This is a genomic window from Sphingomonas sp. Root720 (assembly GCF_001428605.1).
GTDB lineage: Bacteria > Pseudomonadota > Alphaproteobacteria > Sphingomonadales > Sphingomonadaceae > Rhizorhabdus.
In genome coordinates, this window is sequence record NZ_LMID01000015.1 from 111,150 (window position 1) to 285,000 (window position 173,851).

Below are 173,851 nucleotides of genomic sequence, written 5' to 3' on the forward strand. Positions count from 1 at the left end.
TAGCCAAACCGGACGGATGTCCGGTGCCGGCGCCTGAGGCAGACGAGGTTTACCTCGGCTCCAGATCAAAAAGCCCCGCGAGCTGCTCGACCATCGTGCCGCCGAGCTGCTCGACATCCATGATCGTGACCGCGCGCTGATAATAGCGCGTCACGTCGTGGCCGATGCCGATCGCGATCAGTTCGACCGGCGAGCGATTCTCGATCCAGCCGATCATCTGCCGCAGGTGGCGTTCCAGATAGGAGCCGTTGTTGACCGACAGCGTCGAGTCGTCGACGGGCGCGCCGTCCGAGATCACCATCAGGATCTTGCGCTCCTCGCGCCGGGCGATCAGCCGGTTGTGCGCCCAGAGCAGCGCCTCGCCGTCGATATTCTCCTTGAGCAGCCCTTCGCGCATCATCAGGCCGAGCGACTTGCGCGCGCGGCGCCAGGGATCGTCGGCTTTCTTGTAGACGATGTGGCGCAGATCGTTGAGCCGGCCCGGCGCGGGCGGGCGGCCCGCCGCCAGCCAGGCCTCGCGCGACTGGCCGCCCTTCCAGGCGCGGGTCGTGAAGCCCAATATCTCGGTCTTGACCGCGCAACGCTCCAGCGTGCGGGCGAGGATATCGGCGCAGATCGCCGCGATCGAGATCGGCCGGCCCCGCATCGACCCCGAATTATCGATCAGCAGCGTCACCACCGTGTCGCGGAAATCGGTGTCGCGCTCGATCTTGTAGCTCAGCGAATGCGCCGGATCGACGACGACGCGGGCAAGCCGGGCGGCGTCGAGCAGCCCTTCCTCCTGGTCGAAGTCCCAGCTGCGGTTCTGCTGCGCCATCAGCCGGCGCTGGAGCCGGTTGGCGAGCTTGGTCACCGCGCCCTGGAGATGGACGAGCTGCTGGTCGAGATAGGCGCGCAGCCGCGTCAGCTCCTCGTCGTCGCACAGCTCGGTGGCGGCGATCTCCTCGTCGAACTGGGTGGTATAGGCGTGGTAGTCGAAACTGGGCGGCAGATCGGACATCGGCCGGTTCGGGCGGACGGGCATCATGCCCTCCTCCCCGTCGTCGCCCATGTCGCCGTCCATGTCGGACTCGCTGTCCTGGTCGAGCTGGCGCTGCTCGCCATCCTCCTCGCCCGCCTCGGACTTGTCGGCGCGCATCTCGACGTCCGAGTCGCTCGACCCGCCCGAATCCTCGCCCTCGTCCTGCTGGTCCTGGCCCTCTTCCTGGTCCTCGCCGTCCTCGTTGTCGCCGGCTTCGGGATCGGTCTCGGGAAGCTGCTCGCCCTGGGTCAGCTCGAGATCCTCGAGCAGCCGGCCGACCAGCCTGGCAAAGGCGGCCTGATCGTCGAAGGCGAGTTCGAGCGCGTCGAGATCCTTGCCCGCCTTCTCCTCGATCCAGTCGCGCACCAGCGCGAGCCCCGGCTCGGCGATCGCGGGCACGGCCTGTCCCGTCAGCCGCTCGCGCACCAGCAGGCCCACTGCGGTCGACAGCGGCACCTCCTCGCGCGCCCGCGCGCGCACCAGCGGATCGGAGCGCAGCCGCACCTCGAGCGCGTTGTTCAGATTGGCGCGCACCCCGGCCATGCCGCGCGACCCGATCGCCTCGACGCGCGCCTGCTCGACCGCGTCATGGACGGCGCGGGCGACCGGCTCGGACGGGGCGGCGCGTTCGTGGACGCGCGTGTCGTGGTAGCGCGCCTTGAGCGCGAAACCGTCGGCGAAGCCGCGCGCCTCGGCCACCGCCTGCGGCGGCAGGTTGCGCGAGGGCATCGGCACCCGCAGCTGCTTGAGCGAGAAGGACGGTGCCTCGGCGGTGAAACTCAGCTCCAGCTCATGGTCGCGCGCCATCGCCCGGGCGGTACCGCCCAGGACGAGCCGGAAGCTTTCGAGGGGGGACTGTTCGGCCATCAGTCGAGCAGCAGCTCGCGGAGGCGCGCCGTGGCCGGTGCGTCGACGCCGATCGACGCCAGATAGGCGTCGATGCCGCCATGGTCGCGGTCGAGGCTGTCGAACGCCACCGCCAGATAGTCGGCGTCGGCGGCGAGCAGCGGCCCGACGACCTCCGGATCGACGGCGGCGAACCTGTCCGATCCGCCGCGCCCGGCGCCGATCAGCCGGGAGAAATCGGCATAGCGGTTGGTCAGCAGATAATCCTCGACGATCGTGTCGCGCGGCACGCCCAGCACCGCCAGGATCAGCGCGGCCGCGACCCCGGTGCGGTCCTTGCCGGCCGAACAGTTGAACAGCAGCGGCACATGCCCGCCCGCCAGCCGCTCGAACAGGAAGCGGTAGGACGGCGCATGATCGACGAGGATGTCGCGGTAGAGGCCGAGCATCTTCGCCCGCATCCGCGCGGCGTCGGTTACCTCGCCACCGAGCAGCGCGCCGAGCACGCCCGTCACCTCCTCATAGTCGCGCGACCAGTAGAGGACCCCGGCCGGCTCGCACCAGCGGGTGGGATCGCGCCGCCGCTCGCCGGGGCGGCGCAGGTCGCACACCGTCGCGATGCCGAGCCCGGCGAGATGCGCCTCGTCGGCCTCGGTCAGCATCGACATCACGCCCGAACGGAACAGCAGCCCGCGCCGCACGGTACGCCCGTCGGCGGTCGCATAACCGCCCATGTCGCGCAGGTTGAACCCGCCCTCCAGCGGCAGCAGCGGCGAGAGTTCGATCGTCGTCATGCTTTCCCGACGATGCTCTCCGGCAGGTCCTTCCCGAACACGCGCTGATAATATTCGGCGACCAGCGGCCGCTCGCTCTCGTCGCACTTGTTGAGGAAGGACAGGCGGAAGGCGAAGCCCACATCGTTGAAGATGAGCGCGTTCTGCGCCCAGCTGATCACGGTGCGCGGGCTCATCACGGTCGAGATGTCGCCGGCGACGAAGCCCTGGCGGGTCATGTCGGCGACCTTCACCATGTCCTCGACCACCTTCTTGCCGTCGGGCTTGTCATATTCGCCGGACTTGGCGAGCACGATCTGCGCCTCGGTGGCGGCGGGCAGATAGTTGAGCGTGACGACGATGTTCCAGCGATCCATCTGGCCCTGGTTGATCTGCTGCGTGCCGTGATAGAGGCCGGTCGTGTCGCCGAGGCCGACCGTATTGGCCGTCGCGAACAGACGGAACCAGGGGTTCGGGCGAATCACCCGGTTCTGGTCGAGCAGGGTCAGCTTGCCCTCGGTCTCCAGCACGCGCTGGATCACGAACATCACGTCGGGGCGGCCGGCATCATATTCGTCGAAGACGAGCGCGGTCGGCGTCTGCAGCGCCCAGGGCAGCAGGCCTTCGCGGAACTCGGTGATCTGCTGGCCGTCGCGCAGCACGATCGCATCGCGGCCGACGAGATCGATACGGCTGATATGCGCGTCGAGGTTGATGCGGATGCACGGCCATTTCAGCCGCGCCGCCACCTGCTCGATATGGCTGGACTTGCCGGTGCCGTGATAGCCCTGGACCATCACGCGGCGGTTGTAGGCGAAGCCCGCGACGATCGCCATCGTCGTGTCCGGATCGAACACATAGGCGGGATCGAGATCGGGAACGCGCTCGTCCGACTCGGAGAAGGCGGGCACTTCGAGATCGCTGTCGATCCCGAACAGCTCGCGGACCTTCACCATCCGGTCGGGGGCCGAGAGCACCGTGTCGGTGCGGCTGTCGGGCTGGACATTGGGCAGGTCGGTCATGGGTAGCCTTTTGGGATCAACGATGCTGCTTATGCGAAGGCGGGACGGCCTTTCAGCTGCGTATAAGCCGAAATCACGTCCTGCAAAGCCTTCTCGTGGGTCCGATCGCCGCCATTTTTGTCCGGGTGGTAGCGTCGGAGCAGTTCGGCATAGCGGGTGCGCAAGGCCCGACGGTCGGCATCCTTGTCGAGTCCCAGCAGCTTGAGGGCCCTGCGGTCGCCATCGGACAGCGGCCGGCCGTCGGTCCGCTCCTGCTCGGCCCGGCGGGCGAAGCGGGCGCCGATCGCGTCGAGCGGATCGGTATAGTCGGCCCAGCGCGGCGCGGCGCCCGCGTTGGGCGAGAAGGCGCGCGTCTCGCGGTCCCAGCCGCCATAGGGGGTCTGCTGGGCCTCGATCTCCTCGGTGCTCATGCCCGCGAAGAAATTATAGCCGCTGTTGAAGGCGCGGATATGGTCGAGGCACAGATAGCGCCACTCGCCCGGCCCGTCGGCGCCCGACGACCCGCCGCTCCGCGCCGGCGCACGGAACTCGCCGGGCGCCTCGCAACCGGGTTCGGCGCACCGCCGCTCGCTATTCTCGATCCGGCCGTGGAAGCGCGCCCGCGTCCGCCGTGCCGCAAAGTCTTCGTTCAACGCTCGCCTCTTGTCATGCAAACCCTCTATATAGGGCGAATGAGCGAACTTCCCACAGGCCCCGTCGCCGCCGAGATCAGCCGCCGCCTCACCGCGGCCCTCGCCCCCACCCGACTCGCCGTGATCGACGACAGCGAGAGCCATCGCGGCCATGCCGGACATGACGGCTCGGGCGAAAGCCATTTCACCGTCGAGATCGAAAGCCCGTCCTTCGCCGGACAGACCCGCGTGGCGCGCCAGCGCGCCGTCAACACCGCCCTCGGCGACCTGTTGCGCGACAGGATCCACGCCCTGGCGATCAAGGCCCGAGCCCCCGGCGAAGCATAGATCGTTACGCCCGCAGGATCATTGGAACTTTTCGCCGCCCCTGCCGTTCTGCCGGCAAATCCCTGGGACGGAGAGACTGCAATGCTGAAATGGGCGCTTATCTTCCTCGTCGTCGGCCTGATCCTCGGCGCGCTGGGCTTCGGCGGTATCGGCGGCGCCTTCGTCGGCATCGCCAAGATCCTGTTCTTCATCGCGATCGCGCTGTTCATCATCTTCGCGCTGCTCGCGCTGTTCGCGGGGAAGAAGATCAGCGACTCGATATAGGCACCCGATCGGTTTCGTTGCGGGCCGCGGCACAGCCTCTGGGCGCCGCGGCCCGCTTCGTTTAAGGGACCGCCATGAAGATCGTCACCGCCTTCGCCGCCCTCGGCCTTGTCGCCGCAACCACCGCGACCCCGGCCTTCGCCGCCCCCAACGCCTTCAGCGACCAGCTCAAGAAGCTGTCGTCGACGCAACAGCGCGCCACGCTGCGCCGCGCCGTGCTCGACGAAGGCAAATATTGCCGCCGCATCGGTCCGGTGGCCTATCAGGGCCCCTATAAGAACCTCGAAATGTGGACGGTGCGGTGCGACAAGGGCGCCGACTATGCCGCGTTCATCGGCATCGACGGATCGGTGCAGGTCAGGCCCTGCAGCGACCTCGCCTCGCTGAAGCTGCCGACCTGCCGCTTGCCCAAGGCGCCTGCGGCGAAATAGGCGTCAGGCGCCCATCGCGACCAGGAAGACGAAGAAGATCAGCGCCGCGGTATAGGCCGAGACGATCAGCGCGAAGGTGCGCCAGGTCGCGCCGAACCGGCCGAGGCCGTAGGTGCCCTTGAGCTGCCGGTACATGTGCCAGGGCGGGAAGAACAGCAGCACCATCCCGATCAGCAGGCCGGGAAGCCCGACCGCCGAGGCGAGGCTGAGCGCGACCACCATCAGGGTCATCGCCGCCAGCGAATAGGTGGCGAAGACGGCATGATCGTACATGCCGACGTCGCGCCGGAACAGGAACAGCACCCAGATGAAGGGCAGCGAGATCGGGATCAGCGCCCAGGAGAATTTATAGGCGCTCGACTGGAGCTTGTAGGCGGTCAGCTCCGGATTGGCGGCGGCATGGCGGATGATGTGATCGACCCCGGGAACGCCGGTCCTGAGGCCGGCCTCGTCGACGTCGACCGGTTTCGTCCGGACGTCAGGCTTGAGCACGCCCTTCGTCACCAGCCGCAGCTCGGCCTGCTCGGTGGTCAGGTCGCCGAGCCGTTCGTTAAGCGCGGGCGTCCTGCCGCCCTTCGCCTTGAGCGCCGCCTTCTCGGCCTGGAGCTTCCCGATCTCGGCCTCGACCGTGGCGAGACGGTTGGCGGCGTCGGTCCGCGCCTTGGCCATCGCCGTCGCGTCGGTGGCGCTGACCGGCCCGAACGGCCCGCCGATCAGGCCGAACACCGCGACCATCAGGAAGACCGAGAAGAGGAACAGCGCCATCGGCGAGACGAAGTTGACCCGCTCCCCCGCGATGTAGCGGCGGGTGACCTCGCCGGGCCGCCAGAACAGCAGCGGCAGCGTGTGCCAGGTGCGCCCCTCGAAATGGAACACGCCGTGGAGGATGTCGTGGAACAGCGCGCCCGCGGTGCGGTGGATGTGCCCCGCCTGCCCGCAGGCATGGCAATGCGCGCCGAGCAGACGGGTCCCGCAGTTCAGGCAGGCGTCGCCATGGCCGTCCTGCGCTGCGCCGCCGCCGTCTTTCCGGCCGCCGCCGTCGACCGCATGCGCGACGACGGCGCCCGTCGCGACATCGGCCATCGCTTCGAATTCCCCTGACATGGTCGAAAACTAGCATCGCAGGCGGCCGAGCGCGAGAGGGCTTTGGGTTGGGTCGGCGCGGCCAATATGCTAGGGGCGGCGCATGACCGAAGCCGTTGCCATCCGCCCCGCCGACACCCCCAGCGCCTCCGCCCCAGAGGATTCCGCCGCGCTGATCGCGGACATGGGCCGGCGCGCGCGCGCCGCCGCCGTCCGGCTGGCGGGGACGCCGACCGCCGACAAGGCGAAGGCGCTGGTCGCGGCCGCGAAGGCGATCCGTGCCCGGGCCGGCGCGATCCTCGCCGCCAATGCCGAGGATGTGGCCCGCGCGCGGGCGAACGGGCTGACCGCCGCGCTGATCGACCGGCTGACGCTCGATCCCGCGCGGCTCGAGGGCGTCGCCGCCGGGCTGGAGGCGGTCGCCGCCCTGCCCGATCCGGTCGGCCAGACGATCGACGAGGCGCGCCGCCCCAACGGGCTGCTCCTCCAGCGCGTCCGGGTGCCGCTGGGCGTGATCGGCATCATCTACGAAAGCCGGCCCAACGTGACCGCCGATGCGGGTGCGCTGTCGCTGATGTCGGGCAATGCCTGCATCCTGCGCGGCGGATCGGAGGCGACCGCCAGCAACCACGCGATCCACGCCGCGCTGCTCGACGGCCTGCGCGCCGCGGGCCTGCCCGAGGACGCGATCCAGCTCGTTCCCACCACCGACCGCGCCGCGGTCGGCGCGATGCTGGCGGCGCAGGGGCTGATCGACATCATCGTCCCGCGCGGCGGCAAGAGCCTGGTCGCGCGCGTCCAGGACGAGGCGCGCGTGCCGGTGCTCGCCCATCTCGACGGCATCGTCCATCTCTACATCGACCGCGCGGCCGACGCCGCCAAGGCGGTGCCGCTGGCCGTCAACGCCAAGATGCGCCGCACCGGCGTCTGCGGCGCGACCGAGACGCTGCTGCTCGACCGCGCCTATGGCGCGCCGGGGGCGATCGTCGCCGCGCTGATCGAGGCCGGCTGCGAGGTGCGCGGCGATGCCGAGGCACGCGGGCTCGATCCCCGCATCCTGCCCGCCGCCGACAGCGACTGGGACTGCGAATATCTCGACAGCATCGTCTCGGTGGCGATGGTCGACGGCGTCGAGGGCGCGATGGCGCACATCGCCCGCCACAGCTCGCACCATACCGATGCGATCGTCACCGAGGACCAGGCCGTGGCCGACCGCTTCCTCGCCCAGGTCGACAGCGCGATCGTGATGCACAACGCCTCGACCCAGTTCGCCGACGGCGGCGAGTTCGGGCTGGGCGCCGAGATCGGCATCTCGACCGGCCGCCTCCACGCGCGCGGCCCGGTCGCGCTGGAAGGGCTCACCACCTATAAATGGCTGGTGCGCGGATCGGGGCAGTTGCGGCCATGATCCCGGACGACCAGCCGAAGCGCGCCAAACGCGCCGTATCGGGTGGCGTCTATGTGATCCTGATCACCGGCTTTCTCGCCCTCACCCAGATGGGTTTGAACTATAACAGCCCATCGGCGTGATACTGGTCATCGCGATCGGACTGCTGACGATCGGCGGCGCCTGGGCCCTGGCGCGCTTCATACGGAAGCATGGCGTCGAGGTCGGCGAGGCACGGTTCGACACGCGCAACCCGGACGATCGTCAACCCTGAGGCGGATGAGGCCATGAGCGACGAGAAGCTTCCACCGGAAACCAAGCTTACCCGCACCAAGCGCGCCTGGGCGGACAAGCGCAAGTTCATCACCGGTACGGCGGCCCGATCCGAGGAGAACCGCCTGCCGCCTGGCCAGCATGTCGTCCGCGACTGGCCCGTGCTCGACCTCGGCAAGCAACCCGACATTTCCCGCGAGCGGTGGAAGCTCAAGATCGCGGGGATGGTCGACCGTCCGGCGACGCTCGACTGGGCCGCCTTCATGGCCCTGCCGCAGACGCAGGCGCGCTCGGACATCCACTGCGTCACGAGCTGGTCGCGCTACGACAACGACTGGACCGGGGTCGCCACCCGCGACCTGCTCGACCTGGTCGGGCCGCGTGACGAGGCGGGCCATCTGATGCTGCACGGCTATGACGGCTATACCACCAACGTCCCGCTGGCCGATTTCGCGGCCCCGGAAGCGATCCTCGTCCACAGCTGGCAGGGCAAGCCGCTTACCCGCGAGCATGGCGGGCCGGTCCGCCTGGTGATCCCGCACCTCTATTTCTGGAAGAGCGCCAAATGGATCGGCGGGATCGACTTTCTCGGCGCGGACAAGCCGGGCTTCTGGGAAGTGAACGGCTATCACATGCGCGGCGACCCCTGGGCCGAGGAACGCTATAGCTGACGGGCTGGGCGTGCTTCAGGGCCCGCTTCAGGCCGTGGCCTCGCGCCGCTCCGCCACCCGTTGCCCACCGGCCGCGCCCGCGATCAGCTCGAACGACTTCAGCCGCAGCGCATGGTCGTAGACGTCCGACACGATCATGAGTTCGTCGGCGCCGGTCTCCGCGACCAGCGCGTCGATGCCCGTAGCGACGGTCTCGCGCGATCCGACGATCGAGCGCGCCAGCATCTGCTGCGCCTGGAAGCGCTCGGCCGGCGACCAGTAGCTCTCGATATCGTCGATCGGCGGCTGGCTCAGCGTGCGGGCGCCGCGGAAGATGTTGGCGAAGGACATCTGCTGGGTGGTCGCCAGCCGCCGCGCCTCCGCATCGGTGTCGGCGGCGACGATGTTGACGCCGACCACCGCATAGGGACGGTCGAGCTGCGCCGACGGCTTGAAGCGATCGCGATAGATGCGCAGCGCGTCCATCAGCTGCTGCGGCGCGAAATGCGAGGCGAAGGCGTAAGGCAGGCCCAGTTCGGCGGCGAGCTGGGCGCCGTAGGTGCTCGATCCCAATATCCACAGCGGCACGCGCGTGCCGGCCGCGGGCACGGCCTGGACCTGCTGGTCGGGCCGCACCGGTTCGAAATAATGCTGAAGCTCGAGCACGTCCTGCGGGAAGCTGTCGGCATCGTGCCGGCGGCGCAGCGCGCGCACGGTCAGCTGGTCGGTGCCCGGCGCGCGGCCCAGGCCGAGATCTATCCGGCCCGGATAGAGCCGGGCGAGCGTGCCGAACTGCTCGGCGATGATCAGCGGCGAGTGGTTGGGCAGCATGATGCCGCCCGCGCCGACCCGGATCGTGCTGGTCCCGGCGGCGACGTGCGACAGCACGATCGACGTCGCGGCGCTGGCGATGCCCGCCATGTTGTGATGCTCGGCCACCCAGAAGCGGCGATAGCCCCAGCCTTCGGCATGGACCGCCAGATCGCGGGCATTGTCGATCGCCCCGCGGGCATCGGTGTCTTCGGTCACGCGGACCAGATCGAGGATGGATAGGGCGACCATGGGAACTCCTGTTCGGATATATGTAGGTCGCGGGGCCGGCAAAACCACCATGATCGGCGATAGACTGTCTGTCGGACCTGTAAGCTAATCTCGTTTGTGGAGACGGCCGGCCCGTCCCACCTTCGCTGCACTCCCCTGTGCGAGAACCACGCGATGTCCGTCGCCGCCAAAGGATCGTCCCGCTATCTCGGCAGCTTCGGCCTGCAGGTGCTGACAGGCATGGCGGTCGGCGTTCTGCTCGGCCTCGCCGCCCGCACGATCGGTCCGGTCGGCGGCGCGCCCAACGGACTGGCGCAGACGCTGGACCTGGTCGGCGCGATCTTCGTCCAGCTGCTCAAGACGCTGGTGCCGCCGCTGATCTTCGCGGCGATCGTCAGCTCGATCGTCAACCTGCGCGACCTCAACAACGCCGCGCGGCTGGTCGGACAGACGCTGCTCTGGTTCGCGATCACCGCGCTGATCGCGGTGACGCTCGGCATCGGCCTGGGCCTGCTGATCCAGCCGGGCGTCGGGTCCGGCGCGATCCCGGCCGAGGCCGTGACGCCCAAGACGATCGGGAGCTGGCTCGACTTCCTCAAGGGCCTGGTGCCCTCCAACATCCTCGGCATCGCCGCGACCAGCAAGACCGGCGACGACGGCACCGTCACCACGACGCTGGGCTTCAACGCCCTCCAGATCATCGTCGTATCGATCGCGGTCGGCGCGGCGGCGCTGCGCGCGGGGGCGGCGGCCGAGCCCTTCATCGGCTTCGTGCGCGGGATGCTCGCGATCATGCGGCGGCTGCTCTGGTGGGTGATCCGGCTGACCCCGATCGGCAGCGCCGGGCTGATCGGCACGGCGATCGTCAAATATGGCTGGGACGCGCTGGCCGGGCTCAGCGCCTATGCCGCCGCCATCTATATCGGCCTCGCGATCATCCTGCTGCTCGTCTACCCGGCCCTGCTGCTGCTCAACGGGATCAGCCCGCGCCGCTTCTTCACGGGCGCCTGGCCAGCGATCCAGCTCGGCTTCGTCTCGCGATCGTCGGTCGGCACCCTGCCCGTCACCGAGCGGTCGGCCGAGATGCTCGGCGTCCCGCGCAGCTATGCCTCCTTCGCGGTGCCGCTGGGATCGACGACCAAGATGGACGGCTGCGCCGCGCTCTATCCGGCGGTCTCGGCGATCTTCGTCGCGCAGTTCTACGGCCTGCCGCTCGGCCTGACCGACTATGGCCTGATCGTCTTCACCTCGGTGCTCGGATCGGCCGCGACCGCCGGGCTGACCGGCGCGACGGTGATGCTGACCCTGACGCTGTCGACGCTCGGCCTGCCGCTCGAAGGCGCGGGGCTCCTGCTGGCGATCGACCCGATCCTCGACATGGGCCGCACCGCGATCAACGTCGCCGGCCAGATCCTGGTGCCGATGATCGTCGCCAAGCGCGAGGGCATATTGGAGGAACCGGTGCCGGAGGGCGTGCTGGCGGCGGAGGCGTGACCTTGCCTTCCTCCGGTCGCCGCCGTCGGTAGCCGGAGAGGGAGAAGGGGGACGGTAGCCAGGCCGCCCCTACGACCGCAGCGACAACCGCCAGCCGAGTGAGATGCGCCAGTCCTTGCCGTAGCCCGCATAGGGCCGGTCGATCGGCTTCGCCGCCTCCAGGAACAACGCCGCCTTGGTGGTATAGCTCAGCCGCACGCCGCCGCCCGCCGAGGCGAGGTCGAAGGTGCCGCCCGGAAAGGGCCCGCGATCGAGGATGCGCAGCTTCGCCGCGTCGACGAAGCCGTAGACCTCCGTATTGCCGAAGGTCTTCGACGTCATCAGGGGCTTCACCGCCAGCTCGAACAGGCCCGCTACGCCGCGATCGGCGCTGAGCACAGCCACCTCGAACGCCCTGCCATAGTCGTCGCCGCCCACCGCGAAGCGTTCGGCGGCGGGGAGCCGGTCGCGGCTATACTGGCCGTTGACGCGGAGCCGGGCGACGATCCGCTTGCCCACCGCCTGATCGATGCTGGCGCGGGCGTTCACCTTGCGGAATTTCGTCTCGGCCAGCAGCGCGGTGACCCTTGCCCCCAGCGCGTCGAAGCCCTGGCTGAGGGTGACGCCGCCGGTCAGGGTGCGCTTCGGCAACGCCTCGACATAGCCGAGCGCGACGCGGACCGCGCGGGTACGCTCGCTGGCGATCAACTGGCCGAAGGCGGCATTGTCGCTGTTCAATCCGTCGACCCCGACCGAGGCGGTCAGGTTGCGCCGGTAATCGCGGATCAGCGGATAGCTGTAGGTGATCCCGGCAATCTCCGCATTGCCGGTGATCGGCGAATTGCGCGGCCTGGTCGTGAGGTAGCCGAGCGAGAGCGCGAGCCGTCCGCCGTCCTGGCCGATCGCCGTCGAATGCGTCAGCGAGGCGTAGCGGTAGTTCTTGAAATTGGCCGAGGCGCCGAGCGCGACGTCGGTCTGGTCGCCGCCGCGCAGCAGGTGGTAGAGCGATGCCTTGGCCGTGAACTCGCCGCCGCGATAGGTGGCGCCCGCGCGGTTGTCGAAGCCCGCCGAGAACAGGTTCTTCCGGTCGGTGACGGTCAGCACGACGCGGACGAGGCCGCGCCCCGATCCCGCGACGATGTCGATGTCGGTCTTCGTGCCGGGAACATCCTGGATCAGCGAGACATAGCGCTGCAGCGTCGATTTGCGCAGCGGCGCTTCCCCGGTCAGCCGGGCGGCGATCGCAGCGATCAGGCGCCGCGCCCGGCCGGTCGACTTGTCGGTGACGATCACCCGCTCGACCGCGCCTTCGATCAGGACCACCCGCAATATGCCGTCGGAAATGTCCTGGTTGGGGATCAGCACCGAGTAGAGCGCGACGTCCGCCTTCGCATAGCCGCTCGATATGGCGGCGGCGACGTCCTGGAGGGTGGAGCGAGTCGCCGGCTTGCCGATGAAGGCTTCCGCCGCCCGGGCCGCCTCGGCGGGCGCCTTGGTGCCGACGAACTGGATCGCACGGATCGCGGTGCCGCCCTGCTCGGCGCCGCCCTCGATCACCGGCGCCGCGGCGGCGGGAGCCTCGCGGGCCGGGTCGGCCATTGTCGGCGTCACCGGCTGGACGCGGTCGGCCCGGTTGCGGTCGAGGATCAGCGGCGATTGGGCCTGCGCGGCCGCGACCGGCGCGGCAAGGAACATCCCGGCCGCGAGCAGCCTGGTCGATCGCGTCATGCGTACATCCCTGTTGGAGAAAAACCGGACCGGGGGCGGAGCCTCCGCGCCGCCCCCGACGGATCAGTTGCCCCGACCGAGCAGACCGCCGACGAGACTGCCCGCGCCCGGCGTCGTCGCACCGCCCGAGGCCGAACCGGTGGCCGATCCGGTGGCCGATCCGGTCAGGGGCGCGGTCAGCCCGCCGACCGTCGCGGAGACGACATTGCCGCCCGACAGCACGCCCGCGCCGACCAGCGGACTGCTGCCGCCGTTGAGCACCGTGTTGTTGCCGACCGACACGGTGGCGAGCCCGTTGACCGGCAGCGCGCCGGCCGAACCGGCGACGGCCCCGCCGCCGCTCGCGCCCGCGACCGGGCCGACCGTGGCGGAGACGAGATTGCCGCCCGATCCGACCCCGGCGCTCGCCAGGCTGCCGGTCGTCTGGGTCGGCGAGAGCACGCTCGCACCGACCAGCGGGGTGGTACCCGCGGAGCCGAGCAGCTGGTTGCCGCCCACCGTCGCGCCGACGGCCTGGCCCGTGACGGCGCCGGCATTGCCGAGGCCCGCGCCGCCGGTGCCGCCCGGCAGCACCGCCGAGACGATCGCCGCGCTGTCGGTGCCGAGCGGCGTCGCCACCGCCTTCACGACATTGCCCGCCGCATCGACGCCGACCGTCGCGAGCGTGCCGGCATTCTGGCTGGCCGACAGGACGCTGGTGCCGACGAGCTGCGATCCGCTGCCCGGCAGGACATTCTTGCCGACGACGTTGAGCGCGACCGCTTCCCCGACCGCCGCGGTCAGCCCGTCGACCAGATAGGTCTTGCCCTGACCGGTATCGACGAGCGCCTGGCCGGTCGATTCGAGCAGCTTCGAGACCGTACCCGCAATTTGCACCGATCCGGGAACCGCGCCGTCGACTGCCTGGACCAGCGTCGGCGTCTGGCCGTTGGCGTCGAGCACGGCATTGCCCGCCGACACGAGCACCGGCCCGAGCGGGCCGGTGTTGGATGGGTTGCCGGTGTTGGCGAGCAGGCCGGTCTCGGCGACGCCGTCGGAGCCGACCAGGCCGGGAACGGGCGCCGTGGCCAGCAGACCGCTGCCCGTGCCGCCGGTGCCGGTGCCGCCTCCGGTACCGCCGGTACCGCCGCCCGAACCGGTGCCACCCGATCCGGTGCCGCCCGAGCCGGTGCCGCCCGAGCCCGAGCCGCTACCGCTGCCATTGTCGCCGCCGGTCCCGCCGGAGCCGCCGTCGCCGGAGCCGTCACCGCCGTCGACCGGGGTCGCCGGAACCTGGCCGACGCCTGCGACGCGCATGCCGCCTGTACTGTCACAGCCCGCCAGGGCGAGCGCCGCCACCGATGCCAGCAAAAGCCCGCCGGCCGACCCGAATTGTCTGGGATACATCGCAACCTCCACTGCTTTAATCCCCCAGTAATCTTCCGCGCCGGGCGGCCGTTCCGTTAGCTCCGCTTCCGGATCAAAAAGCAGCATAGGTATCTTTGCGTAGTGGAGGACAGATATGGAAACTATGCATGAACAATGCATTCGCAGGATATCGGCCGCTTTGGGGAAAGCGGACTAATCCAGATCAATGATTTGCGGAGGGGATTGGAGCTATAGGGTGGCCACTATCGGGTCTTCTCGCAACGACTTTGCCCCTTCGGTATCCGATGACGAACTGGCCGCGCTGTTGTCCGCCATCAACGCCCCTCAAGGCTGCCGTCCTCCGCCCGTCGAAAGAGAGAGGCTGCGCCATCTTTCGGATCGCTCGCTGCGATGGCGGCGGATTCAGCGCGGTATGTTCCCCGATGCGGTGTTCCGGGATTCCTGCTGGGACATCATGCTGCTCTGCTTTTCCGGACAGTTGGCCGATCGGCGGATATGCGTGAAGCAACTCCACAACGAGCTCGACCAATCGAACACGTCGCTGCTTCGCCGCATCCAGGAGCTCGAGGATGCGGGCATGATCCGGCGCGAGCGCGACGACCTCGACGGCCGGAGGACGGTCGTCCGGCTGACCGACTCGGCGGTCGCCGCGATGTCGCGCTTCTTCCAGCTGATCGGCGAAGGAATACCCCGCTGATCGCAACCCTGCGCTGTGCCGAACGTTCAACCCTTGTTCACGCCACGCTTGCGATAAACTGTGGCTGAACTAGGTTGAAGCCCGCTCCTCCGGAGCTTCAGGAAAGACAAGGCGCATCCGACAATGCCGATTCTCCGCAAGTTCCTCGCCGTCGCAGCACCGCTCGCGCTTCTGGCGGTTTCCGCGTGTACCCAGCCATTCGAGGCCAAGGTATCGCGTTTCCAGGCGCTACCGGTTCCCGAGGGCCAGACCTTCGCGGTCGTCGCCGCCGATGCGCGCAACGACGGCGGGCTGGAGTTCGCCCAATATGCCGGCCTCGTCACCCAGCGCCTGGCATCCTACGGCTATCGTCCGGTCGAGGGCGGCGCCAGGCCCGAGCTGGTCGTGAAGTTCGGCTATGGCGTCGACCAGGGCCAGCCGAAGACGGTGTCGCGCCCGACGCCCGGCCCGGCCTTCGGGCCATGGGGCGGCTGGGGCGGCCCCTATGGCCGCCGCTGGGGCTACGGATCGGCCTTCTATTATGGCTGGGACCCTTTCTGGTATGATCCCTGGTACCAGCAGATCGACACCTACACCGTCTACACCAGCCACGCCGAGATGGTGATCGAGCGCTCGGCGGACGGCAAGCATGTGTTCGAAGGCAAGGCCAAGGCCCGCTCGCTCGAGGACGCGCTGCCCAAGCTGGTGCCGAACCTGGTCGAGGCGCTGTTCACCAACTTCCCCGGCCAGTCGGGCGAGGAGGTGCGCATCACCATCGCGCCGGAGAAGAAGGGCAAATAATCGCCGGCGTGTCCGGGAAGCCGGGCACGCCGACGCGCCTCTCGTCATCCCGAACCCGGTTCGGGATCCATCGCGACACGGGCGCTGCATCGCTTATCGCGGTCAGCGCCCGATCTTTTCGGCCGGCCGTGCGCGGCCCGGGGCACGCCGGAAACAGTCGTTCACCACCGCATGCGCCCGTCACCCGGGCTTGACCCGGGGGGCCCGCTTCCCGGCCCTCAAGCCGGACGGCCAGCCGACGTGCAGAGGCGATAATTAGTCCCCACTTGGTCCCATTCGATGGAAGGGAAAGAAGCGGGACCCCGGGTCAGGCCCGGGGTGACGAGGGTGGGGACGCGTCTCGGACGTTGGGCGACGACACACCCGAGTTCGGCGGGACGGCCCTGGCCTAACCCACCACCGACAGATGCGGCCTGCCTGCGAGCGTGCCGATCCGGGCGGTCATGCCCGGCAACCGCTCGATCCGGGCGACCAGCTCGGCATCGAGCTGGAAGTCGCGGCCGAGCAGCACCTGCGCCTGGGCGCCGTCGGGCAGGATCGCCTTCAGATACATCTCGCCGCGCCCGCCGCGCTCCTCGGCCATCAGCGCCGCGAGCGCCGGCATCGTCGCCGGGTCGGCGGTCTCGACATCGATCCGCAGCCGGATCTGCTGCATCGATTCGTAGCTCTGCAGCCCGCGCACGGTAATCCGCGGGGTTTCCTCGCCCGCGCGCCAGTCGAGTTCCACCCGGAGCAGCGCGCACGCCCCCGATCGCGCCGCGCTTTCGAGCTCCGCCGAGGCATTCTCCTCGAAGCAGGTCGCGATGAACTGCCCGCTCGAATCGGAGCAGGTCGCCATCATGTAGCGCTTGCCCCGGGCCGAGGTACGGTAGCGCGCATCCTCGATCAGCGCCGACATCACCGAATTGACCCGTCCGCCGTCGACCGGTGCCGGCAGCGCGCAGAGCGCGGCGAAGCTGCGCGCGCCATTTGCCTCGGCCAGGTGGCGCACCTGGTCGGTGGGGTGCGAGGAGAAGTAGAAGCCGAAGCTCTCCTTTTCGGCCGACATGCGATCGGCCAGGGTCCAGTGGAGCCCCCGGTCGATCCGGATCGGGGCAAGCGCCGCCGGGCTGTCGCCGAACAGGCCGCCCTGCCCGCTCTCGCGCTGGTCGGCCGCGCTGGACGCATGGGCAAGGATCAGTTCGGCGGAGGCGAAGACACCGGCCCGCTCGGTCTCGATGCTGTCGAAGGCGCCGCCCCCGGCCAGGCTTTCGAGCTGGCGGCGGTTGATCAGGCGCGGATCGATCCGGTCGGCGAAATCCTCGAGATTCCGGAAGGCGCCCTTGGCCTTCCGCTCCTCGACCAGCTGCTCCATCGCCTTCTCGCCGACGCCCTTGAGCGCGCCGAGCGCATAGCGGACGAACAGCGCGCCGTCCTTCTCCTCGACCGAAAACTCCGCCTCGCTATGGCTGATGCAGGGGCCGAGGCACTGGACGCCCAGGCGGCGCATGTCATCGATGAAGATCGCCAGCTTGTCGGTCTGATGCATGTCGTAGCACATCGAGGCCGCGTAGAATTCGGCCTTGTGATGCGCCTTCAGCCAGGCGGTGTGATAGGCAACGAGCGCATAGGCGGCAGCGTGGCTCTTGTTGAAGCCGTAGCCCGCGAACTTGTCGATCAAGTCGAACAGCTCGTTGGCCTTGGCCGCGCCGATGTCGTTCCTGGCGCAGCCGTCGACGAAGCGGCTGCGCTGGGCATCCATCTCCGCCTTGATCTTCTTGCCCATCGCGCGGCGCAGCAGGTCGGCGTCGCCGAGCGAATAGCCGGCGAGGATCTGCGCCGCCTGCATCACCTGTTCCTGATAGACGAAGATCCCGTAGGTCTCGGCCAGGATGCCCTCGAGCAGCGGATGCGGATATTCGATCTCCTCACGCCCGTTCTTGCGGGCGCCGAAGGTCGGGATATTGTCCATCGGGCCGGGCCGGTAGAGCGACACCAGCGCGATGATGTCCTCGAAGCAGGTCGGGCGGACCGCCGCCAGCGTGCGGCGCATGCCTTCGGATTCGAGCTGGAACACGCCGACCGTGTCGCCGCGCTGGAGCAGGGCATAGACCTCGGGATCGTCCCAGGCGAGCGAATCGAGATCGACCTCGATCCCGCGCGCCTTCAGGAACTGGACGGCCTTCTGCAGCACCGACAGCGTCTTGAGACCGAGAAAGTCGAACTTCACCAGGCCCGCGCCCTCGACATATTTCATGTCGAACTGGGTGACGGGCATGTCCGAGCGCGGATCGCGATAGAGCGGCACCAGCGCATCGAGCCGCCGGTCGCCGATCACCACGCCGGCCGCGTGGGTCGAGCTGTGGCGCGGCAGGCCCTCGAGCTTCATCGCCAGGTCGAGCAGGCGGCGGACCTCGATGTCGCCCTTATATTCGGCGGCCATTTCGGGCACGCCGTTGAGCGCGCGATCGAGCGTCCAGGGGTCGGTCGGATGGTTGGGGATGAGCTTGGCGAGCCGGTCGACCTGGCCATAGCTCATCTGCAGCACGCGGCCGGTGTCCTTGAGCACCGCGCGCGCCTTCAGCTTACCGAAGGTGATGATCTGCGCGACCTGGTCGCGGCCGTATTTCTGCTGGACGTAGCGGATCACCTCGCCACGCCGGGTTTCGCAGAAGTCGATGTCGAAGTCGGGCATCGACACGCGTTCGGGGTTGAGGAAGCGTTCGAACAGCAGGCCCAGCCGCAGCGGATCGAGATCGGTGATGGTCAGCGCCCAGGCGACGACCGAGCCCGCGCCCGAACCACGGCCCGGACCGACCGGGATGTCGTGATCCTTGGCCCATTTGATGAAGTCGGCGACGATCAGGAAATAGCCGGGAAAGCCCATCCTGATGATGATGTCGGTCTCGAATTCGAGCCGGTCGAAATAGCCCTTCCGCTGCTCCGCGTCGGTGATGCCGAGCTTCTCCAACCGTTTCTCGAGGCCCGTGCGCGCGTCATTGCGGAGCGCTTCGGCCTCGCCCTCGCGGTCGCCCGCGAGGCTGGGGAGGATCGGCTTGCGATAGGGCGCGGAAACCGCGCAGCGCTGCGCCACCACCAGCGTGTTGGCGAGCGCCTCGGGCACGTCCTCGAACCGCTTCGCCATGTCGGCGGCGGGCTTGAGCCACAGGTCGGGCGAGCTGCGCGGCCGTTCGACCGTGTCGATGTAGGACGAGCTGGCGATGCACAGCATCGCATCGTGCGCGGCGTGGAAATCGGGTTCGGCGAAGCAGGCCGGGTTGGTCGCGACCAGCGGCAGATCGCGCGCATAGGCGAGTTCGATCAGCGCTTCCTCGGCCGCCTCCTCGATCGGGTCGTCGCGGCGGACCAGCTCGACGTAGAGCCGGTTGGGGAACAGCGCCTGCAGCGTGTCGGCATAGCTCGCGGCGGCGGTCGCCTGCTCGCCCGCCAGCAGCCGGGTCAGCGCGCCCTCGCGGCCCGCCGTCAGCGCGATCAGGCCGTCGGTGCGCCCTTCGAGCGTCGACAGCGGGATATGCGCGTCCTCATGCACCGGCCGTTCGAGATGCGCGGCCGAGACGAGCGCGCAGAGATTGTCGTAGCCCGTCATGTCCTGCGCGTAGAGCGCCAGCCAGTCGATGATCAGCTGGTCGATGCCGGGGCGCCGGATCGCCAGCATCGTGCCGATGATCGGCTGGACGCCTTCCTTCTTCGCGCCGTCGGCGAAGGCCATGGCGGCGTAGAGGCCATTGCGGTCGGTCAGCGCCGCCGCCGGGAAGCCGAGCTTCTTCGCATGTTTCGCGATCGCCTTGGGATCGATCGCACCTTCGAGCATCGTGTAGGCGGAGAAGATCCGCAGCGGAACGAAGGGTTGGTAGGCCATGGGCCCAATCTATGCGGCCGTACCGGATTCGCCACCCCCCAAGGGCGGCTTATCCACATATTCGTCAGAATGGGCCGACCAATCGAGAATCTGAATATCTGTCATCGATATAATAGCGCGAAAATGAGTATGATCCCGGATTGATCTCCTCGGTTATGAGCATAACCCTTTCCATGGGGTAGCGCATCGATCGACTTTCAGGGAGGTTGCCGTGCTCAAGATCAGCCGAAAGCGGATATTTATCCTCGTCACCGCCTTGTTTGCGGGAGCGGCGACGATCGCTGCGGACGACATGGATTTTTCTCAGCTCGTTCAGTCGACGCAGAAGGAAAAACCCAAATTCGCCAAGCGCCAGCAGGACATGCTGGCCGAACGCTACGACCTGTCCAACCGCCCGGCGGCCGGGGTCGAGATGGCGGGCGGCAAGGCCGTGCAGGGCGGCGTGCGCGTCAGGCTGCCGGCCGGCGTCACCTGGGACCAGCTCGCGGCGATGTCGCCCGAGGAGATCCAGGCGAAAGGCCTCTGGCCCGCCGGCTTCTATCCCCTGCCGCATCCGCACCATGAAGCGGGCGGCATGATCTTCCCGAAATTCGCGATCGACGAAACCCGCAGGCAGACCGGCCGCGACATCGCGCGGTTCGACCTCGACTTCGACCTGCCCGATCACATGCTGCCGAAATTCCCGGCGCCGATCTTCCTGACGACGCGGCCCGACCTGGGCGACGTATCGAAGGGCCAGCTCGTCACCACCCAGAATTACTGGATGCTGTTCAAGGACGTGCTCAATCCCAAGCAGCTCGACGGCCTGCGCCTGCTGCTGACGCCCTTCCCGCAGCAGCAGTTCAACGCCACCGACGACCGGCGCAGCCTGGCGCCCAGCCTGGGCGTCGCCTGCTTCGACTGCCACGCCAACGGCCACACCAACGCCGCGACCCATACGGTCGGCGACATCCGGCCCAACGAATTCCGCCACCGCATCGACACGCCGTCGCTGCGCGGCGTCAACATCCAGCGGCTGTTCGGGTCGCAGCGCGCGCTCAAGACGGTCGAGGACTTCACCGAATTCGAGCAGCGCGCCGCCTATTTCGACGGCGACCCGACGACCGGGGCGAAAAAGGGCGTCAACACGCTCAACCGCGCCGACCAGGTCCACGCCATGGCCGAGTTCCAGGAACTGCTGGACTTTCCGCCAGCGCCCAAGCTGACCGTGCTGGGCAGGCTCGACCCGAAGAAGGCGACCGCCGCCGAGCTGCGCGGCGAGGCGGTCTTCAACGGCAAGGGCGAGTGCGCGGTGTGCCACAGCGGGCCGTATTTCACCGACAACCTGATGCACAACCTGCGCACCGAGCGCTTCTTCAAGCCGAAGATGATCAACGGCCGCTTCGCCTCGGCCGACGGCCCGATCAAGACCTTCACCCTGCGCGGCATCAAGGACTCGCCGCCCTATCTGCACGACGACCGGCTGATGACGCTCGACGACGTGGTCGAGTTCTTCAACATCGTGCTGGGGACCGGCCTGACCTCGGACGAGAAGAAGGACCTGGTCGCGTATCTCTATACGCTGTGAGGCCCCATCCGATCAGGACGCCGTCGGGAAGCAGCTTTCGGTGTTCATCGCGGTCAGGCTGCTCGGCAGCAGCTTGGTCGAGGCGCCCTGGTAGGTGGACGAGATCGCGACCCTGGTCATCCCCCCGACCGACAAGCACGTGGCGGCCGGGGTGAGGGTCACGGCCCCCGTCGCCAGCTTGATGCCGTTGGCGGCGGCGCGGGCGACCGCATAGTCCCGCACCTCGGCCGAGGTCTTGCAACCGGTGGCGCCGAGCGCGGCGCAGCGCGCGCTGTTGGTCGCGACCTCCTGCAGCGCCTGGTAGGTCCAGACCATCCGCGCGCCGTCGATCATCAGGAACATGAACATCAGGAAGGCGGGCGCGACCAGCGCGAACTCGGTCGCGGTCACGCCGCGGCGATCGCGCAGCAGGCGGATCATTGCAGGCGCACCACGGCGCTGCGCGTCTGGATCATGCTTCCGCCCAGCATCGCCGCCGGAACGAGCATGGTGTTCGCCGTCGAGACCGCCTTTATATTCATATAATAGCCCGAAAGGCTGCCGTCCGGACAGGTCGCGTTGCAGGCGGCCACCGTATAGGTCGGCGCCGGCGCGGCGCCGCTGACGCAGGCGCAGGTCCGCGCGCTGTTGACGCAGTTGGCGGTGCCGCCGTTGCAGCCGACGGTCACCGTCGGCGCGGTCGACAGCCGGGCGGCGGCCGCGACATAGGTGCCGATCGCGGCCTGGTCGACGCTGGCGCGGCTGTTGAAGGCGATCATCGACCCCTGCTCGACCGCGCCGTCGAGCCGCAGCCGCTGCTGGTACCACATGCCGAGGTCGAGCCCGGCGGTCATCACGAAGAAGAACAGCACCGACAGCAGCGCGAACTCGATCGTCGCCACGCCGCGCTGCTCGTCGCGGAGCCGGAGGAGATGGCGCCGGATCATTTGAAGAGCGCCACATTGGCGGTGCTGCTCGACGAGCCCGACAGGCCCGAGCAGGTACCGGTCGAAGCCGCGCCGCCTTCCAGCAGCGACAGCGTATTGAGGATCATCATCAGGCAGTTGCTGCCATAGGCCGACATCGAGGCGCCGCCCTTGAGGGTCAGGTCCGACCTTGGCGCATAGAGCAGCCCGGCATATTTGTTGCCCGATCCCCCGCCGATCAGCGTCGCCGCGGAGGTCTTGGTCGCGATGAGGAGGCCCGGGATGCCGTAGCTGGCGCCGGCGCCGGGCGCCGACAGGTCGAGCGAGGTGCCGCCCGACAGGGTGAAGGTGCCGCCGAGCGCGAAGGTCACGTCGGTCCCGGCCATGGTCCCGCCGGTGTTGTTGGTGAACCCGCCCTTGATGACGTAGGTGCCCGATCCGAAGGTCGAGCTGCCGTTGAGGCTGAGGTCGCCGTTGATGACATGCGTCGTCGCCTTTGGGAAGACGATGGTGCTGCCCCCGCTGGTCGAGACCTGGCCATTGGCGCTGAACGTGCCCGCCGCCGCGCTCGGCGCGGAGCAGTTGCCGCCGCTACCGCCGGCGAAGCACAGCTTGCTGCCCCCGCCGATACTGATCGCGTTGGTGCCGTTGTTGCCGATCGCCACGGTGTTGCCGACGCTGACATTGGCATAGATGTAGCTGCCGCCGTCCATCGTGATGGCACCGGTCACATTCAGGTTGCCGGTGCCGATATTGAGCGTGCGGCCCCCCGTGACCGCCAGCGAACCGAAGCTGTGGTTGCCGTTGCCGATGGTGATGGTGTTTCCGCTGTTGAAGCCGAAGGTGCTGATCACGATCACGTCGCCGTCGCCGATGGTCAGGCCGTTGCCGCTCATGTCGACCGCGTTGATCCGCAGATCGACGGGCCCCTGGAAGGCCGCGGTGATGCCGCCCGCCAGGGTCAGCGTCCGGATCTGCCGCAGCGTCCCGGACGACGGGATGACATAGGTGCTGTTGCCGGTGCGGAACCCCGCGACATTGGGCGCCGGGCTGTAGTTGAGGTTCCAGTCCTCCGTGCTCGTGTTGGTATAGCTCGTCGGCGTCACCAGCGGCGTGAGGCACGCGGTGTTGTAGTCGGCATAGTCGGCGTCGGTGCCGCCGGTCAGTTTGTTGACCTGGCACAGAGCCGTCTTGAGGGCGGTGTTGTCCTTCATCCAGTCGCTGGCGGCATTGGCCTTGTTCTGCGCGATGTTGTTCGCGGTGGGCGATGTCGTCAGGCCCTTGCCGGGATTGTCGACGCTCTTGCCGGCATTCGCCTGCTTGGCGGTGATATACGTGCCCCAGGGCACGGTGATCCCGGCATTGGTGTCGATCGCGCAGCCCGGCGCGCTGAGCGAGGTGCCGCCGCTCATGGTGATGCCGTAGCTGGGGGTGCTGGACAGGGCGGCGATGCAGGGCGGCGCCGTCGTCGTCGTCGTCGTCGTGGTCGCCGACCCGACCGCCGTGACGTCATAGGCGAGCGCCGCGGTGAAGACCCGCCCTAGCGCCAGCGGCACCGAGGTCGTGACGGTGACCCGGACGAGTTGCTTGGCGGTCGCCGAGTCGGTGACGAGCGCGACGGTCGCCGCACTCGCCGGCAGCCCCTGCGCGACGACCACGGCCTTGGCGGTCGCGGTCATCTCGCTGGCGTTGTTGTTGACGTTGTAGGCGAGCGCGCCCGCCAGTGCGGCCGAATCGGCGATGCGCTGGTTGGTCGCGTCGGCGGCATAGCCGCGCGTCGCCTCCACCGCGAAGGCGCCCATGCCGACCAGCGTGGTCAGCGACAGGGCGCCGATCAGCGCCACGCCGCCGCGCGCGTCGCGGATCATGCGGCGCGCATGGAACGCCATCGAACGAATCCAGCCCCGGACCATGCGGCCCGTCTAGCGGCGAATGCTTAACAAAGCGGTGGTACGGACGGTTAACGGACCGTGACGGTCAGTCGAGCCGTCCTTCATGAAGCCGCACCACCCGGTCCATCCGCGCCGCCAGCCGTTCATTATGGGTGGCGACCAGCGCGGCCGACCCCTCGTGGCGAACCAGCCGCAGGAATTCGGCCAGCACGATGTCGGCGGTGCTCTCGTCGAGATTGCCGGTCGGCTCGTCGGCCAGCACCAGCGCCGGCCGGTTGGCGAGCGCGCGGGCGACGGCGACGCGCTGCTGCTCGCCGCCCGAAAGCTGCGACGGGCGATGGCCGAGCCGCTGCGCGAGGCCGAGCGCGGTGAGCAGGCTCTCCGCCCGTTCGCGCGCCGGCGCGTTGTCCGCGCCGTGGATGAGCTGCGGCAGCACGACATTCTCGACCGCGGTGAAATCGGGCAGCAGATGGTGGAACTGGTAGACGAAGCCGAGCCGGTCGCGACGGACGCGCGTGCGCCCGACCGAATCGAGTCGCGCCGCCTCCTCGCCGGCGATGCGAATCGATCCCTCGAAACCGCCTTCGAGCAGCCCGACCGCCTGGAGCAGGGTCGACTTGCCCGAGCCCGACGGCCCGAGCAGCGCGACGATCTCCCCCGGGGCGATCGCGAGGTCGACCTGGCGCAGGACGTGGATCGCGACGTCGGCCTGGTGGAAGGTGCGGCTGACCCCGCGCAGCTCGAGCACGGGTTGCGGGAACGCGTCACTCATAGCGCAGCACCTCGACCGGGTCGGTGCTCGCCGCCTTCCACGCCGGATAGAGCGTCGACAGGAAGCTGAAGCCCAGCGCCATGGCGACGATCGCGGTCACCTCGACCGGATCGCTCTTGGCGGGAAGCTCGGTCAGGAAGCGGATCGACGGGTCCCAGAGATTCTGGCCGGTGACGAACTGGACGAAATTGACCACCGCCTGGCGGTAGAAGAGGAACAGCGCGCCGAGCGCGATGCCGGTCCCGGTGCCGAGCACGCCGATCACCGTGCCGACCGTCATGAAGATCTTCATCAGCGCGCCGCGCGAGGCGCCCATGGTGCGCAGGATCGCGATGTCGCGGCGCTTGGCGCGCACCAGCATGATCAGCGACGACAATATGTTGAACACCGCGACGAGAATGATCAGCGACAGCACGATGAACATCGTCACCCGCTCGACCGCGAGCGCCTCGAACAGCGAGCTGTTGAGATCGCGCCAGTCGCGGATCTCGCCCTGCATGGCGATGCGCGGCTTGAGCGGCGCCAATATCTCCCCCACCCGGTCGGCGTCGACGGTCTGGATCTCGATCATGCCGACCGCGCCGTCGAGCATCAGCAGGGTCTGCGCGTCCGACATCGGCATCACCACGAACGCCTTGTCATAATCGTAGACGCCGACCTCGAAGATCGCGGCGATCTGGTAGGAGACGATGCGCGGCACGGTGCCGAACGGGGTGGTCTGCCCCTGCGGGCTGATCAGGCTGATCTGCGTGCCGAGATCGGCGCCGAGCTGCTCGGCCAGCCGCGCGCCGATCGCGACCCGGCCCGATCCGGGCGTCAGCGCGTCGAGCGACCCGCGCACCACCTTGTCGCGGATCACCGGATTGCGGCGGATGTCCTCGACCGTCATGCCGCGGACAAGCACGCCTTCGACCCGGCCGCCATAGGTGGCCATCAGCGGCTGCTCGATCAGCGGCGTCGCCGAGGTGACGCCGGGAAGCTTGCGCGCATCGGCGGCGATGCGGCGCCAGTCGCCGAGCTTGCCGTCATAGCCCTGCACCACGGCATGGCCGTTGAGCCCGACGATCTTGTCGAACAGCTCGGCGCGGAAGCCGTTCATCACGCTCATCACCACGATCAGCGCCGCGACGCCGAGCGCGACCGCGACGAGGCTGATCGACGCCACCAGGAAGATGAACGCCTCCCCCTTGCCCGGCAGCAGGTAGCGCTTGGCGATCATCCGTTCGTAGCGGTTGAGGATCATCGCGCGCCCGACAGGACGTCATCCCAGCGGAGGCTGGGATCTTGCGCGGCAGGGACGAATCGAACGTCGCGAGCCTCTCCTGAGACCCCAGCCTTCGCCGGGGCGACGGATGTGGGCAGATTCAACCCTTCACCCTCGCCAGCGCGTCCTCGACCGACAGCTCGACCTTCTCGCCGGTCGCGCGACGCTTGAGCTCGACCACGCCCTTGTCGAGTCCCTTGGGGCCGATCACGATCTGCCAGGGCAGGCCGATCAGGTCCATCGTCGCGAACTTGGCGCCGCCGCGTTCGTCGCGGTCGTCGTAGAGCGTCTCGACGCCGGCCGCCTCCAGCCGGGCATAGAGATCGTCGGAGGCCGCCGCGCAGCGTGCGTCGTCGGCCCGCATGTTGATCAGGCCGACGGCATAAGGCGCCACCGCGTCGGGCCAGACGATGCCGGCGTCGTCGTGGCTGGCCTCGATGATCGCCCCCATGAGGCGCGACACGCCGATGCCGTAGCTGCCCATCTGCGGGGTGACCGGCTGGCCGTCGGGGCCCTGGACGGTCATGCCCATCGCCGCCGAATATTTGGTGCCGAAATAGAAGATATGGCCGACCTCGATGCCGCGCGACTGCCGGAGCGCGTCGCCGGCCTCGGCCTCGCGCGCGGAATCGCGCTTCTCGTCGGTCGCGGCATAGTCGGCGGTCAGGCCGCTGACGAAGTCCTGCAGCGCCGCCGCGTCGTCGGCGTCGACGTCGAGCGAACGCTCGGCGTCCCAGTTGGTGTGGTAGAAGACCTCGCTCTCGCCGGTCGGGGCGAGGACGATGAACTCATGGCTGAGGTCGCCGCCGATGGGGCCGGTGTCGGCCTGCATCGGGATCGCCGACAGGCCCATCCGCCGATAGGTGCGCAGATAGGCGACGAACATGCGGTTGTAGCTGTGGCGGGCGCCCTCGGCGTCGAGGTCGAAGCTGTAGGCGTCCTTCATCAGGAACTCGCGGCCGCGCATCACGCCGAAGCGGGGGCGGACCTCGTCGCGGAACTTCCACTGGATATGGTAGAGGGTACGCGGCAGGTCGCGATAGCTGCGCGTATTGTCGCGGAAGATCGCGGTGATCATCTCCTCGTTGGTCGGGCCGAACAGCATCTCGCGGTCGTGCCGGTCCTTGATGCGCAGCATCTCGGGGCCATAGGCGTCGTAGCGGCCCGATTCGCGCCACAGGTCGGCCGACTGGATGGTCGGCATCAGCAGCTCGATCGCGCCGGCGCGATCCTGCTCCTCGCGGACGATCTGCTCGATCTTGCGCAGCACCCGGTGGCCCAGCGGCAGCCAGGCATAGATGCCGGCGGCGGTCTGACGGACCAGCCCGGCGCGCAGCATCAGCTTATGGCTGACGATCTGGGCGTCGGCGGGCGATTCCTTCATCACGGGGAGGAAAAGACGGGAGAGGCGCATGAAACGGGTTACTCACAGTGAAACGACCTGCGGCTGTCCTATGCGGGCGCGCGGCGCGGGGCAACCGCCCTCGCATTCTAAAAGACCGGCGGTACCGATCGGTCTCTGTTGCCGAGAAAACACACCTGCCGTCTTTCGATTCCGGACGCCTTGAAAGCCAATGACAAGCATCGGGCCCGGATGTAGGAGAAGTGTCACGGAACATGAGCAGAAAAAACGGCCATGGTTCGGGGAAAAGGTAGGGTTCCGCCGCCATTTAAGGGGTGGTTGGTGTAGAGCCCGCCAAGGGGGTTGGCGAATATCGTCACGCGGCGCCGGGATCGGAAACGATCCCGGCGTTTGCTGTTTCAGCCATCCTTGGTTTCGGCCGGCATCGCTTCCGGCGACCGCAGTTCGGCCCCGCCTTGCCGGTCGGACGGATAGTCCGGACCGCTCGGGCGTTCCCCCCGCCGAAAGGAGAATCATCATGGCCAGCCAGCCCCCCACCCCCGACGAGGTTCCGGTCGACACGCCAATCGACATTCCGGTGCCGTCGCCGACCGATCCCGATCCCGGCGCCCCCGCCGATCCGGTGATCCCGGGCGTTCCGGGCTAAAATCGAATCGGGCAGTTCGTCGTCATCCCGGCGACAGCCGGGATGACGCGACGAGCGTCAGACCAACCGGCTCTGCTGCACCGCCGCCGCGATGAAGCTGGCGAAGAGCGGGTGCGGATCGAACGGCTTGCTCTTCAGTTCCGGGTGGAACTGGACGCCGACGAACCAGGGATGATCGGGCCGCTCGACGACCTCGGGCAGTTCGCCGTCGGGGGACATGCCCGAAAAGACGAGGCCGCCGCGTTCCAGCGGTGCGCGGTAATGGACGTTGACCTCGTAGCGGTGGCGATGCCGCTCGGAAATATCGGTGGCACCGTAGATCGACGCCGCATGGCTGTTGCCCGACAGCTTCGCGTCATAGGCGCCGAGCCGCATCGTACCGCCGAGGTCCCCGCCCGACTCGCGCTTCTGCAGGCCGGCTTCGCTCATCCATTCGGTGATCATGCCGACGACGGGCTCGTCGGTCGGGCCGAACTCGGTGGTCGAGGCCGCGGCAATATCGGCGGTGTTCCGCGCGCCTTCGATGCAGGCCATCTGCATGCCGAGGCAGATGCCGAAATAGGGCACCTTGCGCTCGCGGGCGAATCGCACCGCGGCGATCTTGCCCTCGGAACCGCGCTCGCCGAAGCCGCCCGGCACCAGGATCGCGTGCATCGGCTCGAGCTGGGCGGCGATGCCGCCCTCCTCCTGCTCGAACAGCTCGGCGTCGATCCAGCGGATATGGACCTTCACCCGGTTGGCGATGCCGCCATGGACCAGCGCCTCGTGAAGCGACTTGTAGGCGTCGAGCAGCCCGACATATTTGCCGACGACGCCGATCGTGACCTCGCCCTCGGGATTCTCCAGCCGGTCCATGATCTCGGTCCAGCGGGTGAGGTCGGGCTCGTCCCCGGCCTCGATGCCGAAGGCCGAGAGGACGGCCTCGTCGAGCCCTTCCTCATGATATTGCAGCGGCACGCCGTAGATGGTGCTCGCGTCGAGCGCGGGGATCACCGCTTCCTTGGCGACGTTGCAGAACAGCGCGATCTTGGCGCGCTCGCCCTCTGGCAGCGGCCGGTCGCAGCGGCAGACCAGCACGTCGGGCTGGATGCCGAGCGAGGTCAGGTCGCGCACGCTGTGCTGGGTCGGCTTGGTCTTCAGTTCGCCCGCCGCCGCGATGTAGGGCACCAGCGTCAGGTGGACGAAGATCGAGTTGCCGCGGCCGAGATCGTTCCGGAGCTGGCGGATCGCCTCCATGAAGGGCAGCGATTCGATGTCGCCTACCGTGCCGCCGATCTCGCACAGGACGAAATCGAGGCCGTCGGTATCGGCGCGCGCGAATTCCTTGATGGCGTCGGTGACGTGCGGGATCACCTGGACGGTGGCGCCCAGATAGTCGCCGCGCCGCTCCTTCTGGATGATCGTCTGGTAGATCCGGCCCGAGGTGATGTTGTCCGACTGCCGGCCGGGAACGCCGGTGAAGCGTTCATAATGGCCGAGATCGAGATCGGTCTCCGCCCCGTCGTCGGTCACATAGACTTCGCCATGCTGATAGGGCGACATCGTGCCCGGATCGACGTTCAGATAGGGATCGAACTTACGAATGCGAACCTTGTAGCCGCGCGCCTGGAGGAGGGCGGCGAGGCTTGCCGCCATGAGACCCTTGCCAAGCGAGGAGACCACGCCGCCGGTGATGAAAATGAACCGCGCCATGGGAGAATGGGTTTAACCGCGCGAGGGGGCGAAGGGCAAGGTGGGGGACTCCTTCATATCGACAAAAAATTGTGGGCGATCGCAAAAGCACGGCGCCCCGGAACCGGGGCACGGCCTGTTATCCGCTCCTGTGCGTAGATTTTATTGCGGCGCGGCGCCGTTCGAGGCGATGCCGCCGCCGCCCTGGGCCGCCGCGGCCGCCAGGGGATCGTCGCTCACCGGAGCCGGGGCCGGAGCCGCATCGGCGCCTGCGGTCTTGCCGACCAGCGAGGTGTCGATCTTGCTCGGCGCGCGCTCGACCGAGGCGAGCGCCGCCAGCGTGATGCTGAGCACCACGAAGATGCCCGCCAGGACCGCGGTGGTGCGGGTCAGGAAGTCGGCCGCGCCGCGTGCGCTCATCAACCCGCCAGGGTTGCCGCCCGACGCCAGCCCGCCGCCTTCCGATCGCTGCACGAGGATGACCGCGACGAGCGACGCCGCGACGATGATGTGGACCACGAGCAGGAAGGTGAAGAGCATTGCCGGCTTTCGATTTCGACTATGCCGGCGCATCTAGTCGATCGGGGACGAAGGTTCAACCTCCGCGCCTTCATGCCAGGGCTACATCCGGCGCGGACGGCCCTTCCTCCACCATCATTCCCACGAAAGCGGCACGCTGACGTTGCCGTCATGCCGGCGCAGGCTGGCATCTCAGGAGGGTAAGGCGGCGCCCAGTCTCACGAGATGCCAGCCTTCGCTGGCATGACGAGAGAGGGGTGATTGTTCAGGCCGACGCCGCGGCCGCGCCCTCGACGATCGGCACGAACTGCGCAGCGGTCAGGCTGGCGCCGCCGACCAGCGCGCCGTCGACATCGGCGACCGAGAGCAGCTCCCGGGCATTGTCGGGCTTCACCGAGCCGCCATAGAGGATGCGCACGCCCGCACCCCCGGCGCCGAGCAGCAGCTTCAGCCTCGCGCGAATCGCGGCGTGCATCTCGGCGACGTCGGCGGTCGACGGGGTCCGCCCGGTGCCGATCGCCCAGACCGGCTCATAGGCGACCACCAGCGTCGCGGCGGCACCGTCGGCCGGAATCGATCCGTCGAGCTGGCCCTCGACCACCGCGACGGCATGGCCGGCGTCACGCTCGGCCTCGGTCTCGCCGACGCAGACGATCGCGGTCAGCCCGGCGGCGATCGCCGCGATCGCCTTGTCCCGCACTTCGGCATCGGTCTCGTGCTGGTCGGCGCGGCGCTCGCTATGGCCGACGATGGCGAGCTTCGCGCCGGCCTCCACCAGCATCGCGGCGCTGACGCAGCCGGTATGGGCGCCCTTGGGCTGGCCGTGGCAATCCTGGGCGCCGATCGCGAGATCGGGCTGGCGCGCCGCCGCCGGGGCGATCAGCGTGAAGGGCGGGCAGACCGCCACGTCGACCGAGCCCTGCGCCTTCGCTGCCGCTGCGATCGCATCGAGCTCGGCGAGGGCGCCGAGCGATCCGTTCATCTTCCAGTTGCCGGCGACGAGCTTGCGCAGTCCCATTTTCCACCCTCTCTGCTGTTGCGCGTCCGGCCTTAGGATCCAACGCCGCGTCCCGCAACCATCCCCGCAGCGCGGCCATTTGAAAGCGCCCGATTCCCGTCGGCGGCGGAAACGCAAAGCGCTTCCACCTCGGACGATCAGGCTCTATGGCAGCGCAACCCTTTCTGGTTTCAGACGGAACACCCGATGATCTCCTTCTTCCGCCGCGCGCTTTCCTCGTGGATCGTCCTCGGCATCCTCGCCCTGGTCCTGATCGCCTTCATCGTCACCGGCGTCGAACGGCCGGGCATGACCGGCGGGGCTGCCGAAGGCGCCACGATCGCCAAGATCGACGGCACCAAGATCAGTTCGAACGACCTGTTGCGCCGGGTGCAGAACCAGTTCGATGCGCTCCGCCGCGACCGGCCCGAGCTCGACCACAAGGGCTTCATCGCCGCCGGCGGCTTCGAAGGGGTCACCGACGGCCTGATCAGCGCGCGCGCGCTCGACGCCTGGGGCAAGAAGCAGGGCCTGGCGATCAGTAAGCGGCTGATCGACGCGCAGATCGCGGGGATGGAGGCCTTTCGCGGGATCACCGGCACCTTCGACGAGACGGTGATGCGCAATCGCCTCGCCCAGGCGAGGATCAGCGAGCGCGAGCTGCGTGCCGACCTTTCCGGGGAGCTGATGCGCAACCAGATCCTGACGCCCGCCGCCGCGCTGGCGCCGGTACCCGCACGCCTCGCCCGCCCCTATGCGGCGCTGCTGCTCGAACAGCGCATAGGCCAGGTCGGGATCATCCCGCTCGCCGCCTTCGCCGACCCGCGCCTGCCGACCGAGGCCGAGATCGCCGCCGCCTACAAGGCGGATATCGCCACCTTCACCCGTCCCGAGGCGCGCGTGCTGCGCTATGCCCTGTTCGGGACCGAGCAGATCGCCGCGCAATCGGTGCCGACCGAGGCCGAGATCGCCACCTATTATCGCGAGAATGCCGATAGCTTCGCCGCGCGCGAGACGCGCAGCCTCACCCAGGTGATCACCCCCAACGAGACGCTGGCGCGCAGCATCGCAACCGCCGCCAAGGGCGGGCAGACGCTGGCCGCCGCCGCCGCCAAGGCGGGGCTGGAGGCGTCGACGCTGACCGGGCAGAGCAAGGCCGACTATAGCGGCGCGGCGGGCGAAGCCGTCGCCGACCAGGCCTTCGCCGCCGCGTCCGGCAGCATCGCCGGACCCGCCAAGGGCGCGTTCGGCTGGTATGTCGTGAAGGTCGACGCGGTGACCGGCACCCCCGCCCGTTCGCTGGCCGCGGCCAAGCCCGACATCACCGCGCTGCTGACCCGCCAGAAGTCGCAGGAGGCGCTGTCCGAGCTGGCCGGCAAGGTCGAGGACGCGATCGCCGACGGATCGAGCTTCGCCGAGGTCGCCGCCAACAACAAGCTGACCGTGGTCGAGACCCCGGCGCTGCTCGCCGGCGGCCAGCCGATTGACAAGCCCGACTGGAAGGCCCCGGCCGAGCTTGGCGCGCTGCTCAAGAACGCCTTCGCCTCGTCCCCCGAGGACCGGCCGACCGTCGAGGCGGTGGTCCCGGACCAGCAATATGCGCTGCTGAGCGTGGCCAAGGTGATCCCGCCGACGCCGCTGCCGCTCGCGCAAGTCCGGCCGGCCGTCGTCCGCGATATCCTGGTGAAGCGCGCCGCCGTGCGTGCCAAGGCCGTCGGCGACAAGATGGTCGCGGCGGTCAACCGCGGCGTGCCGCTCGCCAAGGCGATCGCCGACAGCGGCGTCAAGTTGCCCCCCGCGCGGCCCGCGAACGCGCGGCAGCTCGACATCGCCCGCGCGCAGCAGAGCGGCGCGCAGATCCCCGAACCGGTCCGGGCGCTGTTCGCGCTGCAGAAGGGCAAGGCCCGGCTGATCCCCAGCGCCCAGGGCGAGGCGCTGTTCGTCACGGTCCTCGACCAGGTGATCCCCGGCGATCTCACCAAGGCCTCCGGGCTGATCGGCGCCACCCAGGAGGAGTTGTCCCGCGCGGTGAAGGCCGAGCTGGGCGAACAGTTCATCCGCGCCGTCACCCAGGACATCGGCGTCAAGCGCTATCCGGACGCGATCGCCGCCGCCAAGCGCCAATTCGGCTCGACCGGTCAATAGGCCGCGACGGGGGATGGGTTTCGCGCAGGACCAGGCCGCCCTGGAAGCCCTTTCGCGGGGCGAACCCGCGCTGGTATGGCGCACCCAGGTCGCCGACACCGAGACGCCGGTCGCCGCCGCGCTCAAGCTGATCGAGCCGGGACGGGGCGACTTCCTGCTCGAATCGGTCGAAGGCGGCGCGGTGCGCGGCCGCTATTCGCTGCTCGGCCTCGCGCCCGACCTGCTGTTCCGCGCGCGCGGCGCCACCGCCGAGATCAACCGCCGCTGGGCGACCGATCCCGCCGCCTTCGAAGCGCTGGAGGACGACGCGCTCACGGCGATGCGCAAGCTCGTCACCTCGTGCCGCATGGCGGTGCCCGACGGCCTGCCCCGCGCGCTCGCCTGCCTGGTCGGCTATTTCGCCTATGAGACGATCGGTCTGGTCGAGAAGCTGCCGCGGCCCCCGACCAATCCGCTCGACCTGCCCGACATGCTGTTCGCGCGGCCGACCCTGATCCTCGTCTTCGACCGGCTCGCCGACCAGCTCTACCTGGTAGCGCCGCTATGGCCCGACGTGGCGGGCGATCCCGCTGGCAAGGTCGCCCAGGCGGTGGAACGGATCGAGTCGCACGCCGCCCTGCTGGCCGGCCCGCTGCCCGAGCGCAACCGCAGCGACATCGACCCCGCGGCGCTTGAGCTGGTGCCGCAGACGGCGCCCGACCGCTATGCCGACATGGTGCTGCGCGCGAAGGACTATATCGCCGCCGGCGACATCTTCCAGGTCGTGCTGGCGCAGCGCTTCACCGTCGATTTTCCGCTGCCGCCGATCGACCTCTACCGCGCGCTGCGACGGATCAACCCGTCGCCCTTCCTCTATTTCCTCGACCTGCCCGGCTTCGCGCTGATCGGCTCCTCCCCCGAGATCCTGGTGCGCGCGCGCGACGGCGAGGTGACGATCCGTCCGATCGCCGGCACCCGGCCGCGCGGCAGGACCACCGCCGAGGATATCGCCAACCGCGAAAGCCTGCTCGCCGACCCCAAGGAACGCGCCGAGCATCTCATGCTGCTCGACCTCGGCCGCAACGATGTGGGCCGGGTGGCGCAGGCCGGAACGGTCGAGGTCACCGACAGCTATACGGTCGAGCATTACAGCCACGTCATGCACATCGTGTCGAACGTCGTCGGCCGGCTCGATCCGGCGCGGGATGCGCTCGACGCGTTGTTCGCGGGCTTTCCGGCCGGCACCGTCTCCGGCGCGCCCAAGGTCCGCGCCTGCGAGATCATCGCCGAGCTCGAGCCCGAGACGCGGGGCGCCTATGCCGGCGGGGTCGGCTATTTCTCCCCCGACGGGTCGATGGACAGCTGCATCGTGCTGCGTACCGCGGTGGTCAAGGACGGCAAGATGCACGTCCAGGCCGGGGCCGGAATCGTCGCCGACAGCAACCCCGAATATGAGCGGCGCGAGTGCGAGGCCAAGGCCGGAGCGCTGATCGCCGCGGCCCGCGAGGCGGTGGCCCGCGCGGGCGAGGCCGGCTTCGGACAATAACAATATTGTCAGCAGCTTAGCCGTCCGTTTCGACGGTGTGACAATATTGCACCACTCGCGACAAAGCCGTCCTTGCGAGGGATCGAAACCGGATCGGAGCCGTTACCGCTTCGCCTTTATGGCAGCAGAAAGGGTTAGTAGACATGCGAGTTCTCATTTCCACCACCGCCGCGATCGCCCTGGCAGCGCTCGGCGCCAGTGCCGCTTCGGCACAGAGCACGTCCAACTGGACGGGTTTCTACGTGGGTGGCCAGCTTGGCTATGCTTGGCAGCCGCGCGACGGCGACGAGCAGGTCGTCTTCGATCGCAACCTCGACGGCAATTTCGGCGACGCCTTCCCGAATTTCGCGCCGGGCAGCTGCGGCGGTTCGCCGACCTCGGCGGCTCCGGGCACGGGTTGCACCAAGGACAATGACGGCACGACCTGGAAGGTCCATGCCGGCTTCGACTATCAGTTCGGCGACACCAGCGGCCCCGTGGTCGGTGCCGTGGTCGAATATGGCAAGAGCTATCTGGTCGACAGCGTCACCGCCTTCAGCACCACGCCCGCCGTCTACAAGATGCAGGCCAGGCTGCGGAACGATGGCGGGATCCGCGCCCGTGGCGGCTATTCGTTCAACACCGGCACGCTGATCTACGGCACCGGCGGTCTCGCCTATGGCAAGATCCGGAACCGCTTCTCGACCTCGAACGGCGTCAACACCTTCACCGTCGACAACCCCACCAAGGATGCCTGGGGTTACAATTACGGCGGCGGCATCGAGCAGAAGGTCGGCCCCTTCTCGGTCGGCGCGCTCTACCTGTTCACCGCTCTGAAGAACAACGACAGCACGGTGCGCGCCTCGGGCGGCCCCGCCGGCGGTCCCTTCACGGCGCAGAACGCGTCGGGCACCGACTTCAAGCGGACCTTCAGCAAGTTCGGCTACCACTCGCTCATGGCGACGGTCAGCTACCGCTTCTGATAGCGACGCGAACGCACGGAAAAGGGCCGGGAGCGACAGCTCCCGGCCCTTTTTCTCGTCCGCGTCGCTTCCCCTTCGGGGGAAGCGGAACGGAATCAGTTGCGGAGCTGCACGCCCACATAGCGCGGCGGATTATTGCCGCGCTGGACGAACAGCAGCACCGTCGGGCGCTTGGCCTTCTGCGCGTCGGCGATCTGCGCGGCCGCCGCCTGGACGGTCGTCACCGGCACATTGTTGATCTGCAGGATGATGTCGCGCGGCTGGAAGCCGTTGGCCGCGGCGTCGCTCGACGGATCGACATAGTTGATCACCACCCCGCGCAGGGTGGCCGAGACGCCGAGCCGCCGCGCAATATCCGGCGTCAGCGTCTGCAGGCCGAGGCCGATCGCCGAACGGGTCGGCTGGTCGGGCGCGGACTGGCCGGCGCCGGGCACGCCGTCGTCCTGATCGTCGTCCAGATTGCCGGCATTGGCGAGCTGGTCCTCCGGCGGACGTTCGCCCAGGGTCACCGTCACCGTCTTGCGTTGCCCCTCGCGAATCAGCTCGACCGGCAGGCGGGCGCCCACCGCGGCCTTGCCGACGATGTAGGACAGCGTGTTGTCGGGGGTGATCTCCTGATTGTCGACCTTGACGATCACGTCGCCTTGGCGGATGCCCGCCCGCGCCGCCGCCTCGCCGGGCTCGACCCGCGCGACGATCTCGCCGCGATCCTTGGCCAGGCCCAGGCTGCTGGCGATATCCTCGGTCATCGGCTGGATGCCGACGCCCAGATAGCCGCGCCGCACCCGCTGGCCGGTGCGAAGCTGGTCGATGATCGGCTTGGCTTCCTCGGCCGGGATGGCGAAGCCGATGCCGACATTGCCGCCGGTCGGCGAGAAGATCGCGGTGTTGATGCCGATCACATTGCCCTGGAGATCGAACATCGGGCCACCCGAATTGCCCTGGTTGATCGAGGCGTCGGTCTGGATGTAGCGATCATAGGGCCCGTTGATGCCGATCGAGCGGTGCAGCGCCGAGACGATGCCCGCGGTCACCGTGCCGCCGAGGCCGAACGGATTGCCGATCGCCACGACCCAGTCGCCGACCCGGGTGCGGGTCGAATCGCCGAACTGGACGAAGGGCAGGTTCTTCGCATCGATCTTGAGCAGCGCCAGATCCGACGTCTGGTCGCGGCCGACGATCGTCGCCTTATATTCCTTGCGGTCGGGCAAGGTGACGGTGATCGAGCTGACGACCGCTCCCGAACCGCCCTCGGGCGACGCCGAGATCACATGGTTGTTGGTGACGACATAGCCGTCGGCCGAAATGATGAAGCCCGACCCGAGCGAGGTCGCTTCGCGCGTGATCGGCTTGCCGCCCTCGTCGGTGGCGCCACCGCCGAAGCGACGGAACAGCTCCTCGAACGGCGTGCCCGAGAAGGCGTTGCCGCCGCCGCGGACCTGGATCTTCTGGGTGGTCGAGATGTTGACGACCGCCGGTTGCAGCTTGGCGGCGAGGTCAGCGAAGCTCATCGGCGCACCCGGGCGGGGCGCCGCGGCGTTGATCGACCCCGGCGCATTCTGCGCCACCTGGGCGCCGACGGGCTGCTGCAGGGTCAGGGTTGCAGCCGCACCGCCGGCCAGCAAGGCTGCGGTGATCCCATAGGCATAACGCACTTTGGCCAACTCCTTAAATCTCCTGTCCTGCCGTTGCCGATTTGCCGGGTGTCTTATCTCTTTCCCGATCGCTGAACCCCGGTTGAACGGCGCTGTTCCCTCTCGGTCTAGCGCCGTCCGCGGAATTCGCGCAGATATTCGTTGTCGGGCGACAGTATGACGTTGGACGAACCGGGCGCTTCGGTACCGTCGGTGCCGAAGGTCATCCGATAGGACTGCATCGCCCGGTAGAAATTGTAGAAATCGGGATCCTTGTTGAAGCTTTCGGCATAGGTGCCGGCCGCCTGGGCATCGGCCTCGGCGGTGATGATCTGCGCCTGCTTGCGGCCTTCGGCAAGGATCGACCGCGCTTCCTGCTCGCGCGCGGTGCGCATCCGGTTGAACGCCGAATCCAGTGGCGTGCCGTCGGGCAGGTCGGCCCGCTTGATGCGGACATCGACGATCGCGGCGCCATATTGGCGCGCGACGCGGTTCAGGCGCGTCTGGATATTGTCCATGACCTGCCCGCGCTCGGGGCTCAGCAGCGCCGCGAAGGGCCGCTTGCCGAGCTCGTTGCGGAGCGAGGATCCGAGGATCGGGCGCAGCGCCTCCTCGACCCGGCGCTCGCTGCCGGCGGTGATCGCCATGCGCAGCGGATCGACGATGCGGTAGCGGGCATAGGCGTCGACCTCGAGCCGGAGCTGGTCGGTCGACAGCACCGACTGGCGCTCCATGTCGAAGTCGCGGACGCGTTTGTCGATCCAGGTTATCTGGTCGATGAACGGGATCTTGAAGATCACGCCCGCGCCGGTCGCGCCGAAATCCTCATTGGGACGATAGGCGTTGTAGACCGTCTCGGGCTTGCCGAAGCGGACGACGAGCGCCTGCTTTGTCTCGGGCACCACGGCGACGATGCTGCTGAGCACGATCACCACGGCGATCGCGGCGATGGCCCAGCCGATCACGGTGCGGCTGGCGAAATTGTCGCTGACGTTCATTGTTGGGCCGCCGGCTTGGGCTGCGCGGGGGGCAGCGGGAGATAGGGCATGACGTTCGGCGCCTCGATCACCGTCTTGTCGGTCTTGGCCAGGACGCGCTCCATCGTCTCGTAATACATGCGGCGGCGGGTCACCTCGGGGGCGAGCCGATACTCGGCATAGACCTTGTCGAACGCCGCCGCCTCACCCTCGGCTTTCGCGCCGAGCTGCTGGGCATAGGCGCGCGCCTCGTTGAGATAGGCCTGCGCCTGTTGCTGCGCGGCCGAGACCGACTTGAACGCCTCGACCACCGCGCTCGGCGGATCGGCCTGCTTGATCGCGACGCCCTGCACGGTGACGCCCGAACGATAGCTGTCGAGGATCTCCTGCATGCGCTGCTGGACGCGGCCCTCGATCTGGCTGCGCTGCGGACCCATCGCATCGTTGAGCGCGACACGGGCGATCTCCGCGCGCATCGCGCTTTCGGCGACCTCGGCGACGGTCTCGTCGGGGTCGGCCAGCTCGTAGAGATAGAGCTCGGGGTCGCGGATGTTCCAGCGCACCGAATACGCGAGGTCGATGATGTTCTGGTCGCCGGTCAGCATCAGGTTCTGGCTGTTGCCACCACCCCCGGGGATGTCCTTGACCCGGATATCCTCGATGTCGATCTTGGTGACGATATCGATCGGCGCGGGGAAGGAGAAGCGCATGCCGGGCTCGAGCGTCCCCGCATAGGAGCCGAAGCGGGTGATCACGCCGCGCTCCTGCGGGTCGATGCGATGGCCGCTCGTCCAGAGGATCCAGATCAGCAGCAGGCCGCCGATCGCCCAGAGGGCGAAGCGTCCGGCCTCGGGCTCGGGCCCGCCGCGGCCGCCGAAGCGGGCGCGGCCGCGCCGCAGCAGCTCGTCGAGCGCCGAGCGGCCCGCGGGTCCGGGCCGGCCGCGCGGCGGCTGGTTCCAGGGGTTGCCGTCACCGCCACCCCCGTCGCCACCCGATCCTCCTCCGCCCCACGGCCCGCCCTCGTTGAGCATCGGCCGCGGCACCATTCCGCTGCTATCGCTGTCGTTCATCCGATCATTATAGGTGCGGATCGGCGGAAAAACAGTGCTCTTTCCAAGCGGAGCCCTTATTTGCACGCCCCATGGACATGACAGACTCGCTTCCCGCCGCGCTCGACGCCGTCCCGGATCCCATTAGCGGCAAGGGGCTGATCGCCAGCGGACGCGCCGCGGCGCCGCGCTTCGAGGACGGTACGGCCAGCGTCGTCGTCGACGTGACCGGCCTGTCCGGGGATGCCCGGAGCAAGCTGGAAACGGCGGTAAAGCAGGCGCTGATCGCGGTCCCCGGCGTCGAGACGGTCCGGGTCGCGATGACCGCGGAGAAGCGCGGCCGCAAGATCATCGCGGTCGGATCGGGCAAGGGCGGGGTCGGCAAGTCGACCCTTTCCGCCAACCTCGCCGTCGCGCTGAAACGGATGGGCCGCAAGGTCGGGCTGGTCGATGCCGATATCTACGGCCCCTCGCAGGCACGACTGCTGGCGACCGAGTGCATGCGCCCGACCGCGCAGGGGCAGAAGATGGACCCCGTCATGTCGCCGCACGGCGTACCCATGCTGTCGATGGCGCAGCTCGTGAAGCCGGGGCAGGCGATCGCCTGGCGCGGGCCGATGGCGGGCAATGCGCTCGGCCAGCTGGTCGATGCCGAATGGGGCGATGTCGAGCTGCTGATCCTCGACCTGCCGCCGGGCACCGGCGACGTCCAGCTGACGATGGTCCAGAAATACAAGCCGGTCGGCGCGGTGATCGTGTCGACCCCGCAGGACCTGGCCCTGATCGACGCCACCCGCGCGATCGACTTCTTCAACCAGGCGCATGTGCCGATCATCGGCGTCGTCGAGAACATGGCGGGCTATGCCTGCCCACATTGCGGCGAGATATCCGACCCGTTCGGCCAGGGCGGCGCGCAGGCGGCGGCGATGGCGATGGACCTGCCCTTCCTCGGCCGGGTACCGCTCGACATCGGCATCCGCACCGCCTCCGACGCGGGGCGCCCGCCGGCGGCGGACGCGGACGACGCGGTCTTCGCACCGCTCGCCGCACGGATCGCCGACTGGTTGAACCCGGCGAAGCCCGCATCATTTTAGGGGGACCATTTCGGGAGCTTCGCCATGCCTCTGACCGCCGACCAGGATATCGCCGACCTCCTCCGCACCGCGAAGACCATCGCGATGGTCGGCGCCAGCGACCGCCCCGACCGGCCGAGCCACGGCGTGATGCGCTTCCTGCTGTCGCGCGGCTATGACGTGATCCCGGTCAATCCCCAGCTCGCGGGCCAGCGGATCCACGACCGGCCGGTCGTGGCGACCCTCGCCGAGATCCACGAGCCGATCGACATCGTCGACATCTTCCGCAACTCGACCGCCGCCGGCCCGGTGATCGACGACGCCGTCGCCGCCGGCGCGAAGGCGGTGTGGACCCAGCTCGGGGTGTTCAACGACGACGCGGTCGCCCGGGCCGAAAGCGCCGGACTGAAGGCGGTGGTCAACCGCTGCCCCGCGATCGAGATCCCGCGCCTGGGACTTTGAGGAATCCGTCGATCCTTCGACGGAAGGATCGGGAGCTACCGAACCACCGCCGTCGCCGCGCGCGTCGCCAGCCGTTCGACCGCGTCGGCATGGATCGCCGGGGCCGTCGCCAGCACCCCGAACTGCTCGCCCCTGGTGCTGTTGTAGCGGAGCGGGCGGCCGAGCGCGTCGGTGACGGTCGCCCCCGCTTCCTGCGCGATCAGCGCGGCGGCGGCGATGTCCCATTCATGGCCCCAGCGCAGGGTCGCCAGCAGATCGGCCTGTCCGGCGGCCACCATCGCGATGCGCAGCGCGATCGAATTGGGCTTGCCGACCGTCACCAGATCGGAATCGCCGCGCGCCAGCACGTCGGCCGGTACCCGCGCGCCGGGCAGCTCGCGGCGCGCCGAGGCGCGGATCGCCTCGCCGTTGCGGGTGGCGCCATGGCCGGCACGGGCGCGCCAATGCTCGCCGCGCGCGGGCGCATCGAGCACGCCGATCACCGGGCGGCCGCCTTCGACCAGCGCGATCGAGACCGCCCATCCCTCGCGGCCACGGACATAGTCGCGCGTGCCGTCGATCGGATCGACCACCCAGACGCGCACGCAATTGAGCCGCTCGGCGCTGTCGACGGTCTCCTCCGACAGCCAGCCGGCCTCCGGATCGATCGCCATCAGGCGTTCGTGCAGCAGCGCGTCGGCCGCGAGATCGATGTCGCAGACCGGGCTGCCCGGCGTCTTGTCCCAATATTTGAACTCGCCGCGCCACGAGGCGTGCGCCATCGCGCCGACCTCGGCCGCGACCGCACTTACCGCTTCGAGGAGTCCATCAGGCACCGGCGACCGTCATCCCTTCGATCCTGATCGTCGGAGCATCAACGGCGCGGCGGAAGACAAGATCCGACGCCGGGGTCAGTTCCCGGAACATGTCCTTGAGATTGCCGGCGACGGTGATCTCGGCAACGGGCTCGCAGATCCGCCCGTCGCGGATCACGAAGCCCGAAGCGCCCCGGCTATAGTCGCCGGTCACGCCGTTGACGCCCTGCCCGATCAGCTCGGTGACGTAGACGCCCAGCTTGATGTCGGCGATCAGCTCCTCGGGCGAGAGCGATCCCGCCTCCAGGTAGAGATTGGTCAGCCCCGCGCCCGGGGGGCCGCCGACGCCGCGGGTGGCGTGGCCGGTCGGTTCCAGCCCGAGCTGGCGCGCCGAGGCCGAGTCCATGATCCAGCCGGTCAGCACGCCGTCGGCGATGATGTCGCGAGCCTGGGTCGGCAGCCCTTCCCCGTCGAACGGCTTGGACCGCAGCCCGCGCTTGCGCAGCGGGTCGTCGCGCACGACGATGCCCGTGGCGAAGATCCGCTCGCCCAGCTTGTCGAGCAGGAAGCTGGTCCGCCGCGCGACCGCCGAACCGGTGATCGCGCCGGCGAGGTGGCCGAGCAGCCCCGATCCGACCCGTGGATCATAGACCACCGGCAGCGCGCCGCTCGACAGCTTGCCGGGGTTGAGCCGCTTGACCGCACGGTCGCCGGCGCGGGCGCCGATCGCCGTCGCATCCTCCAGGTCGGACAGGTGGCGGGCCGAATGATAGGCATAGTCGCGCTGCATGCCGCCGCCTTCGCCGGCTATGACGCTGGCCGAGCAGCCATAGCCGCTGCTCGAATAGCCGCGCGCGAACCCGGTGCTGGTGGCGAGCGCGATGACGGAGCGGCTGGCCGAGGCGCCCGCGCCCTCGCTGTTGGTGATGCCCTGGACGGCGCGGGCGGCCGCCTCGGCAGCCTCGGCGCGCTCGCGCAACTCGGCCGGCGACGGATCGACGCCATCGTCGCCGTCGATGTCGGGCACCGGTCCGCGCAGCAGCCGGTCCTCGGGCGCGAGGCCGGCATAGGGATCCTCGGGCGCCTCGCGCGCCATCGCCACCGCGCGATCGACGAGCGCGTCGAGCGCCGGCTGCGACAGATCGGAGGAAGAGACGCTCGCCGAGCGGCTGCCGACGAACAGCCTGAGGCCGATCTCCTCGCCCTCCGACCGTTCGACGTCCTCGAGCGCGCCGAGGCGCACCGAGACCTGGGTCGAGTTGTTGCAGACGTAGATCACGTCGGCGGCATCGGCACCGGCCTTGCGCGCGGCGGCGGCGAGATCGGCGGTGCGGCTTTCGGCTTCGGAGAGGCTGAGCATGTCGGCGACTTAGGTACGCCGGTCCCGAAGGTCAAAGGGTAAAGGCTTCCAGACCCCGCTCGCGCCTTCGCCGGAGCGCGAATGACAAGGTCAGGCCGTCGCCCCGACCACCAGGCAGGCGAGGAACATCAGCAGGCCCGCGAAGCGGTTCGAACGGAATCTGGCGAGCGCATCGGCCGGGTCCTCGACCCGCAGCCGCGCCACCTGCCAGACGAAGTGCAGACCCATCGGCAGCAGGGCCAGGGTGGCGAGCGCCTGTGGCCGCAACAGCCAGAAGGCGGCGATCCAGCAGCCGATCGCGATCGCGTAGAACAGGCCGATGCCGAGCCGCGCACGAGGGCCCAGCGCGCGGGCCGAGGACTTCACCCCCGCCAGCGCATCGTCCTCGATATCCTGCAGCGCATAGATGGTGTCATAGCCGATCACCCAGGCGATCGACCCCGCGTAGAGCAGCCACAGCACCGGCGAGAAGCCGCCCGTCGCCGCCGGCCAGCCGACCAGCGCCGCCCAGGAGAAGACGATGCCGAGCCAGGCCTGCGGCCACCAGGTGATCCGCTTCATGAACGGATAGGCGGCGACGGCACCGAGGCTGGCGACGGCGGTGATCGCAGCCATGAGGTTGAGCTGGACGAGGACGACCAGCCCGACCAGGCAGAGCAGCGACAGCCAGGCCCAGGCCGCCTTGAGGCCGATCCGTCCGCTGGCCAGCGGACGCGCGGCGGTGCGCGCCACCTTCCGGTCCAGGTCGCGATCGACGATGTCGTTATAGACGCAGCCCGCGGCGCGCATCGCGACCGAGCCGAGCGCGAACCACAGGATCAGATCCCAGCGCTCGACCGCCCTGCCCGCCAGCGCGATCGCCCATACGCCGGGCCAGAACAGCAGCCAGCTGCCGATCGGCCGGTCGAAGCGGGCGAGCAGCCAATAGGGGCGCAAGGCCGGCGGCAGCCGCCGGGCGATCCCGCGCAGCTCGCTGTCGGGCACGATTTCCTCGACTTCGTCGGCCATGGGCGGCAGGTAGGGGAAAAGCCACGCTTTCGGAAGTCCCATGGCCCAAACCCCCGCCTGGCCGCCCGCCAGCCTGACCCGCCTGTTCGTCGAAACCCCGCTCTCGGCCGGCCTCGCGCTGACCATCGACGGAGGGCAGGCGCATTATCTGTCGGCCGTGATGCGGCTGAAGACGGGCGACGCGATCGCCCTGTTCGACGATGCCAGCGGCGAATGGCGCGCGGTGATCGACCAGGTCGGCAAGCGCGCCGTCGCGGTGCGGGTCGAGGAACGGGTCCGCGAGCGCGAGGCAGTGCCCGACCTGTGGCTGCTCGCCGCGCCGATCAAGAAGGGCCGGATCGACTGGGTCGCCGAAAAGGCGTGCGAGCTGGGCGTCGCCCGGCTGCGGCCGGTGATCACCCAGCGCACGATCGTCGACCGGCTCAACCTCGACCGGCTGCGCGCGCACATGATCGAGGCCGCCGAACAGTGCGAGCGGACCGCGCTGCCGATCCTCGACGCGCCGGTGAAGCTCGCCGCGATGCTGCGCGACTGGCCCGCCGACCGGGCGCTGATCTTCGCCGACGAAGAGGGCGGCACGCCGATGGCGCGGGCGGTGACGCCCGGACCGGCCGCGATACTGATCGGTCCGGAGGGCGGCTTCACCCCCGAGGAGCGCGCCGCGATCAAGGCCGTGCCGCAGGCGATCGGCGTGTCGCTGGGCCCCCGTATCCTGCGGGCCGATACGGCGATGGCGGCGGCCGTCGCGCTATGGATGGCATCGGCCGGGGACTGGCGCGCAGAATAATCAAACTAGAAACGTACCGATCGGTCCGCTATGGCGCGGCGATGAGCACGCGCAAGGCCTCCGAAGGCGATGATCCCCTGATCGAATCCCGCGACGACCTGCTGTCGGTCTTCGTCGACGGCGAGAAGCCGAAGGACAGATGGCGGATCGGCACCGAGCACGAGAAGTTCGTGTTCTTCGAGGATTCGCACCGCGCCCCCTCCTATGAGGAGCGCGGCGGCATCCACGCGCTGCTGATCGGCCTGACGCAATTCGGCTGGCGCCCGGTCTATGAGGGCGAGAACATCATCGCGCTCGAGGGCGAGGACGGCAATGTCAGCCTGGAGCCGGCGGGCCAGTTCGAGCTGTCGGGCGCGCCGCTCGACAATCTCCACCAGACCTGCGCCGAAACCGGGCGCCACCTCGAGCAGGTCAAGGCGGTCGGCGAAAAGCTGGGGATCGGTTTCCTCGGCCTGGGCCTGTGGCCCGACAAGAGCCGCGAAGAGCTGCCGATCATGCCGAAGGGCCGCTACGACATCATGCTGCGCCACATGCCGCGGGTCGGCACGATGGGCCTCGACATGATGCTGCGCACCTGCACCATCCAGACCAACCTCGACTATTCGAGCGAGGCGGACATGGTGCGCAAGTTCCGCCTCAGCCTGGCGCTGCAGCCGCTGGCGACCGCGCTGTTCGCCAATTCGCCCTTCCTCGACGGCAAGCCCAACGGCTTCCTCAGCTATCGCAGCCATATCTGGACCGACACCGATCCGCACCGCACGGGCATGCTGCCCTTCGTGTTCGAGGACGGTTTCGGCTATGAGCGCTACGCCGACTACATGCTCGACGTGCCGATGTATTTCGCCTTCCGCGACGGCTATGTCGACGCGGCGGGGCTCAGCTTCCGCGACTTCATGGACGGCAAGCTGTCGGTCCTGCCCGGCGAGAAGCCGACGGTCGAGGACTGGAAGGACCATCTGTCGACCGCCTTTCCCGAGGTCCGGCTGAAGAGCTTCCTCGAGATGCGCGGCGCCGACGGCGGCCCGCACGACCGCATCTGCGCGCTGCCCGCCTTCTGGGTGGGCCTGCTCTACGACGATGCTGCGCTCGACGCGGCCTGGGACCTGGTCAAGCACTGGACGATCGAGGACCATCACCGCATCCGCGCGGACGTGCCGAAGCTCGGCCTGAAGGCACGGGGGCCGCGCGGGCGCAGCCTGCTCGACCTGGCGAACACCGTCCTCGACATCTCCGCCGAGGGACTGAAGGCGCGCGCGCGGCTGAACGGGGCGGGCGACGACGAGCGGGGCTTCCTCACCCCGCTGCGCGAGATCGTCGCGAGCGGCAAGACGCCCGCCGAACAGTTGCTCGATCTTTATCACGGCGCCTGGGGCGGCGACATCAGCCGCGTCTATCGGGACGTCCGGTTCTGACCGGACCGGCGTGACGCCGGTGCAACAGTCGGCGCGATAAAGGCACCGTCCGGCCCTATTCGGGTTCCGGCGCGCAAGGGCGCTGGCACATCGCCGAATGTTGCGATAGAAGCGCGCTGCTGCGTCGGCAGGAGACACTCGCAATAGCGGGGCTCATCGCAGGAGAGAAATGCGCCGGTGAAAGTCCGGTACGGCGTGCAAGACGTGGTGGCTGCGGTAAAATCGAGGATCAGGCTTCGCCTGGCCCGAGCCGGGGGATCCGGCCCGCAGCTCCACCACCCCGCCCCCTCCTTTCGTTCCCGCTGGTAAACGACCCGTCAACCGTGACGCCGGAATCGCGCAATTCCGTGGCGAATCCCCGGCCGGTGCGGCGGATGATCATGAAAAACGCGATCACCAATCTCCCACACCAGCGGGCAAGGCGGCGCCTCTAGCATCGGTCCCATCGGATCGACTGGAGGATCGGCATGCGTTTCGGCTGGGGCAAGGCAAAGGCGGCGAAGCTGGCGGGCGCACTGGCCCTGGCGCTGGCGGCGCCGCTCGTGCAGGGCGCCACGGGTGTGGACAACAACCTCGCGCAGCGGCTGCTGGCCGGCCACAACCGCGAGCGCGCCGCCATGGGCATCCCGCCGCTGGCGTGGAACGAACTGCTCGCCCGCGACGCCGGCATCTACGCCGCGCACCTCACCAAGGTCGGCTATCTGGTCCACAGCGAGGACGACCCCGCCGAAACCGATCCGCAGGGCGAGAATCTATGGGCCGGCACGCGGGGCTATTATGGCCCGGAGCAGATGGTCGGCCTGTGGGTCGACGAGAAGAAGGACTTCAAGGCCGGCATCTTCCCCAACAACAGCCTGAGCGGCGATCTGGAGAATGTCGGGCACTATACCCAGGTCGTGTGGCGCTCGTCGCGCGCCGTCGGCTGCGCGGTGGCGCACGGGGTAGAGGACGATTTCCTGGTCTGTCGCTACAGCGAAGGCGGCAACGTCATCGGCGAAAGGCCGTTTTGAGGATTGAAGTCATCCCGGCAAAAGCCGGATCTCCCTTCTCTTTTCCGAGACGGTCGATGTCCCGACGTTCAAGGCAGGAAGATTCCGGCAAGGGCAGGAGATTCCGGCTTTCGCCGGAATGACGGGAAGAATCGCCTTGAGAATGACGGCCCGGGATCAGCCTTTTACGGCCTCGCCCTCGGGCGCGGTCCCGTTCCGCCGGTAGGTCATGCGGGCGACGCCGCCGATCAGGCCGAAGCCCAGCATCAGCTGGACCCAGGTCGACGGCTCGGGCACGCCGGGCGTGCCCGGCGGATTGGGCGTGCCGGTGCTCGGCGGCACGAAGATGCGCGGCGTCAGCGGAACCGCGACGTCGGGCGGGGGTGCCTCGGCCACCTGCAGCGGCGAGGATTCCACCGGCATGTTGGTCACCGCCGGAAGGTTCGACAGGGCGAAGGGCGTGACGGTCGGGCACGGGCCCTCGGCCGACGCGACCTGGACGCCTTCCTCCGGCGCCGCGCGGACGCGGGTCTTCGGCTTGGCATATTGACGCGGCTGGGTAGCCTTGTGGACCGCATCCCGGACCTGGGGCACGCCCAGGCTCAAGGCGGTCGTACCGGCGACCGGACAGACGCAAGTCATCAGCAGCTTGGCCGCTTTGGACGCAACAGCTTCCTTCAACATGAAGAACTACCCCGATATTCCCCAACGCAAATATACACGCCGCCCAATAGCATGTTTTCGCGGAAGTCCAAAATTCGAGTGGTAAACATCTGCAACATCCCCGCGACGATACTGTGCGCGCCATGCACCCCAACCGACTGTTCCAGCGCGCGACGATCCGCTATGGGCTGGTTCGGCGCATCGACCGGGACCAACGCTTCATCGACGGCGGCGGTTCTCGGGAACAATGCCCGGAACATGGTTGAGATGGCGTAAATCCTTGAACAGACACTTGGGGGACATGGCGGACAGCCAGCCGGTCGCGAGCGCCGGCCGCTACGGACCGGCCGATCTGCTGCCGCTGGTCGCCCTCGCGCGCCGCTTCTGGCCGCTCGTCATCGGCGTCGCCGCGGTGGTGGTCCCGACGCTCTACGGCGTCGCCACCCAGAACTGGACCACCGAGCAGGGCGCGCACGGCCCGATCGTGCTGGCGACCGCGCTGTGGCTGTTCTGGCGCCGCTGGGGCGAGGTCCGCTCGCTGGCCCGGCCCGGCGACACGCGGGTCGCGGCGATCGCCTATCTGATCGTCGGGCCGCTCTACATGGTCGCGCGAATCATCAACGTCATCGAGGTCGAGGGCTTCATGATGTACGGCTTGCTGCTGGTCACCGCCTATTGGCTGGTCGGCTGGCGGCCGCTGCGCGCCATGTGGTTCCCGATCTTCTACATGCTGTTCATCTTCCCGCCGCCCGACACGGTGGTGGCGATGGTCACGCAGCCGCTCAAGATCGGCATCTCGCAGGCGGCGATCAACCTGCTCTACCATCTGGGCTATCCGATCGCCGGATCGGGGGTGATGATCATCATCGGCCAGTATCAGCTGCTGATCGCCGCGGCCTGCGCCGGGCTCAACTCGCTGATCAGCCTGTCGGCGATCGGCCTGTTCTACGTCTATATCCGGCACAATGCGAACTGGCGCTATGCCATGCTGCTGATGCTGGCGATCGTGCCGGTCGCGATCCTCGCCAATTTCATCCGCGTGCTGGCCCTGATCCTCATCACCCATTATCTCGGGGACGAGGCTGCCCAGGGCTTCCTCCACACCTTCTCGGGGATCACCATGTTCCTCTTCTCGGTCCTCGGCATCTTCGCCGTCGACGCGCTGGCATCGCCGCTGCGCCAGAGGCTGGCACGCGGGAGCGCGGCATGACGCACGACGAGATCGACGCCCGGCGGCTGGTGTCGCGGCGCGCGATGATCGCCGGCGGCCTGCTGGCCGGGGCCGGGATCGTCGCCAATGCGCGCCGCCCCGACGTCCCCTTCCGCATGATCAAGGAGGCGAAGCTCAACCCGCTCTTCCCCCTGAAGATCGGCGACTGGGAGTATCAGACGAGCAGCGGCCTCGTGCTGCCGCCGCCCGACCAGCTCAGCGACCGGCTCTACAACGCCATCATCACCCGCTATTACGCATCGCCCACCCAGCTGCCCGTCATGTTCCTCATCGCCTATAACGGCATCCAGGACGGCATGCTCCAGGTGCACCGGCCCGAGGTGTGCTATCCGGCGGCCGGCTATGCGATCGAGCACGAACGGCTGATCCAGCTCGATGCCGGCGGCGGCGTCGAGGTGCCCGGCCATTATCTCGCCGCACGCAGCGTCAGCCGCCACGAGCAGCTGATCTACTGGACGCGGATCGGCAACGACTTCCCGACCCGGTGGTGGCAGCAGCATTGGGCCGTGGCGAAGGAGAATCTGAAGGGACGGGTGCCCGACGGCATGCTGATCCGTTTCTCGACCGCGGCCCCCGACGACCGCACGGCGATCCGGACGCTGCAGCGATTCCTCGTGCCGTTCTTCGCCTCGCTGTCCCCCACCGCGCGGCGGCTGGTGCTGGGCGAAGCCGGCGCCCCCGGGCTGAAGGACCAGATCCTCTCCGGCCGGCAGGCGAGTCCGCGCTGACCGTCGCGCCCCGGGGTCCGGTCGCGCGACCTCAGGGCAGCGGCTTGTCGAGCGGCTTCAGCGTGATGTGGACGAAGGCGAGCGTGCCGGCGATGATGGCGACGGCGATCAGATGATAGAGGATCCCGGCGCCCGCCACCGCCTTGTTGCCGAAATAATTGGCGACCGCGCAGCCGGCCGACGCGGCCAGATAGTGCAGCATCGAATCCCGGGGCGGCCCGGCGACGGTCGACCGCTGCAGAAAGAGCACCACCAGGCCGGCGAAGATCGCGACGGTGACCCAATCGTAAACAGTGTTCAATTTAAAAGCCCTCCCGCCACCGGCGAGCCATACAGGCTTGTCGCCGGGGCTGGCAATCATGTAGCACGGGAGGGACGATCGGTGTTCCACACGCGTCGGGGGAATGGGAAGTGAAGGTAAAGGCTGCACTTTTAAGCGGCACGCTGGCCGCGGTCTTGATGGTTTCAGGCTGCCAGAAGGAGCCGAAGGGCCAGATCCTGGCCATCGTCAACGGGGAAGAGATCTCGCTGCAGGAGCTCAATGCCGAGCTGCAGGGCACGAGCATCCCGGACTCGGTCGATCGCGACAAGCTGCGCAAGCAGGTGCTGCAGCGCCTGATCGATCGCAAGCTGATCGTCCAGAAGGCGCGCGAGCAGGGCCTCGACAAGACGCCCGAGTTCGTCACCCAGCAGCGCCGCCTGGAGGAGAATCTCCTGGTCACCATGCTCGGCCAGAAGATCGCGTCGACCGTGCCGATGCCCGACGATCGCGACATCACCCAGTATATCGCCGACAACGCCACCCAGTTCGCGGGACGCCAGCGGCTGCTGCTCGACCAGATCCAGTTCGCGGCCCCCAAGGATCCCAAGCAGCTCCTGACGCTGCGCGACGCGCATTCGCTCGAGCAGCTGGCGGTGGGCATCCAGAAGCTCGGCCTCGGCATGTCGCGCGGCAAGGGCGTGATCGATACCGGCCGGCTCGACCCGGCGCTGGTGAAGGTGATCGACCAGCTGCCGCCGGGCGAACCTTTCGTGCTGCCGTCGAACGGCCAGTATATCGCCAGCGTGATCGTCGGCCGCGACGCGACGCCGACGCCGACGCCGATCGCGCGCCAGGCCGCCGCCGAGATGGTCCGTCGCAAGCAGCTGGTCGCCGAGAGCAAGGCACAGGTCGCCCGCGCCCGGACGAGCGCGCAGATCCAGTACCAGCCCGGCTATGAGCCGGACAAGTCGGCCATCAAGGCGAGCCAGGCCAAGAAGGACGCTAAATAGCGGCTTTCTTGACTATTGGTTTTTGTTTGGCCCTCAGGCGCCGGGCGCGAGGCATCCGCCTCGCTTGGCTATCCTCGCATAAGCTTGGGCGGCCGTTCGGCCTTGCGGCACGCTGACGCGTCCCGTTTCACCGTGCCTCTCGAACCTGGAGATGGGCGTCGGAGCCCGACGGGCTCCGCAAGCGCGAACGCGCGCCCGAGCCTATGCGAGGACAGCCAAGTGCGCGGATGCGCACGCCGGCGCCTGAGGGCCAAACAAAAAACTGCGCTCAATAGACGTTGCGATCCCAGATCAGCCGCCAGACGGTTTCCAGGATGATCCGCAGGTCGAGCATCAGCGACCAGTTCTCGATATAATACATATCGAACTCGACCCGCCGCTTGGCGCGCTCGACCGTCGAGATCTCGCCGCGCAGGCCACGCACCTGCGCGAGGCCGGTGATGCCCGGCTTCACCCGGTGGCGCGCCGCATAGCCGCGCACCGCCTCGAAATAATAGTCGTCGCCGACCTTCATCCGGGTCGCATGCGGGCGCGGCCCGACGATCGACATCTCGCCGGTCACCACGTTGAACAGCTGGGGAAGCTCGTCGATCGACAGGCGCCGGATGATGCGGCCGAAGGGGGTGACGCGGCTGTCGCCCCGCACCGTCCGCTCGGCCCCGCTCGCATCCTGGCGGTCGACATGCATCGAGCGGAACTTGAGCACGCGGATCTTGACGTTGTTGAAACCGAACCGCTCCTGCCGGAACAGCACCGGCCCGCGGCTGGTCAGCTTGATGACGATCGCCGTCAGCAGGAGCAGCGGGGCCAGCAGGATCAGCCCGAGGATCGCCAGCACCCGGTCCTCGATCGCCTTGAGGATGCGGTTGAAGTCGCGCATCGGCCGCTGCCACAGCGCGAACAGCGGCAGCGAACCGATGAAGCGCATCGAATATTGCTGCGACAGGTCGAGCGCCTCACGCGGCATCAGGCAGATGTCGACCGACACCCGCTGCAGCGCCTCGGTGATCTGGTCGAGCCGGGTCTGGCTAATCATCGGCAGGGCGATGATCACCATGTCGACGTCCCCCCGGGCGATCCGCGAGACGAGCGCGTCGAGCGACCCGAGGAAGGGCACCGTCCACGGCGCCTCGCGCTCAATCCGCGTGGTCCGGTCGTCGGCAACGCCGAGCACGGTGACATAGGGCAACCGTTCGAGGTCGAGCAGCCTGAGCACCCGTTCCGAGCTGCCATGGTCGGCGCCGTAGATGACGATGCGCTGGCCGATATAGCCGGCCTGCACCAGGTACCAGACCAGCTTGCGCACCACGAAGCGGCTGACGAACAGCAGCACCGCGGTGAGCAACAGATAACAGAGCGCGAGGCCGGTCGAGAAGGGCTTGGCCTGGCCGAGCTGCCAGATCGTCGCGAAGACCAGCAGCGCGGCGAGCAGGAATTCGAAGGCCACCGCCTGGTCGCTATCGCCGCCCCGGCCCATCGGATGCGCATAGCTGTTCCGCGACAGGCGGATCAGGAAGAAGTTGACCCCGACGAGCACCGCGACATTGACATGCTGTTCGATGAAATATTGCGGGCCGCGGATCGCCTCATAGGCGGCCGGCGCCAGCAGCGGCCCGAGGATCAGGCACAGCAGGTCGACCCCCAGGATGATCGTGGCGATCACGTTGGAGGTGAAGCGATATTTGCGCGACTGGCGTTCCGCCGGCAGCGCCTGCCCCTGGATCACTTTCAGCATGCCGCCCCCGTCCTGCCACAAGTGGAGACCGCTTGCCCAGCCGGGGCCGGCCCGGCGGCCGTGATCAGGCGGCCGGTCGGTTGCGGGGCACCTTGCGCTTCGAGCATGCGCCGCACCTTCAATCCGCCGGGAACCCGCTCCAGCACCAGCATGACCTCGTCGACGCAGTCCCGGTCGCCCAGCCTGAGGCAGAGTTCACCCCGGATCCGCCAGCCCTCGCGCGCCTGCGGGTTGTCGCGGGTGAAGCGCCTGGCGATGTCGAGCGCCATGCCGTTGCGGCGGGTCCGGAGCAGATAGTCGACATAGGCCTGCAGCATGTCGGCGTCGTCGGACAGCTCCTTCATCGCGTTGGCATAGGCGCCGTCGGCCAGCACCGCCTCCCCCCGGCGGACATAGATTTCGCCGAGCGCGATCCGGCCGCCGATCAGGCGGGGATTGTCGCTGGCCAGCAGCTGTGCGTCGCGAAGCGCAGCGGCGAGATCGCCCGTCGCCATCGCCACCCGCACGCGCATCAGCAGGGCGCGGCTGTTATTCTCGTCGAAGCGCAGGATGCGATCGACGAGCGTCAGCGCCTCGCCGCCCCGGCCCAGCCCGGCCAGCGCACCGGCATAGAGCACATCGGCCTCGACCCGCGCGGCGGTGATGTCCTTGCCGTCGACGAAGGGGCGCAGCACCGCTTCGGCCTCGGCATGGCGCTTCCGGTCGAGCAGGAGGTGGCCGAGGGCGACCTTCATCTGCGCGTTGCCGGTCGCGTCGACGAAGCGCCGGACCCCGTCGATATCGATGCGCCGGCTGCCGACGTCGTTCCACAGGTCGACGATCCGCTGCTGGACCGCGGCGTCGCCATCATGGGTGCGCAGCAGCCGCGCCAGCAGTTCGAGGGCGCGCTCGGGCCGGTCATGTTCGTAGAGCATGCGGGCATATTCGATGCGCAGGTCGACGTCCCGCGGCTGCAGGGCGAACAGCCGGGCGAAGGTACGGGCGGCGTGGGGGAAGTCGTCCTTCGTACCGTAGAGATCGAGCAGGGTCAGCAGCTTGGGTATCGATTCGCCATCGTCGGCGACGGCCTTCTCCAGCTGCGCGATCGCGCCATCCCGGTCGCCGCCCATATTGGTGGCGCGGGCCAGCAAGATCTTCCCGCCCTCATTCGCGGGATCGATCGCCAGCATCCGTTCGGCGACGGCGTGGGCGGCCGCGACATCGTAGCGGGCGGCCGCGACCGAGCCCTTGACCAGCAGCATGCGCAGCGCGCGCGGCTGCTCCTCCAATATCTTGTCGGCGAGCCGTTCGGCATCGTCGTAGGACCCGCCCGAATAAGACAGCTCGGCCATCGCCTGGATCGCCTCGGGATCGTCCGGATCGAGCTCGACGAGCCGCGAATAGGCTTGGTAAGCCTCGAGCAGGCGCCCCGTCGCCAGCTCGACCCGCGCCAGACGCGCCCAATATTCGGGCACGTCGTCCTGGGCGGCGATCGCGCGCTTGATCTCGATCCGCGCCGAGATGAAATCGCGCCGCGCATAATAGACATCGTAGCGGGCCACCGCCTTCGACGCCTTCTCCTGGGGCGAGCCGCAGGCGGCGAGCACCAGCAGCGCCGCTGCCGCCATGAAGCGTGCCAACCCCGAAGCCATCACTTGCCAGCCGTACCTTTCCGCCCGATTACAGACCGGTGGAGCCATCCGATCAATAGGGCAAAGCGTAAACAATGATTCGTCCCGATGTCGCGATGCCCGATGTCGCCATGCCCGACGTCGCCATGACGGGCGTCGCCGTGGTGGTGATCGGCCGCAACGAGGGCGACCGGCTGGACCATTGCCTGCGATCGGTGACGGGATGGCGGACCGTCTATGTCGATTCCGGGTCGAGCGACGGCAGCGCCGATCGGGCGCGGGCGGCGGGGGCCGAGGTGATCGAGCTCGACGAGGCGGACGGCTTCTCGGCGGCGCGCGCGCGCAATGCCGGGCTCGCCCGGCTGCTCGCCGATCCGGCGGTCGTCCATATCCAGCTGCTCGATGGCGATAGCCGGCTCGAACCCGGATGGCTGGCGGCGGGCATGGCGGCGCTTGCCGCCGATCCCGGGCTGGGCGCGGTGTTCGGGCGGCTGCGCGAGGCGGACGCCGACGCCTCGATCTATGGCTGGATGTGCGACCTGGAATGGTCGGTCCCCGCCGGCCCCGCCGACGCGTTCGGCGGCAATGTGCTGGTCCGCGCCGCGGCCGCGCGCGACACCGGATTCTACCGCGCGACGATGATCGCGGGGGAGGATCCCGACTATGCGCTGCGCATGCGCGGCAAGGGCTGGCGGATAGCGTCGCTCGCGGTCCCGATGGGTTGGCACGCCTCGGGCATGGCGCGGTTCGGCCAGTGGTGGCGGCGGGCGGTCAGGGCCGGCCATGCCTTCGCCGAGCTCGCGGCGCTGCACGGGGCCGCCGAGGGGCATGTCTATGCGCGCAGCCGGGCCCGCATCCTGTTCTGGGGCGGAGCGGTGCCGGCCGCGGCCCTCGCCGGGCTGGCGCTGGCGGTCGCGGCCGATCGCCGGTGGCTGCTGCTGCCGCTGGGGATGCTGCTGCTCGTCGCGGTGCAGGTCGCCCGGGTCGCGGCGCGCGAAAGCCCCCGGCACGGGCCATCGCGCGCCGTCGCGCTGGCGCTGTTCCTGGCGCTGGGCAAATATGCCGAGATGATCGGCCTGCTGCGCTATCATCGCGACCGTGGTCGCGGACGGCCTTCGCGGCTGATCGAGCATAAGGCGCCATGATCGACCTCGCGGCCTGGCTCCTCGTGGCGCTCCCCGCGATCGTCACGCTGGTGCTGGCGATCGAGCTGGCTGCGGCGCAATGGCCCGCCGCCGCGCCGGCGGCATCGGGCCGCGACCCGCGTACCGCCATCGTCATCCCCGCGCATGACGAGGCCGCCGGAATCGCCGCCGCCGTCGCCGACGCGCGGGCGGCCGCCGCGCCCGGCACGAGGCTGCTGGTGGTCGCCGACAACTGCACCGACGACAGTGCCGCCCGCGCGCGGGCGGCCGGGGCGGAGACGATCGAACGCCGCGATCCGGCGCGGCGGGGCAAGGGCTTCGCGCTGGCCTTCGCCCGCGACCACCTCTCCGGCGATCCGCCCGATGTCGTCGTGGTCGTCGATGCCGACTGCACGGTCGAAGGCGACGGCATCGCCCGGCTGGCGATCGCCGCCCATGCGAGCGGCCGGCCGGTCCAGTCGACCTATCTGCTGCGACCCGCGCCCGAGCGGGGGACGATGGTCGGCGTGTCGGGGCTCGCCTTCCTCGTCCGCAACCTCGTCCGCCAGCGCGCGCTGGCGACGCTTGGCGCGCCGGCGCTGCTTACCGGATCGGGCATGGCCTTTCCCTGGGACGCCTTCGCCGCCGCCCCGCTGGCCACCGACGACCTTACCGAGGACTTGGCGATCGGTATCGCGTTGACGCGGCAGGGCCGCGCCCCGCGCTTCCTGCCGCAGGCCGCGACCTGGTCGGACCCCGCCCGCCGTGCCGCGACGATCGCCCAGCGATCACGCTGGGAACAGGGTTTCCTGCGCACCGCGCGGTCGGCCGCGCTGCCGCTGATCGGGTCCGGGCGCTGGCCGCTGCTGTGGTTCGGCCTGCACCTCGCGGTCCCGCCGCTGGCGCTGCTGCTGCTGGTCGACGGCGCGGTACTGGCGCTGCTCGCCGGACTGGTGCGGGCCGGTGCGGCGCCGCAACCCTTCGTCCTGCTCGCGGCGCTGCTCGGTGCGACGGCGGCGCTGCTGCTGCTGTGCTGGTGGCGGTTCGGGCGCGACCAGCTGTCCGCCGGCCGGCTGCTGCTGGTCCCGCTCTACGTGCTGTGGAAGCTGCCGCTCTATCTCGCCGCCGCGCTGCGGCCCGAACGGCGCTGGACCCGCACCAAGCGCGACTAGAGCGGCTGGCGCGATGGCCGGGCGGGAACCCGCTCTAGCCGATCAGCGCCAGCCCGGCGCGGACGATGTCCCGCGCGAAGAGGAGGCTGAGCGCGGCACCAATCAGGGCGGCACCGACCATCACGGCATAATAAAGCGCATGGGCACGCAGCCGGAACAGCTTCGCCCGGCGCAGCAGGCCGATCGAATAGACGAGCGCACCCAGCTCGGCGAGGGTCAGCGCGACCGGCAGCGCGATCGGGCCGAGCGGCCGGAACAAGGCCGCGACCCAGAGGACGAACAGGATGAAGCGGATGATGTTGGCGGTCAGGATCGGCCGGGTCCGCCCCATCGCCATCGCGGTCTGGATATTGGCGAAGCTGTCGAGCTCGAACGCCATGCGCAGGATCATCACCGACAGGTAGATCCAGCCATGTTCGTAGCGACGGTCGAACAGCAGGCCGAACAGGCAGGGCGCGAAGCCGACGCCGAAGCCGAAACCGGCGAAGAGCAGGGGATAGAGGCGGGCCCGCGCCGCATAGAAGATCGCGCCCAGCCGCTCGGGCGTATCGTGCCAGACGCGCGAGACGAGCGGGAAGAAATAGCGCTCGACATAGTTGCGGCCGAAGGGCTGCAGCGCCAGCGCCAGATTGGCCGCCAGCATGTAGATGCCGAAATCGGCCATGGTGAACAGACGGGCGAACAGGATCTTGTCCGACTGGGTGATCAGCAGGGTGAGCAGCGTCGACGCCATGATCCAGCGTGAGAAGCCCAGGAACTCGCGCGCCAGCGCCCCGTCCCAGACCGGCCGAAAACCGCCGCCGAGCACCAGCAGCGTCAGGACGAGCCGCGCGACCGCGTTGACGTAGAGGCCGATGACGAGCGCGCGATAGTCGGGCATCAGCAGGGTCAGGCCGAGATTGGCGGCGATCTGGATCGCCAGCGCGATCAGCTCGATCGCGCAGGTCGCGCGCACCCGCCCCTCGCGCCGCGCCAGCAGCAGGGTCATCGGGCACAGCGCATTGAGCAGGAACAGCGGCGCCGTCGCGGCGATCGGCCCGGCGAGCTCGGGCTTGTGCAGCAGCGCCGTGATCGGCACCGCCCCGGCCAGCATCGCCAGCGCCTGGAGCGATCCCTGACCCAGGCGGACCGTCCAGACGACGTCGAGGAAATGCCGGTCGCCACCCTTCGCATGCCGGATCACGAAGTCGACCACGCCAAGGTCGGACAGCATCGCCAGCACCATCATCACCGAGACGATGATCCCGACCACGCCGAAAGCATCGGGATCGAGCAGCCGGGTGAGGACGATGTTGCCGCCCAGCCGCAGCAGGATGGTCGCGGCGGTGAAGGCGAACAGCATGGCGCCCGCCTCGTTGCGGACCAGGCCGGTCAGGGCGCCGCGCAGCCGCCCCAAAGCCACGGCGGCGCTCATCGCAGCGCGGGCAGCCGCTCGCCCTCGACGGGCAAGGTCGCCACCAGCGGCTCGCGCTTCGCCCGCGTGGCGACACGCGCCGAGGACAGCTGGGCGCGCAGGGCGATCAGCAGCGCGACCACGACGAAACTGATCTGCATCGGCGCCACCCAGCTGCTGAGCAGCGCGAGCGAGACGATCAGCGCGGTCTGGATCGAGATCAGCGCCTGGGCGAAGATCAGCTGCTCGGGATCGGGTCCCAGCCGGCGGATGGCCCGGTAGTGGGGATAGCTCGACAGCAGGAACAGCAGGAAGGGGGCCACCGTCACCACCCCGCCGCCGACCAGCAGCGCCAGATAGACGTTGACCAGATCGACGATTCCCTGCCCCTGGATGAAGGCGTCGAGCATGCCCTGCTGGACGGCCTCGCGATAGCCGATCCAGATATGCGCGCCGAGCGCCTTCGGCACGCCCAGGATCAGGCCGAGCCGGTAGGTCGTCGAGAATTGCGCGTCGGCGCCCCCCAGGATGGGCAGGGCGACGACCGCGGTGAAGCCGGCGAGCGGAATCAGCACCGCCAGCAGATAGCGGCGGCGCAGGAGCTGGAAGGTCATGATGCCGACCGCGAGTGTGACGAGGCCGGACCGCGACAGGGTTGACGCCAGGCCGACGAGGACGATCAGGCCGAGCGTCGTCAGCGGTCCGGACCGGCCCCGGATCTGCAGCAGCGCCCAGCCCGCGATCGCCGCGATGCCGAGCATCGCCCCGCCGGTGAGCGGATGGGCATAGGGGCCATAGGCGCGTGCGATCCCGCCGCGTTCCAGCCAGACGCGGGGGGCGTCGATCGTCCACACGTCGTTCTTTATCCCGATGATGCCCGCATAGAGCGGCCAGTGCCGCAGCGTCTCGAAGATGCAGAGCAGCCCGCCCGCCGCCGCCCCGAACAGCAGCATGCGCAGCACCAGTTCGGCCCGGTCGATCCTGACCCGCGAGAGGATCTGGTAGGTCAGGAGATAGGGGACGAAATAGGTCACGAAGGTGCGGGCGATCCCGGTCGGCGTGTCGCGCAGCGACATGCACACGCACCAGCTCGCGACGAAGGCGATCATGGCGACGTCGCTGATCGAGGGACGGCGCCGAAGATGATGCTCGGGATGGAGCATGTAGCCGACGAGCAGCGCGCCGGAAAAGGACAGGAAGGGGGTAAGCGGGGCGATATAGGCGCCCGCCACGGCGAGCAGCGAGCCCGCCGCCGGCGCCCAGAAGAAGAAGAAGACATAGGTGGCTGACATCGGCACCCGCTTGTCGAAGCTGGCGACGAGGATCAGCAGGAAGGCGATCTGGGTCGCCAGCATCGGCACCGCGCTCACCGCCAGGCAGGCCATCAGCCCGCCGCCGATCACGATCCGCGCGATATAGCCCTTTTCCCACCGCTGGCGGACGATCATCGTCGCGAGCAGCGTGGCCACGCCCAGCAGGGCGCACAGCACGACGGCGTTCTTCCACAGAAACATCGGGCGCCACCGTCGAGGAAACGCCTCCCCCAATCAAGCTCTACGCGACCAAGGTAAAGAAGGAATGGCTTGATCCGCCCGCCATCTCACCCCAAATGGCGCTCATGTTGATCGAAACCGAACCGACTCCCAACCCGGCGACTCTCAAGTTCCTGCCCGGTCGCGACGTCATGACCACGGGAACCCGCGATTTCGCCGATCCCGACGAGGCAGCGGCTTCGCCGCTCGCCGAGGCGCTGTTCTCGCTGGGCGACGTGACGGGGGTGTTCTTCGGTCGCGACTTCGTCTCGGTGACCGCCGCCGAAGGCATCGCCTGGGCCTCGCTAAAGCCGCAGGTGCTGGGCGTCCTGCTCGATCATTTCTCGTCCGAGGCGCCGCTGTTCGTGGGTGGAAGCGCCGCCGAGATCGCCATCGACGACAGCGACTTCGCCGAGGATCCGGCCGATGCCGACATCGTCGCGCAGATCAAGGACCTGATCGACACGCGGGTGCGCCCGGCGGTGGCCCGCGACGGCGGCGACATCGTCTATCGCGGCTTCCAGCGCGGCACGGTCTATCTGGCGATGCAGGGCGCCTGCTCGGGCTGCCCGTCCTCGGCAGCGACGCTCAAGCAGGGCATCGAGACCCTGCTGAAGCATTATGTGCCCGAGGTGACCGAGGTGCGGGCCGCCTGATCGCGGCAACAGCGACAACAGAAGAATGAGGGGAATATCGTCGATGGCCGAACCTTTGTCCGAGCGGGGGCTCGACCTGCTCTTCCGCAACGCGCGCTCCTATAACGGCTATCTCGACAAGCCGGTCGGCGAGGATGACCTCCGGCGAATCTGGGACCTGATGAAGTTCGGGCCGACCTCCGCCAACCTGTTCCCGGCGCGGATCATCTGGTGCGTCAGCCAGGACGCCAAGGACAAGCTGTCCAAGCTGGTTTCGGGCAACAACGAGGACAAGGTCCGCAAGGCGCCGGTGACCGCGATCATCGGCATGGACATGGAATTCTACGAACATGCGCCGCGGCTGTTCCCGGTTGCCGATGCCCGGTCCTGGTTCATGGGTGCGGACGGCCAGCCCAATGCCGCGGCGGTCGCGGCCACGGCGTTTCGCAACAGTTCGCTGCAAGGTGCCTATTTCATCTTCGCCGCGCGGGCGCTGGGCCTCGACACCGGACCGATGTCGGGCTTCGACAACGACGCGGTGGACGCCGCCTTCTTCGCCGGCACCACCTTCAAGTCCAACTTCATCTCGACGCTCGGCTATGGCGACCCGGCCACGATCTTCGATCGGCTGCCCCGCCCGGCGTTCGAGGAGTTCACCAAGATCGCCTGACCGGAATGCCGCGCGCCCTTGTGATCGACACCGCCACCGCAGCCTGTTCGGTGGCCCTGGTCGAGGATGGCGCGGTCGTGGCCGAGGCCCATGACGTCGTCGGCCGCGGCCATGCCGAACGGCTGATGCCGATGATCGCCGCGCTGCCCGGCGGCGGCCGCGCCGATTCGATCCTGGTCGATTGCGGGCCCGGCAGTTTCACCGGCGTCCGCGTCGGCCTCGCCGCCGCCCGCGCGCTGGCGCTCGGTTGGGGCGTACCGGTCCACGGCTATTCGTCGATGGCGGCGATCGCGGCGGCGGCGGGCGATCGCGGAGCCACGGTCGGCATCGCCCTGATCGGCGGCCATGGCGAGCTGTTCGTCCAGCGCTATGCCACCGCTCCGCTGGCCCCCCTGTCCGAACTCGCCTCGCTCTCCCCCGCGGACGCGGCGGCGGCGATACCCGATGCCCACGTCTTCGGATCGGGCGCCGAGCAGCTCGTCGCCGCGCGCGGCAGCGGCATGGCGCACGATCGGCTGCCACGGGCGGCCGAAGCCATCGCCCTGCCGGCGGCCCTGGCCCGGCTTGCCCCAAGCCCCATCTACGGCCGGGGCGCCGACGCGAAGCCGGCCCCATGAGCGCGATCGTCATCGAAGAAGTGGGCATCGACGGGATCGATCCGGTGATGGCCGTGATGAACGGGGCGTTCGACCCTGGCTATGGCGAGGCCTGGACCGAGGCCCAGCTGCTGTCGATGATGACGATGCCCGGCACCTGGCTCTCGCTGGCCCGGATCGGCGACAGCCCCGCCGGTTTCGCGCTCAACCGGCTGATCGCCGACGAGGCCGAACTCCTCCTCCTCGCCGTCGCGCCGGAAAGTCGTCGCCAAGGCGTAGCCATGGCTCTGATCGAACGATCGCTCCAATTGCTGCGCTTCCGTAATGGGACGCGGCTGCACCTTGAAGTACGTCACAATAATCCTGCAATCGAACTATATAAAAAGGCGGGATTTATCCCGATTGGTCGCCGTCCCGGCTATTATCGCGGTAAAGACGGACAGGTGCACGACGCGTTGACCTTGTCTTGTCCTGCCTGAACTGGCGCGCTCGGTACTTTTTCACGAAACGAGTTGCAATCGCGACCGAATGGGCGCAGAGCGCGCAACTTGAGTGGGTGCGGGGGCACTCTAAGATCAAAATTCGAGATTTTTTTGAATAAGGATTCCATCATGTCGGATAATAATGGGCTCGCCGAGACGTTGATTGCTTTGACCGCGGATATCGTTTCCGCACATGTCAGCAACAATAGTGTCGCCGTTTCCGATCTTCCGCAGTTGATTCAGAACGTCCACAACGCGCTGGCTTCGCTCGGCGACGAAGTGGTCGAGCCGGAAGTGAAGCAGGAGCCCGCCGTCTCGATCCGCGCGTCGATCAAGCCGGACTACATCGTGTGCCTCGAGGACGGCAAGAAGCTGAAGATGCTCAAGCGCCACCTGATGACGCATTACCAGATGACCCCCGAACAATATCGGGCCAAGTGGAACCTGCCCGCCGACTATCCGATGGTCGCTCCCAACTATGCCGAGCAGCGCCGCTCGCTCGCCAAGAAGATCGGCCTCGGCACCAAGCGCCGGACCCGCTGATCGCAGAAACTGACCGGGGGGCGGAAAAATCCGTCCCCCGCAGCTTTTCCACCCAACCCGATCTTGTTTTCGCGGGTGCAATACGGCTAACAAGGCGGTCATGCCGGGCAAGATCGACATCGAACAACTCTGCGCGGACAAGGGCCTGCGCATCACCGAACAGCGGCGCGTCATCGCCCGGGTTCTTTCCGATGCCGAGGATCATCCCGACGTCGAGCTGCTGCACCAGCGCGCCGCCGCGATCGACCCGGGAATCTCGATCGCCACGGTCTACCGCACGGTCCGCCTGTTCGAGGATGCCGGCATCCTGGAGCGCCACGATTTCGGCGACGGCCGCGCCCGGTACGAGGCGGCGCCCGAAACCCATCATGATCATCTGATCAACGTCGAAACCGGCGAGGTCATCGAATTCGTCGACGGCGAGCTCGAGGAGCTGCAGCGGCGCATCGCCGAGAAGCTGGGCTTCCGCCTGGTCGACCATCGGCTCGAACTTTACGGCGTCTCGGCCAACCGCGCGAAATAATCCGCGGTGAAGCGATACAGGACGATCGGCCGCACCGCCGTCGCGCTGTTCGTCCTCTTCTTCTGCCTGACAGGCTATGTCCTCACCTGGCCGGTGCGCAAACGGATCGGCTGGCCCCGCTTCTTCCTGCAATGGTTCGGCGAGGCGATGGGTCTCGAGGTGCGGGTCGAGGGCAGGCCGCTCGGCCGCGACGTGCTCTATGTCGCCAACCACGTCAGCTGGCTCGACATATTGGCGCTCGGCGGCGCGACCCCGACCTGGTTCATCTCCAAGGACGATGTCGGCGGCTGGCCGCTGGTCGGGATGCTCGCGCGGATCGGCGGCACGATCTTCATTGACCGCAACAGCCGCCGTGCCGCGCATGGCCAGGTCGACCAGCTCGGCCAGGCGCTGCTCGGCCACTATCCTATCACCCTGTTCCCGGAAGGGACGACCGGCGACGGCCGCTCGCTCTTCCCCTTCCGCCCGGCGCTGTTCGCCTCGGTGGCGCCGCCGCCGCCCGGCATCTCGGTCCAGCCGGTCGCGATCGACTATGACGCGGCGGCGAGCGAGATCTGCTGGACCGGCGACGAGGATCTCGGCCCCAATGCCCGCAAGGTGCTCGGCCGGCCCGGGCGGCTGCGCTGCACGATCCGCTTCCTGCCGCCGCTGGAACCGTCCGACGACCGCAAGGCGCTGGCGGCCCGGGCCCAGTCCGCGATCGCCGCCGCGCTGCGTCTCCCCTGAACGGGGTCCGCATCTTTCGCATCGGTCCGGCTTGAGCTATGGGCCGCGCATGGCGCGTCCCACCCCCAAGAGCTTCCACGTCAAGTCGTTCGGCTGCCAGATGAACGCCTATGACGGTACCCGCATGGCCGAACTGCTCGAGGCGCAGGGCATGCACGCGGCGGGCAGCGTCGACGAGGCCGACCTGGTCGTGCTCAACACCTGCCATATTCGCGAAAGGGCCGCCGAGAAGGTCTATTCGGACATCGGCCGGATCATCAAGAAGGCCACCGGCGCCGGCGCCGATGGCGCGGCCCGCGCGCGGCCGATGATCGCGGTCGCTGGCTGCGTCGCCCAGGCCGAGGGTGCCGAGATCCCGCGCCGCGCCCCTGCGGTCGACATCGTCGTCGGCCCGCAGGCCTATCACAACCTGCCCCAGCTGGTGGCCGATGCGGTCGAGGGCCGCCGCGCGCTCGACACCGACATGCCGGCCGCCTCCAAGTTCGACGCCTTGCCGAAACGGCGCCGCCAGGGGCCGAGCGCCTTCCTGACCGTGCAGGAGGGCTGCGACAAATTCTGTACCTATTGCGTCGTCCCCTATACGCGCGGGGCGGAGATATCGCGGCCCTGGACCGCGATCGTCGACGAAGCGAAAGCGCTGGTCGACGCGGGCGCGCGCGAGATCACCCTGCTCGGTCAGAACGTCAACGCCTGGGCCGGCGAGGACGATCGCGGCCGGACGCAGGGCCTCGACGGACTGATCCGCGCGCTCGACGCGCTGCCCGGCCTCGCGCGCATCCGCTACACCACCAGCCATCCCAACGACATGGGTGATGGACTGATCGCCGCCCATGGCGACGTCGCGAAGCTGATGCCCTTCCTCCACCTGCCGGTGCAGGCGGGATCCGACCGCATCCTCAAGGCGATGAACCGCAGCCACGACGTCGCCGGCTATCTGACGCTGATCGAGCGGGTCCGCGCGGTCCGGCCCGACATCGCCATCTCGGGCGACTTCATCGTCGGCTTCCCCGGCGAGACAGACGAGGATTTCGAGGCGACCCTCGCCATCGTCCGCGCGGTCAACCATGCTCAGGCGTTCAGCTTCAAATATAGCCCGCGCGCCGGCACCCCCGCCGCGACGATGGACGGCCAGGTCGCCCCGGCGGTGATGGACGAGCGGCTCCAGCGCTTGCAGGCGCTGCTCAACGAGCAGCAGCATGGCTTCAACCTGACGACGGTCGGACGACGCTGCGAGGTCCTGATCGAGCGCGACGCCAAGAAGCCCGGCCAGCGCATCGGCAAGTCGCCCTGGCTCCAGTCGGTGATCGTCGAGGACGGCCCGGCGATCGGCGCGCTGGTGACGGTGGACATCATCGCCGCCGGCCCGAACAGCCTGAACGGGGTGATCGTCGAGCCTCAAGCGCCGGCGCGGGCATCCGCCCGCTTGGCTATCCTCGCATAAGCTCGGGCGGCCGTTCGGCCTTGCGGAGCCCTCAGGGGCTCCGATGACGAACTCCGCGTCGGGACATGGCATGTCCCGCACGCGCGAACGCGCGCCCGAGCTTATGCGAGGATAGCCAAGGCCGCGGAGGCGGCCCCCCGGCGATTGAGGGCGAGCAACGACTGCAACAAAAAAACCACATCAGCGGTGGATAAGTGGGTCGGTCCGCCGCTTTACCCCTTCGCATGGGTCCAAATGCGCGTAGGATCGTTATCATCGGATGGCCCCATCCGGGGTTCGATAAGGGAAAGGAAACCGCCCCTCCTCATGTCGCGCAAGCCCGTTCCAGCGCAGGCCGGAGATCGCGCCCGGCTCGAGATCCTCTTCGACAAACCCCAGCTTCTCGGCCGGTTATTCGGTGAGTTCGACCAGAATCTGGTGGCGATCGAAAATCGGCTGGGGGTCTATATAGCGGCCCGCGGGAACAAGCTGCAGATAGAGGGGGAGGCCGAGGCAGCGGGCCGCGCCCGCGAGGTGCTGACCGGCCTCTACAATCGCATCGTCCAGGGCCAGGACATCGACAGCGGCGCGGTCGCGGCAGTGATCGCCATGTCCGCCGAACCGACCCTGGACGGCATCATCCGCAGCGACGTCTCCGATCCGCCCAAGGTGCTGATCCGGACGCGCAAGAAGACGATCGTCCCGCGCTCCGCCACCCAGATCCGCTACATGGAGGCGCTCAACCGCTCGGACATCATCTTCGCGCTCGGCCCGGCGGGCACCGGCAAGACCTATCTGGCGGTCGCGCAGGCGGTGCAGCAGCTGATCCAGGGCACGGTCGACCGGCTGATCCTGTCGCGCCCCGCCGTCGAGGCCGGCGAGCGGCTGGGCTTCCTGCCGGGCGACATGAAGGAGAAGGTCGATCCCTATCTCCGCCCCCTCTACGACGCGCTCTACGACATGCTGCCGACCGAGCAGGTCGAGCGGCGCATCGCCAGCGGCGAGATCGAGATCGCGCCGATCGCCTTCATGCGCGGCCGCACCCTCAGCGACGCCTTCGTCATTCTCGACGAGGCGCAGAACACCACCCCCGCGCAGATGAAGATGTTCCTGACCCGCTTCGGCCAGAACAGCCGGATGGTGGTGTGCGGCGATCCGCGCCAGATCGACCTTCCCGACATCGGCAAGTCGGGCCTCGCCGACGCGGTGAACAAGCTCGAAGGCATCGACGGCATCGCGACGATCCGCTTCGGCGCCGCCGACGTCGTCCGCCATCCGATCGTCGGCCGGATCGTCGAGGCCTATGAGGGGCCCGACGATGCTTGAGCCGGAGTACGGCGCGGCCCAGCCGCGGCACCGTTCTTCCGACAGGGCCGACGCATGATCGAGGTCGCCGTACAGGCGGAACCCGCATGGGACGACGGCACGGATTGGGAGGAACTGGCGACCGCGGCGGTGACGGCGGCGCTGCGGACCACCCCGCACGCGGCGATGCTGACCGCTTCCTACCTGGCCGAGATATCGATCCGGCTGACCGACGACGACGAGGTCCACGCGCTCAACCGCCAGTACCGCCAGAAGGACAAGCCGACCAACGTGCTGAGCTTTCCGATGGTGCAGGACGACCTGATCGAGGGGCTCGACAACAGCGACGACGGCGAGGTGCTGCTCGGCGACATCATCCTCGCGCGCGGCGTCTGCGAGCGCGAGGCGGCCGAGAAGGGCGTGCCTGCCGCCGAACATGCGACCCACCTGATCGTCCACGGCACGCTGCACCTGCTCGGCTACGATCATATCGAGGACGACGAGGCCGAAGCGATGGAGGATATCGAGCGCACGGCGCTCGCGGCGCTGGGGATCGACGATCCCTATGCCGTCACGGAAAGTTGAGCGCGGGCCGGCTTTGGCCTAGCGTCGGTACAGGGGGGGCCTCCTTCGGGGAATGAGGAGCGCCCATATGTCGATCGGCCCGGTTACGCGATCCACCGTCCTGGTCCTGCTGATGCTGGCCACCGCCTGCGGTGGCGACGGCAGCCTTTCGGGCGGGGGTGGCGGTGCCGCCAACCGGCCGCCCAGCTTTACCTCTCCCGCCAGCGTCAGCGTCGCGGAGAACAGCAGCGGCACCATCTACACCGCGACGGCGACCGATCCCGACGGCGACGCTCTGAGCTATTCGCTGGCGGGGGGCGCCGACCAGGCCGCCTTCCGGATCAGTAGCGCGGGTGCGCTCAGCTTCGTCGGCACCCCCGATTTCGAGGCGCCCGGCGACGCCGATGGCGACAATGTCTACAAGGTCGACATCCGGGCCGACGACGGCAGCCTGTCAACGACCCTGTCGCTGAGCGTCACCGTCACCAATGGCGGAAGCGATGCCTTCCGCGTCCGCCGGGTGGCGACGGGCTTCGCCGCGCCGCTGTTCGCGGCGCCGGTCCCCGACGGCTCGGGCCGGCTGTTCGTCGTCCAGCGCGGCGGGCTGATCCGCATCCTCAACCCCGCGACGGGCGCGGTGGCGGCGCAGCCCTTCCTCGACGTGTCGGGGATAATCTCGACCAGCGGCGAACGCGGCCTGCTCGGCTTCGCGACGGCGCCCGACTTCGCGACGAGCGGCACTTTCTACATCTACATGACCAACGGCGCGGGCACCAACGAGGTCCGCCGTTTCACCACCCTGGGGGGCGACCGCAACCGTGCCGACCCCGCTTCGGGCGACGTGATCCTGTCGATCCCGCATCCGGGCTTCGACAATCATAATGGCGGTTGGATCGGCTTCGGCCCCGACGATCTTCTCTATATCGCGAGCGGCGACGGCGGTGGCGCGGGCGATCCGGCGGGCAATGCCCAGAACCCCAATGTGCTGCTCGGGAAGATGCTGCGGATCGACGTGCGCAGCGACGCCTTTCCGGCGGACGACCGTCGCGACTATGCGATCCCTTCCGGCAACCCCTACGCCGGCTCCGGCGGTGCGCCCGAGGTCTGGGCGCTCGGCCTGCGCAATCCCTTCCGCAACAGCTTCGATCCGGAGAGCGGCCTGCTGTTGATCGGCGATGTCGGGCAGGGCGCGGTCGAGGAGGTCGACCTGATGCGACCGACCGACGGCGGCGCCAATTTCGGCTGGAATCTGCGCGAAGGCACCCAGGCCTATAATGGCGGCGCCAACAGCACGGCCTTCACCCCGCCGGTCGCCGAATATGGCCATGGCAGCGGCCCGACCCAAGGCAATACCGTGACCGGCGGCCATGTCTATCGCGGCCCGGTCGAGGCCTTGCGCGGCCAGTATATCTTCGGCGATTTCGTCAACGGCACGATCTGGTCGATCCCGCTGTCGCGGCTGGTGCCCGGGCAGACGGTGCCGGCCAGTGGGTTCACGATCCGCGACCTGCGGCCGGACGCCGGGGCGATCGACAATGTCGTCAGCTTCGGCATCGACCAGTCGAACAATCTCTACATCGTCGACTTCGACGGCGAGGTCTTCGTGATCGAGCCTGCCTAGCCCGCCGCGCTGCGCGGCGGCAGCCGGTGGAGCGACGGGGCGGAGCTCATGCGCAGCCGCGCGGCGATCCGGTCGGCGGTGCGCATCGCCAGCGCGACGATGGTCAGGGTCGGGTTGGCCCAGCCCGAGGTCGGGAAAAGCGAGCTGCCCGCGACATAGAGATTGTCGATGCCGTGCACCCGCCCCTGCCCGTCGGTGACGCCCTGGCGCGGATCGTCCGCCATGCGGGTCGTGCCCATGTGATGATAGCCGCCGATCGGATGGGTGCTGATCAGCGGATCGGTCGTCCAGCGGCGCGGCTGCTCGGCCAGCCAAGGCGCGGGTTCGACCTTGCCGAGGCCGAGCCGCTCCAGTTCGCGGCCGAGCGCGCCGACCAGGCCGCGCACGCTGTCGACGTCGATCGCGCTGGTGCGCCAGTCGAGCCGGGCGCGCGGCATGCCGGTGGCGTCGAGCGCGTCGCCGAGCGTCACCCGGCTGTCCGGATTGGGCGCCTGCTCGGCCCGCACCACCAGCGCCAGATCGGTCATGCCGAGCTTCTCCAGCGCCCAGGGCCGGGCCGGATCGACGACCTTCTGGAGCGCGTTGACGGTCCGCTTCATCATCTTCCACACATGGCGGCCGCGCGCGGTCGGCGCAGCGTCGTGCTTGATCCGCTCATAGGCGGCGACCAGCAGCGCCTGCCGGCTTTCCGCGGAGCGGCGGCCCGCCAGGGTCAGCGAGGTGTTGAGCAGCCCCTCGCGCGCCTGCAGCGCCGGCGCCGCGGCGATCAGCGGTGCGACCGTCAGCCCGCCGACCCTGTGCCGGCCGAAGGCACGCAGCAGCGCCCAGGTCGCACCGCCCACGATCCTGCCGCCCCGCGCATGCGGATGCTCCATGAAGTAGCGGCCGACCTGGTCATGGCCGTTGCCGAGCCCGGACCGCATCACCGACCGCGAGGCGAGCAGCAGTCGCGGATTCTCGATCCCGCCGGCCGCGAGGACATAGTGTCGCGCGGTAACGGTGAGCCGCTGCCCCGCGAGACCGCGGACGACCAGCCGGTCGACGCCGCGCGCCGATCCCGTCGCCAGGATCTCGCGCACCGTGGCGTGGGTGACGACGGTGCAGCGCGGGTGATCGAGCAGGTCGCGGCTGTTGGCGTGGCTGAACCGGTCGAAGCGCTCGTCGAACAGCCAGGCGGGCGTCGACAGCTCGTCGTCGGCGAAGGCCGGCATCGCCGCGCCGAGCGCGTCGCCGAGGTCGGGCAGACTGCGCGGCAGGCCGAAGGCGGTGCGCGCCTCGGCATAATAGGGCGCCACCTCCGCATGGTCGATCGGCCAGCCCGAATGGGGAACCCACGGACGGCGCTCGAAATCGATCGGGTCGAACTCGGCGCAGCGCCCGCCCCAGATCGCGGTCGTGCCGCCGAAGAAGCGCAGCCGCGAATCCTCCAGCCGGTAATATTCCTCGCCGATATTCTCGCCCCGGTTGAGCGCGGCGGGACCGGCTTCATGGTCGAAGCCGCCGCTTTCGAGCAGGATGACCGAAAGCCCCTCCGCCAGCAGCCGGCGGCAGACGGCGATTCCGGCGGCGCCCGCGCCGATCACGGCGACGTCGGCGGTCATGCCGTCCGGCCCGCCGCGGTCGAGATCGATATGCACCCAGCTAGGCCTTGTCGGCCTGCCGGCGGTCGGAAAGCGAGGGGAGAAGCACGGTCACCATCGAACCTCTACGGTCCGGCGGCCGCGCTTATTCCCCCGCAGGCCGTTTTTTGCCGCGAATCGAGGGATCATCCGTGCAAAAGATGGGATTGCCCCCCGGGGCCGATATCGGTTAGCGAATCATCGCAAGAGGACGGCTCAAGAAAGACCATGCCCGACGACAGTAGTAGCAGCGCCGCAGACAGCGGCGGACGATGGTGGCGCGGGCTGCGCTCGCTCTTTGCACCCGAGCAAGAGCCCAGTCTGCGCGACCAGATCGAAGAGGTCATCGAGGAGCATGCCGGCGACGACGGCGAGGGGGACGACCTGTCCACCGCCGAGCGCGAGATGCTCCGCAATATCCTCCATTTCGGCGAACGGACGGTGGGCGACATCGGCGTGCCGCGCGGCGACATCATCGCGGTCCCCGAGACGATCAGCTTCGACGAGTTGATCGCCCGCTTCGCCGAGGCCGAGCACAGCCGCCTGCCCGTCTATGGCGAGGACCTCGACCATGTGATCGGCATGGTCCATGTGAAGGACGTGTTCCGGATCATCGCCACCGGCGCCCCGCGCCCCGACGCGATCGCCGGGCTGATCCGCCAGCCGCGCTACGTGCCCTCGTCGATGCGGATCATCGACCTCCTCGCCGAGATGCGCGAGACCCGCACCCATCTGGCGATCGTGCTCAACGAATATAGCGGCACCGACGGCCTGGTGACGATCGAGGACCTCGTCGAGGAGATCGTCGGCGACATCGAGGACGAGCATGACGAGATGGAAGCGGATCTGCTGATCCCGCTCGGCGACGCGATCTGGTCGGCCGACGCCCGCGCCGAACTGGAGGACGTCGCCCGCCTGATCGATCCACGGCTCGCCGACATAGACGACGATGTCGAGACGCTGGGCGGCCTCGCCTCCGCGCTGGCGGGACAGGTGCCGCAGCCGGGCCAGATCGTCGAGCATCCGAGCGGCTGGCGGCTCGAGATCACCGATGCCGACGAACGGCGGGTCAGGAAGTTGCTGCTGCACCCGCCGGTCGCCGAAGAACGGGGCGGGGAGGCGTGAACCGCCGCGGCGTTCGCCGGACGGCGGGACCGGAGCGGGCGATGCGAGATGCCGGAACTTTCTCCGGAATTTCCCGCTCTCCCACGATGTCGATTGCCGGATGGATGCGATATAGGGGCGGAATGAAGCCCGTCGGAGAGCTGCCGTGACGACCAAGAAGAAGCTGCTGATCGCCCTGCCCGTCCTGCTCGTCATCGCGGCGCTGGCGGCGCTCTACGTGCTGGCGACCAGCGAGACCGCCGAGGTCGACTTCGCCAAGGTGACCGGCCCCAGGCCCGAGATCACCGCGCCGCGGGAGACGCTGATCCCGACGCTGAACGTCGCCAAGGCGACCGGCTGGAAGGCGGGCGAGAAACCCACCGCCGCCGCGGGATTGTCGGTCGCCGCCTTCGCCGAAGGGCTGACCCATCCACGCTGGATCTACGCCCTGCCCAATGGCGACATACTGGTGAGCGAAAGCAACTCGCCGACGCGCGACGACGAGAATGGCGGCGGCGGCATCACCGGCTTCGTCATGGAGAAGGCGATGGCACGCGCGGGCGCGGGCGTCGCGTCCCCCAACCGGATCATCCTGCTGCGCGATGCCGACGGCGACGGCAAGGCCGAGCTGAAGACGGTGCTGATCGCGGGACTGAACTCGCCGAGCGGCATGGCCTGGACCGACGGCCAGCTCTATATCGGCAATACCGACGCGCTGGTCCGCGTCCCCTTCACCCCCGGACAGACGAAGATCGACGCCAAGCCGGTCGTCGTCGCGAAGCTGCCGGGCGGCTATAACCATTGGGCCCGGAACCTGCTGCTCGCGCCCGACGGCAAGTCGATCTACGTCGCGGTCGGCTCGGCGTCGAACATCGCCGAGCGCGGGCTGGACCTCGAGGAGAAGCGCGCCGCTATCCTTCAGGTCGCCCTGCCCTCGGGCAAGGACCGGGTCTTCGCCTATGGCCTGCGCAATCCGAACGGCATGGCCTATGAGCCCACCACCGGCGACCTGTGGACCGTGGTCAACGAACGCGACATGATCGGGTCGGACCTGGTCCCCGACTATCTGACCGAAGTGCAGCTCGGCGGCTTCTACGGCTGGCCCTGGTATTATTGGGGCGGCTATGTCGACAAGCGCGTGCCCGAGCCGGAGGACGACCTCCAATCCTATGTCATCCGGCCGGACTATGCGCTGGGGCCGCATGTCGCCGCGCTGGGCCTGACCTTCACCGACGGCGCGATCCTCGGGCCGGAATATGCGAGCGGTGCCTTCATCGCCGAGCATGGCTCGTGGAACCGCCGGCCGCGCTCGGGCTACAAGGTGGTGTTCGTCCCGTTCGCCCAGGGCAAGCCGATGGGCAAGCCGGTCGACGTACTGACCGGCTTCCTCTCCGCCGACGGGGAGGCACGCGGTCGACCGGTGGCGGTGACGGTCGGCACGCGTGGCGGGCTGCTCGTTACCGACGATGTCGGCGGCAAGATCTGGCGGGTAACGGCGGCACCACCGGCGAAATAGGCGCCGGGGCCGCCATCGCCGCGAAAACCGTGGTCACCCCGGCCCTTCCGTCGGCGGCGGCGTGGAAAGACGGAGAAAAAGGGAGATCCTGGCTTTCGCCAGGACGATCGCGGCGGCGTCAGATCAGCTGGCTGAGCTTCGACGGGGCCGGGAAACCGGCAGCCGCACCCTCGGCCGGCAGCGCGGGCGCCTCGAACCGGTGCCAGCCGCCCGCCGACAGCCGTTCGAGCGGCTGGAAACGGGTCTTGTACTGCATACGTGCCGAGCCCTCGACCCAATAGCCGAGATAGACGTAGGGCAGGCCGTTTTCGGCGGCGCGGCGGATATGCTCGAGGATGATGTAGGTGCCCATGCCGGGGCGCGCGTCGTCCTCGGTCTCGAAAAAGCTGTAGACCATCGACAGGCCGTCGGACTGGGTATCGGTCAGGCAGGCGCCGACCAATTTGCCCGGACGGCCGTTCGAGGCGGGTTCGCGATATTCGACGACATGGGTCTTCACCGGGGTCTGCTCGACCATGTCGGCGAAATCGAGCTCGTCCATCTGGGCCATGCCGCCGCCCGGGTGCCGGGCCTTGAGATAGCGGCGCAGCAGCGCGAACTGCTCCTCGGTCGTCCAGGGCTTGCACACGCTGACCTCAAGGTCGGCATGACGGCGCATCAGCTTGCGCTGGCTGGCGTTGGGCTTGAACTCGGCAGCGGCGACGCGGACCGAGACGCAGGCCTGGCAATCGACGCAGGTCGGCCGATAGGCGACGCCCTGGCTGCGGCGGAAACCGATTCGGCCGAGCGCATCGTTGAGCTCGGAAGCGTTGGGGCCCGACAGTTCGGTGAACACCTTCCGCTCGGTACGGCCGGCCAGATAGGGGCAAGGGCCGGGGGTCGTCACGAAGAAGCGCGGAAATCGGAACTGCGCCGTCATTCGAAAGCCTGCCCCATGAAATTACCGACCCCACTGGTCCTTCCGGGACTATGCCTACGCATGGACGTCATGAAAAGACCATTAACCTCGATTCTTTTTAGGCTTTTGTCTGAAAGCCTCAGGCGCCGGCGGTCGCATCCGCGACCTTGGCTATCCTCGCATAAGCTCGGGCGGCCGTTCGGCCTTGCGGGGCGCTGACGCGTCCCGACGCAGAGTTGATCGTCGGAGCCTGCCAAGGATCCGCACGCGCGGACGCGCGCCCGAGCTTATGCGAGGATAGCCAAGCGAGGCGGATGCCTCGCGCCCGGCGCTTGAGGGCCAACAAACAAACGGCCCAAGCCGGCCTCAGCCGGCTTCGACCGTCTGCACCTCATAGCCCTCGTGGTTCAGCGCCTTGAGGAGCCGTTCGAGATGCGCCGCGTCGCGGGTCTCGCATTCGATCTCCGCGATCAGGCCCTTGGCGGGCAGGGTCGTGAAGACGCGCTGGTGATAGACCTCCACGATGTTGACCTGCTGCTCGTCGAACACGCGGGCGACGTGGAACAACGCGCCGGGCCGGTCCTGCAGCCGGATGCTGAGGCGCGCGAGCCGGCCCGAGCGGGCAAGGTCGCGCAGCAGCACGTTGGCGAGCAGGCGGGTGTCGATGTTGCCGCCGGTCAGGATCACGCCGACATTGCGCCCGCGGATCAGCTTCGGATGGCCGAGCAGCGCGGCGAGGCCGGCCGCGCCGGCGCCCTCGACCACGGTCTTCTCGATCTGGAGCAGCATCGACAGCGCCGTTTCCATGTCGCGCTCGTTCACCAGCACGATGTCGTCGACCAGCGAGCGGACGATGCCGCTGGTGACGAGGCCCGGCTGTTTGACGGCGATGCCCTCGGCCAGCGTATCGCCTTCGCAGGGCAGGATCAGCCCTTTCATCTTGGCGTACATCGACGGATAGAGCTCGGCCTGGACGCCGATCACCCGCGGCGGACGCGGTGCCGAACGCGCGACCACGGCGCTCCCCGAAATCAGGCCCCCGCCGCCGATCGGCACGACCAGCGTGTCGATCTCGGGCGCGTCCTCGAGCATTTCGAGCGCGACCGTGCCCTGCCCCGCGATCACGTCGGGATCGTCGAACGGATGGACGAAGGTCAGCCCCTCGCGCTGCTCGAGCAGGCGCGCGGCCTCATAGGCATCGTCGTAGCGCTCGCCCGCCATGACGACGCGCGCGCCATGGCCCTCGGTCTGCTGGACCTTCACCGTCGGGGTCGGCTTGGGCATCACGATCGTGACCGGAATGCCGAGCCGCGCGCCATGATAGGCGAGGCCCTGGGCGTGGTTGCCGGCCGACGCGGCGATCACGCCGCGCGCCTTCTGCTCGTCGGTGAGCTGGAGCAGCTTGTTGAGCGCGCCGCGTTCCTTATAGGCGGCGGTGAACTGGAGATTCTCGAATTTCAGCCAGACATTGGCGCCGGTAATGTTGCTGAGCGTGCGGCTTCTCAGGATCGGGGTACGAACGATCGACGAGGAAATCCGCGCATGCGCTGCGCGGACGTCATCGATCGTCACGGGGACGCCGTCGGCGTCGGTCTGGATCTGCACGCTTGCCATAGTGGCCGCGCCATAGCCGATTAGTCAGCAGACTCCTAGCGCCGCCGGAAAATCCATCTTATGCGATGCCCATGGCAAAACTGAGCTTTCTGGGGATGGGCGCGATGGGCGCCCCTATCGCGCGACACCTGGCCGAGGCGGGCCATGACGTCACCGTCTACAACCGGACCCGCGCCAAGGCCGAAGCCTGGGTCGAAAAGCATGGGGGGCGCTGGGCACCCACCCCGGCCGCGGCCGCCGAGGATGCCGATGCGGTGCTGAGCTGCGTCGGCGCCGACGGCGACCTCGAGGCGGTGACCCTGCGCAAGGACGGCTGCTTCGCCGCGATGAAGAAGGGCGCGCTCTACATCGACCACACCACGGCATCGGCGAAGATCGCCCGCCAGCTCGCCGTCGAGGGCCGCGATCGCGGCCTGCTGGTCGTCGACGCCCCCGTCTCGGGCGGCCAGTCGGGCGCCGAGGCCGGCACGCTGTCGATCATGTGCGGCGGATCGGACAAGGCGATGGAGGCGGCGATCCCGCTGATGGAGGCCTATTCGTCGCGGATCGTCCACATCGGCGGACCCGGCGCGGGCCAGACCACCAAGATGGTCAACCAGATCTGCATCGCCGGCGCGATGCAGAGCGCGGCCGAGGCGCTGCGCTTCGCCCAGAACGCCGATCTCGACCTCGACAAGGTGTTCGAGGCGGTGTCGGGCGGGGCGGCGGCGAGCTGGTACATGGTCAACCGCTGGAAGACGATGTCGGACGACAGCTTCGATTTCGGCTTCGCGGTCAACTGGATGCGCAAGGACCTCGGCATCGCGATCGAGGAGGCCCGTTCCAACGGCGCCTCGCTCCCGTTCGCGGCGCTCGCCGACCAGTTCTATGCCGACGCCCAGGCGCTCGGCTGCGGCCGGCTCGACATTTCCTCGGTGGTGAAGAGGCTGCCGAAGACGTGAAGCCCCTTTCCCTTCAGGGGACGATTGCATGATCGTCACACTCCCTTTTCGTCATTCCCGGGAAAGCGGAAATCCACGATCACGGAACGCTCGTTGCTCGAAGGTGCCGCCGTCCATGGACTCCCGCTTTCGCGGGAATGACGGCGGAAGGACGAAGCGACTCGCCCTCGCCCTCGCCCTCCTCGCCACCCCCGCGCTGGCCGACGGCCTGATCGACAATGCCAATGGCTACACCTTCGACGGCAAGGGACAGCTGGTCCGCTTCAACGGCCTGCTGATCGACGAGCGGGGGAAGGTCGCGAAGCTGCTCGACCGCAACGACAAGCGGCCCGAGAAGCTCGACTTCCGGCTCGACGCCGGGGGCCGCACCGTCGTCCCGGGCCTGGTCGACGCGCACAGCCATGTGATGGCGCTGGGCGAGGCCGCGCTGTCGCTCGACCTGTCGGGCACGCGCAGCCTGGCCGAGATGCAGGCGGCGCTGCGCACATATGCCGCCGCCCGGCCCACCCCGCCCTGGATCCGGGGCGGCGGCTGGAACCAGGAGCGCTGGGGGCTGGGCCGCTTCCCGACCGCGGCGGACATCGACGCGGTGACCCCGGGCCGGCCGGTCGTGCTCGATCGGGTCGACGGCCACGCCCTCCTCGCCAATTCGGCGGCGATCGCCGCGGCCGGGATCACCGCCGCGACCAAGGACCCGCCCGGCGGCCGCATCGAGCGCGACGCCAGGGGCCGCCCGACCGGCGTGTTCGTCGATGCCGCACAGAAGCTGATCATGGACGCCGTCCCGCCGATGCTGCCGCGCGACCGCGACGCCGCGCTTGCCAAGGCGCAGGAGATATTGCTCGGCTACGGCATCACCGCGACCGCCGACATGGGCACGAGCGACGACGACTGGCAGGTAATGCGCCGGGCGGGCGACGCGGGGCGGCTCAGGGTCCGGATCCTCTCCTATGCGGGCGGCATCCCCACCCTGCTCGCCATCGCCGGGACCGGGCCGACGCCCTGGCTCTACGACGGCCGGCTGCGGATGATCGGCGTGAAGCTCTATGGCGACGGCGCACTCGGATCGCGCGGCGCATGGCTCAAGGCGCCCTATGCCGACGCACCCGGCCAGAAGGGCCTCCAGTTCCTTGACGACGCCAAGCTGCGCAACCTGATGAGCCGCGCGGCGATGGACGGCTTCCAGACCGCGGTCCACGCGATCGGCGACGCCGCCAATGCCCAGGTGCTCGACGCGATCGACGAACTCGCCGCCACCTACAAGGGCGACCGGCGCTGGCGGATCGAACATGCCCAGATCGTCGACCCGGCCGACCTGCCGCGCTTCGCGAAGAATGGCATCGTCGCCTCGATGCAGCCGGTCCACCAGACCTCCGACCGGCTGATGGCCGAGGCGCGGCTGGGGCCGAACCGGCTCGGCGGCGCCTATGCGTGGAAGGCGATGCTCGACAACAAGGTGCCGCTGGCGTTCGGATCGGACACGCCGGTCGAGAGCCCCAACCCCTTCCCCGCGATGGCGGCGGCGGTCAGCCGGCAGGACCCGGCCGGCCAGCCGCCGGGCGGATGGCAGCCGCAACAGGCCGTCAGCCTGACCGAGGCCTTTCGCGCCTTCACGACGACGGCGGCCTATGCGGGCTTCGCCGAGGATCGCATCGGTTCGCTGGCGCCGGGGCACATGGCCGACTTCCTGATCCTCGACCGCGACATCTTCACCGCCGGTATCGCCGACCTGCGTGCGGCCCGGCCGCTCGAAACCTGGATCGGCGGCAAGCGCGCCTGGACCGCCACGCCGGGATCGTCGGCTGCAGCGTCGGCTACATCGCCAAAAGGATCATCAAACTGACATCGAGCGCGGGCAACGCGATCGTCAGCCCAACCGATCGAATCAACGGATGACCATGAACAAGCTCCTCCTCGCCGCCGCCGTCGCATTGGCCGCCCACGTCCCCGCACTGGCAGCGCCGCCGCCGAGGCCCAAGCTGATCCTCGCCATCTCGGTCGATCAATATTCGAGCGAGCTGTTCAACCGCTACCGCTCCAGCTACCGCGCCGGGCTCGCCACGCTGTCGCGCGGGGTCGCCTATCCGGTTGCCTATCACAGCCACGCCTCGACCGAGACCTGCCCCGGCCATTCGGTGATCCTGACCGGCCGCTATCCCGCCGGCACCGGGATCGTCGCCAATAGCTGGATCGACCGCAAGACCGGCAAGTCGGTCTATTGCGTCGCGGTGCCCGGCGCGTCCGATCCGAAGGCGCGCGGCCCCCAGAACATCCGGGTCACGACGCTGGGCGACTGGATCAAGGCCGCCGAGCCGGGCGCCCGCACCTTCGCCGTCTCGGGCAAGGACCGGGCCGCGATCGCCATGGCGGGCAAGACCGCCGACGCGGTCTACTGGTGGAGCGACGGCGAGGGCTTCGGCACCTCGCCCTTCGCGGGACCGGCGACCCCCGCCGTCACCGAGCCCGCCGCCGCGTTCGACGCGCCGCTGCTCGCCCGCTGGAAGACGACGCCGCCGACCCTGTGGCCGCGCCTTCCGAAGCGCTGCGCCGCGCTGCAGAAGCCGCACCGCTTCGGCAAGCTCGACATATCGGGCAAGGTTCCGCCCGAGGCCGAGATCGCATCGCTGAAGGGCGACGGCTATCTCGATGGCAAGGCGTTCCAGAATTCGCTGCGCGCCTCGCCGCTGTTCGATTCGCTGGCGGTCGACTTCGCCACGCAATTGATCGCCCGCGAGAAGCTGGGCCATGGGCCTGCCACCGACCTGCTCGCGGTCAGCCTGTCGGCGACCGACTATGTCGGCCACCGATTCGGAAACGGGGGCGCCGAGATGTGCGCGCAGCAGGCAGCACTCGACAAGACGATCGGCCGGCTGATCAAGGCGGTGCGGGCGCAGAAGGTCCCCTTCATCGTCGTGCTGACCGCCGACCATGGCTCGACCGATGCCGCCGAGCGCCAGCATGAGCATGACGACAAGGCCGGCCGCTTCGACGGCCGGGGCTTCGTCGAGCGGCTCAACGCCACGCTCAAGGCCGAGCTCGGCCTCGTCGGCGACGAAGAGCCGCTGATCGGCGACGCCGACCAGCTATATGTCCGCGCCGGCGACGATGCCGCGCTGGCCGAGCGGATCCGCCTGGCGGCGCTCGCCTGGATCAAGCGGCAGCCCGAGGCGACGGCGGTGTTCACCCGCGCCGAAGTCGAAGCGGCGATGGTCCCGCCCGGCACCCCGCCGGAGGCACTGACCATGCCGCAGCGCATGCATCTCAGCTACGATCCCGAGCGGTCGGGCGACATATTCACGGTCTTCGCGGAACGGACCAGCTTCGGCATACCGACCAAAGCGGGCGACGCCGTCGCCGGACATGGCACCCCGTGGAACCACGACCGGCAGATCCCGATCCTGTTCTGGTGGCCGGGCGCCCCCGCTTCGTCGCGCGACCAGGCGGCTGAGGTCGTGGACATCGCGCCGACCCTGGCGGCGGTGGCGGGCATCCGTCCGCCGGTCCCGGTCGACGGCCGCTGCCTCGACCTGGGCGGCAACTGCCCAAACTAAGCGGCGATCAGGCGGAGAGGCGCGCGAGCATCCGCTTGGCCAGCTGGCGGAGCCCGGCCTTCGCCTTGTCGACGAAGGTCGGGTCATCGGCCTTTGGCGACATCAGCGGCTCGACCCTTGCGCCGATCAGGTTGCCGACGAGGCGCTTGGGGCTACCGCTCCAGTCGGCGACGAGCACGGTCGGCCAGCTCGCGCCCCCGGCCTGATGAGCCCGATTGCCGGCGACCAGCAGGTTGGCCGAGCTGTTGCGCCGCGCCTCGGCCGCCACCGCGACGAGGGCGGCGTGGTTCTCCTTGTCGGCGCCCTGGACGAAGATATTGCGCTCGATCCGCCCGGTCGCCCCTTCGGGCAGGTCGATCATATAGTTGGTGGCGCGGCCCTGGCTGTCGTCGAAGCTGCAGTCGGACAGCGCGATCCGGGGAGAGCGGCTCTTCACATAATGTCCGCCGCGCCCCTTCTCGAAGCGGCTGCGGCGGACCGTCACCGACCGGAAATCGCTGAGATAGATCGAATGGGCGCAGGCCAGGCCGCGGTCGCAGCGACCGAGCCCGGTGAAGGTCGACCGATCGATGACGATGTCGGACGCCGGATCGTTGCCGCCGCCGAGTATCCCCTCCTCCGAATTGCGGAACAGGCTGTTCGACACCGACAGCGGGCCGCGCTCGACGCGGATACCCGCGCCGTTGCCGTCGGGGACATGGAGATTCTCGAAGACCAGCCCGTCGACCGCCGCGCCGCGACCGCGCAGCACGAGCACCGCCTTGCCCTCGCAGACGCCGCCGTCGAAGATCGCGGTCAGCGGCCGGACGGCGCGGTAGGTGATGCGCCCTGCCGCCTGGACCGCGCAATCGTCGTAGCGCCCGGGGGCGATGCGGATCGTCGCCGTGCCGTCGCCGATTGCCGCCACCGCGCCGGCCAGGGTCGCATAGGACCGACCGGTCTCCGCGATCGTGAAAGGTGCCGCCGCCGACAAGGGCGAAGCGACCAGCAGGAAGGGAATCGCGAAGCGCATCCACCCCCTTAGGGGCGAAAGCGTAAGAAAACTCCTATCGTCATGGTGGACCCGTTTCAGCATCCATCCATCATCCGCATCGCCGCTCCTGCGACGCGGTGGATGCTGAAACAGGTTCGGCATGACGGCAATTACGGGCTTGGCCTAATCGAGGTTCGGCCGCAGCCAGCGCTCCGCCGTCTGGGGATCGACGCCGCGCCGGGCGGTATAATCCTCGAGCTGGTCGCGCCCGATCCGCGCGACGCCGAAATAGCTGGCCTCGGGATGACCGAAATAGAAGCCCGAGACCGCCGAGGTCGGCAGCATCGCGAAGCTTTCGGTCAGGGTGATGCCGGTGGCCTCGCCGGCCTTCAGCATGTCGAACAGGATCGGCTTGTGGCTGTGATCGGGGCAGGCCGGATAGCCCGGTGCGGGGCGGATGCCGCGATACTGCTCCTTGATCAGCGCCTCGTTGGTCAGCTGCTCGCCCTCGGCATAGCCCCACAGGGTGGTGCGGACATGGAGGTGGAGCCGCTCGGCGAACGCCTCGGCGAGACGGTCGGCAAGCGCCTTGAGCAGGATATCGCGATAATCGTCATGGTCGGCCTTGAAGCGCGCGCTATGCGGCTCGATGCCGTGGATGCCGACCGCGAAGCCGCCGAACCAGTCGTCCTGGGCGTCGATGAAATCGGCGAGGCACATGTTCGCCCGGCCCTCGCGCTTCTTGATCTGCTGGCGCAGGAAGGGAAGGCGCACCTCGCCTTCAGCGGTCTGCACCAGCACGTCGTCGCCTTCCGAATGCGCCGGCCACAGCGCAGCGACGCCCTTCGCGGTCAGCCATTTCTCGGCGATGATCCGGTCGAGCATCGCCTGGGCATCGTCGAACAGGCTGCGCGCGCTCTCGCCGACGATCTTGTCGTCGAGGATCGCCGGATAATTGCCGGCCAGTTCCCAGGCGCGGAAGAAGGGCGTCCAGTCGATCAGCTCGCGCAGCTCCTCGAGCGGCCAGTCGGAAAAGGCGTGGATGCCGGGCTGCTTCGGCGCCGCGGGCTTCAGTGCGAAATCGGCGACGAAGGCGTTGGCGCGCGCCTCCTCCAGCGTCGCCAGCTCGTTCTGGCCCTTGCCTTCGCGGGCCTTGCGGACCGCCTCATAGTCGGCCGCCGTCTTCGCGACGAAGTCGTCGCGCTGGGTGTCGGACAGCAGGGTCGAGGCGACGCCGACCGCGCGGCTGGCGTCGAGCACATGGATGACCGGGCCGTCATAGGCCGGGGCGATGCGCAGCGCGGTGTGGACCTTGGAAGTGGTCGCCCCGCCGATGAGCAGCGGCATCGTCATGTTGGTGCGCTGCATCTCTGCGGCGACCGTCACCATCTCGTCGAGCGACGGCGTGATCAGGCCCGACAGGCCGATCATGTCGGCGTCATTCTCGTTGGCGGCGGCGAGGATCGTCATCCACGGCACCATCACGCCGAGGTCGATCACCTCATAGCCGTTGCACTGCAGGACCACGCCGACGATGTTCTTGCCGATGTCGTGGACGTCGCCCTTCACCGTGGCCATGATGATCCGCCCCTTCGAGCGCGTGCCCGCGACCTTCTCGGCCTCGATATAGGGCAGCAGATAGGCGACCGCCTTCTTCATCACGCGGGCCGACTTCACCACCTGGGGCAGGAACATCTTGCCCGATCCGAACAGGTCGCCGACGACGTTCATCCCGTCCATCAGCGGGCCTTCGATCACCTCGATCGGCCGGGCGAAATGGTGCCGCGCCTCCTCGGTATCGTCGACGACATGCGCGTCGATGCCCTTGACCAGCGCATGTTCGAGCCGCTTGGCGACATCCCAGCCGCGCCATTCCTCGGCCGCCTTCTCGGCGGCGGCATCCTTGCCCTTGAAGCTTTCGGCGAGCTCGATCAGCCGCTCGGTCGCGTCGCCCCCGTTCTTCGGGCACCGATCCCAGATCACGTCCTCGCACGCCTCGCGCAGCACCGGGTCGATCGCGTCGTAGACGTCGAGCTGGCCGGCGTTGACGATCCCCATGTCCATCCCCGCCTGGATGGCGTGGTAGAGGAACACGCTGTGCATCGCGCGACGGACCGGCTCGTTGCCGCGGAAGGAGAAGCTGAGGTTGGAGACGCCGCCCGAGATATGGCAGTGCGGGCAGCGCTTCTTGATCTCGGCGGTCGCTTCGATGAAGTCGATCGCGTAGCGGCGATGCTCGTCGATGCCGGTCGCCACCGCGAAGATGTTCGGATCGAAGATGATGTCCTCGGGCGCGAAGCCGTCGGCCACGAGCAGCTTGTAGGCGCGCTCGCAAATCTCGACCTTGCGCTGCCTGGTGTCGGCCTGGCCGACCTCGTCGAACGCCATCACGACCACGGCGGCACCATAAGCGCGGCACTTGCGGGCATGCTCCAGGAAGGCCTCCTCGCCCTCCTTCATGCTGATCGAATTGACGATCGGCTTGCCCGAGACGCATTTGAGCCCGGCTTCGATCACCGACCATTTCGAGCTGTCGACCATCACCGGGATGCGCGCGATGTCGGGCTCGGCCGCCATCAGCTTGAGGAAGGTCGTCATCGCGAACTCGGCGTCGAGCAGGCCCTCGTCCATGTTGACGTCGATGATCTGCGCGCCGTTCTCGACCTGCTGCCGCGCGACCTCGACCGCCTTGGTATAGTCGCCGGCCATGATCAGCTTCTTGAACGCGGCCGATCCGGTGACGTTGGTGCGTTCGCCGATGTTGACGAACTGGGCGGTGGAGACGGTGGGCTTATCGTCGGGGGCGGTTGCCATGGTCATATGTCTTCTATGATCGTCGTCCCGAACTCGTTTCAGGATCCACCGGGCCATACGCATGAAGGCTGCGGATGATGGACGGATGCTGAAACCCGTTCAGCACGACGGGGAAAGGAATCAGGCCGCCATCGTCATCGGATCGAGGCCGGCGAGGCGGGTGCGGTGGTCGTGCGCGTGCGGCGCGCGCGCCGGCTTGCCCGCGACCGCGTCGGCCATCGCCGCGATATGCTCCGGGGTCGATCCGCAGCAGCCGCCGACGACGTTGACCAGCCCCTGTTCGGCCCATTCGCGGATGAAGGCGCCGGTGGTCGCCGGCTGCTCGTCATATTCGCCGAGGTCGTTGGGCAGACCCGCATTGGGATAGATCATCACCGGCGCGTCGGCGAGCGCCGACAGCACCTGGACGTGCGGGCGCAGCAGGTCCGCACCGAAGGCGCAGTTGAGGCCGATCGTCAGCGGATGGGCGTGGCGGACCGCATGCCAGAAGGCCTCGACCGAATGGCCCGACAGGTTGCGCCCCGACATGTCGGTGATCGTCATCGAGATCATCATCGGGATTTCCTGCCCGCGCTTCGCCTGCTCGTCGAGCACGGCCATGATCGCCGCCTTGGCGTTGAGCGTGTCGAAGATCGTCTCGATCAGGATGAAGTCGCAGCCGCCGTCGAGCAGCGCCGCCGCCTGGTCCTGGTAGACGTCGCGCATCGTGTCGAAGTCGACCGCGCGATAGCCTGGATCGTTGACGTCGGGCGACAGCGACAGCGTCTTGTTCGTCGGCCCGATCGCGCCGGCGACGAAGCGCGGGCGGCCGTCCTTCGCCTGATAGTCGTCGGCCGCCTGGCGCGCGATCCGCGATGCCGCGAGGTTGATGTCGCGAACCAGGTGGACGGCGTCATAATCGCCCTGGCTGATGATGTTCGCGTTGAAGGTGTTGGTCGACACGATGTCCGACCCGGCATCGAGATAGGCCCGCGTGATCGCGTCGATCACATCGGGGCGGGTCAGCACCAGCAGGTCGTTATTGCCCTTCTGGTCGCTCGGCAGGGCATAGTCGCCGCGATAATCGGCCTCCTGGAGCTTGTAGCTCTGGATCATCGTCCCGAATGCGCCGTCGGTGATCAGGATGCGCTGCTTCGCCTGCTCGCGGAAGCGAATGGCGGCCTCGGATTGGCGGAGGGTCATGCGGCATTCTCCAGCCGGCCGGCCTTCGCGCGCAGCCCCAGCAGATGGCAGATCGCGAAGGACAGTTCGGCGCGGTTGAGCGTGTAGAAGTGGAACTGGCGGACGCCGCCGGCATAGAGGCGGCGGCACATCTCGGCGGCGATCGTCGCGGCGACCAGCTGGCGGGCGGCGGGATGATCGTCGAGCCCTTCGAACAGCCGGTCCATCCAGGCCGGGATGGCCGCGCCGCACAGCCCGGCGAACTTGCGGGTCTGGGCGACGTTCGACACGGGCAGGATGCCGGGGACGATCTCGCCCTCGACCCCTGCCGCGTGCGCCTTGTCGCGAAAGCGGAAATAGGCCTCGGGCGAGAAGAAGAACTGGGTGATCGCGCGGGTCGCGCCCGCGTCGAACTTCGCCTTCAGATTGGCGAGGTCGCTCTCCATGCTCGCCGCTTCGGGGTGACATTCGGGATAGGCCGCGACCGAGATTTCGAACGGATGGATCGCCTTCAGCCCCGCGACCAGATCGGCCGCGTTGCGATAGCCGTCGGGATGGGGCGTGAAGGCCGCGCCCTCGGTCGGCGGATCGCCGCGCAGCGCGACGATGTGGCGCACGCCCGCTGCCCAATATTCGCGGGCGATCTCCTCGATCTCGCCCTTGCTCGCCTCGACGCAGGTCAGGTGCGCGGCAGCCGGGATCGGGGTTTCCCGGGCGATGCGGGCGACGGTGTGATGGGTCCGCTCGCGGGTCGATCCGCCCGCGCCATAGGTGACCGAGACGAAGCGCGGCGCCAGCGGCGCCAGCGTCTGGATCGCGCTCCACAGCGTCTCTTCCATCTTCTCGGTCTTGGGGGGGAAGAATTCGAACGAGACCGCCGCATCGCCCGCGAGGTCGGCGAACAGCGGGGTGTCGAGCGCGCGGCGCGCTTCTTCGAGCTGGCTCAGGGAGACGCTTGTCATGATACTGCCTTCAACTGCGCGCGATGACCGCGCACGCCCAACCATAATTTGACCGTCAGCGCATCGCCGACCAGTTCTTCGACCCGATCGAAGCCGAGCCCTGCCGCCTGGAACCAGCCGGCGATCTGGTGATCGGCGAAGCCGAGCCGGACATGCGCGTCGCGGGTGCGCAGATCCTCCAGGTCGTGGCTGGCGAAATCGACGATCAGCAGGCGCCCGCCCGATCCCAGCAGTCGCGCCGCCTCGGCGATCGCCGCCGCCGGATGCTGCGCGAAGTGCAGGACCTGGTGGAGGACGACGAGATCGGCCGAGCCGTCGCCGAGCGGGAGCGCGTACATGTCGCCCTGGCGCAGCTCGGCATGGTCGAGACCGGCCTCGGCGATCTTGACCCGGGCCAGGCGAAGCATCTCCGGGCTGCGGTCGATGCCGAGCGCCGAACTGGCCTGCGCGCCGACCAGCTCGATCATCCGGCCGGTGCCGGTGCCGATGTCGACCATGCGGCCGAGCGGCCCATCGGCCAGCATCGCCAGGATGCGCTGCTCGACCGCGCTTTCGGGAACGTGGAGCGAACGGATCGCGTCCCATTCCTCGGCATGCTCGGCGAAATAGCGGGCGGCGGCGGCGGCACGGTCGGCCCGCACCGCGGCGAGCCGGGCACGGTCGGCATCGACCCAGGCGTCCCCGCCGTCGCGGGTCCAGTCGTCGATCGCGGCGAACAGGGGGGCCACGCACGCATCCGCGCCGAGGCCGAGGAAGACCCAGCTGCCCTCCTTGCGCCGTTCGGCCAGACCCGCATCGGCGAGAATCTTCACATGGCGCGACACGCGCGGCTGGCTCTGCCCCAGCACCTGCGCCAGCTCGCCGATCGACAGTTCCATCGCCCGCAGCAGATGGAAGATGCGCAGGCGCGTCGGATCGGCCAGGGCACGGAAGATGGCGAGCGCATCGGGCATGAAACCGGACATAAAGAAATCTTTATATGTGGTCAAGGCGCTTGCCCCTGCGCCCGGTGCGGGGCATGCGTTGCGGCGCGGAACTCCGCCGCGTTCCAGGAGTATGACGGTTTGGCGGGACCATCCGCCCGAAAGGGGACATCGACAATGCATGCTTCGCGTTCTTTGGCGAAGATGACTGGCGCCGTGGCGTTCGCCCTGGCCCTATCGGCTTGCACCACCAGCCGCGTCGGCACCGACCGGCTTGCGGAGAAGGATCCGCTCGAAGGCTTCAACCGCACCATCTGGGCCGTCAACCGCGGCGCCGACAAGGTCGTGGTCAAGCCCGTCACCCAGGTCTACCGGGCGGTCGCCCCGAAGCCGGCGCGCGACGGCGTCCGCAATTTCTTCGCGAATGTCGGGGAGCCCTTCTCGCTCATCAACAACATCCTGCAGGGCAAGGGGGACCGCGCGGTCCGCAATCTCGGCCGCTTCCTGATCAACACCACCGCCGGCATCGGCGGTCTGTTCGACCAGGCCAGCCGCCTCGGCGTACGGCCCGCAACCGAGGATTTCGGCCAGACGCTGGCCGCGTGGGGCGCCAATGGCGGCCCTTATCTGGTCCTGCCGCTACTCGGCCCCTCCACGCTGCGCGACGGTGTCGGAACCGGCGTGTCGCAACTCGCCGATCCCTATCGGGTCTGCCTGCGCGAATGTGGCCTGCCCAAGGGCCTGCCGACCGGCATGACCGTGCTGGAGGTGATCAGCATCCGCGACGGCCTGATCGCGACCGGCGCCGACAACTTCCTGGAGTCCAGCCTCGACCCTTATACCGCAGCGCGGTCGGCCTTCCTGCAACGCAGGCGCGCCCAGATTCTCAACCAGGACGGTGACGACGCGGCGGCGGAAACATCGGCGGCGGCCGATGCCGAAGCGAATCCCGTCAGCGACGACGGCCTGGGCGCGGCCGATGCGGACGCAGGAATCCCGGGGGCCGATACGGCTCCGTCTCCCGATGCATCCCCGGTGGCGGCCCCCGTTCCGGACGGCGCCGAAACGGCCGGCGAGCCCAGTGTTCCGGCCGCTTCGGAACAGCCGAAACAGCCGAATTAACTACCGGAACAAGAGACATTGCATCGCACTGCGCAAAACTGTAAGAAGTCCCAGCCTGTTTCGGGGGGAAACAAGCCTGAACGTGATTGGATCGTTCGAGCCACTCTCTTTCTTTAATTCACTTCCGGAGAATTCGATCATGAAGAAGATCGTTGCGCTTTCGCTCATCGCCGCTGCCTCGCTGACCGTCGCTGCCTGCAAGAAGGAAACGACTGTCGTCGAGAACAACACCACCGTCGTCGACAACACCGCCGACGCGATGGCCGACACCAATGCCGCCATGGCGGACTCGAATGCGATGGCTCCGGCAGACAACGCTTCGAACGCGATGTAATCCGGCTGGCGGCCGCTTCAGCGGCCGCCGCCAAGGATCGGGAAGGCCGTGCCCCTTGGGGGCGCGGCCTTTTTCGTTGCCCGCATTCCGCCGCGAATCAGCGGAAAATCGGCTGGGTGACGAGCGGTTCCTCGACCACGCAGGCCTGTACCGACGGCGCGTTGCCGAGCTTGCGAAGGGCCGCCAGCTCGGCCCGGGCCGCGACGACCGCATCGGCATAGGCCTGTTCGGTGCGCACCACCGTCATGGTCGACGATGCGACCATCCGGCCTGCCTCCACCGCGCTCATATTATGCACCCCGCAGACGATCCGGCTCTCGCCATAGGCCCGGGCCCGGGCGAGGATCGGCGCGGCCCGCTCATGGAGGATCTCGGCGAGGACCAGGCCCCAGGTCCAGCCGCGGGTCGCATGGCCCGACGGATAGTCGTAGCTCATCGCCAGCGCGTCGGTCTGCGGCTCGCAGGTCTCGCCCGAATCGATCACGAAAGGCCGCTTCTTCTTGTAGAAGGCCTTGAGCTCGGTGGTTTCGCGCCCGCTATCGCGGGCCGCCTTCTCCAGCAACGCCGCCGTCTTCGGAGCATTGGCCGGGGTCATGGAGATCCCGGCGGCACAGGAAAAGCCGCGCATCATCGACGTGGTGTCGCTGGGCACGTCGGCCACTGCCAGGTCCCAGCGCGGCGTCCCCTTGAGGGCGCGGGTGAGCCTGAATATCTCGCGGTCGGCAACGCCCCGCGCTTCCTGCGGAATCGGTGCGGGCGAGACGACATCGATGAGGTTGAGGTAGCCCGGATCGAGAAAGCTCGCCTGCGGCGCCGCCGCGATCGCGATGCCGGCTGCTCCGGCGAGCACGGCCAGCTTCCAGGCCCGACGCAGCACCTTCATCCCCTGTTCTCCCCGCCATGATCGCTGCCCGGCGGCGGCATCGGCGCGCCAGGCTCAATCGCTGTAATAACCGCCATAGCGCTTGGCCTGGCCATAGCCATAGCCATAATCGTCGGCGACGAAGCCCGCGCTGTAACGGTTGAGCACGGTGCCGATGCAAGGAGCCGGGGTGAGCAGCCGGAAGCTGTCCCGGACCTGCTTACGCGTGGTGACGCCGTCCTCCACCACCATCAGATAGGCGTCGATCTTCTGGCTGACGATGACGGCATCGTCATTGGCGAACACCGGCGGCAGATCGCACAGGCACAGGCTGTTCTCGGGCAGCTGGCGCATCGCCGCGATCAGCGAGTCCATCCGGGGCGACGCCATCAGCTCGTCGGATGCGGCGGCGTTGGGATAGCTGGGGAAGATGGTGAGCTGCTCGTTCGGGATGGTACGCGCCACCTGCCGCAGGTCGTTGATCGTCCCGTCGAGATAATGCGAGACCCCGACCTCGCCCGTCAGCCCGAAATTCCTGGCGATGGTCGAGCGGCGCAGGTCGAAGTCAAACAGATAGGTGTGCAGGTCGGGCGTCCGCGCCAGCGCGGCGGCGAGATTCGACGCGACGAAGCTCTTGCCGACCTTCGGCGTCGGCGAGGTGATGCCGATGATCCGCCAGCCGCGCGCGCGCGCGATCCGCAGCAGCTGCGCGCGCAACAGGGTGAAGGGGCGCGACCGCATGTCGCGGCTGTCGAAGCCGTAGATTCCGGTCTCGCGCAGCCGTTCGAAGCCGGTCGATCGGTCGGCATCCCCCGGCACGGTCGCGGCCGGCTCTACCGGCTCGGGCGGGACATAGCTCATGCCCGGGCCGCCCGCCGCCGCCACAGGAAGCCGCCCCTTTTCTTGCGGCCCTTGGCGCGACGCTTGGGCTTCAAGGTCGGTATGACCACGAGCGGGCCGACGCCGAGCAGCGACTGCAACGCCGCCGAGCCGCGGATCGGCCGCCGCAGCAGCTCGACGAGCATCGCCAGGGTGAGACCGACCGTGATCCCCACCGCGAAACCGCCGATGATCAGCAGGGCGCGGTTGGGCGAATTGGGCTCGTCGGGCAAGGTCGGCGGATCGACCAGCACGAGCCGCTCGCCGCGCTGCTCGGCGGCCATCTTCTGCGCCGCTTCGGCCGCCAGCAGATTGCCGGAGATACGATCGTAATTGGCGCGCAGGCCGTCGGACTTGGCCTCGAGCTGGCGGATGCTCTCCTCGATCAACGGCGCCGCGCTCTGGGCGGAGACGGCCGCGCTGGCGCGCGACATGTCGGCCGACTTGGCGCCGTTGAGCGAGGCGATGGTGCGGTTGTTGGCGGCGATCTGCGCGGTGACGGCCGGGTTGTTGCGCGGACCGGTATTGGCCTTGGCCGCGGCGCGGGCCTCGGTCAGCCGCTGCCGCGCGGCGATCACGTCGGGATGATTGTCCGAATAGAGCGCCTGGGCGGCGGCCAGCCCGGTCTCCGCCTGCGACACCCGTTCGTCGGCATTGGTGCTGCCGCTGTTCAGCTTCGCCTGCAGCTCGCTATTCTCGCGCTGGAGCTGGGAGATCTGCACGTCGTAATTGGCGGTCGACGGGATGAAGCCGCCGATCCGCGACAACGCCAGCCCGTTGCGCGACTTGATCTCGGCGATCTTGCCCTCGATCTCGCTGATCTGGCCCTGGATCTGGGCGGACTGGTCGCGCAGGAAACCGACGGTGGCATCGGCCTGCGCCGCCAGCTGGGTGCTGTCGAGCTTGAGCAGCCTTTCGGTGAACTGTTGCGTCACCGCCTGCGCCTTGCCCGGATCCGAATAGGTGAAGGCGACCGAGAAGGCGATCGTGTTCGACGTGCCGCGCCGTTCGGCGAGCTTGTCGATCCCCGCCGTCACCGGCGTGATGGCGGTCGCGCCGCGCATTCGCTCGATGATCGCGGACAGCGACTGGGAGCGGCGCTGCGAAGGATAGAGATCGTTCTGCCGGATCAGCTCGATCAGGCCGGGCCGGCTCAATATCTGCTGCTTGATCCGGGCGATCCGCTGGTCGATCAGGTCGTCGACCGACGTGGCGGCGATCGCCTCGGGCAGCTCCTTGGATTCGACGACGACCGTGGCCGAGGACCGGTAGAGGGCCGGCAGGCCGTAGGCGAGCCCGATGCCGGTCCCCGCGCCGACGACGAACGGGATCAGGACGAGCCAGCGGCGCTGGACGAGGATCTGCGGCAGATAGGCCAGCAGGCCGTCCGCAAGCTCGACGTCGCCCATCTGGTCGGCCGGGTCGTTCATCACCGCCCCGTCAGCTGCAGCCTGGCGAAGACCTCGCCGCCGATGTCGGCCTTGACCGGGAAGCCCTGGCCATAGACGTCGCGATACCGGCCTTCGGCACCGATGGTCAGGCCACGGAGCACCCGCCAGTCGAGCCCGGCGACGCCGGTGACGAACTGGCGCGTGCCCAGGCCACCCGCCTGCGACTTGCTGCGCGAATAGCTGCCGGTCCAGGTGAAGCCGACCCGTTCGGTGAGCGCGCGGCGGTAATTGACGCCGAGTTGGGTCTGCTCGACCGTGCCGCCGGCGCCCGAGGCGCTGACCGAGCGATCGCCGTAGAAGCAGAAATGGTCCTTCGCGCCGGTGTGGCAGAGCTCGAGCGAGCCCGAAAGGCCGGTGGAGTTGGCGCTGCGCGGCGCGCCCACCACCGTGAAGGGCAGCGACAGGTCGCTGAACGACACCCCGAGCGACGCATCGACCGTCCAGCTCTGGCTGAGCTGCGACGAGAAGGTGACCGACGGCTGCATGATCAGCGTGCTCAGGCCGGGCGTGTCATAGTCGATCTTGTAGACCGAGCCGCTGATCCCGATCTTCGAGCGTGGGCTGACCGCGTGCTGCCAGCCGACGCGGCCGCCATAATTGTCCGAATCGTTGCCGGGCGGGCCGTTGCGATAGCGGTTCGCGGTATAGCCGCCGTCGACCGAGACCGTATCCTTGGGGCCCACCTGGTACTGGAAGCCACCGCTGGCGCTGTACGTGTCGGCGCGGCGGCGCAGGCCGATCAGGTTGACGTCGGGATTGTCTGCCGGATTGCCGGTGACGTTGTCGTTGCCCTGGCCGATGATCCCGCTGTCGTAGCGCAGCGCGGCGAAGACGCTCAGCTTCGGCGTGACCTGCTGCTGCGCCGCCAGCTCGCCGCCGTAGCGATCGGCCTTGCCATACTTCTCGAGATAGGCGGTCCGGTCGAAATGGCCCGACAGCGAGACCTGCCCCTTCTCCGACTGCCTGACCAGCTTCGGCGCGATCCCGGTCTCGACATAGGTGGCGGAAAGATCGCTCCCCGCCGACAGGAAGGGATTGGTGTCGTACCCCAGCCGGTAATTGGTCTCGACCGTCAGCTTGGTCGTGGCGGACAGCGCCGGGCCACTCGCGACGAGGCCGGCGACGATCAGAACCGAACAGCGCATCCCCCGACGCATCCCCCTCATGGCACCACCACGGTATCGCCGCTCTGCAGTTCGACGATCGCGCCCCGGAGGTCGCTTGCCGATGGCGATCCTTTCATGGCCGTGTCGAGCCGGACGTCGATCACCTGGATCTGCGAGCCCTGCTTGCGGTAGATCTTCACCCGGCCGAGATCGGCGAACTCGGTCGGCCCGCCGGCGATGCTGATCGCCTCGAGCACGTTGACGTAATGGCCGGGGGTGAAGGCGCCCGGCGCCCGCACCTTGCCCGCGACCGAGAAGCTGAGGCCGCTCGGATTCTTCACCGACACGGTCACCCTGGGAACGGTATTGCGATACTGATCGGCCAACCCGGCCACGATCACTCCCTCGAGATCGGTGGGCAGCTTGTTGAGCGCGTCGATCCGGCCGACGAGCGGAAAGGAGACGCTGCCGTCGGGGAGAACCTTGAGCACGCGCTGGAGGCGATCGTCGCCCCAGACGTAGATCTCGATCTCGTCGCCGGGATTGATCCGGTAGGGCTTGAGCGGCGCGGCCGGCGCCGGCGCGACGGGCGCCGCGGCGGCCGGAACCGGCTGCGCGGCGGCCAAGGACGGCCCGGACAGGGACAACGCCCCCGCCAGAGCCGATAGTGCCGCCTTCGCCATGCCCCTTTTACGCATCACAGCCCCGTCAATCCCCGCATCCGGCCGCTCCCGAACGGGCGAGCCGGCGCCGAAGGAACAGCCTTGCGCACGCTCAGCGCACGGTGTTGCGCGACAATTGCCCCAAAAACACGCCGCGTGAAACAGAAAAAGCCTGTGCAAACCGTGACTTTGCATATGCTAACAATTGCCAGCGCGATCCGACCGGTGCTTTTGCCGGGCCTATGCGGCGCGTAGCCGAAGCCTGGGAGCCGGGACCGGGAGGCTGTGGTGCGGGCGGGGGGAATCGAACCCCCACAGGTCTCGCGACCTTACGGATTTTCGTACCACTTCGGCTTTCGCCGCCGATCCGGCCGCGGTCGACCGGTTCGTTCGTGGTCTGGACTATCCCTTCGCCCTATCCGCCGCCTTCACAAAGAAGCGGCGGACGTAGGCGCTGCCCGTCTAGTCTCTACACCTTCCGCGCGGTTTACGTCCTGCGACGTCGGCCGGCGGCTTGGCTCGGGATCACCAGGAAACAGGCTTCCCCGAATTTGAGCAGTTCTGCACCATGGGTTTCCCGATGGGCACTCGAATGTGGATTCAAGTCCGTTGCGTCTACCAGTTTCGCCACGCCCGCAGCGTCGCTGCCGGTGCATAACCAGCCTCGCCGGACGCGCCAAGCGCGAATCGGTCGGCCGCGTCGTCAGACGTTAAGGCGGACCCGCATTTCCTTTCCGGGCTTGAAATAGGGCACGCGCTTCGCCGAAACCGGCACGGTATCGCCAGTCCTGGGATTTCGCCCGACCCGCGCACTCCGCGCCCGCGTAGAAAAAGCGCCGAAACCGCGAAGCTCCACGCGGCCACCTTCGGCCAGCCTCTTGGTAATCGCATCGAACAAGGTCGACACGATCTTCTCCACTTCTTTGGGAGAAAGGTCGGGATTATCCTGCGACAGCAACTGTACCAGTTCTGATCTGATCACGAATCGACCCCCTTCGACGTCGCTGTCAAACCGGCAAATACTCATCGGGCATGAATAGCCGCCGTCAACGACAAAGCCTGCCCCATCAGGCCCGTTCTGATTTCCATCTAGCTATAAAAACGCGATCAAATCAATCGGAGTCGAGCAGGAGGCCGCCGACGCGGCCGGTCGTCGTTCAGCCTTGCGACAGGCGGCCACCAGCAATAGACGGTCCAGCGTCGCGAGCGGCCATGGCGGCCGCCCGGCCTGGAAAGGGTCTTCAATGCTCAAGCGCCTTGCACTTGCCTCGATCGTCGCCGCTTCGCTGGGGGCGCCTGCACTGGCTGCCCCGCTGCCCAAGCCGCCGGCGTTCGGCGTGTGCGGTGCCTGTCACAAGGTCGACAAGGGCGCCCCGAACGGAATCGGCCCCAATCTGTTCGGCATCGCCAACACCAAGGCGGGCGACGTGGCCGGCTTCAACTTCTCGCCCGCGATGAAGAATTCGAAGCTCAAATGGACCCGCGCCAATCTGATCGCCTTCATCCAGGAGCCGCAGAAGACCGTGCCGGGCAACCGCATGCCGTTCGGCGGCCTCAAGAATCCGGATTCGGCGGCGATGATCGCCGACTATATCCTCTCGCTGAAATAGAACGATCGCGCGGTTTCGAGGCGGAACAAGGACGGGGAGCGGCTCACCTGTCCGCCGTCTCGAGCATGCGATCGAACAGCGTGCGGGCCGCCGCCTCGATCGGGGCGCCCGTATAGTCGAAGCGCGGGTCGGTCGACAGCGGATAGAAATTCATCGTGGCGTTCGCCTCGAACAGCAACGCGCGCCCGTCGGGCAGCAGCGCGAAATCGATCCCGAAATAGTCGAGCGGCATCCGCGCCCGGACCCCGAGCATCGCCTGCCGCGCCGGTGCCGGCAGACCGTCCAGGCCGCGGTCGAGCAGGGTGCGCTCGACGCCGATCCAGTGCGGATGGCCGCCCATGAACCGCTCGCGGTCCGGCCCGTGCACATTCCATCGGTCAGACACCAGCATATGGCGTACCAGCGACGCCGCCCCGAACCAGTAGAGCCGGATCTTGTGATAGAGCGCGTCGGCGTCGCGCGTGTCGACGAAGCTGGTCAGCAGATAGGTCTTCGCCGGGTCGAGGCGGGCCTCCAGCTCCTCGGGCCCGGGCACGAGCGCGACGATCTCGCCATTGTGCGTACCGGGCCGGCGCAGGATCGCGGGAAAGGTGACGCCGGCGCGTTCGATCGCGACCTTCGCGAGATGGGGGCGGCCCTTGAAGCGGGCGACCGCGGGCACGACCAGCCCTTCGATCCCGGCGAGCAGGCGGCTGACCCTGTCCCGCCCGGTCGCCAGCACCGCGTCCGGCGAATTGACGACCCGGCCGGGAAAGCCGCGCAGGAAGCGGCTCGCGGCGGCGAGCACCCTGGGATTGAGTTCGGGGTCGGTGACCAGGTTCAATACCGTCGCCACGGTATCGAGATTCGGCCTGGCCCGGATGCGCTCGAAATTACGGGGTATGTGGAGCCGCACGAAATCCCGGGGGTCGGATCGCAGCCGCCACAGGTCGGTACCACCCTCGTTGGCGACCGTCCCGCCTCCGGCCTGCACGACCCCGCTCTGGCTATCGCTGCCGAAGAGATGGGCGATACGGGTTCGGCCGTTCTGGGGTGGGGGCGACATGGATATGAGGTCGATCCGAAAGGAAACGCGTGCGAAATGCTCCACCAGGGCCTTGATGTAAAATGAAAATTTCCCCCGTAGCGGCATAACCGTCCGCTCTACCCGTGGAGCCCTACTTGACGTTACGCCCGGTCCAACGCCCTGTATGCCGTCGCGGTCGACGCCGCGAATCGAGAGGGGGCTTTCGATGCTCAAGATTTTTGTCGCGGTCGCCGGCTTCGCGCTTACGGTTGTAATTCCCGGACCTTCGGCCGCGGCGCCGCCGCCGAAGGAATTCTACCAAGAGATTCCGGGCACTGAAAACTACACCGAACGAAGCTCGACACCGCCTATCTTTATCAAGCCGGCGGGGGATCCAGAAAGCATTGTAAACTACATGTGGGAGCGGGGCTTCGTCCCGATCGGCTCTTCGGCCTTTTCCGGGCCGATGGGAAAACGGGAGGTCGCCCTGAAATTTGGGAAGGAGATAGGCGCCTCTCACATTGTCTACTTGGCGCAGTATGAGCAGACCAAGACAGGTATGAAACCTGTGATCCTGCCGAACATGTCCGCAACGACGGCGAGCGCCTCGGGGGTGGTTTCGGGCCGTGGCGGCCTGGTTTCCAGTATCCTGAGCGGGTCCGCCAGTACCTTCGGCTTTAGCTCGACTCTCACGCCTTGGAGCGTCGACCTTTACGAACAGACCTTATTATTTTTCGCACCGGTTAAGCCCGGCGGTACCGGCATGATGCTCGAACCCTTACCGGAGGAGCTTCGGCGTAAGCTCGGCACAAACCGTGCGCAGGCCGTTCGGGCACTTCGCATCGGGTATCCTGCCTACGAGGCGGATATCATGGTCGGAGATATCATCGTTGAGGTTGATAGCCAGCCGGCCAGCGTCGACCGATTGATCGCCGCTCAGGGTCGAATTGGCGAGCACAAATATAAAATTAGGCGTGGCGACGACGTCATCGAGAAGTCACTCACGATCACGCAGCCGAGATAATATTGGCATGAGGGTGCCGCAAACCCGCACACGCCCCAAGAGCCGAAGCCCATCGGAGGAACCGGTCGGTAACGATGAAAAATAAACGTTGATGGTGGAAGGGGCTGGATTCGAACCAGCGTACGCTTGCACGGGCAGATTTACAGTCTGCTGCCTTTAACCACTCGGCCACCCTTCCAGAGGCGCCTGAAGCGAGGCGGCTCAATGGCCAATCGGGGCCGGCCTGTCAACGCCCGGTGGCGGGAAAAATGACGAACGCCGCGACGCTTGCGCGAAACCACCCGCCATCGCTAAGGCGGGCATATGCGCAAAGGCCATCGTCCGTCCCAACCCGCCCAGGGCCGCCCCCGCTTCTGGGGGCGCCATGCCGTGCTCTCGGCCCTCGCCAACCCCGACCGCACCGTCAAGCGGCTGTGGGGCACGCGCGAGGCGGTCGCGGCGCTGGACCTGCCGCCCGTCATCCCGGTCACCTACGCCGATGCCGCCGACCTCGGCCGGCTGGTGCCGCACGACGCGCCGCACCAGGGACTGGTGATCGAGGTCGATCCCTTGCCCGACATCTGGCTGGGCGACCTGCTGGAGGCGGCACAGGGCGGCCGCGGCCCGCTCATCGTCCTCGACCAGGTCACCGATCCGCACAATGTCGGCGCGGTGCTGCGGTCGGCCGCCGCCTTCGACGCGGTCGGCATCGTCACCCAGGACCGACATTCGCCGCCCGAATCGGGCGCGCTCGCCCGGTCGGCGTCGGGGGCGCTGGAGCTGGTGCCATGGGTCCGGGTGGTCAATCTCGCCCGCGCGCTCGAGGAGATCGCCGAGGCCGGCTTCTGGCGGATCGGCCTGAGCGGCCACGCCAAGGGTACGCTGGCGCAGGTGATGGGGGATGCGCGAATCGCGATCGTGCTCGGCGCCGAGGGCGAGGGCATGCGCCAGAACACCGAGACGCATTGCGACGAACTGGCGAAGCTGCCGATCAGCCCCAGGGTCGAGAGCCTGAACATCTCGAACGCCGCGGCGATCGCGCTCTACGCGATAGCGACGCGCGGGTAATTTTGTTTTTGCCTCAGGTGCCGGCGGTCACATCCGTGACCTTGGCTATCCTCGCATAAGCTCGGGCGGCCGTTCGGCCTTGCGGGACATAAATGTCCCGACGCAGAGCTTATCGTCGGAGCCCGTCAGGGCTCCGCAAGCGCGAACGCGCGCCCGAGCTTATGCGAGGATAGCCAAGCAGGGCGGATGCCCTGCGCCCGGCGCTTGAGGGCTGAACAACAAAAGCAAGAATCAGGAGGATCGGGCGGTCGCCCGATCCTACAGCTCAATCTTCCGGCGCGATCGTGACGGTCAGGCCATCGAGATCGTCGGTCATCGTCAGCTGGCACGACAGGCGCGACCGCTCGTCGCGGTGGTCGCTGCTGTCGAGCAGGTCGTTCTCGTCGTCGCTCATCTCGGGGAGCACGCCGGTGAAGGCGGGATCGACGAAGACATGGCAGGTCGCGCAGGAACAGCACCCGCCGCAAAGCGCCAGCAATTCGTCGATTCCGGCATCGCGGATGACTTCCATCACCGACAGGCCGGCCTCGGCATCGAGGACCGATTCCTCACCCTCGCGCGTGACGACAACCAACTTGGGCATTAGCACTCCCCCGATTTGCAGGATCCGGATTTTGCGCGCCTATGTAGCGCGGAACCGGCGAAATCAAGAGCAGGAACCGAAATGAGCCTTTCCGCCGACCAGTTGCGCCGCAGCCTCGATGCCCTCGCGGATGTCGAACCGGCTTTCCGGCACATGATCGGATCGATCGGCTATCCCGAGCCGCGCATCCGCGCGCGCGGCTATCAGACCCTGCTGCGGACGATCGTCGGACAGCAGGTGAGCGTCGCCGCCGCCAATGCGATCTGGGCGAGGATGGAGGCGATGGTCGGCGCCGGGCTGATGCCCGAGGCGGTCGCCGCCGCGCCCGACGAGCTGCTGCGCGCCGCCGGCCTGTCGCGCCAGAAGGCGGCCTATGCCAAGAGCCTGGCCGACCATGTCGCGAGCGGGACGATCGATTTCGACCGGCTGCCGCCCGACGACGAGGAGGCGATCGCGCAGATGACCGCGATCAAGGGCATCGGCCGGTGGTCGGCCGAGATCTACCTGCTGTTCGCCGAGGGGCGGGGCGACATCTGGCCGGCCGGCGACCTCGCCGTGCAGATCGAGGTCGGCCGGCTGCTCGGCCTGCCCGAACGCCCCAGCGAGCGCGAGACGCGACGGCTGGCGCAGCGCTGGAGCCCGCACCGCGGCGCCGCGGCGGTCTTCACCTGGCACAGCTATTCGGCGCGGGCCGCGAGCGCGAAGGCGGGCAAAGCCGACAAGATGCCGCTCTGACGCCCTCCCCGGGGAGGGCGTCAGCCCCGCAAGCGCGCGCCCAGCTTCGCGGCGGCGGCGACGATCTTTTCGGAGATCGCGTGGAGGTCGGCGTCGGTGAAGCTCTTCTCGGCGGGCTGGAGCACCACCTCGATCGCGACCGACTTCTCGCCCTCGCCGACGCCCTGCCCCTGGAACAGGTCGAACAGGCGGGCGTCGGTGATCGCCGCCTTGTCGGCGCCGCGCACCGCGCGGAGCAGTTCGTCGACCGCGCGGTCGGCGGCGACGAGGAAGGCGAAGTCGCGGCGCACCGCCTGGAGCGGCGGCGGCGCATAGGCCTCGCGCATATGGTCCGCCGAGGCCCGCTTCACGGGGATCGCATCGAGGAAGATCTCGGCCGCGACGACGACGCCCTCGATGTCGAAGGCTCGCCCCACCGAGGGGTGCAGTTCGCCGAACTCGGCAAGCACCGTCTTGGGGCCAAGCCGCAAAGAGCCCGAGCGGCCGGGATGGTAGACCCCGCTCGACGCCGTGTCGAACAGCTGCAGCCGATCGACCGGCGCGCCGACCGCGCCGAGCATCGCTACCGCCTCGGCCTTGGCGTCGAAGGCGTCGAACGCCTGCGCCTTGCCGCTGCGCCAGTCGCGCGGGGTGCGGTCGCCGGCAAGCAGCAGACCGAGGGTCAGCCCCTCGCCGTCCGCAAGATAGCGGCGGCCGACCTCGAACAGCCGGATGCTGCCGGCCCCGCGATCGGCGTTGCGGCGCGCGGCCGCGATCAGCCCGGGCAGCAGCGAGGGCCGCATGATCTTCAGCTCCTCGCTGATCGGATTGGCGAGCGTCCAGGCGCCCCCGCCGAACGGGGCGGCCTCGGCCTCGCTGATGAAGCTCCAGGTCACCGCTTCGTTGAGGCCGCGCGCGGCGGCGGTGCGGCGGGCGCGGCGCTCGACCTTCTGCGCCTGGGTCGCGGTCGGACGGGCGACGCCCTCGCCGCGCGGCAGCGGGGTCGACGGGATATTGTCGATGCCGATGATGCGGACCACCTCCTCGACCAGGTCGGCCGGGCCGTCGACGTCGCGGCGCCAGCTCGGCACCGAGACGTTCCACACCGCGTCGATGCCGAAGCCCAGCGCCGAGAGGATCGAACGCTGGCGCTCGGGCTCGACGACGAGGCCGGCGACCTTCTCGGTCAGGGTCGGATCGTAGCGCAGCGCCTTGGTGCCCGACGGCGGGGTGCCCGCCTCGACGACCTGGGTCGGCGTGCCGCCGCACAGGTCGATCACCAGCCGGGTCGCGATGGCGAGGCCCTGCCCCAGGAACTGCGGATCGACGCCGCGCTCGAAACGGCTGCGCGCGTCGGACGCGAGGCCTAGCTTCTGGCCGGTGCGGGCGATCGCCTCGGGGGCGAAATAGGCGCACTCGATCAGCACGTCGGTGGTCGCGGCGGTGACGCCGGTCTTCTCGCCGCCCATGATCCCGCCGATGTCGTCGGGCCCGTTGGCGTCGGCGATCACCGTCATCGTCTCGTCGAGCGTGTAGCTTTTGCCGTTGAGCGCCAGCACCTGCTCGCCCGCCGCCGCCTTGCGCGCGACCAGCGGGCCGGCGAGCCTGGCGAGATCATAGACGTGCAGCGGGCGGCCATGGTCGAGCATCACATAGTTGGTGATGTCGACCAGCGCCGAGATCGGTCGCTGGCCGACCGCGATCAGCCGCTTGGCCAGCCATTCGGGGCTGTCGCCGTTGACGACGCCTTTCACCGCCCGGGCGAAGAAGGCGGGACAGCCCTCGGGATCGTCGGTGCGGATCTCGATCGGGCATTCGCCCTGCCCGGCGATGCTCGGCAGGTTGAGCGGCTTGAGCGTGCCGAGGCCCGCCGCCGCCAAGTCGCGGGCGATGCCGCGCACGCCCATGCAATCTTGCCGGTTCGGGGTGATCGCGACGTCGATGACGGGATCGGACAGCCCGGCCCATTCGACATAGGCCGCGCCGACCGGGGCATCCGCCGGCAGCTCGATGATGCCTTCATGCGCGTCGCTGAGCTGCAGCTCGCGCATCGAGCACATCATGCCGCGCGATTCGACGCCGCGGATCGCCGCGACCTTCAGGGTGACGTCGATGCCCGGGACATAGTCGCCCGGCCGCCCGAGCACGCCGACAAGGCCCGCGCGGGCGTTGGGGGCGCCGCAGACGATCTGCAGCGGCTCGCCGCCATCGCCGGCGTCGACCGACAGCACCTGCAGCTTGTCGGCCTGCGGATGGGGGGCAGCGGTCAGCACGCGCGCGATGCGGAAGGCGCCCAGCTTTTCGGCCGGATCCTCGACGCCCTCGACCTCGAGGCCGACCTTGGTCAGCCCTTCGAGCAGCGCGGTCAGGCTTACCTCGGTCTCGAGATGCTCCTTGAGCCAGCTCAGCGTGAACTTCATGCGCCGACTCCTCCCGACAGCGTGGGCACGTCGAGCGCGGCGAAGCCATAATGTTTCAGCCAGCGAAGATCGCCGTCGAAGAACGCGCGCAGGTCGTCCATCCCATATTTGAGCATGGCGAGCCGATCGATGCCGCAACCGAAGGCGAAGCCCTGCCATTCGTCGGGATCGAGGCCGCAATTGGCGATCACCCGCGAATGCACCATCCCCGAGCCGAGGATCTCCATCCAGCCGCCATTGGCCGCCGTCGGGTCACCGCCGATCACGCGGCGGCCCTTCTCCCAGGTGAAGCCGACGTCGACCTCGGCCGAGGGCTCGGTGAAGGGGAAGAAGCTGGGCCGCAGGCGCAGCACGATGTCGTCGCGCTCGAAGAAGGCCTTCACGAAGGTCTCCAGCGTCCACTTCAGATGGCCCATATGGATGCCGCGATCGATCACCAGCCCCTCGACCTGGTGGAACATCGGCGTGTGGGTCGCATCCGAATCCGACCGGTAGGTCCGCCCCGGCGCGATGATCCGGATCGGCGGCTTCTCGGTCATCATCGTGCGAATCTGCACCGGCGAGGTGTGGGTGCGCAGCAGCATCTTCCTTCCGTCCTCGGCGTCGGGGAAGTAGAAGGTGTCGTGCATCGCCCGCGCCGGGTGGGTTTCCGGAATGTTGAGCGCGGTGAAATTGTGCCAGTCGTCCTCGATCTCGGGGCCGGTCGCGACCGCAAAGCCCAGATCGGCGAAGATCTCGGCCAGTTCGTCCATCACCTGCGCGACCGGATGGACCGATCCCTGCATGCCGACGGAGACGGGCAGGCTCATGTCGAGCTTCTCCGTCGCCAGCCGCGCCTCGAGCGCGGCGCCTTCGAGGGTCGCCTTGCGATCGGCGATCGCCTGGGTAACCGCCTCGCGCAGCGCATGGATCTTCGGCCCTTCGGCCTGGCGCTGCTCGGGGGTCATCCCGCCGAGCGTCTTGAGCAACGCGGTGATCGTCCCCGACTTGCCCAGCATCCGCACGCGAATCGCCTCCAGTTCGGCGAGCGTTGCCGCCGATGCGATCTCCGAAAGCGCGTCCTGATTCTCTATCGTCACTGCAACCCCACATTCGTCATTCCCGCGAAGGCGGGAATCCATGGACGGCGAAGCGTCCGATATTCCACATCCCTATCCGTGGATTCCCGCTTTCGCGGGAATGACGGCAGATGTTCATATGCCCGCCGGAAAGCCGAACAACGTCACGGCGAGATCGTCCCAGCCGGGATTTCCCACCTCGATCAGCTCGATTTTCCAGGCTCTGTTCCACTTCTTAAGCTGCTTCTCCCGGGCGATCGCGGCCGCCATGTCGTCGAAGCTCTCGAAATGAACGAGGCGCGAAACCCCGTAGCGGCTGGTGAAGCCCTTGATCAAGCTTTCCCGGTGCTGATGGATCCGGCCAGGCAGATCGGAAGTCACTCCGACGTAAAGCGTACCGTGCCTGCCACTGGCGAGGATGTAGACCGCCGGCTGTTCTCCATCGCTCGCCTTCTCCCACGTCATTCCCGCGAAAGCGGGAATCCACGGCCACGAAGGACAAGAGGCTCCTGCGGGCCGCCATCCATGGATTCCCGCTTTCGCGGGAATGACGTTCAGCACAAACAAAAAGGGCGCGGTGACCTGGCCACCGCGCCCTCCCTGTTTCTTGTCCGAAGGCTTACGCCGCGATGCGGGCGCCTTCGGGAAGGGCGGCCTTGGCCTGGGCGATGATGCCCTTGAAAGCCTCGCCCTCGTGCATCGCCAGGTCGGCCAGGACCTTCCGGTCCAGTTCGACGCCCGCAAGCTTCAGCCCGTGCATGAACACGCCATAGGTCAGGCCTTCGACGCGGACAGCGGCGTTGATGCGCTGGATCCAGAGCGCGCGGAACGAGCGCTTCTTAACCTTGCGGTCGCGATAGGCGTACTGGCCGGCCTTCTCGACGGCCTGACGCGCGATGCGGATGGTGTTCTTGCGGCGGCCATAATAACCCTTCGCCGCACCAAGAATACGCTTGTGCTTGGCGTTGGTGGTCGTACCGCGCTTGACGCGTGCCATTTAGCGGTCCTCCCTCAGTTCAGGCCGTACGGGGCCCACAGCTTCACGCGGGCCGTATCGGCGTCAGCGAGAACCGTGGTGCCGCGATTGGTGCGGATATATTTGGCATTGTGGCTGATCAGCCGGTGACGCTTGCCGGCGACGCCGTGCTTCACCTTGCCGGTGGCCGTGAGCTTGAAGCGCTTTTTGACGCCGCTCTTGGTCTTGAGCTTGGGCATTTTCGTCTCCTGATATGCGACGTTTGCAGACAGCCACGGCAGCCCATACAGCCGGACCGTCCATCAAATCGCGGAAGCGCGGGCCTATAAGCGGCGGCGGACCGGATTGCAACCCGTCCGACCGAATCGGAACCACCACCATGGGATAGGGGTTTCCCCAGGTCATGGTAGTCGACCCCCACCCCCCGATCCCCCACCCCCCGATCGAGGTGCCCGAGGGCGACTCCGACCCCGCGCCGCCGCGCGGCCGACGCGACCCCGCCAACTGGACGCTGGCCGCGGGATTCGCGGTGGTGGCGACCATCGTCGGCCTGATCGTGCTGGCCTGGTTCGTCCTCTACGTCACCAAGGGCCGCTTCCTGAAGCCGACCTTCGAATCGGTCGCCAGCCGGATGACCGAGCGGCAGGTGAAGGTGGCGGGCGACTTCCAATTCTATTTCGACATCATCGACGCCCGTTTCGTGGCGGACGGGCTGACCATCTCCAACCCCAGCTGGACGACCAGGCCCAATTTCTTCGAGGCGCGCCACATCGCCACCCGGATCAAGACGATCCCGCTGATCTTCGGCGGCGAGCGCCGCGCCGACTGGCTGGTGCTCGACGGCGGCAAGGTGGATGCCGAGTGGGACGCGCAGAAGCGCAACAGCTGGACCTTCGGCGACCCGGACAAGAAGGGCGAGCCGTTCCGGTGGCCGACGATCGGCCGCGCCGACGTGACCAACAGCGAGGTCCGCTACATCGATCCCGAGCTGCAGCTGCGCACCGACGTCAAGGTCGGCGACATCGCGGCGGGCGACACCCGGATCGACGGCAAGGTGCCCTTCACCGGCACCGGCACGCTGCGCGCCAAGCCCTTCACCATGCACGGGGCGCTGCTGTCGCCCAACTCGACGGTGACCTTCGGGCGCACCAATTTCGAAATGCACGCCCGATCGGGCCCGACCTATCTCGACCTGAACGGCACGCTGCCGGCCGCGACCCAGATCGAGGGTTCCGACCTCAACCTGAAGGTGCGCGGCCCCAATGTCCGGCTGCTGTTCGACTTCCTCGGCGTGGCGGCGCCCGACACCCGCACCTATCTGTTCACGTCGAAGCTGACCAAGGTCGACGGCGAATGGCGCTTCACCCGCATCAACGGCCGCTACGGCGCAAGCGACCTGCACGGCAGGATGACGATCAGCTTCCCGAAGGATCGGCTGTTCCTCGACGCGGCATTCGATTCGAACCTGGTCGACATCATCGATGTCGGGCCGTTCATCGGCTATGCGCCCGAGGCCCTGGCGACGAAGGGCGTCCAGGCGGCGGTCGCGCAGACCGGCGGCACGCCCCGCATCCTGCCCGACGCGCCGCTGCGCATCGAGTCGATCCGCGCCTTCGACGCGCACATCCTCTACAAGGTGAAGGACTTCCGGAATCCGAAATTCCCGATCAGCAACGTCGACCTGACCTTCGACCTCGACAAGAGCCTGATGAAGCTGTCGCCGTTCAGCTTCGACATCGCCGGCGGTCATCTCGCCTCCGACATCTCGATCGACGCGCGGGTGCCGGCGGTCGTCACCGACTACGACATCCGCCTGTCGCCGACCCCGATGAGCAAGCTGCTTGCCGGCTTCGGCGTCCAGCAGGCGGGCACCACCGGCACGATCAAGGCGCGGGTGCAGATGAAGGGCACCGGCGACACGCTGCGCGATTCGCTCGCCACCTCGAACGGCCGGATCGCCATCATCCTGCCGAAGGGCACCTTCTGGACCCAATATATCCAGCTGTCGGAGTTCGACCTGGGCGTGTTCGTGCAGAAGCTGCTGCAGGACAAGCTGAAGAAGCCGGTCGAGATCAATTGCGGCCTGCTCGGCTTCACCGTCCGCGACGGCGTGGCGGCGGCCGACCCGATCCTGATCGACACCGACAAGAACGTCATGACGGCGAAGGGCGGCTTCAGCTTCAAGGACGAGTCGCTCGACATGAGCTTCCGCGCCGACGCCAAGAAGTTCAGCCTGTTCTCCGGACAGTCGCCGGTCGGCATCAAGGGCTATTTCGCGCAACCCGGCATCAACGTCATCAGCCCGCAGCTGATCGCGCGGGGCGGCGCCGCCGCCGCGCTGGGCGTGGTCGCCAGCCCGCTCGCGGCGGTGCTCGCCTTCGTCGACATCGGCGACGCCAAGGCGGCGGCCTGCGGCCCGATCCTGGCCGGCGCGCAGGCGAGCGCGATGCGGACCAAGAGCGGCAAGCCGCGCAAGGACACCGGCAAGGTCAGCGAAAACCGCAAGCAGGCCGGCGACCGCAAGCAGCCCGACAAGCTGGGGATGTAACAACCCGACGATCCCGGCTCCTGCCGGGATGACGGCGCTTTAGTTCAGGAGCGCCGCGATCTGGTCGATCAGCGCCGGATCGCCGGCCGCGATCACCTGGCCGGGGCTGCGCGCATCGAGCGGCCGCCCCTGCCAGTCGGTCATCTTCCCGCCCGCGCCCTCGACCACCGGGATGAGCGCCGCGAAGTCGTAGAGCTGGAGTCCGGCCTCGATCACCGCGTCGAGATGACCCGAGGCGGCGAGCCCGTAATTATGGCAATCGCCCCCCCATAAGGTGTCGCCGGCCTTCGCGCTCACCTTCTGGAAGCGCGCATAGTCGGACGCGGGGAAAGCCGCGGGCGAGGTGGTGCCGATATGCGCGTCGCCCAGCCGCGAGCAGCGCCGCGTCCGCGCGGGGACGCCGTTGAACGACGTCACCTGCCCCCTGGCCCCGACCCAGCGGTCGCGCGCGATCGGCTGGTCGATCACGCCGAGCACCGGCTGGTCCTCCTCGACCAGCGCGATCAGCGTACCGAACAGCGGGCGCCCGGCGACGAAGGCGCGGGTGCCGTCGATCGGATCGAGCACCCAGACGCGGGCGGCATCCTCGCGCTCGCGGCCATATTCCTCGCCGATGATCCCGTCGGCGGGCCGCTCGGCGTTGATGATCGCGCGCATCGCCGCCTCGGCGGCGCGATCGGCCTCGGTCACCGGCGAGGCATCGGCCTTGGTCTCCCGCTCGAACCGCGCACGGAAGAAGGGCCGGATCGCTTCGCCCGCCGCCTCGGCAAGACGGTTGGCCAGGATGATGTCTTCGTTGGTCATGCTGGCGTCATCCCCGCGTCGGGTGCAAAGTGCAAGCCTGCCGAGGAGGAGACCCATGACCAAATCGCGCCTGATCCCTTGCCTGCGCTACGAGGATGCGCCCGCCGTGATCGACTTCCTGTGCGACGCCTTCGGCTTCGCACGGCACGCCGTCCACCCCGACCCCGACGACCCGGGCATCATCCACCATGCCCAGCTCACCCTCGACGGCGGCATGGTGATGCTGGGGTCGGCGCGGCCCGGCGAGGTGGCCGAGCTGTTCGGGTGGAAGACCGCGAGGGAGGCCGGCGGCATCACCATGTGCGTCAGCGCCTATGTCGCCGACCCGGACGCCCACCATGCCCGGGCGAAGGCGGCCGGCGCCGAGATCGTCACCGAACCCCACGACAATCCCGGCTACCCCGGCCGCGGCTACGACGCGCGCGACCCGGAGGGCAATGTCTGGAACTTCGGCAGCTACGATCCGTGGGCGGGGGATATGTGACCTACGCTGCGCGGGACCTCGAATGAGGTCCGCAAGCGCGAACGCGCGCCCCGCGCTTATGCGAGGAAGCCCAGCGAGGCCGATGCCTCGCGCCCGGCGTTGTGAGGGCTTAGTCGAAAAGGCTCGACACCGAGCTTTCGTCGGCGATGCGCTTGATCGCCTCGCCCAGCAGCGGTGCGATGGTGAGGTGGCGGATCTTCTTCGCCTCGGCGACGGCGGCGGGGGCGCCGATCGAGTCGGTGATCACCAGCTCGAGCAGCTCCGAACCCTCGACGCGCGCGACCGCGCCGCCCGACAGGACGCCGTGGGTGACATAGGCGACGACATCCTCGGCGCCCGCCTGGCGCAGCGCCGCGGCGGCGTTGCAGAGGGTGCCGGCCGAATCGACGATGTCGTCGACGAGGATGCAGAAGCGGCCCGAAACGTCGCCGATGATGTTCATCACCTCCGATTCGCCGGCACGCTCGCGGCGCTTGTCGACGATCGCCAGCGGGGCGTTGTCGAGGCGCTTGGAGAGCGCGCGGGCGCGGACCACGCCGCCGACGTCGGGCGACACGACCATGATGTTGCGGCCGCCGAAGCGCGCCTGGATATCGGCCGACATCACCGGAGCGGCATAGAGATTGTCGGTCGGGATATCGAAGAAGCCCTGGATCTGCCCGGCGTGGAGATCGACCGAGAGGACGCGGCTGGCGCCGGCCGTCTCGAGCAGGTTGGCGACCAGCTTGGCCGAGATCGGGGTGCGCGGGCCGGGCTTCCGGTCCTGACGGGCATAACCAAAATAGGGGATGACCGCGGTGATCCGGCGCGCCGACGAGCGCTTGAGCGCGTCGATGCAGATCAGCAGTTCCATCAGATTGTCGTTGGCCGGATAGCCCGTCGACTGGATCACGAAGACGTCCTCGCCGCGGACATTCTCGTGGATCTCGACGAACACTTCCTCGTCGGCGAAGCGTCGGACGCTGGCGTCGGTCAGCGGCAGTTCGAGATAGGCGGCGATCGCCTTGGCGAGCGGCTGGTTCGAATTGCCGGCAAGAAGTTTCATGGACAGGATCCCCGAGGGCGGTGGCCGAGACTCGGGCGCTCTTAGTCGCAAGGTGCCCGATGGGGAAGAGGGTGGCTGAACCGACGAGATGCGCTTAAGACGCGCCGCCATGGTCGTCACCCGCTTCGCCCCGTCCCCCACCGGCCGGCTCCACGTCGGCAATATCCGCGCCGCGCTCCACAACTGGATGTGGGCCCGTGCGCACGGCGGACGCTTCCTGCTGCGGCTCGACGACACCGATCTGGAGCGCTCGACCGAGGAGAATGCCACGGCGATCCGGGCCGACCTCGCCTGGCTCGGCCTCCACCCCGACGCCGAGGCGCGGCAGTCCGACCGCTTCGCGCTCTATGAGACGCGGTTCGAGAACCTGCGCGCGCGGGGCCGGGTCTATCCCTGCTACGAGAGCGCCGAGGAGCTGGAGCTCAAGCGCAAGATCCTCGCCGGACGCGGGCTGCCGCCGATCTACGACCGCGCCGCGCTCGAACTCTCCGACGCCGAACGTGCCGCTTTCGAGGCCGAGGGCCGCCGCCCGCACTGGCGCTTCCTGCTCGACCATGGATCGCCGATCGGCTGGAACGACCTGATCCGCGGGCCGCAGCAGCTCGATCCGAAGCTGCTGTCCGATCCCGTCATCCGCCGCGCCGACGGCAGCTGGCTCTACATGCTGCCCAGCGCGATCGACGATATCGACATGGGCGTGACCCATGTCGTGCGCGGCGAGGACCATGTCACCAATACCGGCCTGCAGCTGCAGATGTTCGCGGCGCTCGGCGCGCCCGAGCCGGCCTTCGCGCATGAGGCGCTGCTGGTCGGCAGCGAGGGCAAACTGTCGAAGCGATTGGGGTCGCTCGGCTGCGACGGCTTCCGGGAGGAGGGGATCGAACCGGTCGCGCTGATCGCGCTGCTCGCCCGGATCGGCACCAGCCTGCCGGTCGAGCCGGTTACCGATCCGGCCGCGCTGTTCGACAGCTTCGACTTCGCCCGCTTCGGACGGGCGCCCGCCCGCTTCGACATCGAGGAGCTCAAGGCGCTCAACGCCCGGATCATCCACATGCTGTCGCATGACGCCGTCGCCGATCGGTTGCCGGCGGGGATGGATGCGGCGGCCTGGGACGCGATCCGCCCCAACCTCACCCGCATCGACGAGGCGGCCGACTGGTGGGCGGTGGTCGAGGGATCGGTATCGGCCGACGTCGCGGACGAAGATCGCGACTATCTGGCGCAGGCCGCCGCGCAGGCGGAGGGCCTCGACTGGGGCGACGGGGCCTGGAAGGCATTGACCGGCGCGCTTGGCGCGGCGACCGGCCGCAAGGGCAAGACGCTCTTTCTGCCGCTCCGCCTCGCGCTGACCGGCCGCGCGCATGGGCCCGACATGAACGCGCTGCTGCCGCTGATCGGCAAGGCAAGGGCGGTCGAGCGGTTGCGGGCGGCGGCCTCGGCCTGATATTTCCTTCCGTCACTCCCACGAGCGGGAATGACGGTGAAGACGCACGGTTTCTGTATTCGTCATTCCAGCGAAAGCTGGAATCTCAGGCGGCTCCTGCCTCCCGCTCTTCTCCCCTCTCCCGAGACTCCAGCTTTCGCTGGAGTGACGGATACAGGCGAGGGATGACGGCCGCCCGCCTCAATAGCGGTTCGACGGCGCGATCAGGCCGATCAGCAGGTAGAGGATGATCGTCGAACCGACGCCGCACAGCGTGAGCAGCACGGCCAGCACGCGGATCAGCATCAGGTCCATGCCGCTATAGTCGGCAAGACCGGCGCATACGCCCATGATCTTGCCGTCGTTCTTGTTGAGGCGGAAGCCGTTGGTGCGGACGGACATGGCAATTTCCCTTCGTGGATGACGAGGCAGGTCAGAGAAGCGCGGGGCGGTCGAGCGAGGCCGACGACGCCGTGCAGAAGCAGTTGGCGTTGACGGGGCCGATCGCACTGGTGAGGCAGGCGAGGCTGAACAACAGTCCGCCGCCGACCGCGAGCAGGAAGCGCCGGGCTTCGCTGAGGCTGAAGTTGCTGTCGACCATCGTTGAGCTCCCAATTCCCGGCCACCCTTCCGGCCGATGCCAGGGAGAATGCAGGAGCCGTGCCAAATCGTCGAAAGCTTGGAATGCCGGGATTTTTGCTAGGCCAGGCAGGGCAAGGCGAAAATTATCCGCCGATAGTTGGCGCGAATCACCGTGGAAACTTGGCGCTTTTCGCCATCTCCGCATCTTTACGGAGATCGCAGGATTCGTGCGCCAACGCCTTCGTAATGATGTATCATCCGCTCAGCGATCCGCCGGAGCGCGGACGCACTCGGAGCAGGAGGCGTTCATGACCAATGGAGGTTTTTTCGAACAAGGAAAAAGAGCCAACAAGACCGGGCTGACGATCGTCATAGCCGGCCATGCGGCGGTCCTCGCCGCGCTCGTCCTGGCACCACCCGACGCGGTCCAGCGCATCGTCTATCTGCCGACCATCGTCGACAGCATCAAGGACACACCACCGCCGGCGAAGGACCCGCCGCCGCCCATGGTGCAGCGCGAAAACACCCCACCCACGAGGGTCGATGCAATCGTCAAGACCGGCGATCCGGTTCCGACGATCGAGCTGACGCCGATGCCGCCCCGGCCACTGCCACCGGTCCTGCCACAGATACCGGCCACGCCCGAATCGGCGACGCTGCCTGCGACGATCGATCCGTCGGCGATGGCGCGCTTCCAGCCCGACTATCCGTCCGAGCTGGTCCGCGCCGAGCTGGAGGGGACCGCCACCGTCCGGGTGCTGATCGGCACCGATGGCCGGGTGAAGGCGGTCGAGCTGGTGAGCGCCACCCATCCCGGTTTCTTCGACGCGACGAAACGCCAGGCGCTGCGCTATTGGAGGTTCCGCCCGGCAACCAGGGACGGCATTGCCACCGAGAGCTGGCGGACGATGACGGTGCGCTTCACCCTGGAAGACTGACCCCCTGACGGGGCCCGCCGCAGTCCCGGGCTGGCGCGGCGGGCCCTCGCCCACTATCTAGCGGCCATGGCCGTCTTTCCCCGCCCTTCCAGACCCTCCGCCGTCTGGGCCGACTTCAAGGCGTTCCTGCGCCAGCAGGAACGGATCAAGATCCTGTTCGCGCTGCTGTCGATCCTGATGCCCGTGATCATCGTCACCGGCTTCTATTTCGATTCGAAGACCGACAAGCCCAAGGCGCAGGTCATCTTCGTCAACAGCTGGCCGTCCAGCCGTACCGACGCCGAGATCGTCAAGCAGAACATCGCCGACCAGAAGATCCTCGATGCCGCCCGGCTCAAGAAGCAGCAGGAATATCAGAGGCTGGCGGACCAGCTCGGCATCGACCATTGAGCGGGACGGCGGCCGAGGATCGCCGCTGGATGCTCTCGGCGATCGCGCTTGCCGGCCGCGGCCGGGGACGCACCGCGCCCAACCCCAATGTCGGCTGCGTCATCGTCCGTGACGGACGGGTGATCGGGCGCGGCTGGACCGGCGCGGGCGGCCGACCGCATGCCGAGGCGGTCGCGATCGAAGCCGCCGGGGACGTCTCGGGCGCCACCCTTCACGTCACGCTCGAGCCCTGCGCCCATGCCTCGGCGCGCGGCCCCGCCTGCGCCGACCTGATCGTCGCTGCGAAGCCCGCGCGCGTCGTGATCGCATTGCGCGATCCCGATCCGCGCACCGACGGCAAGGGCATCGCGCGGATCGAGGCGGCGGGGATCGCCGTCACCACCGGCGTCGAGGCGACCGCCGCCCGCGCGTCGATGGCCGGCTTCCTCTCCCGCCAGTCGCGCGGCCGCCCGCATGTCACCCTGAAGCTGGCGGTCTCGCTCGACGGACGGATCGCCCTGCCCGACGGATCGAGCCGCTGGATCACCGGCCCCGCCGCCCGCGCCCATGCCCATCTCGAACGCGCGCGCCACGAGATGATCCTGGTCGGGCGCGGCACGCTCGATGCCGACGCCCCGACGCTCGACGTCCGCCTTGCCGGGCTGGAGGCGCGCGGCCCGCGACGGGCGGTGCTGGGCCATGGCGACGCGCCCGCGGGCTGGACCGCCGTGCGCGACCCGGCCGGCATCGCCGCGCTCGACGGCGTCGACCATCTTCTCGTCGAGGGCGGGGCGGGCGCCGCCGCCGCTTTCCTGGCCGCCGACCTTGTCGACCGGCTGCTGATCTACGCCGCGCCGATCGTCATCGGCGCGGGGCGGGCCGCGATTGGCGACATCGGGCTGACCGACCTCGCCGCGGCGCATGGCCGCTGGCGCCTGATCGACACGCGGGCGCTTGGCATCGACACACTCTCCATCTACGAGCGGATCTGACATGTTCACGGGCATCATCACCGACGTCGGCACCATCAGCGCGACCGAAATGCGCGGCGACCTGCATCTGCGGATCGCCTGCGGCTACGACACCAGCGGCATCGACATCGGCGCCTCGATCGCCTGCTCGGGCGCCTGCATGACCGTCGTCGAGCTTGGCGCCGACTGGTTCGCGGTCGACATCAGCCAGGAAAGCGTGTCGCGCACCGCGCCCGGCCGCTGGGAGGTGGGCCGCAGGCTCAACCTCGAACGCTCGCTCAAGGTCGGCGACGAGCTGGGCGGCCATATCGTCACCGGCCATGTCGACGGGGTCGGCACGATCGCATCGATCGCGACCGAGGGCGACTCGGTCCGGCTGGAGATCCGCGCGCCCGCCGAGCTCGCCCCCTATCTGGCGCCCAAGGGCTCGATCGCGGTCGACGGCATATCGCTGACCGTCAACAGCGTCACCGACCAGCCCGACGGCAGCGCATTGTTCGGCCTCAACATCATTCCGCACACCAGCGCCGTCACGACGCTGGGCACGATGGCGATCCATGACGGCGTCAATCTGGAGATAGACGTCCTGGCCCGCTATCTCGGCCGGATGGAGCAGCTTCGCTCGATCACCAGACGGTAATCACATTGTAATGTGATTCTATTGTTGAGACGCATATTTTGATGTGATATTCGCATCGCATGAGCACCGAACTGATCGAACGCATTCGCGAAGCCGTCGCCGGGCGCGGCGTATCCCGCTCCGGCATCGCCCGGGCCGCCGGCCTCCACCCCAATTCGCTGCGGTCGCTCGACGACCCCGACTGGAACCCCACCGCCGAGACGCTGAAGAAGCTCGAAAGCTATCTGTCCTATTCGGGCCTGTCGCCGATCGAGGAGATCATCGACGAGGCGCGCAACGGCCGGATGTTTATCCTGGTCGACGACGAGGACCGGGAGAATGAGGGCGACCTGATCATCCCCGCGCAGATGGCGACCCCCGACGCGATCAACTTCATGGCCAAATATGGCCGCGGCCTGATCTGCCTGTCGCTGACCCATGAGCGCGTCGAGCAGCTCAGCCTGCCGCTGATGAGCCGCAACAACGGCACCCGGCACGAAACCGCCTTCACCGTTTCGATCGAGGCGCGCGACGGCGTCACCACCGGCATCTCGGCCGCCGACCGCGCGCGCACCGTCGCGGTGGCGATCGACGCCGCCAAGGGGCCCGAGCATATCGTCACGCCGGGCCATGTCTTCCCGCTGGTCGCCAAGCCCGGCGGCGTGCTGGTCCGCGCCGGCCACACCGAAGCGGCGGTCGACGTCGCGCGGCTCGCGGGCCTCAACCCGTCGGGGGTGATCTGCGAGATCATGGACGACGACGGGACGATGGCGCGCATGGATTCGCTGGTCGAGTTCGCGCGCACCCACAAGCTGAAGATCGGCACGATCCGCGACCTGATCGCCTATCGCCGCAAGCACGACCATCTCGTCGAGAAGCGCGCCGAGGCACGCTTCAACAGCCGCTGGGGCGGCGAGTGGAAGCTGATGACCTTCTACAACAAGGCGACCGGCACCGAGCAGACCGCGCTGGTCAAGGGTCATATCGACCCGGACAAGCCGACCCTGGTGCGCATGCACATGCTGTCGCCCTTCACCGACGTCTATGGCGAGACCAGTGCGCGGTCCGGCCTCATCGAGCGGTCGATGGAGATGATCGCCGAAGAGGGCGCCGGCGTACTCGTCATCCTCAACCGACCGTTCAGCGGCTGGATGAGCCGTGCGGTCGAGGCCCGCGACAAGGGCGACGCCGCGGCGATGGACGAGCTGCGCGACTATGGCGTCGGCGCGCAGATCCTGACCGAGCTCGGGGTGCACGACATGGTGCTGCTCACCAATTCGCACCACACGCTGATCGCGCTGGACGGCTATGGCCTGTCGGTCGTAGGCGAGCGGCCGATCCTTCCGGCGGAATAGAAAGCGAAACCATGGCCAAGCTCCTCATCGTCGAAGCGCGCTTCTACGACCATCTCAACGATCTACTGCTCGACGGCGCCCGCACCGCGATCGAGGAGGCCGGCCACAAGCATGAGACGGTCACCGTCCCCGGCGCGCTCGAGGTGCCGGGCGCTATCGCGATGGCGGCGGAAAGCGGCCGTTATGACGGCTTCGTCGCGCTGGGCGTGATCATCCGCGGCGAAACCTATCATTTCGAGGTGGTCTCGAACGAGAGCGCGCGCGGCCTGATGGCGCTGTCGATGGACAGCCTCGCGATCGGCAACGGCATCCTCACCGTCGAGAACGAGGACCAGGCCCTCGCCCGCGCCCGCCGTACCGAGAAGGACAAGGGCGGCGAGGCGGCGAAGGCCGCGCTGCGCATGATGGAGCTGCGCGAGAAATTCGGCGGCTGACCGGGCCTATCGGCGACAGGCAACCGTCATCCCGCTTTCGCCGGATGACGGTGAGAAAAGGCGACGATCGCAGCCCACGCCCCGGATCGGGTGGGCATTGGCTCACGCCACCCTGGGATAGTCGATATAGCCTTCGGGCCCCTGGGCGTAGAAGGTCGCGACCTCGGCCCTTGCGATCGGCAGTCCCCGGGCGAAGTGCAGGGGCAAGTCCGGATTGGCGATGAACGGCCTGCCGAAGCTCACCGCGTCGGCCGCCCCGCTGTCGAGCGCGGCCTGCGCGCCCGCCGCGTCATAGCCCGCATTGACGATGAACGGCCCCGCAAAGGCCTTCCGCATCGCCGGCCCGACCGGAGGGTGGGCGAGCCCGCCCGGCTCGCGAATCTCGAGGAAGGCGATGCCGATGTCGGACAGCAGTTCCGCCGCCGCGGTGAACAGCGGCTCGGGGTCGCTGTCGTCGACGCCCTGGATCTCGCCGTTGGGCGACAGCCGCACGCCGGTCCGACCGGCGCCGATCGCATCGGTCACCGCGCGGGTCACCTCGCCCAGCAGGCGCAGGCGGTTCTCGATCGAACCGCCATAGACATCGTCGCGGTGGTTCGACGAATCACGGAGGAACTGGTCGATCAGATAGCCGTTCGCGGCGTGGATCTGCACCCCGTCGAAACCCGCCGCGATCGCGTTGCGCGCGGCCTGCGCATAGTCGGCGAGCAACGCAGGCACCTCGCCGATCTCCAGCGGCCGGGGCCGGGTATAGGGCTGCTTGCCTTCATAGGTCAGCGCGAGCTCGGGCGCGGTGATCGCCGAGGCGGACACCGGCTGCCGCCCGCCGATCGACGGATGGACGACCCTGCCCATATGCCAGAGCTGGCTGACGATCCGGCCGCCGGCGGCATGGACCGCGTCGGTCACCGGCCGCCAGGCCGCGACCTGCTCGTCGTTCCAGATGCCGGGCGCATAGGGCCAGCCCAGACCCGCCCGGCTTATCCCGGTCGCCTCGCTGATGATCAACCCGGCCGAGGCGCGCTGCGCATAATATTCGGCCATGATCGGCGTCGGCACCGCCTCGCGGGTCGCCCGCGCCCGGGTGAGCGGCGCCATGATGATACGGTTGCGCGCCTCGATGGCGCCAAGCCGGATCGGATCGAACAATGTCGGCATGCCTGAACCTTTCGCACTTGCGTGATGGAGGGAAAGGTAGGACGAGCCGCCGGGCTATGCACCGGCCAGACCAGACAAGATTTGCTCCGCATCGCGAAAGCACGGCTGTCCTCGCCTGGGCCTATGCTGCGATGGTGGTCGGCAATGTCGCACTTGCCTTCGGCCCCTGGCTGGTGCGGCTCGCCGACGTCTCCGCGCCGTCCTCGGCCTTCTGGCGGCTCGCGCTCGCGACGCCCTTCCTGTTCCTGCTGACCCGGCTCGCCCGCCAGCCCGTCCGGCGCCTGCCGCGCGGCCTGCTCGGGGTGGTCGCGGTCGGCGGCCTGTGCTTCGCCGCCGATCTCGGCGCCTGGCATATCGGCATCCACCATACCAAGCTCGCCAATGCGACGCTGTTCGGCAATCTGGCCAGCTTCCTGCTCGCCGGCTATGTGCTGATCAGCACGCGGACCCTGCCCGATCGCTTCCAGTCGGGCGCGCTGCTCCTCGCCGCGCTCGGCACGGCGCTGCTGCTCGGCCGATCCTATCAGCTCGATACGCGCTACCTGGCCGGCGACCTGCTCTGCATTCTCGCGGGCGTGCTCTACACCGGCTATCTGATCGCGATGACCCGCGCGCGCGGGCTGCTCCAGCCGATGCCGCTGCTGCTGATCTCGACCCTCGCGGGCATGCTGCCGCTGCTGCTGTTCGCGCTGGCCGACGGCGGACGGCTGCTGCCCGGCGACTGGACGCCGCTGCTGTTGCTTGCCATCGGCAGTCAGGTGGTCGGCCAGGGGTGCATGATCTATGCGATCGGCCATCTGTCGCCGCTGGTGATCGGCCTGGGCCTGCTGACGCAGCCGTTCATCGCGGCGCTGATCGGCAGCGTCTATTATGACGAACGGCTCGGCGCGCTCGACGTCGCGGGTGGGCTCGCGATCTGCGCCGCGCTCGTGCTGGTCCGCATGGGCGGGGCTGGTCAGCGGCACCAGCCGGTCGTAGAAGCCGCTTCATGACCGCGCCGATCGACATGACCCTGGACGAGCTGCGCATGGCGCTGGCCGACGTGCTGCCGGCCCATGCCGCCTTCGACGGCTGGGGCGATGTCGCGATCGCCGGCGCCGCGGCCGAACTGGCCGTTCCCGCCGACCGTGCCGCGCTCTGCTTCCCGAACGGCGCGATCGACATGATCGACGCCTGGTTCGAAGGCATAGACCGCAGCATGGCGGCGAAGCTCGCCGCGCTCGACCTTCCGTCGATGAAGATCCGCGACCGCATCCGCGCCGCGGTGACGGCCCGCCTCGACGCGGCGACCCGCCATCCCGACGCATTACGCCGCGCGCTCGCCATCCTCGCGCGCCCCGCCCATGTCGCGCACGCCGGCAAGCTCGCCTGGCGCGCGTCGGACGGCATGTGGCGCGCGATCGGCGACGGCAGCGTCGACGTCGCCTGGTACAGCAAGCGCGCCACGCTGACCGCGCTCTACGTCGCGACGATGACGGCCTGGATGGACGACGACAGCGAAGGCTTCGCCGACACCCGCGCCTTCCTCGACCGGCGCATCGACGACGTCATGAAGATCGAGAAGCTCAAGGCGCGGTTGAAACCCGATCCCTATCGGCATTTCAGCCCGGCGCGCTTCCTGGGGCGGCTGCGCTACCGCATCGAGGGCTGAACCCAGCTTAGTGCTGGCTTTCGCCTCTTCTTATTGATAATCAATCGCAGCATGGACAAGGATGCCGCACCGATCACCCTCGACAAGCTGCCGTTGAAGAGCGGGGGCGCGATCGTCGGCGTCGACTGGGACAAGCTGAGCGAGCGCGATGCCCGCCGCCTGCGCGAACTGGGGGTGGATGAGGGCGTCCCCGTCGAGAAGCTGCACAAGGGTCCGTTCGGCGTCGATCCGATCGCCTGCCGGATCGGCCGCATGACGGTCGCGCTGCGCACCGCCCAGGCCGCCGCCATCGCCGTGGGGCCCCTCAAGAACAGATGAATTGCCAGAGCCGATGAATCCGACACCTTTGGTCGCGCTGGCCGGCAATCCCAACGCCGGCAAAAGCGCCCTGTTCAACGCGCTGACCGGCGCCCGCCAGAAGGTGGGCAATTATCCCGGCGTCACCGTCGAGCGCAAGTCGGGCCGGATGAGCCTGGCCGACGGCCGCCCGGTTGAGCTGCTCGACCTGCCGGGCACCTACAGCCTCCAGCCTTCGAGCCCCGACGAGGCGGTGACCCACGACGTGCTGCTGGGCAAGCAGGAAGGCGAACGCCTTCCGTCGGCGCTGCTCGTCGTGATGGACGCGACCAACCTCGACAACCATCTGCGATTCGCGCTGCAGCTGATCTCGCTGGGCCTGCCCACGGTGGTGGCGCTCAACATGATCGACATGGCCGAGCGCGACGGGCTGAGGATCGACGCCGCGAAGCTGTCGGCCGAGCTGGGCGTTCCCGTCATCCCGACCGTGGCGGTCCGCCGCAAGGGCATCGAGGAGCTGAAGGCCGCGATCGGCATGCTGTCGTCCGCCGGGGGAGCGATTCGCATCGCCTCCGATCATCCGGCGCTGCACGAGGATATCGTCGAGCTGCAGCGCCGCGCCCGCGCGATCGCCGTCGCCGCGACGACCGAGGAGAATTTCAAGCGCCGCTGGACGCACCGCGCCGATGCGGTGGCGCTTCACCCGGTGATCGGCCCGATCCTGCTCGCGACGATCCTCTTCGTGATGTTCCAGGCGGTGTTCGCCTGGTCGGCGGTGCCGGCGGACATGATCGACACCGGCATCCAGCGGCTTCAGGCCGGCCTGGCGGCGGTAATGCCGGACGGCTTCGTCCGCTCGCTGATCAGCGAGGGACTGCTCGCCGGGGTCGGCGCGGTGGTGGTGTTCCTGCCGCAGATCCTGATCCTGTTCCTGTTCATCCTGCTGCTCGAGGCGTCGGGCTACATGGTCCGCGCCGCCTTCATCATGGACCATCTGATGGCGCGGGTGGGGCTGTCGGGGCGCGCCTTCATCCCGCTGCTGTCGTCCTTCGCCTGTGCCATTCCCGGCATCATGGCGACGCGGACGATCGACGATCCGAAGGACCGGCTGACCACCATCCTGATCGCGCCGCTGATGACCTGCTCGGCGCGGCTGCCGGTCTATGCGGTGGTGATCGGCGCCTTCATCCCGGCGCGCGACGTCGGGCCGGGGATCGGCCTGCAGGGGCTGGTGCTGTTCTGCCTCTATGTCGCGGGCGTCGCGGGCGCGATGCTCGTCGCCTATGTCCTGCGGCGCACCGTCACCAAGGGCCCGCCGCCGGGCTTCATGATGGAGATGCCCCGCTACCAGATGCCGATCCTGCGCGACGTGGCGCTCGGCCTGTGGCAGCGCGCGGTGATCTTCCTGCGCCGCGCGGGCACGATCATCGCCTTCACCACCGCGGTGCTGTGGCTGCTCGTCTCCTACCCCAAGCCGCCCGCGGGCTACGACTTGCCGTCGATCGACTATTCGATCGCGGGACGCATCGCCAACACGATCGAACCGGTGTTCCGGCCGATCGGCTTCAACCGCGACATGGCGCTCGCCCTGATCCCGGCGATGGCCGCGCGCGAGGTCGCGGTCTCGGCGCTCGCCACCGTCTATGCGATCGACGCCGACGACGAAGCCGCGCAGGAACAGTCGCTGATCGACCGCCTCCAGGGCCGCTGGTCGCTGCCCACCGCGCTGGCCTTCCTCGCCTGGTTCGTGTTCGCGCCCCAGTGCATCTCGACGATCGCGGTCGTGCGACGCGAGACCAATGGCTGGAAGTGGACCGGCTTCATGCTCGCCTATCTCTTCGTCCTGGCCTATGCGGCCGCCGGCCTCACCTATTGGGCCGCGGTCGGGCTGGGGCTTTAGCGGCGGACGACGTCGCGGGCCTTGCACGGCCCCGGCGTGCGCGCTACCCGGCATGTCTTGCCGATGTTCGTTCGAAGCCGCCCGAGGGGCGGTCCCGACGCCGGCCGAACCCTTAAGGAGAATGCCGTGGCAGGCAGCGTGAACAAGGTCATCCTGGTCGGCAATCTGGGTCGCGACCCCGAATCGCGGAGCTTCCAGAACGGCGGCAAGGTGGTGAACCTGCGCGTCGCCACCTCGGAGCAGTGGAAGGATCGCAACACCGGCGAGCGCAAGGACCGCACCGAATGGCATTCGGTCGCGATCTTCAACGAAGCGCTCGCGGGTATTGCCGAACGCTATCTGCGCAAGGGCAGCAAGGTCTATCTGGAGGGCCAGCTGCAGACCCGCAAATGGACCGACCAGCAGGGCCAGGAGCGCTATTCGACCGAGGTCGTCCTGCAGGGCTTCAACGCGGTGATGGTCCTGCTCGACCGCGCCGAAGGCGGCGGAACGGGCGGCGGCGGCGCGATGGGCGGTGCGGGCGGTTCCGGTGGCGGCTGGGGCGATGATGACGGCTATGGCGGCGGCGCTGGCGGCGGCGGCGGCAATTTCGGCGGCGGCAGCCGGGGCGGGGCGAGCGGTGCCGGTGCCGCGCGCAAGTCCGACCCGTTCGACGCGGGCGATCTCGACGACGACGTTCCGTTCTGATCGGGCCACCCGGTCCGGCGTTCCCGTCCCGCTCTGTACCGGCCCCCAGGACGGCCAAGCGACGGGCCCTGCCGAATCAGGGACGAACCGATCACGATAAAGGCTTCGATGTCGCGTAGGCAGTTGATCGACTGTGACGGGGGCGTATTTTCTCGCGATGAACAATCTCACCCGTGCCGGACGATGAGATGACGCCCCCCACGCCGGTCCTTCGGTCCCCCCCTTTTCCGGGCACCTCACCCGCCGTCGCGGCGGTAAGCCGCGCCGTGCCGCCGCGCGCCGTGCGCGCCGCGCTTTCGGCGCCGGAGATCGAGCGCGCCCGCCGGCTGGCCGAGCGGATCGTCGCCGAACGGATCGGCGGCGCCTTCTGGATACCCGGCGCAGCCAACGCGTGGACGAGGATCGCCCAGGGATCGCCGATCGCCGCGCGGGGCGACGACGAAGCCGGGCTGCTCGCCTGGATGGCGGGGGTCGAGGTCGACTGGCTGGGCGACGGCCGCTTTGCCGACATCGCCCGCGACGGCGCCCCCGACGCGCTCGAGCGCGCGATCTTCACCTGGCTGATCGATGCCACCGATTATCGCGACCCCTATTCGGACCGGCCGGTTTCGATCGAGGCGGCGGTCGAGCAGCTCGCCTTCTGGCGTCAGACGATCGATCATAATCGCGGCATCGCCGTCGCCGCCGGCATCGCGGGCTGGAAGCGGCGCGAGGTGGGAGCGATGCTGTGGCCGGGCGAGGCGCTGCACTTCGCCCGCTCGGCGGCCGACGCCACCCGGGCGGCGCGCACGGCCGGCGGCATGATCGCGGTCTGGCCGTCGAAGGCACCGCGCGGACTCGACGCAGAGGCCGCCGCGCACGGCATCGCGGTCCATCCGGTCGAGGACGGTTTCCTGCGCTCGACCGGGCTCGGCAGCGATTGCCACCCGCCCCACTCGATCATTCTCGATCGCGAGGGGCTCCACCTCGACCCGGGCCGGCCGTCCGAGCTGGAGCGGCTGATCGGCACCCCGATCGACAATCCGGTGCTGATCGCGCGCGCCGAACGGCTGATGCGCGACCTGGTCGAAAAGGGGATCAGCAAATATGCCAGCGGCGGGCGCCCCTTCGAGCGCCCCGCCCCCGGCCGCCGGCTGGTGCTCGTCACCGGCCAGGTCGAGGACGATCTGTCGGTCCGCCTCGGCAGGGCCGGGGTCGACGGCAATCTCGACCTGATCCGCCGCGCGCGCGCCGCCGAACCCGATGCCTTCCTGATCTTCAAGCCCCATCCCGACGTCGATGCCGGCCATCGGCGCGGGGCCGTTCCCGACGCCGAGGCGCTCCGCCATGTCGATTTGGTCCTCCGCGACGTGCCGATGGCCTCGCTGCTCGACAGCGTCGATGCCGTCCATGTGCTAACGTCGCTCTCGGGCTTCGAGGCCCTGATCCGCGGCTGCGAGGTTGTTACGCATGGGCAACCCTTCTATGCAGGTTGGGGATTGACGCGAGACATGGCGCCGCCCATTGAACGGCGCAGGGGCCGCAATGTAACAAAGGCGCAGCTTGTGGCGGCAACCTTGATCCTCTACCCGCGCTATCTCGATCCGGTCACGAAACTCCCCTGCCCTCCCGAAATATTGGTCGAGCGGCTCGCGGCCCAGCCGCTTCCCCAGGAAACCGTCCTGACCCGGTTGCGGCGCCTGCAAGGCTGGCTGCGGCGCGGCATTGCCGCCGCGGGAGGCCGGGCATGAAGCTCCACGACATCGCCAAGCAGCGCTTCCTGTTCCTGCAGGGGCCGCCCGGTCCCTTCTTCGAACGGCTCGGCTCGGCGCTGCGCGACCTGGGCCATGCGGTCCATCGCATCAACCTGAACGCCGGCGACGTCGCCTCCTGGTCCGGGCCCGCGATCGACTATCGCGGCACGGCCGAGCGCTGGCCGAGCTTCGTCGACGACTATCTGGTCCAGCACGCGATCACCGACGTGATCCTGTTCGGCGACTGCCGTCCGCTCCACAACGCCGCGCGCGGCATGGCGCGGCTGCGCGGCGTGCGCGTCCATGTGTTCGAGGAAGGCTATATCCGCCCCGACTGGGCGACGCTCGAACTCGACGGCGTCAACGGCCACAGCTCGCTGCCGCGCGATCCGAAATGGTACCTGACCGCGGCGCGCACCTTGCCGCCGCTCGCCAAGCTGCCGAACGTGCCCTCGCGCTTCCGCCGGCGCGCGCAGGAGGCCACGACCTATTATGCGCGGACGTCGATCGGCCGCTGGCGCTTCCCCCACTACAAGTCGCACCGCGACCGCTCGGCCCCGGCCGAGGCGTTCGGCTGGCTCAAGCAGTTCGCGCTGCGCGGCGTCCATGAGGAACAGGCCGAGGCCGCCCTCTCGAAGCTTCAGGGCAAGCGCTATTTCGCGCTGCCGCTCCAGCTCTCGTCGGATCACCAGATCCGCGTCCATTCGCTGTTCGGCACGATGCAGGCCGGCGCGTCCTACGTCATCGAGAGCTTCGCCCGCTCGGCCCCCGACGACACCTATCTGCTCGTCAAGGAGCATCCGCTCGACAGCAGCCTGTTCAGCTGGCGCCGCTTCATCCGGCGCGAGGCGAAACGGCTCGATGTTGCGGACCGGGTGATCTTCGCCAAGGGCGGCAAGATCGACGACATCGTCGAGAATTCGCTGGGCGTGGTCACGGTCAACAGCACCACCGGCACGCTGGCGCTCGCCTGCGGCATCCCGGTGATCGCGCTGGGGCAGGCGGTCTACAATATCCCCGGCATCACCTTCGAAGGCCCTCTCGACGCCTTCTGGAGCAACCCGACCCCGCCCAGCCCGCGCATCTGGGACGCCTTCTGCCGCGTCCTCCAGGCGCGCTGCCTGGTCTATGGCGGATTCGCCAGCGACGAGGGCATCGCGATGCTGGTCGAAGGATCGATCGCCCGGCTGGTCGAGGCGTCGAAGATCATCGACCTGAGCAAGCATCTGGAAGGCACCGCCCAGGCGGCGGAGTAGCGGACGAGGGGCCCGCCCTCCCCGTCGGCGGTGGAGGCAGCGCTGTGCGGAGGCGTGCCGCTCAGCCCTTCCGCAGGATATATTCCTCGTCGTACCAGCTGCCGACCTTGAAGCGATATTCGCCGACCTTTTCGAACCCGCGCGCCGCATAGACGGCCTGCGCCTTGTCGTTGCCCGACCAGACGCCGAGCCACACCGGCCCCGGCCGCGTCTCCGCGAGATAGGCGATCGCGGCGTCGAGCAGCGCCTTGCCGAGCTTCATCCCCTGCGCCTCGCGCAGCAGGTAGAGCTGGTAGAGTTCGCCCTGCTCCTCGCCGGCCTCGGGGTGCGGTAGCTTGCACGGGCCGACCTGCGCATAGCCGAGCAGCCGGCCGTCCGCCTCGGCGACCCAGCTCCGCCGGCCGGCATCGGCCAGTTCCGCCGCGATCGCGGGCACCGAATAGGAATCTGCCTCGAAGATCGCGAGGTCGGCGGCCGGATAGGGGATAGCGAACCCCTCCTCGAGAAAGGTCTCGCGGAAGGTCCGGAGCTTGAGCGCAGCCAGCGCGGCGGCATCCTCGGGACGGGCGATGCGGATCGTTGCGGTCATCCGGCCTGACTGCGGCCGAGCACGGTTGGCGTCAAGGGTGGCGGCGTCCCGCCCCTCCACCTGCCCGCTACCTATCTGCGCCACCCCTGCGGGTCGGTGTATTGGATCGACGACGAACCACGCAAGGCCGGCGGTGAAAGCCAGGGAGATTCCGGCTTTCGCCGGAATGACGGTGGACAGGAAGAGACCCGACAAAGAAAAGGGCGCGGAAGCCATAGCCTCCGCGCCCCGATCTTTTCGACAGGACAGCCTTAGCTGTTCTGGCGCGCCTTGAGGGCTTCGCCGAGAATGTCGCCGAGCGACGCGCCCGAGTCCGACGAGCCGTACTGCGCGACGGCCTGCTTCTCTTCGGCGATCTGCATCGCCTTGACCGAGAAGGTCGGCTTCTTCGAGCGGTCGAAGCCGGTCACCATGGCGTCGAACTTCTGGCCGACCTGGAAACGCTCCGGACGCTGCTCGTCGCGGTCGCGGCCGAGGTCGCCACGCTTGATGAAGCCGGCGGCGCCGTCGTCACCAGCCTGCACTTCGAGGCCACCGTCGGTGATCGCGAGGACCGTGACGGTAACGACCGCGCTTTTGTTGAGCTTGGAGCCGTCCGCGGTCGCCGCGCCGACGCCGCCGCGCTCGAGCTGCTTGATGCCGAGCGAGATGCGCTCCTTCTCGGAGTCGATGTCGAGCACGATCGCCTTGACCGTCTCGCCCTTGTGGTGGAGCGACAGGGCTTCCTCGCCGGTCACGCCCCAGGCGATATCCGACATGTGGACCATGCCGTCGACGTCGTTGTCGAGGCCGATGAACAGGCCGAACTCGGTCGCGTTCTTGACTTCGCCCTCGACGGTCGAACCCACCGGATGCGCTTCGGCGAAGCTCTCCCACGGGTTGTTGATCGCCTGCTTGAGGCCGAGCGAGATGCGGCGCTTGTCGGCGTCGACCTCGAGGATGACGACTTCGACTTCCTGGCTGGTCGAGACGATCTTGCCCGGATGGACGTTCTTCTTGGTCCAGCTCATCTCCGAGACGTGGACCAGACCCTCGATGCCCGGCTCGAGCTCGACGAAGGCGCCATATTCGGTGATGTTGGTGACGCGGCCGGTGAACTTGCCGCCGATCGGGTACTTGGCGGCCGCACCCTCCCACGGATCGTTCTCGAGCTGCTTCATGCCGAGCGAGATGCGCTGCGTGTCCTTGTTGATGCGGATGATCTGCACCTTCACGACGTCGCCGATGTTGATCATCTCGTTCGGATGGCCGACGCGCTTGTAGCTGAGGTCGGTGACGTGGAGCAGGCCGTCGATGCCGCCCAGGTCGACGAAGGCGCCGTAATCGGTGATGTTCTTGACGACACCCTCGATCACCTGGCCCTCGGCCAGCGACTGGATCAGGCCCGAACGCTGCTCGGCGCGGGTTTCCTCGAGGACGGCGCGGCGCGACACGACGATGTTGCCGCGGCGGCGATCCATCTTCAGGATCTGGAACGGCTGCGGGATATCCATCAACGGGGTGACGTCGCGGACCGGGCGGATGTCGACCTGCGAACCGGGCAGGAAGGCGACGGCGCCGTTCAGGTCGACGGTGAAGCCGCCCTTGACGCGGCCGAAGATCACGCCTTCGACGCGGCTCGACTGGGAAAATTCGGCTTCCAGCTTGTCCCAGGCGGCTTCGCGGCGGGCGCGGTCGCGGCTGAGCATCGCTTCGCCATGGACGTTCTCGACGCGGTCGACATAGACCTCGACCTCGTCGCCGACCTTGAGGTCGGCCTTCTGGCCGGGGGCCGCGAACTCGCGGAGCGCCACGCGGCCTTCCGACTTGAGACCGACGTCGATGACGGCCATGTCGTTTTCGATCGCGGTGACGGTGCCCTTGACGACGCGGCCTTCGAAGCCTTCGTTCTCGCCGCCGAGGGTCTGGTTGAGAAGCGCCGCGAAATCGTCGCGGCTCGGGTTTGCCATAGTGGCCATAGACGAATGTCTTCCTGTTTCAGTTATTCCGGCCATCCGGTTGTCTCCGGAGGTCTTCGGGCCAGAACTGCCGCAGAGGCCCCATGCCGCTGCGGCATCCCGCGCACGACCCGATCGTGGATTCCCGGAAAAGCATAAAAGGCACGGCAAAGGATCGGCTATCGCTGCCGACCCCCTGTCGCGCCTGCTGGCAATCGCCTTTTCTAGCGGTCTGCCGTCCGGGCTTCCACGAGCGCAATCGCCCGTTGGACGGCCGCTTCTATACCGAGATCGCTGGTATCGAGCAAGTCGGCATCGTCGGCCTGCCGCAGCGGTGCGGCGGCCCGGCCCGTGTCGCGTTCGTCGCGGGCGAGGATGTCGGCCATCACCACGTCGAACGGTACGCCCGCGTCCATCCGCTCCAGCTCGCGGAAGCGGCGCTCGGCGCGCACCGGGCTGCTGGCGGTGACGAACAGCTTGGCATCGGCGTGCGGCGCGATCACCGTGCCGATGTCGCGCCCGTCGAGCACCGCGCCGCCGGCCTGGCCGGCAAAGGCGCGCTGCCGGTCGAGCAGCGCCTCGCGCACCTGCGGATGCGCGGAGACGAGCGAGGCGGCCTTGCCCGCCGATTCGGTCTTGAGCGCGGGATCCTCGAGCAGCGCCGGATCGAACTCGCAGCCGCGCAGCGCGTCGGCCGCGTCGCCGGGATCGCCGCCCGCCCGCTCCACCGACACGCCGACCGCGCGATAGAGCAGCCCGGTATCGAGGTGCGGCAGGCCGTAATGGCGCGCCAGGGCCCTGGCGATCGTGCCCTTGCCCGATGCCGCCGGTCCGTCGACCGCGATGATCATGCCGCCACCGCCCCCAGGTCGGTCATCAGTTTCGCGAAGCCCGGGAAGCTGGTCGCGACCGGGCCGATGTCGTCGATCGTCACCGCCGCCTTCGAGACGAGGCCGGCGACCGCGAAGCTCATCGCGATCCGGTGGTCGAGCCGCGCGGCGATGGTCGCCCCGCCAGGCAGCGGATCGCCGCCGGTGCCGTCGATGATCAGCCCGTCCTCGAGCTCCTCGACCCGCGCGCCGATCGCGCGCAGCCCTTCGGCCATCACCGCGATCCGGTCCGACTCCTTGACGCGCAGCTCCTCCAGCCCGCGCGCCACGGTGCGGCCCTCGGCCAGCGCGGCCGCGACGAACAACACCGGATATTCGTCGACCATTGCGGCGACGCTCTCCACCGGCGTCTCGACGCCCTTCAGGATCGAATGGCGCACGACGATATCGGCGACGGGCTCCCCGCCGACCTCTCGCCGATTGGCGAATTCGATATCGCCGCCCATCGCCCGCAGCACGTCGAACAGCGCGGCGCGGGTCGGGTTGAGACCGACATTGGCGATGGTCACTTCCGACCCCGGCACGAGCAGCGCGGCGACGACCGGGAAGGCCGCCGAGGACGGATCGCCCGGGACGACGATATGCTGCGGCTTCAGCTCGGCCTCGCCGCGAATCGTGATGACGCGGGCGCCGTCGCCGTCCTGCTCGACCGAAAGCTCGGCACCGAAGCCCTTCAGCATCCGCTCGCTATGGTCGCGGGTGGCGACCGGCTCGATCACCGTCGTGATGCCGGGGGTGTTGAGCCCGGCGAGCAGCACCGCCGACTTGACCTGCGCCGAGGCGACCGGGAGGCGATAGCTGATCGGCACCGCCGGGCACAGGCCGCGCAGCATCAGCGGCAGGCGCCCGCCGGGGCTGGCCGTGACGTCGGCGCCCATCAGCGCCAGCGGCTCGATCACCCGGTTCATCGGCCGCTTCGACAGCGAGGCGTCGCCGGTGAAGGTGGCGGTGACCGCGTGCGATGCGATCAGCCCCATCAGCAAGCGGGTCGAGGTACCCGAATTGCCCATGTCGAGCGCGGTTTCGGGCTGGAGCAGCCCGCCCACGCCGACGCCGTGGATGCGCCAGGCGGCGTCCGCGCCACGCTCGATCCGCGCGCCCATCGCCCGCATCGCCGCGGCGGTGGCGAGGACGTCCTCGCCTTCCAGCAGCCCTTCGACCCGGCTCTCGCCGACGGCGAGCGCGGACAGCATCAGCGCGCGATGCGATATCGACTTGTCGCCCGGCACGGTGGCGCGGCCGCGAAGCGGGCCGGGTGCGGAGAAGCTCGCGGGTCGGGGGGCGGGGTCGTGCATAGGGCGCGGCTTTTGACAGCGGCGCTTCGCTATGGCAAGGCGCCCGGCGATCCGGCCATCCGCTGACTCGGGCGGCCGCGAACTTTATCTTCATTTTCGATCTGGAGTGTGTTGACCGTGGTGAAACCGGAATGGGGCACCAAGCGGACCTGCCCGAAGTGCGGCACCCGCTTCTATGACCTGGAAAAGGACAACCCCGTCACCTGCATCGAATGCGGCACGGCGTGGGAGCCCGATCCCGTGCTGAAGTCGAAGCAGCCGCTGCCGTTCGACGCGCCCAAGAAGGAAGGCCCCGAACCGAAGACCGTCGATTCCGACCTGTCGGACGACGATCTGGACATCGACGAGGATGCCGAGGAAAATCCGGACGACGATGTCGACCTGGGCGGCGACGACGATATCGGCCTGAACACGGCCGACGACGACGACGAGAATTGACCGGGCGCGCCGGAATGCCCGTCCTCGCGGCATTCCGGCGCCCTTTCTCTGAAAAAGCCGTCCTCGATGCAAAAGGGCTCTTGCGGGGGCCCCCAAGCTGACCTAAAGGGCGCGCTCCGCCGCCGGGCCCATCCGGCAAACGGCGAAATGGCACGGGGCCGTAGCTCAGCTGGGAGAGCGCTGCAATGGCATTGCAGAGGTCAGGGGTTCGATCCCCCTCGGCTCCACCATTTCCCGCATCGATCTCCTAGCTCCGACGGAAAACAGCCCGATATCGACGCCGTTCCGGCGCTTTGATCGGGCCGGCTTGGTCCTCCTCGCCCATCACGACCGCGAGCCGTCGAAGATCAGCCGTCCGATCCCATCAGGCGATAGCCGACACCAAGCTCGTTGACGACGACGGCCGGACGGCTGGCGTCATTCTCGACCTTCTGGCGGAGGTTGCGGATGACGACGCGCAGATATTCGACGTGCCGCTCATATTCGTTGGCCCACACGCTCTTGAGCAACTGGTCGTGGGTGATCACCCGGCCGGGGAAGCGGGCGAGTTCCGCCAGCACGCCATATTCCTTCGGGGTCAGGTGAACCTCCGCGCCGGCCTTGTGGACGCGCCGCTTGACGAGGTCGATCTCCAGGTCGCCGACCCTGACCACGAGTTGGGCGCCGCCAGCGCTCATCCGGTTGCGCAGCGCGGCGCGCATCCGGGCGAGCAGTTCCTCGGTGTCGAAGGGCTTGGTCACATAATCGTCCGCGCCCAGGTCCAGCGCGGTGACCTTCTGGTCGGTGGCATCGCGCGCCGAGACCACCAGCAGCGTCGCCTTCGAATGCTTGCGGATCAACGGCACCAGCTCCATCCCGTCGCGATCGGGCAAGCCGAGGTCGAGCAGCACGAGATCGGGACCGGCGGCGAGCGCCTGCAGGGCTTCGCGCGCGTCGCCAGCCTCGACGATCTCATAATCGTTTCGCTCGAGCGTCGTGCGCAGCAGCCTGCGGATATGCGGCTCGTCATCGACGACGAGGACCTTTGCCCGGATCACAGCGCCTTCTCCTGATCGAAATCCCGCACCAGAACCCGCTCCGGAAAATGGATGCTGAATCGCGCGCCCCGCGGTTCGCCGGTCCGGTTGGCGGCCATGGCGACAAGACCCATGGCATCCGCGAACCCCTTGACGATGGCAAGGCCCAGGCCCGTTCCGCCCTTCGAACGGTCGGAGCCCTCGAAGCGCGCGAAGGTCTGGAATACCTCCTCCTCGCGGCCCGGGGGGAGACCCGGCCCCTCGTCGAGGATCGAAAGGACGAGCTCGCCCGGCGTCCGCTCGGCGTCGATGCGGATCGGCGTTCCGGGATCGGCATAGCGCCCCGCATTGTCGAGCAGGTTGATCAGGACATGGTGAAAGAGCTGCGCATCGACCCGGACCAGCGGCAGGCCGGGCGAGACCCCGAGCTTGATCTCATGCCCGACCAGCGCCGCGCGCGTGTCGTGGACCGCGCTGGCGATCGCATCGGTCAGGTCGGTCGGCTCGACATGGAGCCGCATCACGCCGGCCTCGACGCGCGCCATGTCGAGCAGGTTCGCCACGAAGCGGTTGAGCCGTTGCGCCTCCGCCTCGACGGTATCGAGCAGTTCGGGCGAACTCCCCAGGCGCATCTCGCTGACCGCGGCGAGAATCGCGGTCAGCGGCGTGCGCAGGTCGTGGCTGACCGACGACAGCAGCGCGGCGCGGAGGCGATCGCGCTCCTTGAGACGGGCGACATCCCGCATCTCGTCGGCGAGCTGCATGCGCTCCAGCACCAGCGCGGCCTGATCGGTCAGGCTCAGCAGCAGCGCGATCTTGTCGGAGGGTACGGGGTCGCCGCCATCGTCGCGCGCAAGACCCACGACCCCGAGCACGCCCCGCGCCGTCCGCATCGGGTAGAAAAGCCAGTCCGACCCGGTCAGCGTGTCCGATCCCCGGCCGGTCGGCGTGCTCTTGTCGATCGCCCATTGCGCTGCGGCGCGTTCCATATGTTCGAGCTTGTCTTCGGGCGGCCACGCCGCGCGCAATTGGGGGCCGTCGTCGGAGGGCGTCAGGACGCAGGCACGCGCGTCGAACAACCGGGCCAGCTCGGCGCAGATCGCCTGCATCAGCTCTTCGTCGCTGGCGATCGTGGTCAGCTGGCGCGAGAACCCCGCAAGAGCGGCGTTGAGCCGGGCGCTCGAGGTCGCCAGATCGGCCTGGGCACGCATCCGCGCGGCGAACTGGCTGGTGACGAGCGCGACCGACAGCAGCACCACGATCGTGACGACGTTTTCCGGATTGTTGACGGTGAACGTGCCGGTCGGCGGCAGGAAGAAGAAATTATAGGCGAGCGACGAGGCCAGGCTGGCGAAGAGCCCCGCGCGCAAGCCGTAGAGGCTGGCGGCCATCATCACCGGCAGCAGGTACAGCAGCGCGATGTTCGCGATGTCGAGGACGGTGCCGAGCGCGAGCGCGCCACCGGTCACACCCGCGACCATGAGGGTGGAATAGAGATAGTCGCTCGGCTTGCCATGCCTTCCCGGGCCCGCGCTCCGGCTGCCCGCCGCCGTCGCCCGGGTGCCGTCGGCCGGCAGGACATGCACCGCCACGTCCTTCAGGTTGCGTACGAGCTGGTCGACGACCGAGCCGTGCCGGAATTCGAACCACCACGAACGCGATGATTTTCCGACCACGATCTGCGTCGCCCGCGCTTCGGCGGCATAGGCGCACAGGCCCTCGACGACATTGCGGGCGGGTATGGTGGCGGTCGCTGCACCGAGCTGGGCGGCAAGCGCCATGGACTGGTCGAGCCGCTGGCGATCGTCGGCGGAAAGGCCGCTCGTCCTCGGGGTCTCGACGTGCAGCGCGGTCCATGGCGCGCGCAACGCATCGGCCAGCCTTTTGGCGGCGCGGACCAGGCCCGGGGCGTCGCTCCGCTCGCTGAGCGCGACGATGACGCGCTCGCCCGCGGCGAAGCTCCCCGCCAGGGCATGCGCGCGGACATAGTCGAGCATCTGCGCATCGACCGCCTGAGCCGCGCGGCGCAGCGCCAGTTCGCGCAACGCGGACAGATTGGACTTGGAGAAGAAGTGGTTGAGGGCGCGGCTCGCCTCGTCGGGGATATAGACCTTGCCGTCCTTGAGCCGCTCGATCAGCTCGTCGGGGGGAATGTCGACGACCTCGATCTCGGCGGTCTCGAGGACGCGGTCGGGCACGGTCTCGCGCACCCGCACCTTGGTGAACGACGCGACCACGTCGTTCAGGCTTTCGATGTGCTGGACGTTGATCGTCGAATAGACGTCGATCCCCGCCGCGAGCAGCTCCTCGACGTCCTGATAGCGCTTGGGATGGCGCGAACCGGGCGCGTTGCTATGCGCAAGCTCGTCGACCAGCACCAGTTCGGGATGCCGGGAGAGAATACCGTCGATGTCCATCTCGGCCAGGGTGCGCCCCTGATAGTCGACGCCGACCCGCGGCACGATCTCATGCCCGCGCGTCAGCGCCTCGGTCTCGATGCGACCGTGGGTTTCGACGACGCCGACCACCACGTCCACGCCGGCGCGTTTGCGCTGCATGCCGTCGGTGAGCATCTCATAGGTCTTGCCGACCCCCGGGGCGGCGCCAAGGAACAGCTTCAGACGACCGCGGCCCTCCTGCGCGGCCTGGCGCAGGAAGGCCTCGGGTGCAGGTCGGTCGCCGTCGGTCCGTCGCTCGTTCACCGCCCCGGTTTAGCGCCAAGCGCGTCGAGCTGTCGATTGAGCGCGAAGACGTTGACGCGTTCTTCGCCCAGGAAGCCGAGGAGCGGCGGCGCGACCGCTCTGTTCACGAGCGCGCGGACCTCGGCTTCGGATAGGCGGCGCGCCCTTGCGACGCGCGCGACCTGCGCGAGCGCGGCGGCGGGCGAAAGATCGGGATCGAGCCCCGAGCCCGATGCCGTCACCAGGTCGGCCGGAACGGGCCCGCCGATGCCCGCGTCCCGCGCCCTGGCGAGATCGCCTTCGACCCGGTCGACCAGCGCCCGGCTGGTGGGACCATAGTTCGAACCCGACGAGGACAGGCCGTCATAGCCCTTGCCGGCGGCGGAGGGACGCGTCTGGAAATAGCGGTCGGAGGTGAACGCCTGCCCGATCACCGTCGAGCCGACGATCCTGTCGCCGTCGCGCACCAGGCTGCCATTGGCCTGGCTGGAGAAGAGTCCCTGCCCGACCCCGAGGACCAGCAGGGGATAGGCGAAGCCGAGCAGCAGCGCGAACAGGATCGTCATGACGATCGCCGGCCGCAGCGAAGAGGTGAAATCGGAACCCATGATGATTGCTCCTACGCCAGGCCGAGGCCGTTGACGGCGATGTCGATGATCTTGATGCCCACGAACGGCGCGATCAGGCCGCCAAGCCCGTAGATCGCCAGGTTGCGGGCCAGCAACGGGCCGGCACCGATCGGCCGGTAGGTCACGCCCCTGAGCGCGAGCGGCACCAGCGCCGGGATGATCAGCGCGTTGAAGATGATCGCCGACAGGATGGCGCTCTGCGGCGTGGCGAGACCCATGACGTTGAGCACTCCGAGCCCAGGATAGAGGACGACGAACATCGCCGGGATGATCGCGAAATATTTCGCCACGTCGTTGGCGACCGAGAAGGTGGTCAAGGCGCCGCGCGTCATCAGCAGCTGCTTGCCGAGGCCGACCACCTCGATCAGCTTGGTGGGGTCGCTGTCGAGATCGACCATGTTGCCGGCTTCGCGCGCCGCCTGGGTGCCGGTGTTCATCGCAACGCCGACATCGGCCTGCGCGAGCGCGGGGGCGTCGTTGGTGCCGTCGCCGCACATCGCGACGAGGCGGCCGCCTTCCTGCTCCTTGCGGATCAGCGCCAGCTTGTCCTCCGGGGTCGCCTGGGCGAGGAAATCGTCGACGCCCGCCTCGGCCGCGATCGACGCGGCGGTGAGCGGATTGTCGCCGGTGATCATCACGGTGCGGATGCCCATCTTGCGCAGTTCGCCGAACCGTTCGCGGATACCGGCCTTGACGATGTCTTTGAGCGCGACCGTGCCGAGCAGGCGGCCGTCCCGCGATACCGCGAGCGGAGTCATGCCGGCGCGGGCGATGTCGTCGGAAACCCGGCGCAGCTCGGTCGCGACGGGGCCTTCGCCCGTGCCCGGATTGGCCCGGAAGATCGAATCGACCGCACCCTTCTGGATGACCGATCCATCGGCCTTCACCCCCGAGATACGGGTTTGCGCGGTGAAGGGAATGACCTCGGCGCCCTGCGGCAGCTCGGCCTTGGTGATACCGAACTTCTCGCGCGCCAGCAGGACGATCGAGCGGCCCTCGGGGGTCTCGTCGGCAAGGCTGGCCAGCAGGGCCGCCTCGGCAAGCTCGTTGACCGATACGCCGCCCACCGGGCGGAACTCGGTCGCCTGGCGGTCGCCGATCGTGATCGTGCCGGTCTTATCGAGCAGCAGCACGTCGATGTCGCCGGCCGCCTCGACCGCCCGTCCAGACTTCGCGAGCACGTTGAAGCGGACGAGCCGATCCATTCCCGCGATACCGATCGCGGACAGCAGCGCCGCGATCGTCGTCGGGATGAGGGTGATCAGCAGCGCGGCGAGAATGGCGACGGGAATGCTGCCGCCGGCATAGCTGGCGAAGCCGGGAATGGTGCCGACCGCGATCAGGAAGATGATCGTGAGCCCCACCAGGAGGATCGTCAGGGCGATCTCGTTCGGGGTCTTCTGACGTTCGGCGCCTTCGACCAGCGCGATCATGCGATCGAGGAAGCCCTGACCCGGATCGACCGTCACGCGAACCACGATATGGTCGGAGATGACCCGGGTGCCCGCCGTCACCGCCGAACGGTCGCCGCCGGCCTCGCGGATGACCGGGGCGCTCTCGCCGGTAATGGCCGCTTCGTTGACCGACGCGACGCCCTCGACCACCTCGCCGTCGGCGGGAATCAGCTCGCCGGTCCGGACGATCACCAGGTCGCCGGCGCGGAGCTGGCTCGCGGCCAGCTTTTCGCCGCTCTTCCGGGTCGCGGTCAGTTCGGCCTTGGTCGCCCGCAGCGACGCCGCCTGCGCCTTGCCCCGCCCTTCGGCGATCGCTTCCGCGAAGGTGCCGAACAGCACGGTGAGCCACAGCCACAGGACGAGCTGCAGCTTGAAGCCCGCCGCGAGGCCGTCATGGCCGACGACCAGCAGCACGGTCAGCAGCAGCGCGACCACCGCCGTGGTGAACATCACCGGGTTGCGGATCAGCGCGCGCGGGTCGAGCTTCCTGAAGGCGTCGCCCACCGCCGGGCCGAGCAGCGCGGCGGTGAACATCGATTTGGGTGCGGTACGGCTCATATGTGCCTCGATCAGAACAGGGTGCCGCTGGTCATCATCAGATGATCGGCGATGGGGCCGAGCGCGAGGCCCGGCAGGAAGGTCAGGCCGCCGACGACCAGGACGATGCCGACGAGCAGGCCGACCCACAGGCCCCCGGTGGTCGGGAAGGAGCCCGCCGTCTCGGGGGTGTGTTTCTTGGCCGCGAGGCTTCCCGCGATCGCCAGCATCGGCACGATGACGAAGAAACGGCCGATCCACATCGCGATGCCCAGCAGCGTGTCGTAATAGGGCGTGTTGGCGGTGAGACCCGCAAAGGCCGACCCGTTGTTCCCGACCGCGCTGGTGAAGGCGTAGAGGATTTCGGAGAAGCCGTGCGGGCCCTTGTTGAGCGGTCCGGCAAGGCCCGCGGGCAGCACCGAGCTGATCGCCGAGAAGCCGAGGATGACGAGCGGCAGCACCGCGATCGCCAGCACCGCGAGCTTGACCTCGCGCCCCTCGATCTTCTTGCCGACATATTCGGGGGTGCGGCCGACCATCAGCCCCGCGACGAACACCGCCAGGATCGCGAACAGGAGGAAGCCGTAGATGCCGGCGCCGACGCCTCCGACCACGACCTCGCCGAGCTGGATGTTGAACAGCGGGATCATGCCGCCGAGCGCGGTGAAACTGTCGTGCATCGCGTTGACCGCGCCGCATGACGCCGCCGTGGTGATCACCGAGAAGAGCGACGAGGCGGCAATGCCGAAGCGGACCTCCTTGCCCTCCATATTGCCGCCCGCGACACCGAGGCCGTGGAGGACCGGATTGCCGGCAGCTTCCTGCCAATAGGTGATGGTGACGCCGGCGAGGAACAGGATCAGCATCGCCGCGAGGATCGCCCAGCCCTGGCGCGGATTGCCGACAGCCTTGCCGAAGCACCAGGTCAGACCGAAGCCGATCGTGAAGATCGACAGCATCTCGACGAGATTGGTCAGGGCATTGGGGTTCTCGAACGGGTGGGCGGAGTTGGCGTTGAAGAAGCCGCCGCCGTTGGTGCCGAGCATCTTGATCGCTTCCTGGCTCGCCACGGGTCCGAGCGCGAGGCTCTGCCTGACGCCTTCGAGCGTCGACACGTCGACCGACCCGGCGAGGGTCTGCGGCACGCCGTTGGCGATGAGGAAGATCGCGTAGACGACGCAGATCGGCAGCAGCAGGTAGAGGGTGATACGGGTGGCGTCCGCCCAGAAATTGCCGATGCCGCTCGCCTGCCGCCGCGCAAAGCCGCGAAACAGCGCGAAGGCCAGCGCGATGCCCGTCGCCGCCGACAGGAAATTGTGGATGGTGAGGCCGAGCATCTGGCTGAGGTTCGACAGGGTCGACTCGCCGCCATAGCTCTGCCAGTTGGTGTTGGTGGTGAAGCTCGTCGCGGTGTTGAACGCGAGGTGCCCGCTCAGACCGCCCAGACCCAGCGGGTTGATCGGCAGCAGCGCCTGCAGCCGCAATATCGCATAGGTGAAGAGCAGCAGCACCGCGTTGAAGATGAGCATGTGCACCGCGTAGCGGCGCCAGCTCTGTTCGGCGGCGGGATCGATTCCCGCCAGCGTGTAGAAGCCCTTCTCGATGGGGCCGAGCACGGTGTGCAGCGGGGTGCGCCGGCCTTCATAGATCGCGAACAGCCACATCCCCATCGGCCTGGTGAGCGCGAGGAGGATGGCGACGAAGACGGCGATGAGAATCCAGCCCTGGATGGTCATGGCGTTGGTCCGATCAGAAGCGTTCGGGCCGGACGAGCACGGCCACGAGATAGAGGAGCAGCCCCGCCGCGGTGATCGCGGCGAGCCAGAGATCGATGGTCATGGGAATATCCTCACGCGTCGCCGCACAGGCGGACATAGCCGAGCGTCACGGCCAGCAGGCCCAGCACGACGCCGATCCACACAAGATCTTCCATCAGAGCCTCCGCCAGGAATCCAAGCTGAGAGAGAGTAACCGTCCGGAGGATGGGGCCGCATAGGTATTGGTCCCAGTGAAATCCGCTGCGGGATTCAGCGGAATTCGTGGTGGATGCGACCGTGAATTCTTCATGTCATGTCCTTCATGCCGAAAGGAATCCGGCAGAACGGAGCGCCGGAATCGATCGTGAGGACAAGCAATTAGGTCTGAACTGCGTTGATATGCGAGATGGATTGCCGGCCGATCGCATAGGTTTTGCATAACATCGGCCGGGAATAGGTGAACCGGCCCGTCGTGGACGGCACGCTCGGCGAAGCGCGGCCCGATCACCAGGGCAATCGGCACTGGTTCGCGGGCTGGTGCGACTGTCTCCGAACCGGTCTTGCGACGTTGTCGGCTCTACGACCGCTCCGCTTTCTGGCGTTCGGCCTCGATCCTCGCGGACATCGAAAAGCCCTTCCGCAGGCGCAGCGTCGGCTTTTCGACGAGGTGCCAGGACAGCATCGCGAGCCCGACGACCGGAACGATCGTCAGTATCAACAAGATCAAAGGGTTGCGGACGCTCGTCGAGGCCACGATCGCCTGCTGTATCGGGAACCCGTAGAGATACATGCCATAGGAATAATCGCCGCGGGCGAACAGGGGCAGGGCCGGCAGCCTTGTCGCGCCGAGAAACAGCGTGACATAGGCATAGACCGGCGCGGCGAGGAAGGTGACCGCCGGAACCTCGGAGAACACCGCCTTCGGAACGATAGCGCCCGTCGCGAGGATCATGGCGACGCACATGCCGAAAAGCGGAGGGCTGTAGGGAATCCTGTGCCGCTTGAGAAACAAGGCGGAGCCGAGCAGGAAATAAGGGACCAGCATCGCTCCCGGGTAGTTCAGGACCTTAAGGACGACAGGCGGGACACCGCCTATCTGTCCCCCGAAAACGATGATCGCGGCGACGGCGCCAAGCAGGCCCGTGACGAGACGCCAATCGCGCACCCATCCGAGGGCGATCAGCATCGCCATTGCCACATAGCAGCCGAGTTCGGGGGGAATCGTCCACAACGCCCCGTTTACGACGCCGCTGACCGGGTTCCGCTCGAACACGCCCGGCAAGAAGTAATGGATTTCGCCGACCATGTTGAGGAGATAGGAGTGGGTAACCGGCGAGGCGAAATAGTCGGCCAGGGTCCGATTGGTGAACAGCGGCCCGATCAGCAATATCGTGACGAGCGTATCGACTACCAGTGCCGGTACGATGCGCAGGACACGGCTCAGGACGAATTTGCCGAGCGTCAACCGCAGCGCGCTCCCGGTCACAAGGAAGCCCGACAGGATGAAGAACATCGGCACGATCGCCATGGCGGCGCCCCACCCGATCCCGCCGATCACCGCCTCCATCCCGTAGGATATCGGAAAACAATGCCGCAGGATGACCGCGAGCGCCAACCCGACGCGGAGCATGTCAAAACCAGGGCCGATCCCCTTATTCTCGTCCATGATGGACCCGATCGACCGCATCTCTTCCTCCCCGTTGCCGCCGAGCGGCATTTCCACCAATGGTCTGCCGAGATTTTCCTCGCAAGGCATTAACCGGTGCAGATCATTCATCGTGCGGCGCTAATCGGAGCCCTCCTCGTTCTAGCTGCCACCGGCTGCAAGCAGCCGTCTCCCCAGGCCTCTTCGCCAGGGATAGGCGAGGGTGCCATGTCCTATGCCATGCCGGCAGGGCACATGGTCGAGACGGTCATTCGCGGCGAAAGCCGATTGTTCAGAGGCAGGCAGGCCGTTTCGACCCTTCATCGGCCGAAGCGCATCCTCAGGATCTACGCCTATGACGGGAAGGGGGATGAGATAAGCTTCGTGGAGGGCGTGGATTGGACGTTCTCCGGTGGCAGGATATCGCGCCCGTCGGGCTCTCGCATTCCAGATTTCGCAAGCTACCGATATTCGACCGCCACAGGATGCCGGATGGGTCTGTTCACGCGCTCCTGCGTGCGAGCGGTGCGCTGCGAGGTCGGTCTCGTCCATTGTCCGAAGCCACGCCCGGACCAGTTCGAGTTCGCGCCGGCGCCCCGCAATCCCCCACTGACGATCAACCATATCGCATATATCGACTATGTCGCCGACATGCCGGCGACCATCGTTCGAGCGAGGCGGCTGGGATATGAGTCGGCGCGCGCGGTGGTCTGCCTGGGCGACAGCATCGCGGCAGGCGCCCATACCGTCGCAAGCTTCTATCGCAATAGGGACGACCAGAGCTGGTGCGGCTTGCTGAGGAAGCAATTCCCCCGGACCAGCTTCGAGAATCGCGCGATTATCGACGCTTCGCTGGATGGTGCGATCGAGCAGGTCGACAGAAGTTCGCGACGGCCCGACACCGCCATTGTGGCGTTCGGGATGAACGATCACGCGGTCGACGATGCCGATGCCCGCAGCTTCGCGGTTCGGCTCGACCGAGCCGTTACCGAGATGCGACGACGCGGGATACGTGTCGTTCTGGTCGGCTTTCCGCAGCAGAACGGGCTTTGGGTTCTCGAACGGCCCACCGCGACGAAGGCTTTCAATCGAGAGATCGCGGAGGTTGCCCGTCGTCATGGCGTGCCGTTCGTCGATGTGGAGCACGCATTTGACCAAATGAGCGGTGGCTATATTCCGGGAATCGTCCTGACCGCCGATTTCATGCATCACCCGAATGCCTATGGGCAGCGCATCTACTATTCGCTGCTCGCACCGCTCTTTCTGAGGGCGGATACGCCGGCGGAACGGCTACCGGACTATGTGATCGGCACCAACCCGTAGCTTCCGATAGCGCCCGCCGTTCGCGCCCAGGCACGCCGCGACGGCACCGGCCATCTTTCTCTCATCGCAGGTCGGCCATCTCGTAGAGCGGGCGGATCTCGATCTCGCTCGGTCCCGGCATGGGATTGGGACAGCGCTTCACCCAGGCGACGGCCTCGTCCATGTCCCGGACCTCCCAGAGCCAGAAGCCCGCGACCAGCTCGCGGGTTTCGGCGAAAGGCCCGTCGATGACGGTGCGGCCGGAACCGTCGAACGCGATCCGCTTGCCTTGCGCGGAGGGCTTGAGGCCATCGCCTGCGAGCATGATGCCCGCGGCGGACAGCCGCTCGTTGAATCTGCCCATCGCCTCGAATGCCTCGGCCGTGGGGAGAAGGCCCTTTTCGCTGTCGCCGGTCGCCTTCACCAACACCATGACACGCATCGTCCGTCTCCTGTGATGAGCCGGGCCCGGTCGCCCGGCATCGGAACGACGAACGGGATGTTCGGGCATCGACATCGGCGTGCAAATTTTTCGATGGGGCTTTCCCGCCACCCCGGACCGCCGATCCCGCCTTACGGGAGGCGAACGAAAAAGGGGCGCGGTCGCCCGCGCCCCTTCCCGTCACGATGGCGGGTCGATCAGAGACCGACGACGCCGCCGTCATTCTTGGTGATCACGATCGTCGCCGAGCGCGGACGCGCGGTCGAGGTGCCGCCGGCCTGGGTCGCCGGCCAGTTGCTCTGCAGCGTCGCGATGCTGCCCTCTTCGCCGGGATGCTGGATGTTGACGAACAGGGTGCGGCCGTCCGGCGTCGTGTCGATGCCGGTGAGCTCGCAGCCCTTCGGGCCGACCAGGAAGCGCTTCAAGGTCGCCGTGCTGGCCGGCTTGCCGACGATGGTCGCCTGGGTGCGGGTCGTGCCGTCGGCGCCGACATTGGTGATCGTCCTGGCGCCGCCATCGGCCACCTTGCCCGGGATCGCGACCAGCATCTGGTTGTTGGTCCGGTCGGTCAGGGCGCCGTCGTCGGTCTGGATCCACAGCAGCGGATTGACCTGGCCCGACGCGTTGCTCGGGCGACCGAACCACAGGCCGTCCGGGCTCGAGAAGTCGTTGCTGGCGTCGAGGCCCGAGATGTTGACGTTCGCATCCGAGTCGGCCGAATCGGCGCCGAACAGATAGATGTCCCAGCCGAAGCTCGTCGCTTCCGACGAGTCGCCCGTCTCGCGCAGGCGCACGATATGGCCGTTCGGATTGCCGCGCTGCGCGGTGTTGGTGGCCCCGCGCGGGTCGTTATAGTGGCGCGGGTTGGCGGCATCGGTGCCGGTGAGCGGACGGACCGCCGCCGAGTTGTTGGTCAGCGTCAGGTACATCTCGCCGGTCACCGGATTGATCGCGGTCCATTCGGGCCGGTCCATCTTGGTGGCGCCCACCGCATCGGCGGCGAGGCGGGCGTTGGTCAGCACGTCGGCCTGGTCCGCGAACGGATAGGCGGCGTTGGCGGCGGTCAGCGGCGCCGTGCCGAACACCAGCGGCACCCACTGGCCGGTGCCGTCGGCGTTGAACTTCGCGACGTGGAGCGTGCCCGCGTCGAGATATTTGTCGCCGACCGCCAGGCGGTCCGCCGCGGTCGCATCCGCGGCGGCCCAGGGCTGGGCCGAGATGAACTTGTAGAGATATTCGCCGCGCGAATCGTCGCCCATGTAGAAGGCCGGCTTGCGCCCGGCGACGAAGGCCGACGGCCAGCAACCCTCATGGCCGAAGCGGCCGAGCGCGGTGCGCTTGCGGGGCGCCTTGGTCGGGTCGTAGGGATCGATCTCGACCACCCAGCCGAACTGGTTCGGCTCGTTGCGGAAGTCGGCGGTGCCATCGGCGGCCGCACCGGTCGCGCTCGCGTTCCAGCGCGTATAGATGGTGCTCGACGCATCGGCCGGAACGACCGAGGCCCAGCCATAGCTGCCGCCGGCGCCTTCGCTGATGCCATAGCGGTTGAGCGCGACCACCGCCTTGGCGGTGGCGCCGCCGCGGACAGCGTTGTCGCCGGTGGCGCGGCGGAAATAGCCGGCCCAATTCTCCTCGCAGGTCAGGTAGCTGCCCCAGGCAGTGAAGCCGTTGGCGCAGTTGTTGATCGTGCCGCGGCCATCGGTGCCGGCGGGCGAGAAGCGGGTGCGGAGCAGCGCGTTGCCGCGGACCGGGCCGTTGAAGACCGACGGCGTCAGCGGCGTGACGCGACGGTTCAGCGCCGAGCCCTGGACGTAGCTCCACGCGCCCGAGGCGGCGCGGGTGACTTCGACGACGGCGACGCCGTGCGCCTCCATCTCCTTGAGCGCCTCGCCCTCGGGGCGGACGCCGCCGGTCGAGGTGGGGCCGTTCGGATGCAGATAGACCTGGGTGATGTTCTCATGGTTCATCACCAGCAGCCCGCGCGTGTTGCTCGTGTCGTCGCGCGTCGCGCCGGTTGCCGCCAGGCCGAAATAATGCATGCCGTCATGATGGTCGCCGCCGCGGGCATTGAAGCCGCTGTCGGTGCCGTCATTGGCGAAGGCCGGGGCCGCCGCGGTGAGCGGATCGCCGAGACGATAGAGCACCGACACCGAATAGCCTTCGGGAACCTTGACGACGTCGTCGAGGCTCTTGGCGAGCGCGTTGAAGCCGAGCACCGCCGGATTGATCGTCACCGTGGTCTGCGACATGGTCGACTTGTTGCGGTCGTCGGTCGCCTTGAACTCGAACACCAGCGGCGTGGCGGCCGAGACCGACGGCGCGAGGAAGGTCGCGGTGTTGGTGTTGGCGTTGGTCAGCGTGACCGCCGGGCCCGAGACCTGGGTCCAGGACACGGTCAGCGGGTCCTTGTCGGTCGCGGTGCCGGCGAGGGTCACCAGCTTGCCCGAGCTGGACGTCCCGTTGGTGCCGGCGTTGACGACCGGCGCCTCGTTGTCGCTGCCGCACGCGGTCAGCAGGAGGCCGCCGAAGCTCGCGGCGGCGATCGCCGAGATGCCGCCGAACAGCGTCTGCCGACGCGAATAGCGCTCGGCGGCGATGCTCTCGAGCGTGGGGTTGTCGGTCGGATTGCAGTCGACGACACCGTCAGTATAGCCGTCACGAACCACGTCAGTCATGAGGTTGCTCCCCTTTGGTGAGAAGCAGGCTCGCTAACAACGGCGCGCGAAAGATTTGTGCGGTTCGGTTTACGCCAAGATGAAGTTGATGTGACATTTCGGCGGCATGCCGCGCCGGCCCGGCATTCAGCGGGCCATCAGCCTTCGCAATTTCTCCAGCTTGGGGGCATCGGCCTCGTCGTGGGACAGCGTCCCGAAGAAACGCCCCGTCCGGTCCATCAGGAAGACGGTGGCCGTATGGTCGATGACATAGTCGCCGCCGTCGACCGGCACCTTCCTGGCATAGACATGATAGGCCCGGACGATCCGGTCGATCTCCGCCGCCGATCCGGTCAGGCCGATGATCGGCGTGTCGAACAGGGTCAGATACTGGCCGATGCTCTCCGGCGTGTCGCGCTCGCGGTCGAGCGACACGAAGACGAGAGCGAGATTCGCGCCCGCCGGCCCCAGGTCGCGTTTCAGCCGCGCCATGGTCTGCAGGGTGGTAGGGCAGACCTCGGCGCAACGGGTGAAGCCGAAGAAGATCGCGAAGGGCCGTCCGCGCAGGCTCGCATCGGTCACGGTCCGTCCATCCTGATCGGTCAGGTTGAAGGCGCCACCGAAGGCGTCGCCATAATCGGCGCCGGGATCGGCGGTCGGGTGGAGGCCCGGCCACAGGGTCAGCCCGGCATAGCCGAGCAGTATCGCGGCGACCGCCGCCCACAGGACGGCGCGCAGCGCGAACCGGCGGTTCCCGGGGTCAGCGCTCATGCCGCCCTCCGGGCTGGAAGGCGATCGGTTCGACCCGGAAACGGATCGGGACGCTGCCCGCGCGGGCGAAGCGCAGCCGGATCTCCACCGTCTCCCCGCGCCGCAGCGGGCGCTTCAGCCCCGTCAGCATCAGATGATAGCCGCCCGGCCGCAGCGCGACCGATCCGCCGGCTGGAACGGCGAGGCCGCCGGCGACCGGCCGCATCCGCATGATGCCGCCGTCCATCGTCATGCTGTGGACCTCGACGGCATCGGCGACCGCCGAGCTGGCGCCGAGCAGCCGGTCTTCCTTCGACCCGCCATTGCGGATCAGCGCATAGCCCGCGCCGGTCTCGGCGGCGGGTGGGGTCTCGCGCAGCCAGGGGGTCTCGATCCGCAGCGGCGCCGCCGCGAGCGGGGTAGCGACGGCGGCCAGCGCCAGCGCGATCGTCATCGTCTTGATCATGGTCGTTCTCCGCAAGGGCACGGGGCGGCCCTCGGGCACGCCCCGGCCATGAGTCAGAAGGTCATCCGCAGGCCGCCGTAGAAGGCGCGGCGCTCGATCGGGTAGAAGGCCACGCTGCCCTCGTCGGCCGGGGTCGCGGCGTTGTCGGGCACATAGGCGACCAGCGCGCTGATATCGCCGACCGCCTTCTTGTCGGTCAGGTTGCGGGCGTCGAGGAACAGGGTGACCCCGGGGGCGACCCGCGCTTCGGCCCTGACCCCGACCATCGTATAGCCCGGGGCGCGGAGCGTGTTGCGATAGTCGGCCCAGCCGCCATCGGGCAGCCATTCGACATTGGGGGTGATGTTGAGCCCCTCGAACCCCAGCCGCAGCTCGGCGCGATACTGCTGTTTCGGGATCACCGGCAGGCGGCCATCGCCATAGACGGCGTCGTCGCGGAAGCGGAAGTCGTTATACTGGTAGACCTGCCGCAGCCGCATCAGCGCGCCAAGCTGGAGATCCAGCCCCGCCTCGATCCCCTGGTGCCGGGTGCGTCCCGCGTTGAAGGTCGACGCCGGGATGATCGGGCTCACCGCATATTGCAGCATCTCGCCCTTCAGGTCGGCGCGGTACAGGCTGACGTCCCAGGTCGCGATCCCGTACCGCCCACGCGCGCCGACCTCGAAGGTCCAGGCTTTTTGCGGACCGACCGCAGCGAAGCCCGGCAGGCCGGTGTTCGGCGTCTGGCTCAGCTCGTTGAAGCCGGGCAGCTCGACCGAGCGGCTGTAGTTGGCGAAGATCTGCACCGCCTCGGACGGCGCGTAGATGACGCCGATCTTCGGCGCGAACGCATCGAAATCGGCCTCGCCGCTCCGCGCCGGGGCGAGCCGGTTGGCGATCTCGCGCCGGCCGCTCGTGTAGATGCCGCCCGCGATCAGGGTCAGCGGCTCGACCGGCTTCAGCCGCAGCTCGCCATAGCTGTTGATCGTCCGTGCGGTCTGGCGCTGGTTGGCCGTGAGCGCGCCCCGATTGCCCGCGACGTTGACGAACTGCTTCGCCGCGACCGTGCCGAAGCGGGCCTGGGTGCCGAGGGTGATCTCCCACGGGAACCTGCCGAGTTCGCCGGCCAGGTCCAGGCTGGCGAAGACGCCGCGGTCGTTGCTCTTCTGGTCGATCACCTGGAAGATCGGGTGAAACAGCTTCTTGGCATTGAAGAAGCCGCCGAAGCTGAGCTGCCCGCTACCGAGATCGACCGTCGTGCGGTTCTGGAGACGGATCGAATCGATATCGCGCTCCTGGTCGGCCGCGATGTTGCCCGGCAGCGACAGCTTCGGCGTCGACAGCGCCTGCGCCAGCGTCAGCGAGCCGGGCAGATCCTGGTCGATATGGCTGATCGTCGCATGGAAGCGCGTCTCGATCGCGTCGGTCAGGCGCAGGCCGACATTGCCGTTGAAGCGGATCGAGTCGCGCTTGGCATGGTTGCGGTCGCCATCCGACCGGTCGGTGGTCAGCGCGACATAGGCGTCGCCGCGCGCGTCGGCGAAGGCCGCCGCCGCCTTGGTCCGGAGCGTCGCATAGCTGCCGCCGTCGACCCGCAGCTCGTAGCGCGGCGCGGTCCGGCCGGTCGGCGTGACCGCGTTGATCGCGCCGCCCAGGGTCGATCCGCCGAAGCGCAGCGCATTGGCGCCGCGATAGACCTCGATCCGCTCGAAGACCTGCGGATCGAGCTCCTGGAAGTCGCCATTGTCGTCGGCGAGGTTGATCGGGATGCCGTCCTGCAGCAGCGTCAGCCCGCGCATGTGGAAGCCGCGGCTGAGCCCCGAGCCCCGGATCGACAGGCGGACCTCCTGCCCGAAGCGCGGCTGGGTATAGACGCCCGGCGAAAAGGCGAGCGCGTCGCGCAGGTTGACCGCGAGCTTGTCGGCGAAGGCCGACGCCTCGACGACATCGACGCCGCCGGGGCGTTTCTCGACGCTTTTCTTCGCGTCGTCGGCAACGTTCTGGGCGTTGACGATGATGGTGGCGCGATCTTCCTCGGCCTCCGCGGCGAAGGCGGCACCGGACAGGCAGAGCAACGCGAGCGCCGAAGCGCCGCGGGCGAAATGGGATATGCGATTCATGGAAAATGGCCTCGATCGGGCGAGCCCGGTCGCGGGCCGCCCATGATACGGATCGCCGGCGCGCGGCCGGCCAGCTACGGATCAGAGGCGGATGGGTGGTCCCGTCGAGGGCGGCGGCGGCGCGGCGAGGCCACGGCCGATCGCGACGGCGGTGCCGGCGAACACGGGCAGCGCGGTCGCGAACGGCTGCGGGCCCGCCGGCAGGTCGATGGCCGACGGCAGGTCGAGCAGCGCGGCGAAACCCGCGAAGACGCAGGGATGGTCGGCGCGGCCTTCGCCGGGCTTGCCCTTGTGGATCTTGCCCTGTCCGTCGACCCAGGCCTGCTGCGCGCCGGTGCCGGTGCAGAGCGTGATCGCCAGGCCGCGCTCGGAGGCCGGCATCCAGCCGGCGGGCACCAGCAGGCGCATGAACAGCGCCGCGACGACGAACGCCAGCGCGATCCTGCCGCCTGCCCGTCCCCGATCGAAGCCCGCCCCGCTCATGGCCCGCGCCTCTAGCGAGGCGGCGGGGCGAAGTCCATGGCGAACCGGCAGGACCCGTTCAGGTCCTTTCGTGCGGATGCCCCGGCGCCGGATCGGCCGGAGCGTCGCCGCGCTCGTTGGCCTCGGGCTTGAGCGGGTGCATGATCCACAGCGTCGCCATGGTGAAGATCGCGAGGACGACGGCGACGTCGTAGCTGCCGAGTCCGGTCGACACGCCGATCGCGCCGGTGATCCACAGGCTGGCGGCGGTGGCGGTGCCCTTGACCGAGTTGCGCTGCTGCAGGATCGCACCGCCGCCGAGGAAGCCGATGCCGCCGATCACCCCTTCGAGCACGCGCGCCATCGCGTCGGGCTCGCCGGTGGTCAGCACCTCGACCGCCTGGACGAAGCCGCAGCTCGCGGTCGCGACCAGCGGGAAGGTGCGCAAGCCGGCGCTGCGCTCCTCGCGCTCGCGATTCCACCCGATCGGGATCGCCAGCAGGAAGGCGACGCCGAGCGGCAGCAGATGGGGAAGGAGATCAAAATGGTCGGTCATTGCGGGCCCCGAACGGACGTGCATCGCTCAACGCACCTGCGGTCACATCGCTCCACCGCCCCTTGCTTCGCGCTCGCCGCAAGGCCAGTCTGGCCCGATGACCGGTGAAGAAAGCTTCGAAGTGACGGCCACCGTCTGGCTCTGGACCTCCGCCGGCAAGGCGCGCGCCGTGGCATGGCATTTCCTGACCATCGACGGGCAGACGTCGGCCGAGATCCGCTACGCCGCGCTCGGCCGCAGCGGCGGCTTCGGATCGATCCCGGTCGAGGTGCGGATCGGCGCCACGGTCTGGCGAACCTCGATCTTCCCGCACCGCGACAGCGGCGGCTATATCCTGCCGATCAAGGCCGACGTCCGGAAGCGCGAGGGGATCGCCGCGGGCGACGAGGTGGCGCTATCGCTGGCGATCTGACGCTCTCCCCTCCCTTCGTCCTTCGCCGAGATGACGTGCAGGGGACAACGCTTCTCCCCGCGTCACCCCGGCGAGGGTCGGGGTCCCGGGCGGCTCGCGCGCTGCGCTGCCCGCGAGATGCCGGCCCGCGCCGACAAGACGGGCCTGTCTAGATGCTCGTCCTGTCCGGTATCCTCATCATCGTCGCGGGCTTCCTGCTGCGCTTCAATCCGCTGCTGGTCGTGCTCGTCTCCGCGCTCGCGACGGGGCTCGCCGCCGGGATTGGGCCGGTCGACCTGCTCGCCGCCTTCGGCAAGGCGTTCAACGACAACCGCTATGTGACGGTCATCTACATGGTGCTGCCGGTGATCGGCCTGCTCGAACGGCATGGGCTGCAGGAACGCGCCCGCGCGCTGATCGCGGGCCTGCGCGGCTTCACCGTCGGGCGGCTGCTGCTCGGCTATCTGCTGTTCCGCCAGATCACCGCCGCGCTCGGCCTCGTCTCGGTCGCGGGCCACGCGCAGACGGTTCGTCCGCTCGTCGCCCCGATGGCCGAGGCGGCGGCGCGGCAGCAGGGCGGCGAGACCGAGCAGGACGGGGACTCGCGCGACGAGGAGGCCGCCGCCATGGCGGCCGCGACCGACAATATCGGCCTGTTCTTCGGCGAGGATATCTTCATCGCGATCGGGTCGATCCTGCTGATGAAGGGCGTGCTCGAAGGCTATGGCATCATCATCGAGCCCTTCCACCTATCGGTCTGGGCGATCCCGACGGCGATCGCCGCCTTCCTGATCCACGGCGTTCGCCTGATGCTGTTCGACCGGCGGAAGACGCGGCGATGATCGGCCTCAACCTCGTCTACCCCTTCGCCGGGCTGATCTTCCTCGCCTTCGCGGGGTCGGCACTGCGCGACCGGAGCAATGCGAAGCGGGTCGGCAACGCGATCTTCTACGCGCTGATCGCGCTCAGCCTGCTGGCGGGCGACCGGCTCGGCGACCTCGGCAACGGCGTGCTGGTGCTCGGCCTCGTCGCGATCGCCGGGCTCGGGCGGATGGGGCGCGGCGACGGCGCCACCACCTCCCCCGCCGAACGCGCCGCCGAGGCGGGCGCCCGGCGCAACCGGCTGTTCCTCCCCGCGCTGGTGATCCCGGTGACCGCGCTGGCGGGAACACTGGTCTTCAAGCAGCTGCCGAGCCTGGTCGATCCGAAGCAGGCGACCTTGGTGGCGCTGATGCTGGGCGTGATCGCCGCTCTCGCGATCGGCTATGCCTGGCTGCGGCCGCGCGCGATGACGCCGTTCGACGAGGGCCGCCGGCTGATGGACGGGGTCGGCTGGGCGGCGGCGCTGCCGCAGATGCTGGCGAGCCTCGGCGCGGTGTTCGCGCTGGCCGGCGTCGGCGACGTGGTCGGCGGGCTGATGGGGCAGCTGATCCCCGACGGCAGCCTGTTCGGCGCGGTGCTGGCCTACACCCTCGGCATGGCGCTGTTCACCATCGTCATGGGCAACGCCTTCGCAGCCTTCCCGGTGATGGCGGCGGCGATCGGCATCCCGGTGCTGATCCATGGCGCGGGCGGCAACCCGGCGGTGGTCGCGGCGATCGGCATGCTCGCGGGCTTCTGCGGCACGCTGATGACGCCGATGGCCGCCAACTTCAACCTCGTCCCCGCCGCGCTGCTCGACCTCAAGGACCGGCACGCCGTGATCCGCGCGCAGATCCCCACCGCGCTGCCGCTGCTGGCGGTGAACGTCGCGCTGCTCTACTGGCTGGCGTTCCGGTGACGCTCCTCCCCGTCGTCGTCACCCCCGACCTCGCCGCGCGCTTCGCCGCGCTGACCCTCGGCCATCTCGGCCGCGCATGGCCGTACAAGCTCGACCATGTGATGGCGGGCCCCGAGGACGTGCTGCCGCCCGCGACGCTCCACCCGATCTTCCACGGCAGCTTCGACTGGCACAGCTGCGTCCATGGCTGGTGGCAGGTGATGCGGCTGCTCCGCCGCTTTCCCGACCTGCCGCAGGCCGGCGAGATCCGCGCGCGGGCCGATGCGATGCTGGTACCCGACAAGGTCGCGGGCGAGCTCGCCTATCTCGACCGCCCGGCCTCGGCCGGGTTCGAACGGCCCTATGGCTGGGGCTGGCTACTCGCGCTGCACCACGAGCTGGGGCTGCACGACGACCGGCATTGGTGCCGCGCGCTCGAGCCGCTCGCCCGCGCCTTCGCCGATCGCTTCCGCGCCTATCTGCCGAGGCTGACCTATCCGATCCGGGTCGGCACCCATCCCAACAGCAGCTTCGCGCTGATCCACGCGCATCGCTGGGCGGTCGCGCACGATCGCGATCTCGCCGCGCTGATCGCCGCGCGCGCCGCCGACTGGTACGGCGCCGATCGCGGCTGCCAGGCGTGGGAGCCGGGCGGCGACGAGTTCCTGTCGTCGGCGCTGACCGAGGCGCATCTGATGTGCGCGGTGCTGCCGGCCGCCGATTTCCCGCGCTGGTTCGGCGATTTCCTGCCTGAGGTCCCCGCGACGCTGCTGACGCCGGCCTTCGTCTCGGACCGGACCGACGGCAAGATCGCCCATCTCGACGGGCTCAACCTCAGCCGTGCCTGGAGTTGGCGGGCGATCGCGGCGGGGCTGCCCGGCGATCATCCGGTGGTGCCGGTCGCGCTGGAGGCGGCCGAACGCCACGTCGCCGCCGCGCTGCCGCATCTCGCCGACCATTATATGGGCGAGCATTGGCTGGCGAGTTTCGCCCTGCTCGCGCTCGATCAGGATTGACCCAGGAAGTCCTTCGCCACGGCGATGAAATCGGCACGCCGATCGTGGTGGAGCCAGTGGCCCGCGCCTTCGAACAGCTCGACCCGGACGTCGCGGAAATGGTTCGCGCGGCCGTCGGCCGCCGGGTTCGACGCCCAGCTCTCGGCGCCATAGGCCAGCAGCACCGGGCAGGCGATCGCCGCCCATAGCCGTTCCTTGGTCGCCTGGGCGATGTCGACCGGGGAGGTCGGGCCCACCGCCGGATCATGCTTGGGCCGCAGGGATCCGTCCGGATTGGGCCGGGCCGCATGGGTGGCGAGATGCGCGAGCGTCGCCTCGTCCAGCCGGGGATCGGCCTCGCGCAGGCGGGCGATGAGGCTGGCGAGATCGGGGAAGTCGCGCGGCCGGCGGGCGGTGACGTCGGCGCGGCGCGCGATCCACTTGCGCATCGTCTCGATCGGATCGGCGGCGGCACGGCGCGCGGCGGCCTCGGGCGAGTCCCCAAGCCCCTCGATGTTGATCAGCCGGGTCGCGCGGTCGGGATAGAGACCGAGATAGCGGGTGACGATGTTGGCGCCGAGCGAATGGCCGATCATCGCACAGGGCGGCAGGCCAAGCGCGGCGACGACGCCGGCGAAGTCGTCGACATAGTCGAGCATCTCATAGTCGCCGTCGCTCGACCAGTCGCTGTCGCCATGGCCGCGCATGTCGGGGGCGATCACCCGATAGTCGCCGGCGAACGCGTTCGCGACCCAGTCCCAGTTGCGGGCATGGTCGCGCCCGCCATGCTGGAGCACCAGCGGCGGCGCGGCCGAATCGCCCCATTCGACGATGTTGAGCTGGAGGCGCCGGACGGCGAGCTTGTAGCTGCGGGGCTCGATCATGGTTCGGCGGTAGTACAGCAGCCTGCCTTATACAATCTCGTCTACCTTTCTCCGAAGGCGGCTCACAAGAACCGGTGGCTTGACGCCCGGCATCCCGCCCGACATTCCCCGGCCATGCGCCTGATCACCCGCCTCCTGAAGGGGCTCGACCCTTTCCTTTTGCTGCTCATCGCCACGATCGTCGTGGCCTCGCTGCTGCCAGCGCGCGGAAGCGCGGTCGGGTTCTTCGAGGGGCTGACCGACGCGGCGATCGTGCTGCTGTTCTTCCTGCACGGCGCCAAGCTGTCGCGGCAGGCGGTCATCGCGGGCATCGGCAACTGGCGGCTGCACCTGCTGGTCCTCGCCTCCTCCTTCCTGCTCTTCCCGCTGCTCGGCTGGGCCCTGACCCAGGGCGCGCGCGGCCTGACGACGCCCGAGATCCTGGCGGGCCTGCTCTATCTGTCGCTGCTCCCTTCGACGGTGCAGTCGTCGATCGCCTTCACCGCGATGGCGGGCGGCAACGTTCCCGCCGCGGTGTGCAGCGCCTCGCTGTCCAACATCACCGGCATCGTCCTGACTCCGCTGCTGGTCGGGCTGCTGATCCAGGTGCAGGGCAGCGCCCCGGGCGTTTCGATCGACGCGATCGAGGCGATCATGCTCCAGCTGCTGCTGCCCTTCGTCGCGGGCCACCTGCTCCGCCCGCTGATCGGCGGCTTCATCGACCGGCACAAGACGCTGCTGATGCCGGTCGACCGGTCGTCGATCCTGCTGGTCGTCTACACCGCCTTCTCGGCGGCCGTCGTCAACGGCATCTGGCAGCGGACCGAGGCGGTCGACCTGCTGCTGATCCTCGGCCTCAGCGCGGTGATGCTCGCGCTGGTGATGGCGGCGAACCTGTTCGTCGCCCGCCGCCTGCACCTCCCGCGCGGCGACGAGATCGTCCTGCTGTTCTGTGGTTCCAAGAAGAGCCTGGTGTCGGGCGTGCCGATGGCGGGCGCGATCTTCGCCCCCGCGCAGGTCGGCGTGATCATCCTGCCGCTGATGATCTTCCACCAGCTCCAGCTGTTCGTCTGCGCGCTGGTCGCGGCGCGCTATGCCCGCACCGCCGCGACGCCGGCCGAAGCCTGAACCCGGGTTCCATCGCCCTTCGCGTTTCAACCGGCTGGCAGGCGGCCGAAGATGCTGTACGAATGGCCGCCATGACCGATCTTGCGCGCTTCGTATCGGGCCTGCCCAAGGCAGAGCTCCATCTGCACATCGAGGGCAGCCTCGAGCCCGAGCAGATGTTCGAGCTGGCGGAGCGCAACCGCGTCGCCATCCCCTTCGCCTCGGTCGAGGAGCTGCGCGGCGCCTATTCGTTCAACCGGCTGCAGGACTTCCTCGACATCTATTACCAGGGCGCCGGCGTGCTGCGCACCGAGGAGGATTTCCACGACCTGGCGCTGGCCTATTTCCGCCGCGCCGCCGCCGACGCCGTCGTCCATGCGGAGATCTTCTTCGATCCCCAGACCCACACCGATCGCGGCATCCCGTTCCAGGTCGTCGCCGACGGGCTGCTCGCGGGCATGCTGGAGGCCGAACGCGACCTCGGCGTGAGTAGCCGGCTGATCCTCTGCTTCCTGCGCCACCTCGACGAGGAGGCCGCGTTCGAGACGCTGGCGGCGGCCGAGCCCTGGCTCGACCGGATCGCCGCGGTCGGCCTCGATTCGTCCGAAGTCGGCCATCCGCCGTCCAAGTTCCAGCAGGTCTTCGCCCGCGCCGGGGAGATGGGGCTGCTGCGCGTCGCCCATGCCGGAGAGGAGGGACCGCCGGCCTATATCCACGAGGCGCTCGACCTGCTCCGCATCGACCGGCTCGACCATGGCAACCGCGCGCTGGAAGACCCGGCGCTGACCACCCGGCTCGCGCGGTCGGGCATGACGCTGACGGTCTGCCCGCTGTCGAACCTGAAGCTGTGCGTGGTCGACGACATCGCCGCGCATCCGATCGAGCGGATGCTGCGACTCGGCCTGCGCGCCACGGTCAATTCGGACGATCCCGCCTATTTCGGCGGCTATGTGAACGATAATTTCCGTGCGCTGATCCCGGCCGGCCGGCTCGACGCGCACGACTTCGCGACCCTCGCGCGCAACAGCTTCCTGGGCTCCTTCCTCGACGACGTCGCGGTGACCCGGCATCTCGACGCGCTCGACGCCTATGTCGCGACCAATATCTAGAGCGGTCGACCCGATTGCATCAGATCGACCGCTCAAGACCGTTGTTTTACCGCGATTTCCGAGTCGGCAGATGTTTCCATCTGCCTCGAAACCGCTCTAACCCAAGGAACCGTCATGCCGACCCTGATGCCCGTCGACCAGCCCGAGTTCCTGACCGCCGTCCACTATCTCGCGGCGCGCATCCGCGAGAGCGGCTGGCAGCCCGACTTCGTCATCGGCGTCGGCCGCGGCGGCCTGATCCCCGCGGTCTTCCTCAGCCATGCGACCGGGGTGCCGATGCTGTCGGTCGACCACAGCTCGCATCTTCCCGACTTCGCCGCCGAGCTGCTCGTCAAGCTGGCGGGGATGAGCCAGGACAACAGGCTGCTGTTCGTCGACGACATCAACGACACCGGGTCGACCATCACCCATATCAAGAAGGCGCTCCACGAGGCCGGCGGCAACATCGACAATGTCCGTTTCGCCACCCTGATCGACAATGTCGTCTCGGCCGAGACGGTCGACTATCGCTTCCGCATGATCGACCGCACCGTCAACAAGGACTGGTTCGTCTTCCCGTGGGAGCAGGTCTCCCCGGTCGACAAGGTGATCGAGGATTCGGGCGTGGTGCCGGCGCGGACCGCCTAGGCGCGCGAGACGGACGACCCATCCCGGCGAACGCGGGATTTCCCTTCTCGCTGCGAAGCGCGAAGACCAGACTATCAACGGGCAGGCGGATCCCCGCTTGCCGGGACGACGGCCCAGTTGGCGACCCCCATGCCGGGCTCTAGCCCCCGTCCACCAGCCGCCCCCCGGCCAGCTCCAGCTGCCGTTCGATCCCGATCGCGGCGAGGAACGCCTCGTCATGGCTGACGACCAGCAGCGCGCCGTCATAGGCGGCGAGCCCCGCCTCGACCGCCGCGATCGAATCGAGATCGAGATGGTTGGTCGGCTCGTCGAGGATCAGCAGCGGCGGGGGCGCTTCGCCGCCCAGCACGCAGGCCAGCCCGGCGCGCAGCTTCTGGCCGCCGCTCAGCGATCCGACGATGCGATCGGCCGCGTCGGCACGGAAGCGGAAGCGCGCCAGCGCGGCGCGGCACGCATTGTCGGTCGCGTCGGGATGGCGCCGGGCATGATTGGCCGCGACCGACAGCGCCGGATCGAGCAGCGACACCCGCTGGTCCAGCAGGGCGAAGGGCAGCGGGCGCTTCACGTCCCCCGCCCAGGGTTCGAGCCCGCCGGCGATCACCGCCAGCAGCGTGCTCTTGCCCGCGCCGTTGGCGCCGCCGACCGCGATCCGCTCGGGCCCGACGATCTCCAGGTCGAGCCCGTCGAGTATCGCGCGGTCATGGCCCGCGACCACGCCCGCCAGCCGCAGCACCGTCCGGTCGCCGATCAGGCCGGTCGGGGACAGCGCCACCGTCATCGGTTCCAGTATCTCGATCCGCCCGCGCGCGGCCTCGGCCGCTTCCGCCGCCGCGCCGCGCTGGCGCTCGGCAAGCCGCGCACCCGCGCTCCCGCTTTCCTCGGCGCGCTGTTTGCGGGCGCCGATCAGGATGCGGGGCTGATCGCCCTTCGCCCCCTTGCGCGCGCCGGCGCCATCGCGGCGCTGCTTGCGCTCGGCCGCCTGCTGGATATGGCGGGCGACCTCGCTTTCCTGCCGCTCGGCCGAGGCGAGATCCCGTTCGGCCGCCGCCAACTCGATCGCCTTGCGGTCGCGATAGGCCGACCAGCCGCCGCCATGGCGCGCGGCGCCGAGCGCGCTCAGCTCGACGATCGCATCCATATGGTCGAGCAGCTCGCGGTCATGGCTGACGACGATCGCCCCGCCGCGCCAGCGGTCGAGCAGGCCGATCACCGCGTCGCGGCCGGCGCGGTCGAGATTGTTCGTCGGTTCGTCGAGCAGCAGGAAATCGGGATCGCCGAAGGTCGCCGCGGCGATCGCCGCGCGGCTGCGCTGTCCGCCCGACAGCATGGCGAGCGGCGTCTCCGGCCCGGCGTCGAGCCCGACCGCGGAGAGCGCCTCGATCAGCCGGGCCTCCAGCGTCCAGTCGGCCTCGGCCAGTTCGTCGAGGCTCGCCCTACCCGCCTCGGCCCGTGCCAATATCGCCAGCGCGTCGCGCACCCCGAACAGGTCGGCGATGCGCTCGTCGGGAGCGACATCGACGATCTGGCGCATCATGCCGATCGTACCGTCGACGACGATCCGCCCGGCGCGCGGCGCGATCTCCCCGGCGATCAGCCGGAGCAGCGTGCTCTTGCCGATGCCGTTGCGGCCGACGAGGCCGCAGCGCTCGGGCGCGAAGACGAGATCGAGATGGTCGAGAAGCCGGTGGCCGTCAGGCGTGGACCAGCCGAGCTGCGAGATGGAGATCGAGGCGGACATGAAGAATTTCCCCGGCGACAAGGCGAATGAGCGTTGCGGTCGGGTGGGAATCCATCGTCTCGTCCTCGATCTTGCGGGGCGTCGCGCCCCGCGTGCGGTGGATATAGGGGTTTCGGAGGGTGAGGCCAAGCCGCCGTCCGTCCCGCCCGCCTTCCCGCCTTCTCCAACCCGTCATGAGCGGGAGTGAGGAGGGGACGAGGACGCAATGCCATTCCCGGTCTTCAATCGCCGCCCTCTTGTGCCTAAGCTCCGTCCATGACGATGCATCGACTCGCGCTCGGCGCCCTGCTGTGCCTTTCCGCCCTTCCCGCCGTCGCGCAGGACAGCGCCGCCGCGCCGGCGCCCGTCCCGGCTGCACCGCCGCCGGCTGTAGCGCCCGCGCCCAGGCCGGCCACCGTGCAGGTCAACATCCTGACCAGCGAAGGCCCGATCCTGCTCGAGCTGGAGAAGGAGCGCGCACCGATCACGACCAACAATTTCCTGCGCTATGTCGACAGCAAGCGTTTCGACAATTCGACCTTCTACCGCGCAGTCGCGGTGCCGAACGCTCCCGAGCTGGGTCTGGTCCAGGGCGGCATCAAATTCGACCCGAAGAAGATCTTCCCCGGCATCGCGCACGAGCCGACCACCAAGACCGGCCTCAAGCATGTCGACGGCACCATCTCGATGGGCCGCAACGCCCCGGGCACGGCGGCGGGCGACTTCTTCATCGTCGTCGGCGACATGACCTATATGGATGCCGATCCGTCGGCGCCCGGCGACAATCTCGGCTATGCCGCCTTCGGCCATGTCGTCGAGGGGATGGAGGTGGTGAAGAAGATCCTCGCCGCGCCGCGCTCCCCGACGCTGGGCGAAGGGGTGATGAAGGGCCAGATGCTGGCCGCGCCGATTAAAATCGTCAGCGTCCGGCGGGTGACGACGCCCAAGCCCGCGGCACCGTCGGCCGCCCAGCCCTGAGCGTTGCCCCGAGCGCTGCCCGGTCCCCGATTTGACTTGGCCGGCGCCACGGCTCATCATCGCATCATGCAGACGGACCGCTGCCTTTCCCGGTTCCGCCACCAGGCGGGTCAGCTTCTCGCGGGCATCTAGCCCCGGGTTCCAGGAGGCCTGCGCCCCCGGACCCGGGGCGAACCTCCGATAGACCGGCGCGCACGGCCGCGGGCTCGTGCGCGCGCCCTTGTCCGGGAAAGATGCACCATGATGAAGAAGAAGGCCGGCCGGCGTCCGGCCATCCATATGATCGATTCGGAGGCCGAGACGCTCGCCGACCTGGCGGTCGCCGCCGAAGACCGGCTCCCCGAGGTCAGCGCGCTGCTGCTCGAGGAGATCGAGCGCGCGACGCTCCACAAGGCGCGGCGCATCCCCCCCGATGTCGTCACCATGCGCAGCCACGTCATGTTCGTCGACGAGGCCAGCGGCACGCCGCGCACCGTGCAGCTCGTCTATCCGGGCGATGCCGATATCGATGCGGGCCGCGTCTCGATCCTGACCCTGGTCGGCGCCGGGCTGATCGGCCTGCGCGAGGGGCAGTCGATCCTGTGGCCCGGCCGTGACGGCCACCGGCGAATGCTCACCATCACCCGGGTGGAGCGGGCGGCGGTGCCGGCCTGACGGCCGCTCAGTCCTCCTGCCAGGACAGCGGGCGGGCGACGCTTTCGAGCGGCTGCCGCTCGCTGTCGATGGCCAGCCGCCAGGCGACGATCGCGGCGCCGCCCATCATCCCCGCCGCCAGCAGATAGCCGCCCAGCACCTGGTCGCGCGATCCGCTGTCGATGAGGATGCCGAACAGCCAGGGCGCCAGCACGCCGCCAAGGCCGGTGCCGAGCGCGTAGAAGATCGCGATGGTCAGCGCCCGGATCTCGATCGGGAAGCTCTCCGCCACGGTGAGATAGGCCGAGGACGCCGCCGCCGAGGCGAAGAAGAAGGTGATGCTCCAGCACAAGGTCTGCGTGGTCGCGTCGAGCAGTCCTTCGCGGAACAGCCATCCCGTCGCGGCGAGCAGCACCCCCGACAGCGCATAGGTGACGACGATCATCGGCCGGCGCCCGACCGTGTCGAACAGCCGCCCGAGCAGCAGCGGCCCGAGCACGTTGCCGAGCGCGAAGGGCAGGACGTACCAGCCGACCCGGTCCGCCGGCACCCCGTGGAAATCGGTGAGCATCATCGCATAGGTGAAGAAGATCGCATTGTAGAGGAAGGCCTGCGCCCCCATCAGGCACAGGCCCAGGACGGTGCGCCGCGGATAGGTGCGCAGGATGGTGCGGAACAGCTCGCCCAGCGGCGTCGCGCGGCGACCGCGCAGGCGCGCCCGTTCGGTCACCGGCGGCAGGGCGTGGCCGCGCGCGGCGATCCCCGCCTCGATCCCGGCAACGATCCGGTCGGCCTCCTCGGGGCGGCCATGGACGATCAGCCAGCGCGGGCTTTCGGGCAGGAAGCGGCGCAGCAGCAGGATCGCGAGCCCGAGCGCCGCGCCCGAGAAGAAGGCGATCCGCCAGCCGAGATCGGGATCGAACAGGCGCGGATCGAGCAGGACGATCGACACGCCCCCCGCCAGCGCCGCGCCGACCCAGAAGCTGCCGTTGATGACGAGGTCGGTCCAGCCGCGCCGCCGCGCGGGGATCAGTTCCTGGATCGCCGAATTGATCGCGCTATATTCGCCGCCGATCCCCGCGCCGGTCAGGAAGCGCAGCAGCGCGAAGCTCGGCAAGTCCCAGGCGAAGGCCGTCCCGGCGGTCGCCGCGAGGTAGAGCAGCAGGGTGAGGCTGAACAGTTTCTTGCGCCCCAGCCGGTCGGTCAGCCAGCCGAAGACCAGCGCACCGACGACCGCGCCGGCCAGATAGGCGCTGTTCGCCAGCCCGACATCGGCGGCGGTGAACCGCAGCACCGGGCTTTCGCGCAGCGCCCCGGCGACCGACCCGGCCAGCGTCACCTCCAGCCCGTCGAGGATCCAGGTGATGCCCAGCGCGACGACGACGAGCCAGTGGAAGCGGCTCCACGGCAGCCGGTCGAGCCGGGCGGGGACGTCGGTCTCGATGATCGGAAAGAGGGAAGCCCCGGGTTGCGGATTACGGATGGCCATGGGAGCAGTAACCACCGTCGCGGCGCCCGGTTGCCGAGTCCGCGCGCCACGCGAAGGAGCCTCGAACATGTACGTCGCGGGTTTCGTCATCCCCGTCCCGGCCGACCGGATGGAGGATTATCGCCGCTGGGCGGAAAACAGCGCGGCCGTCTTCGGCCGCTATGGCTGCCGGGAGATCGTCGAATGCTGGGAGGACAATGTCCCCTCCGGCCAGCAGACCGACTTCCGCCGCGCCGTCGATGCGCAGCCGGGCGAGAAGATCGTCTTCGCCTGGCAGATCTGGCCCGACAAGGAGAGCTTGGAACAGGCCGAGACGCGGATGCATGCCGACGGCGTGCTCGACCAGTTCGACGCGATTCCGTTCGACGCGAAGCGCCTGATCGTCGGCTGCTTCACGCCGATCTCGGTAATGGGCCGGGGCTGAGCCCCGGCCGTCATTCCGATCAGGCCGCCGGCCGGCCGTTCTTCACCGCCCAGTCGAGCGCGAGGTCGGCGATCTCCTCCCAGCCCGTGTCGAGGGTGGTCCAGTGCGACCGGTCGGGGAAGAGCCGCAGCTCGGTCAGCGACGGCGCGCGGCGCTGCTTGCGGAAGATGGCGCGGGTCATGCTCGCATCGGCGATCAGGTCCCTCCCGCCCGCGATCAGCAGCATCGGCGCGCGATCGGGATTGTCCCAGCGGATCTTCATCGGGTTGACGATGCCGTCCCAATAGACCTTGCCCGGGGTCGGGACGATGTAGCGATCGTAGAGCGCGTCCTTCTCGCCCTCGGGCGCGGTCTGGGCGAAGCGGCGGGCGAAGAAACGGCGCGACATCGTCTTGAGCTTGCGGAAGCTGAACGGGTCGCCGAACACCGGCAGCGCCGAGACCAGCGCATGCGGGTGGATCGGCACGCCCGGCGTCGGTGCCGGATCGATGACGACCCCGGCGACCCCCAACCCGCGGTCGAGCAGATGCTGGACGAACACCCCGCCCACCGAATGGCCGATCAGGATCGGCGCCTCGGGCAGCGCGCGGATGATGCGCTCATAATGATCGACGATCGCCCGCTGGCCGATCCTGGCGAGCGCCGGATCGGGATCGTCGCGCAGCGCGGCCGGGGCACGGTCGTCGAGCGGCCAGTCGGGCGCGACGACGGTGTATCCCCGCGCCTCATAGCGCGCCTTGAAGCCTTCCCAGCTGCGGGCATTCAGCCAGGCGCCGTGGATCAGCATGATGGTCCTGCTCATGATCAATCTCCCCATTTCCGGACATGCGGGCGACGCCCGCCTTCGATGATCGGGGATTAGACCGGCCGCCGCCCGGCCGGGATTGGCGGATTCGACAATTGCCGGTCCAAAACCGACAAAGTGCCGGTCGACCATATTGGCAGGACGATGCATTCCATCCTAGGGAAGGGCGCATGTCCGATCGTCCCGTCATCCTCGTCGCGCAGCCGCATCTCGGGTTGCTCCTTGCCACCCTCGAAGGACAGTATCACGTGCTCTCGCTGTGGAAGGATGAGGACCGGTCCCGCCTGGCGGAGGTCACCGCGCTGGTCATGGCGGGCGAATTCCAGCTGTCGCCCGAGCTGGTCGACGCGCTGCCGAAGCTGGGCCTGATCGCCTGCTTCACCGTCGGCTATGACGGGGTCGACGTCGCCGCCGCCCGTGCGCGCGGCTTCCAGCTGAGCCACGCCCATGACGCCAATCAGGAGGATGTCGCCGACCAGACGATCGGCCTGATCCTCGCCCAGCGCCGCCGCATCGTCGATGGCGACCGGATGCTGCGCGCCGGCGAATGGAAGCCGGGCACCAAGATGATCACCCGCTCGGTCGGCGGCGCGCGGGTCGGGATCGTCGGCCTGGGCAGCATCGGCGCTGCCGTCGCCCGCCGCGCCGAGGTGATGCGGATGGAGGTGCGCTGGTGGGGCCCCAACCCCAAGCCCGCCATCGCCTGGCAGCGCATGGAGGACCTCACCGAGCTGGCGGCGTGGAGCGACATATTGGTCGTCGCGGCGCGCGCGCATGCCGACAATGAGAAGATGATCTCCGCCGGGGTGATCGAGGCGCTGGGGCCCGACGGCCTGCTCGTCAACGTCGCGCGCGGTCAGGTGGTCGACGAGGATGCGCTGATCGCCGCGTTGCGCGATGGCCGCCTCGGCGCAGCCGCGCTCGACGTCTATGTCCAGGAACCGACCCCGGCCGATCGCTGGGCGGACGTACCCAACACCGTCCTCACCCCGCACACCGGCGGCGCCACCGACGCGGCGGTCCAGCGGATGAAGGACATGCTCGTCGCCAACCTCGCCGCCTTCTACGCGGGCGAGCCGCTGGTGACGCCGATTCCCTGACGGGTCTCCCGAAGCCGTTGACGGCTACCGCCCCGCCAGCAGCCGCTTATGCTCCTCGCGGAGCTGGACCTTCTGCACCTTGCCCATCGCATTCTTGGGCAGCGCATCGACGAACAGGATGGCGCGCGGCTGCTTGTAGCGGGCGAGGGTATCGGCGAGGCCGGCCCTGATCGCATCGGCATCGGCGAAGCCCTTGTCGCGCGGCACGACGATCGCGACCGGCGCTTCGCCCAGCTCCCGGTGCGGCACCGCGATGACCGCCGATTCATGGACCTGCGGCAGTTCGTCGAGCGCGGTCTCGACCTCGGCCGGATAGACGTTGTAGCCGCCCGAGATGATCAGGTCCTTGGCCCGGCCGACCAGGGTGACATAGCCGCGCGCGTCGATCAGGCCGAGGTCGCCCGAGACGAACCGGCCGTCGCGAAACTCGGCTTCGGTCTTCTCGGGCATCCGCCAATAGCCCTGGAAGACGTTGGGCCCGGAAATCTCCACCACCCCGACCTCGCCCTGCGGCATCTCGGCGCCCGTGTCGGGATCGGCGATGCGGATCGACACGCCCGGCAGCGGGAAGCCGACCGTGCCGGCGATGCGCTCCCCGTCATAGGGGTTGGAGATGTTCATGTTGGTCTCGGTCATGCCGTAGCGTTCGAGGATGGCATGGCCGGTGCGCTCGCGGAACGCGCGGTGGATGTCGGCCGACAGCGGCGCGGACCCGGAGACGAACAGTCGCATATGGGCGACGAGGTCGCGGGTGAAGCCGGGCTCGTCGAGCAGGCGGATGTAGAAGGTCGGCACCCCCATCATGCTGGTGGCGAGGGGCAATTGGCGCAGCACCTCCGTCCCGTCGAACTTCGGCAGGAAGATCATCGACGCGCCCGCCGCGAGGATCGTGTTGGTGGCGACGAACAGGCCGTGGGTGTGGAAGATCGGCAGCGCGTGGAGCAACACGTCGTCGCCGGTAAAGCGCCAGGCGTCCTTCAGCATGAAGGCGTTGGAGCCGAGATTGTCGTGGCTCAGCATCGCCCCCTTCGAGCGCCCGGTGGTGCCCGAGGTGTAGAGGATCGCGGCGAGGTCGTTGTCGTCCCGCGCGACATCGTCGAAGCTCCCGGGCTGCTCCGCCAGCAGCGCGGCGACGCTGCCGCCGCCGTCGGCGCCGAGCGTCTCGACCCGCGGCACCCCCGCCGCTTCGGCCAGCGGCGCGATCGCGGGCAGCGCCGCGGGATCGCAGACGAACAGTGCGGGTTCGGCGTCGCGCATGAAATAGTCGAGCTCGCCCGCGGTATAGGCGGTGTTGAGCGGCAGGAAGACCGCGCCCGCCCGGAGCGCGCCGAGATAGAGCATCAGCATGTCGATGCTCTTCTCCGCCTGCACCGCGACCCGGTCGCCGACGCCCACCCCGGCACCGCGCAGCATATGCGCGAAGGCGGCCGAGCGCCGGTCGACATCGCCATAGCTCACCATGCCGCCGCCGGGCAGGTGGGCGAAGGGGGTGGCGGGGTCGGGGAAGCCGGCGGCGAGGCGGGTGTAGAGATTGGTCATCAGCGCGGCTTAGCCGATACGCACGGCCCGCGCCATTTGGGTTTGAGGGCCTTTCTCTCCTCCGTCATGCTGAAACAAGTTCAGCATGACGGAGGAGAGGGGATTGTTTCCTATCGCCTCGACGGCAGGATGGCCGCCCGTCCCAGCGCGATCCGCATCAGCAGCGAGGAAACGACCGCCGCGATCGCCGCCGCCATCGCGCCCAGCATCGGCAGCAGCGCGGCGAGCAGCAGCCCGAGCACGACCACCCCCGCCCCCCGGATCGCCAGCACCACGCCCGCGCGGCCATGGGCGACCAGCAGCGGTTCGAGCGCAAAGCCCGACAGGTCGATAGCGACGCCGATCGCCATGACGACCAGCATGGCGCGCGCGAAGCCATAGGCCGGGCCCGCGAGCAGGTCGATCAGCAGCCCGCCCCCCGCCAGCGCGACGACGACGACCGCCAGCGACAGCCCGATCGCGTAGCGCGACACCCGCGCCATGACATGGTCGAGCGTGGCACGATCGGCGCTGGCGTGGAGCCGGGCCAGCTCGGGATAGAGGACGCGCGCGGCGATCTGGATCGGCTTGGCCAGCGCGCGGGCGACCTTGCCGGCGATGCGGAAGCCGCCCGCCGCCGCCGGTCCCGCCGCGCCGCCGACCGCGAGCGTGGCGATCTGCTCGCCGAGCAGCCCGACCGTACCCGCCGCATTGGTGGTGAGGGTGAAGCGCCAGATGCCGGCATTCTCGCGCTGCGCTATCAGCGTGCGCCGCCCGCCGAGGGCGACGGGCAGGCCGGTGCGGGTCAATGCTGCGATCCATGTTGCGGCATGCTGCAGCAGCGCGGCCGCCGCCCAGGCGACCAGGAACAGGCCGATGCCGCCGCCGGTCGTCCAGGCGAGGACCGCGCCGGCCAGCCGCACCAGCGGCCCGACCGCCTGGCACCAGGTGGTGAGGTCGAAGCGGTCGACGAGGCGCAGCATGCCGGTCGGCGTCGCGCCGGTCGACAGCAGCAGCGCGACCCCGAACCAGGCGGCGCGCTGCCGCTCGACCATGTCCCAGTCGAGCCAGCCGGCGGCGAACGCCACCCCCGCTCCGGCCGCCGCCGCGCCGAGCAGCGCCCCGCCGCAGTCGAACACCGTGGTGAGGCCGAGCAGCCGCCCCAGCCGGTCGCGGCGCCCGGAGGCCAGGTGGATCGTGCCGTAGCGGATCACCGTCTGCCACGACTGGAACTGGGCGACGTTGGCGATCGCCTGGCCATAAGCGAGGACCAGCGTGAACGCGCCGAACCGGGCGGGGCCGAGCGTGCGCGCGGCAAGCCCCAGATAGAGCAGGCTCGCCACCGCCTGGAACCCGCGTCCGCCGAGCAGCCAGGCGAGGTTGCGTCCCATGCGCGAGAAGACGGCGCCGCCCTGGTGGGCCGCCACCGTCGCTGTCATGCGGCGGCCCGCGCCGGCCCGTCCATCTCGGCCATCTCGGCCATCACCGCCTCGACCAGATCGAGATAGGTGCCGCCCGGCAGGCCATAGGCGCAGGCGCGATCGCCCGGCCGCACCGCATAGCCCGAGAGCTGGACGAGGATCGCGCGCGCCAGCTCGGAGCGGTCCTCGCCGCCGACGAGCAGGCCGTGGCGGCCTTCGTCGAGCACCTGCGCGGCGTCGCCGGCGCGGCGCGAAGCGATCACCGGCGCGCCGACCGCCATCGCCTCGAGCAGCGCGACCGACGATCCTTCCCAGCGTGACGGCAGCACGAACACCCCCGCGCGCGCCGCCCAGGCGAAGACGTTGGCGCTTTCGCCGGCGAGCAGGAAATCCTCGCCCAGCCCGGCCCGCGCGGCGCAATCTTCGAGCCGCGCCCGCTCGTCGCCGCTGCCGCTGCCGCTGCCGCTGCCGAGGATGGCGAGCCGCAACCGACGCTCGGCGCGGGCGGCGCCCACCGCCTCGATCAGCAGGGCGAAATTCTTCTGCGGGCGGAGCCGGCCGATGCCGAGGACGACGGGCACGTCCTCGTCGAACCAGGGATGCGGCGACGGCGCCAGCGCCAGCGCGCGCGCCTGGTCGACGTCGACCCCGCTCGGGATCTCGACCGCATGGCCGCGCTCGATCGCGCGGGCCAGCATCGGCGCGCGGCGCAGCGTGGCCCCGACGATCGCGATCCGCGCCGCATCGGCGATCAGCCGCTCCATCCAGTGCATGCGCAGCGCGCCGCGTAGGCCGTCGCCCCGCGTCACCTCGTTGCTGATCCGGTAGACGCGGCCGACATGGCCGAGCCCGCGGCAGGCGAGATAGGCGGTCGCGTGGCCGTGATTCCCCATCGACAGCAGCACGCCCGGCGGCTGCCCCCGCAGCCAGCGCCGCAGCGGCTGCGCGGCGGTGATGCGCGAGGCGGCCGGGCTCGGGCGATCCTTCAATATCGCGAGGCGGTAGCGGCCCTGCCCCGCCGCCTCGCGGAAGAAGCCTTCGCCATGGCCGGCGACGAGGGTCGTGTCGTGCCGGCCGGCGCAGTGATCGGCGAGCATCATCGCGTCGCGGACGACGCCGCTCGACCGCAGATCGTGAACATAGATGATGATATTGCCCATGACGTCCCGGCCCGACCCGAAAGCGTCACGCTAACCGACATATATGACGATCCCGCGAGCGCCGGTGGAGGCGGACATGGGGACCCGACATGGCTGGTTATGACAGGCTCTATTATCTGCGGAAGGCATGGCCGCTCTTCCCCGGCATCGTCCGCCCGGTGGCCGCCCCCTTCCTGGCGCCGCATTATGAGGCGCGCCGTTCCCGACGCGGCCCGCTGCGCGCCACGCTCGACGCGATCGTCGGCCTCGGCTTCCATCTCTGGATTCCCCGGCGCGCGGCCAAGGTGCAACGGCGCTTCGGCTTCGACGACGCCTGGCGCCGCCGCGCCATCGCGATCGCCCGCGCGCGCTTCGCCGATCCGAACGACATCGCGCTGTTCCGGATCGAGCGGGCCGCCGAGCTCGATCGCTATGTCCGCCGCTTCGAGGATGCCGCGATCAACAAGCGGATCAACCCGCTCGGCTGGACCCCGGACTGCGCACTCGCCGACAAGCGGCGCTTCGCCGAGCGCTGCCGCGCGGCCGGCCTGCCCTGCCCCGAAACCGTCGCGACCGTGATCGGCGGCAGGATCGCGGTGCTGGCCGATCCCGCCGACCGGCCGCTGCTCGTCAAGCCGATCCATGGCGAGGGCGGCGACGGCCTGCGCCTGCTGGGCCCGATCTCCGACCGCGCGGGGCTGGCCGCGCGGCTGCGCGGTACCAGGCAGGATTGCCTCGTCCAGCCGCTCGTCACGGTCCATCCCGCGCTGGCCGACATCGCGCTGGGTGCGCTGCCGACGGTGCGGATCGTCACCATGCTCGACGAGGCGGGTGCGCCCGAGCTGGTCAGCGCGACCTTCCGCTGCGCTTCGGACCCGCGCGCCCGGGTCGACAACATGAAGGCGGGCGGGCTGATCGTCCCCGTCGCGCTGGAGGATGGCGGGCTCGGCCGCGCCTGCTTCGGCTATGGCGGCCGGGACCACGACATCCATCCCGCCTCGGGTGCGCCGATCGCGGGCCGGACCCTGCCCGACTGGGGCGCCGCGGCCGCGCTGGCGGTCGGCGCCCATGCCGGGGCCTTCGCCGACTATGTCCTGATCGGCTGGGACGTCGCCTTCACCGCCGAAGGGCCGCTGCTGATCGAGGGCAATGGCAAGCCCGGCGTGCTGATGCCGCAGCGCGCCGCACGGCGCGGGCTGGGCGAGGGCCGTTACGGGACGTTGCTGGCGCATCATCTCGCAACCAAATCGTAGCGGCCTCGTCACATCGCCCGCCTACCATGGCGCTGGCCCGGGCCGGGAAGCGCGATGGGGAGGATCATCGCGCCTCGGGAGGGTCTGGAGAACCGGAATGACTCGCATCGCGGCGCCCCGTGCGCTTCCCGCGGCGGCAAAACGCGCCCTGAGGATCCTGTTGATCGCCAAGCACGTCCATTGGGAAGGCGGCCTCCATCCCACCGACGGCACCCACGCCACCTATCACCGCGAAATGCGCAGCGTGCTGGAGGAGATCGGGCTGAACCTTCACCTCGCCGACAGCTATGAGGCGCTGTTCGCCGCGCCCGACGTCGACTTCGTCTTCCCGCTGCTCAACCGGGGCGGCTTCCTCAATTCGGAGATGTTGCTGCCGCTGCTCTGCGAACGGCGGCGCCTCCCCTATCTTGGGGCGAGCCCGATCCTGCGCGGACTGTCCGACGACAAGCATCTCGCCAAGCGGGTCGCGGTCGCGCGCGGCGTGCCGACCGCGCCCTGGGCAGTGTTCCGCCGCGGCGCGCCGGCCGATCCGTCGCTCTGCCCGCCGGCCGCCAAGCATGTCGTCAAGCCCAACGCCTCCTCGGCGAGCTGGGGGATCAGCGCCGCCTATGACGCGGAGGACATCCGCGCCGCGATCCTGCGCCTCCACAAGGAGGGCCATGACGTGATCGTCGAGCCGTTCATCCCCGGCCACGACATCGAGGTGTCGGTGATCACCCTCGACGGCGAGCCCTTCATCCTGCCGGTGCAGATCGTCGAGCAGGACGACCCCGCCTATCTCCGCACCTATCTGGAGAAGCGCAACCTGATCGACGACCAGGCTTATGCGATACGGCCGCTCGACGACGACCGCATCCGGATGGAAGCGGCGCGCCAGTCGATCGAGATGATGAAGGAGTTCCTGCCCTTCGACTATGGCCGCTTCGAGTTCCGCCTGAACGCACGCACCGGCGAGCTGAGCTTCATGGAGGTCAACCTCAACTGCAACCTCTGGTCGCGAAAGACGATCGCGATGGCGGCGTCGCAGATCGGCTGGAGCCATGCCGAGCTGATCGAGACGATCCTGACCGAGAGCCTCGAACGCCAGGGCCTGCTCGAAGGGCTGGTCGACCGGATGCCCGAACGTGTCGCGGCCTGAGCGAAGCTTCACCGCAGTCGTCCTGGCGGCCCAGCGCGCCGGGCGGGTCGATCCGCTCGCCGAGGCGCATGGCCTGTCGCACAAATGCCTCGTGCCCATCGGCGGCGCGCCGCTGATCGCGCATGTCGCCTGCGCGTTGTCGTCGACCGCGGGCTGCCGGCGGATCATCGTCGTCGTCGAACCGGCGATGTTCCCCCAGCTGCGCCAGTTGCTCGAGGACGGCCCGCCGCCGGTCGACTTCGTCGCGGCGGCCGACAATCTCGCCGACAGCGTCTTCACCGCCAGCGACGGGATCAAGGGACCGATCGTCGTCACCACCGCCGACAATGTCCTGCTGGCCCCCCAGGCGGTGCTGAGGATGGTCGAGACGCTCGATCGGGGCGCCGACGTGACGATCGCGATGGCGACGCGCGCGGCGGTGCTCGGCGCGCATCCCGAGGGGCAGCGCCGCTTCTACCGGTTCAGCGACGACGAATATTCGAACTGCAACCTCTACGCCTTTGCCGGCCGGCAGGCGGTGACGGCGGCGGAGAGCTTCCGCGGCGGCGGCCAGTTCGCCAAGAAGCCGATGCGCCTGGTGGCGGCGGTCGGCCCGCTCACCGTCGTGCTGATGCTGCTCGGCCGCCTGTCGCTCGGCGACGCGCTGGCACGACTGGGGCGCCGCTTCGGGCTGCGCATTGAACCGGTCGTGCTGCCCGACGGCGCCCATGCGATCGATGTCGACAACGAACGCACCTGGAAGGTCGCCTCGACCCTGCTCGCGCAGCGCCGGGACGGCGAACGCCCGGCCGTCCGCACCATGGCCCGGGTGGTCGAGGCGGCATCCGCCTAGGTCGATTTCGAAGCGGATGGCCTTCGGCGGAACGGGCCAGCCGACCGCTGCCGGAGCAAGGGCGCTCAGAGCGCGATGAGGCCGCGTCCTTCGGCCTTGGCCTGGTAGAGCGCGCTGTCGGCGCGGTGCAGCGCCGCGTCGAAATCCTCCTCGCCCTCCAGCACGGCCGCCATGCCCATGCTGACGCTCCAGGCGATCGCATCGTCGGCCTGGGTCTGGAGATGGGCTCGGAGCCGCTCGGCGAACCGCTCCGGCTCGCGGCAGGCAGCCGGCAGCAGGATCGCGAACTCGTCGCCGCCCAGTCGCGCCAGTTCGCCGCCCTGGGCCTTGGACAGGCGCTCCGCCTCGCGGCCGAACAGCGCCAATATCCGGTCGCCGGCGCTATGGCCGTGGCAATCGTTGATCGTCTTGAAATGGTCGATGTCGATCGCGATGGCGGTGGCCCCGGCCGCGAGCAGCCGGCGTTTCCGCAGCTCCAGGCCGGCCCGGTTCCAGGCACCGGTCAGGGGATCGCGGAGCGCCGCCTGCCGAAGCTGCTGCTGCGCCCGCTCGACCGGGATCGCGAGCAGGCCGAGGTTGACGATGCCGAGCAGGACCTGATCCGACAGCATCGCGAACAGCGCCAGCATCTCCATGCCGCGCAGCGCGCCATATTCGCCGGCGATCGACAGGGCGTAGCCCGGGACATAGGCGAGCAGCGCCGCTCCGACGATGCGATGGCCCGCGGTCGGATACGTCCAGCGCCCCCACAGCATCGCGCCGCCGTTGATCGCCATCGACAGCGACAGGCCGAGGGCGTCGCCGACGTTCGGAACCAGGCTGGTCGGTGCCAGCCCGCCGAGTGCGACCGCCAGGCGCGGCCCGCCATGGCCGAGCGCCGCCGCGACGATCGAGAGCAGCATCCACCAGCGGAACGGCGACTGCCCGTCGAGGCGGCGAGCCCCCGCCAGCGCGATGACGTTGCTCAGGCCGAGGCCGCCGAACAGCAGCGTCGTGGTCGGGATCTCGCCGCGCGGCGTCAGGCTGAAGCCGAGGATCACCGCCCCGTACAGGCAGGAGCCGGCGGCCCAGTAGAGCAGGTGCGTCTCGCCGCGATCGCGCAGCCACAGCGCGATGAAGACCGCCCCGAACGCCGTCGAGGCGAGCAGGCTGCACAGCCGCAGCGTATCGACATCGGGAAGCAGGGGCATGTTCGATCGACTTTCGGACCGCATCGGCGAAGCTGTCAAGACACTGGGATCAAGTCTCTTTCTCTCGCGAGATCGGCAGGATTCCCGGTCTCAGGAACGTGCCGCGGACCGGAACGATCCTCCGCGCCGATCCGAATGACGACCCGCGCTCCCGCCCATCCGAGCAATGCCGCGTTGCGAAGCGGCCGACATTCGACGAAACAGCTCGTCAGACTTCCGGTCGCCCGTTCCAGGCTCCGGGCAAGACGAGGACCCCGATGCAGGACGACGTTCAACCTTTCCGCGCGATCGAGATCAGCGGCCTCGCACGCCGGCTCGCGGCCGAGGGACGGTCGGTCCTGCACATGGAGTTCGGCCAGCCGTCGATGGGCCCGCCGCGCAGGGTGCTCGACGTCGCGCGCGCCGCGATCGACACCGACCGGATGGGCTATTGGGAAAGCCCGGCGCTCAAGGAGCGGCTGGCCGCGCTCTATGCGGAGCGCTACGGCGTCGCGCTCGCGCCGTCGCGTTTCCTGCTGACCTGCGGCGCTTCGCCCGCCCTGGTTCTCGCGCTCAGCATCTGCTTCCCGGCGGGCGCGCGGATCGCGATGGCCCGGCCGGGCTATGTCGCCTACCGGAATACGGTCAGGGCGCTCAACATGGTGCCGGTCGAAATAGGCTGTGGGGCCGCGAGCCGTTTCCAGCTGACCGCCGAGGCGCTCGACGCGATCGAGCCGGCGCCCGACGGCGTCATCATCGCCAGCCCGGCCAACCCCACCGGCACGATCATTGCCGCCGACGAGCTCCGCGCGATCGCCGCGGTCTGCCGGCGCAAGGGCATCCGCATCCTTTCCGACGAGATCTACCATGCGCTCAGCTATGGCGAGCCGTGCCGGTCGATGGTCGAATATGATCCCGATGCGGTGGTGATCAGCAGCTTCTCCAAATATTATTGCATGCCCGGCTGGCGGCTGGGCTGGCTGCTCGTCCCGCCCGACCTCGTCGAGCGCGCCTGGTCCTATCTCGGCTGCCTGTTCCTGACCCCGCCGACGCTCAGCCAGCACGCCGCGCTGGCGGCATTCGACTGCGGCGAGGAACTCGACGCCAACGTCGCGGTCTATGCGCGCAACCGCGCCCGGCTGCTCGAGGCGCTGCCCCAGATGGGACTGCGGCGGATCGCCCCGCCCGACGGCGCCTTCTACATCTATGCCGATATCGGCCATCTGACCGACGACGCGATGGGCTTCTGCCGGCAGCTGCTGCTCGATACCGGCGTCGCGACGGGGCCCGGCATCGACCATGACCCGGTCGACGGGCGCCGCTTCTTCCGGCTGAGCTTCGCGATTTCGTCCGACGAGGTCGAGCAGGCGCTCGACCGTCTCGGGACCTGGCTGGCGCGTTAGAGGAGCGCTCGGACGGGGGCTGCAGCCGCCGCCTCGCCCTGATCCGGCGTCAGGCTCTAAGAGGGGACGCGAGAAAGCCCGCGAGCTTGAGGCTAGCGGGCTGGTATGTTGTGTGTGTGGGTGTGTTGTGGTTGTTGGATTGGTTGCGGGGACAGGATTTGAACCTGTGACCTTNGCCCGCGAGCTTGAGGCTAGCGGGCTGGTATGTTGTGTGTGTGGGTGTGTTGTGGTTGTTGGATTGGTTGCGGGGACAGGATTTGAACCTGTGACCTTCAGGTTATGAGCCTGACGAGCTACCGGGCTGCTCCACCCCGCGCCAATGGGCACCGAAGGTGCGGACGAGTGAATGGGTTTATACTTGATGCACGGACTGCAAAGCCTGGCGGCGCCCTACTCTTCCACCGCTTAAGCGCTAGTACCATCGGCGCAGTCTGGTTTCACGGCCGAGTTCGGGATGGGATCGGGTGGGTCACAGACGCTATGGCCACCAAGCTATGGAGGCCGTGCATGAAGTTCTAGAAACCGTGCGTTTGTATGATGCTGGGAGAGATATTCCGCCATCAGCATTGCTGTTGATGGTGGGGCTCTCAAGCGCGAATAGAGCAATTAGTATCGGTTAGCTCCATGGGTTACCCCACTTCCACATCCGATCTATCAAGGTCGTGGTCTTCGACCGCTCTAAGATATCTTATCTTGAGGGAGGCTTCCCGCTTAGATGCTTTCAGCGGTTATCCCGTCCATACATAGCTACCCTGCTGCGCGGCTGGCGCCACGACAGGTCCACCAGAGGTATGTTCAACCCGGTCCTCTCGTACTAGGGTCAACTCCTCTCAAATATCGACGCCCACGGCAGATAGGGACCAAACTGTCTCGCGACGTTCTGAACCCAGCTCACGTACCACTTTAATTGGCGAACAGCCAAACCCTTGGGACCTGCTCCAGCCCCAGGATGTGATGAGCCGACATCGAGGTGCCAAACAACCCCGTCGATATGAGCTCTTGGGGGTTATCAGCCTGTTATCCCCGGCGTACCTTTTATCCGTTGAGCGATGGCCCTTCCACGAGGGACCACCGGATCACTATGACCGACTTTCGTCTCTGCTCGACTTGTCAGTCTCGCAGTCAGGCTGGCTTATGCCATTGCACTCTAACAGCCGGTTTCCAACCGGCCTGAGCCAACCTTCGCGCGCCTCCGTTACTCTTTGGGAGGCGACCGCCCCAGTCAAACTACCCGCCACAGAGGGTCCCTGAACCAGTTTCATGGTTCGAGGTTAGACATCAGAAAACAACAGGGTGGTATTTCACCTATGGCTCCACACGGGCTGGCGCCCATGCTTCAAAGCCTCCCACCTATGCTACACAATTCTTTCCTAATGCCACTCTGAAGCTGCAGTAAAGGTGCACGGGGTCTTTCCGTCTAACCGCGGGTACTCCGCATCTTCACGGAGAATTCAATTTCGCTGAGCATGTGCTGGAGACAGTGGGGAAGTCGTTACGCCATTCGTGCAGGTCGGAACTTACCCGACAAGGAATTTCGCTACCTTAGGACCGTTATAGTTACGGCCGCCGTTTACCTGGGCTTCATTTCGGAGCTTGCACCCCTCCACTTAACCTTCAGGCACCGGGCAGGCGTCAGACCCTATACGTCGTCTTGAAGCCGACTTAGCAGAGCCCTGTGTTTTTGCTAAACAGTCGCTACCCCCTGGCCTGTGCCCCCCATAAGTGCTTGCGCATATATGGGGCCTCCTTCTTCCGAAGGTACGGAGGCAATTTGCCGAGTTCCTTCAGCACACTTCTCTCAAGCGCCTTGGTATACTCTACCAGACCACCTGTGTCGGTTTCGGGTACGGTCTATACGGTGGGGCTATTTCCTGGAACCATTTCGAAGCACGTCCAATCCGATAAGGACGTACAACACACATGATCCGTCACACACCACCAGGCCCACGAATATTAACGTGGTTCCCATCGACTACCCCCTTCGGGCTCGTCTTAGGGGCCGGCTCACCCTGCGCGGATTAGCCTTGCGCAGGAACCCTTGGTCTTTCGGCGACAGGGCATCTCACCCTGTTTATCGCTACTCATGTCTGCATTCGCACTTCCGATACCTCCACGGCCCATTACCAGACCGCTTCACAGGCTTACGGAACGCTCCGCTACCGCGTGGATAAATCCACACCCTAAGCTTCGGTGCGTGTCTTGAGCCCCGTTACATCTTCGCCGCA

At 68.4% G+C, this 173,851-nt stretch carries 163 protein-coding genes, 3 tRNA genes and 2 rRNA genes (1 of these 168 running past the window's edge); 81 read left to right on the forward strand and 87 right to left on the reverse strand.

All coding sequences use genetic code 11. The features are described 5' to 3' along the window. Nucleotides 1-49: 49 nt before the first annotated feature. The 4 genes from cobT to ASE22_RS22700 are packed head-to-tail and all read right to left on the reverse strand — an operon-like array spanning nucleotide 50 to nucleotide 4,294. Nucleotides 50-1,888, reverse strand: a complete 1,839-nt coding sequence (gene cobT / locus ASE22_RS22685; RefSeq protein ID WP_056365030.1) for a cobaltochelatase subunit CobT — start codon at nucleotides 1,886-1,888, stop codon at nucleotides 50-52. Next, complete coding sequence (locus tag ASE22_RS22690; RefSeq protein ID WP_056365033.1) at nucleotides 1,888-2,661, reverse strand: tyrosine-protein phosphatase; 774 nt, start codon at nucleotides 2,659-2,661, stop codon at nucleotides 1,888-1,890. The genes cobT and ASE22_RS22690 overlap by 1 nt, the downstream gene beginning before the upstream one ends. Continuing rightward, nucleotides 2,658-3,662: a cobaltochelatase subunit CobS gene (gene cobS / locus ASE22_RS22695; protein ID WP_056365037.1), complete on the reverse strand. Its 1,005-nt coding sequence runs from the start codon at nucleotides 3,660-3,662 to the stop codon at nucleotides 2,658-2,660. The genes ASE22_RS22690 and cobS overlap by 4 nt, the downstream gene beginning before the upstream one ends. Before the next feature lie 29 nt (nucleotides 3,663-3,691). Next, nucleotides 3,692-4,294, reverse strand: a complete 603-nt coding sequence (locus tag ASE22_RS22700; RefSeq protein WP_056365040.1) for a J domain-containing protein — start codon at nucleotides 4,292-4,294, stop codon at nucleotides 3,692-3,694. 39 nt (nucleotides 4,295-4,333) lie between these two features. On the opposite strand from ASE22_RS22700, the gene ASE22_RS22705 reads away from it, so the two are divergent. The 3 genes from ASE22_RS22705 (at nucleotide 4,334) to ASE22_RS22715 (ending at nucleotide 5,316) form a co-directional block, all read left to right on the forward strand. Further along, entirely contained in the window at nucleotides 4,334-4,621 is a 288-nt protein-coding gene (locus ASE22_RS22705; protein ID WP_056365043.1) for a BolA family protein, read from the forward strand. 81 nt (nucleotides 4,622-4,702) lie between these two features. After that, a complete protein-coding gene (locus tag ASE22_RS22710; protein WP_056365046.1) occupies nucleotides 4,703-4,885 on the forward strand; it encodes a DUF1328 domain-containing protein in 183 nt (60 codons plus the stop codon). Nucleotides 4,886-4,959: 74 nt separating this feature from the next. After that, complete coding sequence (locus ASE22_RS22715; protein ID WP_056365049.1) at nucleotides 4,960-5,316, forward strand: hypothetical protein; 357 nt, start codon at nucleotides 4,960-4,962, stop codon at nucleotides 5,314-5,316. A gap of 3 nt (nucleotides 5,317-5,319) precedes the next feature. On the opposite strand, the gene ASE22_RS22720 is transcribed toward ASE22_RS22715, so the two are convergent. Continuing rightward, the gene (locus tag ASE22_RS22720; RefSeq protein ID WP_235537453.1) at nucleotides 5,320-6,420 is read right to left on the reverse strand and encodes a DUF3667 domain-containing protein; all 1,101 of its coding nucleotides are present in this window, start codon (nucleotides 6,418-6,420) and stop codon (nucleotides 5,320-5,322) included. An 82-nt stretch (nucleotides 6,421-6,502) separates the two neighbouring features. Here ASE22_RS22720 and ASE22_RS22725 point away from each other — a divergent pair, with 82 nt between their 5' ends. From ASE22_RS22725 to ASE22_RS22730, 4 genes are read left to right on the forward strand one after another with little or no spacing between them, the layout of a single operon-like run. Then, entirely contained in the window at nucleotides 6,503-7,807 is a 1,305-nt protein-coding gene (locus ASE22_RS22725) for a glutamate-5-semialdehyde dehydrogenase (RefSeq protein ID WP_056365051.1), read from the forward strand. Next, nucleotides 7,804-7,929: a hypothetical protein gene (locus ASE22_RS27890; protein WP_268796349.1), complete on the forward strand. Its 126-nt coding sequence runs from the start codon at nucleotides 7,804-7,806 to the stop codon at nucleotides 7,927-7,929. Before ASE22_RS22725 ends, ASE22_RS27890 begins: the two co-directional genes overlap by 4 nt. After that, nucleotides 7,926-8,060 (forward strand): hypothetical protein, encoded by a 135-nt coding sequence (locus ASE22_RS27895; protein WP_268796350.1) that lies wholly within the window; start codon nucleotides 7,926-7,928, stop codon nucleotides 8,058-8,060. Before ASE22_RS27890 ends, ASE22_RS27895 begins: the two co-directional genes overlap by 4 nt. Before the next feature lie 13 nt (nucleotides 8,061-8,073). After that, a complete protein-coding gene (locus ASE22_RS22730) occupies nucleotides 8,074-8,730 on the forward strand; it encodes a sulfite oxidase-like oxidoreductase (protein WP_056365054.1) in 657 nt (218 codons plus the stop codon). A 27-nt stretch (nucleotides 8,731-8,757) separates the two neighbouring features. Here the strand turns inward: ASE22_RS22730 and ASE22_RS22735 are convergent, their stop codons facing one another. Then, nucleotides 8,758-9,771 carry an LLM class flavin-dependent oxidoreductase gene (locus ASE22_RS22735; protein ID WP_056365057.1) on the reverse strand — a complete coding sequence of 338 codons (1,014 nt, stop codon included), beginning with the start codon at nucleotides 9,769-9,771 and terminating at the stop codon, nucleotides 8,758-8,760. A 153-nt stretch (nucleotides 9,772-9,924) separates the two neighbouring features. On the opposite strand from ASE22_RS22735, the gene ASE22_RS22740 reads away from it, so the two are divergent. Continuing rightward, on the forward strand, nucleotides 9,925-11,244 hold the full coding sequence (locus tag ASE22_RS22740) for a dicarboxylate/amino acid:cation symporter (RefSeq protein WP_056365061.1): 1,320 nt from the start codon (nucleotides 9,925-9,927) through the stop codon (nucleotides 11,242-11,244). Between the two features lie 69 nt (nucleotides 11,245-11,313). Here ASE22_RS22740 and ASE22_RS22745 read toward each other — a convergent pair whose 3' ends face one another. Next, nucleotides 11,314-12,951 carry a ShlB/FhaC/HecB family hemolysin secretion/activation protein gene (locus ASE22_RS22745; RefSeq protein WP_056365066.1) on the reverse strand — a complete coding sequence of 546 codons (1,638 nt, stop codon included), beginning with the start codon at nucleotides 12,949-12,951 and terminating at the stop codon, nucleotides 11,314-11,316. A 63-nt stretch (nucleotides 12,952-13,014) separates the two neighbouring features. Next, nucleotides 13,015-14,337, reverse strand: a complete 1,323-nt coding sequence (locus tag ASE22_RS22750) for a hypothetical protein (protein WP_056365069.1) — start codon at nucleotides 14,335-14,337, stop codon at nucleotides 13,015-13,017. Between the two features lie 394 nt (nucleotides 14,338-14,731). Here ASE22_RS22750 and ASE22_RS27210 point away from each other — a divergent pair, with 394 nt between their 5' ends. Beyond that, entirely contained in the window at nucleotides 14,732-15,016 is a 285-nt protein-coding gene (locus ASE22_RS27210) for a winged helix DNA-binding protein (RefSeq protein WP_056365073.1), read from the forward strand. A gap of 123 nt (nucleotides 15,017-15,139) precedes the next feature. Next, nucleotides 15,140-15,796, forward strand: coding sequence for a DUF4136 domain-containing protein (locus ASE22_RS22760; RefSeq protein WP_056365076.1), 657 nt, complete (start codon nucleotides 15,140-15,142; stop codon nucleotides 15,794-15,796). Nucleotides 15,797-16,184: 388 nt separating this feature from the next. On the opposite strand, the gene dnaE is transcribed toward ASE22_RS22760, so the two are convergent. Continuing rightward, nucleotides 16,185-19,655 carry a DNA polymerase III subunit alpha gene (gene dnaE / locus ASE22_RS22765; RefSeq protein WP_056365078.1) on the reverse strand — a complete coding sequence of 1,157 codons (3,471 nt, stop codon included), beginning with the start codon at nucleotides 19,653-19,655 and terminating at the stop codon, nucleotides 16,185-16,187. A gap of 211 nt (nucleotides 19,656-19,866) precedes the next feature. Between dnaE and ASE22_RS22770 the strand changes: the two genes are divergently transcribed. Next, entirely contained in the window at nucleotides 19,867-21,222 is a 1,356-nt protein-coding gene (locus tag ASE22_RS22770) for a hypothetical protein (RefSeq protein WP_056365080.1), read from the forward strand. Between the two features lie 12 nt (nucleotides 21,223-21,234). Here ASE22_RS22770 and ASE22_RS22775 read toward each other — a convergent pair whose 3' ends face one another. The 6 genes from ASE22_RS22775 to proS all read right to left on the reverse strand — a co-directional run bounded on the left by ASE22_RS22775 (nucleotide 21,235) and on the right by proS (nucleotide 27,469). After that, complete coding sequence (locus ASE22_RS22775; protein WP_056365083.1) at nucleotides 21,235-21,642, reverse strand: TadE/TadG family type IV pilus assembly protein; 408 nt, start codon at nucleotides 21,640-21,642, stop codon at nucleotides 21,235-21,237. Beyond that, the gene (locus ASE22_RS22780) at nucleotides 21,639-22,148 is read right to left on the reverse strand and encodes a TadE/TadG family type IV pilus assembly protein (RefSeq protein ID WP_056365086.1); all 510 of its coding nucleotides are present in this window, start codon (nucleotides 22,146-22,148) and stop codon (nucleotides 21,639-21,641) included. Before ASE22_RS22780 ends, ASE22_RS22775 begins: the two co-directional genes overlap by 4 nt. Then, complete coding sequence (locus ASE22_RS22785; protein WP_235536337.1) at nucleotides 22,145-24,016, reverse strand: pilus assembly protein TadG-related protein; 1,872 nt, start codon at nucleotides 24,014-24,016, stop codon at nucleotides 22,145-22,147. Before ASE22_RS22785 ends, ASE22_RS22780 begins: the two co-directional genes overlap by 4 nt. 88 nt (nucleotides 24,017-24,104) lie before the next feature. Beyond that, complete coding sequence (locus tag ASE22_RS22790) at nucleotides 24,105-24,791, reverse strand: ABC transporter ATP-binding protein (protein ID WP_056365094.1); 687 nt, start codon at nucleotides 24,789-24,791, stop codon at nucleotides 24,105-24,107. After that, nucleotides 24,784-26,034, reverse strand: a complete 1,251-nt coding sequence (locus tag ASE22_RS22795) for a lipoprotein-releasing ABC transporter permease subunit (protein ID WP_056365097.1) — start codon at nucleotides 26,032-26,034, stop codon at nucleotides 24,784-24,786. The genes ASE22_RS22790 and ASE22_RS22795 overlap by 8 nt, the downstream gene beginning before the upstream one ends. Before the next feature lie 121 nt (nucleotides 26,035-26,155). Further along, on the reverse strand, nucleotides 26,156-27,469 hold the full coding sequence (gene proS, locus ASE22_RS22800) for a proline--tRNA ligase (RefSeq protein WP_056365100.1): 1,314 nt from the start codon (nucleotides 27,467-27,469) through the stop codon (nucleotides 26,156-26,158). A 466-nt stretch (nucleotides 27,470-27,935) separates the two neighbouring features. Between proS and ASE22_RS27900 the strand changes: the two genes are divergently transcribed. Beyond that, a complete protein-coding gene (locus ASE22_RS27900; protein WP_268796351.1) occupies nucleotides 27,936-28,064 on the forward strand; it encodes a hypothetical protein in 129 nt (42 codons plus the stop codon). 57 nt (nucleotides 28,065-28,121) lie between these two features. Here ASE22_RS27900 and ASE22_RS22805 read toward each other — a convergent pair whose 3' ends face one another. The 3 genes from ASE22_RS22805 to tpiA all read right to left on the reverse strand — a co-directional run bounded on the left by ASE22_RS22805 (nucleotide 28,122) and on the right by tpiA (nucleotide 31,272). Then, nucleotides 28,122-29,756: a CTP synthase gene (locus tag ASE22_RS22805; protein ID WP_056365103.1), complete on the reverse strand. Its 1,635-nt coding sequence runs from the start codon at nucleotides 29,754-29,756 to the stop codon at nucleotides 28,122-28,124. A gap of 141 nt (nucleotides 29,757-29,897) precedes the next feature. Then, a complete protein-coding gene (gene secG / locus ASE22_RS22810) occupies nucleotides 29,898-30,275 on the reverse strand; it encodes a preprotein translocase subunit SecG (protein ID WP_056365106.1) in 378 nt (125 codons plus the stop codon). Nucleotides 30,276-30,519: 244 nt separating this feature from the next. Beyond that, a complete protein-coding gene (gene tpiA / locus ASE22_RS22815) occupies nucleotides 30,520-31,272 on the reverse strand; it encodes a triose-phosphate isomerase (protein WP_056365109.1) in 753 nt (250 codons plus the stop codon). Between the two features lie 186 nt (nucleotides 31,273-31,458). Between tpiA and ASE22_RS22820 the strand changes: the two genes are divergently transcribed. From ASE22_RS22820 to ASE22_RS22830, 3 genes are all read left to right on the forward strand, one after another. Further along, nucleotides 31,459-33,396 (forward strand): peptidylprolyl isomerase, encoded by a 1,938-nt coding sequence (locus tag ASE22_RS22820; RefSeq protein WP_056365112.1) that lies wholly within the window; start codon nucleotides 31,459-31,461, stop codon nucleotides 33,394-33,396. Between the two features lie 13 nt (nucleotides 33,397-33,409). Next, nucleotides 33,410-34,921 carry an anthranilate synthase component I gene (gene trpE, locus ASE22_RS22825; protein WP_056365115.1) on the forward strand — a complete coding sequence of 504 codons (1,512 nt, stop codon included), beginning with the start codon at nucleotides 33,410-33,412 and terminating at the stop codon, nucleotides 34,919-34,921. 143 nt (nucleotides 34,922-35,064) lie between these two features. Next, nucleotides 35,065-35,883, forward strand: coding sequence for an outer membrane protein (locus ASE22_RS22830; RefSeq protein ID WP_056365118.1), 819 nt, complete (start codon nucleotides 35,065-35,067; stop codon nucleotides 35,881-35,883). Between the two features lie 95 nt (nucleotides 35,884-35,978). Here the strand turns inward: ASE22_RS22830 and ASE22_RS22835 are convergent, their stop codons facing one another. From ASE22_RS22835 to hflK, 3 genes are all read right to left on the reverse strand, one after another. Next, nucleotides 35,979-37,538 (reverse strand): Do family serine endopeptidase, encoded by a 1,560-nt coding sequence (locus tag ASE22_RS22835; protein WP_056365121.1) that lies wholly within the window; start codon nucleotides 37,536-37,538, stop codon nucleotides 35,979-35,981. A 107-nt stretch (nucleotides 37,539-37,645) separates the two neighbouring features. Continuing rightward, nucleotides 37,646-38,515 (reverse strand): protease modulator HflC, encoded by an 870-nt coding sequence (gene hflC, locus ASE22_RS22840; protein WP_056365124.1) that lies wholly within the window; start codon nucleotides 38,513-38,515, stop codon nucleotides 37,646-37,648. After that, complete coding sequence (gene hflK / locus ASE22_RS22845) at nucleotides 38,512-39,564, reverse strand: FtsH protease activity modulator HflK (protein ID WP_414886461.1); 1,053 nt, start codon at nucleotides 39,562-39,564, stop codon at nucleotides 38,512-38,514. The genes hflC and hflK overlap by 4 nt, the downstream gene beginning before the upstream one ends. A gap of 71 nt (nucleotides 39,565-39,635) precedes the next feature. Between hflK and ASE22_RS22850 the strand changes: the two genes are divergently transcribed. Beyond that, complete coding sequence (locus ASE22_RS22850; protein ID WP_056365130.1) at nucleotides 39,636-40,637, forward strand: P-loop NTPase; 1,002 nt, start codon at nucleotides 39,636-39,638, stop codon at nucleotides 40,635-40,637. A 24-nt stretch (nucleotides 40,638-40,661) separates the two neighbouring features. Further along, the gene (locus ASE22_RS22855; RefSeq protein WP_056365133.1) at nucleotides 40,662-41,078 is read left to right on the forward strand and encodes a CoA-binding protein; all 417 of its coding nucleotides are present in this window, start codon (nucleotides 40,662-40,664) and stop codon (nucleotides 41,076-41,078) included. A gap of 35 nt (nucleotides 41,079-41,113) precedes the next feature. Here the strand turns inward: ASE22_RS22855 and ASE22_RS22860 are convergent, their stop codons facing one another. From ASE22_RS22860 to ubiA, 3 genes are all read right to left on the reverse strand, one after another. After that, nucleotides 41,114-41,893 carry a 3'(2'),5'-bisphosphate nucleotidase CysQ gene (locus ASE22_RS22860; protein WP_056365137.1) on the reverse strand — a complete coding sequence of 260 codons (780 nt, stop codon included), beginning with the start codon at nucleotides 41,891-41,893 and terminating at the stop codon, nucleotides 41,114-41,116. Further along, nucleotides 41,886-43,232, reverse strand: coding sequence for a TldD/PmbA family protein (locus ASE22_RS22865; protein WP_056365142.1), 1,347 nt, complete (start codon nucleotides 43,230-43,232; stop codon nucleotides 41,886-41,888). Before ASE22_RS22865 ends, ASE22_RS22860 begins: the two co-directional genes overlap by 8 nt. Nucleotides 43,233-43,322: 90 nt before the next feature. Then, complete coding sequence (ubiA, locus tag ASE22_RS22870) at nucleotides 43,323-44,240, reverse strand: 4-hydroxybenzoate octaprenyltransferase (RefSeq protein WP_200933203.1); 918 nt, start codon at nucleotides 44,238-44,240, stop codon at nucleotides 43,323-43,325. A 40-nt stretch (nucleotides 44,241-44,280) separates the two neighbouring features. Between ubiA and ASE22_RS22875 the strand changes: the two genes are divergently transcribed. The 3 genes from ASE22_RS22875 (at nucleotide 44,281) to ASE22_RS22885 (ending at nucleotide 47,449) form a co-directional block, all read left to right on the forward strand. After that, on the forward strand, nucleotides 44,281-45,027 hold the full coding sequence (locus ASE22_RS22875; RefSeq protein ID WP_056365148.1) for a 16S rRNA (uracil(1498)-N(3))-methyltransferase: 747 nt from the start codon (nucleotides 44,281-44,283) through the stop codon (nucleotides 45,025-45,027). A 41-nt stretch (nucleotides 45,028-45,068) separates the two neighbouring features. Beyond that, nucleotides 45,069-46,439 (forward strand): glutamate--cysteine ligase, encoded by a 1,371-nt coding sequence (locus ASE22_RS22880; RefSeq protein WP_056365153.1) that lies wholly within the window; start codon nucleotides 45,069-45,071, stop codon nucleotides 46,437-46,439. A gap of 467 nt (nucleotides 46,440-46,906) precedes the next feature. Further along, the gene (locus ASE22_RS22885; protein WP_056365156.1) at nucleotides 46,907-47,449 is read left to right on the forward strand and encodes a CAP domain-containing protein; all 543 of its coding nucleotides are present in this window, start codon (nucleotides 46,907-46,909) and stop codon (nucleotides 47,447-47,449) included. 156 nt (nucleotides 47,450-47,605) lie between these two features. Here ASE22_RS22885 and ASE22_RS22890 read toward each other — a convergent pair whose 3' ends face one another. After that, nucleotides 47,606-48,112: a PEPxxWA-CTERM sorting domain-containing protein gene (locus tag ASE22_RS22890; RefSeq protein WP_056365160.1), complete on the reverse strand. Its 507-nt coding sequence runs from the start codon at nucleotides 48,110-48,112 to the stop codon at nucleotides 47,606-47,608. Beyond that, nucleotides 48,106-48,351 (reverse strand): hypothetical protein, encoded by a 246-nt coding sequence (locus ASE22_RS26990; RefSeq protein WP_156407256.1) that lies wholly within the window; start codon nucleotides 48,349-48,351, stop codon nucleotides 48,106-48,108. Before ASE22_RS26990 ends, ASE22_RS22890 begins: the two co-directional genes overlap by 7 nt. Nucleotides 48,352-48,392: 41 nt before the next feature. On the opposite strand from ASE22_RS26990, the gene xrtV reads away from it, so the two are divergent. After that, a complete protein-coding gene (gene xrtV, locus ASE22_RS22895) occupies nucleotides 48,393-49,301 on the forward strand; it encodes an exosortase V (RefSeq protein ID WP_235537455.1) in 909 nt (302 codons plus the stop codon). Beyond that, nucleotides 49,298-50,050 (forward strand): exosortase-associated protein EpsI, V-type, encoded by a 753-nt coding sequence (gene epsI, locus ASE22_RS22900; RefSeq protein ID WP_056365165.1) that lies wholly within the window; start codon nucleotides 49,298-49,300, stop codon nucleotides 50,048-50,050. Before xrtV ends, epsI begins: the two co-directional genes overlap by 4 nt. Before the next feature lie 31 nt (nucleotides 50,051-50,081). Here epsI and ASE22_RS22905 read toward each other — a convergent pair whose 3' ends face one another. Continuing rightward, nucleotides 50,082-50,351 carry an XrtV sorting system accessory protein gene (locus tag ASE22_RS22905; protein ID WP_056365168.1) on the reverse strand — a complete coding sequence of 90 codons (270 nt, stop codon included), beginning with the start codon at nucleotides 50,349-50,351 and terminating at the stop codon, nucleotides 50,082-50,084. 110 nt (nucleotides 50,352-50,461) lie between these two features. Between ASE22_RS22905 and ASE22_RS22910 the strand changes: the two genes are divergently transcribed. After that, nucleotides 50,462-51,322, forward strand: coding sequence for a SurA N-terminal domain-containing protein (locus ASE22_RS22910; RefSeq protein WP_056365171.1), 861 nt, complete (start codon nucleotides 50,462-50,464; stop codon nucleotides 51,320-51,322). A gap of 268 nt (nucleotides 51,323-51,590) precedes the next feature. On the opposite strand, the gene ASE22_RS22915 is transcribed toward ASE22_RS22910, so the two are convergent. Both ASE22_RS22915 and ASE22_RS22920 read right to left on the reverse strand, forming a co-directional pair. Beyond that, nucleotides 51,591-53,057: an undecaprenyl-phosphate glucose phosphotransferase gene (locus ASE22_RS22915; RefSeq protein ID WP_056365174.1), complete on the reverse strand. Its 1,467-nt coding sequence runs from the start codon at nucleotides 53,055-53,057 to the stop codon at nucleotides 51,591-51,593. Continuing rightward, on the reverse strand, nucleotides 53,051-54,688 hold the full coding sequence (locus ASE22_RS22920) for a tetratricopeptide repeat protein (RefSeq protein ID WP_056365177.1): 1,638 nt from the start codon (nucleotides 54,686-54,688) through the stop codon (nucleotides 53,051-53,053). Before ASE22_RS22920 ends, ASE22_RS22915 begins: the two co-directional genes overlap by 7 nt. Nucleotides 54,689-54,762: 74 nt before the next feature. Between ASE22_RS22920 and ASE22_RS22925 the strand changes: the two genes are divergently transcribed. Continuing rightward, nucleotides 54,763-55,812: a glycosyltransferase family 2 protein gene (locus tag ASE22_RS22925; protein WP_056365180.1), complete on the forward strand. Its 1,050-nt coding sequence runs from the start codon at nucleotides 54,763-54,765 to the stop codon at nucleotides 55,810-55,812. Next, nucleotides 55,809-56,963, forward strand: coding sequence for a glycosyltransferase family 2 protein (locus ASE22_RS22930; protein ID WP_056365183.1), 1,155 nt, complete (start codon nucleotides 55,809-55,811; stop codon nucleotides 56,961-56,963). Before ASE22_RS22925 ends, ASE22_RS22930 begins: the two co-directional genes overlap by 4 nt. Before the next feature lie 34 nt (nucleotides 56,964-56,997). Here the strand turns inward: ASE22_RS22930 and ASE22_RS22935 are convergent, their stop codons facing one another. Both ASE22_RS22935 and ASE22_RS22940 read right to left on the reverse strand, forming a co-directional pair. After that, the gene (locus ASE22_RS22935; RefSeq protein ID WP_056365185.1) at nucleotides 56,998-58,377 is read right to left on the reverse strand and encodes an oligosaccharide flippase family protein; all 1,380 of its coding nucleotides are present in this window, start codon (nucleotides 58,375-58,377) and stop codon (nucleotides 56,998-57,000) included. Further along, entirely contained in the window at nucleotides 58,374-59,870 is a 1,497-nt protein-coding gene (locus ASE22_RS22940) for a hypothetical protein (protein ID WP_056365188.1), read from the reverse strand. The genes ASE22_RS22935 and ASE22_RS22940 overlap by 4 nt, the downstream gene beginning before the upstream one ends. 104 nt (nucleotides 59,871-59,974) lie before the next feature. Between ASE22_RS22940 and ASE22_RS22945 the strand changes: the two genes are divergently transcribed. The 11 genes from ASE22_RS22945 (at nucleotide 59,975) to ASE22_RS22995 (ending at nucleotide 68,973) form a co-directional block, all read left to right on the forward strand. Continuing rightward, nucleotides 59,975-60,544, forward strand: coding sequence for a NifU family protein (locus tag ASE22_RS22945; RefSeq protein ID WP_056366116.1), 570 nt, complete (start codon nucleotides 59,975-59,977; stop codon nucleotides 60,542-60,544). A 43-nt stretch (nucleotides 60,545-60,587) separates the two neighbouring features. Continuing rightward, nucleotides 60,588-61,193, forward strand: coding sequence for a malonic semialdehyde reductase (locus ASE22_RS22950; protein WP_056365191.1), 606 nt, complete (start codon nucleotides 60,588-60,590; stop codon nucleotides 61,191-61,193). A 5-nt stretch (nucleotides 61,194-61,198) separates the two neighbouring features. After that, nucleotides 61,199-61,810 (forward strand): tRNA (adenosine(37)-N6)-threonylcarbamoyltransferase complex dimerization subunit type 1 TsaB, encoded by a 612-nt coding sequence (gene tsaB / locus ASE22_RS22955; protein ID WP_056365194.1) that lies wholly within the window; start codon nucleotides 61,199-61,201, stop codon nucleotides 61,808-61,810. After that, nucleotides 61,807-62,268 carry a GNAT family N-acetyltransferase gene (locus tag ASE22_RS22960; protein ID WP_056365196.1) on the forward strand — a complete coding sequence of 154 codons (462 nt, stop codon included), beginning with the start codon at nucleotides 61,807-61,809 and terminating at the stop codon, nucleotides 62,266-62,268. Before tsaB ends, ASE22_RS22960 begins: the two co-directional genes overlap by 4 nt. Before the next feature lie 132 nt (nucleotides 62,269-62,400). Next, nucleotides 62,401-62,814 carry a MucR family transcriptional regulator gene (locus ASE22_RS22965; protein WP_056366119.1) on the forward strand — a complete coding sequence of 138 codons (414 nt, stop codon included), beginning with the start codon at nucleotides 62,401-62,403 and terminating at the stop codon, nucleotides 62,812-62,814. 100 nt (nucleotides 62,815-62,914) lie between these two features. Further along, nucleotides 62,915-63,337: a Fur family transcriptional regulator gene (locus ASE22_RS22970; RefSeq protein ID WP_056365199.1), complete on the forward strand. Its 423-nt coding sequence runs from the start codon at nucleotides 62,915-62,917 to the stop codon at nucleotides 63,335-63,337. Nucleotides 63,338-63,343: 6 nt separating this feature from the next. Further along, the gene (locus tag ASE22_RS22975) at nucleotides 63,344-64,063 is read left to right on the forward strand and encodes a lysophospholipid acyltransferase family protein (protein ID WP_056365202.1); all 720 of its coding nucleotides are present in this window, start codon (nucleotides 63,344-63,346) and stop codon (nucleotides 64,061-64,063) included. A gap of 49 nt (nucleotides 64,064-64,112) precedes the next feature. Next, nucleotides 64,113-65,504, forward strand: a complete 1,392-nt coding sequence (miaB, locus tag ASE22_RS22980) for a tRNA (N6-isopentenyl adenosine(37)-C2)-methylthiotransferase MiaB (protein WP_056365205.1) — start codon at nucleotides 64,113-64,115, stop codon at nucleotides 65,502-65,504. 306 nt (nucleotides 65,505-65,810) lie between these two features. Next, on the forward strand, nucleotides 65,811-66,809 hold the full coding sequence (locus tag ASE22_RS22985) for a PhoH family protein (protein ID WP_056365208.1): 999 nt from the start codon (nucleotides 65,811-65,813) through the stop codon (nucleotides 66,807-66,809). Between the two features lie 54 nt (nucleotides 66,810-66,863). Then, nucleotides 66,864-67,373, forward strand: a complete 510-nt coding sequence (gene ybeY / locus ASE22_RS22990; RefSeq protein WP_056365211.1) for an rRNA maturation RNase YbeY — start codon at nucleotides 66,864-66,866, stop codon at nucleotides 67,371-67,373. A gap of 67 nt (nucleotides 67,374-67,440) precedes the next feature. Next, nucleotides 67,441-68,973 carry a PQQ-dependent sugar dehydrogenase gene (locus tag ASE22_RS22995; RefSeq protein ID WP_056365214.1) on the forward strand — a complete coding sequence of 511 codons (1,533 nt, stop codon included), beginning with the start codon at nucleotides 67,441-67,443 and terminating at the stop codon, nucleotides 68,971-68,973. Here the strand turns inward: ASE22_RS22995 and ASE22_RS23000 are convergent. Beyond that, nucleotides 68,970-70,610 carry an FAD-dependent oxidoreductase gene (locus ASE22_RS23000; protein ID WP_056365217.1) on the reverse strand — a complete coding sequence of 547 codons (1,641 nt, stop codon included), beginning with the start codon at nucleotides 70,608-70,610 and terminating at the stop codon, nucleotides 68,970-68,972. The genes ASE22_RS22995 and ASE22_RS23000 overlap by 4 nt on opposite strands. A 210-nt stretch (nucleotides 70,611-70,820) precedes the next feature. On the opposite strand from ASE22_RS23000, the gene ASE22_RS23005 reads away from it, so the two are divergent. Together ASE22_RS23005 and ASE22_RS23010 are read left to right on the forward strand one after the other, a co-directional pair. Further along, entirely contained in the window at nucleotides 70,821-71,717 is an 897-nt protein-coding gene (locus ASE22_RS23005; RefSeq protein ID WP_056365220.1) for a hemolysin family protein, read from the forward strand. Between the two features lie 145 nt (nucleotides 71,718-71,862). Next, nucleotides 71,863-73,212 carry a PQQ-dependent sugar dehydrogenase gene (locus ASE22_RS23010; RefSeq protein ID WP_056365223.1) on the forward strand — a complete coding sequence of 450 codons (1,350 nt, stop codon included), beginning with the start codon at nucleotides 71,863-71,865 and terminating at the stop codon, nucleotides 73,210-73,212. 118 nt (nucleotides 73,213-73,330) lie between these two features. On the opposite strand, the gene ASE22_RS23015 is transcribed toward ASE22_RS23010, so the two are convergent. Together ASE22_RS23015 and ASE22_RS23020 are read right to left on the reverse strand one after the other, a co-directional pair. Further along, nucleotides 73,331-74,131, reverse strand: a complete 801-nt coding sequence (locus tag ASE22_RS23015) for an arginyltransferase (protein ID WP_056365227.1) — start codon at nucleotides 74,129-74,131, stop codon at nucleotides 73,331-73,333. A gap of 345 nt (nucleotides 74,132-74,476) precedes the next feature. Next, nucleotides 74,477-75,724, reverse strand: a complete 1,248-nt coding sequence (locus ASE22_RS23020) for a threonine ammonia-lyase (RefSeq protein WP_056365230.1) — start codon at nucleotides 75,722-75,724, stop codon at nucleotides 74,477-74,479. A 71-nt stretch (nucleotides 75,725-75,795) separates the two neighbouring features. Between ASE22_RS23020 and ASE22_RS23025 the strand changes: the two genes are divergently transcribed. The 3 genes from ASE22_RS23025 to ASE22_RS23035 all read left to right on the forward strand — a co-directional run bounded on the left by ASE22_RS23025 (nucleotide 75,796) and on the right by ASE22_RS23035 (nucleotide 80,216). Then, on the forward strand, nucleotides 75,796-76,665 hold the full coding sequence (locus ASE22_RS23025; protein WP_056365233.1) for an NAD(P)-dependent oxidoreductase: 870 nt from the start codon (nucleotides 75,796-75,798) through the stop codon (nucleotides 76,663-76,665). Nucleotides 76,666-76,780: 115 nt separating this feature from the next. Next, nucleotides 76,781-78,508: an amidohydrolase gene (locus tag ASE22_RS23030; protein WP_056365236.1), complete on the forward strand. Its 1,728-nt coding sequence runs from the start codon at nucleotides 76,781-76,783 to the stop codon at nucleotides 78,506-78,508. Between the two features lie 55 nt (nucleotides 78,509-78,563). Further along, entirely contained in the window at nucleotides 78,564-80,216 is a 1,653-nt protein-coding gene (locus tag ASE22_RS23035; RefSeq protein ID WP_235536341.1) for an alkaline phosphatase family protein, read from the forward strand. A gap of 7 nt (nucleotides 80,217-80,223) precedes the next feature. On the opposite strand, the gene ASE22_RS23040 is transcribed toward ASE22_RS23035, so the two are convergent. From ASE22_RS23040 to ASE22_RS23060, 5 genes are all read right to left on the reverse strand, one after another. After that, complete coding sequence (locus ASE22_RS23040) at nucleotides 80,224-81,228, reverse strand: right-handed parallel beta-helix repeat-containing protein (RefSeq protein ID WP_056365241.1); 1,005 nt, start codon at nucleotides 81,226-81,228, stop codon at nucleotides 80,224-80,226. A 144-nt stretch (nucleotides 81,229-81,372) separates the two neighbouring features. Then, nucleotides 81,373-84,009, reverse strand: coding sequence for a methionine synthase (gene metH, locus ASE22_RS23045; protein ID WP_414886471.1), 2,637 nt, complete (start codon nucleotides 84,007-84,009; stop codon nucleotides 81,373-81,375). A 114-nt stretch (nucleotides 84,010-84,123) separates the two neighbouring features. Continuing rightward, the gene (locus tag ASE22_RS23050; protein WP_056365244.1) at nucleotides 84,124-85,185 is read right to left on the reverse strand and encodes a homocysteine S-methyltransferase family protein; all 1,062 of its coding nucleotides are present in this window, start codon (nucleotides 85,183-85,185) and stop codon (nucleotides 84,124-84,126) included. Further along, nucleotides 85,182-86,126, reverse strand: coding sequence for a methylenetetrahydrofolate reductase (gene metF, locus ASE22_RS23055; RefSeq protein WP_056365247.1), 945 nt, complete (start codon nucleotides 86,124-86,126; stop codon nucleotides 85,182-85,184). The genes ASE22_RS23050 and metF overlap by 4 nt, the downstream gene beginning before the upstream one ends. Next, complete coding sequence (locus tag ASE22_RS23060; protein ID WP_082545589.1) at nucleotides 86,123-87,091, reverse strand: ArsR/SmtB family transcription factor; 969 nt, start codon at nucleotides 87,089-87,091, stop codon at nucleotides 86,123-86,125. The genes metF and ASE22_RS23060 overlap by 4 nt, the downstream gene beginning before the upstream one ends. Before the next feature lie 162 nt (nucleotides 87,092-87,253). On the opposite strand from ASE22_RS23060, the gene ASE22_RS23065 reads away from it, so the two are divergent. Together ASE22_RS23065 and ASE22_RS23070 are read left to right on the forward strand one after the other, a co-directional pair. After that, nucleotides 87,254-88,171 carry an MlaA family lipoprotein gene (locus ASE22_RS23065; RefSeq protein ID WP_235536342.1) on the forward strand — a complete coding sequence of 306 codons (918 nt, stop codon included), beginning with the start codon at nucleotides 87,254-87,256 and terminating at the stop codon, nucleotides 88,169-88,171. 139 nt (nucleotides 88,172-88,310) lie between these two features. Beyond that, the gene (locus tag ASE22_RS23070) at nucleotides 88,311-88,505 is read left to right on the forward strand and encodes a hypothetical protein (protein WP_056365253.1); all 195 of its coding nucleotides are present in this window, start codon (nucleotides 88,311-88,313) and stop codon (nucleotides 88,503-88,505) included. A gap of 97 nt (nucleotides 88,506-88,602) precedes the next feature. Here ASE22_RS23070 and ASE22_RS23075 read toward each other — a convergent pair whose 3' ends face one another. The 6 genes from ASE22_RS23075 to ASE22_RS23100 all read right to left on the reverse strand — a co-directional run bounded on the left by ASE22_RS23075 (nucleotide 88,603) and on the right by ASE22_RS23100 (nucleotide 94,447). After that, nucleotides 88,603-89,388 carry an acid phosphatase gene (locus ASE22_RS23075; RefSeq protein WP_056365257.1) on the reverse strand — a complete coding sequence of 262 codons (786 nt, stop codon included), beginning with the start codon at nucleotides 89,386-89,388 and terminating at the stop codon, nucleotides 88,603-88,605. A 54-nt stretch (nucleotides 89,389-89,442) separates the two neighbouring features. Beyond that, a complete protein-coding gene (locus ASE22_RS23080; RefSeq protein ID WP_056366128.1) occupies nucleotides 89,443-90,228 on the reverse strand; it encodes a CpsD/CapB family tyrosine-protein kinase in 786 nt (261 codons plus the stop codon). After that, nucleotides 90,225-91,676, reverse strand: a complete 1,452-nt coding sequence (locus tag ASE22_RS23085) for a GumC family protein (protein WP_056365260.1) — start codon at nucleotides 91,674-91,676, stop codon at nucleotides 90,225-90,227. Before ASE22_RS23085 ends, ASE22_RS23080 begins: the two co-directional genes overlap by 4 nt. Beyond that, the gene (locus tag ASE22_RS23090) at nucleotides 91,676-92,842 is read right to left on the reverse strand and encodes a hypothetical protein (protein ID WP_056365263.1); all 1,167 of its coding nucleotides are present in this window, start codon (nucleotides 92,840-92,842) and stop codon (nucleotides 91,676-91,678) included. Before ASE22_RS23090 ends, ASE22_RS23085 begins: the two co-directional genes overlap by 1 nt. Before the next feature lie 17 nt (nucleotides 92,843-92,859). Further along, on the reverse strand, nucleotides 92,860-93,501 hold the full coding sequence (locus ASE22_RS23095; RefSeq protein WP_082545590.1) for a polysaccharide biosynthesis/export family protein: 642 nt from the start codon (nucleotides 93,499-93,501) through the stop codon (nucleotides 92,860-92,862). 667 nt (nucleotides 93,502-94,168) lie between these two features. Beyond that, nucleotides 94,169-94,447 carry an integration host factor subunit beta gene (locus ASE22_RS23100; RefSeq protein WP_056601488.1) on the reverse strand — a complete coding sequence of 93 codons (279 nt, stop codon included), beginning with the start codon at nucleotides 94,445-94,447 and terminating at the stop codon, nucleotides 94,169-94,171. Nucleotides 94,448-94,709: 262 nt separating this feature from the next. Here ASE22_RS23100 and ASE22_RS23105 point away from each other — a divergent pair, with 262 nt between their 5' ends. Further along, nucleotides 94,710-95,075 carry a c-type cytochrome gene (locus ASE22_RS23105; protein ID WP_056365270.1) on the forward strand — a complete coding sequence of 122 codons (366 nt, stop codon included), beginning with the start codon at nucleotides 94,710-94,712 and terminating at the stop codon, nucleotides 95,073-95,075. Nucleotides 95,076-95,118: 43 nt separating this feature from the next. Here ASE22_RS23105 and ASE22_RS23110 read toward each other — a convergent pair whose 3' ends face one another. Further along, nucleotides 95,119-96,120, reverse strand: a complete 1,002-nt coding sequence (locus ASE22_RS23110; RefSeq protein ID WP_056366134.1) for a hypothetical protein — start codon at nucleotides 96,118-96,120, stop codon at nucleotides 95,119-95,121. 187 nt (nucleotides 96,121-96,307) lie between these two features. Between ASE22_RS23110 and ASE22_RS23115 the strand changes: the two genes are divergently transcribed. Further along, nucleotides 96,308-97,105: a hypothetical protein gene (locus tag ASE22_RS23115; protein WP_056365273.1), complete on the forward strand. Its 798-nt coding sequence runs from the start codon at nucleotides 96,308-96,310 to the stop codon at nucleotides 97,103-97,105. Between the two features lie 92 nt (nucleotides 97,106-97,197). On the opposite strand, the gene ASE22_RS23120 is transcribed toward ASE22_RS23115, so the two are convergent. Beyond that, nucleotides 97,198-97,283: transfer RNA gene (locus tag ASE22_RS23120), tRNA-Tyr, on the reverse strand. Between the two features lie 125 nt (nucleotides 97,284-97,408). Between ASE22_RS23120 and rlmB the strand changes: the two genes are divergently transcribed. Then, nucleotides 97,409-98,152, forward strand: coding sequence for a 23S rRNA (guanosine(2251)-2'-O)-methyltransferase RlmB (gene rlmB, locus ASE22_RS23125; RefSeq protein ID WP_056365276.1), 744 nt, complete (start codon nucleotides 97,409-97,411; stop codon nucleotides 98,150-98,152). Nucleotides 98,153-98,417: 265 nt separating this feature from the next. Here the strand turns inward: rlmB and ASE22_RS23130 are convergent, their stop codons facing one another. Then, a complete protein-coding gene (locus ASE22_RS23130) occupies nucleotides 98,418-98,735 on the reverse strand; it encodes a 2Fe-2S iron-sulfur cluster-binding protein (protein ID WP_056365279.1) in 318 nt (105 codons plus the stop codon). A gap of 81 nt (nucleotides 98,736-98,816) precedes the next feature. On the opposite strand from ASE22_RS23130, the gene ASE22_RS23135 reads away from it, so the two are divergent. Next, nucleotides 98,817-99,470 carry a DNA-3-methyladenine glycosylase family protein gene (locus ASE22_RS23135; RefSeq protein ID WP_056365282.1) on the forward strand — a complete coding sequence of 218 codons (654 nt, stop codon included), beginning with the start codon at nucleotides 98,817-98,819 and terminating at the stop codon, nucleotides 99,468-99,470. A 20-nt stretch (nucleotides 99,471-99,490) separates the two neighbouring features. Here the strand turns inward: ASE22_RS23135 and pheT are convergent, their stop codons facing one another. The 5 genes from pheT to rpmI all read right to left on the reverse strand — a co-directional run bounded on the left by pheT (nucleotide 99,491) and on the right by rpmI (nucleotide 104,142). Then, entirely contained in the window at nucleotides 99,491-101,869 is a 2,379-nt protein-coding gene (gene pheT, locus ASE22_RS23140; protein WP_056365285.1) for a phenylalanine--tRNA ligase subunit beta, read from the reverse strand. Further along, nucleotides 101,866-102,948: a phenylalanine--tRNA ligase subunit alpha gene (pheS, locus tag ASE22_RS23145; protein WP_056365288.1), complete on the reverse strand. Its 1,083-nt coding sequence runs from the start codon at nucleotides 102,946-102,948 to the stop codon at nucleotides 101,866-101,868. Before pheS ends, pheT begins: the two co-directional genes overlap by 4 nt. Nucleotides 102,949-103,062: 114 nt before the next feature. Continuing rightward, complete coding sequence (locus ASE22_RS23150; protein WP_056365291.1) at nucleotides 103,063-103,392, reverse strand: GIY-YIG nuclease family protein; 330 nt, start codon at nucleotides 103,390-103,392, stop codon at nucleotides 103,063-103,065. Between the two features lie 154 nt (nucleotides 103,393-103,546). Continuing rightward, a complete protein-coding gene (gene rplT / locus ASE22_RS23155) occupies nucleotides 103,547-103,924 on the reverse strand; it encodes a 50S ribosomal protein L20 (RefSeq protein WP_056365294.1) in 378 nt (125 codons plus the stop codon). A gap of 14 nt (nucleotides 103,925-103,938) precedes the next feature. After that, on the reverse strand, nucleotides 103,939-104,142 hold the full coding sequence (gene rpmI / locus ASE22_RS23160; RefSeq protein WP_056365297.1) for a 50S ribosomal protein L35: 204 nt from the start codon (nucleotides 104,140-104,142) through the stop codon (nucleotides 103,939-103,941). A gap of 164 nt (nucleotides 104,143-104,306) precedes the next feature. Between rpmI and ASE22_RS23165 the strand changes: the two genes are divergently transcribed. After that, nucleotides 104,307-106,451 carry an AsmA family protein gene (locus tag ASE22_RS23165; protein ID WP_056365301.1) on the forward strand — a complete coding sequence of 715 codons (2,145 nt, stop codon included), beginning with the start codon at nucleotides 104,307-104,309 and terminating at the stop codon, nucleotides 106,449-106,451. A 39-nt stretch (nucleotides 106,452-106,490) separates the two neighbouring features. On the opposite strand, the gene hisN is transcribed toward ASE22_RS23165, so the two are convergent. Then, nucleotides 106,491-107,255 (reverse strand): histidinol-phosphatase, encoded by a 765-nt coding sequence (hisN, locus tag ASE22_RS23170; protein WP_056365304.1) that lies wholly within the window; start codon nucleotides 107,253-107,255, stop codon nucleotides 106,491-106,493. A 55-nt stretch (nucleotides 107,256-107,310) separates the two neighbouring features. On the opposite strand from hisN, the gene ASE22_RS23175 reads away from it, so the two are divergent. Further along, the gene (locus tag ASE22_RS23175) at nucleotides 107,311-107,739 is read left to right on the forward strand and encodes a VOC family protein (protein ID WP_056365307.1); all 429 of its coding nucleotides are present in this window, start codon (nucleotides 107,311-107,313) and stop codon (nucleotides 107,737-107,739) included. Nucleotides 107,740-107,848: 109 nt separating this feature from the next. Here the strand turns inward: ASE22_RS23175 and ASE22_RS23180 are convergent, their stop codons facing one another. Continuing rightward, nucleotides 107,849-108,784, reverse strand: coding sequence for a ribose-phosphate pyrophosphokinase (locus tag ASE22_RS23180; RefSeq protein ID WP_056365310.1), 936 nt, complete (start codon nucleotides 108,782-108,784; stop codon nucleotides 107,849-107,851). A 109-nt stretch (nucleotides 108,785-108,893) separates the two neighbouring features. On the opposite strand from ASE22_RS23180, the gene gltX reads away from it, so the two are divergent. Further along, nucleotides 108,894-110,228, forward strand: coding sequence for a glutamate--tRNA ligase (gltX, locus tag ASE22_RS23185; RefSeq protein ID WP_056365312.1), 1,335 nt, complete (start codon nucleotides 108,894-108,896; stop codon nucleotides 110,226-110,228). Between the two features lie 180 nt (nucleotides 110,229-110,408). Here the strand turns inward: gltX and ASE22_RS23190 are convergent, their stop codons facing one another. Continuing rightward, nucleotides 110,409-110,609 carry a PspC domain-containing protein gene (locus ASE22_RS23190; protein ID WP_056365313.1) on the reverse strand — a complete coding sequence of 67 codons (201 nt, stop codon included), beginning with the start codon at nucleotides 110,607-110,609 and terminating at the stop codon, nucleotides 110,409-110,411. Between the two features lie 31 nt (nucleotides 110,610-110,640). Continuing rightward, nucleotides 110,641-110,808 (reverse strand): hypothetical protein, encoded by a 168-nt coding sequence (locus ASE22_RS26995; protein WP_156397284.1) that lies wholly within the window; start codon nucleotides 110,806-110,808, stop codon nucleotides 110,641-110,643. Between the two features lie 289 nt (nucleotides 110,809-111,097). Here ASE22_RS26995 and ASE22_RS23195 point away from each other — a divergent pair, with 289 nt between their 5' ends. The 6 genes from ASE22_RS23195 (at nucleotide 111,098) to ribH (ending at nucleotide 115,475) form a co-directional block, all read left to right on the forward strand. Further along, entirely contained in the window at nucleotides 111,098-111,727 is a 630-nt protein-coding gene (locus tag ASE22_RS23195; RefSeq protein WP_056365315.1) for an energy transducer TonB, read from the forward strand. Between the two features lie 66 nt (nucleotides 111,728-111,793). Next, nucleotides 111,794-112,117, forward strand: a complete 324-nt coding sequence (locus ASE22_RS23200; protein ID WP_056365319.1) for a hypothetical protein — start codon at nucleotides 111,794-111,796, stop codon at nucleotides 112,115-112,117. Further along, nucleotides 112,114-113,088: a bifunctional diaminohydroxyphosphoribosylaminopyrimidine deaminase/5-amino-6-(5-phosphoribosylamino)uracil reductase RibD gene (gene ribD / locus ASE22_RS23205; protein ID WP_327196992.1), complete on the forward strand. Its 975-nt coding sequence runs from the start codon at nucleotides 112,114-112,116 to the stop codon at nucleotides 113,086-113,088. Before ASE22_RS23200 ends, ribD begins: the two co-directional genes overlap by 4 nt. A 1-nt stretch (nucleotide 113,089) precedes the next feature. Then, nucleotides 113,090-113,707 carry a riboflavin synthase gene (locus ASE22_RS23210; RefSeq protein ID WP_056365322.1) on the forward strand — a complete coding sequence of 206 codons (618 nt, stop codon included), beginning with the start codon at nucleotides 113,090-113,092 and terminating at the stop codon, nucleotides 113,705-113,707. A gap of 59 nt (nucleotides 113,708-113,766) precedes the next feature. Then, nucleotides 113,767-115,041, forward strand: coding sequence for a 3,4-dihydroxy-2-butanone-4-phosphate synthase (gene ribB, locus ASE22_RS23215; RefSeq protein WP_056365325.1), 1,275 nt, complete (start codon nucleotides 113,767-113,769; stop codon nucleotides 115,039-115,041). Nucleotides 115,042-115,052: 11 nt separating this feature from the next. Further along, on the forward strand, nucleotides 115,053-115,475 hold the full coding sequence (gene ribH, locus ASE22_RS23220) for a 6,7-dimethyl-8-ribityllumazine synthase (protein WP_056365328.1): 423 nt from the start codon (nucleotides 115,053-115,055) through the stop codon (nucleotides 115,473-115,475). 102 nt (nucleotides 115,476-115,577) lie between these two features. On the opposite strand, the gene ASE22_RS23225 is transcribed toward ribH, so the two are convergent. Continuing rightward, nucleotides 115,578-116,633, reverse strand: a complete 1,056-nt coding sequence (locus ASE22_RS23225) for an alkene reductase (RefSeq protein ID WP_056365331.1) — start codon at nucleotides 116,631-116,633, stop codon at nucleotides 115,578-115,580. Between the two features lie 56 nt (nucleotides 116,634-116,689). On the opposite strand from ASE22_RS23225, the gene ASE22_RS23230 reads away from it, so the two are divergent. The 7 genes from ASE22_RS23230 to ASE22_RS23260 all read left to right on the forward strand — a co-directional run bounded on the left by ASE22_RS23230 (nucleotide 116,690) and on the right by ASE22_RS23260 (nucleotide 124,157). Next, nucleotides 116,690-117,625 carry a DMT family transporter gene (locus tag ASE22_RS23230; protein WP_056365335.1) on the forward strand — a complete coding sequence of 312 codons (936 nt, stop codon included), beginning with the start codon at nucleotides 116,690-116,692 and terminating at the stop codon, nucleotides 117,623-117,625. After that, nucleotides 117,622-118,284 carry a COQ9 family protein gene (locus ASE22_RS23235; protein WP_056365339.1) on the forward strand — a complete coding sequence of 221 codons (663 nt, stop codon included), beginning with the start codon at nucleotides 117,622-117,624 and terminating at the stop codon, nucleotides 118,282-118,284. Before ASE22_RS23230 ends, ASE22_RS23235 begins: the two co-directional genes overlap by 4 nt. 51 nt (nucleotides 118,285-118,335) lie before the next feature. Continuing rightward, a complete protein-coding gene (locus ASE22_RS23240) occupies nucleotides 118,336-118,602 on the forward strand; it encodes a FeoA family protein (protein ID WP_056365341.1) in 267 nt (88 codons plus the stop codon). 13 nt (nucleotides 118,603-118,615) lie between these two features. Continuing rightward, on the forward strand, nucleotides 118,616-120,481 hold the full coding sequence (gene feoB / locus ASE22_RS23245; RefSeq protein ID WP_056365345.1) for a ferrous iron transporter B: 1,866 nt from the start codon (nucleotides 118,616-118,618) through the stop codon (nucleotides 120,479-120,481). Between the two features lie 126 nt (nucleotides 120,482-120,607). After that, complete coding sequence (gene ssb / locus ASE22_RS23250; RefSeq protein ID WP_056365349.1) at nucleotides 120,608-121,168, forward strand: single-stranded DNA-binding protein; 561 nt, start codon at nucleotides 120,608-120,610, stop codon at nucleotides 121,166-121,168. 188 nt (nucleotides 121,169-121,356) lie between these two features. Further along, nucleotides 121,357-122,898, forward strand: coding sequence for a capsular polysaccharide export protein, LipB/KpsS family (locus tag ASE22_RS23255; protein ID WP_056366139.1), 1,542 nt, complete (start codon nucleotides 121,357-121,359; stop codon nucleotides 122,896-122,898). Then, nucleotides 122,895-124,157, forward strand: coding sequence for a capsule biosynthesis protein (locus tag ASE22_RS23260; protein ID WP_056365351.1), 1,263 nt, complete (start codon nucleotides 122,895-122,897; stop codon nucleotides 124,155-124,157). The genes ASE22_RS23255 and ASE22_RS23260 overlap by 4 nt, the downstream gene beginning before the upstream one ends. 61 nt (nucleotides 124,158-124,218) lie before the next feature. Here ASE22_RS23260 and ASE22_RS23265 read toward each other — a convergent pair whose 3' ends face one another. From ASE22_RS23265 to aroA, 4 genes are all read right to left on the reverse strand, one after another. Continuing rightward, the gene (locus tag ASE22_RS23265; protein ID WP_056365354.1) at nucleotides 124,219-124,746 is read right to left on the reverse strand and encodes a GNAT family N-acetyltransferase; all 528 of its coding nucleotides are present in this window, start codon (nucleotides 124,744-124,746) and stop codon (nucleotides 124,219-124,221) included. 251 nt (nucleotides 124,747-124,997) lie between these two features. Beyond that, the gene (gene rpsA / locus ASE22_RS23270) at nucleotides 124,998-126,704 is read right to left on the reverse strand and encodes a 30S ribosomal protein S1 (protein WP_056365357.1); all 1,707 of its coding nucleotides are present in this window, start codon (nucleotides 126,702-126,704) and stop codon (nucleotides 124,998-125,000) included. A 203-nt stretch (nucleotides 126,705-126,907) separates the two neighbouring features. Beyond that, nucleotides 126,908-127,534, reverse strand: coding sequence for a (d)CMP kinase (locus ASE22_RS23275; protein ID WP_056365359.1), 627 nt, complete (start codon nucleotides 127,532-127,534; stop codon nucleotides 126,908-126,910). Next, nucleotides 127,531-128,868 carry a 3-phosphoshikimate 1-carboxyvinyltransferase gene (aroA, locus tag ASE22_RS23280; RefSeq protein WP_056365363.1) on the reverse strand — a complete coding sequence of 446 codons (1,338 nt, stop codon included), beginning with the start codon at nucleotides 128,866-128,868 and terminating at the stop codon, nucleotides 127,531-127,533. Before aroA ends, ASE22_RS23275 begins: the two co-directional genes overlap by 4 nt. A 117-nt stretch (nucleotides 128,869-128,985) precedes the next feature. Here aroA and ASE22_RS23285 point away from each other — a divergent pair, with 117 nt between their 5' ends. Further along, nucleotides 128,986-129,306 (forward strand): TIGR02300 family protein, encoded by a 321-nt coding sequence (locus ASE22_RS23285; RefSeq protein WP_056366142.1) that lies wholly within the window; start codon nucleotides 128,986-128,988, stop codon nucleotides 129,304-129,306. A 154-nt stretch (nucleotides 129,307-129,460) separates the two neighbouring features. Then, nucleotides 129,461-129,536, forward strand: a tRNA-Ala gene (locus ASE22_RS23290). A 117-nt stretch (nucleotides 129,537-129,653) separates the two neighbouring features. Here ASE22_RS23290 and ASE22_RS23295 read toward each other — a convergent pair. The 7 genes from ASE22_RS23295 to ASE22_RS23325 all read right to left on the reverse strand — a co-directional run bounded on the left by ASE22_RS23295 (nucleotide 129,654) and on the right by ASE22_RS23325 (nucleotide 139,157). Then, entirely contained in the window at nucleotides 129,654-130,343 is a 690-nt protein-coding gene (locus tag ASE22_RS23295; RefSeq protein WP_056365366.1) for a response regulator, read from the reverse strand. Further along, entirely contained in the window at nucleotides 130,340-133,024 is a 2,685-nt protein-coding gene (locus ASE22_RS23300) for a sensor histidine kinase (RefSeq protein WP_056365372.1), read from the reverse strand. The genes ASE22_RS23295 and ASE22_RS23300 overlap by 4 nt, the downstream gene beginning before the upstream one ends. Further along, complete coding sequence (gene kdpC, locus ASE22_RS23305; protein ID WP_056365373.1) at nucleotides 133,021-133,611, reverse strand: potassium-transporting ATPase subunit KdpC; 591 nt, start codon at nucleotides 133,609-133,611, stop codon at nucleotides 133,021-133,023. Before kdpC ends, ASE22_RS23300 begins: the two co-directional genes overlap by 4 nt. Nucleotides 133,612-133,622: 11 nt before the next feature. Beyond that, complete coding sequence (gene kdpB / locus ASE22_RS23310; RefSeq protein ID WP_056365376.1) at nucleotides 133,623-135,644, reverse strand: potassium-transporting ATPase subunit KdpB; 2,022 nt, start codon at nucleotides 135,642-135,644, stop codon at nucleotides 133,623-133,625. 11 nt (nucleotides 135,645-135,655) lie between these two features. Continuing rightward, complete coding sequence (gene kdpA / locus ASE22_RS23315; protein WP_056365379.1) at nucleotides 135,656-137,359, reverse strand: potassium-transporting ATPase subunit KdpA; 1,704 nt, start codon at nucleotides 137,357-137,359, stop codon at nucleotides 135,656-135,658. A gap of 13 nt (nucleotides 137,360-137,372) precedes the next feature. Further along, complete coding sequence (gene kdpF / locus ASE22_RS23320) at nucleotides 137,373-137,462, reverse strand: K(+)-transporting ATPase subunit F (RefSeq protein WP_056365382.1); 90 nt, start codon at nucleotides 137,460-137,462, stop codon at nucleotides 137,373-137,375. Between the two features lie 495 nt (nucleotides 137,463-137,957). Beyond that, nucleotides 137,958-139,157, reverse strand: a complete 1,200-nt coding sequence (locus tag ASE22_RS23325) for an acyltransferase family protein (protein ID WP_082545592.1) — start codon at nucleotides 139,155-139,157, stop codon at nucleotides 137,958-137,960. Between the two features lie 96 nt (nucleotides 139,158-139,253). Here ASE22_RS23325 and ASE22_RS23330 point away from each other — a divergent pair, with 96 nt between their 5' ends. After that, on the forward strand, nucleotides 139,254-140,348 hold the full coding sequence (locus ASE22_RS23330) for an SGNH/GDSL hydrolase family protein (RefSeq protein ID WP_056365385.1): 1,095 nt from the start codon (nucleotides 139,254-139,256) through the stop codon (nucleotides 140,346-140,348). Between the two features lie 61 nt (nucleotides 140,349-140,409). Here the strand turns inward: ASE22_RS23330 and ASE22_RS23335 are convergent, their stop codons facing one another. The 7 genes from ASE22_RS23335 to ASE22_RS23365 form a co-directional block, all read right to left on the reverse strand. Beyond that, on the reverse strand, nucleotides 140,410-140,769 hold the full coding sequence (locus ASE22_RS23335; RefSeq protein ID WP_056365388.1) for a YciI family protein: 360 nt from the start codon (nucleotides 140,767-140,769) through the stop codon (nucleotides 140,410-140,412). A 197-nt stretch (nucleotides 140,770-140,966) separates the two neighbouring features. Beyond that, nucleotides 140,967-143,444 (reverse strand): PhoX family protein, encoded by a 2,478-nt coding sequence (locus ASE22_RS23340; protein ID WP_056365392.1) that lies wholly within the window; start codon nucleotides 143,442-143,444, stop codon nucleotides 140,967-140,969. A 126-nt stretch (nucleotides 143,445-143,570) separates the two neighbouring features. Next, on the reverse strand, nucleotides 143,571-144,194 hold the full coding sequence (locus ASE22_RS23345) for an SCO family protein (RefSeq protein ID WP_056365395.1): 624 nt from the start codon (nucleotides 144,192-144,194) through the stop codon (nucleotides 143,571-143,573). After that, nucleotides 144,184-144,639, reverse strand: coding sequence for a copper chaperone PCu(A)C (locus ASE22_RS23350; RefSeq protein ID WP_056365398.1), 456 nt, complete (start codon nucleotides 144,637-144,639; stop codon nucleotides 144,184-144,186). The genes ASE22_RS23345 and ASE22_RS23350 overlap by 11 nt, the downstream gene beginning before the upstream one ends. Before the next feature lie 53 nt (nucleotides 144,640-144,692). After that, nucleotides 144,693-146,738 carry a TonB-dependent receptor family protein gene (locus tag ASE22_RS23355; RefSeq protein WP_056365401.1) on the reverse strand — a complete coding sequence of 682 codons (2,046 nt, stop codon included), beginning with the start codon at nucleotides 146,736-146,738 and terminating at the stop codon, nucleotides 144,693-144,695. 81 nt (nucleotides 146,739-146,819) lie between these two features. Next, nucleotides 146,820-147,221: a hypothetical protein gene (locus ASE22_RS23360; RefSeq protein ID WP_056365405.1), complete on the reverse strand. Its 402-nt coding sequence runs from the start codon at nucleotides 147,219-147,221 to the stop codon at nucleotides 146,820-146,822. A gap of 58 nt (nucleotides 147,222-147,279) precedes the next feature. Beyond that, complete coding sequence (locus ASE22_RS23365; protein WP_056365409.1) at nucleotides 147,280-147,756, reverse strand: MgtC/SapB family protein; 477 nt, start codon at nucleotides 147,754-147,756, stop codon at nucleotides 147,280-147,282. A 97-nt stretch (nucleotides 147,757-147,853) separates the two neighbouring features. Between ASE22_RS23365 and ASE22_RS23370 the strand changes: the two genes are divergently transcribed. The 4 genes from ASE22_RS23370 to ASE22_RS23385 all read left to right on the forward strand — a co-directional run bounded on the left by ASE22_RS23370 (nucleotide 147,854) and on the right by ASE22_RS23385 (nucleotide 150,922). Continuing rightward, entirely contained in the window at nucleotides 147,854-148,168 is a 315-nt protein-coding gene (locus tag ASE22_RS23370; protein ID WP_056365413.1) for a DUF1905 domain-containing protein, read from the forward strand. Between the two features lie 152 nt (nucleotides 148,169-148,320). Next, on the forward strand, nucleotides 148,321-148,989 hold the full coding sequence (locus tag ASE22_RS23375) for a DUF969 domain-containing protein (RefSeq protein WP_056365415.1): 669 nt from the start codon (nucleotides 148,321-148,323) through the stop codon (nucleotides 148,987-148,989). Further along, nucleotides 148,986-149,927: a DUF979 domain-containing protein gene (locus tag ASE22_RS23380; protein ID WP_056365418.1), complete on the forward strand. Its 942-nt coding sequence runs from the start codon at nucleotides 148,986-148,988 to the stop codon at nucleotides 149,925-149,927. Before ASE22_RS23375 ends, ASE22_RS23380 begins: the two co-directional genes overlap by 4 nt. Then, complete coding sequence (locus ASE22_RS23385; protein WP_056365421.1) at nucleotides 149,924-150,922, forward strand: DUF2891 domain-containing protein; 999 nt, start codon at nucleotides 149,924-149,926, stop codon at nucleotides 150,920-150,922. Before ASE22_RS23380 ends, ASE22_RS23385 begins: the two co-directional genes overlap by 4 nt. Here the strand turns inward: ASE22_RS23385 and ASE22_RS23390 are convergent. After that, a complete protein-coding gene (locus ASE22_RS23390) occupies nucleotides 150,913-151,785 on the reverse strand; it encodes an alpha/beta fold hydrolase (RefSeq protein WP_056365424.1) in 873 nt (290 codons plus the stop codon). The two genes, ASE22_RS23385 and ASE22_RS23390, sit on opposite strands and share 10 nt — an antisense overlap. 114 nt (nucleotides 151,786-151,899) lie before the next feature. On the opposite strand from ASE22_RS23390, the gene ASE22_RS23395 reads away from it, so the two are divergent. The 3 genes from ASE22_RS23395 to ASE22_RS23405 all read left to right on the forward strand — a co-directional run bounded on the left by ASE22_RS23395 (nucleotide 151,900) and on the right by ASE22_RS23405 (nucleotide 154,607). Beyond that, entirely contained in the window at nucleotides 151,900-152,892 is a 993-nt protein-coding gene (locus tag ASE22_RS23395) for a bile acid:sodium symporter family protein (RefSeq protein ID WP_056365427.1), read from the forward strand. A gap of 71 nt (nucleotides 152,893-152,963) precedes the next feature. Then, nucleotides 152,964-153,980 carry an adenosine deaminase gene (locus tag ASE22_RS23400; RefSeq protein WP_056366147.1) on the forward strand — a complete coding sequence of 339 codons (1,017 nt, stop codon included), beginning with the start codon at nucleotides 152,964-152,966 and terminating at the stop codon, nucleotides 153,978-153,980. Nucleotides 153,981-154,094: 114 nt separating this feature from the next. Then, complete coding sequence (locus ASE22_RS23405; RefSeq protein ID WP_056365433.1) at nucleotides 154,095-154,607, forward strand: phosphoribosyltransferase; 513 nt, start codon at nucleotides 154,095-154,097, stop codon at nucleotides 154,605-154,607. Between the two features lie 139 nt (nucleotides 154,608-154,746). Here ASE22_RS23405 and ASE22_RS23410 read toward each other — a convergent pair whose 3' ends face one another. Continuing rightward, entirely contained in the window at nucleotides 154,747-156,345 is a 1,599-nt protein-coding gene (locus ASE22_RS23410) for an ABC-F family ATP-binding cassette domain-containing protein (RefSeq protein WP_056366150.1), read from the reverse strand. A gap of 255 nt (nucleotides 156,346-156,600) precedes the next feature. Between ASE22_RS23410 and ASE22_RS23415 the strand changes: the two genes are divergently transcribed. Both ASE22_RS23415 and rnk read left to right on the forward strand, forming a co-directional pair. Beyond that, nucleotides 156,601-157,302, forward strand: coding sequence for a peptidylprolyl isomerase (locus tag ASE22_RS23415; protein ID WP_056365436.1), 702 nt, complete (start codon nucleotides 156,601-156,603; stop codon nucleotides 157,300-157,302). Nucleotides 157,303-157,542: 240 nt separating this feature from the next. Further along, entirely contained in the window at nucleotides 157,543-157,956 is a 414-nt protein-coding gene (gene rnk / locus ASE22_RS23420; RefSeq protein ID WP_056365438.1) for a nucleoside diphosphate kinase regulator, read from the forward strand. A 7-nt stretch (nucleotides 157,957-157,963) separates the two neighbouring features. Here the strand turns inward: rnk and ASE22_RS23425 are convergent, their stop codons facing one another. Then, nucleotides 157,964-159,424 carry an MFS transporter gene (locus ASE22_RS23425; protein ID WP_056365441.1) on the reverse strand — a complete coding sequence of 487 codons (1,461 nt, stop codon included), beginning with the start codon at nucleotides 159,422-159,424 and terminating at the stop codon, nucleotides 157,964-157,966. 67 nt (nucleotides 159,425-159,491) lie between these two features. Here ASE22_RS23425 and ASE22_RS23430 point away from each other — a divergent pair, with 67 nt between their 5' ends. Next, nucleotides 159,492-159,848, forward strand: coding sequence for a DUF1428 domain-containing protein (locus tag ASE22_RS23430; RefSeq protein WP_056365443.1), 357 nt, complete (start codon nucleotides 159,492-159,494; stop codon nucleotides 159,846-159,848). A 19-nt stretch (nucleotides 159,849-159,867) separates the two neighbouring features. On the opposite strand, the gene ASE22_RS23435 is transcribed toward ASE22_RS23430, so the two are convergent. Continuing rightward, the gene (locus tag ASE22_RS23435; protein WP_056365445.1) at nucleotides 159,868-160,650 is read right to left on the reverse strand and encodes an alpha/beta hydrolase; all 783 of its coding nucleotides are present in this window, start codon (nucleotides 160,648-160,650) and stop codon (nucleotides 159,868-159,870) included. A 173-nt stretch (nucleotides 160,651-160,823) separates the two neighbouring features. Here ASE22_RS23435 and ASE22_RS23440 point away from each other — a divergent pair, with 173 nt between their 5' ends. Beyond that, nucleotides 160,824-161,753: a 2-hydroxyacid dehydrogenase gene (locus tag ASE22_RS23440; RefSeq protein ID WP_056365448.1), complete on the forward strand. Its 930-nt coding sequence runs from the start codon at nucleotides 160,824-160,826 to the stop codon at nucleotides 161,751-161,753. Nucleotides 161,754-161,777: 24 nt separating this feature from the next. Here ASE22_RS23440 and ASE22_RS23445 read toward each other — a convergent pair whose 3' ends face one another. The 3 genes from ASE22_RS23445 to ASE22_RS23455 all read right to left on the reverse strand — a co-directional run bounded on the left by ASE22_RS23445 (nucleotide 161,778) and on the right by ASE22_RS23455 (nucleotide 165,852). Continuing rightward, a complete protein-coding gene (locus ASE22_RS23445; protein ID WP_056365452.1) occupies nucleotides 161,778-163,292 on the reverse strand; it encodes a malonate--CoA ligase in 1,515 nt (504 codons plus the stop codon). A 110-nt stretch (nucleotides 163,293-163,402) separates the two neighbouring features. Further along, the gene (locus tag ASE22_RS23450) at nucleotides 163,403-164,710 is read right to left on the reverse strand and encodes a lipopolysaccharide biosynthesis protein (protein WP_056365454.1); all 1,308 of its coding nucleotides are present in this window, start codon (nucleotides 164,708-164,710) and stop codon (nucleotides 163,403-163,405) included. Further along, nucleotides 164,707-165,852 (reverse strand): glycosyltransferase, encoded by a 1,146-nt coding sequence (locus tag ASE22_RS23455; protein WP_056365457.1) that lies wholly within the window; start codon nucleotides 165,850-165,852, stop codon nucleotides 164,707-164,709. Before ASE22_RS23455 ends, ASE22_RS23450 begins: the two co-directional genes overlap by 4 nt. Before the next feature lie 89 nt (nucleotides 165,853-165,941). On the opposite strand from ASE22_RS23455, the gene ASE22_RS23460 reads away from it, so the two are divergent. The 3 genes from ASE22_RS23460 (at nucleotide 165,942) to ASE22_RS23470 (ending at nucleotide 169,054) form a co-directional block, all read left to right on the forward strand. Beyond that, nucleotides 165,942-167,084: a sugar-transfer associated ATP-grasp domain-containing protein gene (locus ASE22_RS23460; RefSeq protein ID WP_056365460.1), complete on the forward strand. Its 1,143-nt coding sequence runs from the start codon at nucleotides 165,942-165,944 to the stop codon at nucleotides 167,082-167,084. A gap of 97 nt (nucleotides 167,085-167,181) precedes the next feature. Continuing rightward, entirely contained in the window at nucleotides 167,182-168,222 is a 1,041-nt protein-coding gene (locus tag ASE22_RS23465) for a D-alanine--D-alanine ligase family protein (RefSeq protein ID WP_056365461.1), read from the forward strand. Then, nucleotides 168,209-169,054, forward strand: coding sequence for an NTP transferase domain-containing protein (locus tag ASE22_RS23470; RefSeq protein WP_056365464.1), 846 nt, complete (start codon nucleotides 168,209-168,211; stop codon nucleotides 169,052-169,054). Before ASE22_RS23465 ends, ASE22_RS23470 begins: the two co-directional genes overlap by 14 nt. Nucleotides 169,055-169,119: 65 nt before the next feature. On the opposite strand, the gene ASE22_RS23475 is transcribed toward ASE22_RS23470, so the two are convergent. Continuing rightward, entirely contained in the window at nucleotides 169,120-170,268 is a 1,149-nt protein-coding gene (locus ASE22_RS23475; protein ID WP_235538191.1) for a GGDEF domain-containing protein, read from the reverse strand. Nucleotides 170,269-170,501: 233 nt separating this feature from the next. On the opposite strand from ASE22_RS23475, the gene ASE22_RS23480 reads away from it, so the two are divergent. After that, nucleotides 170,502-171,626: a pyridoxal phosphate-dependent aminotransferase gene (locus ASE22_RS23480; RefSeq protein ID WP_056365469.1), complete on the forward strand. Its 1,125-nt coding sequence runs from the start codon at nucleotides 170,502-170,504 to the stop codon at nucleotides 171,624-171,626. Between the two features lie 239 nt (nucleotides 171,627-171,865). Here the strand turns inward: ASE22_RS23480 and ASE22_RS23485 are convergent. The 3 genes from ASE22_RS23485 to ASE22_RS23495 form a co-directional block, all read right to left on the reverse strand. Next, nucleotides 171,866-171,942: transfer RNA gene (locus ASE22_RS23485), tRNA-Met, on the reverse strand. A gap of 61 nt (nucleotides 171,943-172,003) precedes the next feature. Then, a 5S ribosomal RNA gene (gene rrf / locus ASE22_RS23490) occupies nucleotides 172,004-172,118 on the reverse strand. 94 nt (nucleotides 172,119-172,212) lie between these two features. Continuing rightward, a 23S ribosomal RNA gene (locus tag ASE22_RS23495) occupies nucleotides 172,213-173,851 on the reverse strand (it continues 1,165 nt past the right edge of the window).

What these genes read in the sequence shown, in the direction of transcription:
- cobT (WP_056365030.1), bottom strand. Translation starts at nt 1,888, where the DNA reads ATGGCCGAACAGTCCCCCCTCGAAAGCTTCCGGCTCGTCCTGGGCGGT.
- ASE22_RS22690 (WP_056365033.1), bottom strand. Translation starts at nt 2,661, where the DNA reads ATGACGACGATCGAACTCTCGCCGCTGCTGCCGCTGGAGGGCGGGTTC.
- cobS (WP_056365037.1), bottom strand. Translation starts at nt 3,662, where the DNA reads ATGACCGACCTGCCCAATGTCCAGCCCGACAGCCGCACCGACACGGTG.
- ASE22_RS22705 (WP_056365043.1), top strand. Translation starts at nt 4,334, where the DNA reads ATGAGCGAACTTCCCACAGGCCCCGTCGCCGCCGAGATCAGCCGCCGC.
- ASE22_RS22710 (WP_056365046.1), top strand. Translation starts at nt 4,703, where the DNA reads ATGCTGAAATGGGCGCTTATCTTCCTCGTCGTCGGCCTGATCCTCGGC.
- ASE22_RS22715 (WP_056365049.1), top strand. Translation starts at nt 4,960, where the DNA reads ATGAAGATCGTCACCGCCTTCGCCGCCCTCGGCCTTGTCGCCGCAACC.
- ASE22_RS22720 (WP_235537453.1), bottom strand. Translation starts at nt 6,420, where the DNA reads ATGTCAGGGGAATTCGAAGCGATGGCCGATGTCGCGACGGGCGCCGTC.
- ASE22_RS22725 (WP_056365051.1), top strand. Translation starts at nt 6,503, where the DNA reads ATGACCGAAGCCGTTGCCATCCGCCCCGCCGACACCCCCAGCGCCTCC.
- ASE22_RS27890 (WP_268796349.1), top strand. Translation starts at nt 7,804, where the DNA reads ATGATCCCGGACGACCAGCCGAAGCGCGCCAAACGCGCCGTATCGGGT.
- ASE22_RS22730 (WP_056365054.1), top strand. Translation starts at nt 8,074, where the DNA reads ATGAGCGACGAGAAGCTTCCACCGGAAACCAAGCTTACCCGCACCAAG.
- ASE22_RS22735 (WP_056365057.1), bottom strand. Translation starts at nt 9,771, where the DNA reads ATGGTCGCCCTATCCATCCTCGATCTGGTCCGCGTGACCGAAGACACC.
- ASE22_RS22740 (WP_056365061.1), top strand. Translation starts at nt 9,925, where the DNA reads ATGTCCGTCGCCGCCAAAGGATCGTCCCGCTATCTCGGCAGCTTCGGC.
- ASE22_RS22745 (WP_056365066.1), bottom strand. Translation starts at nt 12,951, where the DNA reads ATGACGCGATCGACCAGGCTGCTCGCGGCCGGGATGTTCCTTGCCGCG.
- ASE22_RS22750 (WP_056365069.1), bottom strand. Translation starts at nt 14,337, where the DNA reads ATGTATCCCAGACAATTCGGGTCGGCCGGCGGGCTTTTGCTGGCATCG.
- ASE22_RS27210 (WP_056365073.1), top strand. Translation starts at nt 14,732, where the DNA reads ATGTTCCCCGATGCGGTGTTCCGGGATTCCTGCTGGGACATCATGCTG.
- ASE22_RS22760 (WP_056365076.1), top strand. Translation starts at nt 15,140, where the DNA reads ATGCCGATTCTCCGCAAGTTCCTCGCCGTCGCAGCACCGCTCGCGCTT.
- dnaE (WP_056365078.1), bottom strand. Translation starts at nt 19,655, where the DNA reads ATGGCCTACCAACCCTTCGTTCCGCTGCGGATCTTCTCCGCCTACACG.
- ASE22_RS22775 (WP_056365083.1), bottom strand. Translation starts at nt 21,642, where the DNA reads ATGATCCGCCTGCTGCGCGATCGCCGCGGCGTGACCGCGACCGAGTTC.
- ASE22_RS22780 (WP_056365086.1), bottom strand. Translation starts at nt 22,148, where the DNA reads ATGATCCGGCGCCATCTCCTCCGGCTCCGCGACGAGCAGCGCGGCGTG.
- ASE22_RS22785 (WP_235536337.1), bottom strand. Translation starts at nt 24,016, where the DNA reads ATGGCGTTCCATGCGCGCCGCATGATCCGCGACGCGCGCGGCGGCGTG.
- ASE22_RS22790 (WP_056365094.1), bottom strand. Translation starts at nt 24,791, where the DNA reads ATGAGTGACGCGTTCCCGCAACCCGTGCTCGAGCTGCGCGGGGTCAGC.
- ASE22_RS22795 (WP_056365097.1), bottom strand. Translation starts at nt 26,034, where the DNA reads ATGATCCTCAACCGCTACGAACGGATGATCGCCAAGCGCTACCTGCTG.
- proS (WP_056365100.1), bottom strand. Translation starts at nt 27,469, where the DNA reads ATGCGCCTCTCCCGTCTTTTCCTCCCCGTGATGAAGGAATCGCCCGCC.
- ASE22_RS27900 (WP_268796351.1), top strand. Translation starts at nt 27,936, where the DNA reads ATGGCCAGCCAGCCCCCCACCCCCGACGAGGTTCCGGTCGACACGCCA.
- ASE22_RS22805 (WP_056365103.1), bottom strand. Translation starts at nt 29,756, where the DNA reads ATGGCGCGGTTCATTTTCATCACCGGCGGCGTGGTCTCCTCGCTTGGC.
- secG (WP_056365106.1), bottom strand. Translation starts at nt 30,275, where the DNA reads ATGCTCTTCACCTTCCTGCTCGTGGTCCACATCATCGTCGCGGCGTCG.
- tpiA (WP_056365109.1), bottom strand. Translation starts at nt 31,272, where the DNA reads ATGGGACTGCGCAAGCTCGTCGCCGGCAACTGGAAGATGAACGGATCG.
- ASE22_RS22820 (WP_056365112.1), top strand. Translation starts at nt 31,459, where the DNA reads ATGATCTCCTTCTTCCGCCGCGCGCTTTCCTCGTGGATCGTCCTCGGC.
- trpE (WP_056365115.1), top strand. Translation starts at nt 33,410, where the DNA reads ATGGGTTTCGCGCAGGACCAGGCCGCCCTGGAAGCCCTTTCGCGGGGC.
- ASE22_RS22830 (WP_056365118.1), top strand. Translation starts at nt 35,065, where the DNA reads ATGCGAGTTCTCATTTCCACCACCGCCGCGATCGCCCTGGCAGCGCTC.
- hflC (WP_056365124.1), bottom strand. Translation starts at nt 38,515, where the DNA reads ATGAACGTCAGCGACAATTTCGCCAGCCGCACCGTGATCGGCTGGGCC.
- hflK (WP_414886461.1), bottom strand. Translation starts at nt 39,564, where the DNA reads ATGAACGACAGCGATAGCAGCGGAATGGTGCCGCGGCCGATGCTCAAC.
- ASE22_RS22850 (WP_056365130.1), top strand. Translation starts at nt 39,636, where the DNA reads ATGGACATGACAGACTCGCTTCCCGCCGCGCTCGACGCCGTCCCGGAT.
- ASE22_RS22855 (WP_056365133.1), top strand. Translation starts at nt 40,662, where the DNA reads ATGCCTCTGACCGCCGACCAGGATATCGCCGACCTCCTCCGCACCGCG.
- ASE22_RS22865 (WP_056365142.1), bottom strand. Translation starts at nt 43,232, where the DNA reads ATGCTCAGCCTCTCCGAAGCCGAAAGCCGCACCGCCGATCTCGCCGCC.
- ubiA (WP_200933203.1), bottom strand. Translation starts at nt 44,240, where the DNA reads ATGGCCGACGAAGTCGAGGAAATCGTGCCCGACAGCGAGCTGCGCGGG.
- ASE22_RS22875 (WP_056365148.1), top strand. Translation starts at nt 44,281, where the DNA reads ATGGCCCAAACCCCCGCCTGGCCGCCCGCCAGCCTGACCCGCCTGTTC.
- ASE22_RS22880 (WP_056365153.1), top strand. Translation starts at nt 45,069, where the DNA reads ATGAGCACGCGCAAGGCCTCCGAAGGCGATGATCCCCTGATCGAATCC.
- ASE22_RS22885 (WP_056365156.1), top strand. Translation starts at nt 46,907, where the DNA reads ATGCGTTTCGGCTGGGGCAAGGCAAAGGCGGCGAAGCTGGCGGGCGCA.
- ASE22_RS22890 (WP_056365160.1), bottom strand. Translation starts at nt 48,112, where the DNA reads ATGTTGAAGGAAGCTGTTGCGTCCAAAGCGGCCAAGCTGCTGATGACT.
- ASE22_RS26990 (WP_156407256.1), bottom strand. Translation starts at nt 48,351, where the DNA reads ATGTTCCGGGCATTGTTCCCGAGAACCGCCGCCGTCGATGAAGCGTTG.
- xrtV (WP_235537455.1), top strand. Translation starts at nt 48,393, where the DNA reads ATGGCGGACAGCCAGCCGGTCGCGAGCGCCGGCCGCTACGGACCGGCC.
- epsI (WP_056365165.1), top strand. Translation starts at nt 49,298, where the DNA reads ATGACGCACGACGAGATCGACGCCCGGCGGCTGGTGTCGCGGCGCGCG.
- ASE22_RS22915 (WP_056365174.1), bottom strand. Translation starts at nt 53,057, where the DNA reads ATGCTGAAAGTGATCCAGGGGCAGGCGCTGCCGGCGGAACGCCAGTCG.
- ASE22_RS22920 (WP_056365177.1), bottom strand. Translation starts at nt 54,688, where the DNA reads ATGGCTTCGGGGTTGGCACGCTTCATGGCGGCAGCGGCGCTGCTGGTG.
- ASE22_RS22925 (WP_056365180.1), top strand. Translation starts at nt 54,763, where the DNA reads ATGATTCGTCCCGATGTCGCGATGCCCGATGTCGCCATGCCCGACGTC.
- ASE22_RS22930 (WP_056365183.1), top strand. Translation starts at nt 55,809, where the DNA reads ATGATCGACCTCGCGGCCTGGCTCCTCGTGGCGCTCCCCGCGATCGTC.
- ASE22_RS22935 (WP_056365185.1), bottom strand. Translation starts at nt 58,377, where the DNA reads ATGAGCGCCGCCGTGGCTTTGGGGCGGCTGCGCGGCGCCCTGACCGGC.
- ASE22_RS22940 (WP_056365188.1), bottom strand. Translation starts at nt 59,870, where the DNA reads ATGTTTCTGTGGAAGAACGCCGTCGTGCTGTGCGCCCTGCTGGGCGTG.
- ASE22_RS22945 (WP_056366116.1), top strand. Translation starts at nt 59,975, where the DNA reads ATGTTGATCGAAACCGAACCGACTCCCAACCCGGCGACTCTCAAGTTC.
- ASE22_RS22950 (WP_056365191.1), top strand. Translation starts at nt 60,588, where the DNA reads ATGGCCGAACCTTTGTCCGAGCGGGGGCTCGACCTGCTCTTCCGCAAC.
- tsaB (WP_056365194.1), top strand. Translation starts at nt 61,199, where the DNA reads ATGCCGCGCGCCCTTGTGATCGACACCGCCACCGCAGCCTGTTCGGTG.
- ASE22_RS22960 (WP_056365196.1), top strand. Translation starts at nt 61,807, where the DNA reads ATGAGCGCGATCGTCATCGAAGAAGTGGGCATCGACGGGATCGATCCG.
- ASE22_RS22965 (WP_056366119.1), top strand. Translation starts at nt 62,401, where the DNA reads ATGTCGGATAATAATGGGCTCGCCGAGACGTTGATTGCTTTGACCGCG.
- ASE22_RS22970 (WP_056365199.1), top strand. Translation starts at nt 62,915, where the DNA reads ATGCCGGGCAAGATCGACATCGAACAACTCTGCGCGGACAAGGGCCTG.
- miaB (WP_056365205.1), top strand. Translation starts at nt 64,113, where the DNA reads ATGGCGCGTCCCACCCCCAAGAGCTTCCACGTCAAGTCGTTCGGCTGC.
- ASE22_RS22985 (WP_056365208.1), top strand. Translation starts at nt 65,811, where the DNA reads ATGTCGCGCAAGCCCGTTCCAGCGCAGGCCGGAGATCGCGCCCGGCTC.
- ybeY (WP_056365211.1), top strand. Translation starts at nt 66,864, where the DNA reads ATGATCGAGGTCGCCGTACAGGCGGAACCCGCATGGGACGACGGCACG.
- ASE22_RS22995 (WP_056365214.1), top strand. Translation starts at nt 67,441, where the DNA reads ATGTCGATCGGCCCGGTTACGCGATCCACCGTCCTGGTCCTGCTGATG.
- ASE22_RS23005 (WP_056365220.1), top strand. Translation starts at nt 70,821, where the DNA reads ATGCCCGACGACAGTAGTAGCAGCGCCGCAGACAGCGGCGGACGATGG.
- ASE22_RS23015 (WP_056365227.1), bottom strand. Translation starts at nt 74,131, where the DNA reads ATGACGGCGCAGTTCCGATTTCCGCGCTTCTTCGTGACGACCCCCGGC.
- ASE22_RS23020 (WP_056365230.1), bottom strand. Translation starts at nt 75,724, where the DNA reads ATGGCAAGCGTGCAGATCCAGACCGACGCCGACGGCGTCCCCGTGACG.
- ASE22_RS23025 (WP_056365233.1), top strand. Translation starts at nt 75,796, where the DNA reads ATGGCAAAACTGAGCTTTCTGGGGATGGGCGCGATGGGCGCCCCTATC.
- ASE22_RS23030 (WP_056365236.1), top strand. Translation starts at nt 76,781, where the DNA reads ATGGACTCCCGCTTTCGCGGGAATGACGGCGGAAGGACGAAGCGACTC.
- ASE22_RS23035 (WP_235536341.1), top strand. Translation starts at nt 78,564, where the DNA reads ATGAACAAGCTCCTCCTCGCCGCCGCCGTCGCATTGGCCGCCCACGTC.
- ASE22_RS23040 (WP_056365241.1), bottom strand. Translation starts at nt 81,228, where the DNA reads ATGCGCTTCGCGATTCCCTTCCTGCTGGTCGCTTCGCCCTTGTCGGCG.
- metH (WP_414886471.1), bottom strand. Translation starts at nt 84,009, where the DNA reads ATGACCATGGCAACCGCCCCCGACGATAAGCCCACCGTCTCCACCGCC.
- ASE22_RS23050 (WP_056365244.1), bottom strand. Translation starts at nt 85,185, where the DNA reads ATGACCCTCCGCCAATCCGAGGCCGCCATTCGCTTCCGCGAGCAGGCG.
- metF (WP_056365247.1), bottom strand. Translation starts at nt 86,126, where the DNA reads ATGACAAGCGTCTCCCTGAGCCAGCTCGAAGAAGCGCGCCGCGCGCTC.
- ASE22_RS23060 (WP_082545589.1), bottom strand. Translation starts at nt 87,091, where the DNA reads ATGTCCGGTTTCATGCCCGATGCGCTCGCCATCTTCCGTGCCCTGGCC.
- ASE22_RS23065 (WP_235536342.1), top strand. Translation starts at nt 87,254, where the DNA reads ATGACTGGCGCCGTGGCGTTCGCCCTGGCCCTATCGGCTTGCACCACC.
- ASE22_RS23070 (WP_056365253.1), top strand. Translation starts at nt 88,311, where the DNA reads ATGAAGAAGATCGTTGCGCTTTCGCTCATCGCCGCTGCCTCGCTGACC.
- ASE22_RS23075 (WP_056365257.1), bottom strand. Translation starts at nt 89,388, where the DNA reads ATGAAGGTGCTGCGTCGGGCCTGGAAGCTGGCCGTGCTCGCCGGAGCA.
- ASE22_RS23080 (WP_056366128.1), bottom strand. Translation starts at nt 90,228, where the DNA reads ATGAGCTATGTCCCGCCCGAGCCGGTAGAGCCGGCCGCGACCGTGCCG.
- ASE22_RS23085 (WP_056365260.1), bottom strand. Translation starts at nt 91,676, where the DNA reads ATGAACGACCCGGCCGACCAGATGGGCGACGTCGAGCTTGCGGACGGC.
- ASE22_RS23090 (WP_056365263.1), bottom strand. Translation starts at nt 92,842, where the DNA reads ATGCGCTGTTCGGTTCTGATCGTCGCCGGCCTCGTCGCGAGTGGCCCG.
- ASE22_RS23095 (WP_082545590.1), bottom strand. Translation starts at nt 93,501, where the DNA reads ATGCGTAAAAGGGGCATGGCGAAGGCGGCACTATCGGCTCTGGCGGGG.
- ASE22_RS23105 (WP_056365270.1), top strand. Translation starts at nt 94,710, where the DNA reads ATGCTCAAGCGCCTTGCACTTGCCTCGATCGTCGCCGCTTCGCTGGGG.
- ASE22_RS23110 (WP_056366134.1), bottom strand. Translation starts at nt 96,120, where the DNA reads ATGTCGCCCCCACCCCAGAACGGCCGAACCCGTATCGCCCATCTCTTC.
- ASE22_RS23115 (WP_056365273.1), top strand. Translation starts at nt 96,308, where the DNA reads ATGCTCAAGATTTTTGTCGCGGTCGCCGGCTTCGCGCTTACGGTTGTA.
- rlmB (WP_056365276.1), top strand. Translation starts at nt 97,409, where the DNA reads ATGCGCAAAGGCCATCGTCCGTCCCAACCCGCCCAGGGCCGCCCCCGC.
- ASE22_RS23130 (WP_056365279.1), bottom strand. Translation starts at nt 98,735, where the DNA reads ATGCCCAAGTTGGTTGTCGTCACGCGCGAGGGTGAGGAATCGGTCCTC.
- ASE22_RS23135 (WP_056365282.1), top strand. Translation starts at nt 98,817, where the DNA reads ATGAGCCTTTCCGCCGACCAGTTGCGCCGCAGCCTCGATGCCCTCGCG.
- pheT (WP_056365285.1), bottom strand. Translation starts at nt 101,869, where the DNA reads ATGAAGTTCACGCTGAGCTGGCTCAAGGAGCATCTCGAGACCGAGGTA.
- ASE22_RS23150 (WP_056365291.1), bottom strand. Translation starts at nt 103,392, where the DNA reads ATGACGTGGGAGAAGGCGAGCGATGGAGAACAGCCGGCGGTCTACATC.
- rplT (WP_056365294.1), bottom strand. Translation starts at nt 103,924, where the DNA reads ATGGCACGCGTCAAGCGCGGTACGACCACCAACGCCAAGCACAAGCGT.
- rpmI (WP_056365297.1), bottom strand. Translation starts at nt 104,142, where the DNA reads ATGCCCAAGCTCAAGACCAAGAGCGGCGTCAAAAAGCGCTTCAAGCTC.
- ASE22_RS23165 (WP_056365301.1), top strand. Translation starts at nt 104,307, where the DNA reads ATGGTAGTCGACCCCCACCCCCCGATCCCCCACCCCCCGATCGAGGTG.
- hisN (WP_056365304.1), bottom strand. Translation starts at nt 107,255, where the DNA reads ATGACCAACGAAGACATCATCCTGGCCAACCGTCTTGCCGAGGCGGCG.
- ASE22_RS23175 (WP_056365307.1), top strand. Translation starts at nt 107,311, where the DNA reads ATGACCAAATCGCGCCTGATCCCTTGCCTGCGCTACGAGGATGCGCCC.
- ASE22_RS23180 (WP_056365310.1), bottom strand. Translation starts at nt 108,784, where the DNA reads ATGAAACTTCTTGCCGGCAATTCGAACCAGCCGCTCGCCAAGGCGATC.
- gltX (WP_056365312.1), top strand. Translation starts at nt 108,894, where the DNA reads ATGGTCGTCACCCGCTTCGCCCCGTCCCCCACCGGCCGGCTCCACGTC.
- ASE22_RS23190 (WP_056365313.1), bottom strand. Translation starts at nt 110,609, where the DNA reads ATGTCCGTCCGCACCAACGGCTTCCGCCTCAACAAGAACGACGGCAAG.
- ASE22_RS26995 (WP_156397284.1), bottom strand. Translation starts at nt 110,808, where the DNA reads ATGGTCGACAGCAACTTCAGCCTCAGCGAAGCCCGGCGCTTCCTGCTC.
- ASE22_RS23195 (WP_056365315.1), top strand. Translation starts at nt 111,098, where the DNA reads ATGACCAATGGAGGTTTTTTCGAACAAGGAAAAAGAGCCAACAAGACC.
- ASE22_RS23200 (WP_056365319.1), top strand. Translation starts at nt 111,794, where the DNA reads ATGGCCGTCTTTCCCCGCCCTTCCAGACCCTCCGCCGTCTGGGCCGAC.
- ASE22_RS23210 (WP_056365322.1), top strand. Translation starts at nt 113,090, where the DNA reads ATGTTCACGGGCATCATCACCGACGTCGGCACCATCAGCGCGACCGAA.
- ribB (WP_056365325.1), top strand. Translation starts at nt 113,767, where the DNA reads ATGAGCACCGAACTGATCGAACGCATTCGCGAAGCCGTCGCCGGGCGC.
- ribH (WP_056365328.1), top strand. Translation starts at nt 115,053, where the DNA reads ATGGCCAAGCTCCTCATCGTCGAAGCGCGCTTCTACGACCATCTCAAC.
- ASE22_RS23225 (WP_056365331.1), bottom strand. Translation starts at nt 116,633, where the DNA reads ATGCCGACATTGTTCGATCCGATCCGGCTTGGCGCCATCGAGGCGCGC.
- ASE22_RS23230 (WP_056365335.1), top strand. Translation starts at nt 116,690, where the DNA reads ATGCACCGGCCAGACCAGACAAGATTTGCTCCGCATCGCGAAAGCACG.
- ASE22_RS23235 (WP_056365339.1), top strand. Translation starts at nt 117,622, where the DNA reads ATGACCGCGCCGATCGACATGACCCTGGACGAGCTGCGCATGGCGCTG.
- ASE22_RS23240 (WP_056365341.1), top strand. Translation starts at nt 118,336, where the DNA reads ATGGACAAGGATGCCGCACCGATCACCCTCGACAAGCTGCCGTTGAAG.
- feoB (WP_056365345.1), top strand. Translation starts at nt 118,616, where the DNA reads ATGAATCCGACACCTTTGGTCGCGCTGGCCGGCAATCCCAACGCCGGC.
- ASE22_RS23255 (WP_056366139.1), top strand. Translation starts at nt 121,357, where the DNA reads ATGACGCCCCCCACGCCGGTCCTTCGGTCCCCCCCTTTTCCGGGCACC.
- ASE22_RS23260 (WP_056365351.1), top strand. Translation starts at nt 122,895, where the DNA reads ATGAAGCTCCACGACATCGCCAAGCAGCGCTTCCTGTTCCTGCAGGGG.
- ASE22_RS23265 (WP_056365354.1), bottom strand. Translation starts at nt 124,746, where the DNA reads ATGACCGCAACGATCCGCATCGCCCGTCCCGAGGATGCCGCCGCGCTG.
- rpsA (WP_056365357.1), bottom strand. Translation starts at nt 126,704, where the DNA reads ATGGCCACTATGGCAAACCCGAGCCGCGACGATTTCGCGGCGCTTCTC.
- ASE22_RS23275 (WP_056365359.1), bottom strand. Translation starts at nt 127,534, where the DNA reads ATGATCATCGCGGTCGACGGACCGGCGGCATCGGGCAAGGGCACGATC.
- aroA (WP_056365363.1), bottom strand. Translation starts at nt 128,868, where the DNA reads ATGCACGACCCCGCCCCCCGACCCGCGAGCTTCTCCGCACCCGGCCCG.
- kdpC (WP_056365373.1), bottom strand. Translation starts at nt 133,611, where the DNA reads ATGGGTTCCGATTTCACCTCTTCGCTGCGGCCGGCGATCGTCATGACG.
- kdpB (WP_056365376.1), bottom strand. Translation starts at nt 135,644, where the DNA reads ATGAGCCGTACCGCACCCAAATCGATGTTCACCGCCGCGCTGCTCGGC.
- kdpA (WP_056365379.1), bottom strand. Translation starts at nt 137,359, where the DNA reads ATGACCATCCAGGGCTGGATTCTCATCGCCGTCTTCGTCGCCATCCTC.
- kdpF (WP_056365382.1), bottom strand. Translation starts at nt 137,462, where the DNA reads ATGACCATCGATCTCTGGCTCGCCGCGATCACCGCGGCGGGGCTGCTC.
- ASE22_RS23325 (WP_082545592.1), bottom strand. Translation starts at nt 139,157, where the DNA reads ATGAATGATCTGCACCGGTTAATGCCTTGCGAGGAAAATCTCGGCAGA.
- ASE22_RS23330 (WP_056365385.1), top strand. Translation starts at nt 139,254, where the DNA reads ATGTCCTATGCCATGCCGGCAGGGCACATGGTCGAGACGGTCATTCGC.
- ASE22_RS23335 (WP_056365388.1), bottom strand. Translation starts at nt 140,769, where the DNA reads ATGCGTGTCATGGTGTTGGTGAAGGCGACCGGCGACAGCGAAAAGGGC.
- ASE22_RS23340 (WP_056365392.1), bottom strand. Translation starts at nt 143,444, where the DNA reads ATGACTGACGTGGTTCGTGACGGCTATACTGACGGTGTCGTCGACTGC.
- ASE22_RS23345 (WP_056365395.1), bottom strand. Translation starts at nt 144,194, where the DNA reads ATGAGCGCTGACCCCGGGAACCGCCGGTTCGCGCTGCGCGCCGTCCTG.
- ASE22_RS23350 (WP_056365398.1), bottom strand. Translation starts at nt 144,639, where the DNA reads ATGATCAAGACGATGACGATCGCGCTGGCGCTGGCCGCCGTCGCTACC.
- ASE22_RS23355 (WP_056365401.1), bottom strand. Translation starts at nt 146,738, where the DNA reads ATGAATCGCATATCCCATTTCGCCCGCGGCGCTTCGGCGCTCGCGTTG.
- ASE22_RS23360 (WP_056365405.1), bottom strand. Translation starts at nt 147,221, where the DNA reads ATGAGCGGGGCGGGCTTCGATCGGGGACGGGCAGGCGGCAGGATCGCG.
- ASE22_RS23365 (WP_056365409.1), bottom strand. Translation starts at nt 147,756, where the DNA reads ATGACCGACCATTTTGATCTCCTTCCCCATCTGCTGCCGCTCGGCGTC.
- ASE22_RS23370 (WP_056365413.1), top strand. Translation starts at nt 147,854, where the DNA reads ATGACCGGTGAAGAAAGCTTCGAAGTGACGGCCACCGTCTGGCTCTGG.
- ASE22_RS23375 (WP_056365415.1), top strand. Translation starts at nt 148,321, where the DNA reads ATGCTCGTCCTGTCCGGTATCCTCATCATCGTCGCGGGCTTCCTGCTG.
- ASE22_RS23380 (WP_056365418.1), top strand. Translation starts at nt 148,986, where the DNA reads ATGATCGGCCTCAACCTCGTCTACCCCTTCGCCGGGCTGATCTTCCTC.
- ASE22_RS23390 (WP_056365424.1), bottom strand. Translation starts at nt 151,785, where the DNA reads ATGATCGAGCCCCGCAGCTACAAGCTCGCCGTCCGGCGCCTCCAGCTC.
- ASE22_RS23395 (WP_056365427.1), top strand. Translation starts at nt 151,900, where the DNA reads ATGCGCCTGATCACCCGCCTCCTGAAGGGGCTCGACCCTTTCCTTTTG.
- ASE22_RS23400 (WP_056366147.1), top strand. Translation starts at nt 152,964, where the DNA reads ATGACCGATCTTGCGCGCTTCGTATCGGGCCTGCCCAAGGCAGAGCTC.
- ASE22_RS23405 (WP_056365433.1), top strand. Translation starts at nt 154,095, where the DNA reads ATGCCGACCCTGATGCCCGTCGACCAGCCCGAGTTCCTGACCGCCGTC.
- ASE22_RS23410 (WP_056366150.1), bottom strand. Translation starts at nt 156,345, where the DNA reads ATGTCCGCCTCGATCTCCATCTCGCAGCTCGGCTGGTCCACGCCTGAC.
- ASE22_RS23415 (WP_056365436.1), top strand. Translation starts at nt 156,601, where the DNA reads ATGACGATGCATCGACTCGCGCTCGGCGCCCTGCTGTGCCTTTCCGCC.
- rnk (WP_056365438.1), top strand. Translation starts at nt 157,543, where the DNA reads ATGATGAAGAAGAAGGCCGGCCGGCGTCCGGCCATCCATATGATCGAT.
- ASE22_RS23425 (WP_056365441.1), bottom strand. Translation starts at nt 159,424, where the DNA reads ATGGCCATCCGTAATCCGCAACCCGGGGCTTCCCTCTTTCCGATCATC.
- ASE22_RS23430 (WP_056365443.1), top strand. Translation starts at nt 159,492, where the DNA reads ATGTACGTCGCGGGTTTCGTCATCCCCGTCCCGGCCGACCGGATGGAG.
- ASE22_RS23435 (WP_056365445.1), bottom strand. Translation starts at nt 160,650, where the DNA reads ATGAGCAGGACCATCATGCTGATCCACGGCGCCTGGCTGAATGCCCGC.
- ASE22_RS23440 (WP_056365448.1), top strand. Translation starts at nt 160,824, where the DNA reads ATGTCCGATCGTCCCGTCATCCTCGTCGCGCAGCCGCATCTCGGGTTG.
- ASE22_RS23445 (WP_056365452.1), bottom strand. Translation starts at nt 163,292, where the DNA reads ATGACCAATCTCTACACCCGCCTCGCCGCCGGCTTCCCCGACCCCGCC.
- ASE22_RS23450 (WP_056365454.1), bottom strand. Translation starts at nt 164,710, where the DNA reads ATGACAGCGACGGTGGCGGCCCACCAGGGCGGCGCCGTCTTCTCGCGC.
- ASE22_RS23455 (WP_056365457.1), bottom strand. Translation starts at nt 165,852, where the DNA reads ATGGGCAATATCATCATCTATGTTCACGATCTGCGGTCGAGCGGCGTC.
- ASE22_RS23460 (WP_056365460.1), top strand. Translation starts at nt 165,942, where the DNA reads ATGGCTGGTTATGACAGGCTCTATTATCTGCGGAAGGCATGGCCGCTC.
- ASE22_RS23465 (WP_056365461.1), top strand. Translation starts at nt 167,182, where the DNA reads ATGACTCGCATCGCGGCGCCCCGTGCGCTTCCCGCGGCGGCAAAACGC.
- ASE22_RS23475 (WP_235538191.1), bottom strand. Translation starts at nt 170,268, where the DNA reads ATGCGGTCCGAAAGTCGATCGAACATGCCCCTGCTTCCCGATGTCGAT.
- ASE22_RS23480 (WP_056365469.1), top strand. Translation starts at nt 170,502, where the DNA reads ATGCAGGACGACGTTCAACCTTTCCGCGCGATCGAGATCAGCGGCCTC.